At 65.9% G+C, this 224,479-nt stretch carries 213 protein-coding genes, 1 tRNA gene, 2 pseudogenes and 1 riboswitch (2 of these 217 running past the window's edge); of the genes and pseudogenes, 103 read left to right on the top strand and 113 right to left on the bottom strand.

The genetic code is table 11. The annotated features are described in order from the left end of the window. Positions 1-143 carry the start of a polyphosphate kinase 2 gene (gene ppk2, locus BMZ97_RS15700; protein ID WP_092171075.1) on the bottom strand. It extends 823 nt beyond the left edge of the window, so 143 of the gene's 966 nt are visible here — the first part of the coding sequence; the start codon lies at positions 141-143; the stop codon falls past the left edge of the window. A gap of 155 nt (positions 144-298) precedes the next feature. Here ppk2 and BMZ97_RS15695 point away from each other — a divergent pair, with 155 nt between their 5' ends. Beyond that, positions 299-1,360 carry an ATP-binding protein gene (locus BMZ97_RS15695; protein WP_092171073.1) on the top strand — a complete coding sequence of 354 codons (1,062 nt, stop codon included), beginning with the start codon at positions 299-301 and terminating at the stop codon, positions 1,358-1,360. Positions 1,361-1,643: 283 nt separating this feature from the next. Here the strand turns inward: BMZ97_RS15695 and BMZ97_RS15690 are convergent, their stop codons facing one another. Next, a complete protein-coding gene (locus BMZ97_RS15690) occupies positions 1,644-2,609 on the bottom strand; it encodes an AraC family transcriptional regulator (protein WP_175525573.1) in 966 nt (321 codons plus the stop codon). A 554-nt stretch (positions 2,610-3,163) separates the two neighbouring features. Here BMZ97_RS15690 and BMZ97_RS15685 point away from each other — a divergent pair. The 10 genes from BMZ97_RS15685 to BMZ97_RS15640 all read left to right on the top strand — a co-directional run bounded on the left by BMZ97_RS15685 (position 3,164) and on the right by BMZ97_RS15640 (position 15,104). Beyond that, positions 3,164-3,454 (top strand): STAS domain-containing protein, encoded by a 291-nt coding sequence (locus BMZ97_RS15685; RefSeq protein WP_092171069.1) that lies wholly within the window; start codon positions 3,164-3,166, stop codon positions 3,452-3,454. 5 nt (positions 3,455-3,459) lie between these two features. Next, on the top strand, positions 3,460-3,825 hold the full coding sequence (locus tag BMZ97_RS15680; protein WP_092171067.1) for a response regulator: 366 nt from the start codon (positions 3,460-3,462) through the stop codon (positions 3,823-3,825). Continuing rightward, on the top strand, positions 3,822-5,864 hold the full coding sequence (locus BMZ97_RS15675; RefSeq protein ID WP_092171065.1) for a chemotaxis protein CheA: 2,043 nt from the start codon (positions 3,822-3,824) through the stop codon (positions 5,862-5,864). Before BMZ97_RS15680 ends, BMZ97_RS15675 begins: the two co-directional genes overlap by 4 nt. Positions 5,865-5,938: 74 nt before the next feature. Next, on the top strand, positions 5,939-6,349 hold the full coding sequence (locus tag BMZ97_RS15670; RefSeq protein ID WP_244546449.1) for a chemotaxis protein CheW: 411 nt from the start codon (positions 5,939-5,941) through the stop codon (positions 6,347-6,349). A gap of 27 nt (positions 6,350-6,376) precedes the next feature. Next, a complete protein-coding gene (locus tag BMZ97_RS15665) occupies positions 6,377-8,446 on the top strand; it encodes a methyl-accepting chemotaxis protein (RefSeq protein WP_092171061.1) in 2,070 nt (689 codons plus the stop codon). 103 nt (positions 8,447-8,549) lie between these two features. Further along, positions 8,550-10,754, top strand: coding sequence for a HAMP domain-containing methyl-accepting chemotaxis protein (locus BMZ97_RS15660; RefSeq protein ID WP_092171059.1), 2,205 nt, complete (start codon positions 8,550-8,552; stop codon positions 10,752-10,754). Positions 10,755-10,846: 92 nt separating this feature from the next. Continuing rightward, positions 10,847-11,329 (top strand): chemotaxis protein CheW, encoded by a 483-nt coding sequence (locus tag BMZ97_RS15655; protein ID WP_092171057.1) that lies wholly within the window; start codon positions 10,847-10,849, stop codon positions 11,327-11,329. Between the two features lie 4 nt (positions 11,330-11,333). Next, the gene (locus BMZ97_RS15650) at positions 11,334-12,233 is read left to right on the top strand and encodes a CheR family methyltransferase (RefSeq protein ID WP_092171055.1); all 900 of its coding nucleotides are present in this window, start codon (positions 11,334-11,336) and stop codon (positions 12,231-12,233) included. Then, complete coding sequence (locus tag BMZ97_RS15645; protein ID WP_092171053.1) at positions 12,230-13,336, top strand: protein-glutamate methylesterase/protein-glutamine glutaminase; 1,107 nt, start codon at positions 12,230-12,232, stop codon at positions 13,334-13,336. The genes BMZ97_RS15650 and BMZ97_RS15645 overlap by 4 nt, the downstream gene beginning before the upstream one ends. After that, complete coding sequence (locus tag BMZ97_RS15640; protein WP_139221228.1) at positions 13,320-15,104, top strand: hypothetical protein; 1,785 nt, start codon at positions 13,320-13,322, stop codon at positions 15,102-15,104. Before BMZ97_RS15645 ends, BMZ97_RS15640 begins: the two co-directional genes overlap by 17 nt. A 187-nt stretch (positions 15,105-15,291) precedes the next feature. Here BMZ97_RS15640 and BMZ97_RS15635 read toward each other — a convergent pair whose 3' ends face one another. From BMZ97_RS15635 to bcsS, 8 genes are all read right to left on the bottom strand, one after another. Beyond that, positions 15,292-18,498 carry an ATP-binding protein gene (locus BMZ97_RS15635; RefSeq protein ID WP_175525572.1) on the bottom strand — a complete coding sequence of 1,069 codons (3,207 nt, stop codon included), beginning with the start codon at positions 18,496-18,498 and terminating at the stop codon, positions 15,292-15,294. Between the two features lie 120 nt (positions 18,499-18,618). Then, complete coding sequence (locus tag BMZ97_RS15630) at positions 18,619-20,868, bottom strand: response regulator (RefSeq protein ID WP_092171047.1); 2,250 nt, start codon at positions 20,866-20,868, stop codon at positions 18,619-18,621. A 48-nt stretch (positions 20,869-20,916) separates the two neighbouring features. Next, complete coding sequence (gene bcsN, locus BMZ97_RS15625) at positions 20,917-21,888, bottom strand: cellulose biosynthesis protein BcsN (RefSeq protein ID WP_092171045.1); 972 nt, start codon at positions 21,886-21,888, stop codon at positions 20,917-20,919. A gap of 12 nt (positions 21,889-21,900) precedes the next feature. After that, a complete protein-coding gene (locus BMZ97_RS15620) occupies positions 21,901-23,697 on the bottom strand; it encodes a hypothetical protein (RefSeq protein WP_092171043.1) in 1,797 nt (598 codons plus the stop codon). 5 nt (positions 23,698-23,702) lie between these two features. After that, a complete protein-coding gene (locus BMZ97_RS15615) occupies positions 23,703-24,809 on the bottom strand; it encodes a family 8 glycosyl hydrolase (RefSeq protein ID WP_244546422.1) in 1,107 nt (368 codons plus the stop codon). Further along, positions 24,806-27,208: a cellulose biosynthesis cyclic di-GMP-binding regulatory protein BcsB gene (locus tag BMZ97_RS15610; RefSeq protein WP_092171039.1), complete on the bottom strand. Its 2,403-nt coding sequence runs from the start codon at positions 27,206-27,208 to the stop codon at positions 24,806-24,808. The genes BMZ97_RS15615 and BMZ97_RS15610 overlap by 4 nt, the downstream gene beginning before the upstream one ends. 4 nt (positions 27,209-27,212) lie before the next feature. After that, positions 27,213-29,552 (bottom strand): UDP-forming cellulose synthase catalytic subunit, encoded by a 2,340-nt coding sequence (gene bcsA / locus BMZ97_RS15605; RefSeq protein ID WP_244546448.1) that lies wholly within the window; start codon positions 29,550-29,552, stop codon positions 27,213-27,215. A gap of 101 nt (positions 29,553-29,653) precedes the next feature. Continuing rightward, positions 29,654-30,409: a cellulose biosynthesis protein BcsS gene (gene bcsS / locus BMZ97_RS15600; RefSeq protein WP_092171035.1), complete on the bottom strand. Its 756-nt coding sequence runs from the start codon at positions 30,407-30,409 to the stop codon at positions 29,654-29,656. Positions 30,410-30,900: 491 nt separating this feature from the next. On the opposite strand from bcsS, the gene BMZ97_RS15595 reads away from it, so the two are divergent. Next, entirely contained in the window at positions 30,901-31,557 is a 657-nt protein-coding gene (locus BMZ97_RS15595; RefSeq protein ID WP_092171033.1) for a response regulator, read from the top strand. Positions 31,558-31,877: 320 nt separating this feature from the next. Here the strand turns inward: BMZ97_RS15595 and BMZ97_RS31585 are convergent. After that, positions 31,878-32,216 (bottom strand): annotated as a pseudogene (locus BMZ97_RS31585) (Rid family hydrolase); the annotation flags it as partial. A gap of 72 nt (positions 32,217-32,288) precedes the next feature. Further along, positions 32,289-32,675: pseudogene (locus tag BMZ97_RS31580) on the bottom strand (RidA family protein); the annotation flags it as partial. A 188-nt stretch (positions 32,676-32,863) separates the two neighbouring features. Here BMZ97_RS31580 and BMZ97_RS15585 point away from each other — a divergent pair. Further along, the gene (locus BMZ97_RS15585) at positions 32,864-33,433 is read left to right on the top strand and encodes a TetR/AcrR family transcriptional regulator (RefSeq protein WP_210188269.1); all 570 of its coding nucleotides are present in this window, start codon (positions 32,864-32,866) and stop codon (positions 33,431-33,433) included. Between the two features lie 232 nt (positions 33,434-33,665). Here BMZ97_RS15585 and BMZ97_RS15580 read toward each other — a convergent pair whose 3' ends face one another. Further along, positions 33,666-34,286 carry a TetR/AcrR family transcriptional regulator gene (locus BMZ97_RS15580; protein ID WP_092171027.1) on the bottom strand — a complete coding sequence of 207 codons (621 nt, stop codon included), beginning with the start codon at positions 34,284-34,286 and terminating at the stop codon, positions 33,666-33,668. A gap of 127 nt (positions 34,287-34,413) precedes the next feature. Between BMZ97_RS15580 and BMZ97_RS15575 the strand changes: the two genes are divergently transcribed. From BMZ97_RS15575 to BMZ97_RS15520, 12 genes are all read left to right on the top strand, one after another. Continuing rightward, the gene (locus tag BMZ97_RS15575; RefSeq protein WP_092171025.1) at positions 34,414-35,415 is read left to right on the top strand and encodes a DMT family transporter; all 1,002 of its coding nucleotides are present in this window, start codon (positions 34,414-34,416) and stop codon (positions 35,413-35,415) included. Further along, positions 35,412-36,116, top strand: coding sequence for a glutathione S-transferase family protein (locus BMZ97_RS15570; RefSeq protein WP_092171023.1), 705 nt, complete (start codon positions 35,412-35,414; stop codon positions 36,114-36,116). The genes BMZ97_RS15575 and BMZ97_RS15570 overlap by 4 nt, the downstream gene beginning before the upstream one ends. Before the next feature lie 21 nt (positions 36,117-36,137). Beyond that, positions 36,138-37,016, top strand: a complete 879-nt coding sequence (yghU, locus tag BMZ97_RS15565) for a glutathione-dependent disulfide-bond oxidoreductase (protein ID WP_092171021.1) — start codon at positions 36,138-36,140, stop codon at positions 37,014-37,016. A 202-nt stretch (positions 37,017-37,218) separates the two neighbouring features. After that, positions 37,219-37,437, top strand: a complete 219-nt coding sequence (locus tag BMZ97_RS31270) for a response regulator (RefSeq protein ID WP_175525571.1) — start codon at positions 37,219-37,221, stop codon at positions 37,435-37,437. Between the two features lie 273 nt (positions 37,438-37,710). Then, on the top strand, positions 37,711-38,736 hold the full coding sequence (gene pstS / locus BMZ97_RS15555) for a phosphate ABC transporter substrate-binding protein PstS (RefSeq protein WP_092171019.1): 1,026 nt from the start codon (positions 37,711-37,713) through the stop codon (positions 38,734-38,736). 126 nt (positions 38,737-38,862) lie between these two features. Continuing rightward, positions 38,863-39,831, top strand: coding sequence for a phosphate ABC transporter permease subunit PstC (gene pstC / locus BMZ97_RS15550; RefSeq protein ID WP_092171017.1), 969 nt, complete (start codon positions 38,863-38,865; stop codon positions 39,829-39,831). 21 nt (positions 39,832-39,852) lie between these two features. Next, complete coding sequence (gene pstA / locus BMZ97_RS15545; protein ID WP_092171519.1) at positions 39,853-40,737, top strand: phosphate ABC transporter permease PstA; 885 nt, start codon at positions 39,853-39,855, stop codon at positions 40,735-40,737. Positions 40,738-40,784: 47 nt separating this feature from the next. Then, complete coding sequence (gene pstB, locus BMZ97_RS15540) at positions 40,785-41,585, top strand: phosphate ABC transporter ATP-binding protein PstB (protein WP_092171015.1); 801 nt, start codon at positions 40,785-40,787, stop codon at positions 41,583-41,585. A gap of 39 nt (positions 41,586-41,624) precedes the next feature. Further along, positions 41,625-42,344, top strand: coding sequence for a phosphate signaling complex protein PhoU (gene phoU, locus BMZ97_RS15535; protein WP_092171012.1), 720 nt, complete (start codon positions 41,625-41,627; stop codon positions 42,342-42,344). Positions 42,345-42,365: 21 nt separating this feature from the next. Continuing rightward, complete coding sequence (phoB, locus tag BMZ97_RS15530; protein WP_069689660.1) at positions 42,366-43,064, top strand: phosphate regulon transcriptional regulator PhoB; 699 nt, start codon at positions 42,366-42,368, stop codon at positions 43,062-43,064. A 139-nt stretch (positions 43,065-43,203) separates the two neighbouring features. After that, the gene (locus BMZ97_RS15525) at positions 43,204-44,403 is read left to right on the top strand and encodes an amidohydrolase (protein ID WP_244546421.1); all 1,200 of its coding nucleotides are present in this window, start codon (positions 43,204-43,206) and stop codon (positions 44,401-44,403) included. A gap of 58 nt (positions 44,404-44,461) precedes the next feature. After that, a complete protein-coding gene (locus tag BMZ97_RS15520) occupies positions 44,462-45,718 on the top strand; it encodes a TIGR03862 family flavoprotein (protein ID WP_092171007.1) in 1,257 nt (418 codons plus the stop codon). A gap of 249 nt (positions 45,719-45,967) precedes the next feature. Here the strand turns inward: BMZ97_RS15520 and BMZ97_RS15515 are convergent, their stop codons facing one another. The 3 genes from BMZ97_RS15515 to BMZ97_RS15505 form a co-directional block, all read right to left on the bottom strand. Next, positions 45,968-46,318, bottom strand: a complete 351-nt coding sequence (locus BMZ97_RS15515; RefSeq protein WP_092171004.1) for a hypothetical protein — start codon at positions 46,316-46,318, stop codon at positions 45,968-45,970. Next, the gene (locus tag BMZ97_RS15510; protein ID WP_092171001.1) at positions 46,311-46,955 is read right to left on the bottom strand and encodes an acyl-homoserine-lactone synthase; all 645 of its coding nucleotides are present in this window, start codon (positions 46,953-46,955) and stop codon (positions 46,311-46,313) included. Before BMZ97_RS15510 ends, BMZ97_RS15515 begins: the two co-directional genes overlap by 8 nt. Positions 46,956-47,054: 99 nt before the next feature. Further along, positions 47,055-47,783: a helix-turn-helix transcriptional regulator gene (locus BMZ97_RS15505; protein ID WP_092170999.1), complete on the bottom strand. Its 729-nt coding sequence runs from the start codon at positions 47,781-47,783 to the stop codon at positions 47,055-47,057. Positions 47,784-48,084: 301 nt separating this feature from the next. Here BMZ97_RS15505 and uvrB point away from each other — a divergent pair, with 301 nt between their 5' ends. Then, positions 48,085-50,736 carry an excinuclease ABC subunit UvrB gene (uvrB, locus tag BMZ97_RS15500; RefSeq protein ID WP_092170996.1) on the top strand — a complete coding sequence of 884 codons (2,652 nt, stop codon included), beginning with the start codon at positions 48,085-48,087 and terminating at the stop codon, positions 50,734-50,736. Positions 50,737-51,227: 491 nt separating this feature from the next. Here uvrB and BMZ97_RS15495 read toward each other — a convergent pair whose 3' ends face one another. From BMZ97_RS15495 to BMZ97_RS15485, 3 genes are all read right to left on the bottom strand, one after another. Beyond that, positions 51,228-51,503, bottom strand: a complete 276-nt coding sequence (locus BMZ97_RS15495) for a hypothetical protein (RefSeq protein ID WP_092170993.1) — start codon at positions 51,501-51,503, stop codon at positions 51,228-51,230. Positions 51,504-51,701: 198 nt separating this feature from the next. Beyond that, positions 51,702-52,751: a 2-dehydropantoate 2-reductase gene (locus tag BMZ97_RS15490; protein WP_092170989.1), complete on the bottom strand. Its 1,050-nt coding sequence runs from the start codon at positions 52,749-52,751 to the stop codon at positions 51,702-51,704. Between the two features lie 150 nt (positions 52,752-52,901). Then, positions 52,902-53,288, bottom strand: coding sequence for a SpoIIAA family protein (locus BMZ97_RS15485; protein WP_092170986.1), 387 nt, complete (start codon positions 53,286-53,288; stop codon positions 52,902-52,904). 288 nt (positions 53,289-53,576) lie between these two features. Between BMZ97_RS15485 and BMZ97_RS15480 the strand changes: the two genes are divergently transcribed. Further along, positions 53,577-53,870: a hypothetical protein gene (locus tag BMZ97_RS15480; protein ID WP_092170983.1), complete on the top strand. Its 294-nt coding sequence runs from the start codon at positions 53,577-53,579 to the stop codon at positions 53,868-53,870. A 542-nt stretch (positions 53,871-54,412) separates the two neighbouring features. Then, positions 54,413-55,435 carry an amino acid ABC transporter substrate-binding protein gene (locus tag BMZ97_RS15475; RefSeq protein WP_092170981.1) on the top strand — a complete coding sequence of 341 codons (1,023 nt, stop codon included), beginning with the start codon at positions 54,413-54,415 and terminating at the stop codon, positions 55,433-55,435. A 144-nt stretch (positions 55,436-55,579) separates the two neighbouring features. Here the strand turns inward: BMZ97_RS15475 and BMZ97_RS15470 are convergent, their stop codons facing one another. Next, the gene (locus tag BMZ97_RS15470) at positions 55,580-56,281 is read right to left on the bottom strand and encodes a hypothetical protein (protein WP_092170978.1); all 702 of its coding nucleotides are present in this window, start codon (positions 56,279-56,281) and stop codon (positions 55,580-55,582) included. Positions 56,282-56,477: 196 nt separating this feature from the next. On the opposite strand from BMZ97_RS15470, the gene BMZ97_RS15465 reads away from it, so the two are divergent. Together BMZ97_RS15465 and BMZ97_RS15460 are read left to right on the top strand one after the other, a co-directional pair. Next, the gene (locus BMZ97_RS15465; RefSeq protein ID WP_092170975.1) at positions 56,478-57,110 is read left to right on the top strand and encodes a glutathione S-transferase family protein; all 633 of its coding nucleotides are present in this window, start codon (positions 56,478-56,480) and stop codon (positions 57,108-57,110) included. Between the two features lie 409 nt (positions 57,111-57,519). Next, positions 57,520-58,758 carry a multidrug effflux MFS transporter gene (locus tag BMZ97_RS15460; protein WP_244546420.1) on the top strand — a complete coding sequence of 413 codons (1,239 nt, stop codon included), beginning with the start codon at positions 57,520-57,522 and terminating at the stop codon, positions 58,756-58,758. A gap of 186 nt (positions 58,759-58,944) precedes the next feature. Here BMZ97_RS15460 and BMZ97_RS15455 read toward each other — a convergent pair whose 3' ends face one another. Beyond that, the gene (locus tag BMZ97_RS15455; protein ID WP_054210450.1) at positions 58,945-59,154 is read right to left on the bottom strand and encodes a cold-shock protein; all 210 of its coding nucleotides are present in this window, start codon (positions 59,152-59,154) and stop codon (positions 58,945-58,947) included. Between the two features lie 217 nt (positions 59,155-59,371). Here BMZ97_RS15455 and BMZ97_RS15450 point away from each other — a divergent pair, with 217 nt between their 5' ends. Together BMZ97_RS15450 and BMZ97_RS15445 are read left to right on the top strand one after the other, a co-directional pair. Then, a complete protein-coding gene (locus tag BMZ97_RS15450; protein ID WP_092170972.1) occupies positions 59,372-60,058 on the top strand; it encodes a fumarylacetoacetate hydrolase family protein in 687 nt (228 codons plus the stop codon). 47 nt (positions 60,059-60,105) lie between these two features. Continuing rightward, the gene (locus BMZ97_RS15445; protein ID WP_092170969.1) at positions 60,106-61,035 is read left to right on the top strand and encodes a dihydrodipicolinate synthase family protein; all 930 of its coding nucleotides are present in this window, start codon (positions 60,106-60,108) and stop codon (positions 61,033-61,035) included. 102 nt (positions 61,036-61,137) lie between these two features. Here the strand turns inward: BMZ97_RS15445 and BMZ97_RS15440 are convergent, their stop codons facing one another. Both BMZ97_RS15440 and BMZ97_RS15435 read right to left on the bottom strand, forming a co-directional pair. After that, complete coding sequence (locus BMZ97_RS15440; RefSeq protein ID WP_092171514.1) at positions 61,138-61,635, bottom strand: copper chaperone PCu(A)C; 498 nt, start codon at positions 61,633-61,635, stop codon at positions 61,138-61,140. A 102-nt stretch (positions 61,636-61,737) separates the two neighbouring features. Further along, positions 61,738-62,139 carry a hypothetical protein gene (locus BMZ97_RS15435; protein ID WP_139221227.1) on the bottom strand — a complete coding sequence of 134 codons (402 nt, stop codon included), beginning with the start codon at positions 62,137-62,139 and terminating at the stop codon, positions 61,738-61,740. A 436-nt stretch (positions 62,140-62,575) separates the two neighbouring features. Here BMZ97_RS15435 and BMZ97_RS15430 point away from each other — a divergent pair, with 436 nt between their 5' ends. The 5 genes from BMZ97_RS15430 to BMZ97_RS15415 all read left to right on the top strand — a co-directional run bounded on the left by BMZ97_RS15430 (position 62,576) and on the right by BMZ97_RS15415 (position 65,790). Then, a complete protein-coding gene (locus tag BMZ97_RS15430; RefSeq protein WP_092171511.1) occupies positions 62,576-62,839 on the top strand; it encodes a hypothetical protein in 264 nt (87 codons plus the stop codon). Between the two features lie 12 nt (positions 62,840-62,851). Then, positions 62,852-63,022 (top strand): hypothetical protein, encoded by a 171-nt coding sequence (locus BMZ97_RS31265; RefSeq protein WP_175525570.1) that lies wholly within the window; start codon positions 62,852-62,854, stop codon positions 63,020-63,022. Positions 63,023-63,029: 7 nt separating this feature from the next. Beyond that, the gene (locus tag BMZ97_RS15425) at positions 63,030-64,136 is read left to right on the top strand and encodes a methionine ABC transporter ATP-binding protein (RefSeq protein ID WP_092170962.1); all 1,107 of its coding nucleotides are present in this window, start codon (positions 63,030-63,032) and stop codon (positions 64,134-64,136) included. Then, positions 64,126-64,791, top strand: a complete 666-nt coding sequence (locus BMZ97_RS15420) for a methionine ABC transporter permease (protein ID WP_092170959.1) — start codon at positions 64,126-64,128, stop codon at positions 64,789-64,791. Before BMZ97_RS15425 ends, BMZ97_RS15420 begins: the two co-directional genes overlap by 11 nt. 198 nt (positions 64,792-64,989) lie before the next feature. Then, on the top strand, positions 64,990-65,790 hold the full coding sequence (locus BMZ97_RS15415; protein ID WP_092170956.1) for a MetQ/NlpA family ABC transporter substrate-binding protein: 801 nt from the start codon (positions 64,990-64,992) through the stop codon (positions 65,788-65,790). A gap of 93 nt (positions 65,791-65,883) precedes the next feature. Here BMZ97_RS15415 and BMZ97_RS15410 read toward each other — a convergent pair whose 3' ends face one another. Next, on the bottom strand, positions 65,884-66,300 hold the full coding sequence (locus BMZ97_RS15410) for a hypothetical protein (protein ID WP_092170953.1): 417 nt from the start codon (positions 66,298-66,300) through the stop codon (positions 65,884-65,886). Between the two features lie 145 nt (positions 66,301-66,445). Here BMZ97_RS15410 and BMZ97_RS15405 point away from each other — a divergent pair, with 145 nt between their 5' ends. Further along, positions 66,446-67,288, top strand: a complete 843-nt coding sequence (locus BMZ97_RS15405) for a helix-turn-helix transcriptional regulator (protein WP_092170950.1) — start codon at positions 66,446-66,448, stop codon at positions 67,286-67,288. 94 nt (positions 67,289-67,382) lie between these two features. Further along, the gene (locus tag BMZ97_RS15400) at positions 67,383-67,574 is read left to right on the top strand and encodes a CsbD family protein (protein WP_092170948.1); all 192 of its coding nucleotides are present in this window, start codon (positions 67,383-67,385) and stop codon (positions 67,572-67,574) included. 232 nt (positions 67,575-67,806) lie between these two features. Here BMZ97_RS15400 and dnaJ read toward each other — a convergent pair whose 3' ends face one another. Continuing rightward, positions 67,807-68,946 (bottom strand): molecular chaperone DnaJ, encoded by a 1,140-nt coding sequence (gene dnaJ / locus BMZ97_RS15395; RefSeq protein WP_092170945.1) that lies wholly within the window; start codon positions 68,944-68,946, stop codon positions 67,807-67,809. 154 nt (positions 68,947-69,100) lie between these two features. Then, complete coding sequence (gene dnaK / locus BMZ97_RS15390) at positions 69,101-71,032, bottom strand: molecular chaperone DnaK (RefSeq protein ID WP_092171509.1); 1,932 nt, start codon at positions 71,030-71,032, stop codon at positions 69,101-69,103. 389 nt (positions 71,033-71,421) lie between these two features. On the opposite strand from dnaK, the gene BMZ97_RS15385 reads away from it, so the two are divergent. After that, positions 71,422-72,312 (top strand): hypothetical protein, encoded by an 891-nt coding sequence (locus tag BMZ97_RS15385; protein ID WP_092170943.1) that lies wholly within the window; start codon positions 71,422-71,424, stop codon positions 72,310-72,312. 125 nt (positions 72,313-72,437) lie between these two features. Here BMZ97_RS15385 and thiE read toward each other — a convergent pair whose 3' ends face one another. The 12 genes from thiE to BMZ97_RS15325 form a co-directional block, all read right to left on the bottom strand. Beyond that, positions 72,438-73,088, bottom strand: a complete 651-nt coding sequence (gene thiE, locus BMZ97_RS15380) for a thiamine phosphate synthase (protein ID WP_092170940.1) — start codon at positions 73,086-73,088, stop codon at positions 72,438-72,440. A gap of 105 nt (positions 73,089-73,193) precedes the next feature. Continuing rightward, the gene (locus BMZ97_RS15375; protein WP_210188259.1) at positions 73,194-73,949 is read right to left on the bottom strand and encodes a hydroxyethylthiazole kinase; all 756 of its coding nucleotides are present in this window, start codon (positions 73,947-73,949) and stop codon (positions 73,194-73,196) included. 8 nt (positions 73,950-73,957) lie between these two features. After that, the gene (gene thiC / locus BMZ97_RS15370; RefSeq protein WP_092170937.1) at positions 73,958-75,871 is read right to left on the bottom strand and encodes a phosphomethylpyrimidine synthase ThiC; all 1,914 of its coding nucleotides are present in this window, start codon (positions 75,869-75,871) and stop codon (positions 73,958-73,960) included. Positions 75,872-75,947: 76 nt separating this feature from the next. Beyond that, a riboswitch (TPP riboswitch) is annotated at positions 75,948-76,052 on the bottom strand. Positions 76,053-76,225: 173 nt separating this feature from the next. Further along, positions 76,226-78,145 (bottom strand): sensor domain-containing diguanylate cyclase, encoded by a 1,920-nt coding sequence (locus BMZ97_RS15365; RefSeq protein ID WP_092170935.1) that lies wholly within the window; start codon positions 78,143-78,145, stop codon positions 76,226-76,228. 207 nt (positions 78,146-78,352) lie between these two features. Further along, positions 78,353-78,553, bottom strand: a complete 201-nt coding sequence (locus BMZ97_RS15360) for a hypothetical protein (protein WP_092170932.1) — start codon at positions 78,551-78,553, stop codon at positions 78,353-78,355. A 218-nt stretch (positions 78,554-78,771) separates the two neighbouring features. Further along, positions 78,772-80,061 (bottom strand): OmpA family protein, encoded by a 1,290-nt coding sequence (locus BMZ97_RS31575; protein WP_244546419.1) that lies wholly within the window; start codon positions 80,059-80,061, stop codon positions 78,772-78,774. A gap of 933 nt (positions 80,062-80,994) precedes the next feature. Next, complete coding sequence (locus tag BMZ97_RS15350; protein WP_092170927.1) at positions 80,995-81,894, bottom strand: polysaccharide deacetylase family protein; 900 nt, start codon at positions 81,892-81,894, stop codon at positions 80,995-80,997. 11 nt (positions 81,895-81,905) lie between these two features. Further along, entirely contained in the window at positions 81,906-82,907 is a 1,002-nt protein-coding gene (locus BMZ97_RS15345) for an ABC transporter ATP-binding protein (RefSeq protein ID WP_092170924.1), read from the bottom strand. Next, positions 82,904-83,881: an ABC transporter ATP-binding protein gene (locus tag BMZ97_RS15340; protein ID WP_092170921.1), complete on the bottom strand. Its 978-nt coding sequence runs from the start codon at positions 83,879-83,881 to the stop codon at positions 82,904-82,906. The genes BMZ97_RS15345 and BMZ97_RS15340 overlap by 4 nt, the downstream gene beginning before the upstream one ends. 130 nt (positions 83,882-84,011) lie before the next feature. Continuing rightward, a complete protein-coding gene (locus BMZ97_RS15335; protein WP_092170918.1) occupies positions 84,012-84,890 on the bottom strand; it encodes an ABC transporter permease in 879 nt (292 codons plus the stop codon). After that, positions 84,890-85,861 (bottom strand): ABC transporter permease, encoded by a 972-nt coding sequence (locus BMZ97_RS15330; protein ID WP_092170915.1) that lies wholly within the window; start codon positions 85,859-85,861, stop codon positions 84,890-84,892. Before BMZ97_RS15330 ends, BMZ97_RS15335 begins: the two co-directional genes overlap by 1 nt. A 22-nt stretch (positions 85,862-85,883) precedes the next feature. Further along, positions 85,884-86,585, bottom strand: coding sequence for a creatininase family protein (locus BMZ97_RS15325; RefSeq protein ID WP_092170913.1), 702 nt, complete (start codon positions 86,583-86,585; stop codon positions 85,884-85,886). A 108-nt stretch (positions 86,586-86,693) separates the two neighbouring features. Here BMZ97_RS15325 and BMZ97_RS15320 point away from each other — a divergent pair, with 108 nt between their 5' ends. The 5 genes from BMZ97_RS15320 to BMZ97_RS15300 all read left to right on the top strand — a co-directional run bounded on the left by BMZ97_RS15320 (position 86,694) and on the right by BMZ97_RS15300 (position 91,808). After that, entirely contained in the window at positions 86,694-87,236 is a 543-nt protein-coding gene (locus BMZ97_RS15320; RefSeq protein ID WP_092170910.1) for a MarR family winged helix-turn-helix transcriptional regulator, read from the top strand. A 152-nt stretch (positions 87,237-87,388) separates the two neighbouring features. After that, on the top strand, positions 87,389-88,981 hold the full coding sequence (locus tag BMZ97_RS15315; protein ID WP_092170907.1) for an ABC transporter substrate-binding protein: 1,593 nt from the start codon (positions 87,389-87,391) through the stop codon (positions 88,979-88,981). 108 nt (positions 88,982-89,089) lie between these two features. Beyond that, entirely contained in the window at positions 89,090-90,040 is a 951-nt protein-coding gene (locus BMZ97_RS15310) for an isoaspartyl peptidase/L-asparaginase family protein (RefSeq protein ID WP_092170905.1), read from the top strand. After that, on the top strand, positions 90,037-91,080 hold the full coding sequence (locus BMZ97_RS15305) for a ketopantoate reductase family protein (RefSeq protein WP_092170902.1): 1,044 nt from the start codon (positions 90,037-90,039) through the stop codon (positions 91,078-91,080). Before BMZ97_RS15310 ends, BMZ97_RS15305 begins: the two co-directional genes overlap by 4 nt. Continuing rightward, positions 91,053-91,808, top strand: coding sequence for an SDR family NAD(P)-dependent oxidoreductase (locus BMZ97_RS15300; RefSeq protein ID WP_092170898.1), 756 nt, complete (start codon positions 91,053-91,055; stop codon positions 91,806-91,808). The genes BMZ97_RS15305 and BMZ97_RS15300 overlap by 28 nt, the downstream gene beginning before the upstream one ends. 150 nt (positions 91,809-91,958) lie before the next feature. Here BMZ97_RS15300 and BMZ97_RS15295 read toward each other — a convergent pair whose 3' ends face one another. After that, complete coding sequence (locus tag BMZ97_RS15295; RefSeq protein WP_092170895.1) at positions 91,959-92,426, bottom strand: Lrp/AsnC family transcriptional regulator; 468 nt, start codon at positions 92,424-92,426, stop codon at positions 91,959-91,961. Positions 92,427-92,587: 161 nt separating this feature from the next. On the opposite strand from BMZ97_RS15295, the gene BMZ97_RS15290 reads away from it, so the two are divergent. From BMZ97_RS15290 to BMZ97_RS15280, 3 genes are read left to right on the top strand one after another with little or no spacing between them, the layout of a single operon-like run. Further along, positions 92,588-93,613, top strand: a complete 1,026-nt coding sequence (locus BMZ97_RS15290; protein ID WP_092170893.1) for an ABC transporter substrate-binding protein — start codon at positions 92,588-92,590, stop codon at positions 93,611-93,613. A gap of 5 nt (positions 93,614-93,618) precedes the next feature. Then, positions 93,619-94,371: an ABC transporter permease gene (locus tag BMZ97_RS15285; protein ID WP_092170890.1), complete on the top strand. Its 753-nt coding sequence runs from the start codon at positions 93,619-93,621 to the stop codon at positions 94,369-94,371. Beyond that, the gene (locus BMZ97_RS15280; protein WP_092170887.1) at positions 94,359-95,123 is read left to right on the top strand and encodes an ABC transporter ATP-binding protein; all 765 of its coding nucleotides are present in this window, start codon (positions 94,359-94,361) and stop codon (positions 95,121-95,123) included. The genes BMZ97_RS15285 and BMZ97_RS15280 overlap by 13 nt, the downstream gene beginning before the upstream one ends. Positions 95,124-95,220: 97 nt before the next feature. On the opposite strand, the gene BMZ97_RS15275 is transcribed toward BMZ97_RS15280, so the two are convergent. After that, a complete protein-coding gene (locus tag BMZ97_RS15275; protein ID WP_092171503.1) occupies positions 95,221-96,072 on the bottom strand; it encodes an SDR family NAD(P)-dependent oxidoreductase in 852 nt (283 codons plus the stop codon). 193 nt (positions 96,073-96,265) lie between these two features. Between BMZ97_RS15275 and BMZ97_RS15270 the strand changes: the two genes are divergently transcribed. Beyond that, a complete protein-coding gene (locus BMZ97_RS15270) occupies positions 96,266-98,431 on the top strand; it encodes a protein-disulfide reductase DsbD family protein (RefSeq protein WP_175525569.1) in 2,166 nt (721 codons plus the stop codon). Positions 98,432-98,462: 31 nt separating this feature from the next. Further along, positions 98,463-99,104: a thioredoxin family protein gene (locus tag BMZ97_RS15265; protein WP_092170882.1), complete on the top strand. Its 642-nt coding sequence runs from the start codon at positions 98,463-98,465 to the stop codon at positions 99,102-99,104. A 266-nt stretch (positions 99,105-99,370) separates the two neighbouring features. Here the strand turns inward: BMZ97_RS15265 and BMZ97_RS15260 are convergent, their stop codons facing one another. The 5 genes from BMZ97_RS15260 to ugpB form a co-directional block, all read right to left on the bottom strand. Then, the gene (locus BMZ97_RS15260; protein ID WP_092170879.1) at positions 99,371-100,447 is read right to left on the bottom strand and encodes a sn-glycerol-3-phosphate import ATP-binding protein UgpC; all 1,077 of its coding nucleotides are present in this window, start codon (positions 100,445-100,447) and stop codon (positions 99,371-99,373) included. 95 nt (positions 100,448-100,542) lie between these two features. Beyond that, the gene (gene ugpE, locus BMZ97_RS15255) at positions 100,543-101,391 is read right to left on the bottom strand and encodes a sn-glycerol-3-phosphate ABC transporter permease UgpE (RefSeq protein WP_092171500.1); all 849 of its coding nucleotides are present in this window, start codon (positions 101,389-101,391) and stop codon (positions 100,543-100,545) included. A 96-nt stretch (positions 101,392-101,487) separates the two neighbouring features. Beyond that, positions 101,488-102,045, bottom strand: a complete 558-nt coding sequence (locus tag BMZ97_RS15250) for a hypothetical protein (RefSeq protein WP_092170876.1) — start codon at positions 102,043-102,045, stop codon at positions 101,488-101,490. After that, a complete protein-coding gene (ugpA, locus tag BMZ97_RS15245) occupies positions 102,045-102,926 on the bottom strand; it encodes a sn-glycerol-3-phosphate ABC transporter permease UgpA (RefSeq protein ID WP_092170872.1) in 882 nt (293 codons plus the stop codon). The genes BMZ97_RS15250 and ugpA overlap by 1 nt, the downstream gene beginning before the upstream one ends. A 133-nt stretch (positions 102,927-103,059) precedes the next feature. Continuing rightward, positions 103,060-104,382: a sn-glycerol-3-phosphate ABC transporter substrate-binding protein UgpB gene (gene ugpB / locus BMZ97_RS15240; protein ID WP_092170869.1), complete on the bottom strand. Its 1,323-nt coding sequence runs from the start codon at positions 104,380-104,382 to the stop codon at positions 103,060-103,062. A gap of 268 nt (positions 104,383-104,650) precedes the next feature. On the opposite strand from ugpB, the gene BMZ97_RS15235 reads away from it, so the two are divergent. From BMZ97_RS15235 to BMZ97_RS15225, 3 genes are all read left to right on the top strand, one after another. Next, positions 104,651-105,826 (top strand): fumarylacetoacetate hydrolase family protein, encoded by a 1,176-nt coding sequence (locus tag BMZ97_RS15235; RefSeq protein WP_092170866.1) that lies wholly within the window; start codon positions 104,651-104,653, stop codon positions 105,824-105,826. Then, positions 105,823-106,758 (top strand): carbohydrate kinase family protein, encoded by a 936-nt coding sequence (locus tag BMZ97_RS15230; protein ID WP_175525568.1) that lies wholly within the window; start codon positions 105,823-105,825, stop codon positions 106,756-106,758. Before BMZ97_RS15235 ends, BMZ97_RS15230 begins: the two co-directional genes overlap by 4 nt. Before the next feature lie 103 nt (positions 106,759-106,861). Beyond that, the gene (locus tag BMZ97_RS15225) at positions 106,862-107,872 is read left to right on the top strand and encodes a proline racemase family protein (RefSeq protein ID WP_092170859.1); all 1,011 of its coding nucleotides are present in this window, start codon (positions 106,862-106,864) and stop codon (positions 107,870-107,872) included. A 117-nt stretch (positions 107,873-107,989) separates the two neighbouring features. On the opposite strand, the gene BMZ97_RS15220 is transcribed toward BMZ97_RS15225, so the two are convergent. Beyond that, on the bottom strand, positions 107,990-108,892 hold the full coding sequence (locus tag BMZ97_RS15220) for a methylated-DNA--[protein]-cysteine S-methyltransferase (protein WP_244546446.1): 903 nt from the start codon (positions 108,890-108,892) through the stop codon (positions 107,990-107,992). Between the two features lie 354 nt (positions 108,893-109,246). Between BMZ97_RS15220 and BMZ97_RS15215 the strand changes: the two genes are divergently transcribed. Beyond that, positions 109,247-110,164: an alpha/beta fold hydrolase gene (locus BMZ97_RS15215; protein WP_092170856.1), complete on the top strand. Its 918-nt coding sequence runs from the start codon at positions 109,247-109,249 to the stop codon at positions 110,162-110,164. Between the two features lie 45 nt (positions 110,165-110,209). Here the strand turns inward: BMZ97_RS15215 and BMZ97_RS15210 are convergent, their stop codons facing one another. After that, positions 110,210-110,749 (bottom strand): DUF2244 domain-containing protein, encoded by a 540-nt coding sequence (locus BMZ97_RS15210; protein ID WP_244546418.1) that lies wholly within the window; start codon positions 110,747-110,749, stop codon positions 110,210-110,212. A gap of 20 nt (positions 110,750-110,769) precedes the next feature. Here BMZ97_RS15210 and nth point away from each other — a divergent pair, with 20 nt between their 5' ends. Next, entirely contained in the window at positions 110,770-111,471 is a 702-nt protein-coding gene (gene nth, locus BMZ97_RS15205) for an endonuclease III (RefSeq protein ID WP_092170853.1), read from the top strand. A gap of 195 nt (positions 111,472-111,666) precedes the next feature. On the opposite strand, the gene BMZ97_RS15200 is transcribed toward nth, so the two are convergent. The 13 genes from BMZ97_RS15200 to BMZ97_RS15140 all read right to left on the bottom strand — a co-directional run bounded on the left by BMZ97_RS15200 (position 111,667) and on the right by BMZ97_RS15140 (position 124,692). Beyond that, entirely contained in the window at positions 111,667-112,041 is a 375-nt protein-coding gene (locus BMZ97_RS15200; RefSeq protein ID WP_244546417.1) for an SPW repeat protein, read from the bottom strand. A 198-nt stretch (positions 112,042-112,239) separates the two neighbouring features. Continuing rightward, entirely contained in the window at positions 112,240-113,598 is a 1,359-nt protein-coding gene (locus BMZ97_RS15195; RefSeq protein ID WP_092170850.1) for an esterase-like activity of phytase family protein, read from the bottom strand. Positions 113,599-113,832: 234 nt separating this feature from the next. Next, positions 113,833-114,777, bottom strand: a complete 945-nt coding sequence (locus BMZ97_RS15190; RefSeq protein WP_092170847.1) for a 2-hydroxyacid dehydrogenase — start codon at positions 114,775-114,777, stop codon at positions 113,833-113,835. Continuing rightward, on the bottom strand, positions 114,774-116,102 hold the full coding sequence (gene deoA / locus BMZ97_RS15185; RefSeq protein ID WP_092170843.1) for a thymidine phosphorylase: 1,329 nt from the start codon (positions 116,100-116,102) through the stop codon (positions 114,774-114,776). The genes BMZ97_RS15190 and deoA overlap by 4 nt, the downstream gene beginning before the upstream one ends. 1 nt (position 116,103) lies before the next feature. Then, entirely contained in the window at positions 116,104-116,862 is a 759-nt protein-coding gene (gene deoC / locus BMZ97_RS15180) for a deoxyribose-phosphate aldolase (RefSeq protein ID WP_092170840.1), read from the bottom strand. 4 nt (positions 116,863-116,866) lie between these two features. Then, a complete protein-coding gene (locus tag BMZ97_RS15175) occupies positions 116,867-117,679 on the bottom strand; it encodes a purine-nucleoside phosphorylase (protein WP_092170837.1) in 813 nt (270 codons plus the stop codon). Positions 117,680-117,739: 60 nt separating this feature from the next. Continuing rightward, positions 117,740-118,150, bottom strand: a complete 411-nt coding sequence (locus BMZ97_RS15170; protein WP_092170835.1) for a cytidine deaminase — start codon at positions 118,148-118,150, stop codon at positions 117,740-117,742. Positions 118,151-118,156: 6 nt separating this feature from the next. Next, a complete protein-coding gene (locus BMZ97_RS15165) occupies positions 118,157-119,131 on the bottom strand; it encodes an ABC transporter permease (RefSeq protein WP_092170833.1) in 975 nt (324 codons plus the stop codon). A 166-nt stretch (positions 119,132-119,297) separates the two neighbouring features. Further along, entirely contained in the window at positions 119,298-120,398 is a 1,101-nt protein-coding gene (locus BMZ97_RS15160; protein WP_092170830.1) for an ABC transporter permease, read from the bottom strand. Then, positions 120,395-121,381 carry a GIY-YIG nuclease family protein gene (locus BMZ97_RS15155; RefSeq protein WP_092170827.1) on the bottom strand — a complete coding sequence of 329 codons (987 nt, stop codon included), beginning with the start codon at positions 121,379-121,381 and terminating at the stop codon, positions 120,395-120,397. Before BMZ97_RS15155 ends, BMZ97_RS15160 begins: the two co-directional genes overlap by 4 nt. Then, entirely contained in the window at positions 121,381-122,910 is a 1,530-nt protein-coding gene (locus BMZ97_RS15150) for an ABC transporter ATP-binding protein (protein WP_092170825.1), read from the bottom strand. Before BMZ97_RS15150 ends, BMZ97_RS15155 begins: the two co-directional genes overlap by 1 nt. A 20-nt stretch (positions 122,911-122,930) precedes the next feature. Then, positions 122,931-123,668 (bottom strand): MBL fold metallo-hydrolase, encoded by a 738-nt coding sequence (locus BMZ97_RS15145; protein ID WP_092170822.1) that lies wholly within the window; start codon positions 123,666-123,668, stop codon positions 122,931-122,933. Positions 123,669-123,750: 82 nt separating this feature from the next. Then, positions 123,751-124,692, bottom strand: coding sequence for a BMP family lipoprotein (locus BMZ97_RS15140; RefSeq protein ID WP_244546445.1), 942 nt, complete (start codon positions 124,690-124,692; stop codon positions 123,751-123,753). Between the two features lie 219 nt (positions 124,693-124,911). Here BMZ97_RS15140 and BMZ97_RS15135 point away from each other — a divergent pair, with 219 nt between their 5' ends. After that, positions 124,912-125,700: a HesA/MoeB/ThiF family protein gene (locus BMZ97_RS15135; RefSeq protein WP_092170816.1), complete on the top strand. Its 789-nt coding sequence runs from the start codon at positions 124,912-124,914 to the stop codon at positions 125,698-125,700. Positions 125,701-125,722: 22 nt separating this feature from the next. Here the strand turns inward: BMZ97_RS15135 and gshB are convergent, their stop codons facing one another. The 3 genes from gshB to rsmI all read right to left on the bottom strand — a co-directional run bounded on the left by gshB (position 125,723) and on the right by rsmI (position 128,036). Then, a complete protein-coding gene (gshB, locus tag BMZ97_RS15130) occupies positions 125,723-126,673 on the bottom strand; it encodes a glutathione synthase (RefSeq protein ID WP_092170814.1) in 951 nt (316 codons plus the stop codon). A 74-nt stretch (positions 126,674-126,747) separates the two neighbouring features. Beyond that, complete coding sequence (locus BMZ97_RS15125) at positions 126,748-127,128, bottom strand: YraN family protein (protein WP_092170811.1); 381 nt, start codon at positions 127,126-127,128, stop codon at positions 126,748-126,750. Beyond that, positions 127,125-128,036, bottom strand: a complete 912-nt coding sequence (gene rsmI / locus BMZ97_RS15120; protein ID WP_069689730.1) for a 16S rRNA (cytidine(1402)-2'-O)-methyltransferase — start codon at positions 128,034-128,036, stop codon at positions 127,125-127,127. The genes BMZ97_RS15125 and rsmI overlap by 4 nt, the downstream gene beginning before the upstream one ends. A 199-nt stretch (positions 128,037-128,235) precedes the next feature. Here rsmI and BMZ97_RS15115 point away from each other — a divergent pair, with 199 nt between their 5' ends. After that, a complete protein-coding gene (locus BMZ97_RS15115) occupies positions 128,236-129,468 on the top strand; it encodes a penicillin-binding protein activator (RefSeq protein ID WP_092170808.1) in 1,233 nt (410 codons plus the stop codon). A gap of 145 nt (positions 129,469-129,613) precedes the next feature. Here the strand turns inward: BMZ97_RS15115 and hemW are convergent, their stop codons facing one another. From hemW to rph, 3 genes are all read right to left on the bottom strand, one after another. Continuing rightward, complete coding sequence (gene hemW / locus BMZ97_RS15110) at positions 129,614-130,816, bottom strand: radical SAM family heme chaperone HemW (RefSeq protein WP_092170806.1); 1,203 nt, start codon at positions 130,814-130,816, stop codon at positions 129,614-129,616. Further along, positions 130,813-131,460, bottom strand: a complete 648-nt coding sequence (gene rdgB, locus BMZ97_RS15105) for an RdgB/HAM1 family non-canonical purine NTP pyrophosphatase (protein WP_092170803.1) — start codon at positions 131,458-131,460, stop codon at positions 130,813-130,815. The genes hemW and rdgB overlap by 4 nt, the downstream gene beginning before the upstream one ends. 216 nt (positions 131,461-131,676) lie before the next feature. Beyond that, positions 131,677-132,393: a ribonuclease PH gene (gene rph / locus BMZ97_RS15100; protein WP_092170800.1), complete on the bottom strand. Its 717-nt coding sequence runs from the start codon at positions 132,391-132,393 to the stop codon at positions 131,677-131,679. A gap of 243 nt (positions 132,394-132,636) precedes the next feature. Here rph and hrcA point away from each other — a divergent pair, with 243 nt between their 5' ends. From hrcA to BMZ97_RS15085, 3 genes are all read left to right on the top strand, one after another. Next, positions 132,637-133,707: a heat-inducible transcriptional repressor HrcA gene (gene hrcA / locus BMZ97_RS15095; protein WP_244546416.1), complete on the top strand. Its 1,071-nt coding sequence runs from the start codon at positions 132,637-132,639 to the stop codon at positions 133,705-133,707. A gap of 44 nt (positions 133,708-133,751) precedes the next feature. After that, complete coding sequence (locus tag BMZ97_RS15090; RefSeq protein WP_092171490.1) at positions 133,752-134,363, top strand: ankyrin repeat domain-containing protein; 612 nt, start codon at positions 133,752-133,754, stop codon at positions 134,361-134,363. A 94-nt stretch (positions 134,364-134,457) separates the two neighbouring features. Further along, positions 134,458-134,709 carry a DUF3297 family protein gene (locus BMZ97_RS15085; protein WP_092171487.1) on the top strand — a complete coding sequence of 84 codons (252 nt, stop codon included), beginning with the start codon at positions 134,458-134,460 and terminating at the stop codon, positions 134,707-134,709. A gap of 5 nt (positions 134,710-134,714) precedes the next feature. Here BMZ97_RS15085 and BMZ97_RS15080 read toward each other — a convergent pair whose 3' ends face one another. After that, positions 134,715-135,245: a GNAT family N-acetyltransferase gene (locus tag BMZ97_RS15080; RefSeq protein WP_092170795.1), complete on the bottom strand. Its 531-nt coding sequence runs from the start codon at positions 135,243-135,245 to the stop codon at positions 134,715-134,717. Positions 135,246-135,268: 23 nt separating this feature from the next. Further along, positions 135,269-135,835, bottom strand: a complete 567-nt coding sequence (locus tag BMZ97_RS15075) for a helix-turn-helix domain-containing protein (RefSeq protein ID WP_175525567.1) — start codon at positions 135,833-135,835, stop codon at positions 135,269-135,271. Between the two features lie 235 nt (positions 135,836-136,070). On the opposite strand from BMZ97_RS15075, the gene BMZ97_RS15070 reads away from it, so the two are divergent. Further along, positions 136,071-136,856 (top strand): YiiX/YebB-like N1pC/P60 family cysteine hydrolase, encoded by a 786-nt coding sequence (locus BMZ97_RS15070; protein ID WP_069689741.1) that lies wholly within the window; start codon positions 136,071-136,073, stop codon positions 136,854-136,856. A 69-nt stretch (positions 136,857-136,925) separates the two neighbouring features. After that, positions 136,926-138,731 (top strand): translation elongation factor 4, encoded by a 1,806-nt coding sequence (gene lepA / locus BMZ97_RS15065; RefSeq protein ID WP_092170789.1) that lies wholly within the window; start codon positions 136,926-136,928, stop codon positions 138,729-138,731. Between the two features lie 42 nt (positions 138,732-138,773). Here lepA and BMZ97_RS15060 read toward each other — a convergent pair whose 3' ends face one another. From BMZ97_RS15060 to BMZ97_RS15050, 3 genes are all read right to left on the bottom strand, one after another. Beyond that, positions 138,774-139,661, bottom strand: a complete 888-nt coding sequence (locus BMZ97_RS15060) for a hypothetical protein (protein WP_092170786.1) — start codon at positions 139,659-139,661, stop codon at positions 138,774-138,776. 40 nt (positions 139,662-139,701) lie between these two features. After that, positions 139,702-140,079 (bottom strand): hypothetical protein, encoded by a 378-nt coding sequence (locus tag BMZ97_RS15055; protein WP_092170784.1) that lies wholly within the window; start codon positions 140,077-140,079, stop codon positions 139,702-139,704. A gap of 158 nt (positions 140,080-140,237) precedes the next feature. Beyond that, positions 140,238-140,867, bottom strand: a complete 630-nt coding sequence (locus BMZ97_RS15050) for an HAD family hydrolase (protein WP_092170781.1) — start codon at positions 140,865-140,867, stop codon at positions 140,238-140,240. Between the two features lie 125 nt (positions 140,868-140,992). On the opposite strand from BMZ97_RS15050, the gene BMZ97_RS15045 reads away from it, so the two are divergent. Continuing rightward, the gene (locus BMZ97_RS15045; RefSeq protein ID WP_244546415.1) at positions 140,993-141,883 is read left to right on the top strand and encodes a protein-methionine-sulfoxide reductase heme-binding subunit MsrQ; all 891 of its coding nucleotides are present in this window, start codon (positions 140,993-140,995) and stop codon (positions 141,881-141,883) included. Between the two features lie 144 nt (positions 141,884-142,027). Next, on the top strand, positions 142,028-143,665 hold the full coding sequence (locus tag BMZ97_RS15040) for an MFS transporter (protein WP_092171485.1): 1,638 nt from the start codon (positions 142,028-142,030) through the stop codon (positions 143,663-143,665). Between the two features lie 115 nt (positions 143,666-143,780). Here BMZ97_RS15040 and BMZ97_RS15035 read toward each other — a convergent pair whose 3' ends face one another. Next, entirely contained in the window at positions 143,781-144,578 is a 798-nt protein-coding gene (locus tag BMZ97_RS15035) for an undecaprenyl-diphosphate phosphatase (protein WP_092170776.1), read from the bottom strand. Positions 144,579-144,821: 243 nt separating this feature from the next. Between BMZ97_RS15035 and BMZ97_RS15030 the strand changes: the two genes are divergently transcribed. The 3 genes from BMZ97_RS15030 to BMZ97_RS15020 are packed head-to-tail and all read left to right on the top strand — an operon-like array spanning position 144,822 to position 147,513. After that, positions 144,822-145,514 carry a glutathione S-transferase family protein gene (locus BMZ97_RS15030; protein ID WP_092170774.1) on the top strand — a complete coding sequence of 231 codons (693 nt, stop codon included), beginning with the start codon at positions 144,822-144,824 and terminating at the stop codon, positions 145,512-145,514. Then, positions 145,511-146,650, top strand: a complete 1,140-nt coding sequence (gene queG, locus BMZ97_RS15025) for a tRNA epoxyqueuosine(34) reductase QueG (protein ID WP_244546414.1) — start codon at positions 145,511-145,513, stop codon at positions 146,648-146,650. Before BMZ97_RS15030 ends, queG begins: the two co-directional genes overlap by 4 nt. Next, complete coding sequence (locus BMZ97_RS15020) at positions 146,647-147,513, top strand: SDR family oxidoreductase (protein ID WP_092170769.1); 867 nt, start codon at positions 146,647-146,649, stop codon at positions 147,511-147,513. Before queG ends, BMZ97_RS15020 begins: the two co-directional genes overlap by 4 nt. Positions 147,514-147,594: 81 nt before the next feature. Here BMZ97_RS15020 and BMZ97_RS15015 read toward each other — a convergent pair whose 3' ends face one another. The 3 genes from BMZ97_RS15015 to BMZ97_RS15005 all read right to left on the bottom strand — a co-directional run bounded on the left by BMZ97_RS15015 (position 147,595) and on the right by BMZ97_RS15005 (position 152,459). After that, complete coding sequence (locus BMZ97_RS15015) at positions 147,595-148,521, bottom strand: l-ornithine N(alpha)-acyltransferase (protein WP_092170767.1); 927 nt, start codon at positions 148,519-148,521, stop codon at positions 147,595-147,597. 102 nt (positions 148,522-148,623) lie between these two features. Further along, positions 148,624-150,714, bottom strand: coding sequence for an ATP-binding protein (locus tag BMZ97_RS15010; RefSeq protein ID WP_244546413.1), 2,091 nt, complete (start codon positions 150,712-150,714; stop codon positions 148,624-148,626). 206 nt (positions 150,715-150,920) lie between these two features. Further along, positions 150,921-152,459, bottom strand: a complete 1,539-nt coding sequence (locus BMZ97_RS15005; RefSeq protein ID WP_092171479.1) for a YifB family Mg chelatase-like AAA ATPase — start codon at positions 152,457-152,459, stop codon at positions 150,921-150,923. A 315-nt stretch (positions 152,460-152,774) separates the two neighbouring features. Between BMZ97_RS15005 and BMZ97_RS15000 the strand changes: the two genes are divergently transcribed. Further along, positions 152,775-153,284, top strand: a complete 510-nt coding sequence (locus BMZ97_RS15000; RefSeq protein WP_092171477.1) for a GNAT family N-acetyltransferase — start codon at positions 152,775-152,777, stop codon at positions 153,282-153,284. Between the two features lie 38 nt (positions 153,285-153,322). Here the strand turns inward: BMZ97_RS15000 and BMZ97_RS14995 are convergent, their stop codons facing one another. The 3 genes from BMZ97_RS14995 to BMZ97_RS14985 all read right to left on the bottom strand — a co-directional run bounded on the left by BMZ97_RS14995 (position 153,323) and on the right by BMZ97_RS14985 (position 155,067). Beyond that, the gene (locus BMZ97_RS14995; RefSeq protein ID WP_244546444.1) at positions 153,323-153,823 is read right to left on the bottom strand and encodes a TIGR00645 family protein; all 501 of its coding nucleotides are present in this window, start codon (positions 153,821-153,823) and stop codon (positions 153,323-153,325) included. A 180-nt stretch (positions 153,824-154,003) separates the two neighbouring features. Next, complete coding sequence (gene msrA / locus BMZ97_RS14990) at positions 154,004-154,660, bottom strand: peptide-methionine (S)-S-oxide reductase MsrA (RefSeq protein WP_092170762.1); 657 nt, start codon at positions 154,658-154,660, stop codon at positions 154,004-154,006. An 83-nt stretch (positions 154,661-154,743) separates the two neighbouring features. Beyond that, positions 154,744-155,067, bottom strand: coding sequence for a hypothetical protein (locus BMZ97_RS14985; protein ID WP_092171474.1), 324 nt, complete (start codon positions 155,065-155,067; stop codon positions 154,744-154,746). 174 nt (positions 155,068-155,241) lie between these two features. Between BMZ97_RS14985 and BMZ97_RS14980 the strand changes: the two genes are divergently transcribed. Beyond that, positions 155,242-155,331: transfer RNA gene (locus BMZ97_RS14980), tRNA-Ser, on the top strand. A 145-nt stretch (positions 155,332-155,476) separates the two neighbouring features. Here the strand turns inward: BMZ97_RS14980 and BMZ97_RS14975 are convergent. Then, complete coding sequence (locus tag BMZ97_RS14975; protein ID WP_092170759.1) at positions 155,477-156,484, bottom strand: glycosyltransferase family 4 protein; 1,008 nt, start codon at positions 156,482-156,484, stop codon at positions 155,477-155,479. A 37-nt stretch (positions 156,485-156,521) separates the two neighbouring features. Then, positions 156,522-158,234, bottom strand: coding sequence for an alpha-amylase family glycosyl hydrolase (locus BMZ97_RS31570; RefSeq protein WP_244546412.1), 1,713 nt, complete (start codon positions 158,232-158,234; stop codon positions 156,522-156,524). 236 nt (positions 158,235-158,470) lie between these two features. On the opposite strand from BMZ97_RS31570, the gene BMZ97_RS14965 reads away from it, so the two are divergent. Beyond that, the gene (locus tag BMZ97_RS14965) at positions 158,471-158,755 is read left to right on the top strand and encodes a hypothetical protein (protein ID WP_139221226.1); all 285 of its coding nucleotides are present in this window, start codon (positions 158,471-158,473) and stop codon (positions 158,753-158,755) included. 98 nt (positions 158,756-158,853) lie between these two features. Here BMZ97_RS14965 and BMZ97_RS14960 read toward each other — a convergent pair whose 3' ends face one another. Then, on the bottom strand, positions 158,854-159,123 hold the full coding sequence (locus tag BMZ97_RS14960) for a hypothetical protein (RefSeq protein WP_139221225.1): 270 nt from the start codon (positions 159,121-159,123) through the stop codon (positions 158,854-158,856). A gap of 78 nt (positions 159,124-159,201) precedes the next feature. On the opposite strand from BMZ97_RS14960, the gene BMZ97_RS31255 reads away from it, so the two are divergent. Then, positions 159,202-159,639 carry a hypothetical protein gene (locus tag BMZ97_RS31255; RefSeq protein ID WP_175525566.1) on the top strand — a complete coding sequence of 146 codons (438 nt, stop codon included), beginning with the start codon at positions 159,202-159,204 and terminating at the stop codon, positions 159,637-159,639. Here the strand turns inward: BMZ97_RS31255 and BMZ97_RS14950 are convergent. The 9 genes from BMZ97_RS14950 to BMZ97_RS14910 form a co-directional block, all read right to left on the bottom strand. Beyond that, entirely contained in the window at positions 159,636-159,845 is a 210-nt protein-coding gene (locus BMZ97_RS14950) for a cold-shock protein (protein ID WP_069689777.1), read from the bottom strand. The two genes, BMZ97_RS31255 and BMZ97_RS14950, sit on opposite strands and share 4 nt — an antisense overlap. Before the next feature lie 314 nt (positions 159,846-160,159). Beyond that, positions 160,160-161,482, bottom strand: a complete 1,323-nt coding sequence (locus BMZ97_RS14945; protein WP_092170748.1) for a glycoside hydrolase family 130 protein — start codon at positions 161,480-161,482, stop codon at positions 160,160-160,162. Positions 161,483-161,519: 37 nt separating this feature from the next. Further along, on the bottom strand, positions 161,520-163,805 hold the full coding sequence (locus tag BMZ97_RS14940) for a glycosyltransferase family 4 protein (protein ID WP_092170745.1): 2,286 nt from the start codon (positions 163,803-163,805) through the stop codon (positions 161,520-161,522). After that, positions 163,802-164,761: a class I mannose-6-phosphate isomerase gene (locus BMZ97_RS14935; RefSeq protein WP_092170743.1), complete on the bottom strand. Its 960-nt coding sequence runs from the start codon at positions 164,759-164,761 to the stop codon at positions 163,802-163,804. Before BMZ97_RS14935 ends, BMZ97_RS14940 begins: the two co-directional genes overlap by 4 nt. 394 nt (positions 164,762-165,155) lie before the next feature. After that, on the bottom strand, positions 165,156-165,569 hold the full coding sequence (locus BMZ97_RS14930) for a DUF1236 domain-containing protein (RefSeq protein WP_092170740.1): 414 nt from the start codon (positions 165,567-165,569) through the stop codon (positions 165,156-165,158). A 382-nt stretch (positions 165,570-165,951) separates the two neighbouring features. Beyond that, positions 165,952-166,320, bottom strand: coding sequence for a response regulator (locus BMZ97_RS14925; protein ID WP_092170737.1), 369 nt, complete (start codon positions 166,318-166,320; stop codon positions 165,952-165,954). A 58-nt stretch (positions 166,321-166,378) separates the two neighbouring features. After that, entirely contained in the window at positions 166,379-169,576 is a 3,198-nt protein-coding gene (locus BMZ97_RS14920; protein ID WP_092170734.1) for a chemotaxis protein CheB, read from the bottom strand. A gap of 135 nt (positions 169,577-169,711) precedes the next feature. Next, a complete protein-coding gene (locus BMZ97_RS14915) occupies positions 169,712-170,665 on the bottom strand; it encodes an alpha/beta fold hydrolase (RefSeq protein ID WP_092170731.1) in 954 nt (317 codons plus the stop codon). A gap of 18 nt (positions 170,666-170,683) precedes the next feature. Beyond that, the gene (locus tag BMZ97_RS14910; RefSeq protein ID WP_092170729.1) at positions 170,684-171,319 is read right to left on the bottom strand and encodes a DUF2239 family protein; all 636 of its coding nucleotides are present in this window, start codon (positions 171,317-171,319) and stop codon (positions 170,684-170,686) included. 107 nt (positions 171,320-171,426) lie between these two features. Between BMZ97_RS14910 and BMZ97_RS14905 the strand changes: the two genes are divergently transcribed. Continuing rightward, the gene (locus tag BMZ97_RS14905) at positions 171,427-171,759 is read left to right on the top strand and encodes a GIY-YIG nuclease family protein (protein ID WP_092170726.1); all 333 of its coding nucleotides are present in this window, start codon (positions 171,427-171,429) and stop codon (positions 171,757-171,759) included. A 13-nt stretch (positions 171,760-171,772) separates the two neighbouring features. Here BMZ97_RS14905 and BMZ97_RS14900 read toward each other — a convergent pair whose 3' ends face one another. Further along, positions 171,773-172,252, bottom strand: a complete 480-nt coding sequence (locus BMZ97_RS14900) for an Lrp/AsnC family transcriptional regulator (protein WP_244546411.1) — start codon at positions 172,250-172,252, stop codon at positions 171,773-171,775. Between the two features lie 118 nt (positions 172,253-172,370). Here BMZ97_RS14900 and BMZ97_RS14895 point away from each other — a divergent pair, with 118 nt between their 5' ends. The 14 genes from BMZ97_RS14895 to BMZ97_RS14830 all read left to right on the top strand — a co-directional run bounded on the left by BMZ97_RS14895 (position 172,371) and on the right by BMZ97_RS14830 (position 188,715). Next, positions 172,371-173,567 carry a diaminopropionate ammonia-lyase gene (locus BMZ97_RS14895; protein ID WP_092170721.1) on the top strand — a complete coding sequence of 399 codons (1,197 nt, stop codon included), beginning with the start codon at positions 172,371-172,373 and terminating at the stop codon, positions 173,565-173,567. A gap of 11 nt (positions 173,568-173,578) precedes the next feature. Next, entirely contained in the window at positions 173,579-174,223 is a 645-nt protein-coding gene (locus BMZ97_RS14890; protein WP_092171469.1) for a glutathione S-transferase family protein, read from the top strand. After that, positions 174,220-175,383 (top strand): M20 aminoacylase family protein, encoded by a 1,164-nt coding sequence (locus tag BMZ97_RS14885; protein ID WP_092170718.1) that lies wholly within the window; start codon positions 174,220-174,222, stop codon positions 175,381-175,383. The genes BMZ97_RS14890 and BMZ97_RS14885 overlap by 4 nt, the downstream gene beginning before the upstream one ends. A gap of 118 nt (positions 175,384-175,501) precedes the next feature. Next, positions 175,502-177,010, top strand: coding sequence for a lyase family protein (locus BMZ97_RS14880; RefSeq protein ID WP_092170715.1), 1,509 nt, complete (start codon positions 175,502-175,504; stop codon positions 177,008-177,010). Positions 177,011-177,348: 338 nt separating this feature from the next. After that, positions 177,349-178,281: a dihydrodipicolinate synthase family protein gene (locus tag BMZ97_RS14875; RefSeq protein ID WP_092170713.1), complete on the top strand. Its 933-nt coding sequence runs from the start codon at positions 177,349-177,351 to the stop codon at positions 178,279-178,281. Then, positions 178,278-179,447, top strand: coding sequence for a mandelate racemase/muconate lactonizing enzyme family protein (locus BMZ97_RS14870; protein ID WP_092170710.1), 1,170 nt, complete (start codon positions 178,278-178,280; stop codon positions 179,445-179,447). Before BMZ97_RS14875 ends, BMZ97_RS14870 begins: the two co-directional genes overlap by 4 nt. A 47-nt stretch (positions 179,448-179,494) precedes the next feature. Further along, positions 179,495-180,772, top strand: coding sequence for an ABC transporter substrate-binding protein (locus tag BMZ97_RS14865; protein ID WP_092170707.1), 1,278 nt, complete (start codon positions 179,495-179,497; stop codon positions 180,770-180,772). A 186-nt stretch (positions 180,773-180,958) separates the two neighbouring features. Then, on the top strand, positions 180,959-181,864 hold the full coding sequence (locus BMZ97_RS14860; protein ID WP_092170704.1) for a carbohydrate ABC transporter permease: 906 nt from the start codon (positions 180,959-180,961) through the stop codon (positions 181,862-181,864). Between the two features lie 10 nt (positions 181,865-181,874). After that, complete coding sequence (locus tag BMZ97_RS14855; protein WP_092170701.1) at positions 181,875-182,705, top strand: carbohydrate ABC transporter permease; 831 nt, start codon at positions 181,875-181,877, stop codon at positions 182,703-182,705. Positions 182,706-182,720: 15 nt separating this feature from the next. Next, complete coding sequence (locus BMZ97_RS14850; RefSeq protein WP_092170698.1) at positions 182,721-183,848, top strand: ABC transporter ATP-binding protein; 1,128 nt, start codon at positions 182,721-182,723, stop codon at positions 183,846-183,848. Then, the gene (locus BMZ97_RS14845) at positions 183,845-184,837 is read left to right on the top strand and encodes an NAD-dependent epimerase/dehydratase family protein (RefSeq protein ID WP_092170697.1); all 993 of its coding nucleotides are present in this window, start codon (positions 183,845-183,847) and stop codon (positions 184,835-184,837) included. The genes BMZ97_RS14850 and BMZ97_RS14845 overlap by 4 nt, the downstream gene beginning before the upstream one ends. Beyond that, complete coding sequence (locus BMZ97_RS14840) at positions 184,777-186,525, top strand: SMP-30/gluconolactonase/LRE family protein (protein WP_092170694.1); 1,749 nt, start codon at positions 184,777-184,779, stop codon at positions 186,523-186,525. Before BMZ97_RS14845 ends, BMZ97_RS14840 begins: the two co-directional genes overlap by 61 nt. Continuing rightward, complete coding sequence (locus BMZ97_RS14835; protein WP_092170691.1) at positions 186,522-187,286, top strand: SDR family NAD(P)-dependent oxidoreductase; 765 nt, start codon at positions 186,522-186,524, stop codon at positions 187,284-187,286. Before BMZ97_RS14840 ends, BMZ97_RS14835 begins: the two co-directional genes overlap by 4 nt. A 4-nt stretch (positions 187,287-187,290) precedes the next feature. Then, positions 187,291-188,715 carry an FAD-binding oxidoreductase gene (locus BMZ97_RS14830; RefSeq protein ID WP_175525565.1) on the top strand — a complete coding sequence of 475 codons (1,425 nt, stop codon included), beginning with the start codon at positions 187,291-187,293 and terminating at the stop codon, positions 188,713-188,715. 60 nt (positions 188,716-188,775) lie between these two features. On the opposite strand, the gene BMZ97_RS14825 is transcribed toward BMZ97_RS14830, so the two are convergent. Continuing rightward, positions 188,776-188,991, bottom strand: a complete 216-nt coding sequence (locus tag BMZ97_RS14825) for a hypothetical protein (RefSeq protein ID WP_092170686.1) — start codon at positions 188,989-188,991, stop codon at positions 188,776-188,778. Continuing rightward, complete coding sequence (locus tag BMZ97_RS14820) at positions 188,978-190,177, bottom strand: GNAT family N-acetyltransferase (RefSeq protein WP_092170683.1); 1,200 nt, start codon at positions 190,175-190,177, stop codon at positions 188,978-188,980. The genes BMZ97_RS14825 and BMZ97_RS14820 overlap by 14 nt, the downstream gene beginning before the upstream one ends. A gap of 271 nt (positions 190,178-190,448) precedes the next feature. Here BMZ97_RS14820 and BMZ97_RS14815 point away from each other — a divergent pair, with 271 nt between their 5' ends. Further along, a complete protein-coding gene (locus BMZ97_RS14815) occupies positions 190,449-191,486 on the top strand; it encodes a LysR family transcriptional regulator (RefSeq protein ID WP_092170680.1) in 1,038 nt (345 codons plus the stop codon). A gap of 56 nt (positions 191,487-191,542) precedes the next feature. Further along, complete coding sequence (locus BMZ97_RS14810; protein ID WP_092170678.1) at positions 191,543-191,764, top strand: hypothetical protein; 222 nt, start codon at positions 191,543-191,545, stop codon at positions 191,762-191,764. Between the two features lie 87 nt (positions 191,765-191,851). Here the strand turns inward: BMZ97_RS14810 and BMZ97_RS14805 are convergent, their stop codons facing one another. From BMZ97_RS14805 to BMZ97_RS14790, 4 genes are all read right to left on the bottom strand, one after another. Further along, positions 191,852-192,298: a helix-turn-helix domain-containing protein gene (locus BMZ97_RS14805; RefSeq protein ID WP_280141747.1), complete on the bottom strand. Its 447-nt coding sequence runs from the start codon at positions 192,296-192,298 to the stop codon at positions 191,852-191,854. A gap of 126 nt (positions 192,299-192,424) precedes the next feature. After that, positions 192,425-193,948 (bottom strand): aldehyde dehydrogenase, encoded by a 1,524-nt coding sequence (locus tag BMZ97_RS14800; RefSeq protein ID WP_092170675.1) that lies wholly within the window; start codon positions 193,946-193,948, stop codon positions 192,425-192,427. Positions 193,949-194,093: 145 nt separating this feature from the next. After that, positions 194,094-195,449, bottom strand: a complete 1,356-nt coding sequence (locus BMZ97_RS14795) for an NAD(P)/FAD-dependent oxidoreductase (protein ID WP_092170673.1) — start codon at positions 195,447-195,449, stop codon at positions 194,094-194,096. Then, on the bottom strand, positions 195,436-195,867 hold the full coding sequence (locus BMZ97_RS14790) for a Rid family hydrolase (RefSeq protein WP_092170670.1): 432 nt from the start codon (positions 195,865-195,867) through the stop codon (positions 195,436-195,438). The genes BMZ97_RS14795 and BMZ97_RS14790 overlap by 14 nt, the downstream gene beginning before the upstream one ends. A 322-nt stretch (positions 195,868-196,189) precedes the next feature. On the opposite strand from BMZ97_RS14790, the gene BMZ97_RS14780 reads away from it, so the two are divergent. The 7 genes from BMZ97_RS14780 (at position 196,190) to BMZ97_RS14750 (ending at position 204,944) form a co-directional block, all read left to right on the top strand. After that, complete coding sequence (locus BMZ97_RS14780) at positions 196,190-197,329, top strand: NAD(P)/FAD-dependent oxidoreductase (RefSeq protein WP_092170665.1); 1,140 nt, start codon at positions 196,190-196,192, stop codon at positions 197,327-197,329. A gap of 175 nt (positions 197,330-197,504) precedes the next feature. Beyond that, positions 197,505-199,163, top strand: a complete 1,659-nt coding sequence (locus BMZ97_RS14775; RefSeq protein WP_092170663.1) for a peptide ABC transporter substrate-binding protein — start codon at positions 197,505-197,507, stop codon at positions 199,161-199,163. 18 nt (positions 199,164-199,181) lie between these two features. After that, positions 199,182-200,132 (top strand): ABC transporter permease, encoded by a 951-nt coding sequence (locus BMZ97_RS14770; RefSeq protein WP_092170660.1) that lies wholly within the window; start codon positions 199,182-199,184, stop codon positions 200,130-200,132. A gap of 3 nt (positions 200,133-200,135) precedes the next feature. After that, on the top strand, positions 200,136-201,026 hold the full coding sequence (locus tag BMZ97_RS14765) for an ABC transporter permease (protein ID WP_092170657.1): 891 nt from the start codon (positions 200,136-200,138) through the stop codon (positions 201,024-201,026). A gap of 87 nt (positions 201,027-201,113) precedes the next feature. After that, positions 201,114-202,016, top strand: a complete 903-nt coding sequence (locus BMZ97_RS14760) for a LysR substrate-binding domain-containing protein (protein ID WP_092170654.1) — start codon at positions 201,114-201,116, stop codon at positions 202,014-202,016. 158 nt (positions 202,017-202,174) lie between these two features. Next, a complete protein-coding gene (locus BMZ97_RS14755; RefSeq protein WP_092170652.1) occupies positions 202,175-203,347 on the top strand; it encodes a serine hydrolase domain-containing protein in 1,173 nt (390 codons plus the stop codon). Positions 203,348-203,699: 352 nt separating this feature from the next. Then, positions 203,700-204,944 carry a Zn-dependent hydrolase gene (locus tag BMZ97_RS14750; protein ID WP_092170649.1) on the top strand — a complete coding sequence of 415 codons (1,245 nt, stop codon included), beginning with the start codon at positions 203,700-203,702 and terminating at the stop codon, positions 204,942-204,944. A 233-nt stretch (positions 204,945-205,177) separates the two neighbouring features. Here the strand turns inward: BMZ97_RS14750 and BMZ97_RS14740 are convergent, their stop codons facing one another. The 4 genes from BMZ97_RS14740 to BMZ97_RS14725 form a co-directional block, all read right to left on the bottom strand. Then, the gene (locus tag BMZ97_RS14740) at positions 205,178-206,161 is read right to left on the bottom strand and encodes a LysR family transcriptional regulator (RefSeq protein WP_092171464.1); all 984 of its coding nucleotides are present in this window, start codon (positions 206,159-206,161) and stop codon (positions 205,178-205,180) included. A gap of 151 nt (positions 206,162-206,312) precedes the next feature. Beyond that, entirely contained in the window at positions 206,313-207,194 is an 882-nt protein-coding gene (locus tag BMZ97_RS14735) for an ABC transporter permease (protein WP_092170643.1), read from the bottom strand. Beyond that, on the bottom strand, positions 207,194-208,111 hold the full coding sequence (locus BMZ97_RS14730) for an ABC transporter permease (RefSeq protein WP_092170640.1): 918 nt from the start codon (positions 208,109-208,111) through the stop codon (positions 207,194-207,196). The genes BMZ97_RS14735 and BMZ97_RS14730 overlap by 1 nt, the downstream gene beginning before the upstream one ends. A gap of 175 nt (positions 208,112-208,286) precedes the next feature. Then, the gene (locus BMZ97_RS14725; RefSeq protein ID WP_210188258.1) at positions 208,287-209,783 is read right to left on the bottom strand and encodes an ABC transporter substrate-binding protein; all 1,497 of its coding nucleotides are present in this window, start codon (positions 209,781-209,783) and stop codon (positions 208,287-208,289) included. Positions 209,784-210,074: 291 nt separating this feature from the next. Here BMZ97_RS14725 and BMZ97_RS31250 point away from each other — a divergent pair, with 291 nt between their 5' ends. Then, entirely contained in the window at positions 210,075-210,242 is a 168-nt protein-coding gene (locus BMZ97_RS31250; RefSeq protein ID WP_175525563.1) for a hypothetical protein, read from the top strand. A 24-nt stretch (positions 210,243-210,266) separates the two neighbouring features. Here the strand turns inward: BMZ97_RS31250 and BMZ97_RS14720 are convergent, their stop codons facing one another. The 3 genes from BMZ97_RS14720 to hydA form a co-directional block, all read right to left on the bottom strand. After that, positions 210,267-210,479 carry a hypothetical protein gene (locus BMZ97_RS14720; protein ID WP_092170635.1) on the bottom strand — a complete coding sequence of 71 codons (213 nt, stop codon included), beginning with the start codon at positions 210,477-210,479 and terminating at the stop codon, positions 210,267-210,269. A 157-nt stretch (positions 210,480-210,636) separates the two neighbouring features. Beyond that, the gene (locus BMZ97_RS14715; RefSeq protein WP_092170633.1) at positions 210,637-211,299 is read right to left on the bottom strand and encodes an aspartate/glutamate racemase family protein; all 663 of its coding nucleotides are present in this window, start codon (positions 211,297-211,299) and stop codon (positions 210,637-210,639) included. A gap of 160 nt (positions 211,300-211,459) precedes the next feature. Further along, the gene (gene hydA, locus BMZ97_RS14710; protein WP_092170630.1) at positions 211,460-212,923 is read right to left on the bottom strand and encodes a dihydropyrimidinase; all 1,464 of its coding nucleotides are present in this window, start codon (positions 212,921-212,923) and stop codon (positions 211,460-211,462) included. A gap of 264 nt (positions 212,924-213,187) precedes the next feature. On the opposite strand from hydA, the gene BMZ97_RS14705 reads away from it, so the two are divergent. Continuing rightward, positions 213,188-213,706, top strand: a complete 519-nt coding sequence (locus BMZ97_RS14705) for a MarR family winged helix-turn-helix transcriptional regulator (protein ID WP_092170626.1) — start codon at positions 213,188-213,190, stop codon at positions 213,704-213,706. A gap of 72 nt (positions 213,707-213,778) precedes the next feature. On the opposite strand, the gene BMZ97_RS14700 is transcribed toward BMZ97_RS14705, so the two are convergent. The 4 genes from BMZ97_RS14700 to BMZ97_RS31735 form a co-directional block, all read right to left on the bottom strand. Next, positions 213,779-214,030, bottom strand: a complete 252-nt coding sequence (locus tag BMZ97_RS14700) for a hypothetical protein (RefSeq protein ID WP_069689820.1) — start codon at positions 214,028-214,030, stop codon at positions 213,779-213,781. 173 nt (positions 214,031-214,203) lie between these two features. Beyond that, entirely contained in the window at positions 214,204-215,538 is a 1,335-nt protein-coding gene (locus BMZ97_RS14695) for an 8-oxoguanine deaminase (RefSeq protein WP_092170624.1), read from the bottom strand. 90 nt (positions 215,539-215,628) lie between these two features. Next, positions 215,629-215,931 (bottom strand): hypothetical protein, encoded by a 303-nt coding sequence (locus tag BMZ97_RS14690; protein WP_244546410.1) that lies wholly within the window; start codon positions 215,929-215,931, stop codon positions 215,629-215,631. A gap of 96 nt (positions 215,932-216,027) precedes the next feature. Then, a complete protein-coding gene (locus BMZ97_RS31735; protein ID WP_280141746.1) occupies positions 216,028-216,156 on the bottom strand; it encodes a hypothetical protein in 129 nt (42 codons plus the stop codon). Between BMZ97_RS31735 and dapD the strand changes: the two genes are divergently transcribed. Then, a complete protein-coding gene (gene dapD / locus BMZ97_RS14685; RefSeq protein ID WP_092170618.1) occupies positions 216,155-217,000 on the top strand; it encodes a 2,3,4,5-tetrahydropyridine-2,6-dicarboxylate N-succinyltransferase in 846 nt (281 codons plus the stop codon). The genes BMZ97_RS31735 and dapD overlap by 2 nt on opposite strands. A gap of 158 nt (positions 217,001-217,158) precedes the next feature. Here dapD and BMZ97_RS31820 read toward each other — a convergent pair whose 3' ends face one another. From BMZ97_RS31820 to BMZ97_RS14665, 4 genes are all read right to left on the bottom strand, one after another. Continuing rightward, on the bottom strand, positions 217,159-217,284 hold the full coding sequence (locus BMZ97_RS31820; RefSeq protein WP_348272110.1) for a hypothetical protein: 126 nt from the start codon (positions 217,282-217,284) through the stop codon (positions 217,159-217,161). A gap of 158 nt (positions 217,285-217,442) precedes the next feature. After that, a complete protein-coding gene (locus BMZ97_RS14675; protein WP_092170615.1) occupies positions 217,443-218,063 on the bottom strand; it encodes a glutathione S-transferase family protein in 621 nt (206 codons plus the stop codon). 214 nt (positions 218,064-218,277) lie between these two features. After that, entirely contained in the window at positions 218,278-218,805 is a 528-nt protein-coding gene (locus BMZ97_RS14670; RefSeq protein WP_092170613.1) for a DUF1269 domain-containing protein, read from the bottom strand. Positions 218,806-218,893: 88 nt separating this feature from the next. Then, positions 218,894-220,387, bottom strand: coding sequence for an MDR family MFS transporter (locus BMZ97_RS14665; protein ID WP_092170610.1), 1,494 nt, complete (start codon positions 220,385-220,387; stop codon positions 218,894-218,896). Positions 220,388-220,852: 465 nt separating this feature from the next. Here BMZ97_RS14665 and BMZ97_RS14660 point away from each other — a divergent pair, with 465 nt between their 5' ends. The 3 genes from BMZ97_RS14660 (at position 220,853) to BMZ97_RS14650 (ending at position 222,576) form a co-directional block, all read left to right on the top strand. After that, positions 220,853-221,116 (top strand): DUF1488 family protein, encoded by a 264-nt coding sequence (locus tag BMZ97_RS14660; protein ID WP_092170608.1) that lies wholly within the window; start codon positions 220,853-220,855, stop codon positions 221,114-221,116. 51 nt (positions 221,117-221,167) lie between these two features. After that, positions 221,168-221,374 carry a hypothetical protein gene (locus tag BMZ97_RS30750; RefSeq protein ID WP_139221224.1) on the top strand — a complete coding sequence of 69 codons (207 nt, stop codon included), beginning with the start codon at positions 221,168-221,170 and terminating at the stop codon, positions 221,372-221,374. Between the two features lie 119 nt (positions 221,375-221,493). Next, positions 221,494-222,576: an alpha/beta fold hydrolase gene (locus tag BMZ97_RS14650; RefSeq protein ID WP_092171462.1), complete on the top strand. Its 1,083-nt coding sequence runs from the start codon at positions 221,494-221,496 to the stop codon at positions 222,574-222,576. 112 nt (positions 222,577-222,688) lie between these two features. Here BMZ97_RS14650 and BMZ97_RS14645 read toward each other — a convergent pair whose 3' ends face one another. After that, on the bottom strand, positions 222,689-223,093 hold the full coding sequence (locus tag BMZ97_RS14645) for a VOC family protein (RefSeq protein WP_092170602.1): 405 nt from the start codon (positions 223,091-223,093) through the stop codon (positions 222,689-222,691). Positions 223,094-223,306: 213 nt separating this feature from the next. Here BMZ97_RS14645 and BMZ97_RS14640 point away from each other — a divergent pair, with 213 nt between their 5' ends. Further along, a complete protein-coding gene (locus BMZ97_RS14640) occupies positions 223,307-223,837 on the top strand; it encodes an isochorismatase family protein (protein ID WP_092170598.1) in 531 nt (176 codons plus the stop codon). A gap of 189 nt (positions 223,838-224,026) precedes the next feature. Continuing rightward, positions 224,027-224,479, top strand: the 5' portion of a protein-coding gene (locus BMZ97_RS14635) for a Vgb family protein (RefSeq protein ID WP_244546409.1). 552 nt of this gene lie beyond the right edge of the window; only the first 453 of its 1,005 coding nucleotides appear in the window; the start codon lies at positions 224,027-224,029; its stop codon lies beyond the right edge, outside the window.

The raw sequence follows: 224,479 nt of genomic DNA, 5'->3' as shown, positions 1-224,479 counted from the left end.
GCTTCGATGTCGAAGGCATCGGATTTGTTCGCTGGTTTATCCGAGGCGGTCCGCTTTTTGGCGGAGACCTTGGACCGTCCCTTCGCCTTGGGCGGGAGCTGGATGGCCCCCTTCAGCTTGTATCCGGAAAAGCTCTTCGCCATCGTCTTGCTCCCTGATCCTTGGCTGGCAAGCTAACCTGTGCGCACGGTCAAGGGAATTGACGTGCGCCGGCGATCCGATCAGGAAGACATTCTCTCGCATCGTCTGGCTCTCGCGCCCGCCTCGGTGGCGAGAGGACAGTGCAAGGCCGTGCCCGATGTTCGAGACTGTCGATCCCAATGCCCCCGCCACGCTCGCCCTGATCGGGGCGCTCGGCGCGGCCGTCGTGCTGCTCGATGCGCAAGGCGTCGTCCAGGCGTTGAGCCCGGCGATGAGCGCACTGATCCCCGCCCTCGACAAGGGCCGGCAATTGACGCTCGTCATGCGCGATCCCGATCTGATCGGGGCGATGGAGCAGGTCTCGAGCCAGGGCGGGCGCCGCGTCATCGAACTGGTCGAGCGCGTGCCGGTCGAACGCACCTTTCGGATCCATATCGCGGCCTTGCGGGCGGCGGGCGGGCGGCGCTCTCTGCTGCTGACCTTCGAGGATCTCAGCGAGCAGCGCGTCACCGAGCGTATGCGGGTCGATTTCGTTGCCAATGCCAGCCATGAACTGCGCACGCCTTTGGCCTCGCTGCTTGGCTTCGTCGAGACGCTGCAGGGCCCGGCCCGCAACGACGCCGGCGCGCGCGACCGCTTCCTGACGATCATGCGCGAGCAGGGCCTGCGCATGGCGCGCCTCGTCGACGACCTGCTCTCGCTCTCGCGCATCGAACTGCGCGCCCATCTGGCGCCCGAAACCCCGGTCGATCTCGCCGGTATCTCGCGCGAGATCGTCGATTCGCTGGCGCTGATGGCGCGCGAGCGCAATGTGAATCTGCGCCTGTCGCTGCCCGAGCAGCCGGTGAAGGTGGCCGGCGATCGCGATGAATTGCTGCGGTTGATGGAGAATCTGGTCGAGAATGCCATCAAATACGGCCGCAAGGACGGTGAGGTCGCGATCGATGTCGTCGACGGCGCGACCGAGGCCAGCGTCAGCGTGCGCGACGACGGGCCCGGCATCGCGCCCGAACACCTGCCGCGCCTGACCGAGCGCTTCTACCGGGTCGACACCGCCGCCAGCCGCGAAGCGGGCGGAACCGGCCTTGGCCTGGCTATCGTCAAGCACATCGTGCTGCGCCATCGCGGGCGCCTCACCATCGAGAGCCTGCTGGGGCAGGGCGCGACTTTCAAGGCGATCTTCCCGCGCCTCGGACCGGCATCTCGGAGCGTGTCCTGAGCTCCGGTTTGGAAATCTTCTGAGCCCTCATCCTGAGGAGCGCTCCGCAGGAGCTTGGCGCGTTTTCGAGCGAAGTGGACACCGGTTCGCGTGAAGAAAGCGCATTAAAGCAAAGAGATAGAGTATTTCCGCGATTCGGGGAAACGCAGAAATGCTCTATCTCGAAGGATGCTTCAGGAGGCTCCCGAACCGTCTGGAGCATCTTTCGAGACGCCGCGCGCCGCGGCTCCCCAGGATGAGGGCTGGAGTTTCCAAACGGGCTCTCATGCGCACCGGCTTTGCCTCACTCGCCGGTTTCGCGCTCCGCATGCTGGTTGCGGCTGGTGCGCAGGGCGACGGCGCTGATCCCGAATGCGGCTTCGAACTGCGTGTTGAAGCGCGTGAAGTTCGAGAAATTCCAGCGTTTGGCGACCACAGCGACGCGCTCGCCTGGATTGCGTTCGATGTCGCGGCGCGCGCGGTCCAGGCGCACCGAGCGCTCATAGTCCGAGATCGAGACGCCAAGGAATTTCTGGAAGCCATATTGCAGAGCCCGCAGGCTGACACCGGAGACGGTGACGAGGTCCTCCAGCGAAAGTGAACCCTCGGCATGGCGCTCGATATAGTCGATCGCACGCCTGACATGTTTGGGAACGATGGCGTTCGCGTGGCGAGACAGGGCATCTTGATAATTATGCGGAAGAATCTCGAGAATGAGGTCGATCAGCAACGCCGAGAGCCTGCCGGCGCTGTGTGGCGCCTCCTCGAGCGCGGGCAGCAGCATCGTTCGATCAAGCGCGGAGAGGAAGGCGCGCAAGGCTTGTGACGCATGGTTGCGGGCATCGAATTGCGGCGTGAAGCGAAGCCTGCGCAAGACCGGCGCGCCGGTGAGTTCGAAGAGGCGATGCGTCAGCAGGCGCTGCTCGATCTGGATTGTACAGTTCTCCGACCGGGCCGAGCGGCGGGTTGATTTCACCTCGCGCATGTCGAGCAGGATGGAGCCCGAGCGCGCGCATTCGATAGTGTCATCGCCAAGCATGATCGTCGTCGAGCCGCTCAGCGGCGTCACGATTTGAAAGCCGTCGAAAATCTCGTGGTGGCGAATCTCCACCGGCTCCTCGAAGCTCGTGCGGAAAAACGACATGCCGTCGCAGGCCCGGCTGATCGCGTTGAACTCGATCCGCCCGGAGCGGGCGCCCAGCGGTTGAAGAGCAAGCCTGAAACCGCAGGCTGCGAAATGCTCGATCGCCTCGTCGATGTCGTGCGTCACGAAATGCCGCGTGCGAGCCGGATGAACCGTTCCTTTATGAAAGTCAGCCGGCATCGGCGTGCTCCGCGAGACGGATGAGGGAGGCAGCGAGCCACGAAAGCGGCTCCGCTCGACCGGTCCTGGATCGCGCGCAAATCTTGGATCGCGCGCAAGTCTTGGATCGCGCGTGAGTGTAGCCGTAATCGCCGCCGGATCTGGATCCCGGCGGGCTCGATGCTGAATGCCCCATGTCCCACTTCCGTTGACCGAAACTTCTGAAGAAGCGCGACGGTCAATATTACGAATCATGCAGTCGATTTACGCCTAGTGCAAGCTGGATTCGCTGGACGCAGGGTTGTGACGATCGGTGCAAGATAAGATTCGAGGTTAATACATCGATCAGAATTAACCGACAATAATCAGCGGTAATTGGTCATTCAGCTTCAAATAATCCCGGGAGTTCAGTGCTCGGGTCGTAGTCCTCTGTGCGCAAGCTTGAGGAAGTAAGTAGCGTTGCGTGGTTGGGTATATCGCTTTGTCTCGTGGCGATGTGACTCAACGGAAAGTGAGTGTTCATGCCAACGGTGAATATGCCTGTCGACTGCTCCTTGCGCTCGATCAGGCCTTTCCATGTTGAAGTGGTCGCCGCCTTCAAGTCGAGCGGCGATCTCGTCATCGATTGCTCCGCGATCACAGCTTGCGACATCGCCGCCGTCCAACTCCTGGTCTCGGCCAGCAAGACGGCGGCCGATTCCGGACGCCTCCTGCGGCTGGAGGGTGTGCCGGAGGTTCTGAGCACCACGCTGGCGCGGGCCGGCCTTGCGCTGTCGCCTTCCGCCGACCGCATTCTCATCAGCGAGGTCTGATTACCATGGCGACGATTCTCACCGTCGATGATTCCCCCAGCGTAAGGCAGATGATCAAGCTCGTGCTCGGTCCTGCCGGCCATAATGTGGTCGAGGCCGGCGACGGCTCGGAAGGGCTTGCCAAGGCCAAGACGCAGAGCTTCGACCTTGTGATCACCGATCTGAACATGCCGGTGATGAACGGCATGGCGATGATCCGGGGCCTGCGGGCGCTGCCTTCCTTCATGGGTGTGCCGATCGTTTTCCTGACCACAGAATCCGACGATGCCGTCAAGCAGGAGGCCAAGGCCGCCGGTGCGACCGGCTGGATCACCAAGCCGTTCAAGCCCGAGCAACTGCTTGCCGTCGTCGCAAAGCTGGTGCGCACATGATGGAACTCGATCCGACCGAGACCTTCCGTCAGGAAGCGGCCGAGTTGCTCGACAGCCTCGAAACCGTGCTGCTTGATCTCGGCCAGACGCCGCAGGACCGCGATCTGATCGACGCTGCCTTCCGGGCGCTGCACACGATCAAGGGGTCGGGCGCGATGTTCGGCTTCGACAAGGTCGCGGCCTTTACCCATGATTTTGAGACGGCCTTCGACCTCATTCGCAAGGGCAAGATCGACGCCGACCGCGACATCGTCACCGTCTCGCTCGCGGCCAAGGACTACATCCGCACCCTGATCGACGATCCGGATTCGACCGATCCGATCATCGGCGAGGCGATCGTCGAGGAATTGCAGCGCCTGATTGGCGGTCCTGCCGCCGCGGCAGACAACAAGCCGGCTACCGATATAGAACGCGAAGCGGCGCCCACGCCAGCCGGCTGGATGATCGAGATCGCCTTCGAGCCCGAAATTCTGCGCAACGGCACCAATCCGCTCGTTCTTCTCGATGATCTGCGCGCACTTGGTTCTTGCCGCATTCAGGCCAATCTCGATGCGGTTCCCGAGCTGGCCGCGCTTGATCCCGAGGCTTGCCTGATCGCCTGGACCGTCACGCTGCACAGCGCCTGCGGGAAGGACGAGATCGAGGACGTCTTCATGTTCGTGCGCGACGAGATGAAGCTCGTCATCACTGCCCTCGATGAAGTCGCCTCGCCGCTCTTTGCCGCGCTCGACATGTCGATGCCGGATGTCGAGCCGGAGGCTCCAGCGCCGCGCGCCGTAGCCGAGCACCCGACCGTTGCCGCTCCCACGGCATCGGCCGCGCCAGAGAAGGTCGAGTTCAACCGGCGCGCCGATGACAAGAGCTCGACGGTCCGTGTCCAGGCCGAGCGCCTCGACGAATTGATGGACCGTGTCGGCGAACTCGTCATCGCCCAGGCACGGCTCAGCCAACTCGCCCATGCCGGCACAGACCTCGCCATCAAGGCGATCGCCGAGGAAATCGAGCGCTTGGCATCGGGCCTGCGCGACACGACCATGGGCGTGCGCATGGTGCCGATGGGCTCGCTCTTTGGCCGCTTCCGCCGCCTTGTCCATGATCTCTCGCGTGATCTCGGCAAGCCGGTGGATTTCGTTGCGATCGGCGAGGACACCGAGCTCGACAAGACCATGATCGAGCGCCTTGCCGATCCGCTCGTCCACCTCATTCGCAATGCGATCGACCACGGCATCGAGAGCGCCGAGCGGCGTGCAGGCACGAACAAGTCGCCGACCGGGCGCATCGAGCTTGCCGCGCGTTATGTCGGTGCGCAGGTACTCGTCACGGTACAGGATGACGGGGCGGGGCTGGACACGGCGCGCATCCGCGCCAAGGCGGAGGAGCAGGGGCTGATCCAGCCGGGCGCTCCCCTGAGCGAGCACGAGATCCACCAGTTCCTGTTTCATCCCGGTTTCTCGACGGCCAAGACGATCTCGGCGCTGTCGGGCCGCGGCGTCGGCATGGATGTGGTCAAACGCACGATCGAGGCCATGCGCGGCACGATCGACCTCACCACGATTCCCGGCCATGGCTCGAGCGTGACGCTGCGTCTGCCGCTGACGCTGGCCATTATCGAGGGTCTGCTGATCCGCGTCGGCGAGGGGCGCTACATCATCCCGCTCTCGGCGGTGGAGGAATGCGTCGAGCTGACGCCGGCGATCGAGGCCCGTTCCAAGGGGCGCAGCTTCCTCAATGTGCGCGGCGATCTCGTGCCCTTCCTGCGCCTGCGCGATCTCTTCGAGGCTGAGGGCGAGGCTGATCCGCACCAGAAGATCATCATCACCATGATGGGCGATACCCGCATCGGCTTCGTCGTCGATCAGATCATCGGCAGCCATCAGACGGTGATCAAGTCGCTCTCCAAGCTCCATGCCGACGTCACGATGTTCTCCGGCGCCACCATCCTCGGCGATGGCTCGGCAGCCCTTATCCTCGACGTCGCCCAGCTCGTGACGCTCGGCCAAAACCGCGCCGAGAGCGACAGAACGCCGGAGGCCGCGTGATGCAACAGGTTCAGAGTCAAGCGACCCCGGCCGCAGGTCCGACACCTGCGATCGAGACCCGCCTGCAGGTGCTGATGGTGGGCCTGGGCAACGAGATCTTCGCCGTCGAGACCGACATGGTCCGCGAGATCATCGATCCGGTTCCGGTGACGCGCGTCGCCGGCGCCCGCTCCTTCCTGCCCGCGCTGATCAATGTGCGCGGCAACGTCATCCCGCTCGCCGATCTGCGCATCCGCTTCGGCATGACCAGGACTTCCCAGACGCCCGACACCCGCATCGTCGTCGTCGAGGTCGAGATCGACGGCGACCCGGTCACGCTCGGGCTGCTTGCCGACAAGGTCTACGAGGTCACCGAGGTCTCGACGAAACACGCCCAGCAGACGCCGCGCCTGGGCAGCCAATGGCGCCCGGACTTCATCCGCTTCATCACCAAGTGGAACGACGAATTCGTCATCGTTCCCGACATGGCCCGCATCCTGGGCTGAGCATTTTTCTCCATTTGGGGGCTTACGATGCGTTTCTCGATCAAGGCGAAACTGGGTTCGACCTTCGGCGTCATCATCGCTCTGACGATGCTCACAGGTGGAATCGGCTATACGCGATTGAATTCGATGACGGCAACACAGGAGCGCTTGGTCGAGCAATCCCAGCGTACACGCAAGGCCTCCGACGCGGTCGATGCAATACAAGGATCTCAGCGGGCGCTGACCCGCATGCGTCTTGCCACGACCGAAAAGGAGCTTGTCGACAACCAGCGCGCGATGGTTACGCGCCGCCAGACCGTGGCCACGTTGCGCGACGAACTGTATGCGGTCGCCAGCGAGCAAGGCAAGCGTCTCCTCGATACCGTAACAGTCAAGTTGAGCAAGGCTGCAGACCTTGATGATCAGGTCGCCAAGCTGTTGGCAGAGGGCTCCGGCCATCGCGCTTCAGAGCTCTGGAAATCGGGCGCCCTGCCGGCTTCCAAGGCCCTGTCGAGCATCTTCGAGGGCGTCACGGCTGAAATCGCCCGAACAAACGGCGCCGAGGCGCCGCTGGCGAACGCAAGCCTCCAGAACGTCAAGATTGAGATGCTGCGCATTGCACAGGCGATGCCCGCAGGACTCGATGCGGCTACTGCCGCAGAGGCTGACACGGCCTTTCAGGACATCACCACCGCATCCCGTTCGATCAAGCTCGTCGGGAACGAGCTGAAGGACAAGCTCGCTTCGGCCGGTATTCCCGCCGGCGCGATGGCCGGCGAACTCGATCGCTATCTGAAGGCCGTCGATCAGGCTGCGCAGCTGATGAGGGATGCCAGCAACGCCAAGGTCATCGGCATCGCCAGCGGCGAAGGTCGGGCGGCGTTCAACGAAACGATCGAAGCTCTTGAGAACTATCAGAAGCTGACGATAACGCAGATGGATTCGCTCGCGGAGAGTGCCCGGCAGGAGGCCGCACTGGCCCGCTCGCTGCTAATCGGCACTGTTGCGGCTTCCCTGCTGATCGCCCTCATCGCCGCGGCATGGATCGCCATCAGCATCAGCCGCGGTCTCTCTAGCGCGGTATCCCTGGCCAACGCCGTCGCGGCCGGCGACCTGACCCGCACGGTGACGCCCAGCACCAATGACGAGGTCGGCGATCTGATGGCGGCGCTGAACGGCACCGTCGAAAAGCTCCGCCAGGTTGTGGGCGACGCCATCCAGGCTGCCGAGAACGTGTCGGCTGGGTCGCAGGAGCTGTCGGCGAGCGCCGAGCAATTGTCGCAAGGCTCGACGGAGCAGGCGTCCTCGACGGAGGAGGCGTCCTCCTCGATGGAGGAGATGGCGGCGAATGTGAAGCAGAACGCCGAAAACGCCTCGACGACGGAGAAGATGGCCGGCCAATCGGCCAAGGATGCGGAAGCCTCGGGCATTGCAGTCGGCAAGGCGGTCGAGGCGATGCAGACGATCGCGGCCAAGATCAACATCGTGCAGGAGATCGCACGCCAGACCGACCTGCTGGCGCTGAACGCGGCGGTCGAGGCGGCGCGTGCCGGCGAGCACGGCAAGGGCTTCGCGGTGGTGGCCTCCGAGGTGCGCAAGCTGGCCGAGCGCAGCCAGGCGGCGGCCGCCGAGATCGGCACGCTCTCGGTCGATACGGTGAAGGTGGCGCAGGAGGCGGGCTCGATGCTGGCCAAGCTGGTGCCCGACATCAAGAAGACCGCCGAGCTGGTCGAGGAGATCACGGCCGCCTGCCGCGAGCAGGATGTCGGCTCGACCCAGATCAACCAGGCGATCCAGCAGCTCGACAAGGTCACGCAGCAGAATGCGGCGGCCTCCGAGCAGGTCTCGGCCACCTCCGAGGAGCTCGCAGCCCAGGCCGAGCAGCTCCAGACCACAATCGCCTTCTTCCGCATCGAGCAAGGCGGCAAGGAGGTCGACCGCGCCGTCGGGCAGCTCAAGGCCAAGGCGGCGCAGATGGCGCGCGCTGGCTCGCCCAAGAAGGCGGCGCCGAAGCCGGCTCCCGCCCGCTCGAACAAGATGACGACTGGAGGCGGGTTCGCCTTCGACCTCGACCATACCGAGGATGCTCAGGACGCCCAGTTCCGCCGTGCTTCCTGACCGCCCCGCGGCGCTCCGGTCCCACCGGGGCGCTGCCGCCCAGATGCCGACCGCCGTCGCCTAGCAACCCCTTCGCGATTTTCCTCTCTTCATGAGCTCCGCCATGCGTATGACCATCAAGACTAAACTAGCCGGGGCCTTCGGCGTCGTGATCGCCCTCTCGATGGCGGCTGGCGGATTATCCTACCAAAAACTGTCCGAGATGACCGAAACGCAGAACACGCTCGTCACTTGGACGAAGCGGGTCGACGCGACCGGCAACATTTCAGGTGCGTTCAATGCATCCGTCAGATCCGAGAAAAACGCGGTTCTCGCCGCCACCGACAAGGATACTGAAAGCTACGCCGCAAGGGCGGTGGAGCGCCGCAACGCGGCCATGACGCAGAAGGACGATCTCTTCCGTATCGCGAGCGAGGAGGGCAGGAAATACCTCGCGCAGATCACGGACAAGGCTGGCCGTTTTGCGGCTGTGCAGGATGAGACGCTCAAGAACGCCAAGCTGAATTCCAGTAACCGCGCCACCGAAGCCTGGCAGACCGAGACGATGCCGTTGATTCAGGCGGTCACGGCGGCCACCAGCCAGGCGATTGCGGAAGCGACGAAGCCGGAGGCGTCGCCGGAATTGTTGCGTGCGACCCTGGCTTTTCAAGACGTGCGCCTCGAGTGGCTGCGCCTGACGCGTTCCGCCGCTCTTGCGTTCAATTTGCCGACGGTCGCCGAGGTCGAAAAGCAGCAGAAGACCGTTGAGGAGCAGGCGCGGACCGTACGCGGGGGCCTTACGAAGGCGGCCGAGGATCTGGCTCGGTTTGGCGTGACGACCGGCCCCATGCTGGCAGCTTACGACAAGGGCATCACCTCGGCATTGCGTACGGTCGCGATCGCCGCCGAGGCCGGCACCATCAAGGCCACCAATTCGACGATAACAGTCGGCGCCGCCGCAACGGCCGAACTCACAGCGGCGCTGGACAGCTATAGCGCGTTCGTCGCCAAATCGGCGGATTCGGCTGCGGTCGCCGCTGCGGAAGCCGCCGCCTTCGCCAAGACCCTGCTGATCTCGATCGTGCTCGCCTCGCTTCTCATCGCGGTTGCGGCCGCGAGCTGGATCGCGCTCAGCATCAGCCGCGGCCTGTCGAGCGCGGTTGGCCTGGCCAATGCCGTGGCGATCGGCGATCTCAGCCAGACCATCGCGGTCAAGAGCAAGGACGAGATCGGCGATCTCGTCACCGCGCTCAACAGCATGACCGCCAATCTCAACGCGACGGCGGCCGTCGCGGACTCGATCGCCAATGGCGACCTGACGGTCGAAGCCAAGCCGCTATCGGAGAAGGACACGCTCGGCATCGCGCTCGAGAACATGGTGGTCAAGCTGCGCGAGGTCGTCGGCCAGGTGACCGGAGCCGCCGAGAACATGTCCTCTGGTTCGCAGGAGCTGTCTGCGAGCGCGGAGCAATTGTCGCAAGGCTCGACGGAGCAGGCGTCCTCGACGGAGGAGGCTTCGTCCTCGATGGAGGAGATGGCGGCGAATGTGAAGCAGAACGCCGAGAACGCCTCGACGACGGAGAAGATCGCGGCGCAGTCGGCCAAGGACGCCGAGGCGAGTGGCGTTGCGGTCGGCCGTGCGGTGGATGCGATGCAGACGATCGCGGCCAAGATCACGATCGTGCAGGAGATCGCGCGTCAGACCGATCTGCTGGCGCTGAACGCGGCTGTGGAGGCGGCGCGTGCCGGCGAGCACGGCAAGGGCTTTGCGGTGGTGGCCTCCGAGGTGCGCAAGCTGGCCGAGCGCAGCCAGGCGGCGGCCGCCGAGATCGGCACGCTCTCGACCGATACGGTGAAGGTGGCGCAGGAGGCGGGCTCGATGCTGGCGAAGCTCGTGCCCGACATCAAGAAGACCGCCGAGCTGGTCGAGGAGATCACGGCCGCCTGCCGCGAGCAGGATGTCGGCTCGACCCAGATCAACCAGGCGATCCAGCAGCTCGACAAGGTCACGCAGCAGAATGCGGCGGCGTCCGAGCAGGTTTCCGCCACCTCCGAGGAGCTCGCAGCCCAGGCCGAGCAGCTCCAGACCACAATCGCCTTCTTCCGGCTGGCGGGCGACGCGGCCAGCAAGCCGGTCGCCATCGACAAGGCGGTCAAGCAACTGCGCGGCAAGGCTTCGACCATGGCGGCGGCGCTTCGGCCCAAGAAGGCTGCGGCTGTGGCTGCCGCCGTGTCCGCCCGCCCATCCCGGAAAATCGCCAATGGCGGCTTCACCTTCGAGATGGATGGCGGCGAGGATCAGCACGACGCCGCCTTTCACCGCACCTGATCGGATCACCCGGCTCCGCTCTCCGGCGGAGCCGGCTTGCCCGGTCAGGCCATCTGGCCTGCTGCTTTTCCCTGCATCATCGCGAGGCCTTCATGGCTGACACCGCCCAATATCTGACGCTCGGCATCGATCAGGAGCTGTTCGGCATCGACATTCGCAATGTCCGGGAAATCCTCGACATGCGCCCGGTCTCGAAGCTGCCGCATGCGCCGAGTTTCCTGCTCGGCATGATCGATGTCCGCGGCACCGGCTATCCGATCGTCGATCTGCGCACGAAACTCGGTTTGCCTCGCATGGAGCCGACAGATGCCACCCGGATCATCATCCTGGACGTGCCGGTCAAGGGCCGCACGCTTGGCGTCGGCTTCGTCGCCGACCGCGTCTTCGAGGTTACAGGGCTCGATGACGACCATACCGAGCCGGCTCCCGATGTCGGCGGCCACTGGCAGTCGAACTACATCGCCGGCATCGGCCGCAAGGGCGAGGCCTTCATCGTCGTGTTCGACCTCGAGCGCTTGATGGAATCGGACGACCTGCCGGCCCTTGCCGGCCTGGTCACCGAGAGCGCGGCTTGACACGATGAAGCCCGCCTCGCCGGAAACCTATGATCATCTGACCGACAGGCATTTCGCGGCGATCGTAGCGCTCATCGAGACGCGCGTCGGCATCAAGCTGCCCCAGACCAAGCGCACCATGGTGGAGGGACGGCTGCGCAAGCGCGTGCGGGCGTTGGGGCTCGCGGGCCTGGCGGCCTATGGTGCGCATCTGTTCGAGCATGGCGGCCTCGATGGCGAGCTGGTCCAATTGATCGATTGCGTCACCACCAACAAGACCGACTTCTTTCGCGAGCCGAGTCATTTCGAGTTTCTGCGCGATGTCGCCGTGCCCCAGCTCGCGCAGCGCCAGGGACCCGGTCCATTGAACCTCAAGCTCTGGAGCGCTGCCTGCTCGTCCGGGGCCGAGGCCTATACCGCCGCCATGGTGCTGCAAGACCTCGTCAATGCCGGCCGGGCAAAGGCCGGCAAGGAGCTGCGCTTCTCGATCCTGGGAACCGACATCTCGACCGAGGTGCTGCGCGAGGCACGTGCTGCGATCTATCCGCGCGCCTTCGTCGCGCCGGTGCCTGCGCCCGTGCAGCAGCGCTATCTGATGCGCTCGAAGGATGCGCAGCTGGATCTGGTCAGGGTTGCGCCGGAGCTGCGCCGGCGGGTCCGTTTCGAGCATCTGAACCTGATGGACGATAGCTACCCGTTCGACCGCGACGTCGATGTGATCCTCTGCCGCAATGTGCTGATCTATTTCGACAAGCCGACGCAGGCCGCCGTACTGGAGCGCCTCGTCTCGCATCTTCGGCCGGGCGGCTATCTGATGCTGGGCCATTCGGAATCGATGGCCGGCAGCGGCGTCGCCGGACTGAAATCGGTCGTGCCGACCATCTATCAGGCCTTGCCGGCAGCGTATGGGAGGTCGGCAGCATGAATCGCAAGCCCATCCGCGTCCTCATCGTCGACGATTCCGCCTCCGTGCGCCAGGTCCTCAGCACGATCCTGAGCGAGGACCCCGGCATCGAGGTGATGGGGACGGCGGCCGATGCCTTCGCCGCCGCGCGCCGCCTGCAGACCGAACTGCCCGACGTCATGATCCTCGATATCGAGATGCCGGGCATGGACGGGCTCACCTTCCTGCGCAAGATCATGGCGCAGCGGCCGATCCCCGTGATCATCTGCTCCACCTTGACCGAAGCCGGTTCCAAGGCGCTGTTCGATGCGCTTGAGGCCGGTGCGGTCGATGTGTTGCCCAAGCCGCGCATCGACACACGCAACGCATTGATGGAGACCGCCGACCGGTTGCGCCATGCCGTGCGGGCCGCCGCGCAGGCCCGTTTGCGGCCGCGCGAGGCGCGCGTTCCGGTCGAGAAGAAACTGACTGCGGATGTCATCATGCCGCCGCCGGTGCCGGGCCGTGTCCGGCACACGACAGACCGCATCGTCTGCATTGGCATCTCGACAGGGGGCACTGAGACCTTGCGCGAGGTGCTGCAGGCGCTGCCCGCCCTCTGCCCCGGCATCGCCATCGTCCAGCACATGCCCGAGAAGTTCACGGCCGCCTTCGCCAAGCGCCTGAACGGCATCTGCGCGATGGAGATCAAGGAGGCCGAGGATGGCGACGAGCTCTCCGCTGGCCGTGTCCTGATCGCACCGGGCAACCACCACATGCTGCTGCAGCGCTCCGGCACGCAATATCGCATCGCCATCAAGGACGGCCCGCATGTCTCGCGCCACCGTCCCTCCGTCGACGTGCTGTTCCGCTCGGCGGCGCAATATGCCGGCGCCAACGCGCTCGGCCTGATCATGACCGGCATGGGTGATGACGGCGCTCGCGGCCTGCTCGAGATGCGCAAGGCCGGCGCCAGGACCTTGGCGCAGGATGAGGAGAGCTGCGTCGTCTTCGGCATGCCCAAGGAGGCGATCGAGCTCGGCGCGGCGGAGCGCATCGTCAAGCTGGCGCGCGTACCGCAGGAGATCATGGCCTGGCCGCAGGCGACTTTGGCGGGAGCGGGCGAGAATGCGCGAAATGCTTGAAGTCGGCGTCGGGAGGCGTGGGGGTGTGATGCTTGAGGGCGATGCGGTGCTGCCGATGCTGATCCATTCGCTGGAAGGGAGCGCGCGCGAGATCGATCTCACTTTCGCCACGGCTGGCCGGCAGCTCGGCGAGGGCCTCAGCCTGTTCGAGACCTTGAAGGAGCGGCTCTCGACCTTGTCGAGCGAATTGGCCGGCAGCGAGATCGCCCAGGCTGGCGCGGCCCTGGCCGGGCTCGCCGGCGAGTTGCGAGCGATTAATGATGGTCTTCAGGGCGAGACGGCAACGCTGCGGGAGCTGGCGAAGCATGGCAATGCGGCGTCCCAGTCGCTGGATCGCTTGCTCGACCATATGCGCTTGATCACCATCCTCGCCCGCAGCGCCCGCATCGAGGCCGTTTCGATCCAAGCCGCGGGGCGCGATTTCGGTGACTTCACCAGCGAGATCATGACGTTGACGACGCAGGCGCAGCGCACCATCCAGGCTTGCGCCCGCGATTATGAGCGCCTGAGCGGCCTGCTCGGCTCGGCGCTTGCGGCGCAGCGCGATTTCGACGGACGTTACGGCCACGCCCTCTCGGACCTGGCGACCAATCTCGAGCAGACGCTTGCCGTCGTGGCGGAGCGCCAGCAACGCAGCGTCGCGCTGACGCATGATGCCGCGACCCATTCCGGCAGGATCGCGGCCGCGGCCGGTGGCGCTATCATCGCCTTGCAATCGGGCGACAGCATCAGGCAGCGGCTTGAGCATGTGCTTACAGCACTGCGGCTGGTCGGGACGCTCAAGGAGGGGTCAGGCGTCGGCGCCGGATTGAGCGAAGGCGAAAGACAGGCGGGCATTCTGGCGCTGCGCCGACTGCAATCGGCTCAGCTTCGGGAGAGCGCGGCCACGCTCGGTGGCGATGCCGAGGCGATCGAGGCGGCGCTGGCGCTGCTCGCCGGCGACACCGTCGGTCTGCTCGACCTCGTACGCTCGCTGTATCAAGGGGATGGTGCCAGCTCCGCCTCCTTCCTCACCGATCTCGAAGCCGATCTGGCGCAGGCCTCCGATCTGCTCGGCAAATGCGACCGGGCGCGTTCCGGGGTCGATCGCGTCACGGAGGTCCTCGCGGCGGTGCTCGACACCTGCCAGCAGACGGTCGCCAATCTGGCCGACACCGTGACCAGCATCGTGCTCATTGGCATGAATGCGGGCCTGCGCGCGGCCCGGGTCGGTACGGATGGGCGCAGCCTCGTCGTCATCGCTCAGGAGTTGAAACTCGCCGCTGATCAGATCGCCGGTGACGCCGATCGCCTGGCGCCGACCTTTGCGCAGATGCAGGCCGCCGCCGCCGGCCTCAAAGGCGATGGCAGGCTCGATGCCGCTCATTTCGCGGCGCTCGATCAGGCGATGCGCGGTTCGCTGTCCGCCATGCGCCAGACGGGCGATCGTCTTGGCACGACGCTCGATCAGTTGACGCGGGAGGGCAGCGGCTTCTGCACCGTTCTTGCCGAGGCGAGACTGTCCTTCTCCAACACTGGGGCGATGAGTGATCTGATTGCCTCCGCGGCCGACGAACTCGCCCGTTCCGCGCCGGGCGAGGCGCTCGATCAGACGGCGGTTGCCTGCCTGCGCGACCTGTTCCAGCAGCATGTCTGGCCGAGCTACACCATGGCTGCCGAACGCGCGATTCATAAGGCGGTCATGGCTGAGTGCGGCATTCCGGATCAGGATGCGGCGGCCGCCGTCGCGGCGGCGCCTGCGGATGCGCTGGACGAATTCATCTTCTGAGCGGAGATCCTCGCGGCCACGGCGTTGTCTTGTGACCGCCGGGGGTGGCAAGCGGTGCCGATGCGCCAGCATCTAGAGCGTTTTCGAGCGAAGTGGACACCGGTTCGCGTGAAGAAAACGCGTTAAAACAAGGAGCTAGAGCATTTCCGCGATTCGGAGAAACGCGGAAATGCTCTAGAGGAGCGGATCAGCCCTTGAGGGTGAACGTGTCGCCGCCAAATTCCATGTTGGGCGCAAGCCGCGACATGGCCTTCCTTATTTCCTGCACGGTCGCTGTTCTGACGGCCAGAAGCTGCGCCAGCGGCGGCGCGATGTCGTCCTTGGCATCGATCGCCTGTTCGAGTTCGCGCGCTGTCGCCGACAGCTGCGCGAAGCCGAGCAGGCCGGCGCTTGAGACCATGGCATGGGCATCCGCCCGCAACGCGTCGGAAGCAGCCGAACGCAGGCGTCCCGGCAGGTCGTCAGCCAGGCGCATCAGCAGCTCCAGAACCTTCTCGGGTCCGATCAACCGCGCGAGCTCGTCCTGGCAATCCTGGTCGAGCACTGGCGCCGCGCTGGCTATTTCCATCGGCGCCCCGTCGCCGGTCCAGCATTCGATCATGGCCAACAAGGCGGCGCGATGGAACGGCTTGCCGAGATGGTCGTTCATGCCGGCCCGGCGGTAGCTCGCGATCTGCTGCGAGAAGACGTTCGCGGTCAGCGCGATCACCGGTACGCTGCGGCCTTGCGCGTCCAGTTCGCGAATGTGGCGGGTGGTCTCGAGCCCGTCCATATCCGGCATCTGGACATCCATCAGGATCAGATCGTGCCGCTGCTCACGATAGGCCGAGATCGCGTTCGGGCCACTGCTGGCGAAGGAGACGTGATGGCCGGCCTTCTCCAGCATCGCGCCGACGATCTCCAGATTGATGCTGAGGTCGTCGACGAGCAGGATCCGCCGCGGCATCGCGGTGATCGCGGAAGGCGGCTCGATGGCCGCCGATGGTGGCGTCTCGATCCCTGCCTCGGTTATCGGCAGGGTGATCTGGAAGGTGGAGCCCTGGCCGACAACGCTGCTGACGCCGATCTCGCCGCCCATCAGGCCGGCCAGGCGTCGTGAGATCGAAAGCCCGAGCCCCGTACCGCCGAACTGCCGGCTGATCGAGCCGTCGACCTGGACGAAATCCTGGAACAGATGCGGCAGGCGGTCCGCAGCAATGCCGATTCCCGTATCGCTCACTGCCAGTACCATGTAACCGGCCCGGGATGCTGGGGCGACCGACAGGCTGACCGAGCCCGACGGCGTGAACTTCACCGCGTTGTTCAAAAGATTGAGCAGGATCTGCCGCAGCCGGGCTTCGTCCGCGATCACTCGCGTCGGGATCGCGGGATCGACGATGCAGTCCAGCGCCAAGCCCTTCAGCGTCGCCAGGCCGTGGGTCAGCGACAGGCAGTCGGACACGAGGCCGCGCAGGTCGAGCGGCCGCTCCTCGAGCTCGACCTTGCCGGCCTCGATCTTGGAGAGGTCGAGTACGTCGTTGATGATCGTCAGCAGCGCTTCGCCAGCCTTCTGGATCAGTTCGATCTGCCGACGCAGCTCGAGGTCATGGCCCTGGCGCTCGCGCGCCAGAGTGGCGAAGCCGAGGATGGCGTTGAGCGGCGTGCGGATCTCATGGCTCATCGAGGCGAGGAATTGGGTCTTGGCGAGGCTGGCGCGCTCGGCCGCCTCTTTGGCGCGGCTAAGTTCCTCGGCATGGGCCTGCTGCGCCGACATGTCGCGCGCAACCACGAAAAGCCGTTCCGGCCCGCGTCCGATCTCATGCACGGGCGTGATGATGAACTCCCACCATTTCACCACGCCGCCGAGCGTCGGACACATCCGTGTAAAGCGGTCGGTCTGGCCACCGCGCACGCGCCGCAAGGCGAGCTCGATCCGACTGCGATGCTCCTTGGAAAAGAAGTCGGCGAAGGGCCGGCCGCGAATGGCCTCGAAATCCTGGATCTCGAAGAGCTCCTGGCCGAGATCGCTGATAAAGATGACACGGCCGTCGAGGTCGAGCAGCTGGATGCAGTCGGGACTTGAATTGATCAGCGAGTTGGCGAAGGCCGTGCTGGCGTTCATATCGTCGATCGCCCCGCGGTGTTCGGTGATGTCGGTATAGGTCCTGACCGCGCCACCATCGGGCAGCGGTGTCGTGCGGATTTCCAGAACCGTGCCGTTCGGCCGCGTGCGCTCGTAGCAATGCGGCGTCTCTGACAGGATCGGCCGGATGATCGTCCCCTGCAGGTCGTTGGGGATCTCGGCGAATTCCCCTCGCGCCACCTGATAGGCGAAGACTTCGGTCGAATGGGGCCGGCGCGCCATCAGCTCTTCCGGCAGATCGAGGAGTTCGAGCGCGCGGCGGTTGTAGACCTTGGTGCGCTGGCTGGGGCCGACCATGAGCAGGCCCTGCTCCATATGCGCCAGGGTGATGTCCAGATAGTCGTCGGCCTTGTCACGCTCCCGCGCAACGCGGATCAGCAGCAGGCCGAGACTCAGCAGGAGCATCGCGCAGAGAGCCGCAATCGCGAAATCGACCGAGAGTTCCTCGCGCCATTTGGCGAGGACGTCAGCGACCGAGCTCGACACGACCACGACGAGCGGGCCGGCTTCGAGCCGGCGGAAGCTCATGATCCGCTCGATGCCGTCGATGGCGGAATGCGCCTGGAAGGTTCCGCTGTTCTGGTTCGACAGATAGGTGCTGAAAAGGCTGCCGGACTGGATGTTCTGGCCCACGCGGCTCGGGCCATAGGGATGGCGCACCAGCACGGAGCCATCGCTACGGAAGAGGACCACCGTTCCGTTTGGTCCGATGTTGAGCGAGGCATAGAGTTCCTGAAGGTGATCGAGTGAAACGAGCGCTATGACGACGTGGCCGCCGATGCCCTGCCGGGGCGCGATGGCGTTCCCGATCGGCAACAGCCAATGGCCGCTGGCGTCGTCGAAAACGGCGTCTCCGATCTGGAGGCCGTCGCCCGTGAAGAGCGACGCAGCTGTGGCGAAGGCCTTCAGGGCGGCCTCGCTGGGATCGCGCGAGCGTATGAACTGGTAGACCGATGCGCCGCTGCCGGTGTCGAAGACGCCGACTGCGCGCAGTTGCGGCAGATCGCGCGCCACGTCTGCAAGCCAGGCGTCGAGCGCGCTGTGCCGGCCTCGATCACCCGGATCCGAACCAAGCTGCAGCCCTGCCGTCTTCAGGACGATCCGGACGGAATCGATCATCTGCGTGGCGTGCCGGTCGAGCACCGAAGCCAGCGCCTCGTTCGAGGTCGCGGCGGCCTGGACGGCGCGGTGGCCCGACTGCCAGACCAGCCAGCCGGTGACCGAGAGAAGTACGACGCTCGCCAGGATGACTCCGGTGAAGACAGTGGGCACCAGGAGCTTTCTCCGGCTCCTCCTGGATTGCCCCATGGTCATCCGCGCTTTCCCTCGCGGAGCCTTTTGCCCGCACCACTCCAGAGTGCCGACGCAAGCACGTCTATGGTTAACGAAACGTCAAGCCGCGGCCTGCTGCCGTGTCTCCAGCGCGGTGCGAAGGCGCAGCAGTGCGCCGGGGATCGCCACAGCGCCCTTCGGCGCTGCGCAATGCGCCGCCAGCTCCGCGAGCCCCAGCACGGACGCACAGCCCGACAGCTCGATCAGTCGGCTCGTCGCTTCTGCCGTGATCTCCGACACGCCGGTCAAGGCCTCGATCTGCGCCAAGAGTTGGCCCGTCAGGCGTTCGACGGTCTGGTCGCCGAGCGCCTGAGCCAGCGCATCGCGCACGCGGGCATCGATCGCTGCGCAGGCGAGGGGTGATGGTTCGACCCGCTTCAGCCGGCAGGCAGCGACGGCATTGCCGAGCGCCTCCGGCGAGAACGGTTTGGCCAGGGTGCATGCCACGCCCCAGCCGCGCAGGCGGGCCTCCTCCTGCGTCGAGAATGTATTGGCCAGGACGAGCGCCGGCACATCCGCCTGCGAGGTCTGGAACTGGCGCACGGATTCCAGCGAGGCGAGGCGAGCCTCGACGCCGCTGGCGAGGTCGAAGATGACGAGGTCGTGCCGCGCATTGCGGCAGGCGAAGAGCGCCGCCTCGCTGTCGCGGACGCGGCAGACCCGGTGACCTTCTTGCGTGAGCAGCAGGGTCAGCACCTGGCCGCTGGTCGCGCCGTCGTCGATCAGCAGCACATGAGCGGGCTCGCTGGCCGGGTTATTGTCCTGTTGCGCGGGTGCATTGACCTCGCTTTCGAGTGGAACGGTCAGCAGCACCTGTCCTCCATCCTGTGAGAGGGTACCGCCCATCAGTTTGACGAGGCGTCCCAACATCGTCAGGCGCAAGTTCCGTAGCAGTGCAACGACGCCCTCGTTTTGCGCCGGCTCGCTTGTTGCGCCTTCGTGGTTCAGCCGCAGCGTCAATGAATTCCGCTCGGCATCGAAGGCGAGGTGCAGCGCCAGCATGGCCGGTTCTGCGCCGCAGCAGGCATCGTCGAGCAGTGTCAGCACGGCCTGGCTCAGCCCGTGCACGTCGCCGCGCAGCAGGCGCGGCACGCTGTCGCTGATCCGGCATGACAGCCGCACAGCACCAGGTGGCCGCGAATCGCGGATCATCGCCAGAGCGTTCTCCGCGAGTTCGGCGGGGTCGAAGATCGCAGCCTCGCAAGTCCGCGCCGCCGGCATGTTCAAGGCGTCGGCGATCGTGCCGGTGATCAGCAGGACCGAGTCCAGGGTGGCGAGCTGCCCCGGATCGGGCGCTGCCTGCGAACGCTGCTGCGCGGCAAGCTCGCTACGCAGCGCGTCGAGCGGCGCACGGACGCCGCTGAGCAGCAATGTCCGCAGGATCGAGGCGGCGATGCCGGGTTGAGGCTTGCCGATGTCGCTGGAAGCGGCGTGGTTGGGCTCGGCCTCCTCGATCACGATGCCTTCAGCGGCAATGTCATCGGTAGCCGAATCGTCGGCAATCGCTGCGGCGACGGCTGCCGCTTCGATGTGTGCCGGCATCGTGTGGATTCGAGCGATTGACTCCGGCGCCACGCCGCCGAGCATGCTGGCGAGCGCTTTCCAGGAAGCGGGGTCATCGACACGGAACAGGCTGTCGCAGATATCGGCATGGTCCTGGCTCAGGCCGATGATCGGCAGCGGCTCGGCCCGGCCGCGCTTGGCGATGCGCAGCGCCTCGTTGATGCCGTGCCGCTCCAGCAGCACGACGCATTGTGCCAGTTCGGGTTCGACCAGCTCGAAGCAGAGTGTCAGCGCGGACGACTGCTCGATCGTCGGCGCCGGACTGGCGCAGGCTCGCGGCGGCATGTCGAGGCCGTGGCTGCGCCAGAGCACCGCCGCTGCACGGCGCGTGTCGGCGGGCTGGGCAGGCGTCTGGGCGGAGGAGGGCCTGCCGGCCGTCTCGCAGAGGCGCTCGATCGCTTCGAACAGCTCGGCCGGTTTGATCGGCTTGGGCAGGATGGCGCGGAAGACGGCATCGGAGCCACGCCGGGCCGCGAGCCCGTTGCGGTCGGCGGTCAGCCCGATCAGGATCGGGCCCGTATCGCCGCCGGGATGCTGTTCGCGCAGCAACCGGCCGAGCGCATAGCCGTCCATCTCGGGCAGGTGGTAGTCGATCAGGGCGACGTCGTAGTGGACCGCGCGGACCCGGTCGAGAGCTGCAAAACCATCGGTCGCGACATCGACGGCATAGCCCTGGCCGCGCAGCAGCGAGGTGATGATGTCCTGTGACAGCGGCTCATCTTCGATCAGCAGAATGCGGCGGGTCATGAGGGTACCTTCAAGGAGTGCGTGCGTCGTCGTCGGATCGGCTGCGTGTCAGTCGGGAACGGGTATGGCGCTGCGCGGCACAGCGGCTTCACGCAGCGCCGGGCGCGGTATTTGGGCGGTGCGAGCCATCGGGCCGCGATAAGCCTCGGCCGGCAGGCTCTGGTCGAGCATGGTCTGAGCGCCAGCTGGGTTGGCCGCGGGGCGTTGTGCGGACGAAACGGCGGCGAGATAGCGTTGTCCGCCGGGAGCCGGGCTCGGCAAGGCGGCAACCGGCTCTGTCGATTTTGCCTGCCGGGTCGTGGGCGCCGGCTGCGCGGCATGCTTCCTGGTGGGGTTGGTCGTGCGGGTTGGGCTCGGCGCGGGCGTGCTCGCAATGTCCGGCTGCGGGCCGATCGCGATCTCGTCGAGTGCGGCGGCGATCTCGTCGAGCGTCTGCGCCTTACGGCAGATCCGCGCACGCCAGGAGGCGGCGCCACCGAGCTCGTCGCGCACGCGCCTGTCGTCGCGCTCAAGCCATTGCCAGGCATAGACGCAGCGCTGCCCGTCGGGACCTGTGGCGACGGCGAGCCCGTAGGGGCCGAAGCTGTTGCGGCGCGGCTGGGGCACGATCCGCAGCGTCCGGCCAGGAAAGGCCGCGGCAATCTCGGCCTTGATGCCGGCCTCACTCGGCTTGCCCGGGAACAGCCCTGGCATTGCGGTGTCGCCATGGACCGCGAGGGTCAGCAGGTTGCGCCCGGTCCCGCCGCGCGCCGACAGCTCGATCTCCTGCATCACTCCCTGCGCCGGGCGCCGCTCGCGCAGCGTCACGGCATGGTCGCGCCGGTCGGGCAGGTGCAGCAGCGCGGCTTCAGGCTGCAGCGCGCTCCAGGTCGCGGTGGCGGGAGCGCCGGCCAGCGATTCGAGCGGCTGCGTGGCAGCGGCGTCGCGCGGCTGGGAACAGCCCGCGGCCAAGAGGGCCGCGGCGCTGGTGAGCGCGGCGAGGGCCGTGCGCCTGAGACGGGACGGGAGGAGAAGGGGCATGATCGGTTCTCTTCAGCGCCGGAAGCGGTTGGCGGCGGCGTCGGCGGGGCTGGATTCGCGCTCCGGCGCCGGGCTGGTTCTGGTTGTCCCTTGTGCCTGGCCCGCCGTCTCGGCCCAGAGCGTCCCGCGTGCCGGGGCACGCTCCGCGGTGGCGATGTCGCTCGGGCCCGTCTGTCCGTTCCAGCCGGGCAGCAAGGTGAAGCCGAGCGGCTCGTAAGGCATGGGCGCGACCCCGCCGACGCGGCGCGCCACCAGAGGGCGTGCCTCTGGGGCGCGCGGGCGCAGCATGTCGCCGCTGCGGGAGGCTCCGGGATAGCGCAGCGGATTTTCGGGTGAGACGGCAGCGGGGAAACCGGCGCGCTTCATCGCGAGGCTCGCATCGGAAGCGAGGGTTCCCGCCGGCTGCGGAATCCGGATCGCGGCCGTCAGGCCAGAGCGGCCTGCATCGAAGGAGGCCGTCCGCGCCGCTGGCTGCGGGTCGCAGGGGCCGGGGATCTCGTTGCGTTGATCCGGCAAGGCGAGGGCCACGACCTTGGGGAAGAGCCCGTCATAACGATTGATGAGCTCGGAGAGGTCCTTGCCGCGTTTCAGTCGCTGCAGGGCCAGTGCCTGGCCATAGATGGTCGCCTCTTTCGGCAGCCAGGCGCTGGCGCGCTGGAACCAGTCGAGCGCGGTCTCGAATTGGCAGGCGTTGTAGGCGTACCAGCCAAGCGCCTGCGCGCCCTCGCCGGAGCGGCTGTCGAGCGTGACGCGGGCATAGCGTGCCAGCCGCTCGGGCTCGATCGCCGGGGGGCTTGGCTGCGTCAGCTCACCTTCGAGCACGTCGATGAACAGGATGGCGTTGTTCACCAGCGGCTCGCGCCAGGCGAAAGCGACCTCCTCGGCCTCGCGGCGCTTGCCGAGCCGGAGCAGGGTATGGGCGAGCCCGTGCGCCACCATGGCGTCGCCGCCACGCGCGATCGCGAGCTTGAACCAGCCCAGTGCGTCGCCCGGCCGGTTCTGCTTGAGGGCGAGCCAGGCGACCAGCGCCGCCTCGTTGGCGTTCTCGGACGTTCGCGCCTGCGCCTCGAAGGCGGCAAGCTCGGCGGGGTCGAGCCCGCCCTTGCGCTCGTCATGCAGCACCGCGCTAATCCGCCCGCGCGTGATGTCGAGCGCCAATGCGGCGAATTCCGGGGAGCCGGCGGCATCGGTCTTGCCCATTGCCAGCAGGAGCTCGACATCGACCATCGGCAAGAGGCCGATCGCCTTCTGGATCGTGGCGCTGCGCTCCCTGGGATCGCTGCGGCGGGTCAGGATCGCGCCGTAGAGCGCGAAGGCCTCGGGCTGGCGGTCGCTGCGGGCGAGACCTTCCGCCACCGCCCAGGCAAGCTCGACATCGTCGACGTCGCTGCCCTTGCCGAAATCGCCGGCGAGCTCGGCGACGCTGAGCCATTGCGCGCTGCCGGCTTTCGCCAGCACGGCTTTGCGCAGCTCCTTGTGACGCAGTTTCCGGGCGAGATCGTCGGAGGGCTGCCAGCCGGGTTCGGCGCGCCTGCGTTCCGCGATGGCACGCTTCAACCCATCGATGTCGTCGCTCGAGAACAGAGCCCAGAGCGGCTTTTCGTCGGCCTGGCCCGGCCGCGCTGTCCAGATGTCCTCCGGCAGGGTCCAGCCGGGATGCAGAGCGGCGAGCCGCTTGCCTTCGGCCTCGACACGCTTGACCTGTCCCTGCGCCGCATAGAAGCGCAAAGCCGTCTCGTCGACGTTGCGGTCCCGCGCCGCTGCCGACAGCGTCAGGACGAGCAGGGCGGCCAGGCTCAGCCTGAACATGGGGATCAGTCCTGCAGGCATGACGGATACCTCATCCGGGCGGCGGTGAGCGCGAGCAGGGCCAGGGTCGCCGGGTAGTAGTTCTCGCCCGCCTGCGGCGTGCGCAAAGCGCGCGGCAGCGCCGTGCCCTTGCTGGCGCAGGCGCTGAGCGCCGGCAGCGCGCTGTAACCGCGCTCATCGAGCCAGAGTGTGGGCTGACCCCGCGCCAGGTCGATCAGAGGCAGGCCGCGCCCCTCGCGCCTGTCCCAGGCGGCCAGGAAGGTCTCGTGATGGCGCGGCTGGTCGAAGCCGGCCCAGGCGAGATAGAGCGGGATGCGGATGGCGTTGTAGGAGAACTGCGCCGGGAAGCCCTCGGCAGGTTGCGGCTCGCCGCTCTTCAGCGAAATCCAGTCGCTCGGCAGCTTGGCCGGGCCGAAACGGGCCTTCTCGATCAGCCTGAGCCCCGCGCGGGAGAGGCCACCCCAGTCGAACTCCGGCGCGACCAGCGGCAGCCGGGCGAAGGCGGGGAAGACATAGTAGGACAGATTCAGCACCGGCCCGTCGGCGCGATCCTCGGCTGAAAAGCCGGCCATGCCGGGCAGCAGCAACGCGCCATGGCTGCTCTTGAGCAGGATCAGCTTGCTGCCGATCTCGACGGCGATGCGCCGGGCGGCGATGCGGTAGGAGATATCGCCCCAGGCTTCCGCCGCTTCGGTCAACGCCCAGGCGATCAGGAGGTCGCCATCGGTCGCATTGTTCATGTCGGCGACGGCCGGGCGCCTGTCCGGCTCCCAGCGCCAGGCGGCGAGTTCGTCGCCGCGTACGAACAGATTAGCGCGCGTCCAGCCCCAGATCGCCTCGAAACCGGCGCGGTCATCGGCCGCGACCGCCAGCAGCATGCCGTAGCCCTGGCCCTCGCTATGGCTGATCTGGCCATTGGCGGTATCGACGATACGGCCGCTTTCGCTGACGAAGCGGCTCTTATAGGCGCGCCAGGCTTCCTTGTTCGGCAGCATGTTGTGCAGGGCGATGGTGTCGCGCGTGCTTTCGGCCGCGTGGCCGCGGGCAAAGGGCGCAGCGATCAGCATCAGCGTCCCGGCCGCGAGAGCCAGAGCGCGCCAGATGGCGGTCATTCCTGCCTCCTGCCGGTGTTGAGGACGAGGAGGAGCGTCGAGGCGGCGAGGCATAGAACCAGCGCCAGTGCGATCCCGACATAGGCGAGCGGGTTGAGCGAGAACCAGCCGGCGGCGACGAGCCGGGCATTGGCGACGTCGTAGCCTTGCGTCGTCACGAAGCGCTGGCGCTCGCCGGCGGGCACGAAACGCAGGGTCTCGTCGCTCGCAAGAGCACTGATCCGGCCGCTGAGCCCGCTCCAGATCTCGGGATGCGTCAGACACTCCACGCCGGCCAGGAGCGTACCGGCATCGGCGGCTGTGACCAGGGTCCAGAGATGCTCGGCCTTGCTCGAGGCGAAGTCCTTGCCCGAGGCGAAGTCCTGGCCGACCACCAGGGCGGCACGGCCGGTCACGATTTCGGCCTCGGAGCCCGCTCCGGGAGGCTCGGCCGGCTGCCAGAAGGGCAGCGCCGGCAGGCTCGCGCGCAGGCCGAGCACGGTGTAGCCGCTCGCGGCCGCGGGCTTCGTCTCAGTCCCGACGGGCGTGGCGAGCCGCGCCGGCGGCAGCGCGCAGCGCCGGGCCAGCGCATCGGCCTCGGAGAGCGGTGCGCGCCGCTCGGTCTGTGTCGGTTGCCAGGATGTCCTGATCCGCTCCGGATCGAGCCCGGCGCCACGTATCCAGGCCGGGTCGAGCGCCGGAGCGGCTGCGACGAGCAGCACTTCGCCGGCATCGGTAGCGGGCGGCGTCATCGTGAAGGTGAAATCGATCGGCTTTCCCGCGGCGACGGCAAGGCGGGCGGTGAGCGTCGCTGCGGCGGCCATGCTGGCGCGGTCGGGGGCCGGTACGAACAGGATCGGGCGTGCGCCCTCGCGGCTGAAGGGGTAGCCGCCGGCAGCGAGCAGGGACAGCTCCGGTGAGCGGCCGGTCCGCGCCTGGCGCGGCAGCACCAGTTCGCTGCGGTCGAGCAGCTGCAGCCGGGTCTCGCCGGCGCTGGGCGAGGTACAGGCCTCGTCGGCAGGTTTCGGCACCTGGGCCAGGACGTCGATGCGGTTCTGGCCGGGCTGCATCAGGCTGAGCGGCAGGAAGATCTGGTTGCGTTCGAGCGAGCTCGCTGCGCCCGGCGCCAGCATCTGCGTCGCCGCATTGCGGCCGTTGACCTCGACCAGCACATGGGCGTCGCGGGAGAGATCGCGGCCATGCGAGCCGGCGAGGCTCAGTGTCATGCGGTCATAGTCGGCCGGCAGGAAATCGCCGGGCAGCGCCACGTCGAGCCTGAGCCGCATCAGCCGTCCGGAGAACTCCGTGCTGGCGAAACCGGTCTGGCTGAAGACGATGCGCTCGGAGGCGCCGCTGGCGACGAAGCCCGGCAGGGTGGAGAGCGCGCGCAGGCCGGCCGATGATCCCGTCAACGCGGCAGCCGAGGTCCGCTCGCTGTCCCAGCGCCGCAGCGCCTCGTCGAGATCGGCGGCGCTCGTGCCGGTGATGACGAAGGTGGCGGCGCGCTCGGGCCGGGCCGGCAGGAAGCCGTAGCGCGGGCCGGTAACCGGGCCGAGATCGGCGAGATTGGCCTGGCCGCTCAGCTCTTCGACCGTCCCGATCGCGAGTTCGAGGCCGGGGTCGGCGCGGCCGGTCGTGACGAATTCTATGGCCGGATGTTGCATGCGCCCGGCCAGTGTCGCGATCTGCGCCGCCCTGATGGCCCGGCCGGCGCTCTCCGGTGTCAGTTTGCCGGCGAGCAGCAGGCGGATCGGTGTGGCCCCGTCGCCGCGTGGGGCAATCGCGGCGATGTCCGCCGGGGTCTCCGGCCCGAGGCGTGAGGGGTTGCCGGCGAGGAGCAGGCCGCTGAGCGCGGGGTCGAGCGCCGTCCAAAGCTCATAGGTCGCGGCCGGCGAGCAGTCGACGCGGTGGCGCTGCTCGACCGTGATCTTCACGGCGTTGAAGCCGGCGTTCAACAGGCCCGCGGGAATCTCGAAGATGCGGGTGGCGACCGAATCGGGCGGGGCGAGTTCGGTTTGCGCAACGACCTTGTCATTGATCGCCAAAGTCAGCCGCGAGCCCTCGGGCATCACCGAGATCGCCGAGAGGAAGGCAAGCTGGAACCTGGCTGGTTGGCGCGCCTGCCCGGATGTCAGGTAGACCGGCCATTCCGTTTGTGCCCATTCGCCGTTGAAGCGGAAGCCGCGCAGTGTCGCCGGCAGCCGGCGCAGGGTGTCGCTCGCGATGATCTCGCTGCGCGGGGCGGGGGTGGGCAGGCCGGAGACGCTGGCCGGCACGGGCGCGGGTTCGCCGCGGGGCTCTGTCGGCAGCACGAAGTTGCGCACCGGCCCGACGCCGACGAAGCTTTGCGCGCGGACTGCGACCGTGGCGAGGAGTGCGACGCCGGCAAGGCAGGCGGCGAAGGCGGATCCGTGCCTCATGGCGTCAGGCCGCTCCGGCGAGCAGCGGCGCAGTCGCGGACCGCTCGGGTCGAGCCGGTGCGGAAAGGGCGGTGATGGTGGCAAACCAGCTCGCCTGATCGAGCCGCGCCGGAGCGGTTTCGGGCAGGTGCAGCGGCGCGGCCAGCGCCTGGATCGCGGCGGCGAAGCTGGCGGGGTCGAAGGCCGGCACCGGCTGCGGCCTGGCGCTCTCGGCCTGGGTCGCTGCCTCCATGGCAACGGGGCGTTTACGGAAGGCGTAGGCGACCGCGCGGAACGGTTCGGTCACGCCCCAGAGGGCAAATCTGGCGCTGCCACGAACGAGGCCGATCGGCTTGCGGCGGCCTTCCAGGAAACGCTGGATCGCGCCAGCATCGCCATACATCAGCTCGGCGACGGCTGGATAATCACGCGTCGCCAGGTCGGCAAAGGCGAGCCCGCACTGTGTGGCCTCGCCGACTTGCGTCACGCGGCTCAGGCGCACTGCGACCGGGGCGCGCTCCGGATTGCCGGCGAGCGGTTCGATCGCGAGCAGGCCCATGGTCTCGCGTGCCTCCAGATTCGCGCCCTTCGGCAGCGCCGCGATCGTGATCGCGCAGCCGCCGGCCGAGACGTTCTCGATCGAGACCGGGATTGCCTGCCCTGCAATGATCAAGCTGCCCTGCCGCGCGATGGCGAGGCGGGGATGCCGGTCGGCCTGCCGGCGCTCCGCGACGGCACCGAGCGCGACGCCGGCGATCAGCAGGTTGAAGCCGGTCCACAATCCGACGACCAGCATCAGCGCGGTGACGCCGGGCTCGAACAGATAGCGGAACACCGCCGTGCCGACGCCAAGCGCCAGCAGCGCGAAGATCGCGAAGAACGGCCAGGCGAGTTCGGAGAGATGGTCGTTCTCGAGCGAGAGCCCCTTGGCGGTGACGTTGAAGGTCGGCTTGCGCGGCGAGGCGATGACCGAAACGATGGCGCGCGCCAGGAAGACGCCCTGCACGTATTCGTAGAGCTCCGACATCCAGGGCCAGCGGACATGGCCATAGAGATAGCTCTGCATCACCATGTTCACGGCGACATAGGAGAGCGTGTAGGCGATCGTCTCGTCGACGCTGGAGACGAAGATCTTTACGTCGAAGAAGATGTGCAGCAGCGGCGCGACCATGAAGATCAGCCGCGGCACCGGGAAGAACCAGAAGGTCATGCTGGAGAGGTAGGCGATGCGCTGGATCGGCTTCAGGCCTTTGCGCAGGGCCGGGTTCTTCAGCATCAGGATCTGGAACATGCCCTGGCACCAGCGCGAGCGCTGGCCGATGAAGGAGGCGAAGGTTTCCGGCTGCAGCCCCGCGATCAGCGGCTTGTCGACATAAAGCGAGGTCCAACCCTGGGCGTGCAGCTCGAAGGCGGTCTCGCAATCCTCGGTGATGGTGATGCCGGAGAAGCCGCCGGTGGTCTTCAGCGCGGCGCGCCGCAGAAGCGCCGCCGAGCCGCAGAAGAACGAGCCGTTCCACTTGTCGAGTCCACGCTGGGTGACGCCGTAGAACATCTCGTTCTCAGACGGCATGCGCTGGAAGGTGCGCAGGTTCTTCTCGATCGGGTCCGGATTCAGGAAGACATGCGGCGTCTGCACCAGGAAGAGCTTCGGGTCGCGGGCGAAATGCCCGACCGTCTCGCGCAGGAACTGCCGGAACGGTGCGTGGTCGGCGTCGAACACGACGACGATCTCGGCCTTGGAATGGGCCAGCCCGTTATTGAGATTGCCGGCCTTGGCGTGCTCGTTCTTCGTCCGCGTCAGATAGACGGCGCCGAGCTCGCGACAGAGCGTCTGCAGCGATACGCGGCGGCGCCGTGCGGCGGCGGCCTTGGCCTCGTCGCCATCGTCGCATTTCTGGTCGGTGCCGCCATCGTCGAGCAGCCAGACCGTCAGCTTTTCCGCCGGATAGTCCATCGCCTTGGCGGCGGCGACCGTCATGGCGAGGATCGCCTCGTCCTCGTTATAGGAGGGGATGAAGACGTCGATGCTTGGCAGCGTCGCATCGTCCTCGCGCGGCAGGGCTTTGCGGCGCAACGGGTCGGCGTTGATGATCAGGCTGATCGCCAGCACGAAGGCGCAGAACAGCTCCGCCCCCAGCAGCACGACGCCAAAGCCGAAGCCGACGAGATCGGCCAGCGGCGGCAGCGTCGCGGTCACGCGCCAGTAGAGATAGCGCAGCAATACGGCGCTGCCGAGCGCCAGGAAGAGATAGCGCGACCAGGCGGCGCGCGGCAGCTGCCCGATGACGATCAGCCCGGCGACGACGGCGAGGCTGAGCGCGGCCTGGGCGGAGACGCTGACCGGCTGGGTCACCAGCACGAACATGCACAGCCCGCAGGCGAGCCAGCTCGCCCAGCGCAGGCCGGAGGCCAGGCGGTCGCGGCGCGAGGCGCTGGAGGCGGGGGGGTGGAGCACGGCGTCGCTCATCAGAACTGCGCCCTGACGTCGATGGTGCCGAAGGCGCCGCCCTTCTGGTCGCGGTCATACAGATAGCCCGCCGAGACCGAGGTCTGCACCGGGCCGAGCGCGAGCCCAGTCAGGTGGATGCCGGCGCGCCACTGATTATAGAAATCATTGCCGAGGAAGGCGATTTCGGGGCCGAGATAGACGCCTTCGCCGACGCGGTATCCCGCCCGGAAGCGCGTGAAATAGGCCTTGTCGTTGGTGGTGATCGAGCCATAGGCCGAGACCATCGTTTTCTCGGTCGGGCGGGCGTAGAAGTCGACCGCCGTTTTCAGCCCGTAGCTCGTCCCGACCACCTGATTGTCGGGGTCGCTCGCGGAGAGCCCGGTGTTGCGGAGGGACAGCCCGATATAGCCAGCGAGTTTCGCCTCCCGCCAGATCCACTCATAACCGAGCATGGCCGAGCCTTCGATCTGGTCGGCCTGGATCTTGGTTCCGCTCGCGGCTTTGTACTCATAGGTGCCGGCCATCGCATCAACCTTGATGCGCGCGCCGCTCTGGCGCAGCGACCCATCGATGGCGACCGTGCCGCCGACATTGGCGAAGACCGAGTTGGTGGAGGTTACGGTGGTCGAGGCGTCGAGGCTGACGATCCAGTCGTCGGCCGGCTTGGGCGTTGCGGCCCCAGTGTACCAGTCCGCGGCCCGTGCCGGGGCGATGGTCACCAGCCCTGCGACCAGCAATGCGATCCCGCTCGGGGAAAGTTCAAGACGCAACATCGACACCACCCAACCCGTTCCATGCCGGCTTCTTCGACCCTCTGTCGGGGAGGTTCCGGCCGGCTCGAAACTCCGGTTGGCGCTGTAAACAAAGGCTTTCCAGCGGGCCCTGCAGCAGGGCGCCTGCCGGCCTAGACCGTTCGGGCTGCGTGGCCGCTCAGCTGGAGAATCGCATCCGGAACAACGATTCCGTCACGGCAACCCAGGCGTGCGGTCGGGGCGGGCATTTGCCTCGAATGGGCGTGAAGTGCTTAACCGAACGGCAAGCATGAGCAACGCCTGGAAACATCGCCGCCTTCACCTCGGCCGATTGGCCTAGTCCTTTTGCGGGGGGCGGGGCGCTGCTGCCTGCCACGGCTGGCCGGACAAGGTTTTTCGTGGCTGGCACGCTTCCGTCCTTCTGGCGTTAGCGTTAACCCAACATGAAGGTCCAGGGCGCTTTGTGCCGGAAGCGGCTATGGTGCCGTAACCAGTTTCGAGCCGCCGCAGCCATGGCCACCTCCCCCTCCTGCGCTCTCATCGCCGATGACGATGCCTTCTTCCGCATTGCGCTCGGCGCGCTTCTGACCCGGCAGCTCGGCTTCACCACGGTTCTGGAGGCGGCCTCGCTCGATGACGCGCTGGACCTGCTCGGTACGCGGCCCGAGATCTCGCTCGCTCTGTTCGATCTCTCGATGCCCGGCATGAAGCAGGCCGCAAGCCTGGCCGCCGTGCGCGAATGCGCCGAGCATGTCACCTTGGCGGTGGTCTCCGGCTCCTCCGCGCGGCAGGATATCCTGGGAGCGCTGGCGGCCGGCGTGCATGGCTATATCCCGAAGGCGCTGGGACCGGCCGAGTTGGTCAAGGCGCTGGAGACGGTGCTCTCGGGACAAATCTATGTGCCGCCAATCCTGGCCCGGGCGGGCTCCGCCGAGCTGCCCGTGGCGCCGGTGTCGGCCGACAAGGCGCAGGAGTGCCTGGCGCGCCTCACGCAGCGCCAGCGCGAGGTGCTCGAGGCCCTGGTCGCTGGCCGCTCCAACAAGGAGATCGCCCGGCTGCTCGGCCTCGGCGAAGGCACGGTCAAGATCCATGTCGCAGCGCTTTTGCGCACGCTGCAACTGCCCAATCGCTCCGCCGCTGCCGCCTTTGGGGCGCGCGAACTGAAGTAGCATTGATGCCTATGGGGTAGGGACAAACCCAACCCAGATGCGCAGAACGGGCTCGGGAAATCCGGATGGGTGGGAAATCGGACACCGCCATCCCCAGCACATGCGGGCCTTAGACCCCTCCTGCCGCGGCATGGAGATGCGACGCCAGAAGGTCGAGGCTGGGTGGGGTTGACGTCGAAGCGACCGCTAGCCGTGTCAGGCCCGCGGTAAGACATCGGCGAATGGGCTCGCCCATTTCGCCACCTCCAAAGCTCCTATGCGGGCGCTCTTAGCCTGATCTTTCTCCGCAGAATCGATCGGCCAAGATATCCGATCTCGGTTCAGGGCAGACGCACCGCCATTTCAATCTCGACCTTGATTTCCGGCTTATAGAGTGCCTGGACGCCAATCGTCGTAATGCTGGGCTTCGCGTCTCCGATTAGTTCCCGTAGCGGGGCGACGGCCTGCCCGAACGCTTCGCTGGTCGCATCCACGACGTAGACGCGCAGCATGACAATGTCTTGCGCAGACGCTTCCAGGTCCTTGAGTGCGGCGGCGAGGTTGGCAGTCGCAAGCTTTGCCTGGCCAGCGAGGTCTTTGGGCACGTCCTCAGTGCCAGGTGTCACGGCGACCTGGCCGGACAGGAAGGCGATGCGGCCTGGTTCCGCGATACTGATATGCGACCACCCGCGCGATGCCATATCCCACATTGCCGGAGGGTTGCGGCGGCTCACCGACGCTGATGTACGAGATGGAATGCGAGCAGTTACCTTGATTTCGAAGTCGAATCCGGCAAGCCAGTTGACTCCAACAGCGGTCGCGTTGGGATACGGAGCTTTCGGGAATTTCTCGCGTTTCACCGTCCTGTACACGCCAAATTGCTTTTCTGGATCCGTATGAAACGTCGTCAGGTCGACTATGTCGTCGAATGTGCATCCTCCCGCTGCGAGCGTGGCTTCCAGATTGGCGAAGGCCAGGCGAACCTGAGCCTCGAAATCGGGTTCGGGCGAACCATCGGGACGGCTGCCGACCTGACCCGACACGAACAATAGGTCGCCCGATCGGACGGCGGCGGAATAACCGTACTTCTCGTATAGGTCCTGCCGCTTGGCAGGAAACACTACTTCGCTCTGGGCCATATCATCGTCCTTTTCAGGTGGGGGCGAGCGCGCCGAACCAGCTTCGCTGGACATTTCCGCCAAGCCAGCTTAGCAACATACGCCGCGTATGTGAGAGCACGGATACGGATTGGCCGTCAAGTTCCATATACGTATCGTATGCGAAACAGGAGATTCTTGCTTTGGCTGCAAAGCGTCGCGCCGAGACGATGGAGGAAAATCGCGTCAAGCTGATTGGCGCCGCGCGAAAGGCGTTTGCAGCTTCGGGGTTTGCCGCCGCGTCGATGGACGACCTCACCGCATCTGTCGGGCTTACTCGTGGCGCCCTCTACCATAGCTTCGGCGACAAGACGGGGCTGCTGGCTGCCGTCGTGGCCCAAGTCGATGGCGAGATGGCTGCGCGCGCACGGCAGGCGGGAGCAACTGCGACAAGCCCATGGGAAAGGCTGCTGGCGGTAGGCGAAGCGTATATCGGGATGGCGCTGGACCCGGAGATTCGCCGGATCGTCTTGTTGGACGGGCCTGCCTTTCTGGGCGACCCGTCGCGGTGGCCCAGCCAGAATGCCTGCCTGAGCATCACGATGCAGACGATCGCTGATTTGATCGCCGAGGGTGTCATCAAGCCGGTCGATGTCGAGGCTGCGTCACGCCTTCTCGGCGGCACTGCATTCAACGCCGCCCTATGGGTTGCCGACAGCGACGAGCCGCAGATCGTATTGCCCAAGGCGATCGAGGCGTTCCGGCTGATGGTCGAAGGATTTCGCGCGACTCGAGCTTGACCGTAATAAGACCACTTATCGCTTACATGCCATTCCGGCGCGATAACGGTGCTTTCGGGAGAAGTCGACGCTGCGATGAATTTGGCCAGGCGCCTGGTCCGGCAAAACCTCGCCGATGAACGTGATGTGGCGGTCTCCATGATGGGTGACCAGAAGCATCACCGTCATACCGCCCGCGGAGATAAACAAAAGCTGTTCCGCGAATTCTGAGCCTGCGCCTCATAGCGGACATTCATCGATCGTCCTGGCCCGTAAATTTCGCTGGTTGCCCCCGGAACTTCAGCAGTGCGAGAGCAGACCGTACCACTCCTTCAAGCAAGACTTTCTCCGGTCGTACACGCGCGAGGACACGAATTCCCATCAGAACGCCCAGGAGATGGCGCGACAGGTCTTCGGCAGTCTGCGCCGATGTGATCGAACCATCCGCCTGACCTTGGAGGATGCTGCCGAGGAAGAAAGCCTCCACGCGGGCCAGTGCGGCCGCGACGGCCTCCCGGAAGTCCGGGTCGTGCGGCGCGACATCGAGCGCCGTGTTCACCAGCATGCAGCCCTTGCGATCGAGGTCGTTGAGCGACCGCTTCAAGGTGTCGCCGAAGAATGCCTCGACCGCCTCGCAGGGGCTCATGGACTCGCAGCGCCGGATACGCTCGCCGATGCTGCCCTCCACATAATGGTCAAGCGCGCGCCGGTAGAGGGCGCGCTTGTCTCCGAACGCGTTGTAAAGGCTTGCGCCAGTGAGGCCCGTCTTCTCGATCAGGTCGCGGATCGATGTCGCCTCGTAGCCGCGGCTCCAGAAGCACAGCACTGCCGCATCGAGCACGGTGTCCTCGTCGAATTCCCTGGGCCTGCCCATCCCGATCCCCGCTGGTCCGCACCGAGAGCATCTTGCCATCGAAGGCGTGGCATGTATTTTAGAACGACTGAACCAAAACGCAAAGCGATCGCCGCACGAAGGCCGACGCAGCGTTGGAAGGAAGGCTATGTCCGAAGCCAGGATCTCGATGGCAATCGGTCGGCCCGATGCGGCGCCCGTCAGCCGGGACAAACGCTTTGCAGGGCTGATCTGGGCGGCGATTGCCGTCTCGATCTTCTCCGGCTGGTTCGTGATCACGCGCTTCAGCGTGACGCGCGAGCTGCGGATCTGGGACATCACGGCGCTGCGCTTCGGGATCGGCGCGGTGTTGCTCGCACCGCTCCTCATTCGACGTCGCGCGACGCTGTCGCGCGCGGCCTGGGGCGATGGCCTGGTCTTCGCCATGCTGTGGGGCATGCCCTTCGTGCTTCTGGTCGCACTCGGCCTCAGCAGGACCTCGGCCGCACAGGCCGCCTCCATCGCACCAACGCTGATGCCGCTGTTCGCCGGCATCTTCGCCTGGGCCTTCCTCGGCGAGCGTCAAGGCAGGCAACGCTGGGCCGGCTATGCGGCGATCTTCGCTGGATTGTCATTGCTCGTGCTGGCGGGAACCACCACCCATGAGCCGCCCAGTCTGGCCGGGCTCGGCGCGCTGGCCGCCGCGGCTGCTATGTGGGCGGTCTACACACTCCTGTTTCGCAAGAGCGGCCTGACGCCGATCGAGTCTGCTGCGCTGATCTGTTCCTGGTCGGCGCTGCTTTTCCTGCCGGCCTATGTGCTGTTCGGCCTCAGCCGTTTCAGTCAGGCTCCGGCGGCCGAGATCGCGCTGCAGGCTGTGTATCAAGGCGTGTTGATGAGCGGCGTCGCGATCTTCACCTTCAACCGCGCCGTGTCGCTGCTGGGTTCGGCAGCCGCCACCGCGATCATCGCACTCATTCCGACCGTCGCATCGCTTCTTGCCATTCCCGTTCTCGGGGAGGTGCCATCGGGCGTCGAGGGCGTCGAGGGCGTCGAGGGCGTCGAGGGCGTCGAGGGCGTTGCGATCGCGATCATCGTCGCCGGTGTCCTGCTCGCGCCGCGCCGGCCCGTTACCGCTGGTCCCGTTGAACCACGAGGGAGAACCCCATGATCCGCTTCTACTTCCACCCGACGCCAAATCCGGCGAAGGTCGCACTGTTCCTGGAAGAGACGGGCCTGCCCTACGAGGCGATCCCCATCGACACCAGCAAGGGCGAGCAGCACGCAGCGTCGTTCCGGGCGATCAATCCCAATGGCAAGGTGCCGGCGATCGTCGATACGGAGGGACCGGGCGGCCGTGAGGCACGGGTGTTCGATTCCACCGCCATCCTGATCTATCTCGCCGAGAAGACCGGCACATTGCTCGGCGCGCCCGAGGACAGGCCGGAACTGCTGTCCTGGCTGCTGTTCATCGCGTCGGGCCTTGGTCCCTTCTCGGGACAGGCGGTGCACTTCCAGTTCGCTGCGCCCGAAGGTCTCGACTATGCGGTGAACCGCTATCGCCGCGAGGCGGAACGCCACTATCAGGTCCTCGACGACCATCTCGAGGGTCGCAGCCACATTGTCGGCGAGACCTTCACGATCGCCGACATCTCGGCCTGGGGCTGGCTTGACCGTGCCTCGCGCGTGCGCAAAGGCGCTGAGGACCCGCTGGCACCGTTCCCCAATCTCAAGCGCCTGTTCGAGACGGTCGAGGCGCGGCCGGCTGTCATCCGAGCACGCGCGGTCGGCAAGGATCATCCCTTCAAGCAGGTCCGTGACGAGGAGGCGCAGCGCGCGCTGTTCCCGTCCAATTTCCCGCCTGCAGCTTGATTGCACTCTGGAGCACGCATCATGACCGACAAAACCGACTACGTTCCGCCCAAGGTTTGGACCTGGGACAAGGCCAGCGGCGGCACCTTCGCCAATATCAATCGGCCGATCGCTGGCGCGACGCATGAGAAGGCGCTGCCTATCGGCAAGCATCCGCTGCAGCTTTATTCGCTGGGCACGCCGAACGGCCAGAAGGTCACGATCATGCTGGAGGAGTTGCTGGCGCTCGGCGTTGCCGGCGCCGAATACGACGCCTGGTTGATCAAAATCAGCGATGGCGACCAGTTCGGCTCCGGTTTCGTCGAGGTCAATCCCAACTCCAAAATCCCGGCGCTGATGGATCGCAGCGGCCCGACGCCGATACGCATCTTCGAAAGCGGCGCGATCCTGATGCATCTCGCCGAGAAGTTCGGCGCGTTCCTGCCGGCGGAGCCGGCTGCGCGAGCCGAGACGTTCTCCTGGCTGTTCTGGCAGATGGGCTCCGCCCCATTCCTCGGCGGCGGCTTTGGCCATTTCTACGCCTACGCGCCGGCCAAATTCGAGTATCCGATCAACCGCTATGCGATGGAGGTGAAGCGCCAGCTCGATGTGCTCGACCGGCGGCTTGCCGACAATGAATTCATCTCCGGCAAGGACTACAGCATCGCCGACATGGCGATCTGGCCTTGGTATGGCGGGCTCGTGAAGGGCTGGCAGTACGGGGCGGCGGAGTTCCTTTCGGTGCAGGGCTATTCCAACGTCATGCGCTGGGCCGACCAGCTCCTGGCACGGCCCGCCGTGGCGCGCGGCCGCAAGGTCAACCGCACCTCGGGCGATCTCTCCGGCCAGTTGCACGAACGTCACGATGCCGGCGACTTCGACACCAGGACACAGGACAAGCTGGTCGAGGCGAAGACCTGAGTATCGTTCGATATCGCTCTTGATGCAGGTTGCGCCGAACGATCCGCCTGCCGGAGTTCGGCCGCTCTCGTGGTACATTTCCCACGAAAGATGCCCCGGGTTCTGTTCTCCGTCTTGCAAAAATGCCTCGGCGCTATTTGGCGCCTGAGGCTGAATTCGCTCGTCAACGCCCTTCGTCTAGATCGAGAGTGGCTTCTGCTCGATGCAAGGCGAGGCGTTACCTGTCGCTGCCGAGAACGCCGTCGATATCCTGACGAAGAGGCCGGATATTCGGATCGTCATCACCGACATCGACATGCCCGCGTCACTGGATGGGATTGCACTGGCTCGGCTGGTGCGGGACCGTTGGCCCTCGAACTCTTCCTACAATCGCGGCAACACTACGCCTCGCTTTTCATCAGCCGATGCTCTCGGCCATTGAACCCGGTCGTGCAATCGCAATCAGTGCAAATGCGACAGGTCCCAAAAGGTTGTCCGTTTTGAGGTTCGCGCAACACGGGCATTGAAATGCCAATGTGACCCCGCGGCTGCCAAACGTTGCGCCGATAGGTGCCATATTACCGCTTGTGGTGCCAATGCAACTGCGCTCTGGGAGATCGTTTGTGACAGCTTTGATGACAGGATGTCATCTGTCTGTCACACAGAAGGTGTTCTGACGGGGCCGCTGAACATGCGATCCAGAGAGGACATCTCAATGCGCAAAATTCTCATTCTCGCGGCCGCTTCGATCGGTCTGTCCGGCGCCGTCCAGGCTGCCGACATCACCGGCGCCGGCGCGACTTTCCCCTTCCCGATCTACGCCAAATGGGCTGAAGCCTATAAGAAGGAGACCAATATCGGTCTCAACTACCAGTCGATCGGCTCCGGCGGCGGCATTCGCCAGATCAAGGCCAAGACTGTCGCCTTCGGCGCCACCGACGCCCCGCTGAAGGGCGAGGAGCTGACCAAGGAAGGCCTGATCCAGTTCCCGACCGTGATGGGCGGCGTCGTTCCCGCGATCAACATCGCCGGCGTCGAGGCCGGCAAGCTGAAGCTCACGGGCCAGCTCATCGCCGAGATCTATCTCGGCGACATCAAGAAGTGGAACGACCCCAAGATCGCCGCGCTCAACGCCGGCCTGACCCTGCCCGACGCCAGCATCAACCCGGTCTATCGTTCGGACGGCTCGGGCACGACCTTCGTCTGGACCGATTATCTGTCGCGCGTCTCGCCTGACTGGAAGACCAAGATCGGTGCCAACCAGTCGGTCCAGTGGCCGGTCGGAATCGGCGGCAAGGGCAATGAGGGCGTCTCGGCTTCGGTCAAGCAGGTCGCCAACTCGATCGGCTATGTCGAATACGCCTATGCCAAGCAGAACAAGCTCGCCTTCGCTCTGGTCCAGAACGCCGACGGCAACTACCCGGCCCCTGACGACAAGGCCTTCCAGGCCGCTGCCGCCAACGCCAACTGGAATGAGGCTCCCGGTTTCGGCATCTCGCTGAACAACCAGAAGGGCGCGCAGGCCTGGCCGATCACCTCGGCGACCTTCATCCTCATCCATGCCAAGCCCGAGAAGCCGGAAGAGGCGCAGGCCGCGCTGAAGTTCTTCGACTGGGCCTATAAGAGCGGCGACGCGCTCGCGACCGGCATCGACTATGTGCCGCTGCCGAGCAACGTCAAGGACATGGTCCGCGCTGCCTGGAAGGGCGTCGTCGACAACTCCGGCAAGCCGATCTTCTGATCGCTCGCCATCATGGCCGGGCTTGACCCGGCCATCTCATTCAGGAGGCGCAGCCCCGGACTTCTCGGGTCTGCGCTTCGCTCCGCCCAGGAATGACGGACAACCAACGCTACCGGAGCCCCGCGGATGACCGCCGTGACCCAGACGATGCCCGCTGCTGCTGCGCCGCTGCGCAAGACACCCAAGGGCACGTTCGACATCGTCTTCCGCAATGCCAGCTTCCTGGCTGCGCTGTTCGTGCTGGTGCTGCTCGCCGGTATCATGCTGTCGATGGTCGTTGGCGGCTGGCCGGCCTTCCGCGAATTCGGCTTCGGCTTCATCACCTCCAGCGTCTGGGATACCCAGAACGACCAGTACGGCGCCTGGCCGGCCATCGTCGGAACGCTCTCGACCGCGCTGATCGCACTCGTCATCGGCGTGCCGCTCTCCCTGGGCATTGCGGTTTATCTGACGCAGCTCGCCCCGCCCTGGTTCAAGCAGCCGGTCGCGACCGCCATCGAATTGCTCGCCGCCGTGCCCTCGATCATCTATGGCATGTGGGGCCTGTTCGTCTTCGTGCCGCTCTTCGCCGCCTATGTTCAGGTGCCGCTCTCCAACATCGTCGAAGGTCTGCCAATCGTCGGCACGGTGCTGTATTCGCGCTCGCCCTCGGGGCTCGGCATCTTCACCGCCGGCATCATCCTCGCTTTCATGATCATCCCCTTCATCGCCTCGATCACGCGCGACATGCTGGAGCAGATCCCCTCCGTGCTGCGTGAGAGCGCCTACGGCATCGGGGCGACCACCTGGGAGGTCGTGCGCCATGTCCTGGTGCCCCAGGCCGGCGTCTCGATCATCGGCGCGGTGATGCTCGGCCTCGGTCGCGCGCTCGGCGAGACCATGGCGGTGACCTTCGTCGTCGGCAACGCCAACCGGCTCTCGGCCTCGATCCTGGATCCGGGCTCGACCATCGCCTCGCGCATCGCCAATGAGTTCAATGAGGCGCTCGGCCTGCAGCTCAACGCGCTGATCGCGCTCGGCTGCATCCTGTTCTTCGTCACCTTCGTCGTCCTCGTCATCGCGCGCATTCTCGTCTCGCGCGTCAAGACCTACTGATAAGGCAGGCCGATCATGAGCATGACGACACCCTCCACCGCATCCCAGACGCCCCATGCCGAATGGGGCCGCGTGCGCCCCGCGCGCCGCACCGCCGACAGGGCGATGAAGCTGATTGCTACCGGCTTCACCTTCCTCGCCATCTTCGTGCTGTTCTGGATCCTCGGCATGCTGATCGTGAAGGGCATCGGCGGGCTTTCGCTCGCGACCTTCACCCAGGTCACGCCCGGCCCCGGTTCCGAGGGCGGCGGCCTTGCCAACGCCATCGTCGGCTCGATCGTGTTGACCTTCCTCGGCATCGCGGTGGCGACGCCGATCGGCGTGCTCGCCGGCACCTATCTCGCCGAATACGGCAAGGGCTCGCAGCTTGCCAATCTGATCCGCTTCATCAACGATATCCTGCTCTCGGCGCCCTCGATCCTGATCGGCCTGTTCGTCTACGTCATCCTGGTCGAGCCCTTCCGCGGCTATTCCGGTTGGGCCGGCGGCGTCGCGCTCGGCATCATCGCGATCCCGGTCATCGTGCGCACCACCGAGGACATGCTGCGGCTGGTTCCGGGGCCGTTGCGCGAGGCTGGTGCGGCGCTTGGCGCCCCGCCCTCCGTCGTCATTACCAGCGTCACCTGGCGGGCGGCGAAATCGGGCATGGTCACAGGCATCCTGCTGGCGCTCGCCCGCATCGCCGGCGAGACCGCGCCATTGATCTTCACCGCGCTGAACAATAATTTCTGGTTCTCGCCGACGCTCTCGGGCGGCGTCTCGAACCTGCCGGTGACGATCTACCAGTTTGCCTCCGCCCCTTACGAGAACTGGCAGCAGCTCGCCTGGGCCGGTTCGCTGATCATCACCGTCTCGATCCTGCTGCTCTCGCTGATCGCGCGCCGTATCGTGCGCGGTAGCAAGTGAACAGCCATCCTGAACCCTCGTCGCGTTCGATCTGAAGGAAGAAGTCGATGCTTTCGACGCTGGAACTGAGCCCGCAAACGCTCGATGCCGAAGCCCCGGTCAGGATCGCGGTCAAGAACCTCGATTTCTACTACGGCGAGCACAAGGCGCTGAAGAACGTCAATCTCGATTTCCGGGACCGTCACGTCACGGCGCTGATCGGCCCCTCGGGTTGTGGCAAGTCGACCCTGCTGCGCATCTTCAACCGCATCTATTCGCTCTATCCCGAGCAGCGCGCCACCGGCGAGGTCATCCTCGACGGCCGCAACGTCATCTCCAACGATGTCGATGTGAACGAGTTGCGCTCGCGCATCGGCATGGTTTTCCAGAAGCCGACGCCCTTCCCGATGTCGATCTACGACAACGTCGCCTTCGGCATCCGGCTCTATGAGAAGCCGCCGAAATCGGAGCTCGACGACCGCGTCGAGGGCGCGCTGCGCCGCTCCGCCCTCTGGGATGAGGTCAAGGACAAGCTCAAGATGTCCGGCATGGGCCTCTCCGGCGGCCAGCAGCAGCGGCTGTGCATCGCGCGCACCATCGCGCAGAAGCCGGAGGTGATCCTGTTCGACGAGCCGACCTCGGCGCTCGATCCGATCTCGACCGGCAAGATCGAGGACCTGCTGGAGCAGCTCAAGACCGATTTCACCATCGTCATCGTCACCCACAACATGCAGCAGGCGGCGCGCATCTCGCAGTATACCGCCTTCATGTATCTCGGTGAGGTGATCGAGTTCGCGCCGACCAACACCATCTTCATGAACCCGCACAAGAAGCAGACGCAGGACTATGTCACCGGCCGCTTCGGCTGACTGTCGAACCCTGTTTTCGCCTCCAGAGGATCCGCCGCGATGACCGAACATATCGTCCGCTCCTACGACGCCGAACTCGAGGGGCTGCGCCGCAGCCTCGCCGAGATGGGCGGCATGTCCGAGCGCATGCTCGGCGATTCCACCGTGGCGCTGGTGCGCCGCGACACCACGCTCGCCCAGAAGGTGATCAGCGCCGACCAGCGCCTCGACAACCTCCAGCGCGATGTCGAGGAGCGTGCGGTCCTGACCATCGCCCGGCGCCAGCCGCTGGCGAACGACCTGCGTGAATTGATCTCGGCGATCCGCATCGCTGCCGATATCGAGCGCGTCGGCGATCTCGCCAAGAACATCGCCAAGCGCGCGGTCGCGATCTCCGGCCAGTTCCAGCCGCCGCACCGCGCCGTGGTCGGGCTCGAGCATATGAGCCGGCTCGTCCAGGCCCAGCTCAAGGACGTGCTCGACGCCTATGCCGCGAGCAACGAGCAGAAGGCCATGGAGGTCTGGCGCCGCGACGACGAGATCGACGCGCTCTACACTTCGCTCTTCCGCGAATTGCTGACCTATATGATGGAAGACCCGCGCAACATCACCTTCTGCACGCATCTCCTGTTCTGCGCCAAGAACGTCGAGCGCATCGGCGATCACACCACCAACATCGCCGAGACGATCCACTATCTCGTCACCGGCGAGTCGCTCGACCTCAATCGCCCCAAGCTCGACACCACCGACATCAATGTCGAGGCCACGGCTGGTCAATAACGTTCGTCATCGGAAACGCACATGCCCGCACGCATCCTGATCGTCGAGGACGAGGAGCCGCTCACGCTGCTCCTGCGCTACAACCTCGAAGCCGAGGGCTTCGAGGTTGACAGCGTCGCGCGCGGCGACGATGCCGAATTGCATCTACGCGACCACACGCCCGACCTCGTCCTGCTCGACTGGATGCTGCCGGGCCTGTCGGGCATCGAGCTCTGCCGCCGCCTGCGCACGCGCCGGGACACCGAGCGCGTGCCGATCATCATGCTCACCGCCCGTGGCGAAGAGACCGAGCGCGTGCGCGGCCTCGCCACCGGCGCCGACGACTATGTGGTCAAGCCGTTCTCGCTGCCTGAACTGATCGCGCGCATCCAGGCGCTGCTGCGCCGGGCCAAGCCTGGCCATGTCGCGGGCCTGCTCGCGGCCGGCGATCTCGAGCTCGACCGCACGACGCGGCGCGTCCGCCGCTCCGGCGCGGAATTGCATCTCGGCCCGACCGAATTCCGCCTGCTCGAATTCCTGATGCAGGCGCCGGGCCGGGTCTATTCCCGCGCACAGCTCCTCGACGCCGTCTGGGGGCGCGACGTCTATATCGACGAGCGCACGGTCGACGTTCATGTCGGCCGCCTGCGCAAGGCGATCACGCCCGGCGACGCCAAGGACCCGCTGCGCACCGTGCGCGGTGCGGGCTACGCTTTCGACGAGACCTTTGCGCGAGGGTGACGCTGCCGCGTCATTCCAGCATCGGGTCCGGGAGCTGCGACCCCTGGTTCATAACAGCCTCGGGAGCAACTGAACGATCGAACTGGATCGGAGACTGCTCTAATCTTGGCCGCTCATGTGCCCGCCAGGATTCGAGACCGTGCTCGACAGCCCCGTTTTTCCCGCCATCAAGGCTTTCGAAGCCGACCTCATCGCCATTCGGCGCGACATCCACGCCCACCCCGAGATCGCCTTCGAGGAGGTCAGGACGGCGGCCCTGGTGGCGCGGGCGCTGCGCGGCTGGGGCATCGAAACCCATGAGGGGCTGGCCGGCACCGGTGTTGTCGGCACGCTGAAGGGCGAGCGCGGCGGGCAGCGCGCCATCGCGCTCCGCTCCGAACTGGACGCGCTGCGCATCGAGGAGAAGAGCGAGATCCCGCATCGCTCGACCAGTCCCGGCAAGATGCACGCCTGCGGGCATGACGGGCATATCGCCATGCTGCTCGGAGCCGCGCGCTATCTGGCGGAGCACCGGGATTTCGGCGGCACGGTCCATTTTGTCTTCCAGCCGGCGGAGGAGGGCTTGGGCGGCGCTTGCGTCATGCTCGAGCAGGGGCTGTTCGAGCGTTTTCCGGTCGATGCCGTCTACGGCATGCACAACCAGCCGGGCCGCCGCGCCGGGGAGTTCGGCATCAGGCAAGGGCCGATGCTCGCCGCCAGCGACACCTGGGTCGTGACCTTTCGCGGCACCGGCGGCCATGGCGGCTCCGGCGCCCATACCGCGACCGACCCGACGATCGCGCTGGCCAATTTCATCCTCGGCGTCCAGGCGATCGTCGCCCGCAATGTTCCCGCCGTCGAACCGGCGGTGCTGAGCGTCGGCCACATCAATGCCGGCGCCTTCTCCTCGCCCAATGTCATCCCCGCCGAGGTCGTCGTCACCGGCACGGCGCGCTGCTTCTCGGCTTCGGTGCGCGACATTCTGGAGCAGCGCCTGGGCGTGCTGGCCGAGGGCGTGGCGGCGATCCAGGGCTGCAGCGCCGATTATGTCTACAAGCGTCGCTATCCACCCTTGATCAACACGGCCGAAGAGACGGCGCTCGCGGCGGCCGTGGCCAGCGAGCTCGTCGGCGCGGAGAAGATGGAGATGCAGATCCCGCTCAACACCGGCGCCGATGATTTCGCCTTCATGCTGGAGCAGCGGCCGGGCGCCTTCATCCGCATCGGCAACGGCACTGCGGCGGAGGGCAAGGGCAATCTGCTCCACACCCCACTCTATGATTTCAACGATGATATTCTCGCTCTGGGCTCGACCTATTGGGTGCACCTCGTGCACAAGGAGCTGACATCGCAGGCCTGATCCCGCTCGCCGCCGTCCGGCAGCCGAAACCGGAGCCGGGCTGCAGGAGTTTGAGTCCATGCCGACATCCGACATCGCGATCATCGGCGCAGGCCCCTCCGGCCTGATCGCCGCCGAGCGGCTGTCCGCCGCCGGCCACGCCGTTACGGTCTATGACCGCATGCCCTCGCCGGCGCGCAAATTCCTGCTTGCCGGCCGCGGCGGGCTGAACCTGACGCATTCCGAACCGCTGGATCAGTTCCTGACGCGCTATCGCGGCGCGCAGGCCTGGCTCGAACCGGCAATCCGCGCCTTCCCGCCCCAGGCTTTGCGTGACTGGGCCGATGGGCTCGGCGCCGACAGCTTCATCGGTACGAGCGGGCGCGTCTTTCCTAGAGCGATGAAGGCCTCGCCTCTGCTGCGTGCCTGGCTGCGTCGGCTGGAGGGGCAGGGCGTCAAACTCGCATCGGGCATGCGCTGGACCGGCTGGAGCGCCGACGGCGCGCTCGCCTTCCAGACCCGCGACGGCGCGGTCGAAACGATCCGGCCCGGCGCGACCCTGCTGGCACTCGGCGGCGCGAGCTGGCCGCGCCTCGGTTCCGATGGCGGTTGGGTGCCGCTGCTCGCGGCTCGTGGCGTCGCCATCGCGCCATTGTTGCCCGCCAATGGCGGCTTCACCGTCGCCTGGTCGGCGATGATGCGCGAGCGCTTCAGTGGCGCGCCGCTGAAGCGCATCGTCATCCGCTTCGGTGAGCGTCAGGCCACCGGCGAGGCGATGATCGATGCCGACGGCATCGAGGGCGGTGCGGTCTATGCACTGTCGGGCCTGCTGCGTGAGGCGATCCTGCGCGAGGGCAGGGCGGTGGTCACGCTCGATCTGCGGCCCGACATGGAGACGGCGCGCCTGGTTGAGCGTCTGGCGAAGCGCCGCAAGGGCGAGACCTTGAGCAATCATCTGCGCAAGGCGGCGGGTCTGTCGCCGGCTGCGATCGCGCTTCTGCGCGAGGCGAGCCCGCGCTTGCCTGAGGACGCAGCGGCCTTGGCGGCACTGATCAAGGCCGCTCCTCTCACGCTCACTGGCCTCGCTCCGATCACGCGCGCGATTTCGAGCGCCGGCGGCATCGAAGCTGGCGCGGTCGCCCCCGATTTCATGCTGAAGGCGCTGCCCGGCGTCTTCGTCGCCGGCGAGATGCTGGATTGGGAAGCCCCGACCGGCGGCTACCTGCTGCAGGCCTGCTTCGCCACCGGCGTCGCGGCGGCGGCGGGAATGGAGGCTTGGCTGAAACAGGGACAGGTTGGGCGCGGGGAACCCTTCTCCTGCATCGAAGTCGGGTAGACCCGACTTCGACACCCTGAGTGCTGAACTCGGGCAAGCCCGAGTTCAGTGAGAAGGGCAGGGATGAGGTGTCGGCCCCTTGACCAGCAAAGAGCCGAGCCAACCACACGCAACGGTAAGGCTGCGCTCCACGCGGAAAACGGCCGACACCTCACCCTACCCTCTCCTTACAGGAGAGGGTTCTCTGTCGAGGTTTCGCCACCCACCAACACAGGAGAGGGGTTTCCCGCCGGCCTCGGAAAGTGGACTTTACGCGTCGTGAGGTGAGGCCACCCCGCGCTCGTGGTCCCGGGTCCGCTCGTAGATGGCGCCGAGATCATGGCTCACCAGCATGACGGCGTCCTGGCTCAACGGCTTGGCCTGGACCGCCCCATTGGTCAGCAGGAAGAGCTGCACCAGCGCCGAGCGTCCCGCTTCGTCCAGGCCCATGACCTGCGTCAGCAGCCAGAGGTCGTCGGGGAGGTCGAAATGGGATGCGACCTCCAGCAGCGGGGTGTAGCGCCGGTGCCGTTCCATCAGTGTCATCAGGGTCGCCAGCGCGTTTCCGAGGTCTTGCCGTTCCTCGGAGGACAAGGCCGAATAGCTGTGCTCGTCAAACATGGTTGGTTCGCCTTTCCTCGATGATGCGCGGCCCATGCCGCCGGTCGACCAGTGTCGGGGCCGCAATCCGCTTGAATGCCAGCGTGTTGCGCCAGGCTTCTTCGGTCACGCTGATCATCGTGCCGATGCAGGACATGCCGTCGATCATCGTCGGCAGGCCGAGCGGCTTGACCTCCCAGCCGAGCTCCAGGAAGCGCGGCATCCACCAGGTTTCCATCACGACGGTGATCGCGCTGAAATTCTGCTCCAGGCAGTATTCGAGCATGCCGGCGAGGACGCTGTGCAGCACGGTGGATTCGCGGCCGCGATACTCGGGAACCACGAAGATCCGGGTCCATTCGACGATGTCGGGGCCGCGCTGCAGGCCGCGGATATTGGCGAGGAAGGGAAAGACCTCGCTCATCAGATGCGGGCAGAGCGTCGGCACGAGGCGGGAGCCCCCGATCACCTTGCCCTCCTTCAGCGCTAGCAGATAGACCGCGTCCTCGGTGTCGAATTGGTCGACCTCGCGTCCGTCGGGGCGCTCCAGCTCCATCCAGCGGCGCTCCTCGACATAGATGCGGTGCCGGATGCGGAAATGTTCCTCGATCTGGTCGGCATAGAGCCGACGATTGGAGGCGTCGATGATGTGAATCATGTGCTCTTCCCCAGCGGCGTGAGGAAGAATTTTCTGCCTATCCGCGCCGGGCGGAATCCCGGTTTTCCGGGAGTGCCAACGCTTTCGCCGGGCTATAAACTAAAGCTGGATCTCGCCGCGCAGATGCGCCTCGACCACCGTGCGCGTGCGGCCCCGGGCGCCGAGCTTGCGGGCGGCGTTCTGGTAATGCGCCTCGACGGTTCCGGCGCGGATATTGAGCACTTCCGCGACGCCCTCGGTCGATTTGCCGACAGCCATCCAGGTCAGGACCTCGCGCTCCCGCACGGTGAGGCAATGGCCCCGGTTGCCATGCATGGCGGCCTCGGCCTTGGCATGGGCATAGAGCGACATCAGGTGGATGGCCGAGCGGGACGGCCGCGAAAGGTCGGGCCTGTCGCCGGCCATGGTGACGACGGCCTTGAAGCCGTCCTCATTGTGGATCGGCACGCAGAAGCCGTGGACCATCTTGAAGTCGCTGGCGCGCCGCATGATCTCCTGCTGGCGCGCGCTGGCGACCTCCTGGCGATAGACCTCGTCCCAGACGAAAGGGTTCATCGTGGTCTTGCAATGCGCCGCGATCGGGTCGTCATCGGCGTAGTTCTGCCGGACATAGAGCTCGAACCAGCCATCGGGCCAGCCATTCAGCAGCACGAGCGGGGCGATCCTGTCGCCGGTCTCCGGCAGGCCGGTGATCAGGAAGGCGTGGAAGCCGAAGCTGGCGAGCTTGTCGCGCAGCGAGGTGATGATCGTCTGCGGGTCGTTGAGGCGCGTCAGCACATCGATGAAATCGAGCGCGTCTCGTCCGGCGTCGAAGTGTTGTCCCGACATGAACGGTCCCCAATGGCCGTATTATAGCCGCATTCTTGCAGCGCGTCTCGGGGAGTCAATGCCTCCTGCGCAAGACCGAGCCTCTAGAGACGGATTCAGATCTCAGAGTCAGAGCAGGATGCGAAAAACCGGTTCCCACTTTTTCGCATCCTGCTCGATGCGGAACCGGCTCTGCGCGCAAGGTACGGCAGGGCGCGCCGCACGGCGCAGCCTTTTCCTCCTGCCATCTCCTGTCAGCTGTGCGGCCCGCCATGCGCCCGTCCCTCTCGCGCTTGGGCGGCTTCCGTCCCATATTGCCGTCATGTCCAAAACCTCCACTCCTGACGCCAAGACGAAGCCCGCGAAAAAACCCGCCAGCGCGCGCACGCCCAATTCCAAGGCCTCGCGCCAGGAATTGAAGCCGCTGGAAGGCTACCTCGCCGATCTGCTCAACCCGGCGATCAACCGCGGCAATGCGGTCCCGGGCGGCGCCGCCGGCTTTTCCGACGCGCCGCAGGCCGGTTACGAAACGCGCCCCGGCGATGGCGCGCCGAAGAAGAAGATCGGCAAGAAGGCCGATTCCGCCTTTGACGGCGTCGAGGGCGAGACCGCTGCGAGCCTGACGGCGCAGTCGCTGCAGATGCTGCTGGAGACCGGCAGCCCCTTCATCGATCCCGGCAAGGCCTGGACGCCGCATCGCCCGCCGCGCCCCGACAAATCCGAAGGCGGCATCCGCTTCCGCATGAATTCGGAATATGAGCCCGCCGGCGACCAGCCGACCGCGATTGCCGATCTCGTCGACGGCATCTCGCGCCAGGAGCGCGACCAGGTGCTCCTGGGCGTCACCGGCTCCGGCAAGACCTTCACCATGGCGCAGGTCATCGAGAAGACGCAGCGTCCCGCCCTGATCCTGGCGCCGAACAAGACGCTGGCCGCGCAGCTCTATGGCGAGTTCAAGAGCTTCTTCCCCGACAATGCGGTCGAGTATTTCGTCTCCTATTACGACTACTACCAGCCCGAGGCCTATGTGCCGCGCTCGGACACTTTCATCGAGAAGGAAAGCTCGATCAACGAGCAGATCGACCGCATGCGCCACTCCGCCACGCGCTCGCTGCTGGAGCGCGACGACGTCATCATCGTAGCCAGCGTCTCCTGCATCTACGGTATCGGCTCGGTCGAGACCTATACGGCGATGACCTTCGGCATCAAGCTGGGCGAGCGCATCGAGCAGCGCCAGCTCATCGCCGATCTCGTCGCCCTGCAATACAAGCGCACCCTTGGCGATTTCGCCCGCGGCTCCTTCCGCGTGCGCGGCGATGTCATCGAACTCTTCCCGGCCCACTATGAGGACCGCGCCTGGCGCATCGGCCTGTTCGGCGACGAGGTCGAGCAGATCTCGGAGTTCGACCCGCTCACTGGCCAGAAGACCGCCGACCTCGAATTCGTCAAGGTCTACGGCAATTCGCACTACACCACGCCGCGCCCGACGCTGACCCAGGCCGTCAAGTCGATCAAGGAGGAGCTGCGCGGCCGCCTCGACGAGCTCAACAAGATGGGCCGCTATCTCGAGGCGCAGCGTCTCGACCAGCGCTGCACCTTCGACATCGAGATGATCGAGGCCACCGGCTCCTGCAACGGCATCGAGAACTATTCGCGCTATCTCACCGGCCGCAAGCCGGGCGAGCCGCCGCCGACCTTGTTCGAATATCTGCCCGACAATGCGCTGGTCTTCACCGATGAGAGCCATGTCACCGTGCCGCAGATCGGCGGCATGTATCGCGGCGACTTTCGGCGCAAGGCGACTTTGGCGGAATACGGCTTCCGCCTGCCCTCCTGCATGGACAACCGGCCGTTGCGCTTCGAGGAATGGGACGCGATGCGCCCGCAATCGGTGCATGTCTCGGCGACACCCGGCAATTGGGAGATGGAGCGCACCGGCGGCGTCTTCACCGAGCAGGTCATCCGCCCCACCGGGCTGATCGACCCGCCCGTCGAGATCCGCCCGGCAAAACATCAGGTCGCCGACCTCCTGGATGAGATCAAGGAGGTCTCGGCCAAGGGTTACCGCACCCTCGTCACCGTGCTGACCAAGCGCATGGCCGAGGATTTGACCGAGTACCTCCACGAGAACGGTGTGCGTGTCCGCTACATGCATTCCGACATCGACACGATCGAGCGCATCGAGATCCTGCGCGATCTCCGCCTTGGCGCGTTTGATGTTCTCGTCGGCATCAACCTGCTGCGCGAGGGCCTCGATATTCCCGAATGCGGTTTCGTCGCCATTTTGGACGCCGACAAGGAGGGTTTTCTGCGCTCCGAGACCTCGTTGATCCAGACCATCGGCCGCGCCGCCCGCAATGTCGACGGCCGCGTCATCCTCTATGCCGACCACATCACCGGCTCGATGGAGCGGGCGATGGCCGAGACCTCGCGTCGCCGCGAGAAGCAGGAGGCCTACAACCTCGAACACGGCATCACGCCGCAATCGATCAAGCGCGCCATCGGCGACATCCTGGGCTCGGTCTATGAGCGCGACCATGTCACGGTCGATGCCGGCATGGGCACGCCGCTCGTCGGCCACAACTTCAAGGCGGCCCTGGCCGATCTTGAAAAGCGCATGCGCGAAGCCGCCGCCGACCTCGAATTCGAGACCGCCGCGCGCCTGCGCGACGAGATCAAGCGCCTCCAGGCGACCGAGCTCGCCATCTCCGACGACCCGCTCGCCCGCCAGGGCGACGTCGAGGCCTCAGCCGGCAAATACAAGGGCGAGCGCAGCTATGGTGCCAACGCCAACCTGCCGAGCCGGGCGCGCAAGCCGACCGATGCGGATATGGGGCCGCATAACTGGGGTGGCGGAGAAGCCAAGCCGGTTACCCGCCCGAAGAAGCCGACGCTCGACGAGATGGGCCCAAGGCCGGATTCGCGGCCGTTGGGGGCTGGAGAGGGAAAGGCGAAGAGGCGGGGAAGGCGGTAAGGCCAGGGTCTTTCCACGCGCTTTCTGTCATGGCGGCCACTAGGGTGAGCATGAGAGGCGCGGGGAACCCTTCTCCCGTGTGGGAGAAGGGCAGGGATGAGGGCCCGCCGGTGGTTATTGGAGCGCGACTGCGCCGCTGCGCTTTCTATTGAAAGGGCACACCCTCATCCGGCCCTCCGGGCCACCTTCTCCCATGCGGGAGAAGGAAGACGGCGTCGCGGCTGGGACCAGGGCGCGGGGAACCCTTCTCCTGTAAGGAGAAGGGCAGGGATGAGGTGTCGGCCCCTGGACCAGTAAAGCGCTGAGCTAACCGCTTGCAGCGGAGAGGGCTCGTCCCTTCCGGATAACGGCCTACACCTCACCCTGCCCTCTCCTTACAGGAGAGGGCTCTCTGTCGAAGCTCCGTCGCCATTCAAAACGGGCGTGGGGACACCATCCCCAAAACAAAAAAGGCCCGACCTTGCAGCCGGGCCCTTCCTCAAAGCTGGAGCTTACCAGCGGTCGCGGTCGCGGCGGCCATGGGCCGGGGCCCAGGGTGGCGGGCCGCCACGATGGTGGCCATAGCCGCGACCGTCGCCGCGAAGGCCGCGCCGGGCCTGCATGTCCTGGCGCCGCCGGATTTCCCACATGCGATGCTCGCGGTTGTGCCTGGCATAGCCGACCTCGACTTTGTCGAGTCCGCTCGTGCCGGTGAAGGCCTCGCTCGCTGCCGCTGGCGTCACGGCCGCCCCCAGCGCAATGGCCGCGGCGATCAGAAATAGACGCATGAATTCCTCCGGGTTTTTCTTAATGCCGCAATAGAGCAGGCCAGGTTGAAACGAAGTCTGAACGAAAAAGTTCAGTGCCGTTCATGTTGGGAGCGCCTCTTTCCTTCTCCCACCCATCTCGGGCTTGCCCGAGATGGGCAGCCAAAACTGTCAAAGTCGGCAACAGCCGACTTTGATGCGGGAGAAGGTGAGCGAGCCTCACGCCCCCGGCCCGCCCTCGACCTCGCTTGCCCTGGCGAGCGCCGCCTCCAGCTCCGCCAGCAGCGCCGGGCCGGACCAGGCCGGGCGCTCGGTGCTTGCTTCCGCCGCATGGATCAGCGCCACCAGGCGCGCATTCACCGGGGCTTTGCGACCAAGGCGCGCGGCGAGGCGGACGATCTCGCCATTGATCCAGTCGATCTCGCTCGGCCGGCCGGCGGCAAGATCGTCCGACATCGAGGAGCGCGCCGTCGGGTCGATGGCGAGCATGCGGGCGGCCAGTCGGGCGAAGAGCCAGTCGGGCGTGTCGAGCAGGCGCGGGATCCAGCGCGCCGGTAGCGGCGTCAGCCGGGCCGGGCGCAGGCTGGTTTCGTCGAGGAGCGCCAGCGCCTCCGCCTGGGCCAGCGCCAGGCAGCGCCGATAGGCCCGCAGCGAGAGCTCTTCGCGCAGCGGCCGATCCGCCAGTGCGTTGACGGCATTGTTGAGATTGAGGAGCAGCTTGGCCCATTGCACCGGCAGCATGTCGCGGTGCTGCTCCAGCGGCAGCCCCGCAGTGGCGAAGGCTGGCAGGAAAGGCGCCAGCGCCGCATCCTCGGCGACGACGAGCCTGCCCGCCGAGGCCTGGTGGAAGACGCCCGGACCGGGTGAGACCACGTTGAACGGCACCATGCCGGCGAGAACGGTCCGGCCGGGCAGGGCGGCGCGCAGCGTCTCGGCATGGCCGAGCCCGTTCTGGAAGCTCACCACCAGCGCGCCCGGCCGCAAAACCTGGGCGAGCTCCGCCGCGACCGTGCCCGTCGCCGCGGATTTCACCGTGACCAGAACGAGATCAGCCGTTGCGGCGCCCTCCGCTCCGGTCGCCATGGCGATGCCTGCCGGCGGAACGCGCCAGCGCCCGCCGTGGAGATCAGTCAGCGTCAGCCCATGCTCGGCCAGCTCGTCGGCGCTGCGCGGACGGCCGACGAAGCCGAGATCGGCCCCTTCAGCCAGCAGCCGCCCGCCGATATAGCAGCCGATCGCGCCGGCGCCGTAGACGCAGATCCTGGCCATGCGCTCCCCCGCCCGCCGGGCGACGATAGCCGTTTTCAGGGAGCGGTTGCTAGAGCAGTTTCCGATCCAATTGGATCGGAAACTGCTCTAAGACTTTGTTTTGACGCGTTTTCTTCACGCGAACCGGTATCCACTTCGCTCGAAAACGCTCTACGCCCCCGGCCCGCCCTCGATCTCGCTTGCCCAGGCCAGCGCCGCATCGAATTCCGCCGGCTTGAAGCATTTCAACTCGACATGCGGGATGATCGGATTGGCGATCGCCATGAAGCTCTCGATCCAGCCTTTGTCGGTGACCACCGCCTCGCGCGGAAAGCGCTTCAATCGGCGCACCATACTGAGCCCGTAGCGTGCATCCTTGAGCCCGGCTCGGAAGGTCATGTCCTCGAAACCGGTCAGATCGGCCAGGATGCCGAGCTTTTCGTGGCGCGACAGCCTGCCCTCGATATCGGCGACGACGCCGTCGAGATCGGCCTCCGTCAGCGTGCCCGTCAGGCGATAGGCGGCGACGTGATCCGGCGCGGCGAGAATTTCGAACATGATGGCCTCCCCTGGGAGAAAGGGAAACGCGCCGGCGCGCGAGAGGTTGCGTCGCGATGGCCAAGGGAAGGGTGTTGCGATTCCGGCAATATTTCGTGGTCACCATCGAGAGGTAGAGAAAGAAATCCTAAGTCGAGAACCAAATTAAAATGCTATGCCTATGTCAAAGCTTCGAATTTGGCTTTCATATGAGAATGTTTTTCTTCAGATGGCGGAGATAATGGAACGAAATTATCGCTGAATCGTTCTTCCCGATATGGGCCATTCGGTTCATCAGGGAGAAAAACAATGTTCAAAACCACCCTTACGCTTGCGGCTCTCGGCTTCGCGCTCGCTCTGTCGCCGGTTCAGGCGCAGACCACCGCGCCCGCAACGCCTGCGGCGCCCGCAATGCCGGTGACCTGCACCCAGGCCGAGTTGACCAAGCTGGATACCGACGCTTCCAAGCTGGCGGACGCGACCAAGAAGACCGCAGCCATGAAGGAAATGACCCTGGCCAAGGAGATGATGGCCAAGAAGGACATGAAGGGCTGCACCACCCACATGGACAACGCCATGAAGATGATGCCCAGCAAGAGCTGAGCCCGAGGCGGGCCTCGCCTGCGGCTCGCCGGCACATATCCAGGAAGCGCCCCGCGATCGCTCGCGGGGCGTTTTTCTGTGTGTCTGCTATCGCGGCAGGGCGCGGGGAACCCTTCTCCCGAATCGAAGTCGGGTCTACCGACTTCGACACTCTGAGTGCTGAACCCGGGTATACCCGGGTTCAGTGAGAAGGGCAGGGATGAGGGTGTGCCACCGATTGTCGAGGTTCGACGGACCCGCAGCGCCTCCTGCTGAGAGGGCACACCCTCATCCGGCGCTCCGCGCCACCTTCTCCGGCCCATCTCGGGCTTGCCCGAGATGGGCAACTCAAAGTGTCAAAGTCGGCAACAGCCGACTTTGATGCGGGAGAAGGGAAGAGAGCGTCGCGGCCTTAATGTGCCGGAGGTTGTATGAGGCGCGATCATATTCCCCCGATGAATACGGGCCCGGCAATAATCATAGCATCAGTGATTGACCCTCGGCCCGGGCAGGCGTTTCCTCGAACCTGGCGTCCAAGCTGCGCGCTCACTAGGGGATAAAAAATGGCACGTTACGGGAGAATTCTGGTCGGGTTCCTGCTGGCGCTCGGCCTGTCATATGGCGGGCAGGCGCAAGCCCAGACGCTGAAGGCGATCAAGGCGCGCGGCGTCCTGAATTGCGGCATCGGCACCGGGCTCGCAGGCTTCGGTCTCGCAGATGCGGGCGGCACCTGGAAGGGCGTCAACATCGATTTCTGCAATGCGCTCGCCGCCGCGATCTTCGACGACGCCAGCAAGGTCAAGTTCGTCTCGCTTTCGTCCAAGGATCGCTTCACCGCGCTGCAATCGGGCGAGAGCGACCTGATCGCGGCGACGACGACCTGGACGATGAGCCGCGACACCATCCTCGGCCTGAATTTCCGGGCGGTGTTCTATTATGACGGCCAGGGGTTCATGGTGAAGAAGGCCCTGAACATCAAATCGGCCCGCGAGTTGAGCGGCGCCTCGATCTGCATCCAGCAGGGCACCACGACCGAACTCAACACCGCCGACTATTTCCGCAAGAACAACATGAAGTTCGAGCCGGTGACCTTCGCCACCAACAACGAGGCGACCGAGGCCTATGAGAGCGGCCGCTGCGACGTCTTCACCACGGACCAGTCCGGCCTCTATGCCGAGCGGCTGCGCTTCAAGAACCCGTCCGAGCATGTCGTGCTGCCGGAGACGATCTCGAAGGAGCCGCTCGCCTATGCCGTGCGCCATGGCGACGACCAGTGGTTCGATATCGTCAGCTGGGTCCAGTATGCGCTGGTCACGGCCGAGGAGCTCGAGGTGACGCAGGCCAATGCCGACGAGATGCGCAAGTCGACCAACCCCGACATCCGCCGCCTGCTCGGCGTCGAAGGCTCCTTCGGCCAGGCGCTCGGCCTCGGCAATGACTGGGCCTATAAGGTGATCAAGACCGCCGGCAATTACGGCGAGATCTTCGAGCGCCATCTCGGCCAGCAATCGTCGATGAAGATCGCGCGCGGGCAGAACGCCCTGTGGAGCAATGGCGGCCTGCAATACGCCCCGCCGATCCGCTGAGGGATCCAAGAGCCGGATCCGAAAAAGCGGGAACCGGTTTTTCGCATTGATCCGGCTCTGACGCTTAGATGAGAGCCGGCATGGGGGTAGCGCATCCGCCCGATAAGCGGGGACCGCTTTTCGCGCGGATGCGACATCGAAGCGCTACTTCAACGCGGCCACGATCATCAGGAAGACCAGCACCAGCGCGATCTGCTTCAGGCTCCAGTTCAGGCGCGTCAGGGCCTCGGTCACCGTCTCCTCCGGCTCCTCTTCGGCCGGGGCGAGCGCGGGCGCCGGGGCCGCCGCGCTCCAGGCGATACGCTCGACCAGGCCGCGCGCCGGGGCGCTGCCCTCGTCGTCGGACCCCGGCCCGAGCCGCCAGGCGACGCGGCGCTCGGCAGGTGCGTCGCGCTCCGCCTCGTCGAGCCAGAGGCTCGTGGTGGCGACAAGCGAGAGCCGCCCGGCGCGGCCGGCCTCGACGTCCTGCTTCAGGGCGGAAAAAATCTCGTCGGGCAGCCAGAGCGTGGCGTGATAGCCCGGCTCCTCCTGGCCATGCGCCAGCACGAGCAGCATGCGCACCGCCGTGCCGCCCTCGGGCAAGGCGCGAATCGCGAGCGGCATCTCACCGGCTTCCTCGCTGAGGCCGGCCCGGCCGAGGCTGTCCTCGGGCAGCCTTGCCTGCGCGGCGATCCGGCCGTCATTGGCCAGCGCGCCGTCGCGCAGCGCATAGCCTGACAGCGCGACAAGCCCGCTTGCCTCCAGCGTGAGCCGGCGCGCCGGCGCCTGCACGAAGTGGCCGGGTATGCCGGCGATGGTCATCTTGCCATCCGTGACCGTTGCGCGCTGCGCTGTCGACAAATCCATGAGGCTCCGCGCCGTGTTCGCGGGCAAGGATAGAGCATTGGCCCGAAAAGTGGGAACCGGTTATTCGGGATAAGCCGATGCAAGGTCGAAGCTCTGCCCGAATACGCGGGCTGATGCTGCAACAAAACGCTGCTGACATGGTCGCGCCATCTCGTCGGGCTATGATCCCGGGAACGACAAGACCAGGGAGAACACCATGTCCGACGAGCTCGTGCTCTACACCAACCCGATGTCGCGCGGCCGGATCGCGCGCTGGATGCTGGAGGAGGTGGGGGTGCCCTATCGCGCCGAGATCCTGGGTTTCGGCCCGCCGATGAAGGGCGCCTATAAGGCTGTCAATCCAATGGGCAAGGTGCCGGCGCTGAAGCATGGCGACATGGTCGTCACCGAATGCGCCGCGATCTGCGCCTATCTCGCCGACGCCTTCCCGCAGGCCGGCCTCGCGCCCGCGCCGGGCAGCAAGCTGCGCGGACCCTATTATCGCTGGCTGTTCTTCGGCGCGGGGCCGATGGAGGCGGCGGTGAGTAACAAGGCGCTGGGTTTCGAGGTGCCCGCCGACAGGGCCCGCATGATCGGCTATGGCAGCTTCGCCGACGTCATGGACACGCTTGAGCAGGCGGTGACGGCGGGCGAATTTCTGCTGGGCGAGCATTTCAGCGCGGCCGATGTCTATCTCGGCTCGCAGATCCTCTGGGGCCTGCAATTCGGCTCGATCGAGAAGCGCCCGGCCTTCGAGGCCTATGGCAAGCGCATCTCCGACCGCCCGGCGGCGTTGCGGGCCGACGAGATCGACGACGCCCTGATCGCCGAGCAGCGGAAGCAGGCCTGAAGCGTTTTCGAGCGAAGCGGGCACCGGTTCGCGTGAAGAAAATGCGTTGAGACAAAGCTGCTGGAGCCATTTTCGATCCAGCTGGATCGGAGATTGCTCCGGAGCGTTTTCGAGCGAAGTGGGCACCGGTTCGCGTGAAGAAAACGCGTTGAGACATTGCTCCAGAGCGTTTTCGAGCGAAGTGGGCACCGGTTCGCGTGAAGAAAACGCGTTGAGACAAAGCTGCTGGAGCCATCTTCGATCCGGCTGGATCGGAGATGGCTCCAGCGCGCTTCCCGCTCGGTGCATGACGCGCTGCAGCAAAGCCGGGTTGTCCCGCATTGGCGGAGGGCATAAAACTCGGCGCTCCAGGGGGCAATTGAGCTTTTCCAGATCCGCCTTGCGCGGATGAGCGCCCGCACAGGCTGACATGACCGCAATCGCAGACCCCGCCCTGCCGCGCCACGGCATGAGCTTCCGTTCCTTCGTGACGCTGACCGCCGCCCTGATGGCGACGAACGCGCTCGCGATCGATTCGATGCTGCCGGCTTTGCCCGAAATGGCCGAGACGCTCGGCATCATGGAGGCGAATCACCGGCAATGGATCGTCACCGCCTATCTGCTCGGATTCGGCGTTGCGCAGATCGTCTACGGCACGCTGTCGGACCGTTTCGGCCGCAGGCCCGTGCTGCTCTTCGGCCTCGGCCTCTATGTGCTGGCGAGCATCGCGGCGGCCTTCTCCGGCTCCTTCGAGGCGATGATGTGGGCGCGCGTCGCCCAGGGCATCGGCGCGGCGGCGACGCGCGTGCTTGCGGTCTCGATCGTGCGCGACTGCTATTCCGGTCGCGACATGGCGCGGGTGATGTCGCTCGCCATGATCGTCTTCCTGGCGGTACCGATCCTCGCCCCGTCGATCGGCCAGGCCATCCTCTGGGTCGCGCCCTGGCGCTGGATCTTTGGCGTGCTGACGATCTTCGGCGCCTCGGTGATGCTCTGGGCCGCCTTCAAGCTGCCCGAGACGCTGCATGAGGAGGATCGCAAGCCGATCGAGTTCCACAGCGTCGTCGCTGCCTTCCGCACCACGCTGACGACGCGCGTCGCGGTCGGCTACATGTCGGCCATGGCCTTCGTCATCGGTGGACTGTTCGGTTTCATCAACTCGGCGCAGCAGGTCTTCGTCGACGTCTTCGCGGCGCCACAGCTCTTCACCATCATCTTCGCGCTGATCGCGGGCTTCATGGCGGTGGCCTCGCTGGTGAATTCGCGCATCGTCGTCAGGCTGGGCATGCGCCGGGTCTCGCATGCGGCGCTGCTGGGCTATATCGCCTTCACCGGCACGCATGCGCTGATCGCGCTGGCGGGGCATGAATCGCTCTGGAGCTTCACGGTCCTGCAGGGCGGCGCGATGTTCTGCTTCGGCCTGCTGGCGCCGAATTTCGGCGCGCTCGCCATGGACCCGCTCGGCCATGTCGCGGGCACGGCCTCCTCGGTGCAGGGCTTCGTCACCACGGTCGGCGGCGCGCTGATCGGCTTCTATATCGGCCAGCATTTCGACGGCACGGTGGTGCCGCTGACGCTGGGCTTCTCGCTGTGCGGGTTGGCCGCGCTGGGGATCGTGCTGGTGGCGGAGAAGGGCCGGCTGTTTCGGCCGGCGCCAGGTCGCAGCTAACTACCGGGTCGCAGCCAACAAGAAGCCGCCGCGAAAATCGGGCCATTGGGGCTGGCCCTTGCCCTTCGACCGCCGCCTCTTGGCGACGGGCATGCCGGGAATCGTCTTCAGTCCTGGTAGATCGATAGAGATTCGCATTGGCTCGGGAAGCGACGCCGCCGATCGGCCTCCCGTCTAGGGGTTGTCTCACGCAGTCTTGAGATTGACCGCCGAGGACTTGCCGGTCTTGCGGTCGGCCTCGAGATCGTAGCTGATCTTCTGACCTTCGTTCAGGCCGCGCATGCCAGAGCGCTCGACCGCGCTGATATGCACGAAAACATCGCTGCCGCCCTGATCAGGCGTGATGAATCCGTAGCCCTTGGTTTCGTTGAACCATTTCACGGTACCCGTGCTCACGTGCTGTTCCTTCAGTCTCAGTTCAGGCCGGCTCATGCCGACCCGGCCATACTGTAGGGGGCAATCCGCTATGGTTGCAATGATGCGCCGCAAAACGCCCTTGCGCCGGTCTTTGCGATGTCGCAGATGCAGCCCCGTCCCGAGAGTCGAGGCCCTTGCCCCGCACGCCCCACTCCCGCATGAACGGCAGCGGAAATATCCGAAGGAGCCCCGAGCCATGACGAATTACGTGATCGATCCGCCTGCCGTCACCGCGGTGCCGGTCGCCGGCGGCGGGCTCTTCCCCGTGCGCCGGGTCTTCTGCGTCGGCAGGAACTATGCCGAGCATACCCGCGAGATGGGCGGCGATCCCGATCGTGAGGAGCCGTTCTTCTTCACCAAGCCGGCCGACGCTCTGCTGATCAACGGCGCCGACATGCCTTATCCGACCAAGACCAAGGACCTGCACCACGAGATGGAGCTGGTCGTGGCGATCGGCACCGGCGGACATGACATCCCCGAGGCCGAGGCGCTGAACCATGTCTATGGCTATGCCGCCGGGCTCGACATGACGCGGCGCGACCTGCAGGCCGCCGCCAAGAAGACCGGCAAGCCCTGGGACATGAGCAAGGGCTTCGACCTTTCGGGGCCGATCGGCGAGATCGCGCCGGCGAGCCATGTCGGCCATCCCAGCGCCGGCAAGATCGAGCTCGTCGTCAATGGCGTGCCTCGCCAGAGCTCGGACCTCGCCAAGATGATCTGGAGCGTGCCTGAGACGATCGCCTATCTGTCGGGCCTCGTCGTGCTCGCGCCCGGCGACCTGATCTTCACGGGCACGCCCGAGGGCGTCGCGGCGGTGGTCAAGGGCGACGTGCTGGAAGGCGAGATCGCCGGCATCGGCAGCGTGCGCACCCGCATCGTCTGAGAGCCGAATCGAAGTCCATCGACACAATCCATCCGAAAGCCAGAATCATGAGCCTGACCCCCGACGCCAGCGGCGTCTTCCCGATCGCGCCGACGCCGTTCAATCCCGACGGTACGATCGACTGGACCTCGACCGAGCGCCTGTTTGAATTCTACGATCGAATCGGCTCGGACGGCACGACGGTGCTCGGCATCATGGGCGAGGCGCCCAAGCTCGAGCCGGAGGAATCGGTCGGCATCGTCAAGATCGCCGTCGCCAAGATGCCCGGAAAGCCGGTCATCGTCGGCGTCTCCGCGCCGGGCTTTGCCGCCATGCGCTCGCTGGCGCGCCAGTCGATGGAGCTCGGCGCGGCCGGCGTGATGATCGCGCCGCCGCCATCCCTGCGCACCGACGACCAGATCGTCGGCTATTACGCCCAGGCCGTGGAGGCGATCGGCACCGACATCCCCTTCGTCATCCAGGACTACCCGCTGACGCTCTCGGTGATCATGACGCCGGCGGTGATCCGCAAGATCGTCATGGACCACCCCTCTTGCGTAATGCTGAAGCATGAGGACTGGCCGGGGCTGGAGAAGATATCGGCGCTGCGCAAGTTCCAGGCCGAGGGCTCGCTGCGGCCGATCTCGATCCTGACCGGCAATGGCGGCATGTTCCTCGATTTCGAGATGGAGCGCGGCGCCGACGGCGCGATGACCGGCTACGCTTTCCCGGAATTGCTGATCGATGTGGTCAAGCTGCAGAAGGCCGGCCAACGCGACGCCGCCCACGACATCTTCGACGCGCATCTGCCGCTGCTGCGTTATGAACAGCAGCTCGGCGTCGGCCTCGCCGTGCGCAAATACACCATGATGAAGCGCGGCATCCTCGCCAGCGACGCCCAGCGCAAGCCGGGTTCGTCGATCTCGGCCAAGGCGAAGACCGAGGTCGACTACCTGCTGGCGCGCGTCGCGAAGACCGATCCGCGCGCCAAGGTGTGAGGCATCAAGCGCGGGGAACCCCTCTCCCGCATCGAAGTCGGGTAGACCCGACTTCGATGCGGGAGAGGGGTTCCCCGCGCTCTTGCTTTTGCGGCCTGTGCCTCAGTGCGTATGTCCGCTGGGGTCGGCGGCCTTGGCTCCCATGGCCTCGACCTTGAACGCGACCTCGACCGTGCCGGCCTTCTCGAAGCTCAGCACGCCCTTGAGCATCTCGTTCTGCTTCAGCGGCTGCTTCAGATCCATGAACATGATGTGATAGCCGCCGGGCTTGAACTCGACCTTGGCGCCGGGCGCGACCGCGAGCCCGTTTTCGAGCGGCCGCATGGTCATGATGCCGTCGACCACGGCCATCTCGTGCATTTCGACGCTGTCCGCGAAGGGCACGGAGATCGAGACCAGCCGGTCGGGCGTCGATCCCGTATTCTCGATCGAGAGATAGCCGCCGCCGACCTTCGCGCCGGCGGGCGTGGCGCGCGACCAGGGATGGCCGATCTTGAGCGGGCCGGCCTTGTATTCATGGGCGAAGGCGGCGGCGCTGCTCAATGCCAGCGCGATGGCCGCGAATATGCGCATGATCTTGTTCATCGAAATCGTGTTCATCGAAAAATCCTGAATGGCTGCATCGACCACGCCCGAAGGGCAGGGATGCGAAACGGCAGGGCGATCTGGGGCGCCTGCCCTAATGAAAGCGGATAGGGGCCGTCAGAGACGGAGGAGGGCCGCCGGCGGCGCGCGCGATTGCGGCAAGCCGAACGCGGCCATGCGCGGCGGCGCCGGGATGATGGTTTGAAGGGCAGATGCCTGAACGGCCAACCGGACGATCATGCCCTGCATGGTCGGTGCCGGGCCGGCGATCACCGGATTGACCGGGCAGCCCTTGCAATGCGTCAGCTCGCCGGCAGGCTCTGGTGCGTCAGGTCCGGGAGCACTCAATCCGGAACAGAGCAGCGCGCCGTCGAGGCCGGGATGGGCGAGCGCAGCCGAAGGCGCCAGTCCCGCAGCCAGCACCGCCAGCGCATAGGCGACAGCGAGCCAGGCTCCGAGCGCAGAGCGGCGCAGTCGCGCGAGCAGGGGGGCGAGAGCCGGCATATCGGGCAAATGCACCCGCATCCTCGCACCCGTCAAGCCGCGCACTGTCGCAGTGACGGGCGCAGTGCTTCGGCGATGGATTCTCCGCCGCGACGCCGTTTGCGGGAAAATTCTTTTCTTCCGTCCCGTTTCTTTAAAAGAACGATTGGGTTGACAAAGAGGATATATCCGGCCAAATTACGGCTTGTCATCGGGCTTGGTTCGATGGCCGCGGGGATTTGAGCGAGCAGCTTGCGCCGCGTCACCAAACGCTAAAGCGCCACGACGTGGTCGTGGGCTCCAGTTATGAGGAGAAGACCATGGCTATGCTGACCGTTCGACCTGACGAACCCCGCCTCGCCCGCGATATGGGCTGTTGTCGACGCTGATCCTGCGCTGAAGGCCGGCTCACCGGCTCTCTTCCATCCGTCAGATGTCCATCAAGCGCCGCAAGAGCGGCGGAGGCAGAACCATGTCATACACGCAATCCAGTCACGGCCAGCAGACTCAGGGCTCGCAAGTCCAAGCCTCGCAGGCTTATGTCATCGAGGTCGGCGAGACCCAGGCGGGTCTGGTCAATCGCCGTCCCGACGAGCGCTATTTCACCTTCATTGCCGCATCGGCTGCGTTCCATGCGCTCGAGGGCCATCGCTTCGCCACGCCTGGTGCAGCCGAGCTCGCCGCCCGTCAGCTCGCCGCTCCGCGCCGCCACAGCGCGACGCGGCTGGCAGCCTGACGAGGCCGCCGGATGGGACTGCTCGCCTTTCTCTGGCGCTGGCTGTCGTCCTGGTTCGCCAGGGCGGTGCCTGCGCAGACAGGTCGCGATCCCGCGAATGATGAGGCCCTGCGCCAATCCATCCATGATGTGACGCACGAACAGCTCGGCATTGCCCACTGGTCCTGCCACACCCATTTCTGAGGCCATGATGAACGCCCCCTTGAAACCCGACGCCTTTCGCGTCGGGATCGATATCCCGCCATTGCCTGAGCCGATCATCCGCTTCGAGCGGGTTGGCAAGGTCTTTGCCGGCCGTCGCGGCCAAAGCGAGGTCGAAGCGCTCGCGGGCATCGATCTCGATGTGCCCAAGGGCGCGATCGTCGGCGTCATCGGTCGCTCCGGTGCCGGCAAGTCGACATTGATCCGCTTGGTCAACGGGCTGGAGCGCGCCAGCTCCGGCCGCATTCTGATCGAGGGCGAGGACGTCACCGGCTTGAGCGAGGCCGGCTGGCGGGCGCGGCGCCGCACGACCGGCATGATCTTCCAGCATTTCAACCTGCTCTCCTCGCGCACGGTGTTCGACAATGTCGCGCTGCCTCTGGAGATCGCCGGCACGCCCAGGGCGGAGATCACGACCCAGGTCGAGCGCCTGCTCGATCTCGTCGGCCTCGCCGACAAGCGCGAGCGCTATCCGGCCGAACTGTCCGGCGGCCAGAAGCAGCGTGTCGGCATCGCCCGTGCGCTCGCAACCGAGCCGAAGGTGCTGCTCTGCGACGAGGCGACCTCGGCGCTCGATCCCGAGACGACGCAATCGATCCTGGCGCTGCTCAAGCAGGTCAACCGCGAGCTCGGCGTCACCATCCTGCTGATCACTCACGAGATTCCCGTCATCAAGGAAATCTGCGATCGCGTCGCGGTGATCGAGGGTGGCCGTATCGTCGAGGAGGGCGATACCTTCTCCGTGCTGACGCAGCCCAAGCACCCGACCACGGCGCGTTTCGTCGAGGCGGTGACCGGCGTCGACCTGCCGGCTCATCTCGCCGGCCGTCTGCGCACCGAGCCGCGACCGGGCGATGCCGCGGTGCTGCGCATCACCTTCACCGGCGAGAATGCGACGGCCCCGGTGATCAGCCGGTTGAGCTCGATCATCGGCGTCGACGTCAACATCCTGGCCGGGCGCATCGACGCCATCGCCGGCAAGCCCTTTGGCAGCCTGCTGGTCTCGGTGCCGGCGCGCGAGCCTGAACTCGGCGCCGTGCTCGGCGCGCTGAAAAGCCTCGAACTCAAGGTGGAGGTCATCGGCCATGTCTCCTGACATCATCCGGCTCATCCTCCAGGCCACGGCCGACACGCTGACCATGGTCGCGGTCGCGGCCGGGATCGGCACCTTGCTGGGATTGCCGCTCGGCGTCTTCCTGGCGACGAGCAAGCGCGGCGAATTGTTTGCCGCGCCCTTCGCCAACGCGGTGCTCGGCGCGCTCGTCAACGCCACGCGCTCGACGCCTTTCATCATCCTCGTCGTCGCGATCATCCCGTTCACGCGCTTGCTGGCGGGAACCTCGATCGGCACTGCGGCCGCGATCGTGCCCTTGACGGTCGCCTCCACGCCCTTCATCGCGCGGTTGATCGAGGGGGCGATCCGCGAGGTCGATCAGGGCCTCGTCGAGGCTGCCCGCTCGATGGGCGCGACGCCGGTCCAGATCGTGCGCAAGGTCTTGGTGCCTGAGGCGCTGCCTGCGATCGTGCTGGGGCTCACGCTCGCCATCGTCAGCCTGCTCGGCTTTTCCGCCATGGTCGGCGCGGTCGGCGGCGGCGGGCTCGGCGATCTCGGCATCCGCTACGGCTATCAGCGCTTCATGCCCGATGTCATGGCCGCCGTCGTCGCCGTCCTGATCGTTCTGGTCCAGACCGTCCAGAGCATCGGGGACCGGCTCGCCCGTCACCTCAACAAGCGCCTGCGCCACGCCTGAACCGCTTCACCCCAATCAAACCCCAGGCCCCATATATCTCAGCCCTCATCCTGAGGAGCGCCGCAGGCGCGTCTCGAAGGATGGTCCCGGATGCTCCGCAACCTCTGGAGCATCCTTCGGGACGCCGCTACGCGGCTCCTCAGGATGAGGGCTGAAATTGAAACGCGAACCTTCATCATCCTCACAGGAGCCCATCCCATGTCCATCGTCACCCGTCGCGCCACGCTGGCAGCCTCCGCCGTCCTTGCTCTGACGCTCGCCGTTCCCGCGCTCGCCCAGCAGACCCAACTCGTGCGCATCGGCGCCTCGCCCGGCCCCCATGCCGAGATCCTGGAGAAGCTGAAGCCGCTCGTCGCCAAGCAGGGCATCGATCTCAAGATCATCGAATTCTCCGACTATGTCGTGCCGAACCAGGCGCTCGACGCCGGCGAGCTGGAGGCCAACTCCTTCCAGAATCAGCCCTATCTCGACAACCAGGTGAAGGATCGCGGCTACAAGATCGTCAGCGTCGGCCTGACCGTGAACTTCCCGCTCGGCATCTACTCGGCCAAGTACAAGAGCTGGGGCGAGGTGCCGGACGGCGCCACCATCGCCATCCAGAACGATCCGACCAATGGCGGCCGCTCGCTCCTGCTGCTGCAGGACAAGGGCATCATCAAGTTGAAGGACGGTGTCGGCTTCAAGCCGGGCCCGGCCGACATCGTCTCGAACCCGAAGAAGCTGAAGGTCATCGAGATCGAGGCGGCGCAGACCCCGCGTTCGCTCGCCGACGTGGCCGCCGCCGCGATCAACACCAACTACGCCGTCGACGCCAAGATCGAGCCGACCTCGGCAATCCTGCGCGAGGATCCGAAGGGCCCTTACGTCAACGTCATCGCGGTCCGCGCCGCCGACAAGGACAAGCCCTGGGTCAAGACCCTGGTCGACGCCTATCATACCCCCGAGATCAAGGCTTTCGTCGCCGAGCGCTTCAAGGGCGCGGTGCTCGCCGGCTGGTAACGCTTCCTCCCCACCTGGCCCCGATCGCGGTCAGGCACCTGCCCCGGATGCGTGCATCCGGGGCTTTTTCGTATCGGGGTGGGGCTGCGCCGACTACGCCGCGAGTCCGCCTGCCGAGACGGCCGCCGAGCGCTTCAGGCCGATAATCTCGAGCTCCGTGATCAGTGCGACGGCTGCGGCTTGCGCCAGCACGAACGCGATGCCGAGCCCGCTCGGCTGGAACCAGCCCGCGACCAGGATCGCGATGCTGTCGGCGACCCAGAGGATGTTGACGCCGATCACGGCATAGACGGCCGGGCGCGGCAGGGTTTCGCGGGCGCAGAACCAGGCGAGCAGCGCCGCACAGGGCAGGAGCATGAGGCCGGCTCCGCGCAGGAAGCTTGTGGGGAAGCCGAGCAGCTCGGAGAGCGGCCCGGCGGCCGCGGCAAGCAGCAGGCCGGTCGCGGCGCAGGCGGCAGCGTCAGCGGCAAGGGCGTTCCGCAGGAAGCGCGAGGATTGGATCATGGACATCGCTTCGGTCTCCTTGATTGTGGCCGGGGCGGTCTTGAGCCGCTCTGGCCGTGGTCGATGGAGGCCATGCTGACGGGATCGTGTCGGTGGGTCGATTAAGCGCGAGGTAATTGAAAGCGGGCCGTGCTGGGATAGGTTTGGCGTCATGAACAAGCATCATCAGCCCATGGTCGGCTCGCTCATCCGCGATTGGCGGCAATTGCGACGGCTCAGCCAGCTCGATCTCGCGCTCGAGGCCGAGATCTCGCAGAAGCATCTCAGTTTCCTCGAAAGCGGCCGCTCGCAGCCGAGCCGCGACATGGTCCTGCTGCTTTGCGAGCATCTCGGCGTGCCGCTGCGCGAGCGCAATGCGCTGCTGCTGGCGGCGGGCTATGCGCCGGTCTATCTGGAGCGCACCCTGGAGGATCCCGGCCTGCAGGCGGCGAAGGCCGCGATCGACCTCGTGCTCAAGGGCCACGAGCCCTATCCGGCGCTGGCAGTGGACCGCCACTGGACGCTGCTCGCCGCCAACGCTGCGATTGCGCCGCTGCTTGGCCTGATCGCGGATGTTGACCTGCTGCGGCCACCTGTCAACGTGCTACGGCTCTCGTTGCATCCGGCCGGGCTCGCCCCGCTCATCGTGAATCTGGGCGAGTGGCGGATGCATCTGCTGGCGCGCCTGCGCCAGCAGATCAGGGCTACAGCCGATCCGGTGCTGGCCGATCTCCTGGCGGAATTGCTGACTTATCCCGCACCGGTCCAGCCAGCGCGCAAGGGCCATGCGCAGGACGTCGAAGCGGAGCCTGCCATCGTGGTGCCGCTGCAATTGCAATTGGGCGAGACGGTCTTGTCCCTGATCTCGACGACGACGGTTTTCGGCACACCGGTAGACATCACGCTGTCCGAACTGGCGCTGGAGACCTTCTTCCCGGCAAACGCTGCGACGGGCGAGGCCTTGCGCGCAATCGTGGCGCAAAGCGTCTCCAGTGCGGCGCCGGGCACGCCTTGAACGACCGGAAGTTCCTGGGAACCTTCCTTACACCCGCTTGTTTCTTGGTCTCAGGCCGTATGGACGGCGCAAATTCGAGAGAAGGATCAAGACGATGGGTAGCACCGCCGACAAGATCAAGGGCATGGCCAATGAGGCCGCCGGTAACGTCAAGCAGGCCGCCGGCAAGGCGCTGAGCAAGCCCGGGCTCCAGGCCGAGGGCATGGCGCAGGAGCGCAAGGGCGAGGCCCAGCAGGCGCTCGGCAAGGGCAAGGACGTCATCAAGAAGGTGATCGACAAGGTCTGATTGCGGTCAGGCTTCGATCGAAGAACGGGCTGCCGGAAGGCGGCCCGTTTTTCTGTTGAGCCTGAAATTACATCTGCGCCGTCATCCCGGACAAGCCGCGCAGCGGCGCCGATCCGGGATCCATGCCGGAGCCTATCCCGTTTGCGTTCCGGAATGGATCCCGGGTCTTCGCTTCGCTACGCTCGGGATGACATGGCGGGTGTTGTGACGCTGGCGCGAAGGAACGGCTGCCTCAAGCCGCGCCGCCGAGCCCGCCCAGAAAGTCCTTCACGCGGCCGAAGAAGCCGGCGGCTTCGGGATGGGTCGAATGCGAGCTCTCGCGCTCGAACTCCAGCAGCAATTCGCGCTGACGGGCGGTGAGCTTTTGCGGCGTCTCGATCAACACCTGGATGTAGAGGTCGCCGACCTCGCGCGAGCGCAGCACGCTCATGCCCTTGCCCTTGAGGCGGAACTGCTTGCCGGTCTGCGTGCCCTCGGGAATCTTCACACGGGCCTGCTCGCCGGTCAGCGTCGGCACTTCGATCTCGCCACCCAGCGCGGCCGAGGTCAGGCCGAGAGGCACGCGGCAGAACAGATCGGCCCCGTCACGCTGGAAGATCGCGTGCGGCCTGATCGAGAGGAAGATGTAGAGGTCGCCCGCCGGTCCGCCGCGCAGGCCGGCTTCGCCCTCGCCGGCGAGGCGGATGCGGGTGCCGTCCTCGACGCCGGCCGGGATATTGACGGCAAGCGTGCGCTCGCGCGTGACCCGGCCCGCGCCCTGGCAGATCTTGCAGGGGTCGTCGATGATCTCGCCGCGGCCATTGCAGGTCGGGCAGGTGCGCTCGACCGAGAAGAAGCCCTGATTGGCGCGCACCCGGCCATGGCCGCCGCAGGTCGGGCATTGCCGCGATTTGGAGCCCGGCTTGGCGCCGGTGCCAGAGCAGGCCTCGCAGGCGATCGAGGTCGGCACGCGGATCGAGGCGTTCTTGCCGGTGAAGGCGTCCTCGAGGCCGATCTCTAGATTGTAACGCAGATCGGCGCCGCGCTCGCGGCCATTGGCTGCGCGCGCGCCGCCGCGTCCACCGCCCCTGGCATCGCCGAAGAAGGAGTCGAAGATGTCCGACATGAAGTCGGAGAAATCGGGATTGCCGCCGCCCCCGCCGCCATTCTCGAAAGCCTGGTGGCCGAAGCGATCATAGGCCGCGCGCTTCTGCTCGTCGGACAGGATCTGATAGGCCTCGTTCAGTTCCTTGAACTTGGCCTCCGCCCCCTTGTCGCCGGGATGACGATCAGGATGGCATTGCATCGCCTGCTTGCGGAAGGAACTCTTCAGTTCCGCATCGCTCGCGGTCTTTGAAACGCCGAGGATTTCGTAATAGTCGCGCTTGGACATCAAATAGTCGCCCCTTCGCACTCCTCGAAATCATGGCCGGGCTCAGGCCCGGCCATCTCCGACAGAAGAGCGATATCTTCCTTCAGGACGCCTTCTGCGAACGCAATGGCCGGGTCAAGCCCGGCCATGTCGCTCAGCGAAAGGAGTCGTGCAATCAGGCGCTCTTCTTCTTGTCGCCCTTGTCGTCGCTGACGTCCTTGAAGTCGGCGTCGATGACGTCGTCCTTCTTGGCTTCAGCCGCATGCTCGTCGCCGCCATCGGCCGCTGCGGCGCCCTCCGCCTGGCTCGCCGCATACATGGCTTCGCCCAGCTTCATCGAGGCCTGCATCAGGTCGGTGGTGCGCGCCGAGATGGTCTCGGCGTTGTCTTCCGCCAGGGCCGCCTTCAGCGCGTCGAGCGCGGTCTCGATCGCTGTCTTGTCGGCGGCCGTGACCTTGTCGCCATAGTCCTTCAGCGACTTCTCGGTCGAGTGCACCAGGCTTTCGCCCTGGTTCTTGGCCTCGACCAGCTCGCGGCGTTTCTTGTCCTCGCCGGCATTGGCCTCGGCATCCTTGACCATCTTCTGGATGTCGGCCTCCGACAGTCCACCAGACGCCTGGATGCGGATCTGCTGCTCCTTGTTGGTGGCCTTGTCCTTCGCCGTCACCGAGACGATGCCGTTGGCGTCGATGTCGAAGGTCACCTCGATCTGCGGCATGCCGCGCGGGGAGGGCGGAATGCCCATCAGGTCGAACTGGCCGAGCATCTTGTTGTCGGCCGCCATCTCGCGCTCGCCCTGGAAGACCCGGATCGTCACCGCCTGCTGATTGTCCTCGGCAGTGGAGAAGACCTGGCTCTTCTTGGTCGGGATCGTGGTGTTGCGGTCGATCAGGCGCGTGAACACGCCGCCCAGCGTCTCGATGCCGAGCGAAAGCGGGGTCACGTCCAGCAGGAGCACGTCCTTGACGTCGCCCTGCAGCACGCCGGCCTGGATCGCGGCGCCGATGGCGACGACCTCGTCCGGGTTGACGCCCTTATGCGGCTCCTTGCCGAAGAACTGCTTCACGACCTCCTGGACCTTCGGCATGCGGGTCATACCGCCGACGAGAACGACCTCGTCGATCTGGCCCGCCGAAAGACCGGCATCCTTGAGCGCCTTCTTGCAGGGCTCGATGGTGCGCTGGACGAGATCGTCGACCAGGCTCTCGAACTTGGCGCGCGAGAGCTTGATGGCGAGATGCTTCGGCCCGGACGCGTCAGCCGTGATGTAGGGCAGGTTGATCTCGGTCTGGGCCGTGGTCGAGAGCTCGATCTTGGCCTTCTCGGCGGCTTCCTTCAGGCGCTGCAGGGCGAGCTTGTCCTTCTTCAGGTCGATGCCCTGCTCGCGCTTGAACTCATCTGCGAGATATTCGACGAGGCGCATGTCGAAATCCTCGCCGCCGAGGAAGGTGTCGCCATTGGTCGACTTCACCTCGAAGACGCCGTCGCCGATCTCGAGGATCGAGACGTCGAAGGTGCCGCCGCCGAGGTCATAGACCGCGATCGTGCCGGCCGACTTCTTGTCGAGGCCATAGGCGAGCGCTGCCGCGGTCGGCTCGTTGATGATGCGCAGCACTTCCAGGCCGGCGATGCGGCCGGCATCCTTCGTCGCCTGGCGCTGGGCGTCGTTGAAATAGGCCGGGACCGTGATGACGGCCTGGGTGACCGGCTGGCCGAGATAGGCCTCCGCGGTCTCCTTCATCTTGGTCAGCGTGAAGGCCGAGATCTGCGAGGGCGAATAGTCGGTGCCGTCGGCCTCGACCCAGGCGTCGCCCGCAGCCGCCTTCTTGATCTTGTAGGGGACGAGATGCATGTCCTTCTGCGTCATCGGATCGTCGAAGGTCCGACCGATCAGGCGCTTGATCGCGAAGAAGGTGCGCTCGGGGTTGGTGACAGCCTGGCGCTTGGCCGGCTGGCCGACGAGGCGTTCGCCGTCATCGGTGATGGCCACGATCGACGGCGTGGTGCGTGCACCTTCCGAATTCTCGATGACCTTGGGTGTAGAGCCTTCCATGACCGCGACGCAGGAGTTTGTCGTGCCGAGGTCGATACCAATAACTTTACCCATGGAGGGGATCCCTTTTAAATTGAGCAGATCGCCGGCCTGCGACGCCTGGGCGCCGCCTTCCGGCCCATGGACCGGGCCGCCCCCGCCTGCTGCGGCGAGCGAATCCGGCATTCCACGTCGAACGGTCGTTAAACCGCCTCTTGGCGGCGTATATAGTGAGGGTGTTCCCGCCCTTGCAAGACACGAGAGCCGATTAAGAATCTGGCGCGTTCGCAATGGCGGGCGCGGTCGCGACGCGGATCATTCCCAGCTGGTGTTGCGCTTGTGTCCTTGCGTGCCGGCGCGGCCCCCGTCATTCAAGGCGGAATGCCCAAGCTTTCTCCGGGCTTGCCAAGCCTTTTTTGGACTTGCATGCCTTCGCTCGGTCGAGCCTTCGCCAGGGTTGTGACGTGAACCGACATCTGCGCCTTGCTTCGAGCCTTGCCCTGCTCGCCCTTGCCTATGGGACGACGCTCGCATGTGCCCAGCCGCTGCAATTGCCCGGCGCCCAGCCGCTGAACCAGGCCGGCACCCATCAGGCTGCGCCGCCTGCCTCCGGTGGCGCAGCGGCGACGCCGCGCGCCCATGTGATGCCGGCAATCAAGGTCGCGGGCGAGGAGGCGATCATTGGCCGGACGCTCAGGCGCAATGGCGGCTTCGGCGAGGCGGTCTTCGAGAAGACCGCGGCGGGCTACGGGCTGAAACTCAAGGCCGAGGGATTCCAGGCCAGCAATCTGGTCGAGCCTTGCGCGATCTCGCTCGGCGATGCGCCGGTGCCGCTGACATCGCTGGGAAGACCCGCCGGCGTACCGCGCTATAAGCTCGAGGCCTCGATCTGCCCGATCGTCTTCGACGTGCTCGACGGCGCTTTCCTCGTGGTCGAACCGGCGCAGCCCTGCGTCGTCGAGGCCGCCGCCTGTCGGATCGATCCGCGCGGCCTGTGGGGGCCGGATTCGCGCACGCTCGTCTCTCGCGCCAAGGAGATCGAATCCGAGCGCGGCACGGCTGAAAGAGCAGTGCGCGAGGGCTATCGTGTGCTCGGCGCCAAGGGCGATGCGGTCGACCAGCGCGCCATCGCGCGCGAACAGGCGAGCTTTTCGGCCGAGCGCGAACTGACCTGCCGCGACTTCCAGCGCGAGGGCTCGCTCGGCTTCTGCGGTGCGCGCGTCACCGAGGCGCGGGCGGCATCGATCCGGGCGCGTCTCGGCATCACCAGTGAGCCGAAGCCCGCCGCCAAGCCCAAGCCGCATCCGAAGCCAGCTCCGCTGCCGCTCACGCCGACGCAGACACAGACGCAGTAAGTCTCGACGGAATTTTCATCCGTGCGTCATCCCGGGCTTGACCCGGGATCCATCGGAGGCCACCGCACTCTACGATGGATCTCGGATCTCCGCTTCGCTGCGTCCGGCATGACGGGCGTATGTGATCAGCGAGGCGGGCTCATTCCCACCGCAGCCCGCAACGCCCGCGTCGCGCCCTCGACATCGTCGGTCCCGAACATCGCGCCGATCACGGCGACCCCGTCCGCGCCGGCGGCCATCACCGAGGCGGCGTTGCTCGCATTGATGCCGGCGATCGCTCCGACCGGGAGTAAACCCAGCACCTCGGCTGCCTGCCGCCGCAGCGCAGCGTAGCCGTCGAGGCCGAGCGGGATGTCGGCATCGTCCTTGTGCTGCGTGGCGAAGACCGGGCCGATGCAGGCATAATCGATGCGCGCGGCGGCGAGATAGGGCAATTCCGCCGCCTCTCCCAGCGTCGCGCCGATGATCGCGTTCTCGCCGAGCAGGCGGCGGGCGTCGGCAAGCTCCATGTCGTCGGCGCCCAGATGGACGCCTTCCGCGCCGGCCGTCAAAGCGACATCGACGCGGTCGTTGATCAAGAGCGGCACGCCGGTGCCGGCGAGCGCAGCATGGATCGCCCGGGCCTCCCGCACCATCTCGCGCGTCGAGGCCGCTTTGGCGCGGTACTGGATCAGCGTCGCGCCACCTTTGGCCGCCGCCCGGGCGAGGTCGGCAAGCGAGCGGCCCCTGGCGATCTGCGGATCGACCAGGCCGTAGAGCAGGATATCAAGCGTCATTGGTTTGTCCTCTCCGTCATTGCGAGAGCAGCGAAGCAATCCAGAAGGGCTCGCTCGACGGCCCCTGGATTGCTTCGCTGCGCTCGCAATGACGATGTTTCGTCTTCAAGCGGACATCCGTGCCCGCAGCGTGGCCTCGTCGATGCCCGCCAGCGCGTCGATCAGCGCGACAGCAAAGCTGCCGGGACCATTGCTGCGTTCTGCCGCGATCTCGCCGGCGATGCCGTAGGCGGTCAACGCTGCGGCCGCCGCCAGGGCAGGGTTGCTCTCGACCGCGCAAGCCGCCGCGATCAGGGCGCCGGCGGCACAGCCGACGCCGGTGACCTTCGTCATCAGGGGGTGGCCATGCGCGACCGAGAACGCGCCGCGCGGGCCTTCGATACGGTCGACCTTGCCGGTCGTGACCAGCGTCAGATCATGCTCGCGAGCGGCCTGGAGCGCATCGTCGAGCGCCGCCATCTCGGTCGCGTTGCCGCGCACCACGATGTTGCGCAAGCGCAGCACCTCGCGCGCCACATGCTGGCGCAGGGGCGAGAGCTCGACGAAGACGGGGTCGAAGACCAGCGGCTTGGCCTTGTCGCGCGCCACTTCCAGCAGCTTGGGAATGGCGAGCTCGCTCTCGGCGTTGATCGTACCGATATTGATCAGGATCGCGCCCGCGCCGTCGGCCATCGCCGCGACCTCGTCGACATGGATCGCCATCGAGGGAATGGCCCCGAAGGCGAGCAGCATGTTGGCCGTGATGTTCTGCGCCACCGTGTTGGTCAGGCATTGCACGCGCGGCCGCTGCGCCGCCACGCGCGCCAGCACGGCAGCGACGCGGGCGGCATCGAGATGGTCTTCCGTCATGGTCACACTCATGGTCGTGCTCATTCGGCCGCCGGCAGGTAGAGATTGCCGCCCCTCGCAAGGAATTCCTGCGATTTCGCCGCCATGCCTTCGTGCCTTTGTGTCTCGATCTGCGCTGCCGCTTGATTGAGTGCTGCGCGCTCGTTTTCGCCCATGGCCAGCACCTCGGCGCGCAGGTCCTGCGTGATCTTCATCGAGCAGAACTTCGGCCCGCACATCGAGCAGAAATGCGCGACCTTGTGTACGTCCTTGGGCAGCGTCTCGTCGTGATAGGCGCGGGCGGTGTCAGGGTCCAGCGCAAGGTTGAACTGGTCTTCCCAGCGGAAATCGAAGCGTGCGCGGCTGACCGCATCGTCGCGGAGCTTGGCCGCCGGATGACCCTTGGCGAGATCGGCGGCATGGGCCGCGATCCGGTAGGTAATGACGCCGGTCTTGACGTCATCACGGTTGGGCAGGCCGAGATGCTCCTTGGGCGTGACATAGCAGAGCATGGCGCAGCCGAACCAGCCGATCATCGCCGCCCCGATCCCCGAGGTGATGTGGTCGTAGCCCGGCGCGATGTCGGTCGTCAGCGGCCCTAGCGTGTAGAAGGGCGCCTCGCCGCATTCGCGCAGTTGCTTGTCCATATTTTCCTTGATCTTGTGCATCGGCACATGGCCGGGGCCCTCGATCATCACCTGGCAGCCCTTGTCCCAGGCGATCTTGGTGAGCTCGCCCAGCGTCTCCAGCTCGGCGAACTGGGCACGGTCATTGGCGTCGGCGATCGAGCCCGGACGCAACCCGTCGCCGAGCGAGAACGAGACGTCATAGCGCCGCATGATCTCGCAGATCTCGTCGAAGCGCTCGTAGAGGAAGCTTTCCTTGTGATGCGCCAGGCACCAGCGCGCCATGATCGAGCCGCCGCGCGAGACGATGCCGGTCACCCTGGAAGCCGTCAGCGGCACATAGGGCAGCCTGACGCCGGCATGGATGGTGAAGTAATCGACGCCCTGCTCGGCCTGCTCGATCAGCGTGTCCTTGAACACCTCCCAGTCGAGCTTGACCGGATCGCCGCCGACCTTCTCCAGCGCCTGGTAGATCGGCACGGTGCCGATCGGCACCGGCGAGTTGCGCAGGATCCAGGAGCGGATGTTGTGGATGTTGCGGCCGGTCGACAGGTCCATGACCGTGTCGGCGCCCCAGCGGATCGCCCAGACCAGTTTCTCGACCTCTTCGGCGGCGCCCGAGGTCACGGCGGAGTTGCCGATATTGGCGTTGATCTTGACCAGGAAGTTGCGACCGATCGCCATCGGCTCGAGTTCGGGGTGGTTGATGTTGGCGGGAATGATGGCGCGGCCGCGCGCGATCTCGCTGCGCACGAATTCCGGGGTGACGAATTCCGGCACGCTCGCGCCAAAGCTCTCGCCATCGGCATGACGCTCGCGGGCGCCTTCGAGTATCGCGGCACGGCCGAGGTTTTCGCGATGCGCGACATAGGTCATCTCGGGCGTGATGATGCCGGCCCTGGCGAACTCGTACTGCGTCGCCATCTGGCCGGGTTTGGCCGTCAGCACCGGGCGCTCAGCCGGGCAGGCCGGCACCAGGTTCTCGGGCGAGATGTTGCCATTGTCGGCGGCGGTGACCTCGCGGCCAGGAATGCTGTCGAAACCGCGCGCATCGAGCCAGCCGCGGCGAGGCTGCGGCAGGCCCTGGTTCAGGTCGATCCTGGCGTCGGTCTCGGTGAAGGGCCCTGACGGGTCGTAGATGCGCACCGGCGGTTCCGCGTCGGTCGAAAGCTGCACCTCGCGGAAGGGCACGCGCATGGTCGGGTCTTCCGGCGGCGCGACATAGATCTTGCGCGAGCCGATGATCGGGCCGGTGGTGACACCGGTCGGTGCCCCAAACTTGGGCGCGGCCTTGACGCTGTTTTTGGCTGACTTGGTGTGAACGTTCATGGGGATCTCCTCCTTGGTCCAAGGTTCAGGAGATCCGGCGTCGAAGCGGTCTAGCGCTGTCTGCGGCCGCAATTCTGCGCAAGCCGCGTTCCAGTCCCTCCGCCGGTATGACCCGGATCAGGTTCGATGGGTTCGGCCTGGAAGGCCATCTCAGCTCTTGCGAGCACCCCTCGGAACGGCTGGGAAGTTAGGCGTGATAGCGCCAGTGCGCAACCGGCAAACAGCGCCCGGCTCGCATGGCGTCATTGCCGTGTATTCATCGCCTAGTTGATTGCGGCGGCGCTTCGCGCGACGACGGATCGCGTGGAGCCATCTTCAGAAGCGGCGCATTCCGTTAATGCGCTCTGTTGCGGGTTAGGCGCTCCTGGCGCGCGGCCACGGCAGCACTCGTCCCGACATGACGATGCGATCCCGCCCGCCGTCCTTGGCGGAATAAAGCGCCCGATCAGCTGCTCCAACCAACGAGGCGCAGTCTGTCGTTGCATTGGAGTTCGGCCAGGCGGTCGCGCCGCCAAGGCTCGCCGTGACGAGCCCGGACGGAGGGTTCGACCCGTGCGGGATCTGGATGTTGTGAAGCGCATCGCAGAACCTCATGCCGACCAGCTCGCAGCCTTCGGCATCCGTGTTCGGCAAGAGGAGGGCGAACTCTTCCCCTCCATAGCGCGCGGCCAGGTCGCCCGGGCGTCGTGTTTGCGCGGCCAGGACGGCGGCCACAGCACGCAGGCAGCCATCTCCAGCCGGATGTCCGTAACGATCGTTGAATTTCTTGAAATGGTCGATATCGATCATCAGCACGGAAAGGGCGGTGCCCTCTCGCGAGGCTCGCGCCCATTCCTGCTCCAGCCGCTCGTCGAAACATCGGCGATTGGCGAGCCCCGTCAGTCCGTCCAAGGTCGCCAGCGCCTCGAGTTTGTCTTCCAGATCCTTGTGCTCGGTCATATCGCGCGAGATCGCCACGGCGCCATCGATCGTGCCGCTATCGGACCTCGTCACGCGCAAGGTCGTCTCGATCCAGATCTCGGTCTTCTCTCGGTGGCGCGTGCGATAGATGATCCTGGCTTCCTCGATCTCGCCACGCTTCAGCGCAGCGACGACCTGTTCGACACGGGGCAAATCCTCGGGGTCGACGCCGGCCAGAGCAGGCGTTCCGACCAGTTGCGCTGGGTCCCAGCCCAGAACGCTCGCGGAGGAAGGGGAAGCGTAGAGAATGCGCTCGTTGAAATCGATCCGGGTGACCATGTCGCTGGATGCTTCCGCGAGCAGACGGAAATCGGCCTCCTTGGCGATCAGCGCTGCCGCCATGCGCTGACGCTCATAGAGTTGACGCACGAGATGTAGGCCGATGACGCCAATCAGCAATGTCAAAGCCAGCACGAAGGCCGTCCGGACCATGGCGGCTTGGCGCCAGAGCGCCAGAATATCGTCCTGGGCTTCCGTCGCCAGCACTAGGAGCGGATATCGCTCGCTGAACCTGAAGGAACTCAAACGTTGCAGCCCATCCAGCGGTGATTTGAAATAATAGACGCCGGCGGCGGGCCTGGACATCCTGTCCCTGATCAGAGGTGTCGCCGACATATCTCGTCCGACATAGGTGTCGTTATCGACGCTGCGCGCGAGCAGAATGCCGTCGGCACTGAGCAGCGTGATTGCCCCGTTGGGGCCGATGTCGAACTGACGATAGAACTGCGAGAAATATCCGACGTCGATCGTCGCCAGGACCACACCGGCGAAAGCGCCATCGGGATGGTTGAGGCGCCGTGACACCGTGATGATCCACTGACCACCGGCCCGGCTTTGAACGGGTCGGCCCAGATAGATGCGACGATCGTCCACAGCGCGATGGTGCTGGAAATATGCGCGGTCGCTGTTGTTGAGGCCAGCGAAGTCGACTTTCTCCGTGGTGGCCAGCCAGCGGCCCGTTTCGTCGTAGACGAAGAGGCCGCGGATTCGCCCTAGCGTCGGTTTGCGAAGGTCGAGAACATTCTGGACTGTCGCGATTGCGGCGGGACCCGTGTCGTTTGCCTCCAGTGTGCTGGCCAAGCCGAAAAGTGCTGCGTCGGCGAGTTCGATGGTATCCTCCGCGTGCTGTGTCAGCGAGCGCGAGAGATTGATCATGTCGACTTCGGCGTTCTTCAGATCGGCTTCTCGGGTGGTCCATTCGCGCCATCCGCTCAGGGCGAGAATGGCGATGCAGACCACCGTGACGAATGCAGCGGCCCAGAATGGCAGACGCGGCAGGCTCCCGGCATGACCATTGATGCGAATCGCCTTCATGGCTGGTTTCTCCGAAGCGGAGCCTCACATCGTGGTCATAATCCTCGCATTCGAGGTCTTAACAAAGCTTGGCACCAGTGAACCTCTCCCGATGACGGCTCGGCTGGCTGGCGCCTCCCGGGGAGTTTCGTTCGCCGGGCTGCATGCCGACGGCTGGTATCGCTGCGTGGTCGCAGATCGTCGTGCTCTACATCATGAGGCAGGAGCTCAGGCGGTGATGTCGACGGTCTGGCCCTGTCCGGCCGGAAGGGCAGCCTTCGTCTGGGCCGCACCCTGCTGCAGCAGGTCGGCCACAGCCTGCTCGGCATCGGCCTGCTGCTTGACCATCTCGGTCTGGATGGTCTGGCGTGTGGCCGCAGCCTGGCTCGTCGCGAGGCTCTGCGCGATGGCAATCGATGAATCGCTCATGTCGGTCTCCTCTCGGCTAGAGCTAGAGCCTTGCGCGAAAAAAGTGGGTACCGGTTTTTCGCAAGAGCAATGCTCTCAGCTTTTAGAATAGATCACGTCGCATTTGGACGAAGTCATCCGAATGCAACGTGATCTAGACCAGAGACCTTGCCGCTTCATGAAAGCGATGCGACGAAAGCGAGCCGACGCGGCAGCGAGCCGCCGCGCCGGCATTGTCTTCAGCGCCCGCTCTGCCCGGCCAGCAGCGGCGTGATCCGCCGCAGCGTCACGCGCCGGTTCTCGCGCGAGGGCTCCTGCGTCGCGACCTTGAGATATTGCTCGCCATAGCCCTGGGTCGTCAGGTTCTCGGCGGGCACGCCGAAGTCGCGGGTCAGGATTTCCGCGACCGATTGAGCGCGGCGGTCCGACAAGGACAGGTTGTCGATGTCGGAGCCGACGGCGTCGGTATGCCCCTCGACCAGGAAGACCTCGTTGGGCGAGCTCTGCAGCCCCTGCCGGATCGACTGGGCGATGGTGGCGAGCCGCTGTGCCTGGTCCGGCACGATGGTCCAGGAGCCTGTCTCGAAGGTCACCGTATCGATGTCGACGCTGCGCATCCGCGCCCGCAGATCGGGTGAATAGCGCACCTCGTCGAGCGTGTAGCGGCGCGGGATCGCCGCAATCGGCGGGGCCATGATCGTCTCGTAGATCAGACGCTCATCGGCGCGCTCGGCATCGACGATATAGCGCTCGCGCGGCATCGGCAGCGGTGGCGGCGGGAGCACGACAATCTCGTCCGAGAAGCGGTCATTGGGCCGATCGCGGCGGGTGTTGTCGATGATCACATACTCCTGACCGTTGCGGTCGAGCCGCGTGCGGCGGATCAGGCGGCCATCCTGGTCGGTGATCGTGACGATGCGCGTGCCGTCGGGCCGTTCGAAGACGTTGCGGCTCTCATCGCCCAGGCGCTCGGTTCGGCCCTGGAAACCGAGATCGCGGAAGGCCTGCGTCTCGTCGCGGCGGATGATGACGCGGTCATCGTCGCGAATGATCGTGCGACCCGGCTCGCGGATGATCGTGACGTCGCCGTCGCGTCGTTCCTCGCGCCGGCTGCGGACATCGTCGAAGCGCTCCGCGCCCTGCGTCGCCATGATGCCGCCGATCACGCCGGCACCAAGGCCGATCGCGGCTGCGCCGCCAAGCCCGATGCCGCCACGCCGGCCTTGCCGGTCAGGCGCCGGCGGTTGGCCGGGAGCACCAGCTGGCGGCTGGCCGGCTGGCGGAGGCGCAAGAGTCTGTCCGGGCAGGGTCTGTCCGGGCTGCGGCTGGGCCGAAGGCGGCGGGGGAGCGCCCGGGCCGCGCCCGCCTGGAGGGGGAGCCGTAGGGGCTGCGGCTGGCGGAGGCGCCAGAGTCTGTCCGGGCTGGGTCTGTCCCGGCTGCGGCTGGGCGGCAGGTGGCGGCAGGGGCGTTCCCGGACTGCGCCCGCCTGGAGCCGGCGCGGCTGGAGCGGCCGCGGGCGGAGGCGCCACGGTCTGTCCGGGCTGCGGCTGGGTGGGTGACGCCGGAGGAGCGCCCGGGCCGCGTCCGCCTGGTGCGGGAGCTGCCGGAGCCGCCGCGGGTGGAGGCACGGGCGTCGGCTGGGCCGCCGGTGCCTGGCCCGGGGCAGTGGCGGGTGGGGCGCGGAACTGGCCGGGCGGCGGCGCAGGGCGCGGTGCGGTCGGGGCTGTGGGTAATCCCGGTGTGGAGGGCGTTGCGGCCGGCGGAACAGGAGCCGGACGCGGTGCGACCGGAGCTGCCGGGGTAGGCGTCGGCTGCGCGGCTGGCGGCTGGCCGGGCAGGGGCTGCGGCCGCGCCGCTGGCGGGCGGCCGGGTTCGCCTGGGGCGGGAGCCATGATCGGTGGCACGGGGCGCGGCATCGATGGTTCGCGGGGCGGCTCGGCGCGCGGAGCGGGCGCGGGTGGTACGGGGCGTGCCGTCGGCGGCTCGGCCCGGGGCTGGGGCCGAGGTTCTGGCGCGGCGGCCGGCGGAGCCGGGGCGGGACGGGGCGCGACCGGGGCCGATGGCGCGGCGTTCGGGGCTGCCGGAGCAGCAGGGCGCTGTATCGCCGGCGGCGCGCCGGGCGCAGGCCGGGCCGCGGGCGGGCGCTCGGCTCCCGGCTGCTGTCCTGGAGGGCGTGGGCGGCCTGGCCGGCCAGGCTCTTCCTCGCTGGGCGCGGGGGCAGGCGCTTGCGCCAGCAGCAGGACGTTCTGAGCGGAGGGAGCGGCGAAGCCCCCCTGCGACAAGGTGATCGCGGGCAGCATGGTTCCGATCAGGAGCCAGTTCTTGGTGCGCGTCATGGGATCCGTTTCCGTTTCAGCGACGGGCATCAACGCCTTTGCGCGCTGAACCACCGATGAAGCGAAAACGGCTGAAATCGGGCAGAGTTCCGTCCCGCCCGGCATTACCTGGCGAGACGGTGTGGTTCAGAGCCCGGACTGGGCCTTCACATAGCGCGCGATCTCGGCATGGCTGGCGAACCAGACATTGCCCTTCGCCTTGGCGTGCCGGATCAGCTCCTCGAGGATCCAGATACGCGAGCGATAGGTGATGATATGCGGGTGCATCGTCAGCAGGAACAACCCGCCATCCTCATAGGCGCCGTCGAACTCGCGCCGGAAGATATCGAACACGGTCTCCGGCGCCGTATAGGGCCGCAAGGCCTGGAAGCGGTTCATGTTAAAATAGACCGCGTCGTCGCGAATCCATTCGACGGGCAACTCGACCATGCCGGTTGCCTCGCCCTTGTCGATCAATTCGTAGGGGTCGTCATCGGCGAAGAGCGATGAATCGTAGAGCAGGCCGAGTTCGCGCTCGATCGCCAGCGTGACTTCCGAGAAGTCCCAGGACGGCGTGCGCATCCCGACAGGCCTGACGCCGGTGACCTTCTCCAGCGTGTCGGCCGAGCGCAGATGCAAGTCGCGCTCATTGGCCGGGGGCACGGCGGTATTGACCTCGTGGATCCAGCCGTGAAGGCCGATCTCGTGGCCCTCCGCGACGACGCGGCGCTGTTCGTCCGGGTAAAGCAGCGCGGTCACCGCCGGCACGAAGAAGCTCGCCTGGATGTCCTCCTTCGCCAGCAGGCTCAGGATGCGCGGCATGCCGACACGATTGCCGTACTGGCCCCAGGAGAGCCGCCCGACCGACTTGCCGCCATCGCGCAGCTCGTTGGTCTCGTGATCGACGTCGAAGGACAGCGCCACCGCGCAGCGCGCGCCATTGGGCCAGGCCTTCGGCTTCAGATTGCGTCCGGCGCGGACGCGGTCGACCTTGGCGCGCCAGGTCTCTTCAGGCCATTGCCAGGGTTCGAGGGGCAGATCGGTCATGGCAGGCTCCTTCAGGCGGGGGCGAAAGGCGCGAAATGACAGGCGCTGAGGCGGGCCGCGCCGACCTCGCGCAGCAGCGGCCGCTCCTCGCGGCAGCGCTCTGCCGCGAGCGGACAGCGCAAATGGAAATGGCAGCCCGCCGGCGGCGAGAGCGGCGAGGGCAATTCGCCTGCGATAGGCTTGAATGACGTCGTGACTCCGTCATCGAGCACGAGCTTGGGCACGCTGTCGAGCAGCGCCTGGGTATAGGGATGCTGCGGGGCGGCGTAGACCGCTTGCGTCTCGCCCAGCTCGACGATGCGGCCGAGATACATGATCGCGACGCGGTCGCAGAGATGGCGCACCACGCCGAGATCATGGCTGATGAACAGCATGGTGAGGTTGAGCTCGCGGCGCAGCTTCAGGAACAGATTGATGATCTGCGCCTGGATCGAGACATCGAGCGAGGCGACCGGCTCGTCGCAGACCAGCATGTCGGGCTGCATCGCCAGCGCACGCGCGATCGCGATGCGCTGGCGCTGCCCGCCCGAGAACTGGTGCGGGTAGCGCGCGGCGAAGGCGGGATCGAGCCCCACGGTCGTGAGCCATTTGCCGACATAGTCGCGCGCCTGTGCTTTCGTCGTCAGGCCATGCGCGAGCGGCCCTTCCGCAATGGTGTCGCCGACCTGCATGCGCGGATCGAGCGAGGCGAAGGGGTCTTGGAAGATCATCTGGACGCGCGTCGTCGTCTTGCGCCCACCCGACATCACCGGCTCGCCGGCAACCGAAGTCGCACCCGAGCTCGGTGCCAGAATGCCGGCGACGACGCGGCCGAGCGTGGACTTGCCACAACCGGATTCGCCGACGAGCCCGAGCGCCTCGCCCTTGGCGACGGACAGCGAGACGCCGTCGACGGCGTGAGTGATGCGGGTGTCGACCTTCTGGCCGAGCCTGGCCGCGATCCTGTCGCCGAAGGAGACGCGCGGCGCGAACCGGCGCGAGACGTTCTCGATGTTGAGGAAGGCGTCGGTCATGTCGCGACCTCCAGCCCGAGCGGATGGTGGCAGCGATGCTGGCGCAGGCGTTCCGTCACCAGCTCCGGCATTACCTGGCAGGCGGCGTCGGCGCGCGGACAGCGCGGTGCGAAAGCGCAGCCCGGCGGCAGCGAGAGCAGCGAGGGCGTGGAGCCCGGAATCTGCACCAGATCGCGGCCGGGCTCGGCCCGCGCCGGCAGGGAATCCAGCAGCCCGCGCGTATAGGGATGGCGCGGATTGCGCAGCACAGCGGCCGTCGGGCCGGCCTCGACGATGCGCCCGGCATACATCACCGCGATCTTGTCGGCGAGCGAGGAGACGGTAGCGAGGTCGTGGCTGATCCAGATCAGCGCCATACCGAGATCGGCGACGAGCGCCTTCATCTCGGCCAGGATCTGCGCCTGGATCGAGACGTCGAGCGCTGTCGTCGGCTCGTCGGCGATCAGCAAAGCGGGATCGTGCAGCAGCGCGATTGCGATCGCGACCCGCTGGCGCATGCCGCCGGAGAACTCGTGCGGATAGGCGCCCAGGCGGCGCGCGGCATCGGGAATTCCGACGCGGGTCAGGACGGCGACGCTGCGCGCGCGCGTCGCCTGCTCGCCGGTCACGCCATGGGCTTCCAAGGCCATGCGCATCTGCTCGCCGATGGTGATGACCGGGTTCAGCGTCGTCGCCGGGTCCTGGAAGACCATGGCGATGCGCTTGCCTCGTAGCCGCCGCAGTTGCGAGGGCCGCATCGAAACGAGGTCCTGCCCCTCGAAGCGCACGGCGCCCGAGGCGATGCGGCCGGGCGGATCGACAAGGCCCAGCAGCGAGAAGCCGGTGACGCTCTTGCCCGAGCCGGACTCGCCGACGAGGCCCATGACCTCGCCCTTGCTCAGACGAAAGGAAACGCCGTCGACCGCCTTCACCACCCCGGCGCGGGTGAAGAAATGCGTCGCGAGATTGTCGACTTCGAGGAGGGGCGCGGTCATGGCGACTTGCCTCTGCCGTCGTGCTCGCCCTTGTGGCGAGCATCCACGTCTCGAACACTGCCTTCGCCGAAGGAAGACGTGGATGGTCGGGACAAGCCCGACCATGACGGGAACGGTCTGAGCCGGTCCCTCATCGCTTCAGCCTCGGATTGACCTGGTCGCGGATCTGGTCGCCGACGAGGTTGATGGCCACGATCAGCACGATCAGCGCGATGCCGGGATAGATCGAGATCCAGTAGCGGCCAGACAGCATGTACTGGAAACCGTTCGAGATCAGCATGCCGAGCGAGGGTTCGGTGACCGGAAGTCCGACGCCGAGAAAGGACAATGTGGCTTCGAGCGCGATGGCGTTGGCGACCTGCACGGTCGCGATCACGATCAGGGGTGGCAGGCAGTTCGGCAGGATGTGGCGGAAGACCACCTGCCAGCCCGGCAGCGGCGTCGAGAGCGCCGCCTCGATATAGTCCTTGCCGCGTTCGGCCGCCGCTGCGCCATGGGCGGTGCGGGCGAAATAGGCGTATTGGGCGGCGGTGAGCGCGGTGATGAACTGTGCCTTGCCCTGGCCGAGCAGGGCCGAGAGCACGAGCGCGAGCAGGATCGCGGGAAAGGCGAGCTGCAGGTCTATCACCCGCATGATGAAGGCCTCCCAGCGCCCCCCGACATAAGCCGCGCCCAACCCCAGGCTGACGCCGATCACGAAGGCGCAGGAGCCGGCGATCAAACCCATCTCCAAGGAGATGCGCAGGCCGTAGAGGATGGCCGAGAACAGGTCGCGCCCCTGCGCGTCCGTGCCCAGGATATGGGTGTAGCCGCCCGAACCGACGAAACCCGGCGGCCGGCGCGCATCCATCAGCACGAGATTGGCGAGGTCATAGGGGTCCTGCGGGGCGACGAGCGGGGCAAGCAGCGCAACGCCGATCATCAGCACCACGACAGCGAGTGCGGCGAGCGCGACCCGGCTCTCGCGGAACTCGGCCCAGAAGCGGGCGATTGGGGAGGCGGGCTTCATCAGGCGCGCGCCTTCCGCAGGCGTGGATCGAGCCCGACATAGGCAAGATCGACCAGGAAATTGATCGTGATGAAGACGCAGGCGACAAGCATGAGGTAGGCGACCATCACCGGCCGGTCGAGCGAGGTGATCGAATCGATGATCAGCTTGCCGATGCCGGGCCAGGAGAAGATCGTCTCGGTGACGACGGCGAAGGCCAGCGTCGAGGCGAATTCCAGTCCGAAGACCGTGACGATCGGGATCGCGATCAATCGCAGCACATGTCGGCGCAGCACGGTCCATTCCGAGAGACCGGCGGCGCGGGCGAATTTCACCGTGTCGGTCAGCATCACCTCGCGCGTGCCGGCCCTTGCGAGGCGCGTCATCAAGGCGAGCTTGAAGAAGGCGAGGTTCAGCGCCGGCAGCAAGAGATGGCTGAGCCCGTTCAGCGTCAGGAAGCTCCATTCGATGCCGAAGAGCGAGGCCGTGTCGCCGCGACCGCCCGCCGGCAGCCATTGCAATTCGACCGCGAAGGCGATGATCAGCACGAGGCCGATCCAGAAGGTCGGCACCGAGAAGCCCAGGATCGAGACCGCCATGATGATCTTGGCGGGCAGGCCGTCGGGCCGATAGCCGGCATAGATGCCGGCAGGAATTCCGATCAGCGCAGCGCCGCAAACGGCGAGCAGCGTCAGTTCCAGGGTGGCCGGCAGGCGCGACAGGATCAGGTCGAGCACCGGCATGCCGAAGACGAAGGAGCGGCCGAAATCACCATGCAGGATGCGTCCGAGGAAGGTGAAGTACTGCTCCCAGAGTGGCCGGTCGAGCCCATAGCGGGCGATGGTCTCCAGCCTGATGTCCTGGCTGACATCGGGGCCGATCAGCACGTCGATCGGGTTGCCGATGGCGTAGACGCCGACGAAGACCAGCGCCGACATGACCAGCATGACGGCGAGCGCCTGCACCACGCGCTCGATAATGTGGCCTAGCATGGGCGGGCGCCGTGGCGTCGCCTCACGGCCAATCCTCGACCATCGCCGCGCGAGTCTCCTCGACGCCGATCTGCCAGAGGCTCAGCATCTCCTCGTCGGAGCGCTGGTAGCGGCCGTGGAAATTGCCGTCGCCCAGGATCTCGCGCTTCCGGGCCGGATTGGCTGCCTGATAAAGCGCCGCGTTGAAGGGCGGTTTCGTGGCATTGGGCAGCGCCACGCCTTCCAGCCGTGTCCAGGGGAAGTTCTCCATCCAGGAGGCGTGCGAGGCCGCCGTATCGATCGCCTTCACCGCCGCCTGAAAACGCGGCCCCGCCCACCAATTGTGCATCCTGACGTTGGCATCGGTCCTCACGCCCATCCACTCCGTGCAGAAGGTCATGGCCGGCGAATTGCCGCCATGGCCGTTGACCAGCATGATGCGGCGGAAGCCGGAGCGGTAGAATCCTTCGAGCATGTCCTCCACCACTGCAATATACGTGCTCAGCCGCAGCGAGACGGTGCCGGGATAGGCGGCAAAGCCCGGCGTCATGCCATAGGCGAGCACGGGGAAGACCGGGATAGCGAGCGGTTCCGCCGCATCCTGAGCCACTTTTTCGGAGAGGATCGCGTCGGTCGCCAGGCTCAGATAGGCGTGCTGCTCGACGCTGCCGAGCGGCAGGACGCAGCGGTCGTCCCGCTTGGCTTGCGCCTCGACCTGCATCCAGTTCATCTGTGCGATATGCACGGCCCGTTCCTTGCAGAAAAGTGTGGCAAAATCCGATGGCTAGGCCATCCTTGACTCCTGCTTTCAGGAGCGTCAAGTTCCATTTGGAACTAAATCAGGGAGCTGATCATGCGCCGCGCCCCGACCGCTCTGTCGCGTCTCGACCATGAGCGCGAGGCCGCGCTGCGCGACCTTGATCCGCTCACCATCACCAAGCTCTGGGACAACCCCTGCTGGCTGTCCTTCCGGCTGAACTTCATCGCCTTCCGCTTCAACGATCCCGTCTATCGCTGGATCGAGACGCGCTACGGCCTGGTGCGGCCCGAATTCGTCGTGCTCTACGCCGTCGGCCTGAGGGACGGCGTGGCCGCCAAGAACATCGTGGCCTCCTCCGGCCTGCCCAAGAACACGCTCTCGCGCGCCATCCAGAAGCTTTTGACCCGCCGCCTACTCAAGCGCGAGACCGATCGCGACGATCTGCGCAGCTTCGTGCTGCGCCTGACCACGGCCGGGCGCGCCATCTTCGAGGAGACGATGCCGGTGATGGTGCAGCAGCAGACCACCATGCTGGAAGGGCTCACCGAAGCTGAGCAGCGCCAGCTCTGCGAATTGATGGACAAGCTCGTCATTGCCTCGCCGAGCTGGCCCAATGATCTCGAGAACCAGACATAGCCCGGAGGCATCCGAACCATCTTTCCAAAGAACTGACGCAGCGCGGCGCGTCGAGACTGCCTGCCGGGCTCACTAGAGAAAAACTATCGCGTGGAATCAACCGATCATGCCGCCGCTCGACAAGGCATGACAGATCTCAGAGGACCTCCTTCATGACGCTCTCCCTTCCCGTTCGCTCGCTGGCTCTCGCGGCCATGCTCGGCATGTCGGTTTCGACCGCAGCCCTCGCCCAGAACCTCACGATCGGCGTGCGCGCCGGCCCGGAATCGATCGATCCGGCCTACACCGCGACCGGCACCCATGCTGAAGCGCTCAAGCACGTCTTCGATACGCTGACCTGGTCCGGCGACAAGCTGCAGATCGAGCCGCGCCTCGCCTTGAGCTGGAAGGCGATCGCCTCCGACGTCTGGGAGTTCAAGCTTCGTCCGGGCGTGAAATTCCATGACGGCTCGGACTTCACCGCCGAGGACGTCAAATTCTCGATCGAGCGCGTCGCGGTCGTCTCCGGCCCCAACCCGACGACGCCCTATGTCCGTCGCGTCCAGCAGATCAAGATCATCGATCCATTGACGATCCAGCTCACCACGGACGGGCCTGCGCCGACCCTGCCGAACGATTTCGTCCGCCTCTTCATCGTCTCGCACAAGGCAGCGGCCGGCCTCACCAAGGATACCGCCAACGAAGCCTTCAACAGCGGCAAGGCGGCGGTCGGCACCGGGCCTTACAAATTCGTCTCCTGGACGCCCAAGGATCAGCTCGTGCTCGAGCGTTTCGACGGTTTCTGGGGCGAGAAGCAGCCCTGGGTCAGGGTTGTCCGCAAGGAATTGCCCAATGACGCGGCTCGCGTCGCCCAGCTCAAGGCGGGTCAGGTGGACCTCATCGTCCGCGTGCCGGCCTCCGACGTGCCGACCCTCAAGCGCGACGCCAAGCTGACGGTGAGCTCGATCGACTCCATCTATGTCTTCAACATGGAGATGTCGATGAAGGACAATCCGCCGGGCGTCACCGCCAAGGATGGTTCGGCTCTGCCGAAAAACCCCTTCGCCGACCCGAAGGTGCGCGAGGCGGTCGACCTCGCCATCGATCGGCCGGCGCTCGTCGAGATCGCGATGGAAGGCCTTGGCGCCCCGGCGAACCAGCTCATGACGCCGGAGATCTTCGGCTTCAACAAGAGCCTGCCGCCGCGCAAGCCCGATCTCGCCAAGGCCAAGGCGCTGCTTGCCGAGGCCGGCTATCCCAACGGCTTCAAATTCGCGTTCGCCTTCACCAGCGACCGCCTGCCGGGTGACCGCCAGGTCGGCACCTCGATCGCGCAGATGCTGGCGCGCGTCGGCCTCGAGGTCACTGCCAACGCTCAGCCCAGCGCGGTGTTCTTCCCGGCGCGGACACGTGGCGACTATGTGACGAGCATGTCCGGCTGGGGCACGCTGACCGGCGAGGCGAATTACACGCTCTCCTCCGTCGCCCACACCAACGATCCGGCCAAGAGACTCGGCGCCTTCAACGTCACCGGGTACTCCAACCCGGTCATGGACAAGCTGATCGAGGACGCCGCCATCGAGATGGACGAAGCCAAGCGCTCGGCCTTCCTGCAGGAGGCCAATGCCCTGGTCGCCACGGACCGGCCGCGTCTGCCGATCGTCACGGTCGGCTCGGCCTGGGCGATGCAGAAGGATAAGGTGACGCTCGCAACGCGCATCGACGAGGACACGCTGGCGATGGACATCAAGCCCGCCAAGAAGTGAGCGGGCAGGCAGTCGGCAATAGGCAGTCGGCAGTCGTTTTCTGCCGCCGACCGCTCGTCCGACTGCCTACTGCCTATTGCCGACTGCCCCGTTCCGAGGTTCCATCACATGACCAACATCGCTCTCGCCATCCATGGCGGCTGCGGCACGCTGCCCAAGGCCGAGATGACCGACGCCGAATGGGCGCAGGCCCGGGCCGATCTCGCAGCCTCGCTGCGCGCCGGCTGGGTGATCCTCGCCAGGGGCGGCACGGCGGTGGATGCCGTCGAAGCGGCCGTGCGCGTGATGGAGGATTCGCCCCATTTCAATGCCGGCCACGGCGCGGCCTTCAATGCCGATGGCGAGCATGAGCTCGACGTTTCGATCATGGATGGCGCGACGCTGGCGGCCGGCGCGCTCTGCGGCGTAAAACGCGTCAAGAATCCAGTCAGCGCTGCGAAAGCCTTGATGCGGCGTGGCGATCCGCTGTTGCTGGCGGGCACGGCCGGAGACGCCTTCGCCGAGCATGAAGGCCTCGACATGGTCGAGAACGAGTATTTCTCGACCGAACGCCGCCGCAAGAACCTCTCCTCGATGAAGATCCGGGAACTGGTCGGCACGGCCTCGGAAGCGAGCGAGGCGGAAAAACACGGCACGGTCGGCGCGGTTGCGCGAGACGTGCAAGGTCATCTCGCCGCGGCGACCTCGACCGGCGGTTACACCAACAAGCCGGTCGGGCGCGTCGGTGATTCCCCCATCATCGGGGCTGGCACTTATGCCCGTGACGGCCGCTGCGCTGTCTCAGGCACCGGCAAGGGCGAGTATTTCATTCGCTATTGCGTCGGCCACGAGATCGCGTCGCTGATCGCCTATAAGGGGCTGAGCCTGAAACAGGCGACCGACACGGTCCTGGCCGAATTGACGGCGCACAAGATCGGCGCCGGCCTCGTCGCCATCGATGCAGATGGCGCCATCGTCGCGCCCTATAATTCCGAAGGCATGTATCGCGGCTGGGTCACGCCCGACGGGCTCGTCCATGTCGCGACCCATGGTGATGTCGAGATGGCGGGGCAGGCATGAGCACAGCCGAACCCATCTTGATCTGGGGCGCAGGCGCGATCGGCGGCACGCTGGGCGCCTATTGGGCCCGCGCCGGCATCCCCGTCCTCCTCGTCGATATCGTGCCTGAGCATGTCGAGGCCTGCCGCATGACGGGCCTTGCGATCACCGGGCCGATCGAGGCGTTCCGCCAGATCGTCCCGGCCGTGACGCCGGCCGAACTGACCGGCACCTATAAACGCATTGTGCTGGCGGTGAAGGCCGGCGCGACCGAAGCTGCGGTCGCGGCGCTGAAGCCGCATCTCGCGGCGGATGGATTCGTGCTCTCGGCCCAGAACGGCCTCAACGAGTTGACGATCGCAGGCCAGCTTGGCGAGGCGCACACCATGGGCTGCTTCGTCAATTTCGGCGCGGACTGGCATGGGCCGGGCGAGATTTTGTACGGCAATCGCGGCGCGGTCGTCGTAGGCGAACTCGACGGGGCGATGACGCCGCGCCTGCACGACATGCATGCGTTGCTGAAGCTCTTCGACCAGGATTCGGTCGTGACCGACAACATCTGGGGTTCGCTCTGGGGCAAGCTCGCCTATGGCGCGATGTTGTTCGGCACGGCGCTGACGGATGAAACGATGTCGGCGAATTTCGCCGATCCCGAACGCCTGCCGGTCTGGCTCGCGCTCGGTCGCGAGGTCGGCGCGGTCGCCGCTGCCCGCGATGTACGCTCCCTCGGCTTCGGCGCGTTCGATCCGATGGTCTTTGCACCCGGCCAGCCTGAAGGCCCGCAAATCGAGACGATTGCCTGGCTCGCGGACTACACCTCCAAGACGGCAAAAACCCATTCCGGCATCTGGCGCGATCTGGCTGTGCGCAAGCGCAAGACCGAGGTTGATCCCCAGATCGGCATCATCGCGACGCTGGGCCGCGAGGCGGGTGTCGCCACCCCGGCGCTGATCACACTGGTTTCGCTCATCCATGAGATCGAGGACGGCAAGCGCCCGCTCTCCTTCGCCACGCTGAAAGTCCTGCTCGACCAATGCAAATCCGCTTCGACAATCGCGTAGCCCTCGTCACGGGCGCAGCTCAGGGCATCGGCCGGGCCATCGCAGCGGCGCTGGTCGAATCCGGTGCGACCGTGCACCTTGCCGATATCGACGCTGCGGGCGTGGCCGAAACGGCCAAGGCGATCGGCGCGACCCCGCATGCGGTCGATCTCGGCACGCCTGAGGCGGCGAGCGCGCTCATTGCCGAGATCGTCGCGAAAAGCGGCAAGCTCGATCTCATGGTCCATGCTGCCGGCGGGGTGCGCGGGCAGGTTGGCCGGCCGATCGAGGCGATTTCCGAGGCCGATTGGCGCGTGATCTTCGCCGCCAATGTCGACGCCGCCTTCTTCCTCGCCCAGGCCGCAGCCCCGGTGATGCGGCAGTCCGGCTATGGCCGCATCGTCACGATCTCGTCCGGCGCGGGCCTGCGGCCAAGCCTCACCGGCATCCAGGCCTATGCCAGCGCCAAGCACGCGCTGGTCGGTTTGACCAAGCAGCTCGCCTGGGAGCTCGGCCCGCATGGCGTCACGGTGAACTCCGTCGCGCCGGGCTTCGTGCGCTCCAACCCCGCGACCGAGCGGCAATGGGAGAGCTATGGCCCAGAGGGGCAGAAACGCCTGGTCGAGGGCATCCATACCCGCCGCCTCGGCACGCCGGCCGACATCGCGGCGGCGACGCTGTTCTTCCTGAGCGAGCAGGCCGGCTGGATCACCGGGCAGGTGTTGTCCGTAGATGGCGGGCGGTCGTGAGGCGGGCTGTTGCGTTGTCCTCGGCCGTCATTCCGGACAAGCCGCGTAGCGGCGCCGATCCGGAATCCATCGAAGGACGACGCACTCTAAGATGGATTCCGGGTCTCCGCTTCGCTGCGCCCGGAATGACGGCGTAGGGGTAAATCGCGCTCACGCCTTCGGCAGATCCGGCACGCGATAGGCCGTCGTCGACTTGATCCGCTCCATGGCGAAGCGTGAGGTCACATTCTTGAGCGGGATCGTCTCGATCAGTTTCTTGTAGAAGCCGTCATAGGCCGCCATGTCGGCGACGACGACGCGCAGCATGTAGTCGACATCGCCGGCCATGCGGTAGAACTCCATCACCTCCGGCATCGACGCGACCATCTGCGCGAATTTCTCCAGCCACGGCCCGGAATGGTCGGCGGTCTCGATCTGGACGAAGACGGTGAGGCCGAGCCCGATCTTCTCGGGTGCGACCAGCGCGACGCGCTTCACGATCACGCCCGACTGCTCCAGCCGCTGGATGCGCTTCCAGCACGGCGTCTGCGACAGCCCGACGCGGTCGGCGAGTTCCGCGATCGAGATGTTGGCGTCGCCCTGCAGGACGGTGAGGATTTTCCGGTCTATCGCATCCATTCTCGTATTCCGTCCGTGAGAAGAAGATTATATCTGTCTGTGGCTGTAAAAGTAGAATAATTATCTTTTTAAGGCTTCCAACTTGTTTTCAGATAGAAAATCCTTTTCTCAATCTGTCAATGGGTGCATTTCCGGCACCGTTCTCACGAGGGATTTGATCGATGGATCGCCGCCAGTTCCTGTTCGCCGGTTCCGCGCTGCTCGCTGCGTCGCCGCTGTCCGTGGCGCGCGCCCAGGGCGCTGTCACCGCGCGTATCGGCTACATCCCGGTCATCGGCACGGCTCCGGTCTTCGTCGCCAATGGCGAGGGTTGGCTCAAGGAGGCCGGCCTCAACGCCAGCTTTACGGTGTTCGAATCCGGCCCGAACATGATCCAGGCCTTCGCCTCGGGCACGATCGATTTCTACGTCGCCGGCATCGCGCCGCTGGCGGTGGCGCGCTCGCGCGGCGTCGATGTCCGCGTCGTGGCCGCCACAGCGGTGGCCGAGAACGTCTTCGTCGCTGCGCCGTCCCTGACGAAGTTCTTCACGCCGGGCACCACGGCAGCGGCCGCCTTCAAGGCCTACAAGGCCGCGACCGGCAAACCGGCGCGGCTGGCTACCCAACCGGCGGGCTCCGTGCCCAATACCACGCTGCAATACTGGCTCTGGGAGGTCGCCAAGGCCGACAAGGCCGATGTCGAGATCGTCCCGATGGGCATCGACGCAACCCAGCAGGCGGTGTTGGCGGCGGCCGTCGAGGGCGCGATCGTGCGCGAGCCGGCGTTGACCATCATCCAGACCCGCAACCCCGGCATCAAGCTGATCGCGGGCGGGCAGGAGCTCTTCCCCGGCCAGCCCGGCACGGTGGTAGCGGGCTCGGGCGACTTCGTTACCAAGAACCCTGAGGTCGTGCAGAAGCTGGTCAACAGCCTCGTGCGCGCCGCTGATCTGCTCGCCAAGAACCCCGACAAGGCCGCGCCTCATGTCGGGGCCGCGCTCGGCAAGGGCATCGTCGATCCCGAATTGATCCGCAAGGCGCTGACATCGCCGGCGAGCACCTTCGAGATCGATCCCCGCAAGATCATCGAGCCGTCCCGCGTCATGCAGGCCTATCAGGTCAAGCTCGGTTCGCTCGACAAGGAATTGCCGTTCGACGGCCTGTTCGAGACGCAGTATTACGAGCGCGCGATCAAGACGGGCGGCTGACATCCTTGCAATCCCTTCGGGCTCCGGCCCTAGCCCTTGCGGGCCTCGTCGCCTTCCTGCTGCTTTGGGAGGCGATCCCTTTCTTCGGCTTGGTGAACCCGGCCTTCCTGCCGGGCCCGAGCGCCTTGCCGAAGGCGTTTTGGCGTGAGGTCACCTCGGGCGCCTGGCTTGCGGCGATCCTCGGTTCGCTCGGCCACTACTTCACCGGCCTGATCACCGGTTCGGTGCTCGGTGCGGCGCTTGGCGTGCTCGTCGGCATGTCGCGCATCGCTGAAGAAGCCACTGCCTGGGTGGTGCGCCTGCTGCGGCCGATTCCCGGTCTCGCCTGGGTGCCCTTTGCCATCATCTGGTTTGGCGTGAACCCGTCCGCCGCGGTGTTCATCATCGCGATCGGCGTGTTCTGGATCGTCTTCTTTGCCGCCCAGGGCGCGATCCGCGGCGTCGATCGCGATCTGATCGAGGTCGCCGACGCCTTCGGCTTCCGCACGAGCTGGCAGCGCCTGACCAAGATCCTGCTGCCAGCCGCCATGCCCGGCATTCTGATCGGCGTGCGCACGGCGCTGGGCCAGGCCTGGATGGCGGTCGTCGCGGCCGAGATTTTTGGCGTCGCCGGCGTCGGCCAGCGCATGATGCAGGCCTCCAGCCTGCTCGCGACTGATATCGTGGTGATCTACATGCTGACCATGGCGGGGCTCTACGGCTTCCTAGACACCCTCTTCGTCGCCTTCCAGAGATGGGTGCTGCGATGGAAAGCGTGATCGACATCAAGGCCCTCTCGCTGACCTTCACCCGCGATGGCGAGGCGACGGAGGTTCTGCGCAAGCTCGATCTCTCGGTCGCGCGCGGTGAGTTCCTGGCGATCGTCGGCCCGTCCGGCGTCGGCAAGTCGACGCTGCTGCGCGTTATCGCAGGCCTCGCCAAGCCCAGCGGCGGCGAGGTCGTGATCAATGCTGCGGACAACACCCGCCGGCCGGTCGCGCTCGTGTTCCAGGATTCGCGCCTGCTGCCCTGGCGCAAGGTCGCTTCGAATGTCGGCTTCGGGCTCGAAGGACAGGTCTCGCGTCACGAGCGACAGGCCAAGGCGCAGGAGATGCTCGATCTCGTGGGTTTGAGTTCGCTGGCGAATCGCTGGCCGCATCAGCTCTCCGGTGGCCAGCGCCAGCGCGTCTCGCTGGCGCGCGCGCTCGCAGTCGAGCCTGAGATCCTGCTGATGGATGAGCCGTTCTCGGCGCTCGACGCATTGACCCGCGAAAGCCTGCAGGACGAGCTGATCCGTGTCTGGCGGCGCACCGGCAAAACCGTGCTCTTCGTCACGCACGACATCGACGAGGCGGCCTATCTCGCCGACCGCGTCGTCATCCTCTCCGGTGCGCCGGGCCAGATCATCGCCGAGCACAGGATCGATGCGCCCCGGCCCCGCAAGCGCGGCGAGGCGGCCGAAGCCGAGATCGTGCGCGCGGTGCGACTGGGTCTGGGCGCGGATACGGTGGCGGACGGCGCGGCGATCTGAACGCTTCGTCGTCATTGCGAGCGTAGCGAAGCAATCCAGGGAGACGTAGAGCGAGCCCTCCTGGCTTGCTTCGCTACGCTCGCAATGACGGGAGGCCTCACTCCCCCTCGACATGCGCCTTGAACGCCTCGGCGAAGCCGGGGTGCCAGCGCGAGAGTGGCGGACGGTTCTCGATGATGTCGCCGATCGCCCAGGCCATGCGCTTCTCGTCGAGGGCTCGCGGCGTCTCGTTGTCGGGGCAGAGGATGTAGAAGTCGCCCGCGCCCAGTCGCTCCAGCATGAAGTCGACGGTCTGCTCCGGCGTCCAGGCCCCGGCCGGCTGTTCGAGGCGCCCTTTGGCCGTGAGCGGCGTGTAGACAAAGCCGGGGATCAGGAGATGGGCGCTGACCTTGCAGCCTGCCGTCCCGCGCAATTCATGCTGCAAGGCTTCGGTGAAGGCCTTCACGCCGGCTTTCGAGACATTGTAGGCGGGGTCGCCGGGTGGCGTGGTGATGCCCTGCTTCGAGCCGGTGTTGATGATCAGGCCCGGCGCGCCGCTGGCGATCATGCCGGGCGCGAAGATCTGCGTACCGTTGACGATACCGCCGAGATTGACGGCGAGGATTCGCTCCCAGGTTTCGGTCGATCCGAACATCGTGCTGCCCGGCTGGATGCCGGCATTGTTCATCAGCACATGGACGGCACCGAAGCGGGCCGTCACTTGCTCGTGCAGGGCCTGAACCGCTTCGCGCCGCGCCACGTCGGTGGGTACCACGAGCACGTTCTCCTCGCCGACGAGCGTCGCCAGCACCTGCCCGGCGGCCTTGAGCCCTTCCGCGTCGCGGTCGGCGATGGCGACCTTCATGCCCAGCCCCGCAAAGGCACGGGCGGCGGCGAATCCGATGCCCGAGGCCGCACCCGTGACCACGGCGACATGCGAGGGGGCGATTGCGGCAGGCAATGTGGCCATGATCAGCTTTCAACATTCCAGAGTTTCAGGCGCGCAGCTAAAGCAGCACACGCGGCGACATCATGGCGCGGTGCACTGTTTCCATCCTTGCCTGAGAATGACGCCTCTTCCCGGCATCACCGGCTTGTCATTGGCTCTGTGGGGCAAAGTCGGGCATCTGGAGGGAATATCGGATAGGATGACGACCTGGCCCATGGCTCAGACCTCTCGACAAGGCTTCCTGCACAACGCCGTGCTGGCGCTTGCGTTGATCGCGCCGGCGCTCGCCATCGCGGCTGAGTCGGCGCCCATCAGCTCGCCGCGCGTCACGGCGACGCTGCTGTCGAGCCGCGATGCCGTCCAGCCGGGCGAGCGCTTCCAGGTCGCGCTCGTCCAGAAGATCGCCAGGGGCTGGCACACCTATTGGCAGAACCCCGGCGATTCCGGTGAGGCGACGCGCATCGACTGGACGCTGCCGGCCGGCATGACGGCGGGCGATATCCGCTGGCCCGCGCCCAAGGCGCTCCCGGTCGAGCCGCTGGTCAATTTCGGCTTCGAGGGCACGCTGCTGCTGCCAGTCGAGATCGCCGTGCCCGAGAGCGCCAGGCCCGGCGAGCGGGTGACGCTGAAGGCCAATGCGACCTGGCTTGTCTGCGAGAAGATCTGCATCCCGGAGGAGGGCGCCTTTACGCTCGACCTGCCGGTCGAGGCGGCGGCGATCGTCGATGAGAATGCCCAGTCGCGCATCGATGCGACCGTCGCTGCCTTGCCGCAGCCGGCCGGTTTCAAGGCGAAGCTGACGAGCGATGGCGACAGGCTCGCGCTCTCGCTGCCGGGCCTGGGCGCGGAGGCGCGCGACATCCGCTTCTTCCCACTCTCCGACACGCTGATCGAGCATGCCGCGCCGCAACCCGCCACGCCCGCCGCCAATGGCGTGAGCCTGCAGCTTGCCCGCTCCAGCGCGTTCAAGCTCGAGAACGCGGAACTCTCCGGCGTCGTCACCTTCAAGGACGGCGGCCTGCCGCGCGCGCTTGCGGTGACAGTCGAGGCCGAGCCCACCTTGCTGACTACCGCGGCGGGGGCAAGCGCAGCGCCGCGCCCGGCCGTGGTGCGGCTGCCGGTTCCGGTCGAAGGCGCCGACCTGACGCTCTGGGCTGCGCTCGCCTTCGCCTTCGCGGGCGGGCTGATCCTCAACCTGATGCCCTGCGTGCTGCCGGTGCTGTTCATCAAGGCGCTCGGCTTCGCGCAATTGGCGCGGGCGCATCGCGACGAGGTTCGCGAGCAGGGCGTGCTCTTCCTCAGCGGCGTGGTCGTGACCTTCATGATCCTGGCCGGCATCGTCGTCGGCTTCGCGGCGCTCGGCACCAGCATCGGTTGGGGGTTCCAATTGCAATCGCCGCCCCTGGTCATCGGCCTTGCCGTCATCATGACGCTGATCGGCTTCAACCTGCTGGGTGCCTTCGAGGTCGGAACTTCCGCTGGCGGCGTAGGCCAGGACCTCGCCGGCCGGCGCGGCCGCCTGGGCGCTTTCATGACCGGCGCGCTCGCCGTCGTGGTCGCGACGCCCTGCACGGCCCCCTTCATGGGCGCGGCGGTGGGCTATGCGGTGACGCAGCCCCCTGCCATGGGCCTCGCCGTCTTCCTGGCGCTGGCGCTCGGCTTCGCTTTGCCGGTCCTGGCGCTCTCCTTCGCGCCCGGCTTGCTGCGCCTGCTGCCCAGGCCCGGCCGCTGGATGGTGATCCTGAAACAAGCCTTCGCCTTCCCGATGTTCGCGACCGCGATCTGGCTGGTCTGGGTCGCCTCGGTGCAGGCCGGCCCCGGCGGCGTCCTGGCCGCGCTGATCGCGGTGCTGGCCGCGGGCTTCATCGTCTGGCTCGTCGGCATCACGCGCGGCGCAGGCCGGGTGCGCCTGGCCGCCTCGGGTCTTGCCGCGCTGGTCGCGCTTGGCGCCGGCTGGTTCGTGCTGCAGAGCGCCGTGCCCAGCGCCACCAGCGAGGCGCGCGCCGGCGATATCCAGGCCTGGACAGCTGAGCGCGTCGCAGGCCTGCAAGCCGAGGGCAAACCCGTCTTCGTCAATTTCACTGCCGCCTGGTGCATCACCTGCCTGGCGAATGAGCGCGTCGCGCTCTCGCGGCAGGAGGTCAAGGACGCCTTCGCCGAATTGAAGGTCACCTCCCTCAAGGCAGACTGGACCAACCGCAATTCCGCGATCGCCCAGGCGCTGGCCGAGCAGGGCCGCGCCGGTGTGCCGCTCTATCTGTTCTATCCCGGCGAGAAGGATGCGCAGCCCGAGATCCTGCCGCAATTGCTGACGCCCGACATGCTGGTTACGGCTGCCCGCCGTGCCGCCGGCAAGGAGATCAAGACCGCCTCCCGTTGAGAGTTCCCAACCCCGAAGACGGAGACACCCCATGAAAGCCAGCCTGTCCCGACAGAGTTTCATCGCCGGCCTTGCTCTCGCCGGCCTTTCGCTGAGCGCAGGCTCCGTCCTGGCGCAGGGTGCCGCGAAGATCGGCCAGCCCGCACCAGCCTTCCAGGCTGTCGATGCCGACGGCAAGACGCGCAATCTCTCGGAATTCGCCGGCAAGACCGTGATCCTGGAATGGACCAATGCCGACTGCCCCTATGTCCGCAAGCACTACAACAGCGCCACCATGCAGACACTGCAGAAGGACATGGCCAAGGAGGGCATCGTCTGGCTCTCGGTCGTGTCCTCGCCGGTCGGCGAGCAGGGTTATGTCGACGGCACTGCGGCCAAGGAATTGACGACGAAGCGCGATGCAGCGCCGGCCGCCGTGCTGCTCGACCCCAACAGCAAGGTGGCGCGCGCTTATGGAGCGACGACGACGCCGCATATGTACATCGTAGATCCCAAGGGCACGCTCGCCTATATGGGCGCGATCGACGACAAGCCCTCATCGAACCCGGCGAGCCTCAACGGCGCCAAGAGCTATGTCCGGCAGGCCGTGGCCGAGCTGAAGGCCGGCAAGCCGGTCAGCGAGGCGGCCACCAAATCCTATGGCTGCGCGGTGAAATACGCGCCGCTGAGCTGAGGGAATCTCGACGCAGAACCTTTGGCCGGAAGCACCGGATCCGCGACGCATCTTCCCTTCTCCCGGATGGGAGAAGGTGGCGCGGAGCGCCGGATGAGGGTGTGCCCTTTCAGTAGAAGGCGCCGCGGCGCGGTTGCGCCCCAACAATTAGCGGCGGGCCCTCATCCCTGCCCTTCTCCCACAGGGGAGAAGGGTTCCCCGCGCCCTTCTCGTCATGCTCGGGTAGACCTCGGCGATCAAGGACCAGGAGAGAGGGGTTCCTGCGCCTACCGCCCCAGCCGGCCACCCGTCTGCACGTCGAAGACATGCACCCGGTCTGGGTTAACCGTGATCCAGAGACGGCCAGCCTGGGCCGAAACCACATCGGTTGCCGCCTGCATCACGAAGGGCAAGCCGGCGAGCTTGCCGTGGAAGAGCTGTGTTGCCCCTAATTCCTCGATGAACTCGACATCGAAGGGCAATGAGCCGGCTTCGCCTTCCCCCGCGATCTCGACATCCTCGGGCCGCAGGCCGACCTCGACGGGAGAACCGGCCGCCAGATCCTCGCGCAGGTCGCGCGCCTCAAGGATCGCTTCGCCGAGCGCGACGATGCCGGGCCCATCGATCGTTCCAGGCAGGATGTTCATCGGCGGCGAACCGATGAAGGTTGCGACGAATTTGCTCGCCGGCTTCTTGTAGACCTCCGCCGGCAGGCCGATCTGCTCGACCTGGCCGCCATTCATCACCACGAGCTTGTCCGAGAGCGTCATCGCCTCGACCTGGTCATGGGTGACGTAGATCGCGGTGACGCCGAGCGCGCGCTGCAGCTTCTTGATCTCAACGCGCATCTGCACGCGCAATTTGGCGTCGAGATTGGAGAGCGGCTCGTCGAACAGGAAGACCTGCGGCTTGCGCACGATGGCGCGGCCCATGGCGACGCGCTGGCGCTGGCCGCCCGAGAGCTGCTTGGGACGCCGGTCGAGCAGAGCCTCGATCGCGAGGATGCGCGCGGCCTCCTTCACGCGGGCGTCGATCTCGTCCTTGGGCGTGCCGAGATTGCGCAGGCCATAGGCCATGTTGTCGTAGACGCTCATATGCGGATAGAGCGCGTAGTTCTGGAATACCATGGCGATGTCGCGCTCGGCCGGGCCGATCTGGTTGACGACGCGATTGCCGATGGTGACCTCGCCCGACGAGATCGTCTCCAGCCCCGCGACCATGCGCAGCAATGTGGATTTGCCGCAGCCGGACGGGCCGACGAGCACGCAGAAGCCGCCATCGGGGATGTCGAACGACACGCCCTTCACGGCTTCGACGCCGCCGAAATAGACTTTTTTGACGTTGGTGAGGGTGACTTGGGCCATCTAGTCCTCGGCAATGGGCAGTCGGCAGTAGGCAGTGGGGATGATGGAGGTTCGCGCCAATCGACTGCCTACTGCCGATTGCCGACTGCCGAAGCTCACTTCTCCGTCTCCACCAGGCCCTTCACGAAGAGCCTCTGCATCAGGATGACGACGAGCACCGGCGGCAGCATCGCCAGCATGGCGGTGGCCATGGCGAGCTGCCATTCGGTGAGCGCATCGGAGGTGACGATCATTTTCTTGATGCCGATGACAATGGTTTGCATCGAGTCCTTCGTCGTCACCAGGAGCGGCCAGAGATACTGGTTCCAGCCATAGATGAACTGGATCACGAACAAGGCCGCGATCGTCGTCATCGAGAGCGGTATCACCGTGTCCTTGAAGAAGCGGAACGGCCCGGCATTGTCGATCCGGGAGGCTTCGAGCAATTCGTCGGGGATCGTCATGAAGAACTGGCGGAACAGCAGCGTGCCGGTGGCCGAGGCGATCAGCGGCACGGCGAGGCCCTGATAGCTGTCGAGCATGTTGAGGTCGGAGACGACCTTGAAGGTCGGGAAGATGCGCACCTCGACCGGCAGCATCAGCGTGACGAAGATGATCCAGAACGCCGCCATCCGGAACGGGAAGCGGTAATAGACGATGGCATAGGCCGAGAGCACCGAGATGAAGATCTTTCCCAGCGCGATCGCCATCGCCATGATGAAGGAGTTCAGCATCATCCCGGCAACCGGCTCGCGCGTCGTGCCCGAGGTGCCGACGAACAGGATGCGGTGGTAGTTCTCCAGGAAATACGGCCCCGGCCAGAGCGGCAGCTTGCCGTTGATGATGGTCGAGGCGTCCCAGGTCGAGGCGACGAAGGTCAGCCAGACCGGGAAGGCGACGATCAGGACCCCGATCGTCAGGATGATATAGGCGATCGCATCGCCCAGGCGGCGGTCTTCGACCATCAGGCCCATACCTCTGTCTTGCAAAGCCATTGCGCCAAGGCTTCGACGCAGGCGTTCACGATGGCTTCGTCTCTTTCGATCAAGCCGATCACGCGCTCAGCTCCGTGGTTTCGTCATGGTGGCAAAGAACCGTTCGAGCAGCGGGGGTGCGGCCTCCTGCGTCGCACTGATCTCCTTGCCCTCATCCAGCACCGAGAAATGGTCGTAGACATAATGCCATTTCGGCGCCTGCCCGGCGTTTGCCGGCGCGGGCGGCGTGAGTTCATAGGCCTTCGTCGACAGCCGCCATCGTTTCGAACCGTCCCCGACGGGGTGGAACTGCAGGAAGAGCCGCAGCGCCTGCGGCCAGACGAAGGAGGGCGCTGCGCTGTTGGGCCCCAGCGAAAGCCCGGCCTCCGCCGCGCTGACGGCGATGAGCTTGATCGAGGCGGCTGCCGCTTGCCGCTCGGCTTCGCGGGAAGCGATGCCGCATGCTGTTGCGCCCCATGCCTCGCGCGAGGGCATGCAGAACAGGACGATGCCGGGCCAGGCGCCGATCATGCGAGCAGGCGAGGCAGGTGCAGTTTGAAGGGCCTGCGCATGGGCCGCCGCGATCAGGGTCGCCGATGCCGACATGAACCCGACGGACACAAGCCATGCGAGGCGCCGGCGCATCAATAGCTCACCTTGCGCTCGATGAAGCGGAACTGGATCGCCGTCATGCCGATCACCATGATCAGCAGGACGACCGATTGCGCCGCTGAGCCGCCCAGATTCGAACCACCCTTGCCATCGGAATAGACCTTGTAGACCAAGGTCTCCGTCGCCCCCGAAGGTCCGCCGCCGGAGATCGTGTCGATGATGCCGAAGGTGTCGAAGAAGACATAGACGATGTTGACCGTCAGCAGGAAAAACGTCGTCGGCGAGAGCAGCGGGAAGATGATCGTCCAGAAGCGGCGCATCGGCTTGGCCCCGTCGATCACAGCCGCCTCGATCACGCTTTTGGGGATCGATTGCAGGCCGGCGAGGAAGAACAGGAAATTGTAGCTGATCTGCTTCCAGGTCGCGGCCAGGATCACCAGCGTCATCGCGTCATTGCCGTTGAGGCGCGGGTTCCAGGCTATGCCGAGACTGTTGAGGCCGCGCGCCAGCATGCCCAGCGAGGGGTCGAACATGAAAATCCAGAGCACGCCGGCCACAGCCGGCGCGACCGCATAGGGCCAGATCAGCAATGTCTTGTAGATCTCGGCGCCCCTGATCTGCCGGTCGGCCATCACGGCGAAGAGCAGCGCGATCGACAGCGAGAGCACGCAGACGAAGGAGGAGAAGATCGCGGTGTTGATCAGCGCCTTGTAGTAGCCGGGATCGGCGAACAGATCGCGATAGTTCTCGAACCAGACGAATTCGGTCGAGGTGCCGAAGGCGTCCTGCAGCAGGAAGCTCTGCCAGACCGCCTGGCTCGCCGGCCAGTAGAAGAACAGCACGGTGATCACCAGCTGCGGCGTGAGCAGCAGGACCGGAATCGTCAGGCCGCTGAAATAAGCGTTCTTCTGCATTGTTCATCCAGCTTACGCCGTCGTCCCGGGCGACCGCAGGGAGACCCGGGACCCATTCCGGAACGGTTCAGGAATGGGTCCCGGGTCTTCGCTTCGCTACGCCCGGGACGACGATGTGATTGTCATCAAACGCTCAACGCGCCGCAGTGCGCTCGAACTGGCGCAGCATCTGGTTGCCGCGCTCGACGGCTGCATCCAGCGCCGCCTTCGGCGTCTTCTGCCCGTTCAGCGCCGCCTCGATCTCCTCCGACCAGATGTCGCGGATCTGGACTAGGCTGCCGAAGCGCAGCCCGCGCGAATTCTCGGTCGGCTCCTTGTTGGTCAGCTCCAGGATCGGCGTCTCGAGATAGGGCTTGTCCTTGTAGAAGCCGGACGCCTTGACCTTCTCATAGGCCGCCTTGGTGATCGGCAGATAGCCGGACTCTGTGTGCAGCTTCACCTGGCGGTCGACATCCGACAGGAAGGTGAAGAACTTGGCGACGCCCTTGTATTCGTCGGCCTTCTTGCCGCCCATCACCCACAGCGAAGCGCCGCCGATGATCGAGTTCTGCGGCGCGCCCGTGGCTTCGGGGTAATACGGCATCGGCGCATTGGCCCAGTCGAACTTGGCGTTCGCCTTGACGTTGCCGAAGAAGCCCGAGGAGGTCAGCATGATCGGGCATTCGCCCGAGGTGAAGCGGCCTTCGCCATTATTGGTGCGGCCGGAATAATCGTAGGTCTTGTCCTTCTGCAGCTCGACCAGATTGGTCAGGTGCTTGACGAAGAGAGGGCTGTTGAAGTTCAGCACGGAGTCGAAGCCGTCGAGCCCATTGGCCTTGGTGGCGATCGGGATGTTGTGCCAGGCGCCGAACTGCTCGATGTTGGCCCAGGTCGCCCAGGCATTGGTGAAGCCGCATTTATCCCAGCCGGCCGCCTTCAGTTTTTTGCCGGCCTCGAACACCTCGGGCCAGGTCTTGGGCGGCGCATCGGGGTTCAGGCCCGCCTTCTTGAAGGCGTCCTTGTTGTACCACATCACCATCGAGGAGGAGTTGAACGGCATCGAGAGCATGTCGCCCTTGGCCGTCGAATAATAGCCGGTGATCGCAGGCAGATAGGCCTTCGGATCGAATGCTTCGCCGGCTTCCTTCATCAATTCGAAGACGGGCTTGATCGCGCCCTTGGCCGACATCATCGTGCCGGTACCGACTTCGAAGACCTGCAGGATATGTGGCGCGGTGCCGGCGCGGAAGGCGGCGATGCCGGCATTCAGCGTGTCGGGATAGGAGCCCTTATAGGCGGGAACGACCTTGTAGTCCTTCTGCGAGGCGTTGAAATCCTCGGCGAGCTTCACCACCACGTCGTTGTTGGCGCCGGTCAGCGCGTGCCACCATTGGATCTCTGTCTGCGCCAGGGCAGGCGCTGCGCCCGCGAGCACGAAAGCGGCGGCCGAGATCAGGATCGTCGATTTCACTGTCATTGATGTCGTCTCCCTTATCCACCCTTGCGCGCGGCATGGCGGCTCTTGTCGTTGGTGCGCAAGCTAGCATGAAGCGCAGGTGACGTTTCAACGACAAAAGGATGACGCTCGCCAAGGGGCGGCCCGGCGATTTCCCAGTCTTGCGCCTCGAAATCTCGCTGGCGCGGCATCCTCGGGGTGAAGGCCCATGCGCCGGACGGGGCTTGCGCAAATGGCTGGAAGCGGCTGTTCTCCGCACCCCACTCTGCCGTGCCGATGGAACATCACGATGACGCTCGCCCTGACGCCTGAAAACACTTTGCCGGCGGACGCTGCAACCGCTGCGCTTGCCGGCCGTGCCTGGTTGCCGGATGTCGCTGGCCCGGCCGTCGTGGTCCTGCGGGAGGGAGAGCTCGTCGATGTCACCCGCGCCTTCCCGACCATGCGCGATCTCTGCGAGGCGCCCGACCCGGCCGCTGCGTTGAAGGCCGCGAAGGGGGAGGCGATCGGCTCGCTAGCCGAGATTCTGGCGAACACGCCGATAGACGGGCGCAACCCGTCAAAGCCCTGGCTGCTCTCGCCGCTCGACCTTCAGGCTGTGAAGGCGGCCGGCGTCACCTTTGCGGTCTCGATGCTGGAGCGTGTGATCGAGGAGAAGGCGCGCGGCAACCCGGCCGCTGCGGTGGCTATCCGCGAGGAGATCGGCAAGCTCATCGGCGACGATCTCTCCAAGCTCAAGCCCGGCTCGCCCGAAGCGATGCATCTCAAGGAGGTGCTGATCAAGCAGGGCGCCTGGAGCCAGTATCTCGAGGTCGGCATCGGGCCTGACGCTGAGATCTTCACCAAGGCGCCGCCGATGTCCTCAGTCGGCACCGGCTTCGACGCCGGCCTCCATCCCGCCTCGACCTGGAACAACCCCGAGCCGGAGATCGTGCTGATCGTCGCCTCGACCGGCGCGATCGTCGGCGCGACGCTCGGCAACGACGTCAATCTGCGCGATGTCGAGGGTCGCTCGGCGCTGCTGCTCGGCAAGGCCAAGGACAATAATGCGGCAGCGGCGGTGGGCCCCTTCATCCGCCTCTTCGATGCCGGTTTCTCGCTCGATCATGTCCGCAAGACCACCGTCTCGCTGACGGTCAAGGGCGAGGACGGCTTCACATTGGAAGGCTCGTCCTCGATCGCGAAAATCAGCCGCGACCCCGCCGATCTCGCCAAGCAGATGCTCGGGCCGCACCACCAGTACCCGGATGGGGCTGCGCTCTATCTCGGCACCATGTTCGCGCCGATCAAGGATCGCGACACGGTCGGCGGCGGCTTCACCCATAAATACGGCGACATCGTCACCATCGCCGCGCCCGAACTTGGCGCGCTGGTCAACCGTATGCGCCGTACCGACGAGTGCGAACCCTGGACCTTCGGCGCCTCGCATCTGATGCGCAGCCTGGCCAAGCGCGGGCTGCTGTGACGCAAGGTGTGATCCTCGTCACCGGCGAGGCGATAGGCGATTTCATCCCGCGCGACGGCGAAGGTCGGCATTACGAGGCGGTGCTCGGCGGCTCCGGCTTCAACGCTGCGCTGGCGCTCGCTCGCTTCGGCGCAAGCGTCGCCTATTCAGGCGCGCTCTCGAGCGATGCGCTTGGCCGGCGCTTTCGCACAGCTCTTGCAAGCGAGGGCATCGATGCCAGCCTGGTTCGTGACAGCGCTCGTCCCAGCGCCATCGCGGTCGTCGCTCCGCTCGGGGCCGGAGGCGTTCCTGAATTCGGGCTTTATCTCGACGGTACGGCTCATGCCGAGCCGGAAGGGACGTCACGCTCCTGTCCTCCCGGTGTCATCCACCTGCACGCCACCTCCTTCGGTGCGACCGTCGGCGCGTCCGGCGCGGCGACGCTGGCGCTGATCGAGAGCGCGAAGGCGCAGGGCGCGAGCATCAGCTACGACGTCAATATTCGCGCCTCGGTGCTGCCCGAGCGGGCGGTCGCGACGGCGTTGATCGAACAGCGCATCGCGCTCGCAGACATCGTCAAGGTCAGTCTCGACGACCTCGCCTGGCTGCACCCGGACTGGCCGGCCGAGCAGGTCGTGGCGCATTGGCACGGGCTTGGTGCGGCATGCGTGCTGGTGACGCGCGGCGGCCAGGGCGCGTCCTGCCACAATGCCGATGGCCTGATCGAGAGCGCCGCGCCGTCCGTGGCCGTGGCCGATACGGTCGGAGCCGGTGACACCTTCATCGGCGGTGTCCTGGCGGTCTTGGCAATGCGCGGTCTGCTCGGGCAAAAGCTTGCATTGGCGACACGCGGCGATCTGCAAGCCGCGCTGGCTTTCGCCTGCGATGTTGCCGCCGACAGCTGCACGAGACCCGGTTGCGATCCGCCGCGCCGGAGTGCCGTTAGGGCATGATCGAATTTGCCGTCATTGCGAGCATAGCGAAGCAATCCAGGAGGGCTCGCGCTACGTCCCCTAGATTGCTTCGCTATGCTCGCAATGACGTTGGAGGAAAGCAATGCGCCTGAGCTATCTCGACTACCACACCTGCGGCGAGCCGGTCCGTATCGTCATTGGCGGCTATCCCGAGCTGACGGGCGCCACCCTTCTCGACAAGCGCAGGCAAGCCCGCGAGCAGCATGACCATCTCAGGCGCGCGATGATGCTGGAGCCGCGCGGCCATGCCGGCATGTATGGCGTCATCCCGGTCAAGGCGTCGCATCCCGATGCCGCCTTCGGCGTGCTGTTCACGCATAATGAAGGCTATTCGACCATGTGCGGTCACGCGACCATCGCGCTCGGCCGCTATGCGATCGAGCACGGGTTGGTGCCGGCGGTCGAGCCGGTGACGCGCTTTGCCATCGAGGCGCCTTGCGGGCTGGTCAGGCTTGCCTGCGAGGTCAAGAGCGGGAAGGTCGGCACCGTGACCTTCGAGAGCGTGCCGGCCTTCGTCCATGTTCGGGATCGGGTTGTCGGTGTGCCTGGCCTGGGGCCGGTCACCACCGACATTGCCTATGGCGGCGCCTTCTATTGCATCCTGCCGGCCTCTCGGCTGGGGCTCGACCTGTTCGAGACGCCGGTCGCGCGGATCGTCGAGGCGGCCGGCGCGCTCACCGACGCTGTCCGCGCCGGGCCGGCGATCACTCACCCGACCGAGCCCGATCTCGGCTTTCTCTACGGCACGATCGTCACCGACGAGGCCGGGCCTGACGAGACGAGTTTCAATCTCTGCGTCTTCGCCGAGCGCCAGATCGACCGCTCGCCGACGGGCTCGGGCGTCACCGCCCGGATGGCGCTGGATCATGCCAAGGGCCTGGTTGGCTCTGGCCGGACCCGGCTTTTCCGCAGCATCACTGGCGGCACATTCTCAGGGAGCGTCCTCGGCCATGCCGAATATCCGGCGCCGGGCGCCGTGACGGTCGCGGTTGGTGGCACCGGCCATTTCGCCGGCGAGGGGGTCTTCACCATCGAGGCCGACGACCCGCTCGGCTGGGGTTTCGAACTCCCGGCGCGCTTCGCGGAGATTTAGAGCGCTTTCGAGCGAAGCGGCGCCGGGGTGCGTGGCGATCGCGACGCATGTCGCTGCAAGGGCGCAAGCTTGTGGCGCTGGCGCCCTGCTGGGACATGTATCTGAAGCCGTAGCGGTTCAGCCGGCAACGCCCGCTGTCTGCCCGGCTTCCCAGCCCAGGATGGCGCGCTTGCGCGTCAGGCCCCAGTGATAGCCCGTCAGCGCGCCGGATTTCCCGATCACGCGATGGCAGGGCACGACGAAGGAGATCGGGTTCTTGCCAACCGCCATGCCGACGGCGCGCGCGGCGCTCGGCTTGCCGATATGGCTTGCGACGTCGCCATAGGTGGTGGCGCAGCCGACCGGGATCCTGAGCAGGGTCTCCCAGACCCGGACCTCGAAATCCGTGCCGATCAGCACGACGCGCAGTGGCGTCTCGGCCGACCAGGCGGCGGGGTCGAAAATGCGCCCCGCATAGGGTTTCGTCGCCATGGGATCGTAGTGGTAGTCGGCATGGGGCCAGCGCCGCATCATGTCGGCCAGCGCCTCGGCGCGGCCGCCGACGACCTTGCCGCCATCGACTGACGTCGAGACCCAGCCGAGCCCCGCCAGGCCGCGATCGGTTACGACGATCAGGGCTTCGCCGAAGGGTGAGGCATGGAAGCCATAAGACAATCGCAGGCCGCCGCCGCCGGCCTTCCATTCGCCCGGCGACATCGCCTCATGGGTGACGAAGAGATCGTGCAGCCGCCCGGGCCCGGACAGCCCGACCTCATAGGCCGTGTCGAGGATGCTGGCGGAGGCGCCGAGCAGGCCCTTGGCATGGTCGAGCGTGATCGCCTGCAGGAAGGCCTTGGGGGTAAGCCCGCACCAGCGCCGGAAGAGATGGTGGACATCGGTCGGCGTCGCACCGGCAGCTTCGGCGATCGCCTCGATCGTCGGCTGCTCGCGCCATGTCGCGGTGATGAAGGCCAGGATCCGGCGCACCGTGTCGTAATCGGAACCCGGCGCGGTCGAGGGAAAATCGGCCTCGGCCGGCATGGCCTCGGTGGCGCGCGCCAGCACGGCGTTGGTGAAGCGTGTCGGGGTCATCGCACCGAGCTTCTGGATATGAGCGGTCATGGGATCAACCTCGCATCGAATGTCATGATGCGAAACTAGGGATGCAAGGGGAGGGACTCCACCCGAAAGCTGGCAAGATAGGGCGGGCCGGCCGCATCAGGCTGCTGAGACCGGCGGCTCGTCGAGCAGGCTCATGGCGCGGTTTCATCATTGTGCGCCCATTGCGAAAGCCAGCTTCGCTTATTCTGCGTCTATACTTGACAATGCGGCAGGGGCATTGTTCTGGCGTGCTATTTTGAGCGTCCGCTCGCGTAGTCATTGGAAGGAACCGAGATGTTTCGCATTCTGGCCGCCATTGTCGGCGTCGTTCTGCTGGCAATGCCCGCATCGGCGCAGGTCGCCCCGTTTCCCCCGGCTTTTCGCATCCAGGAGATCGCGAGCAACGGCACGACCATTCATGTCCGCATCGGCGGCAAGGGCCCGGCCGTGGTTCTGTTGCACGGTTATGGCGAGACCGGCGATATGTGGGCGCCATTGGCGGCCGATCTCGTCCGTGACCACACCGTCATCGTTCCAGACCTGCGTGGCATGGGCCTCTCGTCCAAGCCCAAGGGCGGTTTCGACAAGAAGACACAGGGCGGCGATGTTGCCGGTGTCCTCGACGCGCTCAAGATCGAGAAGACGGATCTGGTCACCCATGACATCGGCAATATGGTCGGCTACGCCTTCGCCGCCCTGCACCGCGACCGTGTGACGAAGTTCGTCTTGATCGACGCACCCTTGCCGGGGGTCGGTCCCTGGGAGGAGATCCTCAAGAACCCGCTGCTCTGGCATTTCCGCTTCGGCGGGCCCGATATGGAGCGGCTCGTCGCTGGCCGCGAGCGCATCTATCTCGACCGGTTCTGGAACGAGTTCTCCGCAACGCCGAGCCGCTTCACCGAGGCCTCACGCCGGCATTACGCCGCGCTCTATGCCAAGCCGGGCGCGATGCATGCGGGCTTCGCGCAGTTCGCCGCCTTCGATCAGGATGCGATCGACAACAAGGCTTTCCTGGCAGCGGGCAAGCTGACCATGCCTGTATTGGCACTGGGCGGCGAGAAATCCTTCGGGCTGACCATGGCCGAGGTGATGAAATTCGCGGCCAGCAATGTTCAAGGCGCGATCGTCCCCGATTCCGGGCACTGGATCATGGAGGAAAATCCGGCTGCGACCACCAAATTGGTCCGGACGTTCCTCGACGCCAAGCCCTGACCGAGCTGGTTCAGAGCGCCTCGATCCCGTTTTTCGCAAAAGCCTCTAGGCGGGCCCGAAATCCGGGCCGCGCCTCGCGCTCGCGAGCGCTGCGCCGAGAGCGTCCGCAAAGCCTTCGCGCTCGCTCGGCGACAGCGCTCCCGCGACCGCGACGCTCTGCCCGCGCGAGACCAGGCTGAGCCGCAGCAGGCCGTAATCCTCGTCCTCCTGGCGCTCGAGCTTGGTCCAGGCCGGGTTGAAGCGCCAGACCGCCTCGCGGCCGTGATGCGAGACCTTGCGCAGCAGCACCTCGAGCGGCGTCACGATGATCCGTTCGAAGGCGCGCGCATGGCGGAAATTGACGTGGAAGGCGATGAACAAGGCCGCGACGTCGAGGCCGAAGAAGCCCGCCACCGGCCAGGCGCCAAGTACGACGAAGGGGATCGAGGAGACCACGCTGGAGAGGCAGACCAGCGTCATCACGATGCGGAAGCCGCTTTGCCCCAGCGAGCGATGCGGCGTGATCGTCGCGTCGAAGACGGGACGCTCGGCCACCATGGCCGAGGCGTCGCCGGTCGCGGCTGAATCGGACTTGCCGGGGTTCATGGTCCAATTATAACGCCTCGATGATGCAAGAGAACAGGCCCAAACGCCGCGCGCCCGCCGCCCCCGGGATCACGAAGCCGCGCGCGCGCAGCGCCGCCGAGATCAGCGAGATTTTCGAGCGTTTCCGCGCCGCTGAGCCTGAGCCCAAGGGCGAGCTCGAACATGTCAACGCCTTCACGCTTCTGGTCGCCGTTGTGCTCTCCGCGCAGGCGACCGATGCAGGCGTCAACAAGGCGACGCGCAAGCTCTTCGAGCTCGCCGATACGCCGGAAAAGATGCTGGCACTGGGCGAGGAGCGGGTGCGGGAGCTGGTCAAGACCATCGGCCTGTTCCGCACCAAGGCGAAGAACGTGATCGCGCTCTGCGAAAAGCTGATCGCCGAGTTCGGCAGCCAGGTGCCGGCCAATCGCGAGGCGCTGGAGACGCTGCCCGGCGTCGGCCGCAAGACCGCCAATGTCGTGCTCAACATGGCCTTCGGCGAGATCACCCACGCAGTCGATACCCATGTCTTCCGCGTCGCCAATCGCCTGCGTATCGCCCCGGGCAAGAACGTGCTGCAGGTCGAATTGGGGCTGGAGAAGGCGGTGCCGCGGGAGTTCGGCCGGCATGCCCATCACTGGCTGATCCTGCATGGCCGCTACACCTGCAAGGCGCTCAGGCCCGAATGCGGCCGCTGCCTGCTCGTCGATCTCTGCGATTCCGCGGATAAGCGCGTGGTGTGATCCTAGAGACGGATTCAGGTTTCAGACGGGATCAAAAAGTGATCCCGTCTGAAACCTGAATCCGTCTCTCATCAAAGAGTTAGAGCATGATGTCGTCCGAAAACCGGTTCCCACTTTTCGGCATCATGCTCTAGCGGACATGAAAAAAGCCCGTCGCCTCGCGGCGGCGGGCCATAGCATCAGGTCACGGCCCGGTCAGGCCGTGGCGTGTGGCTCGTGCCGATAGTCCCAGACCGCCCAGGCCGAGACCGCCGCCGTCAAGGCGCCCAGGATCATATGGGTCCAGAACGCGTTGAAGTTGCCGGTAAAGCCGAGCATCCAGGGGGCCGCCATCAGCCAGACGCCGAGCGCCAGGTTCACCCATTCCTCCCATTCGGCGAAGACCGAAAGCGCCGCGAAGGCCACCAGGGCGAGCGCCACGGCGACGATCCAGGCGTTTCGGGTGGGCATGGGGGAGCCCACGAAGCCGAAGATCCAGGGAGAGATGAACAGGCACGCGGCGAGGATGAGGTTGCACAAGTCCTGCGGCCGTCTGCCGTCCGTATTCGCGGTCAACATGATCACCTCCATGAGTGTCGATCATCCAAACCACTGCCCTCGCACATGGAGTGCTTGGTGCGTGCTAATATAATCCTGCGAAAATCGCTATTCAAGGGCAGGTTTCCCTAACGAACATGGCCGGCCAAAGGCCGGCCATGACTTGATCGGAGATTTTCAAGGCGCAGACTTACCTGTCCGCAACTTGAAGGATCAGGCGCGCGGCCCGACTCATTTCGCGTCGAGCAGTTCCTTCACCGAGAGCAGCACGAGCTCGTTGTCGTCGGCCTTCTTCGGGTCGCGCGAGGAGGAGAAGGGCAGGTTGTTGTCGTTGCCGACGACGATGATGCCGTTGGCGCGGTCGACCACATCGACGTTCTCGATGGTGAAGAAGGGGAAGGGCAGCACGCCGTCGATGGCGCCCTGGCGGGCTTTCTTGTCCGGGTCGGCGATCTTCATGAGGTCGATGAAGCCGACCTTGCGCACCGGCTTGCCGACATTGGCGTCGGTCATTTCGATCTTCACGATGCGCTTGAACTTGGCGAGGTCGTGGAAGCAGTCGGGGCCCTTCTGGCCGGCGGGGCAGGCCTTGTCGGCGGTGCCTTCGCCGTTATCTCTTTCGATAATGAGAGCTGTAGTTCCGTCAATCATGTTGAAGTCGCCGATGGCGAGGCCCTTCTGCTCCAGCGGGAAGAACCAGGAACGGCCGGTCCACTTCTCGGCGGCTACGTCGAATTCGAGGATGCGCAGCACCTCCTTGCCGTCGACCTCCTCATTGCCCTTGGTCTCGGCGTTCCACAGCGGGCCTTCCAGCAGCGGATAGAGGAAGCGGCCGTCGGGCGACTGCGCCATGCCCTCAAAGCCCTTGGAGCGGCGGACATTGAATTCGACCGGGAGGTTGGGCGCGTTGGGCGTCGTCACGGCGTAGTGGTCGGGCGAGCGGGCGGGCTTGCCGTCGACGAGCGTCTCGAGCACGGCCTCGACCTTGCCGTCGGCGTCGACGCGGATGAGATAGGGGCCGAACTCCTCGCCGATCCAGAATTTGCCGCCGATCGGCTGGATCGATTCCGGATCGAAATCCGCACCGGTCAGATAGCGCTTTTCCGTGCCCTCATGGACGATGCGGAAGGGGATCTTCTTGTCGGGGTCGTGCAGGAAGGTGGTCGCGGTCCGTTCGATCTTGCCGCTGGCGAAATCGGCCTTGAGGCGGTGGAAGAACAGCATCGCGTCCGGCGAATTCGCCTTGGCGCCGAAGCCGTTATCGGTCAGCACCAGGAACTCGCTATTGCCCAGCGAGCGGATGCCGGAGAAGCCCTGCACCGGCTGGCCGGCAAACGGCGTCGACAGGCCGGTCGGGCGCCCCCCTGAGGTGCCCATCACCGTGCCGACCGCCTCGACGCGCTTGCCGGGCGTGACGAACTTGCCGGAGACCTTGAGGTCGGCCGGCGCATCGGCTGGCGCGGCGATGACCGTGTTAGCCGGCAGCAGGGCATGGCCGGCGAGCTTGGCGGGGAATTCCTTCTGCGCATCCTGGGCGCCGGCGAGGATGGTCGATGACAGCAGCAAGGCTGCGACGAGGGACAGGCGCATGGAACGCTCCGGGCTGGGGTTGAAACACCCCGCTCGATTGGCCTTGCCGGATTTCAGCGCCGCGACGGTGGGATGACGGAGCGGTGACGGCCCATCTTTGTCATTCCGGGGCGCGCCGCAGGCGCGAACCCGGAACCCACGACTGGGCGCGATCTCCGATAACCTCAGTCGATCATGCTCACCCGGTCGGGGTTCCGGGTTCGCTGCTCCGCAGCGCTCCGGAATGACAAGGGATCAATACCCCCGCTTCGGATCGACGACATGCTCCAGCGGCCGGCCTGCTTCCAGGCGCCGGATCTGCGCTGCGATCAGATTTGCCACCGCTTCGGGTTCCGACATCGCGGCGTTGTGCGGCGTCACCGTCACCGCCGGATGGCTCCAGAGCGGGGAGGCCGCCGGCAGCGGCTCGGTCTCGAACACATCGAGCGTCGCGCCCTTGAGCGTGCCGGCCTCCAGCGCGGCCACAATATCAGCCTCGACCTGCAAGCCGCCGCGCCCGGCGTTTATCAGGAACGGCCCGCCGAGCCGGCCATCCCTTGCGAGGCCGGCGAGCAGGGCGGCGTTGATCGTGCCCTTCGTCTCCGGCGTCAGCGGCAGCAGGCTGACGAGGATGTCGGTGCGCGCCAGGAACGCGGCCATGCCGTCCTCGCCGGCGAAGGTGGTGAGGCCCTCGACGCTCTTGAGGCTGCGGCTCCAGCTTGCCACGTCGAAACCCATGACCTGGAGCTTGCGGGCCGCATCGAGCCCGAGCTCGCCGAGCCCCATGATGCCGACACGTACCGAGCGCGCGGCGGGCTGGTGGCGGTCGTCCTCCCAGCTCTTGAGGGGCTGCTGTCGGTCATAGCGGCGCTGCTGACGCAGGATCATCAGGCAGTGCAGCACGATGTATTCGCTCATCCGCGTCGTCAGGTCGGGGTCGACGACACGCGCGATCGGCGCCTCGGGCAGGCGCTGGTCGGCGAAGAGGAAATCGACGCCGGCGCCGAGCGAGAAGATCGCGGCGAGGTTCGGCAGTCCGGCAAGGCTACCCTCGGGGTGCTTCCAGCTCGCAACGTAATGCACTGCGCGCCGATCGAAGGGCTCGCCGAGAATCACCACGGGGATGTCGGGCAGCAGCGCCTGGAAGCGGGCGCGCCAATCCTCGACATGCCAACCGGTCATGGCCAAAAGCAGACTCATGCGTGCGAACTCTCCGTGATGCGTTCCGTGACGAGCGGGCCGTGTCCGGCCTTACCCTCGCCGATGCGATAGGCCTGCCGCAAGCGGGCCTCGGCGGCAGCGAAGCCGGCTTCGCTACCTGCATGAACGATGCCGAGGGGACGGTCCGGCCCCGCCGTGTCGCCGATGCCGGCGAGATCGACGATGCCGACGCTGTGGTCGATCCGGTCTTCGGCGCGGCTGCGCCCGCCGCCGAGCGCGACGATGGCGAAGCCGACGCCGCGCGTGTCGATGGCCTGGACCGTGCCCGGCGCAACGGGAAAGACGGGCTTCACGATAGGCGCCGGCGCGAGGTACTTCTCCGGCCGTTCCAGCAGGTCCGTCGGCCCGCCCAGCGCCGCGACCATGCGCGCGAAGCGCTCTGCCGCCGCGCCCGAGGCGAAAGCGGCCTCGATCTTCGCGCGGGCCTCGGCGAGATCGCCCGCGAGCCGGCCCAGCAGCAGCATCTCTGCCGCCAGCGCCACCGTCGCCTCATGGAAGCGCGGCTCGCGCCGCCTGCCTGTCAGATGGTCGAGCGCATAGGCGACTTCGAGCGCGTTGCCGGCTGCGCTCGCCAGGGGCTCGTCCATGTCTGTCATCAGGGCCGTCGTCGGCAGGCCCGCGCCATTGGCGACGCCGACCAGCGCGTCGGCGAGTGCCCGCGCCTGGCCGTAATCGGTCAGGAAGGCGCCGGAGCCGAACTTCACATCCATAGCGAGGCCATGCAGCCCGGCGGCGAGCTTCTTCGACAGGATCGAGGAGGTCAGAAGCGGGATGGTCTCGACCGTCGCCGTCACGTCGCGGATGGCGTAGAGCCGCTTGTCGGCGGGGGCGAGATCGGCGGTCTGGCCGATGATGGCGCAGCCCTGCTCGCGCACCACCTTGCGGAACAGCGCGATATCGGGCTGCGTGACATAGCCCGGCACGGCGTCGAGCTTGTCGAGCGTGCCGCCGGTATGGCCGAGCCCGCGCCCCGAGATCATTGGTACGAAGCCGCCGCAGGCCGCGACCGCCGCCGCCAATGGCAGGCTCACAGTGTCGCCGACGCCGCCGGTCGAATGCTTGTCGAGGGCGGGGCCGGGCAGGTCGTCCCAGTTCAGCACTGTGCCGGAATCGCGCATGGCGAGCGTCAGCGCGACGCGCTCCTTCGCCGTCATGTCGCGGAAGAAGATTGCCATCGCAAAGGCGGCGGCCTGGCCCTCGCTGACCGAGCCGTCGGTGATGCCCGCGACGAACTGCCGGATGTCGGCATCCGGCAATTCAGCGCCGTCACGCTTGGCGGCGATGATCTCCTGGGTCAGCTTCATCTCAATAAGGTCCGTTGGCCTGTCCCGCCGCGCCGCCCGCGATCACGTCGACGAGCACCTGATGCAACCCGCTCGCACCGAAACGGAAGGTTTCCGGCGTCGCCCAGTCAGGCCCCATGATCGCGTCGGCAAGCGCGAGATAGCTCGCCGCATCGGACAAACTCCTGATGCCGCCGGAGGGTTTCAATCCGACGGGGCGCTTGGTCGCCCCGATGACCTGCAGCATCGTCCGAGCGGCGGGAATACTGGCCGAATGCGCCGTCTTGCCGGTCGAGGTCTTGATGAAGTCAGCCCCTGCCGCGATGGCGAGCTCGGCGGCGGCCTGGACCTGGGCGAGATCGGGATATTCGCCGGTCTCCAGGATGACCTTGAGCCGCTTGTCGCCGCAGCGCGATTTCACCAGGCTGACCATGGCGTGCGGGCTGTCGAGAAAGCCGGCGAGGAAAGCCTGCCAGGGCAGGACGAGGTCGATCTCGTCGGCGCCCTCAGTGAGCGCTTGTTCGGTCTCGCGCAGGACCGGGGCGATGGCCGTCCCGCCTTCGGGGAAATTCACCACGGTTGCGATGCGCACGGGCCCGTCGCCCAGCAAGGCGCGGGCCTGGCGGATGAAGCGCGGCCAGATGCATATGGCCGCGACCGGGCCGGGCGCGGCGACGGCGCGTGCGCACAGGCTGACCAGGCCGGCCTCGCTCGCATCTTCGGCAAGGTCCGTCAGATCGAGCAGGGCGAGCGCGCGCGCCGCAACGGATGCGTCGGACATCGGGTCAGAGCTCCGACAGGAAGCTGCGGAAGAGGCGCCGCAACCCGGTCGAGGCGGCTGTCGCGACATCGCGCGTCTCGCCATGTTGCGGTGCGCCGCCGAGCAGACCCGCCCCCATATTGGTGATGACCGAGATGGCGGCGACACGGATGCCGAAGCGCCGGGCGAGGATGACCTCGGGCACGGTCGACATGCCGACGAGGTCGGCGCCGAGCGTCTTTGCCATCCTGATCTCGGCCGGTGTCTCGAAGCTGGGACCGGTGAACCACATATAGACGCCTTCGCCGAGATTGGCGCCGGAGCTCTGGGCGGCCTTCTTCAGGCGCTGGCGCAGATGCGGATCATAGGCATCGACCATCGGCACGAAGCGGCCGTCGCCGACATCGCCGACCAGCGGATTGGGGCCGTTGAGGTTGATGTGGTCGGTGATCAGCGCGAGCCCGCCGGGCCGGAGATCGGGCTTCAGCGAGCCTGCCGCATTGGTGAGAATCAGGGGCGGTGAGCCGAAGGCGGTCAGCATGCCGAGGGGCACGCGCATCACTGCCGGGTCTCCGGTCTCGTAATAATGCGCCCGGCCCTGGAAGATCAGCACCTTCTTGCCGAACAGCGTGCCGTAGCAGAGCTGCCGGGCGTGGCCCGAGACCTCGCCCAGGGGAAAGCCGGGGACCTCCGTGAACGGAATCGTGACCATGTCGGTCATGTCGTCGGCGATGCGGCCGAGCCCGGTTCCGAGCACGAGGGCGCAGTCGATAGGGCCATCGACCCCGCGTTCGATCAGCGTTCCTGCTGCCTCGTCGAAGATTGCGTCAACAGCCATTCGTCCGCCCCCTGGCCTTCGGATTCACCCATGCGGACGAACACTCGTCGATTGCGCAAATCACTGGCGCAAATTGTCTGGTCCGAAGGAGGCTGGCAACAGCTCGGCCAGCGAAAAGCGAGCGCGAATGCCGTTTGGGCCGGCGATCGCGATCAGGGTCTCGGGCGCGGCGAATTCGCGGATGCGCTGGCGGCAACCGCCGCAGGGCGTGACCAGCGCATCGCCGTCGCCGAGCACGAGCAAAGCGCGGATGGCGCGCCCGCCACCGGCGATCATGGCCGAGATCGCGCCCGCCTCGGCGCAGACGCCGACCGGATAGGAGGCGTTCTCGACATTGCAGCCGGAATAGACCGCGCCGTCATCGGCGAGCAGGGCCGCGCCGACCTTGAAACGTGAATAGGGCGCGTAGGCCCGAGCCTGGACAGGTTGGGCTACCGCGAAAAGGGCGTCGAAATCGGGCTCGTCGGTCATCTCGGCTCAGCGTTCCTTGACATAGGGTAGGCCCGAGGCCTTTGGCGGCGTCGATTTGCCGATGAAGCCGGCGAGCAGGATCACCGTCATCAGATAGGGCAGGGCCTGGATCGCCTGCACCGGCACTTGGCCGATGCCGGGCACTATGACGCCTTGCAGCCTGATCGCAACCGCGTCGAGCAGGCCGAAGAGCAGGCAGGCGCCCAGCGCTGGCCAGGGGCGCCAATTCGCGAAGATCACGGCGGCGAGCGCAATGAAGCCCTTGCCGGCGGTCATATGCGGCAGGAAGCCGGCCGATTGCGAGACGGCGAGATAGGTTCCGCCCAGCCCGCACAGTGCTCCGCAGATGATCACCGCGCCATAGCGCAGCCCCGCGACGGAGATGCCGGCCGTGTCGACCGCCGCTGGGTTCTCGCCGACGGCCCGCAGCCGCAAGCCGAACCGCGTCCGCTTCAGCACAAGGGCAGTCAGAAGCAGGCAGCCAAAGGCGAGGTAGACCGGCGCGGCATGGCCGGAGACGACCTCGTCATAGATCGTCCCCACGACCGGCACATGTTCGCGCGCCCAGGCGCCGAGGGGCAGCGTCAGGTCGGGGAAGCGTGCCGGCCCTTCGAGCGAGGGGGTGCGTCCGCCCTGGCCGTACCAGGCATTGCCGAGGATCACGGTCAGCCCCGCCGCCAGCATGTTGATGGCGACGCCGGAGACGATCTGGTTGCCGCGCCAGGTGATCGCGGCGAAACCATGCACCAGTGCGAGCATGACGGAGGCGAGGATGCCGGCGCCAAGTCCCACCCAGGCCGAGCCTGTCGCGAAGGCGGCGACGGCCGAGGCGAAGGCGGCGATCAGCATCTTGCCCTCGAGCCCGATATCGACAATGCCGGCCCGCTCCGACCACAGCCCCGCCAATGCGGCGCAGAGCAGCGGGACCGACAACCTGACGGCGGAGTCGAGCACGACGGCGATGGTCTGGACCCATTCCATGGTCAGTCACCGCCGTATTGCTTGGGAAACACGCCGTCGTCCCGGACGCAGCGAAGCGGAGATCCGGGACCCATGCCTGAGCCTTTCCGGCACGTGTTCCGGCATGGGTCCCGGGTCTCCCTGCGGTCGCCCGGGACGACAGGCGTGTTTTCTTGCGAGATGATTGTCATGACGGACGCCCCGGCCGCAGCAGGCCTGCCACCAGCCGCCGGAACAGCCCGTCCAGCGCTCCGGCGAACAGGATGATGACGCCGCCGATGACCACCACCATGTCGCGGGTGATGCTCGGCTTGTCGAAGGAAAGCTCCGCTCCGCCCTGATAGAGCACGCCGAACAGCAGCGCCGCGAGCCCGACGCCGACCGGATGGCCGCGCCCCATCAGCGCGACCGCGATGCCGACGAAGCCATAGCCGGCGGTGAAATCGAGCAGCAGCCGGTGCTGCACGCCCATGACCTCGTTGACGGCAAGGCCGCCGGCGAGCGCGCCCGAGATCGCCATCGCGACCATGATGATCCGGGCCGGCGAGATGCCGGCATAGGCGGCCGCGCGCGGATTGGCGCCGACCGTGCGGATCGCGTAGCCCAGCCGCGAGCGATAGATCAGCGCCCAGACCGCGACGAGTGCGGCCAGTGCCAGCAGGAAGGCGCTGTTCAGCGGCGTCGCCGGCAGCTTGAGGCCGAGCGGCGCGAGCAATTCATGCATCGGCGTCAGGATCGCGTGCCGGGCGAATTCCGGTGTCTCGGCCTGCATCGAGCCGGGCTTTCCGATGACCTCGACCAGCAGGTAGACGCTGAGCGTCGCGGCAATGAAATTGAACATGATCGTGGTGATGACGACATGGCTGCCGCGCGTTGCCTGGAGCCAGCCGGGAATGAAGCCGTAGAGCGCGCCGCCGGCCGCCGCCGCGAGGATCGCCAGCGGCACGAGCAGGATGCCGGGCAGAGGCGCAAGCCAGAGACAGGCGAGCGCGACGAAAATGCCGGCGATCGTCGCCTGCCCCTCGCCGCCGATATTGAACAGTCCGGCATGGAAGGCGACCGCGACGGCAAGCCCGGTGAAGATGAAGTTCGTCGTGTAGTAGAGCGTGAAGCTGACGCCCTCGGCGCTGCCCAGCGCGCCGCGCAGCAGCAACGTCGTCGCCTCCAGCGGGCTCTCGCCGATGCCGATGACGACGAGGCCTGCGACGACGAGGGCCGCCGCTACGGATACGAGCGGAACCAGCCCTGCATCGGCCCAGCGCGGGAGGTCGATGGGGGCGGCGCTCATGCCGTGGCAGCTTCGCGAACCGAGGCGCGCTCTGCTCTCTCCGCGTATATTTCGCGAAGGGTTTTGCCGGAATGCGTATCCTTCCAGTCGTCGAGGCCCTGCATCGACCGACCGGCGATCAATGCTGCGCTTGGGCTGGCATGGTTGAAGAGGTAGTCAACTTGAAATTCGAGTCGGCTTTCTTCGGCTGCGGGAGCCAAAATGCCGTCGCGAATCAGCTCCTCGCGGCGTTTGACAAGATGTGAAGCTAGACCTTTCGTGCCGAGGCTGACCTGCGATCCTTTCAGTACAAGAATCTTTCCTTCGGTTTCGACCCCCAGCGCGCGAAGCCCGGTCTTCACGTCTCGCAGCTCGACATGAAGCGGCGCGTTTTCAAACGACCGTCCGGCGTCCGGCACGTCGTCGGCCATGCTGACCGATATGGTCGGGTCGGTTGGCGTGGCGTGAGCGCTTTCAAATTTTGCAGCGGTGGCCGCCGGCGGAACGAAGATGTCGAGTCCCGTAGCGGACAGGACCAAGAGGGCGTCATCGACAAACGATCGCAGGTACGCGGAGTCAGCCTTCGAAGCTAAATCGTACGCGCTCATTTTGGAGTTCGATAGGCGATAGCGCCCCGACTCGGCAGCTTTCTCGATCAGCATAAATTCGACAAATAGGGCGTGCGTCTTGGTAAGATGCGTATCTTTGCTGCAGATGATATAGGTTTCTGACCAAAAATCCTTATCAGGATTCTTGGAGTGCTGTTTTAGTCGAGAGCCGATATTATCGCTTTCACCGATATAGATCCTCGGCTCTCCGTCAGACAGGTCGATTCCGCGAAGAATATAAACGCCTGTGCGAGAGGATTCTTGGAGCGATAGGAATCTCGCTAGACCCTCGCGGCGAAATTTGAAGACGTGCCCGGACCAGTTTTTCAGGTCGCAGATCGTTAGACCCTCGGCCGTCCCGTCGGCCAAAAACAGTTCCATCGTCTTGCCACGCATCACGCCGCTCGCTCCGTCACGCCGGCCATCAGCAGCCCGAGATCGCGCTCGTCGGCCGTCTCCGCCGCGCGTTCGCCCGTGATCTGCCCACCGCACATGGCCAGGATCCGGTCGGACAGCGCCATCACCTCCTCCAGCTCCACCGAGACCAGCAGGATCGCGACGCCGGCATCGCGCAGCGCGATCAATCGGCGATGAATGAACTCGATCGCGCCGATATCGACGCCGCGCGTCGGCTGGCCGACGAGCAGCACCTTTGGGGCGCGCTCGATCTCGCGGGCGAGCACGATCTTCTGCTGGTTGCCGCCGGAGAACTTCGCCGTCTTCAACGCGGGATCGGGCGGGCGCACGTCATAGGCCGTAAAGGCGGCGCGCGCATGGGCTTCGATCGCTGCGGGCGACAGGAAGGGGCCGGGCCCGAAGGCGGGGTCGCCGTGATAGCCGAGGATCGCGTTCTCGGCGGCCGAGAAGGCGGTGACGAGCCCAGCCTTCTGTCGGTCCTCGGGAATATGCATCAGTCCAAGCTTGCGCAGGCGGGCGGGGTTGCGCTCGGTCGCGTCGAGGATCTGCCCGTTCAACCGGATCACGCCGCGCGAGGGCTGGATCAGCCCGGCCAGCACCTCGAGCAATTCGCTCTGGCCGTTGCCGGCGACACCGGCGATGCCGACGATCTCGCCGGCATGCAGCGTCAGGCTTGCGTCCTTGAGCGTCTCGCAGCCGCGCTCGTCGACATAGGACAGCCCGGCGATCTCCAGCACGGCCGGGCCAGGCTGGCGTGGCGCTTTCTCGACCCGCAGCAGCACGCGCCGGCCGACCATCGCCTCGGCCAGGGCGGCCGGCGAAGTCTCGGCGGTCTTGACATGTGCGACCATCTCGCCGCGCCGCATCACCGAAACCCTGTCGGTCACGTCCATGATCTCGCGCAGCTTGTGCGTGATCAGGATCACGGTCTTGCCCTGGGCCTTCAGCGCCCTGAGCAGGCAAAAGAGCTGGTCGGCTTCCGGCGGTGTCAGCACGGCAGTGGGTTCGTCGAGGATCAGGATATCGGCACCGCGATAGAGCGCCTTCAGGATCTCGACGCGTTGCTGCAGGCCGACGGAGAGATCGCCGACGATGGCGTCCGGGTCGATGACGAGGCCGTATTCCTGCGAGAGCCGCGCGAGCTCGGCCCGCGCCTTGGCAAGCCCGCCTTTCAACCATGCGCCGCCCTCGGCTCCGAGCACGACGTTCTCGACGACGGAGAGCGTCTCAACCAGCATGAAATGCTGGTGAACCATGCCGATGCCGGCCGCGATGGCCTCGCCGGGGGAGCGGATCTTGCGGGCTGTGCCCGAAACCCTGATCTCGCCGGAATCGGCCTCGTAGAAGCCGTAGAGGATCGACATCAAGGTCGATTTTCCCGCCCCGTTCTCGCCGACGATGCCGTGGATCGAGCCGGCAGCAACCTTGAGCGATACGTCCTTATTGGCCTGGACCGGGCCGAAGCGCTTCGAGATGCTGATCAGTTCGATGGCGGCGGCCGGGTTCACGGCAGAAGGTGGGGGCTTCGTCACAGCGCGATCACCATGCCGTCATGCGCCCGCTCCTCGGGCAAGGGCTCACGATGCGCGAGCATCGAGACGCCCATATGCGTCAGCACGATTCGTGCCGTCTTGAGCTCGGCCCGGTGCGAGGCGAGTGTTTCGTAGTCGAGATGGTTGGCGAGCTTGACGTCCCATGTGTAGCACTCGACCAGCAGCACATCGGCCCCGGCTGCGAGCGGGACCAGCGCCTCGGTCCAGGCCGTGTCGCCGGAAAAGGCGAAGACCTTGCCGCCATGGGCCAGCCGGTAGCCCTGGCAAGGGCCGGCGCGCTCGTCATGCACCATCGGGAAGGCGGTGACGTCGATCCCGGCGAGCGGCGCGGGGCTCTCGGGCGTGACCTCGACATAGCGGATCGGGAAGCGCCAGGCATTGGTAGCGGCCCCCGGGAAATCGGCGTCGAGCGCATGCAGCGCCCGGTGCTCGACGCCGAGCGGTCCCGCGATCACCAGCGGCTCCTTGCGGCGCGAGACGAATTGCGCGTCGAGCAGGAAGGCCGGCAGGCCGCCGAAATGGTCGCCATGGAAATGCGTGAACAGCAGCGTCGAAATGCCGTTGCGTTCGAGGCCGGCCTTGTTCAGCGCAACCAGGCTCGAGGCGCCGCAATCGAGCAGCATGCGCTCTCCGCCCGCCTCGACATGCAGGCAGCTGTTGAAGCGCCCGCCGGATCCGAAGGCGTCGCCCGAGCCGAGGATGGTGATGTTCATGGGATGTGTGCTTCGGCACGCGATCCCGGATCGCGCCGTGGTTTCCGCGCCGCGTCCGGGATGACCTTCGCTGTCGCGAAGATCACATCGTGCACTTCGAATCCGACATGTAGTCGTGCACCTTCACGGCCCCGCTGATGATGTCGGCCTTGGCCTTGTCGGCTGCGGCCTTCATCTCGGGCGTGATCAGCGCCTTGTTGGCGTCGTCGAGCGCCCAGCCGACGCCGTCCTCCTTCAGTCCCAGCACCGAGATGCCGGGCTTCCAGGTGCCGTCGCGTGCTGCCTTGAAGGAGGCATAGGCCGCTACATCGACGCGCTTCAGCATCGAGGTCAGCACCTTGCCGGGCTGCAGGCCGTTCTGGTTGGAATCGACGCCGATGCCGAGCTTGCCGGCATCGGCTGCGGCGCGCAGCACGCCGATGCCGGTGCCGCCTGCCGCGTGGTAGATCACGTCGGCGCCACGGTCGATCTGCGACTTGGCGAGTTCGCCGCCCTTGACCGGGTCGTTCCAGGCCGAGGGCGTCGAGCCGGTCATGTTCTGGAAGATCTCGGCGTCCTTCTTGGCGGCCTTGACGCCCTGGACATAGCCGCAGGCGAATTTGCGGATCAGCGGAATGTCCATGCCGCCGACGAAGCCGACCTTGTTGGTCTTCGAGGCCATGCCGGCGAGAAGCCCGACGAGATAGGAGCCTTCATGCTCCTTGAACACGATCGACTGGACGTTCGGCAATTCGACGACCATGTCGATGATGGTGAATTTCAGGTCCGGGAACTCGGCCGCGACCTTCTGCAGGGCCGTCGCCTGCGAGAAGCCGACGGCGATGATCGGCGAATTGCCGTCGCGGGCGAAGCGGCGCAGCGCCTGCTCGATCTGGGCTTCGTTGGTCGGCTCGAAATCGCGGAACTCCACGCCGGTCTCGGCCTTGAACTTCTCCGCGCCGATATAGGCGGCCTCATTGAAGGATTTGTCGAACTTGCCGCCCTTGTCATAGACGACCGCCGGCTTGATCGCTTGCTGAGACATCGCGGCCACGGCCGAAAGAGCGACGCCGGCGAGCGCGAGCGCGAGAGATTTCAACCGCATGGATCATTCCCCTGTTCGATCTTTGGGGCGGTTTTCCCGCCCTGTCTGGGCTCACGATGGCATGGCTTGGCGACGCGGCCAAGCCGGGATCGCGCCGCGATCCTGCGACCATCCTCCACGGCGATTGCAGGAGCGCCGGGATCGGCTTAACCGTAGGGGATGAGCCTGAACGATGCTGAGATCGAGCGCTATGCCCGCCATCTGGTGCTGCCGGAGATCGGCGGGCCGGGCCAGAACCGGCTGAAGAATGCCCGTGTTCTGGTCATCGGCGCGGGCGGGCTGGGTGCGCCGCTGCTGCAATATCTGGCGGCGGCGGGCATTGGCAAGATCGGCATCGTCGACGACGACATCGTCTCGCTCTCCAATCTGCAACGCCAGACCATTTTCAGCACCGCCGACATCGGCGAGCACAAGGCCGTCGTCGCGGCCGAATTCATCCGCGGGCTCAATCCCAACGTCGTGGTCGAGGAGCACGTCACCCGCATCGATCCGCACAATGCCCGCGCGCTGATCGCCTTCTACGACATCGTCGCCGAAGGCTCGGACAATTTCGCCACGCGCTATGCCGTCTCGGATGCCTGCTTCCATGAGCGGCGACCACTGGTCACTGCCGCGCTCGGCCGTTTCGACGGCTCGCTGACGACGATCCGGGCGCATGAGGCCGGCCCCGACGGCAAGCCCAACCCGACCTATCGCTGCCTCTTCCCGCAGGAGCCGCCGCCCGGCACGGTCGCGCCCTGCGCCGAGGCCGGTGTGCTGGGGGCGCTCGCGGGCGTGATGGGCTCGCTGATGGCGCTCGAGGTGGTGCGCGCCGTCACCGGCTTCGGCGAATCGCTGGTCGGCAAGCTCCTGCTCGTCGACGCCCTGACGATGCGCTTCGAGACGATGCGCTATGGCTGGGATGCGGGGAATCCGCTGAGCGGGACGGCAGTAGGCAGTGGGCAGTAGGGGAAAGGCGACTGCCGATTGCCTATTGCCGACTGCCCCTCTTGCTCTCGATCACATCCCATAGCTGCGCCGCCAGATCCGGCCCGCCGAGCTTCTTGATCGCGCGCACGCCGGTCGGCGCCGTCACATTGATCTCGGTCAGGTTGCCGCCGATCACGTCGATGCCGACGAGCAGCAGGCCGCGCTCGCGCAGCGTCGGGCCGATGGCCTCGCAGATCTCGAGTTCGCGCTTCGACAGATCGGTCGGCCTTGCCGCGCCGCCGCGCACCATATTGGCGCGCAGATCCCCCACCGCCGGCACCCGGTTGACCGCGCCCGCCGCCTTGCCGTCGATCAGGATGATGCGCTTGTCGCCTTCCGAGACCTCCTTCATGAAGCGCTGCACGACCCAGGGCTCGCGGAAGATTCCGGAGAAGAGATCGAAGAGCGAACCGAAATTCGGGTCCTCCTTGCTGGTCTTGAACACCGTCGCGCCGCCATGGCCATAAAGCGGCTTCATCACGATCTCGCCGAATTCGTCGCGGAACGCCTCGATCTCGGCCTTGTCGCGGGTGATCAGCGTCTGCGGCATCAGCTCCGGGAAATGCGTGACCAGGATCTTTTCGGGCGCGTTGCGCACCTCGGTCGGGTTGTTGACCACCAGCGTCTTGGGGTGGATGCGCTCGAGCAGATGGGTCGTCGTGACATAGGCCATGTCGAAGGGCGGATCCTGCCGCAGCAGCACGACGTCGAGCGTCGAGAGATCGATGCGCTCCTCAGTGCCCACCGTAAAATGGTCACCCTCAACATCGCGCACCGTGACCGGGTTGATCCGGGCGGTGACCTTGCCGTCGCGCAGCGAGAGCTTATCCGGCGTGTAGGTGTAGAGCGTATGTCCGCGCGCCTGCGCCTCCAGCATCAGCGCGAAGCCGGTATCGCCGGCGATTCGGACGCGCTCGATCGGGTCCATCTGGATGGCGACGTTCAGGGTCATGGAAGAGCGCTCCGATTGTGTAGCGCGCCCTTATCGACCGGCGCGCACCGCATCGGCAAGTGGGATGCCTTGCGTCACAAGACAAGCTCGAACACGCCCGGCACATGGCGCGGCCAGCGCCGGGGCGCGAGAAAGACCGCGTCGGCCCGCAAATGATGCTCCATCGCCCAGGGATTTTGTGCGAGCCATTGCCGGATTCGCGCCTCGACGAGCCGGCGCTTCTGCGGCGTGATGGCACTGAGCGCATCCTCCAGCGCGCCGCGCGCCTTGACCTCGACGAAGGCGATGGTGCGGCCGCGCTTGACGATGAGGTCGATCTCGCCGCCCTTGCCGCCGAAGCGCCGCGCCAGCAGCCGGTAGCCCTTCACGGAGAGCCAGACGATCGCCAGCCATTCCGAGCGTCTGCCGGTTGTGCCCGAGCGCTTGGCGCGAGCGCTGCGGGCAGCGTCCCTCAAGGCTCCTCGCGAGTCAGCTCGAGCGCGCGGGCGTAGATCTTGCGGCGCGGCTGACCGGTCTGCGCCGCGACCTGCGCCACCGCCTCCTTCAGCGAGACATCGGCCAGCGCGGCGCGCAGTCGTTCGTCGATGACGTCGCCTGCCGGCGCCAATTCCTCGGCCCCGGGCGGGCCGATGATGACGACGATCTCGCCGCGCGCCTCCTCCTCGCTGTCATAGTGGCTGGCGAGTTCGGCCAGCGAGCCGCGCCGGACATTCTCGTAATATTTGGTCAGTTCGCGCGCCACGGCGGCCGGCCTCGCGCCGAGCACGGCTGCGGCGTCGCCCAGCATCTCGGCGAGACGGCGCGGCGATTCGAAGAAGACCAGCGTGCCGGGAATCGCGGCGAGCTCGGTCAGGCGGCCGCGCCGCGCCGCGGCCTTGGGCGGCAGGAACCCCTCGAAGAAGAAGCGGTCGGTCGGCAGTCCCGCCAGCACCAGCGCCGCCAGTACAGCGGAGGGGCCGGGGATGCCGGTCACGGCTAAGCCTTCCGCCACGACATCGGCGACGAGCTTGTAGCCGGGGTCGGAGACCAGCGGCGTGCCCGCATCCGAGATCAAGGCGAGCCGGCCGCCTTCGCGCAGCTTCGCCAGCACCTTTGGGCGCATCAGCGCGGCGTTGTGCTCATGATAGGGCAATAGCGGCGTCGAGATGCCGTAATGCGCCAGCAGCGTCTTCGAGGTCCGGGTGTCCTCGGCGAGCACCGCATCGGCCGCCGCAAGCGTCGCCAGGGCGCGGAAGGAGATGTCGCGCAGATTGCCGATCGGCGTCGCGACGATATGCAGCCCGGGCGCGAGCGGCTCAGCCTCGGCTTTGAGCCCGAAGGCGGTGTAGCTGGGAGAGCGCGGTGTGGAGGGTTGGGTCGACATGGGTTGCACGCTGCCACAAGCGCTCGGCTTTCGCCACGGCCGCAGCCCGTGGAAAGGCCGATCGGGGCAGCGCAACTCAGAGTTAACAACTTGAAAATACCATTGCGGACTGGCAGGAAAGCCCCACGGTCGGGGGACTGCACTATCGGGCGGCTTCTCGTCGCACCGGTTCATAAGTTTTAGGTCCAGAGTTCGGCTCATGACTGGAGATCGCCCCGTGTTGCGCCCCTGGCACCTCGCTCCGATCTTGTCTCTGCGCACCCCCGCGCTGGCGGTCTTCGCCTCGCTCGCGCTCGCCGCCTGCAGCGGTGGCCCCTCCGGAATGCCGGGCTTCGATACGGGCTCTCCGGGCGCAGGCCAGGGCCAGCCGGCGAGCACCGGCCAGACGATCGGCAATGGCAAGGTCAAGGTCGGCCTCATCCTGCCGCTGACGGCGGAAGGGCAGGGCGCCGTGGTCGGCAATTCGCTGCGCAACGCGGCCGAGATGGCGCTCGCTGAATTCCCCGGTGCCGACCTGACATTGCTGGTCAAGGATGATCGCGGCACGCCTGAGGGCGCGCAGGCTGGAACCCAGGAGGCTCTGCGCGAGGGTGCGGAGCTGATCATCGGCCCGCTCTTTGCGCCCTCCGTCCAGGCTGCGGCGCAGGTTGCGCGCTCCGCCAACCGCCCGGTCATGGCCTTCTCCAGCGACAGCAATGTCGCGACGCGCGGCGTCTACCTGCTCTCCTTCCCGCCCGAGAACGACGTCAACCGCGTCATCGGCTACGCCTCGGCGCAGGGTAAGAAATCCTTCGCCGCGCTGGTGCCGGATACCGCTTACGGCAAGGTCGTCGAGGCTGCCTTCCAGCAGGCCGTCGCCGACCGCGGCGCGCGCACCGTGGCGATCGAGCGCTTTAGCGGCGACGCCAACAGCATGCGCGCGGCGGTCGGCAGGCTTGCTCCGTCGCTGCCGCAGGCCGACGCGCTGTTTGTGCCGGCGGCAGCCGACACCATGCCGGCGCTCGGCCTCGCCTTGCAGCAGGGCGGGTTCGACCCGACCAAGGTCAAGCCGCTTGGCACTGGCGTCTGGAACGACGGCGCCGTTGCGCGCGTTCCCGCGATCCAGGGCGGCTGGTTCGCCTCGCCCGATACGGCCGGCTTCAACGCCTTCGCCGGGCGCTACCAGCAGCGCTTCAACAGCGCCCCGACCCGCACCGCGACCCTGGCCTATGATGCGGTCTCACTGGCCGCCGCGCTTGCCCGCACGCAAGGTTCGCAGCGCTTCTCGGAAGCGGTGCTGACCAACGCCTCGGGCTTTGCGGGCGCCGACGGCGTCTTCCGCTTCCGCCCCGATGGCCAGAACGAGCGCGGGCTGGCGGTGCTGGAGCTTCGCAACGGCCAGATCGTCACGGTCAACGCGGCTCCGCGCGATCTCGGGCCGAAGACGCAGTAAACCTTCGCGTCATTCTCGGGCGGAGCCCTCGGGTCCGATCTTCGATCGGCCCAAGGATAAACTCCGTGGAGACCCGAGAATCTCGCGCGGAAATGGCTCTGATTTTATGAGATGCTCGGGTCAGGCCCGAGCATGACGTACGGCTTCACGCCGCCAGATCAGCCACCAGCGCATTGAGCAGCAGCGCGCCATCGGGTGTCGCTGCGAGCTTGCCGCCGGGCTTTCGGGTCAGCAGCCCATCCAGGATCAGGCTCGTGACGCGCGGTTCACGCAAACTCCGCCCGGAAAGAGCCTTGAACACGGCCGGGTCGATGCCCTCGACCAGCCTCAGCCCCATCAGCAGATACTCGTCGCCCTGGGCCTCGGCGTTCAGCAATTCGTCCTCGACCAGCGCATGCCCTTCCGCCTCGACGCGGGTCAGCCAGGCTTCCGGGCTCTTTTCGGTCGAATGCGCCATGCGGCCCTGCGCCGTCACCAGCCGGCCATGCGCGCCGGGCCCGATGCCGGCATATTCGCCATAGCGCCAATAGACCAGATTGTGCCGGCATTCGGCGCCGGGCTTGGCGTGGTTCGAGATCTCGTAGACCGGCATGCCATGCTTGGCCGTGATCTCCTGCGTGGTCTCGTAAAGCGCTGCCCCCGCCTCGTGATCGGGGATCGCGAGCTTGCCGGCCTTGAACAGCCGCTCGAACGCCGTGTCGGGCTCGATGGTGAGCTGGTAGAGCGAGAGATGTTCGGCTGCATGGCTGATCGCGAGTTCGAGCTCGGCGCGCCACAAGGCCGGTGTCTGCTCGACCGAACGGGCATAGATCAGGTCGAAGGAATAGCGCTCGAAATATTTGCGCGCGATCGCGACGGCATCCAACGCCTCCTGCGTCGAATGCATCCGGCCCAGCGCCTTGAGGTCGGCATCGTTCAGCGCCTGCACGCCGAGCGAAACGCGGTTGACGCCGGCTGCGCGGAAATCCTGGAAGCGCCCGGCCTCGACGCTGGTCGGGTTCGCCTCCAGCGAGACCTCGCAAGCGGGATCGACGGCCCAATGCTCGCCGATCGCATCGAGGATCGCACCGACCGTGCGGCCCTCCATCAGCGAGGGCGTGCCGCCGCCGAAGAAGATCGAGGTGACCGTGCGGCCGGGCGTGAGCTGCGCACGATGGGCGATCTCGCGCCGGAAGGCCGCGACATAGCGCGCCTGATCGGGCGGACTGTGCCGGACATGGGAGTTGAAGTCGCAATAGGGGCATTTGGCCAGGCAGAACGGCCAATGCACATAGACCGCGAAACCGGCATCCGCGGTGGGATGCAGGATCGCGCCTGGCCGCTCGGTGAGGGCGGCCGGGTTGGTCATGAGGGCTTCCTCAGGCAGCCGGCTGCAAGCTCATGGAAGGCGCGCGCGCGATGCGAGAGCCCGGCCGAACCATCCTCGGGAATGCCGTGCTTCTCGCTCGTGGTCATCTCGCCGAAGGTCTTGGCGTGGCCGTCGGGTCGGAAGATCGGGTCATAGCCGAAGCCGCCGAGCCCGCGCGGCGCATCGACGATCTCGCCGAAAACGCGGCCCTCGAACAGCTCCTGGTGCCCGTCGGGCCAGGCGATCACCAGCGCCGAGACGAAATGCGCCCGGCGCTTGTTGGGCGTGGTCGCACCGCGCCTGGCGAGTTCGGCCTGCACGCGGGCGAGCGCCGGGGCGAAGTCTTTGCCCGGACCGGCCCAATTGGCCGAAAACAGGCCCGGCGCGCCGTCGAGCGCGTCGACGCAAATGCCGGAATCATCGGAGAGCGCCGGCAGGCCGGAGGCCTTGGTCGCGGCGACGGCCTTGATCGCGGCGTTCTCGGAAAACATCATGCCGTCCTCGACCGGCTCGGGCAGGCCGAGTTCGCCGGCCGAGACCAGTTCGATGCCATAGGGCCCAAGCAAATCGCGCATCTCGCGCAGCTTGCCCTGGTTATGGGTCGCGATCACGACCTTGCCGGTGAGGAGGCGGTGGCTGTTCATTGTATTTGCCTCATCTCTCTAGGGCCCGCCGACGTCCGTTGGTGTTCCGACGCTAGGGCCGCGATCTTCATCACCTGACGGAGGAGCGAATCGCGACGGCTTTCGGCGCGGTTTGATCTCAATTCTAAAGGCCAGAACAATGACGGCTCCGACGATGACAAGGCCGACCACAACTCCTGAAAGCGTCGTCAGCCAATTCATCGTTGCCTCCTGCCCTTAAGCCACCGCCGCCTTCTGCAGCGCGACAAGCTTGCTCACGCCGCCCTTGGCGAGCTTGAGCAGGGCCAGGAGCTCCTCCTCCGAGAAGGGCGCGCCTTCGGCCGTTCCCTGCACTTCGACAAGGCCGCCGCCGCCGGTGATGACGAAATTCGCGTCGGTCTGCGCGCCGGAATCCTCGATATAATCGAGATCGAGCACTGGATTGCCGGCGACGATGCCGCAGGAAATCGCTGCGACATGGTCCTTGAGCGGATTCGAGCCCTTCAGCATGGAGCGGCCCTCCATCCATTTCAGCGCGTCATGCAGCGCGACCCAGGCCCCGGTGATCGAGGCCGTGCGGGTGCCGCCATCGGCCTGGAGCACGTCGCAATCGACCACGATCTGGCGCTCGCCGATCGCGGTCAGGTCGACCACGGCGCGGAGTGAGCGCCCGACCAGGCGCTGGATTTCCTGTGTGCGGCCAGACGGCTTGCCGGAGGTGACCTCACGGCGATTGCGCTCATGCGTGGCGCGCGGCAGCATCGCATATTCGGCGGTGACCCAGCCCTTGCCGGTGCCGCGCAGCCAGGGCGGGCCCTTTTCTTCCACCGTTGCGGCGCAAAGCACCTTCGTCTCGCCGAAGGTGACCATGCAGGAGCCCTCGGCATAGCGCACCACGCCGCGTTCGAGCGTGACCTTGCGCATTTCGTCGGCCGCGCGTTTGGAGGGTCGCATGGGAGCATCCTGATTGTTCGAAGTTGGCGGCTTGTAAGCGGTTGAGCCGGGGGCGGCAAGGTTGGGGCTGGATACGTGACGCTTCTCCCTCCCGCATCGAAGTCGGGTAGACCCGACTTCGATGCGGGAGAAGGGCCCCCGCGCTCTTCGTTTACCGTTTCCGCTTGATCCTTCTCAGGTCCAAGCCGACAATAACCCCATGTCGAACCCGCGTTTTCAGCCGAAATGAGCGCCCACACGCCGATGCGCCCTGAATCCCCCGGCGGCCTGATCGAAACCGATCAGCGCTCGCGCGAGATTTTCCGTCAGATCATCGACGGCTACCTCACTACCGGGGAGCCGGTCGGCTCGCGCAACATCGCCCGCCTGCTGCCGATGACGCTCTCGCCCGCGACCGTGCGCAATGTCATGACCGATCTCGAACTGGCCGGGTTGATCTACGCGCCGCACACCTCCGCAGGGCGCCTGCCCACGGAAAGAGGCCTGCGCTTCTTCGTCGATGCGATGATGGAGGTCGGCAATCTGACCTCCGACGAGCGCACCCGCATCGAGGCGCAGATGAAGGCCGCCGCCACCAACCGCACGCTGGATGCGACGCTGACCGAGGCCTCGGCCCTGCTTTCGGGACTCTCGCGCGGCGCCGGCGTCGTCGTCACCACCAAGGCCAATGCCCGCCTCAAGCACATCGAATTCGTCCGGCTCGATCCCGCTCGCGCGCTCGTCGTGCTGGTGGCCGATGACGGCACGGTCGAGAACCGGCTGCTCGCCTTGCCGCCGGGCCTGCCGGCCTCGGCGCTGACGGAGGCTGGGAATTTCCTCAACGCCCGCATCATGGGCAAGACGCTGGGCGACCTGCGCCGCGAGATCGCCGAGCACCGCGCCGAGATGGAAAGCGAGCTCGATGCGCTGACCGCCAAGCTCGTCGAGAGCGGTATCGCAACCTCGTCGGGCCCCTCGACCGACCGCCATCTGATCGTGCGTGGCCAGGCCAATCTGCTGGAGGATCTGAAGGCGCAGGAGGATCTCGAGCGCATCCGCCTGCTCTTCGGCGATCTCGAGACGCAGACCGATGTCATCGATCTGCTCTCCCGGGCCGAGGCCGGCGACGGCGTGCGCATCTTCATCGGCTCCGAGAATAAGCTGTTCTCGATGTCGGGCTCCTCGATGGTGGCCGCGCCCTTCCGCGACGCCGAGCAACGCATCGTCGGCGTCGTCGGCATCATCGGCCCGACACGGCTGAACTATGCCCGCATCGTGCCGATGGTGGATTACACCGCCAAGGTGGTCGGGCGGCTGCTCGACGGCGGGCGGTGAGGGGGGCGGCCGCCTGGCTGGGGGCCGTTTTGGGTGTGTCGCTGATGATCGGTTCGGCCTCTGCTGCAGACCCTGCGCTGATCGAGGCCGCCACGGCGGGGCGTGCCGACGAAGTGTCCCGTCTGGTGAAGGCAGGCGCTCCGCTCGATGCGCAGGATGCGCAGGGGCGCAGCGCCTTGCTACTCGCGGTGGCGGGCAATCATGTCTCCGTCGCCCGCACCCTGCTCGATGCCGGCGCGAGCCCGAATACGCAGGCCGCCAATCGCGACACGCCCTGGCTCCTGGCCGGGGCGCTGGGACGTGCCGAGATCATAGCAGCGATGCTGCCGCGCAAGCCCGATCTGACGATCCGCAACCGCTATGGCGGCAACGCCCTGATTCCCGCCTGCGAGCGCGGCCATGTCGAGGCCGTGAAGCTGCTGCTGACCAGCGGCATCGACCTCGATCACGTCAATGATCTCGGCTGGACCTGCCTGCTGGAAATCGTGATCCTCGGCGATGGCGGCCCGCGCCATCAGCAGGTGGCAAAGCTCGTGCTCGATGCCGGCGCCAATCCCAGTCTCGCCGACAGGGATGGCGTGTCGCCGCTCACCCATGCTCGCCAGAGGGGCCAGCGCGCGGTGGCGGCGCTCATCGAGCAGGCTGGCGGCGGCTGATACGCTCGATTTGGCATCGCCGCCGGTTCGCGCTACCTCTGCCGCCAACGCGGCCTTCCTGCCGCCCGAAATCTGCACGTCAAGGCTTTATCAGATGACCGACACGCTCCCTGACCGTCTCTCCTCGAACCCCAACAGCCCGCATTACAATGAGGAGCTGCTCGCCCGCGACATCGGCGTGCGCTTCAAGGGCGTCGATAAGACCAATGTCGAGGAGTATTGCGTCAGCGAGGGCTGGGTGCGCCTCACCGCCGGCAATGCCAAGGACCGCTTCGGTAATCCGATGACGGTGAAGCTCAAGGGCGAGGTCGAGCCCTATTTCCGCCAGGCAGCGCCCGAGGCTTGATAGGCTCAGCCTATCGTCTTGTAGAAGAAGGTCGAGCCGCAATCGCGGCCGTTCGGCATCAGGGCGAAGCGGGGGATCGTGCCGACCTCTGTCCAGCCGAGGCGGCCATAGAGCCGCCGCGCCGCGCCGGCCTCGTCGGTGTCGAGCACCAGAAGCGTGCGTCCCGCCTGCCGCGCCGCATCTTCGGCCGCGCGCATCAGCTTTTCGCCGAGGCCCTGACGCCGTGCCGAGGAATGCACCAGCACCTTGGCGATCTCGGCGCGGTGCGGCTGGTTGGGCTTGCCGATCAGCTGAAGCTGCGCCGTGCCGACGATCTCCCCGGCCAACCTTGCGATCAGCAGCACCGTGCGGCCAGCGCCGACCTCGTCGATGACCCCGGTCCAGAAGCCGCGGTAATCCTCCGGCGTATTCCACGCCATGAAGCCGACAGAGGCCCCGTTCGCGACGCTGTCGCGCAGGATCTCGACCAGCGCCGGGATGGCGTTGCTGGCGGCATCCGGGGTGAGCGTTTCGATCACGATGGCATCAACCGGCATCAGCTTCGTCCTTTGGGCGGCGTTCAGCCGGAGGTGGTCAGCACGACGGCATAGCGAGCGGGCACGCTGCCGGGGTTGTGGTAGGCGATCGGCCCGTCGAGCAGCATCTGCAGGCAATCTCCCGCCGCCAGCCGGTGCTCGACGCCACCAAGCGTGACCACCATCTCGCCGGCCAGAACCCAGACCTGCTGGTCGAGCCGATGGGCGCTGCGCGGTGCGTCGAGCAGGACGCGCCCGCCCGCCGGCATTTCGACATCGACGATCTCGATCCCCGAGCCGGTTCCTGCGGGAGAGACGTTGCGCCGGACATAGCCGCTGGCCGGATCGGTCCAGACCGACTGATCGGCGCGCCGCGCGAGCGGGCCGGCATGGCCCTCGTCGCGAAACAGGACCGAGAGAACAATTCCGAGGCCGGCGCAGACTCGGTCCAGCAGCGCGGCCGTCGGGCTCGATTCGCCCCGCTCCACTCGCGAGATCATCGCGCGGCTGACGCCCGAGCGTTCGGCCAGCATATCGAGCGTCAGGCTGCGGCTCTGGCGCAGCGCCTTGATGCGCGCGCCGAGCCGCTGATCGAGTTCGAGGTCATCCATCATTTCCATGATACGGAGAATTATTCTACTATATGAGAACGTCAAGCCCAAACATGGGCCTTCGTCGTCGCTTGCTTCTGACGCAGCGTGAACTCGGCTTTCACCACATTTCCAAGTCTGGGCGCCGCGACGGGTCGGGTTTCCGGAAAGATTCAGGAATCCGCGCTTTGATGAGGCTCAAACGACGCTCTTGAAGGGCGCGGGTCGCGAAACAAGCGACACGGGGGAAGCGGCCATGAATCGCGGTCTTGAACTTCTCGGGCGTTCCGTCGTCGGGTTCATCACCCGCGGCAAGCCGGAAGCCCGCCCGGTCGACGCCAAGGCGCTGGCCCGGTTGCAATCGGCGTTGCGGCCGGGCGATGTCCTGCTGGTCGAAGGCAGCATGAAGGTCTCGGCCGCGATCAAGTATCTGACGCAATCGACCTGGTCGCATGCGGCTCTTTACGTCGGAGAGACCGGGCAGTTCAGCGAGCAGGGCGAGCCGCTGGTGCTGGCTGAGGTCGAGATGGATGTCGGCTGCGTGCTCTCGCCGCTGTCGAAATACGGCGCTTTCGGCACCCGCATCTGCCGTCCCCAGGCGCTTGACCGCGAGGGCCGCGCCATTGTCGTCGATTATGTGCTGGAGCGGCTCGGCACCCAGTACGACCTCAAGAACATCCTCGATCTGATGCGCTGGCTGATCCCGATCCCCTGGGCCCCGCCATCATGGCGCCGGCGCATGATCGCGCTGGGCTCGGGCGATCCGACGCGGGCGATCTGTTCCACCCTGATCGCGCAGGCTTTTGAGGCGGCGCGTTATCCCGTGCTGCCGACCGTCGAATATGCGCAGGCGATGGACGAGGAGGATTTCGAGGAGATCCTGCATATCCGGCACCATTCGCTCTACATGCCGCGCGATTTCGACATCTCGCCCTATTTCGCAGTGGTGAAGCCGACGCTGGAGAGCGGCTTCGACTATCGCGCCCTGACCTGGGCGCTGGAGCCCTGCCCGGCCCAGCAGCAACTTGCCGCGGCGGAATAACCGCAAACGCCGCAAACCCTTGGCGGCAAACCCTTGGCGGGATGCGGCATCGCTGCTATTCCCGCGCCCATGAGCACCCGCAGTTTCGACAACATCCGCAATTTCTCGATCGTGGCGCATATCGACCACGGCAAATCGACGCTGGCCGACCGGCTGATCCAGACCACCGGCACGGTGGCGGCGCGCGATATGAGTGAGCAGATGCTCGACTCGATGGATATCGAGAAAGAGCGCGGCATCACCATCAAGGCCCAGACGGTGCGGCTCGACTACCGCGCCCAAGATGGCAAGGATTACATCCTGAACCTGATGGACACGCCAGGCCATGTCGACTTCGCCTATGAGGTCTCACGCTCGCTGGCGGCCTGCGAAGGGTCTCTCCTGGTCGTCGACGCCTCGCAGGGCGTCGAGGCACAGACGCTCGCCAACGTCTACCAGGCGCTCGATGCGGGCCATGAGATCGTCACGGTCCTGAACAAGATCGACCTGCCTGCCGCCGAGCCCGAGCGCATCAAGCAGCAGATCGAGGACGTGATCGGGCTCGACGCCTCCGAGGCCGTGCCGATCTCGGCCAAGACCGGCATCAACATCGAGGGCGTGCTCGAGGCGATCGTCACCAGGCTGCCGGCGCCCAAGGGCGATCTCGAAGCGCCGCTGAAATGCCTGCTGGTCGATTCATGGTACGACGCCTATCTCGGCGTTGTCGTGCTGGTGCGCGTCATCGACGGCGTGCTGAAGAAGAACATGACGATCCGCATGATGCGCGCCAACGCCGCCTATGGCGTCGACCGCGTCGGCGTGTTCAAACCCAAGATGCTTGAGGTCAAGGAACTCGGCCCAGGCGAGGTCGGCTTCTTCACCGCCTCGATCAAGGAGGTCGCGGATACCGCGGTCGGCGACACCATCACCGACGACAAGCGCCAGACGGCAAACGCGCTGCCGGGCTTCAAGCCGGTGCAGCCAGTGGTGTTCTGCGGCATCTTCCCGGTCGACGCGGCCGATTTCGAGGTGCTTCGCAGCGCGATGTCGCGGCTTCGCCTGAACGACGCCAGCTTCTCCTATGAGATGGAGACCTCGGCCGCGCTCGGCTTCGGCTTCCGCTGCGGGTTCCTTGGGCTGCTGCATCTGGAGATCATCCAGGAGCGGCTGGAGCGCGAGTTCAACCTCAACCTGATCTCGACCGCGCCGTCAGTGGTCTACCATCTCAAGCTGCGCGATGGTTCGGTGCTCGAACTGCACAATCCGGCCGATATGCCCGATGTGATGAAGATCGAGACGATCGAGGAGCCATGGATCAAGGCGACGATCTTCACGCCGGACGAATATCTCGGCTCGGTCTTGAAGCTCTGCCAGGACCGTCGCGGCGTCCAGACTGATCTCAGCTATGTCGGCTCCCGCGCCAAGGTCGTCTACGACCTGCCGCTGAACGAGGTTGTGTTCGATTTCTACGACCGGCTGAAGTCGATCTCGAAGGGCTACGCGTCCTTCGACTACGCCATCACCGATTATCGCGAGGGCGACCTCGTGCGCATGTCGATCCTGGTCAATGCCGAGCCGGTCGATGCACTCTCGATGCTGGTGCACCGCTCGCGCGCCGACGCACGCGGCCGCGCCATGTGCGAGAAGCTCAAGGACCTGATTCCGCCGCATATGTTCCAGATCCCGGTCCAGGCGGCGATCGGCGGCAAGATCATCGCCCGCGAGACCATCCGGGCGCTGCGCAAGGACGTCACCGCCAAATGCTATGGCGGCGACGCCACCCGCAAGCGCAAGCTTCTGGAGAAGCAGAAGGAAGGCAAGAAGAAGATGCGGCAATTCGGCAAGGTCGAAATCCCGCAGGAAGCCTTCATTGCCGCGCTGAAGATGGACAGCTGAGCCGCCACGGCAACCGCCTGAAGCATGTCGGACAATGTGCCCTCAAGTGAAGAAGTCCTTGGGGATGCTGAGGAACCAGGTGCTGTCATAACGCTTGAGCGCCGATGTATCGTCGCGAAACGCCTGTTTAAGGCGGGCATTGACCTCCGGGTTGAAGAGCGGGCCCGAAATCTTCGGTAGCGCTAGCGCCTCGTCTGTATTGAGGCTTGGTCCGGACACGATCGTATCGAAGGACCGGCTCGATGCATTCTGAACGATTATTGGTTTTCCCTGACGGTATTTGAGCTCGAAGTTCCAGGTCGTCGCCCAGCGGAAGCCGGCGATCGGTTCGAGGTCGTGCCCCGTCTTCTTCCGCTCGCAAAGCAGCGCGTGGAACGAGAGCACATATTTGACCGAGTGCAGGTGGTTCTTGATCGCGTTGCTGCCCTTGAAGTCAGGGTTCTTGTTGATCATCGTCAATGGGATGACGAGGTTGGGATGGTCCTGCTGCGGGCAGGTGATCGTGCCGTCCGCCGCGCGTTTTTCCCGGGCCAAGGCATCTGGCGCGCTCCAGGGGCGATGGGTCGTGCTGCCGTCGGGCAGGGTGGTGGCGTCGAGGCCGAGCTCGACGCTGATCGAACCCAGCGCCGGCTTCTCACCGGCATAGGTCGCGAAAAAGGTCCCGAAGAGCGCGGTTTGCGAGTAGCCGTATTCGAAATCATCGGCCTTGGCGCCGGCCTTGAGCTTGAAGCCACTTGTCCCGCTCCAGGCGGCGCCGGTGATGATGTCCTCGATTTTCCTCCCAGCCTCCAAAGCGGCGAGTTCGGACCGTTTGCAGCCTTGCGTGAGATGTAGCACCGCGAAGTTCGGCGTGAAGTCCAGCGCCGGTACGGCAAGGTTAGTGACGAAGTTGTGCTTCAGCGAGGAAAGCTCGACACTGCTAGCGACCATGGCTGAATCTTCCGCGTGGGTGTGGCGAGAGAGGCGACCGTCAAACTGCCCAGTGCTTCAGCCGGCCCGCACTGGCGCGGCTGAACGGCACGATACCATTGGCCCGTTCCAACGCGAAGATTTCGGCGTCGAGCACCGTAATGGTCATGATCCCGACGATGTCATCGGGTTTTGTCTGGTAGCTGTGATTGATGATCTGCCGTTTCGTCTTGTACTTCAACACGGCCGCGGCGGTGGTTTTGCCATAGGCCTCGGCATCGATCTCGGCCTGTGCGATGGCTGCCTTTTCCAGCACGAGCAGCGCGTATTGGAGCAGGGCGACGAATTCGCCCTTCTGGCCTGCCGTGACATGGCTTGAGTTGCTCGTCGAGCACGCCTTCAATCGCGCATTGCCGGAGAACAGTCGGCTTCTCAGCATGACGGTCTCACTTCGACGGTTCCGTTACGGAAATCTACCATCGCGAGCAGCTCGCGCGCGGTCAAGCGGCGAGTTCGGCTTCACCGACATCGCCGCTGAAGCGTTTCGAGCGAAGCGGGCGCGTTTGCGTAAAGAAAACGCGTTGAAGCAAAGAGCATTTAGACCATGGCGCCCAACCCTCGCAGCTCCGCCCGCAGATCGATCGGCTCGACGAAGTGCACGGCCTGCATGCCGACCGCGCGCGCCGCTTCGACATTCTTGCGGCTGTCGTCGATGAAGATGCAGTCGGGCGCGCTCAGGGCGTAGCGTTCCAGCAGCGTGCGGTAGATCGCGATATCCGGCTTGATCAGGCCTTCATGCGCCGAGACGATCGCGCCGTCGAAGCTTTGCAGGAAGGGGAAGCGGATCAGGCATTCCGCCCATTTCTCGCGCGAGAAATTGGTGATGGCATAAACGTTCTCGCCCTTCGCCTTGAGTTCGGCGAGCAGCGCGACATTGTCCTCGATCACGCCGGGCACCGTCTCGTGCCAGCGTTCGTCGAAGGCTTTGATCTCACGTTCCCATTCGGGGTGGGACGCGACCAGGAGTGCCACGGCCTCCTCCCAGGAGCGGCCGCGATCCTGCTCGATGTTCCAGGCGGCGGTGCAGACATTCTGCATGAACCAGTCGAGCTTCGCGGGATCGGGAATCAACTCGCGATAGAGCAGGCGCGGATCCCAGCGGAGCAGGACGTTGCCGACATCGAAGACGACGGAGGGATTCCTGGCAGGCGGATTCTCGGCAGACATGGTTCGGGTCCATCGACAGATGTTGCGGAATGGTGAAGCGCTCACGCCCTTGTGTGCAGACGTGCAAGACAGAGGCAAGGGCTGTCGCGTATCTCCATGGGGTGAACGGCAGACGGGAGAATGGCGTGGACGGATGGCTGCCATGGCTGGATCGGCAGGGGCGGTTCTCGGCCCTGCGTGCGCTTGCTTTCGCGCTGGTGCTCGTGCCGGCCTTGATCCTGGCCTATGAGGCCTGGACCGGCCAGCTCAGCTCGAAACCCTGGACGCGGGCCGTGCACGACACCGGCACCTGGGCGATCCGGTTGCTGCTGGTCACGCTCGCGGTCTCGCCGCTCCGGCGCATTCTCGACTGGGGCAAGCTGCTGGGCATCCGCCGGATGCTCGGCCTCTCGGTGCTGGCCTATGCAGCGGGGCATCTGACACTCTATTGCATCGACCTTGCCTTCGACTGGGGCCTGATCGTCTCCGAGATCGTCAAGCGCTTCTATCTGACGATCGGCTTCACCGCGCTGCTGGGCCTGACCGCGCTCGGCGTCACCTCGACCGACGGCATGATTCGCCGGATGGGCGCGAAGAACTGGCAGCGCCTGCACAACCTTGTCTACCTGATCACCGGGCTGGGCCTGCTGCATTTCGCCCTGCAGTCGAAGATCGATGTCACCCAGCCGGCGCTGCTGAACGGGCTCTTCGCGCTGCTCTTGCTCTATCGCGGGCTGAACCGATTGAAGCTCGCGATGACCACCCCGGTCTTGATCGCGGCGGCACTTCTGACCGGGCTTGCCACGGCGCTCTGCGAGACGGCCTGGTATGCCTTGACGAGCGGTGTCTCGGCTTGGGACGTCTTCCAGGCCAATGCCGATGTTCTGGTCTATCAGGACCTCGGCTTCCTGCGGCCGGGGCATTGGGTGGCGCTGGTCGGGCTTGCTGTCGCGGCCGTTCATGCCTGGCGGGCTCCAGTGGCCAAGCCGCGCCGGGCGCGCCGCAGCGATGGCGTTCCGGCACAGACGGGTGCTTGAAGACGGAGCCGATCTTTCATGGTTGGCAGCCCGCGTCGCAGGCTCTAACCCTGTGGCATGCCTGTCGATCCTCACGCTCAGCCTGTCGAAGATGTCGCCGCCGCCGATCTCGCCTCGGAGGGCATCGAACTATCCTCGCAGCGCATGTCGCCCTTCGTGCCGCTGCAGCAGCCGATCTTCCGCAAGGTCTGGTTTGCCAGCCTCGCCTCGAATTTCGGCGGACTGATCCAGGCTGTTGGCGCATCCTGGATGATGACCTCGATCGCGGCCTCGCCCGACATGGTCGCGCTGGTGCAGGCCTCGACCACGCTGCCGGTCATGCTGTTCTCGCTGGCCGCGGGGGCGGTCTCGGACAATTACGACCGCCGCAAGATCATGTTGACCGCGCAGGGCTTCATGTTCGTGGTCTCGATCGCGCTCGCGATGTTCTCCTGGTCCGGGCTGATCACGCCCTGGTGGCTGCTGACCTTCACCTTCCTGATCGGCTGTGGCACGGCCTTGAACAACCCGGCCTGGCAGTCTTCGGTCGGTGATATGGTGCCGCGCCGGGACGTGCCCGCCGCAGTGACGCTCAACAGCGTCGCCTTCAACATCGCCCGCAGCGTCGGTCCGGCGATCGGCGGCGCAATCGTCGCGGCGGCTGGAGCCTTCGCCGCCTTCGCCATTAATGCGCTGAGCTATATCGCACTGATCACGGTGCTGGCGCGCTGGCAACCGCCTAGGGTCGAGCGCCTGTTGCCGCGCGAGACGCTCTGGATCGCGATGGGGGCGGGGCTGCGCTATGTCGCGATGTCGCCCAACATCCGCAGCGTCATCCTGCGCGCCTTCGCCTTCGGCTTCGGCGGCATCGTCGCTCTTGCCTTGCTGCCGCTGATCGCGCGCGATCTCATCCAGGGCGGTCCATTGATCTTCGGCGTGCTGCTCGGAGCCTTCGGGGCCGGCGCTGTCGGCGGCGCCTTCATGAGTGCAAGGCTGCGCCGGTTGCTCAGCACCGAGGCGCTGGTGCGGGCGACTTTCGTTGCCTTTGCCGTCTCCGTTGCGCTGATCGCCGTCAGCACGAGCCTGTGGTTGACCATGCCGGCGCTCTGCATCGGTGGCGCCGGCTGGGTTTTGACGCTCTCGACCTTCAACGCCACGGTGCAGCTCTCGGCGCCGCGCTGGGTCGTTGGCCGGGCCTTGGCGCTCTATCAGATGGGCGCCTTCGGCGGCATGGCGATCGGCAGCTGGGCCTGGGGCCGGGCGGTCCTGCATTTCGGCACCGAGCAGGCGCTGCTGATGGCGGCGGTCATCCTCCTGGTCGGGGCGGCGCTCGGCCTGCGCTACGCCCTGCCGCCGCTGGAGGCGCTCAACCTGGATCCGCTGAGCCGCTGGCGCGAGCCCAAGGTCGCAGTCGATATCGAACCGCGCAGCGGGCCGGTCATCGTCACGATCGAATACCTGATCCGCGAGGAGGACGTCGTCGTCTTCCTCAACGCCATGGCCGAGCGCCGCCGCATTCGCCGCCGCGACGGCGCGCGCCACTGGACTTTGCTGCGCGACTTGACCAATGCGGAACTCTGGGTCGAGCGCTATGACAGCCCGACCTGGGTCGAGTACATCCGCCAGAACCAGCGTGTCACCCAGGCCGATGCCGAGATCGGCGATCGCGTCCGCGCCTTGCACAAGGGCGAGAACCCGCCTGTCGTCCACCGCATGATCGAGCGTCAGACCGGCTCGCTGCCGCGCGCGGCGACGGTGCAGGCTCAGATGATCACGGAGTCGCTGAGCGATCCGCGCTCTTAGAGCATTTCCGCGTTTCTCCGAATCGCGGAAATGCCCTAGCTCCTTGTTTTAACGCGTTTTCTTCACGCGAATCGGTGTCCACTTCGCTCGAAAACGCTCTAGCGAGCGATCGAGCTCAGCCGACGATCCACAAGCCCGCCAGCCCGAACAGCCCCACGATGATCCGCCACCAGGCGAAGATCGCGAACCCGCGCCTGGAGACGTAGTCGAGGAAGCTGCGCACCACGATCAGCGCCGAAAAGAAGGCCGCCACGAAGCCGACCACGATCAGCAGGGAATCGTCGAAGGTCAGGGTTTTGTAGCTCTTGAGCAGGTCGTAGGCGAAGGCTCCCGTCATGGTCGGCATGGCCAAGAAGAAGGAGAATTCGGCTGCCGCGCGCTTGCTGGCGCCCAGCAGCATCGCGCCGACGATGGTCGAGCCCGAGCGCGAGACGCCGGGGATCATCGCCAGGCACTGGACGAAGCCGATCTTGAGATACATCGGCAGGGGGAAGGTGGTGGCGTCGGTGTGCTTCACCTCGAGTTCGAGCTCGTCGACGACCAGCAGCACGAGCCCGCCTGCAATGAGCGCGCAGCAGACCAGGAACGGGTTGAACAGCACGCTCTTGATGAAGCCGTGCAGCACGGCGCCGATCAGGGCCGCCGGCAGGAAGGCAATGAGCACGCCGATGACGAAGCGCCGGGCGGCGGGGTCGCTGCCCAGGCGCAGCGCGATATCGAGCAGGCGCCGGAAATAGACCAGCATGATCGCCAGGATCGCGCCGAGCTGGACCAGCACCTCGAAACTCTTGCCGTTGGATTCGAAGCCGAGGAAATGCCCGAGCAGCAGGAGGTGGCCGGTTGACGAGACCGGCAGGAACTCGGTCAGGCCCTCGACGATGCCGAGCACGACCGCTTCGATCAGGTTTTGCATGAGAGGCTGTCCTTTGAAGCGAATCGCGCGCCGCCGCGCTTGGTAAACCGCACCCTTCCATGGGCCAAGCTCTTTGCAATTCGGTTACCAATTCGCCAATGCGGCCGCTGCAAATCGAGGCACTGCGCACCCCGCGGGTTGTGACCTTCGCGGCCTGGGACTATAGCAAGCGCCTGGCGCATGGCTGCGTCCCGCCTTTCCGCTGGCCCTGCTTCGGCCGCATCTCGCTGTTTCATGAGTGCCATGGCGACCCTTTTTCATTATCCGCTATGTCCGCATTCGCGTTTCATCCGGCTGGCTCTCGGCGAGTTCGGCATGGAGGCCGACCTGGTCGAGGAGCGCGTCTGGGAGCGGCGGCGCGAGTTCCTTGAACTGAACACCGCCGGCACCACGCCGGTCTTCCGCGAGGAGAACGGGCTTGCTGTTCCCGGCGCCGGCGTCATTGCCGAATATCTGGACGAGACGCGCGGTCTGGCGCTGGCCGAGCGCCGCCTCCTGCCGGAAGGGCCGGGCGGGCGTGTCGAGGTGCGCCGGCTGCTCGACTGGTTCAATCTGAAGTTCGATGCCGAGATCACCGCTCCGCTCGTGCTGGAAAAGGTGATGAAGCGCTTCATGAGCCGCGACGAGGGCGGCGGGCCGCCCGAAATGAGCGCGATCCGCGCAGCGCGCGCCAATGTGCGCTATCATCTGCGCTACATCGCCTGGCTCACCGCCAAGCGGAACTGGCTTGCCGGGGCCGAACTGAGCTATGCCGATCTCGCCGCGGCGGCGCATCTCTCCTGCGTCGACTATCTCGGCGACGTGCCCTGGGAAGAGGATGAGGCCGCGCGCGCATGGTATGCGAGGATCAAGTCCCGCCCGAGCTTCCGGCCGCTGCTGGCCGACCGGATTCCGGGCATGGCTCCGAGCGCGCATTACGACAATCTGGATTTTTGAAGGGCGAGCGCCTGAAGCGGGCGGTCGTCGAGCGCGCCCGGGCCGAGGGCTTCGCCGTCATCCGCATCGCCTCGACGGAGGCCATCCCGCAGGTTCCCGAGCGTCTCCAGGCCTGGCTCGAGGCCGGCCATCATGGCGAGATGGGCTGGATGGCGGAACGCGTCACTGAGCGCGCCGCGCCGCGAAAGCTCTGGAGCCAAGCGCGTCGCGTCGTGATGCTCGGCATGAGCTACGCGCCCGATAGCGACCCGCTCGCCATCCTCGGTCAGCCCGACAAGGCCGCGATCTCGCTCTATGCGCGGCGGCGCGACTATCACGACGTCATCAAGGGCAAGCTGAAAAGCGTCGCCGGCCTGCTCGCTGCGAAGGGCGGGGCGGACGTCAAGGTCTTCGTCGACACCGCCCCGGTGATGGAAAAGCCGCTCGCCGAGGCCGCCGGCCTCGGCTGGCAGGGCAAGCACACCGTATTGGTCTCGCGCGAGCACGGCTCCTGGCTCTTCCTGGGCGCGATCTACACCACGGCCGAATTGCCGGTGGACGCGCCCGAGAGCGACCATTGCGGCTCCTGCCGGCGCTGCCTCGATATTTGCCCGACCGACGCCTTCCCGGCGCCCTATCAGCTCGATGCGCGCCGCTGCATCGCTTATCTCACCATCGAGCATCAAGGCCATATCGATGCGGCGCTGCGCCCCGGCATCGGCAACCGCGTCTTCGGCTGCGATGATTGCCTGGCCGTCTGCCCCTGGAACAAATTCGCCGCCGCCGCACAGGAAACCCGGCTCGCGCTCAAAGACGGTCTCGACGCGCCGTCCTTGGCCGATCTCGCGGCGCTGGACGATGCCGCCTTCCGCACGCTCTTCGCCGGCACGCCGGTGAAGCGCACGGGGCGCGATCGCTTCGTCCGCAACGTCCTGATCGCGATCGGCAACAGCAACCGGCCCGAGCTTGCCGCCAGCGCCGAGGCCCTGGTCGCGGATGCCTCGCCTTTGGTGCGCGCCATGGCCGCCTGGGCGCTGATCAGGCTCGCACCAGTGCGGGCCGGGCACCTCGCCGCTCATGCCCTCGCAGGCGAAGCCGATGCGGATGTCCGCAAGGAATGGCTCGCCCTCCCATCCCAGCCGGAATGCATTGCATGAAGCTCGTCATCATCGGCCTCGGCTATACCGCCGGTTTTTTCGCGCGTGCTGCTTTGGCTGGGGGCTTCGAGGTCACCGGCACGGTGCGCTCGGCCGACAAGGCGGGAGCGCTCAGCCGCGCCGGCATTCCGACTTTGGTCTTCGACGGTTTCGCGGTGTCGTCGCGGCTGGCCAAAGCCGTCATGGAGGCCGATGCCGTGCTGGTCTCGGCGCAGCCCGGCGAGGATGGCGACCCGGCGCTCGCCTGCCTCTCCAGTCAGCTTGCGGCCGCGCCCGATCTGCGCTGGATCGGCTATCTTTCGACCATCGGCGTCTACGGCAATCATGACGGCGCCTGGATCGACGAGACGGCCGAATGCCGGCCGACCAATGCACGCTCGACGCTGCGGCTGACGATCGACAAGGCCTGGCTCGCCTTTGGGGAGAAGACCGGCAAGCCTGTGCAGATTTTCCGCCTCGCCGGCATTTACGGCCCCGGCCGCAACGGCATCGTCAACCTGCGCGCGGGCACGGCGCGGCGCCTGGTCAAGCCCGGTCAGGTCTTCAACCGCATCCATGCGCAGGATATCGCCGGCGTGCTGCTGGCTTCGCTTGAAAAGCCGCGCAACGGGGCAGTCTACAACGTCACCGATGACGAGCCCGCCCCGCCGCAGGATGTGGTGAGCTTCGCCGCCGGGTTGATCGGCATCGAGCCGCCGCCCGAGATCCCGTTCGATCCGGCGCAGCTGACGCCGATGGCGGCGAGCTTCTATGGCGAGAACAAGCGCGTCTCGAACGCGCTGATGAAGCGGGAACTCGGTTACGCGCTCCGCTATCCCACCTATCGCGAGGCCCTGCGGGCGCTGGCGGAGGCCGGAGAATAGGCTTGCAAACCTCCGCTGTCATTCCGAGCCTATGGCTCGCCCTGGAATGATGCAGCGGTTCACTCGCGATCCTAAAGGCCCTCAAGCCGCGTAGCGCTGGCCTTCGTCGCCGTAATAATCGAGATAGCGCCGGTCGATCGCGGCCACGGGTAGGATCACCAGCACGTCGGTGGTGCCGAATTGCCGGTCGACCACCGCGCCCGTGCCGAAACGGGCACCCAGCCGGAGATAGGCCTTGATCAATGGCGGCATCTGTTTGAGCGCCCGTTTGGCGTCGAGCCCCTCCACCGGGAGCCGGTTCATCGCCACGCTGCGGTCGGACCGGGCAGCGGCGCCCCACTCGCCTTCGGAACGGGCATGGTGGTGCAGGAAGCTCAGTGGCAGCGCCAGCGCGTCGGGATCGGTGCTGTCGAAGCTGGCGCAGCCGAACATCGCGTCGATCCGATGGTGGCGGACATAGGCCCAGATGCCGTGCCAGAGCAGTTCGACCGTCTTCTTGGTGCGATAGGGCTTGAGCACGCAGGAGCGGCCGAGCTCGAGGAAGCGCGCGGATGGGTGGCGCGCGAGCAGCGGCTGCAGGTCGAACTCTCCTTGTGTGTAGAAGCCGCCGAAGCGCGTCGCCGTGCCTTGCCGCATCAAGCGGTAGGTGCCGACGACCTTGGGCTTCACACCGCCGAAGCGCCCGCGCGCGGCATGATCGATGACCAGGAGATGATCGCAAGCCCCGTCGAAACGGTCGGCGTCGCGGCGGAACATCCGCGAGACGACATCGGGCTTGGCCGACATTTCCTGATAGAACACGCGGTAGCGCAGCCGTTGTGCCCGCCAGATCTCGCGCGGGCCTCGCGCCAGCCTGACCTCGAGCGAGCCGGAACGGCCGAGCGTGCCTGAAAGCGGGTCGAACTCGCCCGGGCGGCCGCTGAGCTTGCGCAGCCGCGCCAGGAACGGATGTCCGGCCGGCAATTGATTTGCCGGCTGATCGTGGCCGCGAAAGACCTCAAATGCCATGGCTCGTCTTGCCCCCTGCGCCGCCGATGCTGGCGATGGGAACGCTAGCGCCGGCGATTTAACAGGATCGCGACAGAACTGCGTCAGGGCTATGACGTCGTCTCAGGCGCTCAAAGTCAACATCAGGCGGCCTTCGACATGGTCGAGCCAGCGCTTCAGCGCGGCGCGGTCGAGAGGTTTAGCCAGGCAATCATCCATGCCGGCGGCCCGCGCGGCGCTGCGATCTGCGGCGGAAACATTGGCGGAGACGGCGATCAGCGGCAGGTTTGCGTCGGCCTTCGCCTCGGCCTCCATGGTGCGGATAATGCGCGCGGCCGAAAGCCCGTCGAGCTCCGGCATGCGGATATCCAGCAGGACGAGGTCGAGCGCCGCCGCCTCGCCCTTCAGGCTGGCCGCGACATGGCTGATGGCCTCGCGCCCGTTGCGGGCCCAGATCGCGGCGCAGCCGAGCCGCTCCAGCGTCCGTGTCGCCAGCAAGGCGTTGATCTCGTTGTCCTCAGCGACGAGCACGGTGAGCCGCGGCGTGAGCGGGAGTATGGGAGAGGGCGCGTCCTGGCGCGAATCGGGCAGGAGCAGGGCGGTGTCCGGCCGTGGCGAGAGGCGCTCATAGAGCGAGCGCGCCCGCACCGGCTTCATCAGGAAACCGGTGAAGCCCTGCTCGCGCGGCACGCCGAATTGCCGCCGCTCGGTCGGGGAGAGCATGATCAACCGTTCGCCCGGCCCGGCCTCGCGCGCCGCTTCCGCCAGTGCACGCGCCGCGTCCGGGCCGATCGACTGGTCGATCAGGATAGCGTCGGGGGCCGCATCCTGCCGCAGCAGGGCGAGCGCTCCGTCGGCTCCGGTCGCCAGAATGGCAGTAGCGCCCGTGGTCGCGATCGTGTCCGCCAGGAAGCGCCCGGCGAAGGGGGCGGTCGAGACGACCAGCACGCGCCGCCCTCGCCAGTCCGGCGGGGTCAGGATGGTGCCGGCCTCGGCCGCCGCGAGCGGCAGGTGGACGTGAAAGAGCGCGCCTTCGCCAGGCCGGCTCTCGACGCCGACCTCGCCGCCCATCAAGGCGACCAGCCGGCGCACGATCGCAAGGCCGAGCCCTGTGCCTTCATGGCTGCGCGTGGCGGTGTTGTCGGCCTGCTCGAACTCGTCGAAGATCGCCTGCAGTCGGTCTTCCGGGATACCCGGTCCGGTATCGGAGACGGTGATCTCGATCATCTCCCCGGCGCGATCGAGGCGGATGCCGACGCCGCCGTGCTCGGTGAATTTGATGGCGTTGCCGACGAGGTTGAGCAGGATCTGGCGCAGCCGATCGCGGTCGCCGACCAGGCGGCTGGGCAGATCGGGTGCGATATAGGTCGCGATGTCCAGGCCTTTCGCCTGGGCGCGCGGCGCCATCAACTCGCCGACGGTCTCGACCAGCGGGCCGAGATCGAAGGGCGCCACTGACAATTCGAGCTTGCCGGCCTCGACCTTGGCGACGTCGAGAATGTCGTCGACGAGCGAGAGCAGCGCCTCGCCCGAGGTCCGCAGCGCACCGACATAGGTGGTCTGCTCGGGGTCGAGGCGCGTGTCGCCAAGCAGATCGGCCATGCCGAGGATGCCGTTGAGCGGCGTACGGAATTCGTGGCTGACGGTAGCAAGGAAACGCGACTTCGCCTCGCTGGCGCTCTCGGCCCGGGCGCGGGCCTCGACCAGTTCCTGCTCGCCGGCGATCCGGGCGGTGATGTCGCGGCCGACGCGCTGCAGCACGGTCTTGCCGAGCGCGACCGGCACGACGGTCTCGACCCAGGAGATCCAGCGTTCGCCTTCGCGCGTCGCCAGGCTCTCGTCGAAGACCCGGGCGCCGTCGCCCAGCGCGAGCGCCGGCCGGCAGGCGATACGCCTCGGCTGCGCCTGGCTGCCGATGACCTCGGCTTCACTCAAGCCGAGCAGGGAGGCATAGCCGGCATTGGCGTATACGATCCTCTCGCCATCGCGGCGCACGATCAGGTCGCCCTGCGCCTGGATCAGGCTGCGATAGCGCTCTTCGCTGTCTGCCAGCGCCCAGAGCCGGTCGTTCAGTGTCTCGATGTCATGGGCGAGTTCGGTGGCCTGGCGCACGATGCGGTCGCGCTGCCGCGCCATCTTGAGCGCGAACAGGATTGCGAGGATCGCCGTTGCGACCACCATCCAGAATGCCAGCGATGACGAAGGGAAAGCCATGTCCCCTGCTTATCATCGCCCTATTGAGAAAGAGTTGGTTGGACCGTCGAAGTTTAGCGATCGAATGGCATGAAACATTAACCTTGCGGGCGTGCCGGCGACCGCACAACCCGCAGCCTCGCAAGCGCGCGCTGTCCGATGAAGGCCAAGGCTCACGAGAAGGCCAAGGCTCACGAGAAGGCCAAGGCTTTCGAGAAGGCCAAGCCTCACGCCGCCTGCGCGACCTGGTCGATGCGCGAGCGGTAGGACAGGGCTTCGGCCAGATGGATGCGCCCGACCTTGGGCTCGCCGTCGAGATCGGCCAGCGTCCGGGCCACCTTCAGGACACGGTGATAGGCCCGCGCCGTCAGGCGCATCGCATCGGCGGCATCCTTGAGCAGCTTCATGCCGGCATTGTCGGGCCGCGCGATCTCGTCCAGCACTGGCGCCGGGCAGGCGGCATTGGTCGAGATGCCGCCGAGACCGAGCGCCTCGAACCGCGCCGTCTGGAGCCGCCTTGCCGAGGCGACGCGGGCGGCGACCTCGGCCGAGCCCTCGCTCGGGCTCGGCAGGATCAGGTCGGACGCCGTGACCGCCGGCACGTCGATGGTGATGTCGATACGGTCGAGCATCGGCCCGGAGATGCGGCTCTGATACTGCGCCATGCAGCGCTCGTTCTGCTGGCGGCGGCAGGCGAAGCCCGGCTCGGTTGCCTTGCCACAGCGGCACGGATTCATCGCCGCGACGAGCTGGAAGCGGGCCGGGTAGACGGCGCGGTGATTGGCCCGCGAGATCAGCACGTCGCCGGTCTCCATCGGCTGGCGCAAGGCATCGAGCGCCTGCGCCTGGAACTCCGGCAATTCGTCGAGGAAGAGCACGCCGTGATGGGCGAGGGAGATCTCGCCGGGTTTGGCCTGCAGACCGCCGCCGACGAGGGCCGCCATCGAGGCCGAGTGATGCGGCGCGCGAAAGGGCCGCCGGTCGGTCAGGGCGCCGTCGGCGAGATGGCCTGCGACCGAGAGCACCATCGAGACTTCCAGCAATTCGCGTGGGTTCAGCGGCGGCAGGATCGATGGCAGCCGGCTCGCCAGCATCGATTTTCCGGCGCCGGGCGGCCCGTTCATCAGGAGGTTATGACCTCCTGCCGCCGCAATTTCGAGGACGCGCTTGGCGCTTTCCTGGCCCTTGATGTCGGCGAGGTCGGGCAGGGAGCCCGATTGTCGCGCCACGGCGGGCTCGGGCCGTGCCATGACCTGCGTGCCCTTGAAATGATTGGCGAGCTGGATCAGCGAGCGCGGGCTGAGGATGTCGATATCGGCGGCGGCCCAGGCCGCTTCGGGGCCGGACGCCGCCGGGCAGATCAGCCCCTGGCCCCGGCCATAGGCGGCAATCGCGGCTGGCAGCACGCCGGCCACCGCCGTGATCGAGCCGTCGAGCGCGAGCTCGCCCAGCACGGTGTAGCCCGCAAGCGCGTCAGCGGGAATCGCCCCGATCGCCGCCATCACGCCGAGCGCGATCGGCAGGTCGTAATGGCTGCCCTCCTTTGGAAGGTCGGCCGGCGCGAGATTGACGGTGATGCGCTTGGCCGGCAGCGCCAGCCCCGAGGCGATCAGCGCGGCGCGCACCCGCTCGCGGCTTTCAGCCACGGCCTTGTCGGGCAGGCCGACCAGGATGAAGGCGACGCCACCCGGCGTCACCTGCACCTGCACATCGACGGCGCGCGCCTCGATGCCTTCGAACGCCACCGTCGCGACCCGCGTCACCATCAGCGCCACCCCTTGCCCAAGAGCCCGATGATGTCAGAGGGGCTCACACAGTGATCCCATCTGACATCTGAATCCGTCTCTCAACTGAGAGTTAGGGCAGGATCAATGCGAAAAACCGGTTCCCACTTTTTCGCATCCTGCCCTTGCGTGAGGCTAATCGAGCTTCAAGTCGCGCGCAAGAACATATCAGGAACTTATGCTCGCCGATTCATGCTGGGGAGGGGCGCAGGCTGCCGCGGCGATGTGTCCGGCGCGCAACCGGGAGCGCGCATCTCCGCCATAGGCGACGAGCGCTGGAAATGGTTCAAAGCTATCATGATCGAGACCGAACGCCTGCTGCTCCGCCCGCCCGTCCTGGACGATTTCGAGGCTTGCTATGCGCTGCTCTCCGACCCCGCAGTCATGAGCTTCATCGGCGGGCCGATGTCGCGGGAGGAGAGTTGGCACCGTCTGCTGCGCTATGCCGGGCACTGGTCGCTGCTGGGATATGGGCTTTTTGTCATCATCGAGAAGGAGAGCGGCCGCCTCCTCGGCCAGACCGGGCTTGCGGACTTCCATCGCGGCTTCGGCGAGATGTTCGATCCCTATCCGGAAGCCGCCTGGATCACCGCGACAGTGGCGCATGGCCGTGGCATCGCCGCGGAGGCTGTGGGCGCGGCTCATGCATGGTTCGACGCCAATCGGTCACAGACCCGCACCGTCTGCATCATCAATCCCAACAACACGGCCTCGGTCCGGCTGGCCGGGAAGCTGGGCTATGTGCCTTTCGGGCAGGTGTCCTACAAAAGCGCCGAGGTCACCATGTTCGAGCGCATCCGGCCTTAAGTTGCGCAGGCGACGGAGTTTGCCTGTCGCATCCGGCTCTAGTGCCCGCCTGAGCCGCCATGCCCCTCGCCGGAGATCCTGTCGGTCCAGGCCATCACCAGCCCCGACACCACGAAGACGACATGGATCGCGACGAGCCACATCAGGTCGCGGTCGGAGGAAGCCTTCACATTCATGAAGGCCTTCAGCACCTGAATCGCCGAGATCGCGACGATCGAGGAGATCAGCTTCAGCTTGAGGCCGGAGAAGTCGATCTGCGACATCCATTCCGGCCAGTCGCGATGCGCCTTCGGATCGATCTTCGAGACGAAGTTCTCATAGCCGGAGAAGATCACGATGACGATCAGCGAGCCTGTGAAGGTCAGGTCGACCAGCGAGAGCACGCCGAGGATCACGTCGGATTCGGTCGCGGAGAAGACATGGCTGATGAAGTGCCAGGCCTCCTGCAGCGCCTTCACCAGCAGGCCGCCAAGCGCGACGACGAGCAGCACATAGAACGGCGCCAGCAGCCAGCGGCTGGCCGAGAGGAAGGTCTCCAGGGCGCGCTCAGGACCTGATGGCGTGAAATCGGCTGCGGTTTCCGCTTCGGTCTGATGCTGTGCCACCCTAGGCCCCCTGATATCCACTCCGCCTCCTGCCATGACGTGAAGAGGCCCCGCAGGCAAGCCTGCGGGGCCTCGCTCCGGTCGCGTCACGCGGCTGCCCGAACAGCGTTTTCGTCAGGCTTCGACACTGAGGCCGATCTGGCAGGCGACGCCGGTGCCGCCCAGCCCGCAATAGCCTGCCGGGTTCTTGGCGAGATATTGCTGGTGGTAGTCCTCGGCGAAGTAGAACTCCGGCGCGTCGAGGATCTCGGTGGTGATCGAGCCATAGCCACGCTGGCTGAGCGCCTGCTGATAGTCGGCCTTGGAGCGTTCGGCGGTCTCGCGCTGCGCGGCTGTGGTGACATAGATGCCGGAGCGATATTGCGTGCCGATATCGTTGCCCTGGCGCATGCCCTGGGTCGGGTCGTGATTCTCCCAGAAGGTCTTGAGCAGCATCTCATAGGGCAGCTTGGCGGGATCATAGACCACGCGCACGACCTCGTTATGCCCGGTCATGCCCGAGCAGACCTCCTCATAGCTCGGGTTGGGGGTCAGGCCACCGGTATAGCCGACCGCGGTGACCCAGATGCCGTCCTCGATCTGCCAGAACTTGCGCTCCGCCCCCCAGAAGCAGCCGATGCCGAAAACAGCGGTCTCCAGCCCCTCGGGATAGGGGCCCTGCAGCGGGCGCTTGCTGAGAAAATGCCGCTCGGCGGTCGCAATCGCCTGCGGCCGGCCGGGCAGCGCCTCATCGGCCTGGGGCAGGGCGGTCTTTTTGCGCTGGAAGAACATCTCAGGCTCCCTCTCTTGCTGTCGGCCACCAAGATAGGCATGCGGAGGCTGTTTCGACAGGGCATGAATCCGCGCGCGGTGCTTCACCGTCGCGTGACGATGCCGATCGTCGGTTCCGGCCGCGCGCCGAGCCTGAGCAGCAGGAAGCCCAGCAGGAGCGCCGCCAGTGCGGTCGGCGAACGCATCAGATTGAGCAGCACGGGGTCCCAGAGCAGCGGGTGAAGATTGCGCTCGATCGCCGGCTGCAGCGATTGGTAGCGTTCGCCGAGCAGGGTCGAGAGCGTGGCGCTGAGTGGGGTGAATTGCAGCGCTGAATTGGCGATCGAGCGTGCGCCGTCGATAACGAGAGAGACAAAGCCGGCCGCGATCAGGACATAGCCCAGCAGCCGAAGCAGAAACCGCACCATCGCACCCTCGCGCGCAACCGAGCCCGCATGCCGGGATCGGGGCCAGCCCCAGCCCGATGTGCCCATTCCGACAGGCCTTTGCAACGGGTGCGAGTGCCTCATTCGCACGAACTGTGAAAAGCCTTGCGATCGGCCCTTGAAAGAAGCCGGCTCGGCGGTCATAAGCAGCGCGCCGGACAGGTGGCCGAGTGGTTGAAGGCGCACGCCTGGAAAGTGTGTATACGGGAAACCGTATCGCGGGTTCGAATCCCGCCCTGTCCGCCAGTTAATTCTCAACCTCCCATATTTGCAGCAGGCTGCGCCGAAATCGGCGGAGTCTCCGGGCGTTAGCGCCCGGAGGCGGTCTCACTCGCCGAGCGGAAATTCAAAAGAACTCCGGGGGAGAGGCCTCATTCGCAAGGCCGGGCCATCAGGCTAGGAGCGATCGATAGAGCTCCCAGTATCGATCCGCCATGCGATCCACCGTGAAGCGCGCGGCGACCGATGCCCGGCAGGCGGCGCGATCGATCTCGCCAATCCGGCCGACCGCCTCGACGGCTTCATCGACGCTGTCGACCAGGAAGCCAGTCACGCCATGCTCGATCAGCTCCGGCATCGAGCCGCGCCTGGAGGCGATGACCGGCGTACCGCAGGCGAGCGCCTCCACGACTGACAACCCGAACGGTTCCTCGAAATTGATCAGGTGGAGCAGCGCCCGCGCCGAGCCCAGGGTTTTGGTGCGGACGTCTCCGCCGATCGGGCCGAGATAATCGATGCGGTGGCCGTCGAGCGCCGGCGCAACATGTTCGGCGTGATAGCTCTGATCCTGGACGATGCCCGCCATGACGAGCCGCCTGCCTGACCGGCGGGCGGTGGCGATCGCCTCGGCTGCGCCCTTGTCGGGGTGGATGCGGCCAAAGAAGAGCAGGTCTGCGCCACCCACCGGATCGAACGGAAAGTCCTCCAGCCGGATGCCGTGATGGATCGTCGCCGCATAGCGCAGATCCGGGTGCCGGTCGGCGGCGCTGATCGCGACATAGTGGACGCGGTCCTGATAGGCCTTGAAGGCCGGCAGGATGCGCTCCGAGGAGAAGCCGTGGATCGTCGTCACCATCGGAGTTTCCACCAGCCGCGAGAAGGCCAGGGGCACGAAATCGGCCTGGTTGTGGATCAGATCGAACTCGCCGGCGCGCTCGAAGACATGGGCGACATGGAGCATCTCCCAGACCTTGGCGTCGATGCTGGGGTCTTCGGAATAAGGAGCCGGGCAGACACCAGCCAGAGTACCCGCCGTCCAGCTATCCCTGGTGGCAAATAGAGTGACATCGAGGCCACGCGCCACCAGCGCCTCGGTCAACAGGCTCGTCACCAACTCCCATGGACCGTAATGGCGCGGCGGGGTGCGCCAGGAGATCGGCGCCAGCATGGCGATACGCAAATCGTCGTCCTTCCCGAAAACGCTCTAAAAACTGCGATCAGGCCGCGAGGATCACACCCTCATCCGCTCGTAGCCGCAGCACATGGCTTTCGACGCGCGGCGCCTCGCCACGCGTCGACAGGATCGGCCGGTGCCCGCTGGCCCAAGGCGGCAGGGTCAGGCGCTGTTCGCTTCCCCCGAGATTGAGCGCCACGATCAGCGCTTGCGCCTCGTAGCGGCGCTCATAGGCGAGCACATCGCCCTCGGAGTCCAGCAAACTGAAATCACCGATCGCCAATGCCGGATGCGCCCGCCTGAGCGCCAGCAACTGGCGATAGAGCGTCAGGATCGAAGCGGGCTCTTCTGCCATCCCCGCGACATTGCGCATCGGCCAGTCGGCATTGAGCGGCAGCCAGGGTGAGACCGTGCTGAAGCCGGCATGCGCGCCGGCGTCCCATGGCATCGGCGTCCGAACCGGCTCGCGGCCCAGGCCGAGCCCGGGCTCGCGCAATTCGCGAGGGTCCTGGAGCTGCGCGGGCGGAATTGGAACATCGCTCAGGCCCAGCTCGTCGCCATAATAGAGGGTGGGTGTGCCGCGCAGCGTCAGCAGCAGCATCGCAGCGATGCGGGCCTGGGCCTCGCCGCGCTTGCTGGCGATGCGCTGCCGATCATGATTGCCGAGCACCCAGTTCGGCCAGCCGCCCGGTGGGAGAGCGGCCTCATAATTGGCGATCAGGGTCGCAAGCGCGCGCGCCTGCCATGGCGCATCGATCAGCTGGAAGTTGAAAGGCAGCTGCACGCCGGCTTGCGCTCCGCCGTAATAGTCCATCAGACGATCGAGCGGCAGGTAAATCTCGCCTATGAGCAGGCGCTCGCCTAGAGCATTGCGCGAAAAAATGGGTACCGGTTTTTTGCGTGAGCAATGCTCTAAACTTTTAGAATCGATCATGTTTTTCGCATTCGGGCGGTTCCGCCCGAATGCGACGTGATCTTGCCCTCTTGCGCCATAACCGTCGGCGAGGGCGCGCATGCCGGCGGCGATCGCATGGATCTCGGGCTGGTCGGCCGAGTGAAGCTGGAGCACGCGGTGCATCTCGCCCATGCCGGGGCGATAGTCCGGATTGGGCGGATTGTCGGGGAAATCCGCCGCCTTGATCATGTGCCAGAGCACGTCGATGCGGAAACCATCGACACCGCGGTCGAACCAGAAGCGCATCACCTCATGCATCGCCGCCTGCACGGCGGGATTGCGCCAGTTGAGGTCCGGCTGCTGCTTCAGGAAGGCATGGTAGTAATATTGCCCGGTGGCCTCGTCCCACTCCCAGGCCGAGCCGCCGAAATCGCTGATCCAGTTATTGGGCGGCCCGCCATCGGGAGCAGGATCGCGCCAGAGATACCAGTCCCGTTTCGGATTGAGGCGCGAGGCGCGGCTCTCGACGAACCATGGGTGCTGGTCGGAGCTGTGATTGGGCACGAAGTCGAGCAGGAGCTTGAGCCCGCGAGCATGGACCTGGTCCAGCAGCTCGTCGAAATCGGCGAGCGTGCCGAAACGCGGATCGACCCCGCAATAATCGGCGACGTCATAGCCGAAATCGGCCATTGGCGAGGGATAGATCGGCGAGATCCAGATCGCGTCGATGCCGAGGCCGGCGAGATAGTCGAGCCGCCGCGCGATGCCCTTGAGATCGCCTATGCCGTCGCCATCCGTATCCTGGAAGGAGCGCGGATAGATCTGGTAGATCACGCCCGCCCGCCACCATGGGGCGGTCATGCGAACGGGGCTCTGGGCGTGCCGATGACCATGATTGAGGCTTTCTGAAACCCGGACCGCGCGAGGCGGAGACCTTGATCGGGGCGCCGGCAGGGCGCTGGTCCCGGCGCGCCCGCGAACGGTCATCACCTGACCGGAACCTTAGCAGTTCTTGTTTGTGCTCTCGCATCAATTCGGTGAGGTCAGAAATTCTACCGAAAACCGGAACAAAACGGCGTGCTGATCATTGACTCCTAATGACCAATTCTATCGCTATCAAGATAATCCGCCCCGCTCTCGCTGATCAGGCAATGGAGCCGGACAACCCGGCCATCGCCCATGATATGGATCTGTCGCAACCGGCGGATGCGCCCGGCAATGTCACCCGCAAGCGCCAGCAGTTGAAGGCGCGGGCCGTCGCAAGCCGTCACATCGACAAGACGCTGTCCACCATGCCGGTATCGGAGGAGGCAAAAGCCTCGCGAAAGGCCAAGCTCATCAATCTGCCTGCAGGCACTCCAGCCAAGCGACACCCGGCTTAGAGCATTTTCGAGCGAAGTGGATGCCGGTTTGCGTCAAGAAAACGCGTTAAAACAAAGAGCTAGAGCAATTGAACGATCCAACTGGATCGGAAATTGCTCTAGGAGGCCGCGTCTGCCTCTGTCGGCGGATCGCCGCCCAAGACTCGCCTGCAGGTGCCCCGGGTAAAGAGTTCGATCTCGGCCAAGGCATCATCGAGTGTTCTGAAGGGGCCGCATTTCATCGCCTTCATCGTCAGCAGCGCCTGACCAGCGGGATGGATCCTGAATTCACCGGCAGGTTCCTCCGCGACATGCCCCATGGGCCGGCCGAGCAGGTCAGTCAGCAACCAGGCTGCTTCGTCGAGTTTTGGTGTAACGTCGATGTCCAAGGCAGAATCCCATCAGTAGAAGCGAGGCAACAGGCGTGAACGAGGCCGCCAGGCGCGTCTCGAAGAACGCACTCGTCCATGTCACGCCGAAGTCGAGTTCTTGCGCATTTTCAGCTTTGGCGGAACAACAGTCGCGGCGGCACGGTCGAGAGCCTCCTTGTTCAGCCGCAGTTCTTTCAGCCTCGCGGTGTTGGCGTCGCGGGCCAGATCGACGATGTCGGCCTCGGATATGATCCGAGTGCCCGGCAAGGCGCGGGTTTGGATCTTGAGGAATGCGGCTTCCGCCTGGATGCGGGATTTCGAGTTTTCAGCCAGCTGCTTTCTCCTGGTTGGAGCATTTCGAGCGAAATGGTGCCCGGTTTGGGTGATAAAAGTGCAGGAACAAGCGCTTTAGCGCCGGCGGCAGAGGCCAGCGCTATGAAAAAGGCCAGGCGTGAGCCTGGCCTTTTCATGTTCTTCATCCTCGGTGCGATGCCAGTACATCCGTGGTCACCGGCGAGGTTGAATGGCGGTTAGGCTGCCTGAAGCTGTTCGGCGGACATCTTGCCGGATTTATTGTCCTTGACCATCTCGTAGCCGAGCTTCTGGCCTTCGACGATCTCGCGCATTCCAGCGCGCTCGACGGCAGAGATATGGACGAACACGTCCTGGCTGCCGTCATCAGGCTGAATGAAGCCGAAGCCCTTGGTGGAATTGAACCATTTCACTGTGCCAGTGGCCATAGTGAACTCTCCTTTTGATAATATTCGTCGACCATCACGCGAATGCGCAACGGGTTCAGCACGATTTCGAAAGGGAGTTCGTCAGAGACGCGCCGAGGCGCGAGAAAAAACAGTCAACCAGACAAATATCGGCAAGGCCAACCTAGGTGATTAAGTCCAGTAAGTCAAATTTCAACGCTACCAGAGTTTGAAGTAGCCTCAAAATTGGCTACTGAGATCAAGCTAAACCATATCGAAATCAATGCGATCCGATGCCCTTTTCGACAGGAGAGGCCAATTTTCCGGACTGTCTTGCTGGAAGTGGTTCGTCTCCGTCATATGCCCATTCCCGCATCATGGCGTTCCATGGCTTGCAGGAGCGCAGCGATCCTGACCGTCGCAAAATTGCAGAAGGTGTCGGAGACGGCATAGGGCAGGATGATCTGGTCGTTATGGCGTATCGCACCGCAGGTATAGACGACGTTAGGAACATAGCCTTCGCGCTCGGAGGGTTCGGGCCGGACGAAGGGCTCGCGCGAGCGCGCTAGCACCTTCGACGGGTCCGCCTTGTCGAGAAGAACCGCGCCGATCGAATATTTCCGGACCGGCCCAACGCCATGGGTCAAAAGCAGCCAGCCTTCGTCGAGCTCGATCGGTGAGCCGCAGGTGCCGATCTGGATGAATTCCCACGGGAATTGCGGTTTCAGCAGCGCAACGCCGCCGCTCTCCCAGGTGAGGAGATCGTCGGAATAGATCAGGTAGAGGTTCTCGCTGTCCTGCCGCGCGATCATGGCGTAGCGGCCATTGATCTTGCGCGGAAACAGCGCCATGCCCTTGTTGACGGCCGCCGAGCCGCGCAGCGGTGACATCCGGAACGACAGGAAATCGCTGGTCTCGATCAATTCGGAGCGGATGCCCCGGCCGTTATAGGCGGTGTAGGTCGCGCGGAACACAGTCTCCCCGTCCTCCTCGAAGGCGACGAAGCGCGCATCCTCGATGCCGTTCGACTGGGCTGCGGTCACGGGGAAGATCACCCGCTCGCTGATGTCGCCGTCGGTGGAGAAGGTGACCTCGACATCCTCGCCATCGAGGCGCGCCATCCGATTCCTCAAGGTCGCGATAGAAGCCAGGCGCGATGTCGGGTCGACGCTGACGCTGCCATCGGCTGCGATCGTGCCGGCGCGGAAGGTCAGGGACGAGATGTGCCCCTCGCCAACGGCGCGAACGCTCAGGACGAAGCGGCGCCCGCCCGGGGGAGCGCCGGATTGATCGGGATGCGAGACGATGCTCGGGTTGAACAGCGCTGCCGCCTCGAAGGAATATTCATGCAGAAAATAGGACCCGACCAGCCGGCGCTGGACCTGAGTGAACTCGCCATGCGCCGCGAAGGCCTCCTCCATCTCGTCGGCGCGAGCCTCGAACCGTTCCAGCAGGTTGCGATGCCGCCCCTTGAAATTCTCCAGCACCTCCGCGAGCAGGCTCTCCGCCGTTGCGGCATCGAGCGACAGGACCCGTTCGACGATATGGTTCGCCCGGATCTTGTCGGTGTGGTTGAGATCCTTGGGCTCCGCCTGGGGGCCGAACCGGCGCACCACGACCCTGGCGGGGTCGGGGCGCAAATACAGGGCCTGCCGGTTCAGGAAGGTGGATTGGGACAAGGCGACCCCAGTCTGTTTGTGCGTGCTCGCCGGAGGCTCAGGCGTGCAAGGCCCGAAGCGGCGCCAGTTTCGGGCGGTCCCCGCTGATGCGGGCTAGCTGGCGAATCTCGGCGAGGCTGATGAGGTAGGATACCACGGATTCGCCGCCGCGGTTCTCATTCGGTCGGTCGCGATGCAGGCCGTCGCGACAGGCACCCGTGTCCAGATCGACCAAGGGCGATGAGAGGTCGTTGTGGCCCAGGAACCAGGCGAAGGCGCGGGCGGCCTCGGCCCGCCATTGCGGGTCGCCATCCGCGCGCCAGGCGGCAAGTGAGGCAGAGATCGTCGCGGTCGCTTCCAGCGGCTGCTGATCGAAGGCTTTGGGCGCACAGCGCTTGTCGCCGAAGCTGTCCGAGCCGACCGGCCTGAACAAGCCAGCCGGGCTGGTCTGCAGGGCCGTGAGCCAGCGCAGCGAGCGCAAGCCCGCCTCGACATAGGCCGTAACCTTCATCGAAACCCCAGTCGCGATCAGGGCCTGGGGCAGGCGCGCATTGTCATAGGACAATCCGTCCTCGAACCAGACCCAGTCCGGCGTCTCGGCCGCCGACATCAGGCCGAGCAGCCGGTCGGCCAGCAGCGGGCGCAGCCAGATCGCCGTCGCCGGCGCGCCGGCAATCGCGCAATAGGCGTCCAGGCCGAGCAAGGCGAAGCCCCAGGCGCGGGGCGAGGTGAATTCCTCGACCACCGGCAAGGCTTCCGCGAACAAGGCGGCGGCCCATTGCCGGCGCGACGGGCTGATATCGCTGCGCGCGCATTCGCCAAGCGCCCAGAGTGTCCGTCCGTGGCTGTCTTCCGAACCGGTATCCTCGAGCCAGCGCCGGTCGAAGCTCATGAAATTGCGGAATCGCCGCGTATCGGGGTTCCAGGCATGCTGGACGAACGAGGCGAAACGCGCCGTCAGTGCTTCCGACAGGCGCGGCTCACTGGTGCTGTTCAGCACGCAGGCCAGGAGCAGCGCCCGGGCATTGTCGTCGACGCAGTAGCCATGCGTGCGATCGGGCACGGAATGGACGGCGTGCTGGAACAGGCCGGTATCGTCGCACATGCTCAGGAAATGGCCCGTCCGCATCTCGGGAGGCGCGGCGACCTGCGGCAAAGGTTTTGCCTGGGCTGCACCCGCGACCACAGTCAGCAGGCGACCCCGGCGCGCTGTTTCGAAAGCCGTGAGATAGCGCTTGGCGGTTCGCTCCCATGTCATCGAGCGGCTGCTTGCATAGGCGCGCAATCGCATCGCCTGCCGCCGACTGTCATCGGTCAGAAGGCCTGCGATCTCGTCGCCAATCGCAACCGCATCGCCGAACGGCACCAGAATGCCGCGCCCGTCGGCGAGCAGTTCCTGCGCGTGCCAGTACGGTGTCGAGACCACCGCTTTGCCCAGACCGAAGCTGTAGGCCAGCGTCCCGGACGTCATCTGCGCTTCGTTGAGATAGGGCGTGACATAGACATCGCACATCGAGATGAAGCCGAGCAGCGTTGCCTGATCGACGAACTGATCGAGGAAGACCACGTGATCCTCGACACCGAGCTCGCGCACGCGGTTCATCAGGCTGGCGCGATAAGCCTCGCCCTGCTCGCGAACCAGATTGGGATGCGTCGCGCCCAGAACCACATAAACCGTGTCGGGGCGGCGGCGCAGGATCGAAGGCATCGCGTCGATCATCACCTCGATGCCTTTGTTGGGCGACAATAGGCCGAAGGTCAGGATGACGGAGCGGCCGCTGAAGCCGAGCCTGGCCTTGGCCTCGTCGGGCTCGAGAAAGGCGAAAGCGGGAATGCCGTGTGGGATGACCTCGATCTTGTCGGCGGGGAGCCGGTAGACTGTCCGCAGCAAGTCGCGCGCCTTTTCGGCCATGACAACGACCCGCGCCGAGGCGTCGATGACCCGCTCCATCACGTCGCGCTGCACGGCCGTTGGCGTGGACAGGACGGTATGCAGGCTGGTGACGACCGGCACCGTCAGACGCGACAGCAGCGCCATGATGTGGCTCCCGGCTTCACCGCCGAAGATCCCGAACTCGTGCTGGAGCGAGACGACGTCGAACCGGCCGTCATTCAGGAAATCGGCGGCGCGTGCGTAATCCTCCAGCCGCTCGTCGCGCACCTGGCAATGGACGGAAGGCGGGTAGTCATAGCCATGACCATGGTCGTTCATGGCTACGATGGAGGTGTCCATACCCGCGCCCGATGACGCGACCGCCTGCTGCAGATCGGTGGTGAAGGTCGCGATCCCGCAGCGGCGCGGGAGCGAATTGCCGATGAAGGCGATGCGGTGAAGCGGGCTCATGGTCGTGCCTCCGTGACGGGGATCGTTGAACCCGCGAGCGCGGGGAGGAGCAGGGGCGGCTGGACAGCGGCGTTGCCCGGCGCAAGCGCAAAGCTTTCGTCCAGGGCGCGCAGAAGGTCGTGGCTCGGCTTGGTGGCCTCATAGGCCACGAGGCAGGTCAGGCCATCGCGGCCTGCCTTGATGCGCATCGTCTGGGCCTCGACGAAGCAGCCCTCGCCGATGCCGGCCTGGGATGGTCCGAGTTGAGCATCGCCGGCGATGACGACCAGCCAGGTCTCGTGCCTGGCGTCCAGCTCCCAGGCCGAGCCTGCGGCCAGATCGAGCCGTTCGAGGACGAAATAGGGGCTTGCGACGAGCAGGGTTCTGGTGTCGGTCAGGTGCTCAGGCGGGGCTTGGCTCTCGGCAGGCCCGGCACGGGCGGCGGCGACGCCCTGCTCGATATGGAGCTCGCGCGCACGCCCATGGTCGAATAGGCGAAACGTCGTATCGCTGCGCTGCTGTATCTCCGCGAGCACGAGGCCCGCGCCGATTGCGTGGATCGTTCCCGCCGGCACGAAGATGACGTCGTCCTTGACGGCTTTGCGCCAGTGCAGGTGCTCCGTGATCGAGCCGTTGGCGATGGCGCAGCGCAGCTGCGCGCTTGTGAGGACGGATGTCAGCCCAACGCCGACCGTGGCCTGCGGCGTAGCGGAGAGGATGTACCAGGCCTCGGTCTTGCCGTGTGCCTGCCCCATCGCCTGAGCTAGCGCATCATCCGGATGCACCTGGATCGACAAGGCCTCCTGCGTGAACAACAATTTGAGCAGCAGGGCAGGCTCGGGCGCCTTGGGATCGCGCCGTTGGAACCAGAGTTCGCCGATCGCGACGCCGTCATGTCCGGCTTCGCTCCACGGCAAGAGATCGGTCGATCCCCAAGGCTTGGGCACGATCTGCACACGGGTCTGCTCGAGCGCCATCTCGGTCTCCTCTTTCACATCGCCGGCGATCGCGCGACAGGGTTGTCGAGCGATGCGGCAATGGTCGGCGACGGCTTGTAGTGGCGCTCAGATGCCGGGCGCAGATGTCGAGGGGCAAAGCCCGTCACGAGCGGCATCGTTGCGCGGACTAGAGCGTTTTCGAGCGAAGTGGCTACCGGTTCGCGTGAAGAAAACGTTTTAAAACAACGATCTAGAGCGATTGAGCGATCCAACTGGATCGCAAATTGCTCTAGCGCGCATCGAACGGGCCAAGGCCCACCCCATTTCTGGAGCAGGCCTATGACCCGGATAGAGGAGCGGCTGCGTGTGAGCGCGATCACTCCTGGTCAGGCTGATCCAGGGTCAGGTGATCCGGCTTACTGGATGACCTGCATTACTGGATGACTTGCACGACGCGGTGGGTCCTGGGATCGACCAGTACGGTGCGGTTATTGAGCACCGTGTAGCGATAATTGGTCTCGCCATATTCGCGCGGCACCTCATAGTAGGTGACGCCTTCATTCGGCAGCGTCGCGCCGACGACGACCGGCTCGGCATAGGTGTAGGACGGGCGGCGCTGCTCCACGACATAGCTCTGGAACCGCGGCGTCTGATCACCGATGATTGCGCCGACCACCGCTCCGCCAACACCGCCGACGACGGCACCAACCGGGCCGCCGACGATCGCGCCGCCAACCGCTCCGGTCGCTGCGCCACCAACCGCGCCACCGGCTGCCGGAGCATTCTGGGCAAAGGCCGCCGCCGGAGCGATGACTATGGCGGAAATCAGGGCAAATGTCTTCAGCATGGAAGTAATCCTTCGCATGAACCAGTCGGAAAGGATATCCCGCGAATTGGTCAGGTGGCTTTAAAACACGCAGATTACAGAAATGTTCCGCTTGTTTATTTTGCAAAAGCGCCGATCGACCAGGTAAATTCTGAAAAATTTTAGGACAAAAACTGGCTTCAGTCGGATCAGTTCAGAAATTTTGCCTTTCACACCATGCAGCGATCGAGCCCTTCACATCGAATGCATAAATGCCTTCCCAAGCGGCTACGCGCCTCACAGGGCGCGTTGGGGGGCGAACCCGGGTGGACGGGCGCTTTTACGAACGAGATCCGAACGGCGACCCGGCCCGCGATTGCATCTGCCTGTTGGGGTTTCGCGTCAGCCTTTTGAAGCGGCTGGATCAGACCTGGGGGATCAGCCCGATCAGCATGTCCACGAGCCGCTCGGACATGACGGGCTTGGCGTAGACGAGAAGGTCGGGATAGCGCGCCTTCAATGAGGCTGGCAGTCCGACGCCGGTCTGGAAGATCAGCGGAATGCCGCGCGCGACCAGGATATCGACGACCGGCGTCACATCGCCGTCGCTCAAATTCACATCGAGGATGGCGGCCGTCACGCGGCTCGATGCGAGCAGGCTAAGAGCTTCGCGCACGCTTCCCGCTGGTCCAACAACAAGACAGCCGGCATCCTCGACCGCCAAGGCAAGGTCGAGGGCGATGAACGGCTCGTCATCGACAATCAGGATTGCCGGCAGTAGGGGCAGCGGCATGGCGTGGAGCAAGGCAGGACTCCTGCTCCAATCGTGAGCACTGGTAGATTAAACGATTTTACTGAAGCAATCGTTCCATTGGCGTCGACAGGCGCACGATCAGCCCTTCCGCCTTCCAGTCATAGGCGAGCACGCCGCCGAGCTGGCCCTCGATGCTGCGGCGTGCGAGCAGGCTTCCAAACCCCTGCCCAACCGGCGGACCAGCGACCACCGGCCCGCCGCGCTCCTCCCAGATCAGCGACAGAGCATCCTTCCCAACAGACCATGAGATGGCGATATGACCATCGGAGGACGATAACGCACCGTATTTGGTGGCGTTCGTCGCCAGCTCATGCAGAACCAGCGCAAGGCTGGTGACCGCCTGCCCGCCAAGCGGCACATTCGGGCCATCGACCGTGACGCGCGCACGATCGCCCTCCTGTTCGCGATAGGGCGATGCGATAGCCGTCACCAGCGCATCGAGCGTCGTGCCCCGTTTGATCGCTTCGCCGCCTCCGCCCAGTGCCGGGATGATCAATTCATGCGCGCGCGCCAGGGCCTCGAGCCTGCCCCGGATCGCCCTGGCCATCTCCTGCGGCGTGCCAGCCGAGCGCGCGCTCAGCGAAACCACGCCGTTGGTGACTGCGAACAGGTTCTTGATCCGATGGTTGAGTTCACGGACCAGGAGGTCCTGCGTCTCTTCCGCCTTCTTGCGCTCATTGATGTCCATGAAGGTGATCACGACGCCGTCGACGACGTTGTCCATGGTGCGGTAGGGCCGCATCCGCATCAGGAAGCTCATGCCGTGATGCTTGATCTGCACCTCGCGTTCGACGACCGAGAGCTCGCGCAAGACCTGGCGCGCATCATCCTCGATCTCGTCATAGCCGAGCATGGAGGTGATGTCGGTAATCGGGCGCCCGCGATCGCTGTCGCGCAGATGGAAGATATCGGTCATCTTCGGCGTGAAGCTTTTGATGCGCAGATTGCTGTCCAGGAAGCTGGTGGCGATCTCGGTGCTATCGAGCAGGTTCTTCAGGTCGCTGTTAAGGTGCGTCAGCGCCTCGTTCTTGCTGACGACCTCGGCATTGACGGTCTGCAGCTCCTCATTGATCGACTGCATCTCCTCCTTCGAGGTTTCCAGCTCCTCATTCGACGATTGCAGCTCCTCATTGGCCGATTGATATTCTTCCGCCGCGGCCCGCCTTTCCTCGTTGATCGTTTCCAGCTCGTCGACCGTCGCCTGCAGCTGCATCCTCACCGTCAGCAGTTCGTGCTCCATGGCGGCCGTCGCGGCGGCTTCGCTCGCGATGCTCGCCTTCCTGCTGCGGCTGACGACGCGGATGCCGTCATCGCGAAAGGCGACGACGCATAATCCCCCCTCGGAGAGCGGCTCGACGATGACGGTGACAGCCCGAATCTGCCCGTCGATCCTGACCGGCACGGCCTCGTGCACCGCCGCGGCCTTCTTGGAGAGCGCCTGCTGCAGCGTGCTGCGCACGATCGGCCGCAAAGCCTTCCGTAGTATGCCGAAGAGGTTGAGGCTCGCCACCCCCGATGAAGGTTCGAGATAGTGCCCAGCCTCACCGCCGGAAAAGCGCAGGATATCGTGATGCTTGTCGATGACGACATAGGCGGGAGAATATTTCTCGAGCATCCGGCGCGCGGTCTTGTCGATCCGGTCTTCTCCCGGGCCGGCAGCAAGCCCGGCCGGCGGCAGATCAGGAGTTGCGAAGGATGCCGCACGGAGCGTGACGTCCGGCAAGGTGGCAACCGTATCCTCGCGCCGGAAGATGCGGTGCTTCTTGTCGCTGTCGGCAAATAACCGGCTCTGGCGTGTCATGCTTTCCGAGGGCCCGAGAAACAGCATGCCATCCGGCTTGAGCGCGTAATGAAAGGTTTTCAGTACGCGATCCTGCAGGGCAGCGTTCATATAGATCAGGAGATTGCGGCAGGAGATCAGATCGAGCTTGGAGAAGGGCGGGTCCTTGGTGACGCTGTGGGTCGAGAACACGCACATCTCGCGGATCACCTTCACCGGGCAATACGCGTCGCCATCGGGGGAAAACCATTTCGCGAGCCGCTCGGGCGTCACGCCTGTCATCTTGCGGTAGCGGGCCTGGCGGGCGAAGGCGATCGCGGCATTGTCGATATCGGTGCCGAAGATCTGGACTCTCACCGCGCTCGGTCGCTGCGCAATGATCTCCCTCACGAGAATGGCGAGCGAATAGACCTCCTCCCCCGTGGCGCAGCCCGGCACCCAGATCCGGATCGTGTCATCGCCGCGCTGGTCGCCTGCAAACTTCGGCGCCAACGCAGCCTGCAGCGCCTTGAAAGCCTCGGGGTCACGGAAGAACTGGGTCACCCCGATCAGGAGTTCGCGGAAGAGCAGATCGATCTGGCCAGGGTCGTCACGCAGGCGGGCGATATAGGCCGGGACTTCATCGATCTGCAGCACCTGCATGCGGCGCTGGACGCGACGAACCAGGGTCTTTTCCTTGTAATGGACGAAATCATGCCCGATCTGGGCGCGCAGCAGGGCACTGATCGTGACCAGATACCTGCCTGTGTCGCGCCGCGTTCCATCATCGTCCTTGCGCGATGCGACCGCGGACAAATGGCGCTGATGGTCGAGCAGCCGCGCCGGCATCTGCTCGACCGGCATCACCTCGTCGACGAAGCCGGTCGCCGTGGCGCTTTGCGGCATGCCGCTCATCGCAATGTGGTCGAACTCCGCCTGGGCCAGGGTGAGGCCGCCATTTTCCTTGACCGCCGACAGGCCAAGCGCGCCGTCATTGCCGGTGCCCGAGAGCACGATGCAGACGGCATTTTCGCCCTGGTCCTCGGCAAGCGAGGTGAAGAACGTATCGATCGGCCGGCGCAAGGCGCGCGGCGGTGCGGGTTTGGAGACCCGCAAGCGCCGATCCTGGAGGATCAGGGTCGCGTCCGGCGGAATGACATAGACTGTGTTCGCCGTCGCGATCACGCCGTCTTCGGCTTCCAGCACGCGCATGCCGGTCGCTTGTCCCAAAAGGTCGGTCAGCATGCTCTTATGGTCGGGCGCCAGATGCTGGACCAGCACGAACGTCATGCCGTTCTCCGCCGGCATGCTCTTCAGGAAGGCCTTGAACGCATTGAGCCCGCCGGCCGATGCGCCGATGCCGACGACCAGGCCGAGGCCGTCCAGCGACGGTTTCGAGGCGCCCGGTTCCGAAGGGCGCAGGCTCGCAGCCTTTCGGGCGGCTTCGAGCGTGTCGCTGCGGCTCTGCTGGGTCATGAGATTCGCCTGGGGTACGCACGCGCGGCGATGTTATGGCGCGAAGAAGGAGGCCGCTTGCCGAAAGGCGCTCCCTTGCAAAATCCTCACGATATCTGAAATGCCAGGCCGCTTCGTCCCCCGACTGGAGGCACCCTAGACCCAAGTTTCACTGGGGTCCATCGCAGGGCTTCGTCGAGGCGGCGCGTTCGAGGCCTGGCCCGCGCTGCGCGCGTTTTCAGCGATCGCCCGAACCACCCTGTTGTAAAGCGGCGCGGGGAGGTCGTGGCCCATGCCGTCGATGATCATGAGGCGGGCGCCGGAGATCGAGGCTGCGATGTCCGCGCCGGCAGCCGTTGGGACCAGGGAATCGTCCGCGCCATGCACCGCCAGGGTCGGCGCGGTGATCTGGCTCAGGCGCGGGCGCAAATCGCCGGTTGCGGCGATGGCGGCGATCTGGCGGCCTGTGCCGGCTGGATCATATGACCGTGCCAGTTCGCTCATGATGAGTGCGCGCTGGGCCATCTCGTCGAAGGGATAGCCCGGACCGGCGATGCGACGCGCGAAGGCGAGGTTGTGGCCGAGATATCCCTCGAGGTCCTCTGAAGGAGCCGGTGCTGGTCGCATCAGCATCGCCATGACCTCCGGCGCTGCCTTGGGAAGCTCCGGATTGCCGGTAGCGGACATGATCGCGGCGAGTGACAGGGTGCGGTGCGGATAGGCGCTCGCAACGATCTGCGCGATCATCCCGCCCATCGAGCGGCCAACCAGATGGGCCTGCTCTATTCCCAGCGCGTCGAGCAGGCCGAGCGTATCGCTCGCCATGTCCTCGAGCGTATAGGGAACCGCGAACGGCCGTCCGCTGGCGGCAGCCGCCGACAGGGCGGCGAAATCCGGGGCGGGATGGTCGCGCAGATGCGTCGACAGGCCGGCATCGCGATTGTCGAACCGTATCACGCGAAAGCCCTGCGCCATGAGCCTGTCGCAAAACTCCGAGCTCCATCGCAGCATCTGCGTGCCCAGGCCCGCTATCAGCAGGATCACCTCGCCATCGACAGGGCCGAAGCTTTCATAGGCGATCGTGACGCGGTTCGCTTCCACATAGGGCATGGCCCGACGAGCCTTTCCTCAGAGTTCGGTCGACGGGACGTGAGCGCCCCAGGCGAGGCGCAGCGTGTGGTCGCGGATGTCCTGCGGCCAGGTCGCCATATGCGCTTCCATGCGGGGCCGGTCGTCGGCAAACAATGCGCGCGTCGCCTCCTCGAAGCCGGCGAGGTTGCCGGCCATCGCCGAGATGAAGCGATAGGCCGTTTCCCGTGCCATCCGTCGCTGCTGGCTCGCGCCGCCAGCACGCCTGGCCTGCTCGACCAAACGTCGCAAGGCGGCGGAAGCGCCGCCTTGCTGCGCGGCGAGCCAGTCCCAATGCCGGGGCAGCAAGGTCACCTCGCGAGCGATCACGCCCAGTTTCGGGCGACCCTTGCCGCGCGGTCCGGCCGCCGTCTCCCCTTCTGTCTGCAGTGGCTGCGCCTGCGGTGGGGCCAGTCGTGCGGCGAGCGCGGGCAGGCGCGCGATCACATCCGCCTCGGAGCCTCGGAGATCGAAATCGATCACTTGTCCCGAGGCGTCATCGAAGACGAGCACGGGCTCGAGCGAGCCGCCATCAACCGCCGCCTTCACTGCGCGGGCGACCTCGCTCAGGGAGCCGGAGGCCAGCCGTCGGGTCCCTTCGAAGGCGGTGCATGATGGGGCGAATGGGTCGGACATGGCGGAGCCTCTGCGATTTCCCACTTTATATCCGGGTAAAAATATCTTATGTCAATATCACCCGGGTTATATTGAACGCGGGTCTTTGACTGGCGAAGGAGAGCGGCATGCGCGCAGAGGACAGGAAGGCGGCCGTTGCCGCTTACAAGGAACGCAAGATCATCAGCGGGATCTATCTGATCCGCTGCACCGTGTCGGGAGAGGCTTGGATCGGCGCATGCGCCGAGCTGAGCACGATCCAGAACCGGATATGGTTCATGCTGCGCTTCGGGAACCACCCGAACAAAGCCTTGCAGCTATGCTGGGACGAGCACGGAGCCGAGGCGTTCTCCTTCGAGGCGCTCGAGCGGCTGGAGGAGGACGATCCCTATATCCGGACCGCGCGGCTCAAGGAGCGGGCCGCGCATTGGCGCGAATGGCACAAGGCGGGGCGGCTCTGAACCCTGGCAGCCGCTAGGCTACCGGGACGGTAAGGCCGGCCTTGACGCGGTCCATGGCGACGAAGGTGCGAAATTTGCGGATATTGGCGTTGTCGAAGAAGAGCCGGCGCGTCAGCGCCTCATAGGCTGCCATGCTCGGCACCAGCACGACGAGCATGAAGTCGACATCACCCGTCACGTAATAGCATTGCTGCACCTCGGGCGCGGCCAGGAAGCTGCGCTTGGCTTCGTCGATGTCCCCGGCGGTTTCGCTGACGAGCTCGACCTCGACGAAGATCGTGATGGGATGGCCGAGTGCGGCGGGATCGACGATCGCGACATTGGCCTGGATGACGCCGGACTGCTCCATCCGCCGGATCCGGCGCTGCACGGCCGGCGCCGACAGATTCACGCGCTCGCCGATGACCCGCTGAGGGGTGGTGTTGTCCTGTTGCAGGATCGCGAGAATGGCTCGGTCGAAAGCGTCGAGCGAATGGGGCGGATTCTCGGGCACGGCGATCCCACGAAGCAAATTTGCGACGAAACAAACTTGCATTGAGCGCCCCAGATTGCAGCGCCTTTTTCGCGCTGCTTGCAATATTCCTTCGGGGCCGCATTCAAGCGAGGTCGCGATGTTCCTGCTCAACCAGCATGCCGATTACCGTAGCGCACTCGTTCCCGTCGATGCCGAGACACTCGGCGGCGCGGGAGCCGACGCGATCGGGCGCCATCTCGCTGAGCGCATCGACCATGCGGTGACGCCGCTCCATGCTTTGCCGGGGCTGGCAGCCGAATTGGGCATCGCAGCCTTGCACGTGAAGGATGAGGGTCATCGTCTCGGGCTCGGCAGCTTCAAGGCGCTGGGCGGGGGCTATGCCGTGATCAGGCTGGTGCTGGAGGCCGCCGAAGCGCGGCTTGGCCGGAAACTGGGCGAGGATGCGTTCCGCGAGCCCGAGGTTCGCGCCGTCGCCGCGGAGATGACCTTCGCCTGCGCCACGGACGGCAATCACGGCCGCTCGGTCGCGCAGGGTGCGCAGCTCGCCGGGGCAAAGGCGGTGATCGTCGTTCACGCCGGCGTCAGCGAGGAGCGGATCGCGGCGATCGCCCGCTTCGGTGCGCAGATCATGCGCGTCGCCGGAACCTATGACGATTCCGTCGTCGAGGCCGCCCGCATAGCAGGGGAGAAAGGCTGGATTGTCGTCTCCGACACCTCCTGGGATGGTTATGAGCGCATCCCCGGCCTTGTGATGCAGGGTTATACCGCGCTCGTGCGCGAGGCGCTGGAGCAGCTTCCCGCCAGACCGACGCATGTCTTCGTCCAGGCCGGCGTGGGCGGAATCGCCGCGGCCGTGGCCGCGCATCTGGCGCTCGTGCTGGGCGAGGCGCGGCCGGTCTTCACCGTGGTCGACCCCGCGCGCGCCGCCTGCATCGTCGAGGCCGCCCGCGCTGGCCGACCGGTCAAGGTGGCCCATGGCGAGCCCACTGTCATGGCGATGCTGGAGTGTTACGAGCCGTCCCCCATCGCCTGGCGCGTGCTGTCGCGGGTCGCGGACGCCTTCATGACGGTCGAGGATGCGGATGCGGTAGCAGCAATGAACCGCCTGGCCCGCCCCAAAGCGGGGGATCCCGCTATCGTCGCCGGCGAGAGCGGCTGCGCCGGTCTGGCCGGGCTGATGCGCGCAGCAGCGGACCCGGCGATTCGGTCGGCGCTTGGTCTCGACGCATCGTCGCGCGTGCTGGTGATTAACACCGAGGGCGCGACCGATCCCGAACGCTATGCCGAACTCGTCGGGCTGACACCGGCCGAGGTCGGTGGCCGGGTGGCGTGATGTCCGACGGCCTGACGCTTCTCTACCAGAGCCACTCCCCCTATGCCCGCAAGGTGCTGGTCAGCGCCCATGAACTCGGCCTCGCCGACCGCATCGATGTCGTCCACCACGAGACCAGCCCGACCAACCGCAACGATCCCGTCTTTGCGGCCAATCCGCTTGGGAAAGTGCCGGTGCTGCTGACGCCGGATGCCGGCGCGCTCTTCGATTCGGTCGTCATCTGCGACTATCTCGACCGGCTCGGCGGCCTGGGCAGGCTGATCCCGGGCGAGGGGCCGGCGCGCTATGAGGCGCTGCGTTTGCAGGCATTGGCTCAGGGCCTTTGCGATGCAGGCATCGCGCTGCGCTGGGAGACGGTGCGGCGCCCGGAAGCCTTGCGCTATCCGCCTTTGGCGCATGGACAGGCGATGAAGCTGCTCGAAGCCTATGAGCATCTGGAAGCGCAGGCGGAGCTCGGGGCGCAGGTCACCAGCGGCCAAGCCACCATCGGTCAGATCGCGCTGGCGACGGCGCTGGCCTGGCTCGAATTCCGCGACCTGCCAGGGTTCCGCAAGCGCGCGCCGCGGCTCACCGCCTGGTATGACGATTTCTGCCAGCGGCCCTCGATGCGCGCCACGCCCTATGACGGCGAAACACAGGATGGAGGACCGCAATGACGACGCTCGATCATGATGCGCTGGTTGCCGAGATGACCGCCTGGCGGCGCGATCTCCATGCCCATCCCGAGCACGGCTTTGAGGAGAACCGCACAGCCGCCTTCGTCGCGGCCAAGCTGCGCGAGTTCGGCCTGAGCGAGGTCGCGGAAGGCATTGGTGGGACCGGCGTCGTCGGCACGCTGACATGCGGGACGGGCAACCGGGCGATCGCGCTGCGGGCCGATATGGATGCGCTGCGCATCACCGAGCAGGGCGACCATGCCCATCGCTCCCGGACGCCGGGCGTGATGCATGCCTGCGGACATGACGGGCACACTGCGATGCTGCTCGGCGCCGCGAAAATGCTGGCGGAGCAAGGCGGCTTCGACGGCACCGTGCGCTTCGTCTTCCAGCCGGCGGAGGAATGGGGCAGGGGCGCGCTCGCCATGCTCGCCGACGGACTGCTGGAACGCTTCCCCTTCGAGGAGATTTTCGGGTTGCACAACATGCCCGGCCTTGCCGTCGGGCAGTTCCAGACCAAAGCGGGGCCGATCATGTCGGCCGAGGATAATTTCGAGATCGTGCTCAAGGGCGTCGGCGGCCATGCGGCGCGCCCACAGATGGGCAATGAGGTGCTCGTCGCCGCCTGCGCGCTCGTCACCAATCTCCAGACCATCGTCTCGCGCCGCCTGAGCCCGACCGATATCGGCGTCGTCTCCGTCACGGAATTGCTGACCGACGGGACCCGCAACGCCCTGCCGGGCCTCGCCCGCATCCTGGGCGATGCGCGCAGTTTCCGGCCAGAGATCAGCGCCAGGATCGAAGAGCAGATGGGCATCATCGCCCAGGGCACCGCGCTGACCTACAACGTCACCGCCGAGATGAGCTATACCCGCGAATTCGTCCCGCTGCTGAACGACGAGGCCCTGGTCGAAGACGCCTTCATTGCCGCGCGTGACGTCTTCGGCAATGCGGCGGTGACGACGGCCCGCGAGCCGATGACCGGCTCGGAAGATTTCGCCCGCTTCCTGGAGCATGTGCCGGGTTGCTTCGCCTTCGTCGGCAATGGCGAGGCGTCGTCCCCGCTGCACAACCCGACCTACGACTTCAACGATGAGGGCCTGATCTTCGGCGCGCGCTTCCATGCCGCGATCGCACGTCAGCGCCTGCCTGCCGCTTAGGCCTTTCACTTGTGCAGGGCGAACGCTCTTTGGCGGATTCGCCGGAGGCTGTAGCTTCCACGCGGATCCGCGCCCTGGCTGCGCGCCCCGGTTGCGACGGCTCAAGGGAGGACGAACAATGTTCGGAACAAGAACGGCTTTTGCGGGACTGCTGGCGCTTGCCTGTGCGGCTTCTGCCAACGCGCAGTCAGCGCCGAAGCACGACGAATTCTACTGGCTGGGCGAGATCAACAAGGCGAGCGCTGTCATCAACACGGATGAGGGCCTGCTCGACCCCGCGCTCGCGCCACGGATCGCGGCAGGCCTCGACAGCATGCTCAAGGCGGCGGAGAAGCCCGGCGCCAAACGGCCGACGCTCGTCATCACCTTCGAGCCGCTGCTGATCGAAGCCGCCGGCGTCGAGGCGACCCTGCTGCATGCCGGCCGCTCGAGCCAGGACATGCTCGCCACCGTGCGTGCGGCGATCATGCGCGACGAATTGCTGCGACTGGACGAGCGGCTGCGCAAGGTCATGGCCACCATGGTCCGGCTCGCCGAGAAGCATGTCGACACCATCGTGCCGAACTACACCAATGGCGTCGCCGCCCAGCCCAACAGCTATGGGCACTACCTGCTGGGCCATGTCGCGGGGCTCGATCGTGATGCGCAGCGCCTGCGCGAGGCTTTCGCCCGGCTGGACCGCTCGCCGATGGGCACGACCGTGCTGAACGGCACCAGCTGGCCGCTGAACCGGAACCGCATGGCGAGCTATCTTGGCTTTGCCGACACGGTCGACAATGCCTATGACGCGGCCCAGATCGCTGCGGCCGAGTTGCCAGTAGAGGTCGGCGCGCTCGCCACCAGCATCGCCTTGCATGCCGGCGCCTTCGTCGAAGACGTCATGACCCAGTATGCGCAGCCGCGTCCCTGGATCCTTTTGGCTGAAGGCGACGGCAACACCTATGTCTCCAGCGCCATGCCGCAGAAGCGCAATCCCGGCCTGCTCAACAGCACGCGCAGCCAGGCCTCGAGCGTGATCACCGCAGGCATCGGGCGCGTCATCCAGGCCCACAATATTCCGCCCGGCATGAGCGACGTGAAGAGCGTGCGCGACAATGCGGCGGTGATCACCGGCACGATTGCGATGCTCGATGGCTGGGACCGGATCCTGAACGGGCTGGTCATCGATCCCGCTCGGGCGCTGGAAGAGCTCAACAGCGACTGGACGGCCTCCCAGGAGGTCGCCGATGTGCTGATGCGCACATACAAGCTGCCCTTCCGCGTCGGCCACCACTTCGCCTCCGAAGTTGTCGACTACGCCAAGGCGAACAATATCCGGCCCACGGACTTCCCCTATGCGGAAGCCCAGCGGATCTACAAGGTCACGCTGAAGGAGATGAATGTGACGGGTTCGGAGCTGCCGCTGAGCGAGGCGGAGTTTCGTGCCACGCTCGATCCGGTCGCCATTGTCCGCAACCGTGCCACCACTGGCGGGCCGCAGCCTGCCGAGATGGCGCGCATGCTGGGCTTGGCCAAGCAGAAGCTGGCGCAGCAGGAGCAATGGAGCAAGGAGCGGCGCGGCAGGATCGATAGCGCGCTTGCCGCGCTCGACCGTGATTTTGGAAAGCTCCTGGAACGCGCCAAATGACGGCGGAGCGCCGCGAGTAATCCGTCTGGCGCTTCTCTAACGTGAGACCCCGTCCTGCGCGTCATTCCGGGCTCGATCCTTCGGATCGACTCGGAGTGACGGTGTGGTTCTGAGCGCAAGCGCCAAGCTCTCGCCGACGCCTCCTGCGCGGCCCCCCGGCGCTCCTCTTCTCGAAACCTTGAATCGTGACTTCGGCTTCAGCAGCCCTCGACGACGCTCCTGTCGTCGAGGGCTGCCGGGGACCGCCGCGACGCGGCTTGACCTGATCGGAGGCGCAAACTACGATCCATATATAATAACAATCGATCCAACATATGGATCAAATGGGAGGTTAGGTCGTGTTGCAGGGCATCCTTCCGGTGCTGCCGACGCCGTTCACGGCGGAAGGTGGCATCGATGCCGCCGCCATGGCGCGGGTCACCGATTTCGCGCTCGGCGCTGGTGTGGACGGCGTCGTCTTCCCCGGCTTCGCCAGCGAGGTCGACGATCTCACTGCGGCGGAACGGGCGGCCTTGCTGAAGGTCGTTGTCGAGCGTGTCGCCGGCAGGGTCCCGATCGTCGCGGGGGCCAGCGCCGCCAGCGTCGCGGAGGCGGTCGGCCATGCTCGCGAGGCGATGGGTTTTGGCGTCGCGACTGTGATGATTCAGGCGCCCAAGAGCGTTGACGCCGGCTTCGAGGCTGTCGCTGCCTTCTACAGGGATATCGCCGATGCGGTGCCCGGTCTTGAGATCGTCCTGCAGAACGCGCCGGCGCCGCGCGGCTCGGATCTGAAGCCCGAGACGATCCTCGACATCGTCCGCGGCAACCGCGCCATCACCTATGTCAAGGAGGAGACGCTGCCCTCGGGGCTGGCGATCTCGGCGCTCATCGCTGGCAAGCCGGAGCATCTCAAGGGCGTGATCGGGGGCGGCGGGGCGCGCTACTTCATCGACGAATATAATCGCGGCGTCTGCGGCGCGATGCCGGCGGTCGAGCTGTCGGACATCCATGTCGCGATGGACCGGGCCTTCCGCGCCGGCCAGATCGCTCGTGCCCGCGAACTCTATATGCGCACGCTGCCGCTGCTGGTGATCCAGGCGAATTTTCGCATGGCCTTCACCAAGCATGTGCTGTCGCGGCGCGGGGTTCTCGACAATCGGGTCGTGCGCGCCAAGGTGCCTCCGATGGACGCCCATGACCTCGCCGAGATCGACGCCTGGCTCGATGCGGCGGGCGATCTGATGCAGGCAGCGGCTCCACCTAGCATGCGTGTCGCGGGAGCGCGGGGATGAGCGAACGGGTCGCCAAGGTCGAGGTCTTCTCGATCACCATTCCGCGCGACACGCCCTATCTCGGCGCGCTGCGCGAGGGCGAGACCGTCAACGAGCGCGGCTATGTCGTGCGCAAGGGCAATCGCACGGTCTATCCCGTCGTCGATCGCACCGTGGTCGTGCGTGTGGAGACGACGGGCGGCGCGGTCGGCTGGGGCGAGACCTATGGCATCGTCGCGCCCGGCGCCGCGATGGCGATCATCGACGATCTGCTCGGCCCTTTCGTCGTCGGCCGCGACCCGCGCGATGTCTGCGTGATCCATGACGATCTCTACGATCTGATGCGGGTGCGCGGCTATACCGGCGGCTTCTATTGCGATGCGCTGGCGGCGATCGATATCGCGCTCTGGGACATCTGCGGCAAGCTTGCGAACCTGCCATTGGTCAAGCTGCTCGGCGGGCAGCGCCATGAGCGCCTGCCCGCCTACATCTCCGGCCTGCCCAAGCCGACGCGCGCCGAGCGCGCCGATTTCGCGGCTGAGTGGCAGGCGCAGGGCTTCGACAGCTTCAAATTCGCCGCGCCTGTCGCCGATGACGGTGTCGTCGCGGAGATGGAGACCCTGCGGGCGCGGCTCGGGCCATCAGTGCGCATCGCTTGCGACATGCATTGGGTCCATGGCGGCGAGGAGGCCGTTGCGCTCATCAAGGCGATGGAGCCGCACGGCCTTTGGTTCGCCGAGGCGCCGGTCAAGCCCGAGGATCTCGACGGGCTCAGCCTCGTCGCCTCCCGCGTCGCGACACCCATTGCGGCGGGCGAGGAGTGGCGCACGGTCTATGATCTGGTGCCTCGCGTGGCACGCCGCGCCTGCGCGATCATCCAGCCCGAGATGGGGCATAAGGGCGTGACCGAGTTCATGCGCATCGGCCTCTATGCCCAGGCGCATCATCTCAAGCTCATTCCCCATGCCACGATAGGCATCGGGCTGTTCCTGGCCGCGAGCCTGCACGCGAGCTCCGCCTTGGCCGCAGTCGAGTGCCACGAGTACCAGCACTCGATCTTCGAGCCCAATCGCCGGCTGCTCGTCGGCGACATGGATTGCCGCCAAGGCCTCTACAGCCTGCCGATGGGTGCGGGGCTGGGCGTCGAGCCGTCCAAAGCGGCGCTGGAGCTTCTGCGCAAACACTAAAAACAAAACACGCATTCAAAACAAAATACGACCGGGGAGGTCACGTCATGCCGAGGACAAGGTTGTTTCTATCTGCTGCCGCGGTCGCCCTGGCGCTGGCGGCGGGGTTTGCATCGAGCGCCGCTCTCGCCCAGGGCAAGGTCCTCAAATTCGTCTCCTGGCAGAAGGATGAGCGCGGCGTCGGCGACTGGTGGGGCTCGGTCATCAAGGAATTCGAGGCGACCCATCCAGGCGTCAAGATCGAATGGACCAAGGTCGAGCGCGGCGCCTATGCCGACACGATGACGACGCTGTTTGCCGGCGGCAAGCCGCCAGACATCGTCCATCTCGCCTCCTTCGAGTTCCAGAAATTCGCAGATAACGGCTGGCTGGAGCCGCTCGACGGCTACATCAAGGACGCCAAGCTCGACATGAAGGGTTGGGCCGGCCAGGACACCTGCATCTTCAACAAGCAGACCGTCTGCACGATGATGCTCTATTTCGGCTATTTCCTCGCCTATAACGAGGAGATGCTCAGGAAGGAGGGGCTGGAGGTCCCGAAGAACTACGCCGAGTTCCTGGTGGCCGCGCGCAAGCTCACCAAGGATCTGAACGGCGACGGCATCATCGACCAGTTCGGCACCGGCCACGAGACCAAGGGCGGCGGCGGCCAGTATATGAGCGAGATGATGAACTATACGCTCGACGCCGGCGGGCGCTGGACCAATGACGCCGGCAAGGTGACGATCGACACGCCGCAGATGGTCGAGGGCCTCTCTCGCTGGAAGACCATCGTCAAGGACAGCCTGACGCCGCGTGATCTCGCTGCCGGCGAGGTCCGCCAGATGTTCGCCGATGGCAAGATCGCCTTGAAGACGGACGGGCCGTGGCTCTGGCCGATCATTCAGAAGGGCAAGGCCAAGGACCAGATCAAGCTCGCCATGTCGCCGTTCAGCCCGCCTGTCGGCGGTTCCTCGAACGTCTTGGGCATCGCCAGCGACATCCCGAAGGACAACAAGAAGCTGGTCTGGGATTTCATCCAGATCGCAACCTCGGACAAGTTCCAGAGCAGCTACGCGACGCTGGGCGCCTCGCCGCCGCCGAGCCCGCGCGCCGACGTCTCGGCCGCGTCGAAGGAGACGCCGCATTTCGACCTGCTGGTCCAGGCTACCAAGGCGGCCGCCGACGCCAAGGTCGACCGCATCCCCAAGGGCCTGGAGCTCGTCTTCAACGAGTTCGCCAAGATGGTCATGGAGGAATCGCAGCGCATGATCATCCAGGATCTCGATCCGAAGATCGTGGCCGCAACGATGCAGCGGAAGGCCGAGGCGCTGCAGAAGCAGTGAACGTCCCTTCTCCCCTTGCGGGAGAAGGTGCCCCGAAGGGGCGGATGAGGGGTGGCTGTGCGCTGTCTGGTTGGCTCTGCGATCCGCCAATCCGCAAGGGCGGCGCGACCCCTCACCCCAACCCTCTCCCGCAAGGGGAGAGGGGGTATGTCGCGCCACACGCTTCGACAGGGAGAAGCCCCGACCATGCCCAGAGCCGCGTTCCTGGATCTCGCGCGTCCGAGCCGCCGGCACTGGCTCGGCTATCTTCTGCTCGCGCCGGCGGTGCTGCTGATCGGGTTGATCATCGTCTACCCGCTCTTCGTCTCGGTCGATCTCTCCTTCCAGAACGTCAACATCGCCAGGCTCGACCAGGCGCGCCGGCCCTTCACTACGGCCAATTACGAGCGCCTCTTCGCCTCCGAGGATTTCTGGAACGCCTGCTGGGTCACCTTCAAGCTCGTCGTCATCGTCAGCACCGGCTGTTTCCTGCTCGGCATGGCGACCGCGCTCCTCGTCAACAACCGCTTCAAGGGCCAGGCCCTGGCTCGCCTCCTCGTCGCCTTGCCCTGGGCCGTGCCCGAGGTCATCGCCGTCGTGATCTTCGCCTGGCTGTTCGATTCCTCCTTTGGCCTGATGAACTGGATCTTCATCAAGCTCGGGCTGGTCGACACCACGATCAACTGGTTCTCCTCGCCCAGTGCCTCCTTCGCCGTCGTCTGCGTCGTCATGATCTGGAAGGGCTATCCCTTCGTCTCGATCATGCTGCTGGCCGGGCTCCAGTCGATCCCGGAGGACTTCTACAACGCCGCCCGCGTCGATGGAGCCAGCGCCTGGCAGCGCTTGCTCAACATCACCATCCCCTCGCTGATGCCGGTGCTCGGCGTCACGCTCGTGCTGGTGATGCTCTGGGTCTTCCGCGACTTCTCGATCATCTACGTGCTGACCGGCGGCGGCCCGCTGAAGGCAACGCAGAGCCTCTCGATCATGACCTATGAGCAGGCCTTCGGCTTCTTCAAGATGGGCTACGCCTCGGCCATCGGCGTCATCACCCTGATCGTCTGCATCATTGCCAGCCGGCTGATGATCGCGCGCGCTCCGGACACGATGTGAGGGGCAGGCCATGAAACGAAACCGCCTCGACAGCGTCCTCCTCTACGCCACGGCGATCCTGACCTGCGCGCTGTTGGTCTTCCCGATCTATTGGCTCGTCGTCACCGCGCTCTCCGAGCCCGACCAATTGCGCCAGTTGCCGCCGAAATTCTGGCCCGATCAGCCGCGCTGGGGCGTCTTCGCCCAGATCCTGGCGGAGCGACCGATCCTGCAATGGCTCGGCAATTCGGCGCTGGCCGCGATCGGCGCCGTCACCTTGTCGATGACGGTGTCCGTGCTGGCGGGCTACAGCCTGTCGCGCTTCAAGGTCCGCGGCGGCCAATCGCTGGGCCTGTTCATCCTGACCGCGAAGATGCTGCCGGCGACTCTCTTGGTCATCCCCCTCTTCGGCATCTTCCGGCAGCTGGAGCTGATCGGCAGCCTATGGTCGATCATCCTGGCGCATGCGACGCTGATCATCCCCTTCACCACCTGGATGCTGAAGGGCTATTTCGACACGATCCCGCGCGAGCTCGAGCAGGCCGCCATGGTCGATGGCTGCTCGCCGCTCGGCGCCATGGTCCGAGTGATCCTGCCGGTCTCGGCGCCGGGCCTGGCTGCGACCGCGCTCTACGGCTTCGTGCTGTCCTGGTCGGACTACGCCTATGCGCGCACCTTCCTGACCAATGCCCAGACCAACTGGACCGCCAATCTCGGCATCACCACGATGAAGGGCGAATATGTCAGCAACTGGAGCGACATATCGGCCGCCTCGATCCTCGTCGCCCTGCCGATCCTGCTGATCTACCTCTTCCTCGAACGCTATCTCGTCGGCGGCCTCACGGCCGGCTCGGACAAGTAAGGACCAGGACCGACCATGGCCGGCATACGCATCGAGCACGTCACGAAATCCTATGGCGGGCTCACCGTTCTCAAGGACTTTTCCCTCGACATCGCTGATGGCGAATTCGTCGTCCTGGTCGGCCCCTCCGGCTGCGGCAAGTCGACCATGCTGAAGATCCTGGCCGGGCTCGAGGAGGCCTCGTCCGGCAAGGTCACGATCGGCGAGCGCGACGTCACGGACCTCGCGCCGGGCGATCGCGACATCGCCATGGTTTTCCAGAACTACGCGCTCTATCCGCATCTGACCGTGCGCAAAAATATGGGCTTCGGCCTGAAGATGCGCGGGACCGAGGCCGGCGAGATCGACAGGCGCGTCACGCAGGCCGCGAAAATCCTCGGCATCGACCATCTGCTCGATCGGCGGCCGCGTGCATTGTCGGGCGGCCAGCGCCAGCGCGTCGCGCTCGGGCGCGCCATCGTGCGCGAGCCGCTCGCCTTCCTGATGGACGAGCCGCTCTCCAATCTCGACGCCAAATTGCGCGTCCATACCCGCGCCGAGATCAGCGCCCTGCACAAGCGCCTCGGCGTCACCACCATCTATGTCACCCATGACCAGACCGAAGCCATGACGATGGCCGACCGCATCGTCATCATGAAGGACGGCGAGATCCAGCAGATCGCCCATCCCGACACGATGTTCCGCGAGCCGGCCAATCTCTTCGTCGCCGGCTTCATCGGCTCGCCGGGGATGAATTTCCTGCAGTCTCCGGTGACCTCGACCGGGAATGGCGCCGAGGTCCGTCTCTTCGGCCAGGAGGTGCTGTTGCCGGTGGCGAACGCCTCCACGCTTGCGGGCCGGGATGTCGTCCTCGGTCTGCGGCCTGAGCACCTCGCGCTGGGGGCCGGGGCGGTGACCTTCGAGGTTCAGCCGCGCCTCGTCGAGAGCCTCGGTAGTGAGCAATATGTCTATGTCGACCTGCCGCCGGAGAACCGGGTCGGGCAGGCGCCGCACGCGGCCGCCGATGAGGATGGCCGTGGCAATGTGCTGATCGCGCGATTGATCAATCCCGATGGCGCGCCGCTCGCGGAGCGCTTGACGCTCTCCTTCGATCCGGCCCGGCTGCACGTCTTCGACGCGGTGACGCAGGAGGCGATCCGGTGACCGTCGCGGCGCGCATTCTCGTCACCGGCAGCGCCGGCCGTGTCGGCTCGAAACTGGTCCGGTGCCTGCTCGATGCCGGCCGCGAGGTCACGGGCTTCGATCTGCGCCCGGCCGGAATCGAGCACCCCGCCTATCGCGAAGTGCTCGGCGGCTTCGATGACCAGGCCGCAGCTAAGGATGCGGTGAATCGCACTGACGCCATCCTCCACCTCGGCGCCTTCATGTCCTGGCTGCCGACTGACGGCGACAGGCTGTTCCGCGCCAATGTCGAGGGCACGCGCGTGCTGCTGGAGGAGGCCGCGCGCGTGAAGCCGCGTCGGCTCGTCTTCGCCAGCTCCGGCGAGGTCTATCCCGAGAATGTTCCCGATTATCTGCCGCTCGACGAAGACCATCCGCTGAAGCCGCGCTCGCCCTATGGCTTGAGCAAGCTCCTGGGCGAGGAACTGGTGCGCTTCTTCGAGCGCGTCAGCGGCACGCCTGCGACGATCCTGCGCTTTTCGCATACGCAGGACGCCGCCGAATTGCTCGATCCGGAAAGCGTCTTTTCCGGCCCGCGCTTCTTCCTGCATCCGAAGATCCGGCAGCAGGAGGGCTTCGGTAACATGGGCGCCGTCGCCGTGTTGAAGCAGGCCGATGATGGCCGCGAGGCGCTCGTGCTGTCGCGCAACGAGGCGGGGCGCCCCTTCCAGATGCACATCACCGACACCCGCGACATGGTGGACGGCATCCTGCTCGCGCTCGACCATGAGGCGGCGGCCGGCCGGACCTATAATCTCGGTGCGACCGAGCCCGCCGATTTTGCCGCAGCTTTGCCGGGGATGGCGGAGTTGACGGGGCTTCCCCTGAAGACCATCGACCTGCCGGGCAGCGGCGTCTTCTATCGGACGTCGAACGCCAGGATTCGGACTGAACTGGGATATGAACCGCGATGGACGTTCGACCGCATGATCGAAGAGGCGGCGCAGGCGCGGGCGAAGCGCAGGTCCTGAAACCGGATGAGCGCGACGTTCCGATCGGCGCGGCGGCCCTCGCCAAGGGCCTCTATCTGCTCGACGTGATCGGGGAGGCACCTTCGCCGCCGCGTTTCAAGGACCTTCAGGCCGCGACCGGCCTGCCCAAGGGCACGCTCGCGCGCCTGCTCAACACGCTGGTGCTGTTCCGGCTCATCCGCCAGGAGGACAGCGACAATACCTATCGGCTCGGGCACCGGCTGTTCGAGCTGGCGCATCGCGTCTGGGAATCCTTCGATCTGCGCGGCGCGGCTGCCCCCGTACTCGAACGCCTCGCCGACGAGACTCGCGAGACGGCGGCCCTCTGCGCGATCGACAATGACGAGGCGCTTTACATCGACCAGCGCAGCCGCGGCGGCGCCTATGGCTTCCGCATTGAGATCGGCCGTCGCGCGCCGCTGCATTGCACGGCCGGCGGCAAGGCCCTGCTCGCCTTCGCCCAGCCGCATGAGCAGCGAGCCATCTTCGACCGGATCAGGCTCGAGCGCTTCACCGACGCCAGCTTCACGCAGGAGGACGCGCTGCTTGCCGATCTCGCTCTGACGCGGGCGCGCGGCTATGCGGTCTCGCTTGAGGAGCATGTCGCGGGCGTCTCCTCGGTCGCCGCGCCGATCTTCGATCATACCGGCCGTGCGGTCGCCGCGATCGGCGTGTTCGGGCCGAGTTCGCGCTTGACCGCCGAGCGTCTCCACGTCACCGGGCGTGACCTGATGGCCGCCGGCCGGCAGATTTCCGGCAATGTCGGCGCCACGCCGATGAACATTACGCCGAGCACGCGCTCGGGCCGCGCCACCGATCCGCAGGTCGAATGCGTGCTGCCCTGGGGCGCGCATCTGGCGGAAGGCCCGGTCTGGTCGGCGCGGGAGAAGCGGCTCTACTGGGTCGATATCCTCGCCCCCTCGGTCAACCGCTTCGACCCCGCGACGCGAGCCAATGAGGAGGTCATGCTGCCGCGCCTGGTCAGCGCGGTGGTCGAGCGCCGAGGCGGCGGCCTGGCCGCCCTGACGCAGGACGGGCTGGAGGCTTTCGACTTCGCCAGCGGCGCGCTGAGCCCCCTGGTCGATCCGGAGGCCGAGATTCCCGACAACCGTTTCAATGACGGCAAATGTGACCGGCGGGGCCGTCTCTGGGCGGGAACGATGCGACTCGACGCCAGCCGCACCAGCGGCTCGCTTTATGCGATCGCGCCCGATCTCACCTGGGAGCGCCGGGAGAGCGGCCTGACCGTCGCCAACGGCCTCGACTGGAGCCCGGACGGACGGACCTTCTATTTCGCCGATTCCGCGCCCGGCCGCATCTATGCCTATGATTTCGAGATGGAGACGGGCCGGCTCTCGCGACGCCGCGTCTTTGCCGAGATCGATGCCACTATCGGCCGCCCCGATGGGCTTGCCGTCGACAGCGAAGGCTTCGTCTGGTGCGCGGTCTGGGACGGCTGGTGCCTGCACCGCTATGCGCCGAATGGTGCGCTGGCGCGCGAGGTTCGCCTGCCGATCCCGCGCCCGACCAGTATCGCCTTTGGCGGCGACGACCTGAAGACGCTGTTCATCACCAGCGCCCGCGTCCGCTTGCCGTCGCGCATCCTGGCGGAGGCACCCTTCTCCGGCGGGCTGTTCACGCTGCCGGTCGATGTTGCTGGCCTGCCGGCCTCGGAATTCGCAGCATGAGTGCGCAGGCGATCTACTCGGATCTCGCCGGCCGCGCCGCGCTCGTCACCGGCGGGGCCGACGGCATCGGTCGGGCAATCGTCGCAGCGCTTGTTCGCCAGAAGGCCAGGGTCGCTTTCCTCGACCTGGATCGTGAGCGCGGCGAAGCTCTTGCAGCGGAATTGGCCAGGGCCGGCGGAACGGTCTCTTTCCAGCCCGTCGATCTGCGCGACATCGCCGCGACGCAGGCCGCGATCATGGCGGCGCGCGCCGTCTGCGGGCCTTTCTCGATCGGTGTCAACAATGCCGGCCATGACGAGCGTCACGCCTTCGAGGCCGTGACGCCCGAATATTGGGATGACCGGTTCGCGGTGAATCTGCGCCCGATGATGTTCGTCGCCCAGGCGCTTGCTCCCGATATGCGCGCGCTTGGCGGCGGCTCGCTGATCAATCTGAGCTCGACCTCGTGGATGAAGGGATCTCCCCACATGATCGCTTACACGACCGCGAAATCAGCGGTGCTCGGCTTCACTCGCTCGCTGGCGCGGGCGCTGGGGCCGGACGGCATCCGGGTCAACTGCGTCACACCGGGCTGGGTGATGACCGAGCGCCAGCGTATGCATTGGGTCACGCCGGACAAATGGGAGGCTGCCCAGCAGGCCCAGGCGATCAAGGGCGAGATCCTGCCGGAGGATATCGCGGCGATGGTTCTCTTCCTCGCATCGGACGCCGCGCGCATGTGCACTGGCCAGAACTTCATCGTCGATGCCGGTACGGTCTGATCCGATGTCTCCGCTCTCTGAGCTCGCCGGGAGGCTCGATCCGTCCTGCGTGCTGGTCGCGCCCGAGGAGATGGCGCCGTTCCTCGGCGACTGGCGCGGACGCAGGCATGGTCGCGCCCTGGCCGTGCTGCGCCCGCGCGCCGTCGCGGATGTCTCGACGATCCTGCGCTGGGCGACAGTGACGCGCACGCCGATCGTGCCGCAAGGTGGCAACACCGGCCTGTCCGCCGGTGCCACGCCCGATGAGAGCGGCCGTTGCGCCGTGCTCTCGCTGGGTCGGCTCAACCGCATCCGCGCGGTCGATGCGGAGGGCGACAGCCTGACCGCGGAGGCGGGTTGCGTGCTGGCGCAGCTTCAGCAGGAGGCGGCCAAGGCCGACCGGCTGTTTCCCCTGAGCCTGGGCAGCGAGGGCTCCTGCCAGGTCGGCGGCATCGTCGCAACCAATGCCGGCGGCATCAATGTGATCCGCTACGGCACGGTGCGCGACCTCGTGCTCGGTCTCGAATATGTGCGCGCCGACGGCGCCGTGATCCATGGCCTGAAGCCGCTGCGCAAGGACAATGCCGGCTATGCGCTACGCGATCTGCTGATCGGCTCGGAAGGCACCCTGGCCGTCATCACCGCGGCCTCGTTCAGGCTCTTCGCCCAGCCGAAGGCGAGCGCGACCGGGCTCTGCGGAATCCCGGACCCGACAGCCGCGATCCGGCTGCTGACCATGCTGCGCGAGGTTGCCGGCGAGCGGATCTCGAGTTTTGAGCTGATGTGCGACGCCGAAATGGGCCTGACGCTCGATCTCCTCGGCGCGGCGGCGCTCCCGTTCCACGACCGCCACCCCTGGTATGTCTTCATCGAGATTGCCGACAGCGCGCCCGATGCCGCCATGGAGCAGGTCCTGACGCGCGCTCTGGCGCTCGCCTTCGATGCCGCTGTGTTGAGCGATGCGGTTGTCGCGCAGAGCGGAGCCCAGGCCAAGGCGCTCTGGCATCTGCGTTTCGCCGTCTCGGAAGCCAACAAGTGCGCCGGCCCGAGCGTCTCGCACGACACCAGCGTCGCGACGGCTGATGTTCCCCGCTTCATTGCAGCGGTGCAGGGCGCCGCGGCGGAGCGTTTTCCGACCGCGCAGCCCCTCTTCGTCGGCCATGTCGGCGACGGCAACATCCACGTCATTCTGCTGTTCGGGACGGGCGAGTTCCAGGATGAGGCGGCCTTCGCGGCACTGGCTGCGAGCGTGAACGTCAGCATCTTCGAGATCGTCAGCCAGTTCGGCGGCAGCATCACCGCCGAGCATGGCGTCGGCCGTTCCCTTGTCGGCGCATTGCGCCGGGCGGCCCAGCCCGAGACGCTCGAACTTATGGCCGGGATCAAGAACGCCTTCGATCCGCTCGGCATCCTGAACCCTGGCGCGGTCCTGGCTGCGCCGCCACCTTGACGCCGTCATCCTGATGCCGTCATGCGAAAACCCGCTGCGGATCTCGCAGCGGGTTTCGCGTCACATCAATCTGGCCGCACGCCCGTTCAGAGAGGCGACCTCGCCTCTCAGGATCATCTTGCTGGCAAGCAGCTCCCCCTTCGCCAAGCCCAGCAGGGCGGTTGCAACCGCGCTCACCTTGACGGCTTCCTCGATGAGATATTCGGTCATCCCGATCATCGCATCGATGTCGGCCTCGGAGATCGCTGTCGGCAGCGTGATGTCAGTCGGCACCATCATTCACTCCTTGTAGTCGTCCGTAGATCAGAGGTGGCCAGGAGTCCTTCCCGCAGGTCGGGGACTCCCCGTAGAAAGGGTTGACGCAGCCAGGGATATCCCGGTCGGGATAGAGCGTGGTCGGGCTCATGCCGGGGATCCATTCGCCGGAGCCGAGGGACTTGTCAGGGAGGTCCGGGGTCTCCGCATTGGCTTCCAGCGGGCCGGGGCGGTCCCATTGGCCTTCCGGCCGGACGAGCACCGCGGCGCCCGAATCGGGCGTAAGCCGCCAGCCTGACGGTTCGGTGACGAGGTCCATCTCGTAATAGACCTCGTCGGTCAGATAGGAGAGGCCGGCGCCCGGGCGGCGCTTGAAGCCGAAGCGCTCCCAGATCTTCGAGACCGGGAAGGCGGCCTGCCCGTAGAAGCGCCGATAGCCCTTGTCCTGGCCGAAGGCGAGCGCCGCCCGCACCAGATCGAGCGCCAGGCCGCCCCGGCAGCGCGGCAGCACCGCAAGCCGCTCGATCTTGATGAAGTCGGCCCAGTAGCGCAGCCGGATGCAGCCGGCCGGCTCGTCGCCGACATAGCCGAGCAGATGTGTCGCCGTGTAGTCGTTGCCGTCGACATCCTCGGCATAGGGAATGCTCCGGTCCTCGACATAGGCGGCCCCGCGAATCGCGATGCATTTGAGGAGGTCGTCGGCGGAGTGCACGACGGTGACGGAGGTTTTCTTCGTGCCGGCGTTCAGGCCCGGGATGAAGTTGTCATAGGGCTTGCGGCCGGCGGCTGGGTCGGGCAGGGCGCAGCTCATCAACTGGTAGGATTTCAGCCCGTCATAGGCTGCGCCCATGACGAAACCCATCTTCTCGAAGAAGGTCTGAGCCTTCCTGTTCGCCGGCTTGCAGAAGATCGGCAGGCCCCGGTTCTTGTCGCTGGTCATGCGCTCCATCACGAGCGAGATGCCGCCGCCCTGACCCTCCGGGAGGTAGATGAACCAGAAGTAGAGCACGGCGGCGCGTTCGCTGGGCCGGCAGATGAACTTCAGATCGGGGTTGGCGGTGTCCAGTGCGCCCGTGAAGAGCGCACGCGCGCCGGCCTGATTCAGCGGCAGATGCGCCAGGATGCCGATCGGCGTGGCCTTGGGATCGTCAGACCAGCCACGCGAGAAAGCTGAAATTGTATCGGGATTATGCTGAAACACGTTCATAACCCGCTCGAGAGTTGACAGGCCGGGTATATCGGCACTTGCCATTCTCATTGAATAGTCGATGATTCCCTTTGTCGGGCTGAACGTCGTGTATCCGCGCCCGTATTTCGTGTAGTCGAGCGTGCGGAAATTGCGCTGAGTTTGCGCAATATTGAAATGCTCCTTCAGCGAATAGTGGAATCCCATGACGCAAATCCTTCTGGGTACGAGGAACTAGGTACGCAACAAGGTTAGGTTAACCTTAATCTCTGGGGTCGGGGATAAGTCGAAAATGAGGCACGTGGTTTCCAAAAGTTCTCACCCCCCGGGTGGGAACGAGGTGAATTTCAATTGGGACGACATTCGAATCTTCCTAAAGCTCGCGCGGCTTGGCAGCATTCGCGCCGTTGCTGCGGCGACCGGGCACTCCGCGAAGGCGCTCCGCAGCCGAATCATGGACCTCGAAGCGCAGACCGGCGCGGTCCTGTTTCACCGTTCGGCCGCTGGCGTCTCGCTGACCAAGACCGGTGAGCGCCTGATTGCGGCGGCGGAGGAAATCCAGAAGCAGGCCAAGGTCTTCGGCGCGCTCTCGATGCGGGGCAGGCGGGACCTGAAGCCGACTGCGCGCGTCGGCATCACCGAGGGCCTCGGCGCCTTCTGGCTGACGCCGATGTTCGGCAATCTGCGTCGGGCCCATCCCGACATCCAGTTCGATATGAAATGCTCGATGACGGCGCCGAACATCTCGGAGCTGGAGGTCGATCTGGCGATCCAGTTGGACAAGCCGACGGATCCCAATCTGATCGTCCGGCGTATCGGCTATCTCCACGTCGTCCTCTATGCGGCGCAGAGCTATGTCGACGAATACGGGGCGCCGGCCAGCAAGGCTGACATCGCGGACTACCACTTTGTCGAGATCGAGGCTCCGCAGATCAGGAGCGAAAGGGTCGAGGAGGAAATGACCCGCGAGGACAAGCGCCGCTTCGTCAATATGCGGGTCAATATCAGCTCCGCCCAGTTTGTGGCGGCGCTGAGCGGCTGGGGCGTGACGGCCCTGCCGACCTATGCGCCGATTGTCTCGAGCGGGCTCGTCCATGTCGCCAAGGACTTCGCCCTCCGGCGGGATATCTGGCTTGCCTACCACCCGCAGGCGGCCGAGCTGCGCCATATCCGGCAGACGATCGACTGGATCGTGCAGTCCTTCGATGCCTCGCTATATCCCTGGTTCCGCGAGGAATTCGTCAGTCCCGCTGAGATAGAACACTACATGGAGCGCAAAAAAATAATGAGTTTCTTCACTCCGGGAGCGGTGACGAGGCTGGCCTCATAGATTTATCCAGGTCATTTCGCTAAGTTCCCGCCGCTGTTTGCGTTCGAGGCGGGCTTATGACGAAGGACAACGACAAGGCCAAGGCTAAAGCGCTGACGATCCTGGCGAAGGATATTCCGAAACTGGCGGCGGCAGCGAATATCCTCGGAAGCCCCTTGCTCTGCAGCATTCTGGAGCACGCCCAGAAAGAGGTCGAGATCGAGCTCGCGAAACTTGAGGGCGCGCAGGCTTCGCTGGCCGCCGGCGGGGTTCATGGCCAGAGTTCGCCTGACCGGTGAGGGCTGATGCGGCTATAGCGCTTTCGAGCGAAGCGGACCTCGGTTCGCTCGAAAGCGCGTTAAAACAGTGCTCTCGCATTCGAACGCTCAGGCGTCCCCGTCGTCGTCCTCGGCCATTGCCTCGACCAGCTCGACGACGCGCCGCCTGACGCGATCGCTCTTGATCCGCATCAAGGCCTTGGTCAGCTGCACGCCTTCGCTGGTCGTCAGGAAGTCGGAGACATAGGCCGTCGAGGCGGCGGCCGAGAAGCGGCCATCGGGCATGTCGCCGGAGGGGGCGCCTTCGAAGAAGAACGACACCTGTACGTCGAGCACCTTGGCGATCTGCTGCAGGCGGCTCGCGCTGATGCGGTTGGTGCCTTTTTCGTATTTCTGGATCTGCTGGAAAGTCAGGCCGAGCGCATCGCCGAGCCGCTCCTGGCTGACCTTCAAAAGCATCCTGCGCATGCGGACACGGCTTCCGACATGCTTGTCGATCGGATTTGGAATCTTTCTTTCGACCGGCGCGCCGAGTGCGGAGTTCTGGACGTTCACGCGGCACCTCCCCCGAAAGTTAGCCCCTACGCGACAGCTAGCACTCTGATGGCCAATGGGACAGCCTACAAGCTCGAGAAAATTTGTTATTGTATAAAGTAACTGCGTTCACGCGCCGGTCCCGGCTCAACCGGGGATGGAGGCGTATCTGTCGCTCAGGCCGAGCCAGATCGTCTTCGTCTGGAGATACTGGGCCATCGCCTCCGTGCCCTTGTCGCGAGCAAGGGAACCGGAGCGCTTGTAGCCGCCGAACGGCGTCTTCAGGTCGCCCTCGGTGAAGCCATTGACCGCGACGGTGCCGCAGGCCAAGCGCCGCGCCATGAACAGGGCGCGGTCGATATCCCTGGTGTAAACCGTCGCATGCAGCCCGTATTCGCTGCCATTGGCGATCGTGAGCGCCTGTTCGATGCCGTCGACCGGCATCACCCCGAGCACCGGCCCGAAAATCTCCTCCCGCGCGATCGTCATCCCCGGGACAAGATCGGCGAAGACCGTCGGCCCCAGGAAGCTGCCGGGCGCATCACTGTCGAAAGCCGCGCCCGAGAGTGCCGCTCGTGCACCCTCCCGGCTGCCGCTCTCGATATAGTCGAGCACGCGACGGCGATGCTCCAGGGTGATCAGTGGGCCGAGCTCGGTCGCGGGGTCGAGCGGTGCGCCGATGACGAGGGCCTTGGCGCGTTCGACGACGAGATGGAGGAATTCCTCCTGCCGTGACCGATCGACGATCTGGCGCATATTCGCCGAGCAGTTCTGGCCGCCATTCCAGAAGGCGGCCATGACGGCGTTGTCGATCATCTCAGGCGACAATTCGGCGTCGTCGAGGACGATGAAAGGGCTCTTGCCGCCCATTTCGAGCCCGATCGACTTCAGGTTGCTGTCGGCGGCATAGCGCAGGAACAGCCGCCCGACCTCGGTCGAACCGGTGAAGGAGACGGCGTCGATATCGCCATGGCGGCCGATCGCCGCCCCGGCGGTTTCGCCCAGCCCCGGCAGGATGTTGAGCACGCCGGCGGGTATGCCGGCCTCATCGGCGAGTTCGGCCAGCCGCAGGATCGATAGCGAGGTCTGCTCGGCCGGCTTGACGAGGACGGAGCAGCCGCTGGCCAAGGCCGGGGCCAGCTTCCAGGCGGCCATCAGCAGCGGGAAATTCCAGGGCAGCACCGCCGCCACGACGCCGATCGGCTCGCGCACGATCAGCGCGCAGGCCTGCTCGCCGGTCGGCGCGACCTTGCCGAAGCTCTTGTCGATCAGCTCGGCATACCACTGGAAGGTGTCGGGGACCTCGATCGCGATCTCCTTCAGGCAGTCCCTGATCGGTTTGCCGCTGTCGAGGCTTTCGAGCACGGCGAGTTCGGTGCTGTTGGCGCGGATCAGCTCGGCGAAGCGCAGCAGGACGGCCTTGCGCGCCTCGGGCGCGACGCGCGACCAGACGCCGCTCCTGAAGGCGCGCCGCGCGGCGGCCACAGCGCGGTCGACATCCTCGGCCTGGCAATGGGCGACTGCCGCGAGAACCTGCCCCGTCGCCGGGTTGACGGTCTCGATCACCGCGCCCGACTTCGCCGCGACGAAGCTGCCATCGATGAAGGCCTTGGTCGGAAGCGGCAGCCTGTCGGCGATGGCTTGGTAGAAGGCCGGGCTTTCATGGATCATGGCGATCTCCGTGCGACGGGGCGGGGGCGAAAGCGTTTTCGAGCGAAGTGGGCACCGGTTCGCGTGAAGAAAACGCGTTAAAAACAAAGGGCCGGAGCAATTGAACGATCCAATTGGATCGGAAATTGCTCGAGGCGGAGTCGGATCAGAGCGGTGCGTGCGGGCGCGAATAGGCGCCCCTGACGAAGCGATCGAGCCGGAACGGTCGGATCGCTTCACCGGCCTGTTCGCCGGCGGCAAGCCGGGCGACATGGCGGCCGACGGCGGGGCCGAGGCCGAAGCCATGGCCCGAGAACCCGGTCGCGACGATCAGGCCGGGAACTGCTGGCGGCGCGTCGATGACGGGTAGCGCGTCCGGCAGCACATCGATCTGCCCGGCCCAGGATTTCACGATCCGGGCCTGGCCCGCGCCCTCGAACAAGCGCGCGAACAGCCCGGCCGTATCGGCGGCCTTTTGCGCATTGGCCGGGATCCGCGGGCGTCGCGGCGTGACCAGGCGCTCATGCTCCGGCAGGGCGATGCGGGCATGGACATCGTCGATGAAGGGGCGACCGAGCCGCAGGGCGAAGCCTTTACGGTGCCTGAGCAGTTCGGGCAGGAAATAGCCGGCGGCGCGCATCGAATCGAGCGTCACATCGATATCGGAGCTGGAATCGGCGGCGAGGATGCAGGAGCCGTCCGCGCGCTGGCGCAGGCCGAGCCCGAAGCCGCAGAAACAGGGCGCGCTCAATTCCGCCATGGGCGCGGTCAGCGAGACCGTGCTGCGGACGATCTGCTGCGGCAGCGTCAGGCCGAGCGGCTTGAGGAAGCGATGCGCCTGCGCGCCCGCCGCGCAGACCACGGTCGTGCAGCCGATCAGCCCATGCTCGGTCAGCACGCCGGTGATACACCCGCCCGCGGTCTCAATGGCAAGCGCGCCGCAATCCTCCAGGATGAGGGCGCCCTTGTCCTCGGCGGCGCGCGCAAGCGCCAGCGTCGCCAGCGCCGGCTCGGCCTGCCCGTCCGAGGCCGTGAAGAGCGCGCCGGGAACCGCGCTCGCCAGCGCCGGCAGCAAATCGCGTGCCTCGTCGCGATTCAGCATCCGTGCATCCCTGGCGATCTCCCGGGTCGCCGCTTGCCACTGCGCGAAGGTCTCGTACTCAGCCTCGTTCTCGGCCACGAAGACGCAGCCGCTGCGGCGCCACCCGATCTCGCGGCCAAGCTCCCGTTCCAGCGTTGGCCAGATCGAGAGCGCCTCGACCGCCAGCGGCAATTCGGCCGGATCGCGGTATTGCGTGCGCACGAAGCCCCAATTGCGGCCCGACTGCTGGGAAGCGATCTTGTCGCGCTCGATCAGCGCGACGCTCAGGCCCCTCCGCGACAATTCATAGGCGCAGGACGCCCCAACGATGCCGCCGCCGATGACGACGGCATCGACCTGGCTGGGAAAGGCGCAGGGCCGCGGCCCGATCTGCGCGATCACATCGTCGGGCACATGCGAATAGAGACTAAGCGCCGGCATCGCTGACGGCGTCCATGTCCATCTCGACGATGATCGCCGGGTCGAACAGCCCGGCCTCGACCGTGGTGCAGGCCGGATCGATGCCGCGGAAGGTCTCGGCGAAGACCGCCATCACGGTCTCGTAATGTTCCGCGCCGGAGATATACATCCGCACGCGCACCACATCGGCAAGGGTTGCGCCGGCCTTGGCGAAGGCCGCCGCCGCATTGGTGAAAAGCTGCAGCGTCTGCGCGCGTGCCCCTGCCGGCAGCGTGCTCGTCGCATAGTCGTAACCGGTCGTGCCGGAGAGCATGACATGCGGCCCGACCACGACCGCGCGGCTATAGCTATAGGTCCGCTCGAATTCGCTGCCGGACGAGATCCGGCGGCGGCCGCTTGGGGCGGTCTTCAAATTTGGGGCGGTCTTCAAATCGGGCATTGGTCGCTATCCGCCTATCCGTGAGGGTCCTATGGCCTCAGGGATCACGCCGGATACCGGCTGTGTCGATTTCAATAATTGGAGGCGGGGGCCGAGGAATCTGGGGCCTGACCCCGGTTTTTGCACGGTCGGCTTCGATTAATTGTCATCGACAACGAGCAAGGGCGGTGACCTCCTTGCGGCATGGCGAGCCGGCTGGGCCGACAGGCCGCACAGCCGGAGAAGCAGGCTGCGCCGCGAGAAAAGCAGGCCGCGCCACGAGAAAAGCAGGCCGTGCCACGAGAAAAGCGGGCCGTGCCACGAGAGAAGGTTGAGAAGCGAAATGCAGGCGGATGTCATCATCATCGGAGGAGGGATCGCCGGCGCGTCCGCCGCTTATTTCCTGTCCGGTCAAGGCTCGGTCGTCCTGATCGAGCGCGAGGCGCATTTCGGCTATCACAGTTCCGGCCGCACCGCGGCCCAGTTCACCGTCGGCATCAGCGCCGGCACGATGCGACGCCTGGCCCAGGCGAGCCGCGCCTTCCTGGAAAGCCTGCCGCCCGGTTTCGCCGAGGAGCGCATCCTGACGCCGCGCGGTTGTCTGACCGTTGCCCGCGCGGGGCAGGAGCAATCCCTCTCGCGCCTGCACGACAATCTGGTTTCGGTCGGGGCTCGGGCGCAGCATCTCGACCGGGCCGGGGCGCTGGCCCTGTTTCCGGCCCTGGTCGCCGAGCATGTCGATGCCGGAATCTATGAGCCCGACGCGATGGATATCGACGTCAACACGCTGCTCCAGGGCTATCTGCGCGGCGCCAAGGCCCGGGGCGCGCAACTGCTCGCCGGCGCCAACATCGCCGCGATCGAGCGCAGCGGTGGCCAATGGCTGGTCTCGCTCGATGGCCAGCAGCTGCGTGCGCCGCTCCTGCTCAACGCGGCGGGCGCCTGGGTCGATCAGGTCGCAGGGCTCGCCGGGGTGGCGCCGCTCGGCGTCGTCCCGCATCGCCGCACCGCCTTCACCTTCGCTTCGCCGGCAGGTCTCGGCACGGCCGCATGGCCCCATGTCAGCAATGTCGACTACCGCTGGTATGTGAAGCCCGAGACCGGCTGCCTGATGGGCAGCCTCGCCGATGCGGTCGCAACCGAGCCGGGCGATGTCCTGCCCGAGGACATCGACGTCGCGCAGGCGATCCACAATATCGAAGAGGACACCAGCTTCAGGGTCGGGCGCCCGCTCAGCCAATGGGCCGGCCTGCGCAATTTCGTCGCCGACAAGAATCCCGTCGCGGGCGCGCGGGCTGCCGACACCGAGGGTTTCTACTGGCTCGCCGGGCAGGGCGGCTGCGGCATCCTGACCTCGCCGGCCATGGGCCAGGCGATCGCAGCGATCATGTCCGATCGGGATTTGCCGGAGGGGCTGCGCGCGCTCGGTGTGTCCACTGCGGATCTGTCGCCGCAGCGGGAGACGCTGCGCCCCGCTGCCTGAGCGCTGCGCCCATCACAGTCGAGGCTGAATACAGCCCGTTCAACACCAGAGCATTGCGCGAAAAAGTGGGTACCGGTTTTTCGCAAGAGCAATGCTCTAAACATTTAGAATCGATCACGTTTTTCGCATTCGGACGTAACCGTCCGAATGCGACGTGATCTAGGGGATAAAGACCATGGCCTGCAGGAATTCGGACTTAGCGCGCCCGACGCGGCGGGGATTGATCGCGCTTGGTGCGGGAGCGGCACTCGGGCTCGGGCGCGCCACATCGGGTTTTGCGCAGGCGCGCCCACCCGCCAGTCCGCGTGGCCAGGTCGTCGCCGGCATCTCGCAGGAGCCGACCGTCTTCAATCCGCTGATGCCCGGCAGCGAGGTCGATCAGGGCGTCTGGTGGCAGGTCTTCAGCCCACTCTGGTACATCGATCCCCAGGGCAGGCTGGTCGCCGATCTCGCCCGCGAGGTGCCCTCGCTTGGGAATGGCGGCCTCTCTGCCGATGGGGTGGTCTGGAAGGTCAAGCTGCGCAGCGACGCGAAATGGCATGACGGCACGCCGTTCACGGCCGAGGACGTCAAATACACGCTCGATCTGATCAACAATCCCGGCTTCCGGGTCCGCAACCGCGTCGGCCACGGCCTCGTCCGGGACATCAGCATCGTCGCGCCCGACGAGATCCATTGGCGCATGGAAAGCGCCTATTCGCCCTATCTCTCGATTCTGGCGCTGACCTTCATCGTGCCCAGGCACATCCTGGAGAAGGCAAGCGATCCCAACACCGCGCCTTTTAACAGCGCGCCGGTCGGCACCGGCCCTTTCCGCTGGGGCGAGCGGGTGGCGGGCGACCATATCCTGCTGCAGGCCAACCCCGCCTATCACGGCGACGGGCCACATCTCGAACGCGTCGTCTTCAAATACATTCCCGATCTGACGATGCTCTATACGCAGTTCCGCACCGGGCAGGTCGATTATCTCGGGCTGTCCGGCATCTCGGCGCATTTCGTGAGGGAGGCGCAGGGCTTGCGCGGCCGCAAGGTCTCGCTCTCGCCGACAGCCTTCGTCGAGCATATCGCGCTCAATCTCGAATACGGCCCCTTCACCGAGAAGCCGGTGCGCGAGGCGCTCTATCTCGCGATGAACAAGCAGGCGCGTATTGATGCGCTCTATTACGGCCTGCCGGTGCCGACGGAATCCTTCCTGCCGCAGCAATCCTGGGCCTATGCCGACACGCTTCCGGTCCACCGCCACGACCCCGCCAGGGCGAATGCGCTGCTCGACGCGGCAGGCTGGGCGCGCGGCCCGGACGGCATCCGCGCCAAAAGCGGGGTCAGGCTCGAATTCACCAATTCGACCACCGTCGGCAATCCCGGCCGCGAACAGTCCCAGCAATTGCTGGCGCAGGATTGGCAGGCCGTCGGCGCGGCCATGCGCATCAGCAACATGCCCGCCGCGGTGATCTGGGGCGAGTTCTGGCAGAAGTCGAAATTCCAGTCGGTGATGGTCGGCTCGAACTTCATGCAGGGCAGCGACCCCGACGTGACGCCGCGCTTCAGCAGCACGGCCATTCCCGCCAAGGGCGGCAGCGGCCTCAACACCTGCCAGTACCAGAACGCCGAGGTCGACACGCTCCTGGCGCAGGGCGCGACGCAGTTCGACCAGGCGGCGCGCAAGGCCGCCTATGGCCGCATCCAGCAGATCATCCGCGACGATCTCGCGCTGCTGCCGATCTACCAGACTGTGATGGCGGAGGGTCTCAAGGACGGCCTGCAGGGCTTCGCCGCCAACATCAACTGCTCGTCGAATTGCTGGAACATGCGGTCCTGGTACTGGGCCTCGTGATGCTCCGGGCGCATTGAGATGGGGCGTTATCTTCTGCAGCGCCTGGGGCAGTGCCTGCTGCTCCTGGCGCTGGTCTCGATGATCGGCTTCGCGATCCTGCATCTGGCGCCCGGCGGGCCCTTGTCGCAATTTGCGCTCTCCTCGCAGATGTCGCAGGAGGATCTCGACCGGATCACCCGTCAGCTCGGGCTCGACCGGCCGCTGCCGGTGCAATATCTCGACTGGCTCTGGCGCATGCTGCGCGGCGATTGGGGGTTGTCCTTTCGCGACGGCGCTCCGGTCTCCGCCGTCATCGGCTCGCATCTGCGCGCGACCTTCGAGCTCATGGCCGTCTCGACCGTGATCGCGATCGGGCTCGGCTGCTGGATCGGCATTCTCGGCGCGATCAGGCGCTATTCCCTGTTCGACACGCTGGCGACGATCGGCGCCATGGTCGCGCTGTCGATCCCGACCTTCTGGTTCGGGCTGATCGCGATCTATCTGTTCTCGGTCCAGCTCGGCTGGCTGCCGGCTGGCAATCGCCAGACGATCGGGGACGGCTCGCCGCTCGATCTCCTGCACCATCTCATCGCGCCGGCCCTGGTGCTGGCGCTGGTCGAGACCGCGATCTGGGCGCGCTTCATGCGCTCGGCCATGCTGGAGGTGATCGGCCAGGATTATATCCGCACGGCGCGCGCCAAGGGCCTGCCGGAGCGCCAGGTGCTGCGCGGCCATGCGATGCGCAACGCGCTTTTGCCGATGATCACGCTGGCGGGGCTGCAGTTTCCGACCTTGCTCGGCGGCGCGCTGGTGACCGAGTCCGTCTTCACCTGGCCGGGCATGGGCCGGCTCTTCCTCGATTCCATCGAGTACCGCGATTATCCGGTCGTGATGGGCATCCTGATGTTTTCCGCCGTCATGGTGCTGCTCGGCTCGCTCTTGGCCGACATGCTCTATGCCGTCGCCGACCCGCGCATCCGGATGGGCTGAATCATGGCGACTGTGCAAACGCTGCTCGACGACACCGCCCTAGTGCTGCCGCCTGCCGAGAACGCCGCTTGGCGCCGTTTCCGCCGGCACAGGCTCGCTATGGCCGGGGGGGTGACGATCATCCTGCTGTTCCTGGGCTCCTTCTTCGGCCCCTATCTCCTGCCCTTCGACGACACCCGCATCGACGTGATGCATCGCTTCGCCTGGCCGCTCTCGGGCGCGCATTGGCTGGGCACCGACGAGCTCGGCCGCGATATCCTCGCACGGCTGATGATGGGCGGGCGCATCTCGCTCTCCATCGGCTTCATGGCGATGGTGATCGCCGTCGTCGCCGGCACCACGATCGGGACGGTCGCCGGATATTACGGCGGCATCATCGGTTCGCTCCTGATGCGCTTCGTCGATGCGGTCTTGTGCTTCCCGACGATCTTCCTGCTGCTGGCGCTGGCGGCGCTGGTCGAGCCCAGCCTGGTCTCGATGACGCTGCTCGTCGCCGCGACCGCCTGGATGAACGTTGCCCGCATCGTCGAGGGCCAGATCCGCTCGCTGCGCGAGCAGGATTATGCGGTCGCGGCCAAGGCCATGGGCGCCTCCGATTGGCGCGTCATGGTCCACTCGCTGCTGCCCAATGCGATGGCGGCGATCGTGGTCGCCGCCACGCTCAACGTCGCCAAGGCGATCCTGCTCGAATCCTATGTCAGCTTCCTCGGCTATGGCATCCAGCCGCCGGTGGCGAGCTGGGGCAACATGCTCAACAACGCCCAGATCTACCTGACCAGCGCACCCTGGCTTGCGATTTTGCCGGGGCTGGCGATCACGCTCGCCGTCACCAGCTTCAACTTCATCGGCGACGGCCTGCGCGACGCGCTCGACCCGCGCATGGACATCCGATGAGCGGGCTGGCTCCTGCGGCGCGTCCGTGGCGAGACAAAAGCCGGCTCGTCATGCGATATTGCGGCGCCTGAAAGGCCGGAAACCGCCATGACACGCCGTCTGCCATCATTGAACGCCCTGCGCTGCTTCGAAGTCGTCGCGGCCCAGCTCAGCATCAAGAAGGCGGCCTTGTCCCTGCATGTCAGCGAAAGCGCGGTCAGCCGCCAGGTGCGCATCCTGGAGGAGCAGCTCGGCGCGCCGCTCTTCATGCGCACCCATAACGGCCTCGAGATCACCGATGCCGGCCAGCGCCTCGCCATGGGCGTGAAAGAGGCCTTCGACCACATCGCCCGCGCCGTCGATCCCTTCCAGAGCGACCGCGACGCGGTGACGATCAAGGTGCTGCCGACCTTTGCCCTGCGCTGGCTCTTCCCGCGCCTGCGTGCCTTCCAGGCCCAGCATCCGCTGATCAAGGTCAATGTCCAGACCCGCCTCAACGACATGACCCTGAACGACGCCGACGCCGATCTCGGCATCCGCTACGGCATCGGCAACTGGCCGCAGGACTGCGCCACGGAGCTCTATCCGGAATGGATCCTGCCGGTCTGCGCGCCGGGCTATCTGTCGGGCAGCGATTGCCCCGACGGCGATCTCGACCGGGCGACGCTGCTGCACCCGCTGCCCGACCGGCAGGACTGGCTGACCTGGTCGGAAAAGGCCGGACATCCGCTCGACACGCGCAAGGGGCTGGATTTCGACGCCCTCGACATGGCCCTCAGCGCAGCCGAGGCCGGGCTCGGGGTCGCGATGACGGATGTCGTGCTCGCCCATGAAGCGCTCGAGGCCGGCCGGCTTGTCGCGCCCGTACGCAAGGCGGTGCCGACGGGGGCGTCCTATTATCTGGTGCGTCCGCCGGATATGCGCCGGCGGCGGCAGGTCAAGCTGCTCGACGAGTGGATCTGCGACGAGATCGGCGCGGCGCGCGACACCGTCCGCCTCTACATGCACTGAGCCCCGACGTGGCGGCGCCGGCCCGCCTCAGCTTTTCCGCTGCGGGGCTGCGATTATTGACATCGACAGTGCAGCCTCCTTCCGGTCTCTGTGACGCCGACGGTGCCCGGGCGCGCCTGCCGCGCTCTCGGGCTATTTCGTAAGGCTGGATGGTCTGAATGACCCCTATCGATCCCAATACGGCGACGCTCGCAAACTGGCGGACCGCGCCCTTCTGCCAATGGAGCTTCCAGAACCTGGACAGGCTCGTGCCGACGGCCGCGATCAGCGAGCGCGGCCTCTCCGAGCCCGACGCCGGCAGCGCGCTTTTTGAGGGGATCGAGGTCGGCTATCCCGACGGCCGGCGGCTCGTCTTGCACGAGCACCTGACGCGCTCCAGCGCTGACGCGCTCGTCGCCATGCGCGATGGCGAGGTCATCGCCGAATGGTATGCGCCGCATCTCGACCGCGACAGGCCGCACACCATCTTCTCGATCTCGAAATCGGTCACTGGCATGCTCGCCGGCATCGCGGTCGGCGAGGGCAAGCTCGATCCGGCCGCGCCGGTCTCGCATTATGTCGCCGCGCCCACCGGCAGCGCCTATGCGAGCGCGACCGTCCGCGACCTCCTCGACATGACCGTCGCACTGGATTTCGAGGAGAGCTATCTCGACACCACCGGCCTGTTCGACCGCTATCGCCGCGCCATGTTGTGGAATCCGGCACGTCCCGGCGAAACGCCGGAGACGCTGGAGCAGGTCATGACCTCGCTTAACCGCAGCGCCGCCGAGCACGGCCAGGCCTTCTACTACGCCTCGCCCAATGCCGACATGCTGGGCCTGGTCATCGAGCGCGCCACCGGCACGCCCTATCACACCTATCTGGCGCAGCGCCTGTGGCGGCCCATGGGCGCGAGCGGGGCGGCCTATGTCACGGTCGATCGCGCCGGCACCGCCCGCGCCAGCGGCGGCATCTGCGCGACGGCGCGCGATCTGGCGCGGTTAGGCCAACTCGTCCTCGATGGCGGGCGTGCCCGCAATGGCAGGCAGGTCGTTCCCGCCGAATGGGTTGCCGACATGCGCACCAAGGGCAATCGCCGGGCCTGGGAGACGGGCAATTTCTGGGACATGTTCCTGGACGGGCGCTATCGCTCCTGCTGGTATCTCACCGGCAATCCGCGCGGCGCCTTCTGCGGCGTCGGTATCCATGGGCAATGGCTCTGGATCGACCCTGAAAGCCGCCTGGTCCTGGTCAGGTTCTGCTCGCGCCCGGAGCCGAGCGAGGACGCCCTGTCCGAGCGCGAGATCGGGATTCTGAACCGGGTCGGCGAGGTGCTGCAGCGGGTCTCCTAGGGCATGACGTTGCGCTGGGGACCACACCGTCATTCCGGGGCGCCCCGAAGGGGCGAGCCCGGAACCCAGAACCGATGCGCTTCTTCGTCAAGGCTGTGATGTTCGACGCTTATCCCGAAACAGTCATCGGTTCTGGGTTCCGGGCTCTTCGCTACGCGAAGCCCCGGAATGACGGCGTGGTTCCGGCCCGGGATAATGATTGACGCTGGCCAGAGACCGCCCGGATATCAGGCATAGCCAATATCTATTTGCCAGGAACCGGGCCGTCGCCAACTATCCTTATCCGGACGGTGACCCAACCTGTCCGGCGAGCGGGGCCCCCGCCGAAACGCATATCCGAGAGCAGATCGCCATGCCTGTGCCGAGCGAAGCCCGCATCGACATCGAACGTTTCTGGACGACGATCGAGCGCTCCGCCGAGATCGGCCCGGGCCGCCCGGGCGGCCTGTCGCGCCTGGCGGCGTCGGATTCCGACAAGCAGGTGCGCGATCAGTTCGTCGCCTGGTGCCGCGAGGCCGGCTTGAGCGTCCGCGTCGACGGCATCGGCAACATCTTCGCGCGCCGGAGCGGAACCGAGGACAGCCTGCCGCCGGTGGTGATGGGCAGCCATCTCGATACCCAGTTCAATGGCGGCCGCTTCGACGGCATCGCCGGCGTGCTGGCGGGGCTGGAGGTCTGCCGCACGCTCGATGCGCTGGGTAAGCGCACGCGCCGGCCGATCGAGGTGGTCAACTGGACCAATGAGGAGGGCGCGCGCTTCTCGCCGCCCATGGTCGGCTCCGGCGCCTTCACCGGTGCCTATGCGCTGGACTGGGCGCGCGGGCGCGTTGATGACGACGGCAAGACGATCGGCGCGGAGCTTGAGCGCATCGGCTATCTCGGCGAGATGGAGGACAAGCCCCACGCCTTCGACGCTTATTTCGAGTTCCATATCGAGCAGGGCCCGATCCTCGATCGCGAGGGCATGCAGCTCGGCGTCGTCACTGGCGGTTTCCCCTCGACCGGCATGCTGGTCGAGTTCAAGGGCGAGACCGCCCATACCGGTCCCTGGCCGATGGAGCGGCGCAAGAACGCGCTGCTTGCCGGCGCGCGCTTCCTCGTGGCGGTCGATGATCTCGGCTGGGACCATGCCGGCAGCGGCGGCAAGGCCACGGCCGCGCGGCTCGTCGCCTGGCCCAACAAGCCGGGTATCCTCTCCGACTGGGCCCAGGCGGTGGGCGATGTCCGCCATCCCGACCCGGTGACCTCGGAGGTGATGGCCGAGCGCATGCGCCGCGCCGCTTTCGAGGCGGCCGCGAAGGCCGATTGCGGTGTCGAGATCCTCGATATCTGGAAATGGGGCGGGCGCATCTTCGCGCAGGAGCTGATCGATCAGGTCCGTGCTTCGGCGGCAGCCCTCGGCTATCGCCACATGGATATTCTGAGCCAGGCCGGGCACGACGCCTATTACATCGCCCGCCATGCGCCGACGACGATGATCTTCGCCCCCTGCCAGGGCGGCATCACCCACAACAATGGCGAGCTCTGCACGCGCGATGACCTGGAGCCGGGGCTGAACGTGCTCCTGCAATGCGTGCTGGAGCGGGCGGATCGGTAGGCCTTGCCGCGTTTGCGGAGAAACACAGCGTCATTCCAGGGCGCGTCGAAGGCGCGAACCCGGAACTCATGAATACGACGCTGCTCAAGTTCGTCATGCTCGCCCTTGTGGCGAGCATCCACGTCTTGAATACGATCCTCGACCAGCGGAGACGTGGATGGTCGGCACAAGTGTTTAGACCGGGGACATGACCGACGCCTGTTCGGAGAGATGACCGACGGGTTTTGGTTTGGTCAAGCCAGCGGCAGAGTCAGCCCCGCGATCAGCGGGTTGTCGATAATTTCGGGTGGCGCGCTTTCGGCCTCCAGCATGTCCTCGAACAGGCGCTGGAAGGCGAGCTCGGCCGCGCTGAGCCCCATGGCCGGGCTGCTGACGAAATAGAGATCGGCGCCAAGTTCCCCGCCCGTACCCGACAAGTTCCAGAGTGTGCCGGTGTCGATCGCGTCCTGCACCGAGGCGAGCGGCAGGATGCCGATGCCCATGCCAGCCGCGATCATGCGCGCGACCTCCTCGAGATTGGGGCTCGCGCCGACCGTGCGGCTGCCCAGCCCCGCGCCTTCGCGCAGCGAGACCATGGGCTCGAGCGCGCCGTCCTGGCCGCAGGCGAGTGCGATGAAGGGCTCGTCGGCGAGCTCGTGCAGCGCCACGCCGGCCCGGCCGTGGAGCGCGTGGTCGCGCCCGCACAAGATGCCGAACTCCTCGCGCAATAGATGGCGGCAATTCAGTCCGGCGAGCGGGTTGGGCAGCAGGCAGAAGCCGAAGGGGCTCAGCCTTTGCGAAACGGAGCGGACGATGTCCTGGCTGCTCGCGACCTCGACCCGCACGGTGACGCCGGGATGGCGGCGGCTCATCAATGACAGCGCCCGGTCGAAGGCCGGCAGCACCATATGCGTGATCAACTGGACGCGCACGAGCCCGGTCAGTTCGTCATGTTCTTCCGAGAGTTTTTCGCCGATGCGGGCGACGCTGCGATAGATGTCGACGCATTCCTTGTGCAAGAGCTCGCCGCGCTTGGTCAGGACGAAGCGGCGGCTGTCGCGCTGCACGAGCTGGCCGCCAAGCGTCTCCTCCAGCCGCTGCAGCGCGGCGCTGACCGAAGGTTGGCGCACCAGCAACCGGTCGGCGGCACGCGTGATGCTGCGCTCCTCGACGATCACCAGGAAGGTGTGGAGGAGATTCCAGTTCAGGTGATGCAGTTTCGGGCGCTTTGCCGTCACGAACTCTCCCTTCGGCCTGGCCTGCACGCCGACACGCGCAGCCGTGCCGCCACCACGAAACGGGATGGCAACGCAGCTTGAGCCGCGCGTCAAGCTCGGGCTGTCCATGCAGGGTGCGTGCCGCTCGCTTTCGGGAGCGGCCGGGGCGGGTTCAGGAGCTCGTGGCATCGAGCGCGTCGCGCACGCCGTCGCCGAGCAGATTGACGGCAAGGATGAGCAGGCAGAGCGCCGAACCGGGCAAGGCGATCAGCCAGGGATCGAACAGGATGTGCTCGCGTCCCTCGGCGATCATCAGCCCCCAGGACGGCGTCGGCGGCCTTGCGCCCAGGCCCAGGAACGACAGGGCCGCCTCCAGCAGAATGACATTGGCGACCTCCAGCGTCGCCACCACGATCAGCGTGTTGCGCAGATTGGGCAGGATGCCGCGCAGCATCACATGCAGGCTGGAAGCGCCGAACGAGACGGTGGCCTGGACGAATTCGCGGTTGCGCAACCCTTGCGTCGCCGAGCGCACCACCACGGCGAAACGGTCCCAGAGCAGGAGGCTGAGCACGATGGCAAGCGTCTGCAGCGAGGCGCCGCCGAGCGCGACGGCGGCGAGCGCGACCAGTACGATCGGCAAGGACAGCCGCGTCGTGATGATGAAGCTGATCAGCATATCGGTCCTGCCGCCGAAATAGCCGGCAAGCAGCCCGAGCATCGTGCCGATCAACCCGGCGCAGAGCGTCACGCCGAGCCCGATCCCGAGCGAGACCCGCGCGCCGAAGATCAATCGCGAGAGATAGTCGCGCCCGAGATGGTCGGTGCCGAGCCAATGCACCGGGTCGGAGCCGGCCTGCCAGAAGGGCGGCAGCAGCCGGCGCGTCAGATCCTGCGCGATTGGATCATGCGGCGCGAGCAGGGGGGCGAACAGCGCGATGGCGGCGATCAGTGCCAGGAGCCCGCCGCCGAGATGGATGCCGGTGCTGCGACTGACACGCCGCCAGAGCTTGCGCCGTTGCAGGATGCGGCTGTCGAGGTCGAGCACCGTCATCAGGCGCTCCTCAGGCGAGGATCGAGCCAGGCATTGACCAGGTCGGCCGCCGTCGTCAGCGTCACATAGATCAGCGACAGGATCAGGATGATCGCCTGCACCACCGGCAGATCGCTGCGCAGCAGCGATTCCCAGGCGAGGCGGCCGAGCCCGTTGATGGCGAAGACGCTCTCGATCACGATCGAGCCCGAGAGCATCATGCCGAATTGCACCGCCGCCAGCGAAACCAGCGGCAGCACGGCGTTGCGCAGCGCATGCACCATCAGGATGCGCAATTGCGCCAGCCCCTTGGCGCGGGCGGTGCGGATATAATCGGCCCCGAGCACCTCGATCATGCCCGCTCGTGTCAGGCGCATCAGCGCCGGCATGGCGTAATAGCTCAGCACGATCACGGGCAGGATATAGCCCTGCCAGCTCTCCGTTCCCGAGATCGGGACCAGGTCCCACCAGACGCCGAAGACGACGATCAGGATCAGCCCGAGCCAGAAGCTCGGGATCGCCTGTCCGAGCACGGCGAGCAGCAACGCGGTGCGGTCGAGCAGGCCGCCGGGCTTGAGCGAGGCGGCGATGCCGAGCGGCACCGAGATCAGCATGGCGAGCAGGAAGGCGGCGCTGCCGAGCATCAATGTCACCGGCAAGCGCTCGCCGATGATCGTGGCGACCGGCAGGTTGAAATACAGGCTCGTGCCGAAATTGCCCGTCAGCGCCCGGCCGATCCAGCCGAGGAACTGCACCGGCAGCGGCCGGCCGAGCCCATAAGCTTGCCGGATCATCTCGACATCCTGGGCCCGCCCGGCCTGGCCGGCGAGTACGACCGCCGGATCACCGGCGACGAACATCAGCCCGAACGCGACCATCGACACAGCGAGCGCGACGAGGACGGCGACGATCAGGCGGCGCGCGAGAAAGGGCAGCATGGCGGTTCCATCCAGAGGCTGTGTGAGCGCGTGACGTCTAACCCGAACACGCTGTCATTCCGGACAAGCCGCGAAAGCGGCGCCGATCCGGAATCCATCGTCAGGCGCCGGAGCCCTCCGATGGATCCCGGGTCTCCCTTCGGGCGCCCAGAGTGACGGCCCGCTGCTCGGGACCCTACTTCCAGCTCGACAGCCACCAGCGGGCGAACTCGTCGGGGTGCGGCTTGAAGTTGAGTGCCGTCGACAGGCCGTAATTGATGTTGAAGTCGTACATCGGCAGCCAATAGGCCTGGTCGGCGATCTTCTTCAGCGCCTTGGCGTAGTTCTCCTGGCGCAGAGCCCGGTCCTGCGCCGTGTCGGCGGCGGTGACGAGATCGATCACCTCCTTGTCCTGGACGAGGTCGTCGGCGCCGCCGCCGAAGAAGTTCGAGATGATGAAGGCGACGTCGCCGGTGCCGTAGCTGCCCCAATTGGTGAAGAAGGCCGGCAATTCGCCCGCGCGCCATTTCTGCACGCCGGCCGCATATTGCTGCTCGTTCAGCGTCACCCGGATGCCGACCTTGGCGAGGTCGGAGGCGACCGCCTCGGCGACCGGGCGCGGCATCGCGGCAAAGACCATCTCGATATCGACGCCGTTGGGCAAGCCGGCTTCGCTCAGCAGCGCCTTGGCCTTGGCCGGATCATAGGCGTAAGTCGCGACATCCTGCGCGCAGCCGAACTGCTTGGGGTTGCAGGCCGCGTTCAGTACCTGCGAGGCGCCGCCGGCGAAGGCTTTCACGATCGCCTCGCGGTTGACGGCATGGTTGATGGCGCGGCGCACCAGCAGGTTCTTGGTCGGGTAGTCCTTGCCCTTGGCGGTCACGTTGAGGCCGACATAGGCGATGCGCATGATCGGGCCGTTGACGATCTGGATACGACTTGCGAGCCGCGCCGCCTGGTCGGGCGGGATGCGCCAGCTCCAGTCGAGCTTGCCGGCCAGAAGCTCGGCGAATTGGGTGTTGAGCTCAGGGATGGTGCGCACGACGATCTTGCCGATCGCCGGCTTGCCCTTGGAGCTGCCGGCATAGTGAGCGTCGAAACGCTCGAAGGCGTAGCGGATGCCCGGCGTCATCTCGACGAGCTTGTAGGGGCCGGTGCCGATGGGCTTGGCCGCCATGCCGGCCGAGCCGACCTCCTTGAAATAGGCGGCCGGATAGATCGGCAGCGCATCGGCCAGCATCTCGACTGCGCCGGCGAAAGGCTTCGCCATCTTGATGCGGACCTGGAATTCCGAGACTTTTTCGACCTTTCCGATCCAGTCGATGGCGATGCGAAAGCGCGTGCCGTAATTCGGGTCGAGCACGGTGTTGAGCGTGTAGACGACGTCGTCGGCGGTGAACTTCGCGCCGTTGTGGAAGGTCACGCCCTCGCGGAGATCGAACTCCATCGTCATCGGGTCGGTAAAGCGCCAGGCCTTGGCCAGCGCCGGCTTGATCTCGCCAGTGTCGAGATCCTTGTAGAGCAGGCCGTCATAGATGTGCCGGGCCAGGATCAGCCCCTCGCGGCCGGCGATCTTGTAGGTGTCGAGCGCCTCGGGCTCGAGCGCGAAGGCGACGTTGAGCGTGTCGTCGGCCTTGCCGGCGAGTGCCGGCGGGGCGGAGAGCCCCAGCAGCGTCAGGGCGATGCCGCCCATGAATGATGCCAATCCCAACCGTGCCATCGATCTTGTCCCCTGTTTTTATGGTGCCGGCCCTCTCGGCGCGCCGCTTCATCTCTGGCGGGTTTGGCCGTGGACTTTCAGTGCCGCCGTTGCCCTGGCGAGCGCGGCGGATACTGCGGGGCCAACCATAGGTCAGGAGATATTCGCCGGGCTAATAGACTGTTCCTATGCCTGGAATAGCCGGCGGGGCGTCGTGGCGCGGGGTGTCGTGGAGATTGTGGCGGCGCTCATGAAGGCGCCACAATCGCAGTGCCGATTGTGACGATGAAGCAGCCGATCGTCGTCCATACCGAAGAAGATTATCAGCGCGCCCAGGAGCGCGCCCAGGAACTGAGCGCCTCGCCCGAGAGCCCGGAGCGCGACGCCGAACTCGCGGCACTCGCCGATGCGATGCTGGCCTTCGAGATGCGCCTGGACGAGGCAGAGGAGTAGCACCTCCCTGCAGCGCGTCTCCGTTCAGGCCGTCTTCGTCCGCAGGCGATGACGCGCGACGAAGGCGGCTGCTTCCGGCTGAAAATACCGCCAGGCAGGCAAAAGAGACGCATCCGCGTCGGCCTGCGCAAATCGCATTTCTTCGCGGATAGCCTGGATCGCAGGTGGCTTGTCCGGGTCCATGCGCGCGGCGCGGCACATGGCCCTGGCGATCTGGACGATGCGATCCTGATCCACGGCGAGAACTCCGGGAGAGAGAGCGGCGGCAGTGCAACGCCGCTGCGCCCGCCCGGTTCCCGTGAGCTTGCAAAAATTCCGCCTGGGCGCAGCTCTCATCTAAAAGTGAGAGCCGGATCAATGCGAAAAACCGGTGCCCACTGCTTCGCATCCTGCTCTACGCCGCGGCGAGGCGCACCCGCCCCACGGCCATAGCGGTCGCGGCCTGGGTCGGCTCGACCACCGGCACGCCGAGCGCCTCCTCCAGCGGCCGGCGGAAGCGTGCCATGCCGGCGCAGCCCATCACGATGACGTCGGCATGATGTGTATCGCGCAGCGTCTTGCCGGTCGCGGTCATGCGCTCCAGCGTCTTCTCCGCATCGCTGAGCTCGGTCACGCCCATCCCGATCGAGAGATCGCCGGCAAAGCGCCCCATCACGCCCATGGCGCCGAAATAGCGCAGATGCCGCTGGATCGAGCTCGGCAGGATTGCGATCACGCCGAAGCGCTGGCCGAGCGTCAAGGCCTGGAACACGCCCGATTCCGCGATGCCGAGCACCGGGTGGCGGCTCTGCTCGCGCAGCGCATGCATGCCGGGGTCGCTGAAGCAGGCGACGATGAAGGCTGCCGCCTCGTTCTCCAACCCGGCCGCCCGTTTCAGCAGCGGCCCGACGACGCCGTCGGCGTCGCGCTGCGACTGGATGCCCGGAGGTCCCTCGGTCAGTGTCAGGCAGGCGATCTTGGGGCCGTCCGCCGAGCGCAGCGGCTCGACCGCCTTGTCGATGCCGGCGGTGACAGCCTCGGTCGAGTTCGGGTTGATGACGAAGATGGTGCCGGCCATGAGGGCTCCTTCAGAATACGGATATTTGCCTGAACCACACCGTCATTCCGAACAAGCCGCGAAGCGGCGCCGATCCGGAATCCATCGAAGAGCGACGCACTCTACGATGGATTCCGGGTCTCCGCTTCGCTGCGCCCGGAATGACGGAAGGGCGTTCGCATCAATACAGCTTGGCGCCAAAATTCCGCGCCGGGTCGAATTCGGGCGAGAGCGTCCCGGTCGGTCGGGTTGCCTCGCCGGCCTCGCGCAGCATCAATCGGCCCGAGCCCGGCTGCGCCTTCAGCGTGCCCTGTGTGACGACGACCTCGCCGCGCCTGAGCACCGTCTCCGGCCAGCCGGTGATGGTGCGCCCCGCGAAGGGGTTGTAGCCGGTGTTGTCGTGCAGGTTGTCGGCGAGCACGACCTTGCGGCCGGCGTCCCAGATCGCGATGTCGGCATCCATGCCGATGGCGAGCGAGCCCTTGCCCGGCAGGTCGTAGATCTGGGCCGGGGCGGTTGAGGTCAGTTCGACGAATTTCTTCAGCCCGAGCCGGCCCTTGCTCACCATGGCGTCGAACAATACGGGCAGCCGCATTTCCAACCCCGGCATGCCGTTGGCGATCTGCTTGAAGCCGGGATTGGGGCCGTATTTCAGTTTGCCGGTTTCGTCGAAGCGGTAAGGCGCATGGTCGGAGGAGAGAATCTGCAGGTCGCCGAGCGCCAGCGCCTGCCACAGCGCCTCCTGGTCGCTCAAACCCCGCTGCGGCGGCGAGCAGACCCATTTCGCGCCCTCGATGCCGGGCTTGTCGAGTTCGGCGGCGGTCATCAAGAGATAGTGCGGGCAGGTTTCCGCATAGATCTTGACGCCGCGTCCGCGCGCCTCGCGGATCACCTTGGCGCCTTCGGCGGTCGAGACGTGGAAGATGCAGATCGGCTGGTCGAGCAGTTCCGAGAAGGCGATCAGGCGGTGGAAGGCCTCGACCTCGGCCGCCTGGGGGTGGCTGACGGAATGGTATTTCGGCGCGGTGTAGCCACGCTTCATCAAGCGCTCGCCCATCCATTTCAGCAGGCCGTGATTCTCGGCATGGACGCAGACCAGCGCTCCCGCCGAGCGCGCCGCCACCAGCACATCGAGCAATTGTCCGTCATCGACCTGCACGGCGTCATAGGTCATGAAGACCTTGACCGAGCGGTGCCCGGCGCGGATCAGCGTCGGCAGATCCTGCGTGACGGTCTGCTCGTCGGGGTTCGCCACCATCAGATGGAAGGCGTAGTCGATGATCGCGCCCTTCTTGGCCAGGGCCGCATAATCCTCGACCACGCTGGCGAGGTTGGCGCCGCGATGCTGGGCGGCGAAGGAAATCACCGAGGTTGTGCCGCCGAAAGCCGCCGAGCGCGTCGCGGTCTCGAAATTGTCGGCGCTCATCAGCCCGCTGCCCGAGAGCTGTTCGATATGGCAATGGGTGTCGACGCCGCCGGGCAAGACGAGCTTGCCCTTCGCGTCGATCTCCTGCGCCCCGGCGGGCAGGTCGAGCCCGATCGCGGCGATGCGCCCGGCCTGGATGCCGAGATCGGCCTTGAACACATCCGTCGCCGTCGCAAGCGTGCCGCCACGGATGATGATGTCGTAGGCAGGGGTCGGCATGGGCTGGTTCCTTGGTCAGATAGGAAGTCGTGGGTCAGACAGGAGATCTTGGGTCAGGCAGATGATTTGGTCGTGAGGCGCAGTATGCCCGGCATCCGCGCCGGCGCCACGGGCTTCCCCGTATGGCGGGCCTGCGCGCATGCAAGGCCTCGGCCAGGATAGGCTCTACAGCAAGGCGGGCTCTACGAGATGCGCCGGTTCATCGTGCTTGCCGCATCCTGCAGCGGCGTGTGAGATACCGGGCCTGACTCCTCTGGATGCGCCATGCCCTCGACGAAGCGCCACAAGGCCGCTGCCGGCCCGGAGCGGGATGTTCTCGATCTCGGCGGTTATGTTCCCTATTTCCTGACCGCAATTTCCAACACCTGGTCGCGCAGCTCGTCGCGGCTCTATCTTGAGCGTTTCGGCGTCGGCGTCACCGAATGGCGCGTCATCTCGCAGCTCGCCATCGAGCCGGCGATCGCGGCGCAGCGCATCTGCGAGGTGATCGGGCTCGACAAGGGTGCAGTCAGCCGCAGCGTCGCGGCCTTGGTCGCCGCCCGCCATGTCACCGAGCGCCCCGACGATCGCGACGCCCGCCGGCAGGTGCTGGAGCTGACGCCGAGCGGCTATGCCCTGCATGACGAATTGATCGCGCTCGCCACCGCCCGCGAGCGCCTGCTGCTCGAGGGTTTCACGGCGGAGGAAAAGGCGCAGCTTACCGGCTTCCTGCACCGGCTGCATGCCAGGCTGCCGCGACTGCGCGATTTCAGGCTGGAGCGCGACGGGCCGCCCGCGAGCTAGAGCGTTTTCGAGCGAAGTGGATACCGGTTCGCGTGAAGAAAACGCGTCAAAACAAAGACCCGGGGTGGGCTGTCACCAGCGCCGGAAACCGTAACCGAAGCCGTAGCCGTAATAGGGGCCATAGTAGTCGCGCTCGACCCAGACCCTGCGGCTTGCCGAGCGGTCGAGCTCGATATGGAGCAGGCAATTCGCATAGCCGTCGGTGCCGGGGCGGAAGCCGTAGGAGCGGCAGCGCTCCTCATCGAGCGCGCGTCGCTCGGCGATCGTGACGCAGCCGCTGCCGAGAAGAGCCAACCCCAATGCCGCGATCAAACCGATCTTCATGGCGCCTGACTCCCTTGGCCGTGATCCGCCAGGAATCAAGCCGAGAAATGCGTCAAGATTCCGAGCGACGAAAGCGTTTTCGAGCGAAGTGGACACCGGTTTGCGTGAAGAAAACGCGTTAAAACAAAGAGGGGATCCGTTTCCGATCCAATTGGATCGGAAACGGATCCCGCTCAGGCGTAACGTCTTGCCGCTGCCCCATGCGAGCGCCGCAGCGCTGCCAGATCGAGCCCCGGCACGGCCCCGTCGATCACCCGCCAGGCGCCGGCGACCATCACCCGGTCGGCCCGGTTCGCGCCGCACAGCACCAGCGCCGCGACCGGGTCATGCGCACCGGAAAAGCGCAATTCGTCGAGGCAAAACAGCGCCAGATCCGCCTGCAGGCCGGGCGCGATCCGCCCGATGTCGGAGCGTCCAAGGCAGCGCGCCGAGCCCTCCGTCGCCCAGCGGATCACGTCGCGCGCGGTCACAGCCGTGGCGCTCTCATAGCGGAGGCGGTTGATCAGAAGTGCGTGGCGCAACTCCTCCATCAGGTTCGAGCCGTCATTGGAGGCCGAGCCGTCGACGCCTAAGCCGAGCGGCGCTCCGGCTGCCTCCAATTCACGCGTCCGGCAGAAGCCGGAGGCCAGCACCCCGTTCGAGGTCGGGCAATGGCAGATTCCGACGCCGGCTGCCCCCAGCCTTTCGCATTCCTCGCAGCTGAAATGCACGCCATGCGCCAGCCAGGTCTTTGGCCGCATCCAGCCGGTCTCCTCCAGCAGGTCGAGCGGGCGCTTGCCATAGACTTCGAGGCAATAGGCGTCCTCGTCCCTGGTCTCGGCGAGATGGGTGTGCAGCGGTGCATCGAAGCGTGCTGCCAGCTCCGCGCTCTTTTTCATCAACGCTGGCGTCACCGAGAAGGGCGAGCAGGGTGCGAGCGCGATCTGGACCATGCTGCCCGGCGCAGGATCGTGGAACAGGGAAAGCACCCGCTCGCTGTCGCTCAGGATCGTTTCCTCGTCCTGGACGACGCTGTCGGGCGGCAGGCCGCCATCCTTCTGCGACAGGTTCATCGAGCCGCGCGAGATCGTGGCGCGGATGCCCAGAGCCCGCGCCTCCTCGACCGCGATGTCGACGGCGTTCTCCAGCCCCTTCGGGTAGAGGTAATGATGGTCCGCCGCTGTGGTGCAGCCTGAGAGCAAAAGCTCCGTCAGCGCGACGCGGACCGCCAACCGCAGGTCATCGGGCGTTAATCTCGCCCAGAGCGGGTAGAGTGCGGTCAGCCAGGGAAACAGCTCGCGATCGATCGCGGCCGGATGGGCTCGCGTCAGCGTCTGGTAGAAATGGTGATGCGTGTTGATCAGGCCGGGCAGCACGACATGGTGCGAGGCGTCGAAGACCGCATCGATGGGCAGGGCAGGGGAGCCGGCTGCCGGCACGAGCTCGGCGATGATCGCGCCATCGACGACGATCCCGCCGCCGGCATTATCCGCGACGATGCCGAGCGGGTTCTTGATCCAGAGGCGCATGCACGAATCCTGTCTGGCGCTTTCGTCGCCGGTGTTCCCACGGTCGCGGCGAACAGAAGCCAGGCTGGCGGCGAAAGCAACAGCCGCGCGTCAATCGCGCCAGATCGGATCGCGGCTCTTGCAGCGATAGCCGATGAAGCAGCTCGGCGTGTCGCGGCTCGGCACCCAGGCGGGCTCTACCCCCTCGTCGAACTCGCAAAAGCTGCGGTTGGCGACGAAGCGGTCATAGGTGTAGCCGCCGGTGCCGAGCACGATCGCGCCGTTCGCCGCGACGCTCTGCCGGTTGACGCTGCAGGGCCGGTTCGTGGTTGAAGGCCGCGATTGCGCGAGCGCAGCGTCGAGCGGCATGGTCAGCAACAGGCATAAGGCCAAGCACATGGCAATGAGTTTCATGGTCCCCTCCGGTGCGCTGGGCATAGTGGCTACAGCATAACCGGTATTCGGGCCTGGCGTTCCCGCATAGATCCTTGCGCCTTGACGCCGCCGCCCTCATCCGCCATCGCTCCGGCCGTCATGCTCGGGCTTGTCCCGAGCATCCACGCCTTCGATCAATCGTCCACGCCGCCAGACGTGGATGGTCGGCACAGGGCCGACCATGACGAGAAAGAGCCGAGCCATGACGTCCCTCACCGATCTCGCCGCTACCATCGACGCCGCCTGGGAGGCTCGCTCCGAGATCGGCATCAACACCAAAGGCGCGGTCCGCGAGGCGGTCGAACAGGCGATCGAATTGCTCGATGCCGGCGAGGCCCGTGTCGCTGAGAAGATCGGCGCCGAGTGGGTCGTGCATCAATGGTTGAAGAAGGCGGTGCTGCTCTCCTTCCGCCTGACCGACAATATGATCATCGCCAATGGCCCCGGCGAAGGCGTGTTCTGGGACAAGGTGCCCTCAAAGTTCGAAGGCTGGGGCGAGAACCGCTTCCGCGCCGCGGGCTTCCGCGTCGTGCCGCCGGCCGCCGCGCGCAAGGGCTCCTTCCTCGCCCCGAACGTCGTGCTGATGCCGTCCTTCGTCAACATCGGCGCCTATGTCGACAGCGGCACCATGGTCGATACTTGGGCAACGGTCGGCTCCTGCGCCCAGATCGGCAAGAACGTCCATCTCTCGGGCGGCGTCGGTATCGGCGGCGTGCTCGAGCCGCTGCAGGCCAACCCGACCATCATCGAGGACAACTGCTTCATCGGCGCCCGCTCCGAGGTGGTCGAGGGCGTGATCGTCGGCGAGGGCTCGGTGCTCTCGATGGGTGTGTTCATCTCGGCCTCGACCAAGATCGTCGACCGCGCAACCGGCCAGATCCATATCGGCAAGGTGCCGCCCTATTCGGTGGTGGTCCCGGGCTCGCTGCCCGGCAAGCCGTTCCCGGACGGTACGCCCGGCCCCTCGCTCTCCTGCGCCGTCATCGTCAAGACGGTCGACGCCCAGACGCGCTCGAAGACCGGCATCAACGAATTGCTGCGCGACTGATCGCATTGCCTTCTCGTCATTGCGAGGAGACGTGGCCGACGAAGCAATCCAGAGCGTCTCGCTCGACGTCCCCCTGGATTGCTTCGCTACGCTCGCAATGACGCGACCGATGCCTCAGCCCACTGGCGTCGATGCGCCGGCTTCCGGATCCGCCGCCGTCACACCGGCCAGCGCGTCGCGCAGGGCCCGTTCGCGCGATGGTCGAGTGAGGTCTTCAGCATCACGCCGCCGGTGCCCTTGATGGCTTCGAGCGCCTTGTCGCCGGTCACGCGCTTGACCAGCACGAACAGCGCGGCGTTGCCCTGCTGCGGGCTTGTGGCGTGTGAGTGCGAGACCAGAATGTGAGCGAACCTCGGGCGCGCCCGCAGCGTGACTGGGGAATGAGAACTTTCGATCCAAAGGCGACGTTGGCAGCCGTCATGCCTCTAAGCTTGATCGCCACCTATCGCGGTGCTGCGTTGAACCTCGCACGAACCGACCTAGCCGCAGGACGGCCGTAGCATCGTTCTAGCCAAGCGGCGGTTGGCGTATGGCGCTCCATTTCAAGCCACGGCGTCCGGGAAGGCGAGAGCACGCAGGCGACGTTGAAGTCGGCGACCGTAAACCGGTCGGCCGCCAGCCAGTCCCGAGCTGCCAACGTCGCATCGAGGCGGTCCAGTTCCCTGTGCGCTTCGGCAAGGGCGAAGCCGGCCGTAGCTCCGCTGTAGACCGGCTTCCCACCGTCACGTCTGACCCAAGGTTCGAGATGTTGCTGAGCCCAAAGCGACCAACGCCAAACATTCGCCTCAACACGTGGGTCCGAAGGATATAGTCCTTCTCCGCTCGGAGGACTAAACGTTTTGGCCAAATAGAGATTGATCGCCAGAGACTCTCCCAGGCCGAAGCCGTTGTGGTCGATTGTGGGCACGGCTCCCGCGGGATTGATCGTCAGGAACTCGTCGGTCTTCAGCCAAGGGTCATCCCAGTTCACCGAAACATGATCGTAATCGATACCGAGCTCCTCAGCCATCCAGAGGGTGCGCATGGTGCGCGAGCGGGGTGATCCGTAGATTGTGAGCGCCATGAGCTACTATAGCAGAGTTCGCGGAGAAGGGGCCGCTTCCCACCCCGAAATGCTCAACGGCGAACGTGTAAGGGGTTTTCGCTTGACGGCGAGGGCCCGATTACAGAAGCCGTCATTCTTGGGCGAAGCGAAGCTTCGACCCAAGAATGACGTGACGGTCGGACACTGGTTTCCAAGATGGTCGGGTCAAGCCCGACCATGACGAGCAGGCTCCTCAGCCCACTGGCGTCGATGCGCCGGCTTCCGGAGTCGCCGCCGTCACGCCCGCCAGCGCGTCGCGCAATTGCTGCTCACGGCTGTGGTCGAGCGAGGTCTTCAGCACCACGCCCCCCGTGCCCTTGACGGCGTCGAGCACCTTGTCGGCGGTCATCTTGTTGATCAGCAGGAAGAGCGCGGCATTGCCCGGCTGGAGGTTGGCGGCGAGCTCCTTCATGAAGCCGTCATTGACGCCGTAATCGGTCAGCGCCCCGCCGAGCGCGCCCGAGGCCGCGCCCAGCGCCGCGCCGAACATCGGCATCAGGAAAATCGCGCCGATCAGCAGACCCCAGAACGAGCCTGAGACGGCGCCGAGCGCGGTGGTGTTGAGCAGCTGGTTCAACTTGATCTTGCCGCCCTCATGCATCACCGCGATGGCGGCATCGCCGAGTTCGATCAGATATTCCTTCTGCAGCGAGACGACCTTCTGGCGCATTTCCTCGGCGCGGGCCTCGCTCGGATAGACGATGACGACGAGATCGGACATGGGATGCTCCTGCGTGAAGGCGTGACGAAGCCCGCCGCGGCGATGCGGCGGGCTCTTGGCGAACGCGCGGGGGCGGCGACTGTTCCGGTTATTCGCCGCCGGCCGCCTTCGCCGCTTCCACCGCGCTGCTGCGCAGGGGCAGTTCCTTCATCCGCACCATCAGCAGCAGCGCCATCGCGAAGCCGAAGCAGGTCGCCGCGAAAACATAGCGGAACAGCTCGATCATCGTCGCGCGATCGACCGTTCCCAGCTTCAGCGCTTCGGGGGAGAGCCCGACGCCGGCTCCACCGACGCCGCCGAGCACGATCGCGCCGAACACCGCCACGATCAGCGCCCCGCCGATCTGGCGGAAGAAGTTCGCGATCGCCGTCGCTGTGCCGAGCTGATGCGGCAGCACAGCGTTTTGGATCGAGACCGTCGCCACCGGCAGCATGGTGCCGAGCCCCAGGCTGATCACCGCCAGCGTCAGCGAGAAGGGCAGGAGCGGCATCTGCCCGGCATAAATCGTCAGCAGCGCCGCTCCCAATGTCGCGACGCTCAACCCCGCCACCGGCACGCGCTTGTAATGCGTCAGTCGTGTCAGTGAGCGGCCCGACAAGGTCGCGCCCATCACGGTGCCGCAGGTCAATGGCAGGAGGCCGAGTCCCGAGGCTGACGCGCTCATCCCCGCCACCGTCTCGAAATAGAGCGGCAGATAGATCGTCAGGCCGATGAAGGTGCCCATGCCGAAGCCCGCGGCGGTCGTGCCCATCCGCACCACCGGATTGGCGAGGAGGTCGAGCGGGATCAGCGGTTCGGCCGCCGTCCGCAGCCGCCAGGCGAAGACGGCCCACAACACGACCGAGAAGGCCACGAGTCCGATGATCCGGGCCGAGGCCCAGGGATAATAGGTGCCACCCCAGGAGAGCGCGAGCAGCAGCGTCATCGTCGCGCTGGTCATCAGCAGGGCGCCAGCGACGTCGAGCTTGTGCGGTCGCTCATGGCGCGGGAGCCGCTTCAATGCCGAGCTCGTCATCCAATAGGCGGCAAGCCCCAATGGCAGGTTGATCCAGAAGATCACCGACCAGTGCAGCGCCTCGGCGATGACGCCGCCGAGAACCGGGCCGAGCACGGAGGAGGCCATGAAGACGGCGGCGAAATAGACTTGGTATTTGCCCCGTTCCTTGGGCGAGACCATATCGGCGATGATGGTCTGCGCCAGCGCGATCAGCCCGCCGCCGCCCAACCCCTGGACGAAGCGCGCGATCACCAGGAGCCAGAGGTTCGGAGCAAGCGCGCACGCCACGGAGCCGACGACGAAGACGACGATGCCCGAAAGCAGCGTCACCCGCCGGCCATGGATGTCGGCGAGCTTGCCGTAGAGCGGCGTCACCGCGGTCGAGGCGAGCAGATAGGCCGTCACCACCCAGGGAAGATGCGTGACGTCGTTGAGCTCGCGCCCGATCGTCGGCATCGCGGTGGCGACGATGGTCTGGTCCAGCGCCGCCAGCAACATGGCGAGCATGATGCCGAACAGGATGCTGCGAATATCCTCATGGGTAAGGGGCGCCGAATGCGCCGCCGTCTCGACCCGTTTGTCCATGGTCACTCGGCCTGCCCGTGCGTTGGGAGAATGGCAGACTTGTAAGGCTGGGGCATGCCATGCGCCAGAGGCGGGACGTGCCGCCGCTGCATAGCGGACCGGCCAGTCCTGCGAGGCCCAAGCCTTGTTCGCAAGGCCCAAGCCTTATTATTGCGCGGCCCTTACAATGCGCGGCTGCCTTCCCCATGTCCGAGGAACGGTCGTCGAGAACAAGCCGCCCCGCGGTTGATCTGTTCTGACCTGACCGTCCTTGAGAAAACGATCAGCTTGCTTGAGCCCCTCGGGAGCCGACGGCGCACATACACAGTGGAGCGGGCGCTCGCTGCGTTCGGTGCACGCTTGCGCCGGTCATTGGTGGCCCACGCGCTCTGGCTCGGCCGCACTTCCGGGCCGTGGATCAGCAGGCTGCGGCGCTGGCATCCTGAAGCTGGTCGTGACAGGCAACCGCAAGAAAGCAGGCCGACCATGGCGCTGAATTTTCCCAACCCGGTCCGTAGTTTCGACGCAGGGCGCTCCTGCGTCAGCTTCTGGGGCTCGGATGCTTCGCTGGAGATCACCTTCCAGATCGAGATGAACGCCTTGCGCAAGCTGGGTTCCGGCATCAATGACAGTCAGGCGCAGGTGCTCGATGTCTTCGATCGGAACCGGGACACGATCTTGAAGGCGGCCTCGAACGCCTATGCCCGGCACCGGGCTAGCTATCACCGCCTGACGCCCGCGGACTTCTAGACGCCGCGCAACTGTTCCAACGCCTTAATCCGTCTCACGGAGGATGATGACATGGCCAGTCAGCCATATAAGCCGGGTGACCTGGTCAATCTCGAACCGGGTTTCGCCAATCAGGCAAGGCTCGGCCTCTACGAGATCCTGCGGGTAATGCCGCCGCGCGACAACAAGGAAGAGCAGTATCGCGTGCGTGGGCCCGACGGCCTCGAACGCGCCATCGGTCACCACGAGATCGCCGAGACACCTGTCAGACAGGGCTGAGGCGGCTCGATCCCTGCGCAGCGCCTCCCTTGCCTCGTCCCTTGTTCGGCGCGATCCTTCGTTCAAGGGAGGATCGCCCGGCGGCAAGCCGTGGCGGCGACAACGAAGGTGCCACCATCATGACCATCGCAAGCTGGCCGCGCCGCGCGGTCGCGGCCTTCATCCTGTCCATCGTCGCGATGGCGGCCTCGGCGGCCGACTATCCCGCGCCCAAGCGCGGTGTCTGGGTGGCCAGGGATTTCCGCTTTCAGAGCGGCGAGACATTGGCCGAACTGAAGCTCGGCTACGCCACCATCGGCGACCCCGCGGGCGAACCGGTGGTGATCCTGCACGGCACGGCGGGTTCGGCGGCGAGCCTGCTGACACCGGCTTTTGCGGGCGAATTATTCGGCTCGGGCCAACCGCTCGACGCGGCGAAATACTTCATCATCCTGCCGGATTCGATTGGCGCCGGAGCCTCCTCCAAGCCTTCCGACGGGCTGAAGGTGAAGTTCCCACGCTATAATTACGAGGACATGGTCGCAGCCCAGCACAAGCTGGTCAGCGAGGGGTTGGGGCTGCGCCATGTCCGGCTCGTGCTCGGCAATTCGATGGGTGGCATGCATGTCTGGCTCTGGGGCGTCCGGCATCCCGATTTCATGGACGCGCTGGTGCCGATGGCTTCGCAGCCGACGCCGATGTCGAGCCGCAACTGGATGATGCGGCGCATGATCATCGACGCCGTCCGCAACGATCCGGAGTGGAAGGGCGGCGACTACACCACGCAGCCGCCGGCTTTCCGCACGGCCAATGTCTTCTTCGGTATCGCCACCAGCGGCGGAACGCTCGCCTATCAGAAGCTGGCGCCGACGCGCGCGGCTGCCGACGCGCTGCTCGACGAGCGCCTGAAGGCCGCCTTTAGCGCCGATGCCAACGACTTCCTCTACCAGTGGGATTCCTCACGCGACTACGACGCCTCGCAAGGCCTGGGCGCGATCAAGGCGCCGCTGCTGGCGATCAACTCTGCCGATGACGAGCGCAACCCGCCCGAGACCGGCATCATGGAGCGCGAGTTGAAGCGCCTCGCCAATGGCAAGCTGCTGCTGATCCCGGCAAGCGAGGACACACGCGGCCACGGCACGACCGGGCTTGCGACGTTCTGGGCCAGGGAGATGGGCACCTGGCTCGCCGGCGTGCCCAAGCGCGCGGCGGGAGGGAACTGACGCAAGGCGTCATTCCCGGGCCGCGCAGAGCGCGGACCCGGGAAGCTCGTGAAGGAAGAGGCTGGTCCCGAGATGCTTGGGTCAAGCCCGAGCATGACGAGCGCGTCAGCCTTCACCCCTGCACGGCGGCGGGGTCCATCCACATCAGCTCCCAGACATGGCCGTCGAGATCCTGGAAGCCGTGGCCATACATGAAGCCGCAATCCTGCGGCTCCTTATAGGTCGTGCCGCCGGCCGCCAGCGCCGCCTTGACCATGGCGTCGACATCCGCCCGGCTGTCGCGGGAGAGGCAGGTCAGCACCTCGACCGCCTGGCTCGTATCGGCGATCGGCCTGGGCGAGAAGCTGAGGAATTTCTCATGGGTCAGCAGCATCGCGAAGATGGTGTCGCTGATCACCATGCAGGTCGCGGTTTCGTCGGTGAATTGCGGATTGAACGAGAAGCCGAGCGCCGTGAAGAAGGCGACCGAGGCGTCGAGATCCTTCACGGGCAGGTTGACGAAGATCATCTGTGGCATGGCGTTTCCTTTTCCCTTTCTGGTTTCCGGCCGGGCGTGACAGTCGAGCATTTTCGAGCGAAGTGGGCACCAGTTCGCGTGAAGAAAAGGCGATAGAACAAGGAGCTAGAGCATTTTCCGCACTTCGGAGAAAAGCGGAAATACTCTAGCATGGTGGCACCGAACGGTTCTTCGGTGCGCTCTTATACGAAACCGCTGTTGAAAGAGGCAGTCATGACCCTGCTTTCCGCCACCGACGCCATCCTCGTCGTCATCGATTACCAGGCGCGCCTGATGCCGGCGATCTATGACGGTGCGCGCCTGGTCGCGAACGCCCGGCGCCTGGTCGATGCTGCCGGGCTGTTGGCGGTGCCGGTGCTGATGACCGAGCAGAATCCGACCGGGCTCGGCGGCACGGTGCCGGAGCTCGCGGGCGCCGGCCCCGTGATCGCCAAGATGAGCTTCGATTCCTGTGCGGAACCCGCCTTCCTCGAGGCGCTGGCCGGCGATGCGCAGCTCGTCATTTGCGGCTGCGAGGCGCATGTCTGTGTCGGCCAGACCGTTTTGAGCCTGCTCGAGCATCGCCGCCGCGTCGCCGTGGTGCAGGATGCGATCGGTTCGCGCGCGCCTGAATCCAAGGAGGTCGCGGTCGCGCGCATGGCGCGCCATGGCGCCGAGATCGTCACCACCGAAATGGTGGTGTTCGAATGGCTCAGGACCGCGGCCCATCCGCAGTTCCGCGCCGCGGCGAAGCTGATCCGCTGAAGCTGCGCGAGGCTGGGCAGTGCAAGTTGCATCGTCCCGGTTTCACCATCATGTCGGTTTACTCAAGGAGCCAAGCACTATCCCGGGGCGTTTTCGAAGAAAGCGCATTGAAATAAAAGATTGGAGCCATCGAACGATCCAGCGAGGTCGGACGTTGCTCTAGCCTCTGCCTGACGAAGGAGACGCTCCATGTTGCGCCGTTCCTTTCTCCAGCTCGGCCTCACTGGGCTTGCCGCCCCTGCCTTGATCGGCCGGACCGCCGCGATCGCAGCCGAGACGACCGAGACGAAATTCGCTGTCAGCTATTTCGATATTCCCGCGATCAAGGGCTCCCGCGACGTCACCGATGCTGGCGACGGAACGCTTTGGGTCTGCGGCCAGCGCAATGGCACGCTCGGGCGTTTCGATCCGCGCTCCGGCCAGCTCAAGGTGGTCGAACTCGGCCGGGGCGCGGCGCCCCATGGCGTCATCCGCGGGCCCGACGGCGCGGCCTGGGTGACGGAAGGCGGCCAGAACGCCATCGCCCGTGTCGACGACAAGACCCATGAGGTCGAGCTTTTCAAGCTGCCGGAAGGCAGGGCGAGGGCGAACCTCAACACCGGCGTCTTCGACAAGAGCGGCATCCTCTGGTTCACCGGCCAG

This window comes from Allobosea sp. OK403 (assembly GCF_900113835.1).
In the GTDB taxonomy this organism is placed as follows: Bacteria; Pseudomonadota; Alphaproteobacteria; order Rhizobiales; family Beijerinckiaceae; genus Allobosea.
Note: the sequence above shows the minus strand (reverse complement) of the source record. Positions and strands in the feature narration are given on the sequence as shown.

Excerpts from the sequence above, each read along its gene's own strand:
- BMZ97_RS15695 (WP_092171073.1), top strand. The coding sequence starts at position 299 with ATGTTCGAGACTGTCGATCCCAATGCCCCCGCCACGCTCGCCCTGATC.
- BMZ97_RS15685 (WP_092171069.1), top strand. The coding sequence starts at position 3,164 with ATGCCAACGGTGAATATGCCTGTCGACTGCTCCTTGCGCTCGATCAGG.
- BMZ97_RS15680 (WP_092171067.1), top strand. The coding sequence starts at position 3,460 with ATGGCGACGATTCTCACCGTCGATGATTCCCCCAGCGTAAGGCAGATG.
- BMZ97_RS15675 (WP_092171065.1), top strand. The coding sequence starts at position 3,822 with ATGATGGAACTCGATCCGACCGAGACCTTCCGTCAGGAAGCGGCCGAG.
- BMZ97_RS15670 (WP_244546449.1), top strand. The coding sequence starts at position 5,939 with ATGGTGGGCCTGGGCAACGAGATCTTCGCCGTCGAGACCGACATGGTC.
- BMZ97_RS15665 (WP_092171061.1), top strand. The coding sequence starts at position 6,377 with ATGCGTTTCTCGATCAAGGCGAAACTGGGTTCGACCTTCGGCGTCATC.
- BMZ97_RS15660 (WP_092171059.1), top strand. The coding sequence starts at position 8,550 with ATGCGTATGACCATCAAGACTAAACTAGCCGGGGCCTTCGGCGTCGTG.
- BMZ97_RS15655 (WP_092171057.1), top strand. The coding sequence starts at position 10,847 with ATGGCTGACACCGCCCAATATCTGACGCTCGGCATCGATCAGGAGCTG.
- BMZ97_RS15650 (WP_092171055.1), top strand. The coding sequence starts at position 11,334 with ATGAAGCCCGCCTCGCCGGAAACCTATGATCATCTGACCGACAGGCAT.
- BMZ97_RS15645 (WP_092171053.1), top strand. The coding sequence starts at position 12,230 with ATGAATCGCAAGCCCATCCGCGTCCTCATCGTCGACGATTCCGCCTCC.
- BMZ97_RS15640 (WP_139221228.1), top strand. The coding sequence starts at position 13,320 with ATGCGCGAAATGCTTGAAGTCGGCGTCGGGAGGCGTGGGGGTGTGATG.
- BMZ97_RS15630 (WP_092171047.1), bottom strand. The coding sequence starts at position 20,868 with ATGACCCGCCGCATTCTGCTGATCGAAGATGAGCCGCTGTCACAGGAC.
- bcsN (WP_092171045.1), bottom strand. The coding sequence starts at position 21,888 with ATGCCCCTTCTCCTCCCGTCCCGTCTCAGGCGCACGGCCCTCGCCGCG.
- BMZ97_RS15620 (WP_092171043.1), bottom strand. The coding sequence starts at position 23,697 with ATGTTCAGGCTGAGCCTGGCCGCCCTGCTCGTCCTGACGCTGTCGGCA.
- BMZ97_RS15615 (WP_244546422.1), bottom strand. The coding sequence starts at position 24,809 with ATGACCGCCATCTGGCGCGCTCTGGCTCTCGCGGCCGGGACGCTGATG.
- BMZ97_RS15610 (WP_092171039.1), bottom strand. The coding sequence starts at position 27,208 with ATGAGGCACGGATCCGCCTTCGCCGCCTGCCTTGCCGGCGTCGCACTC.
- bcsA (WP_244546448.1), bottom strand. The coding sequence starts at position 29,552 with ATGTTCGTGCTGGTGACCCAGCCGGTCAGCGTCTCCGCCCAGGCCGCG.
- bcsS (WP_092171035.1), bottom strand. The coding sequence starts at position 30,409 with ATGTTGCGTCTTGAACTTTCCCCGAGCGGGATCGCATTGCTGGTCGCA.
- BMZ97_RS15595 (WP_092171033.1), top strand. The coding sequence starts at position 30,901 with ATGGCCACCTCCCCCTCCTGCGCTCTCATCGCCGATGACGATGCCTTC.
- BMZ97_RS15585 (WP_210188269.1), top strand. The coding sequence starts at position 32,864 with ATGGAGGAAAATCGCGTCAAGCTGATTGGCGCCGCGCGAAAGGCGTTT.
- BMZ97_RS15580 (WP_092171027.1), bottom strand. The coding sequence starts at position 34,286 with ATGGGCAGGCCCAGGGAATTCGACGAGGACACCGTGCTCGATGCGGCA.
- BMZ97_RS15575 (WP_092171025.1), top strand. The coding sequence starts at position 34,414 with ATGTCCGAAGCCAGGATCTCGATGGCAATCGGTCGGCCCGATGCGGCG.
- BMZ97_RS15570 (WP_092171023.1), top strand. The coding sequence starts at position 35,412 with ATGATCCGCTTCTACTTCCACCCGACGCCAAATCCGGCGAAGGTCGCA.
- yghU (WP_092171021.1), top strand. The coding sequence starts at position 36,138 with ATGACCGACAAAACCGACTACGTTCCGCCCAAGGTTTGGACCTGGGAC.
- BMZ97_RS31270 (WP_175525571.1), top strand. The coding sequence starts at position 37,219 with ATGCAAGGCGAGGCGTTACCTGTCGCTGCCGAGAACGCCGTCGATATC.
- pstS (WP_092171019.1), top strand. The coding sequence starts at position 37,711 with ATGCGCAAAATTCTCATTCTCGCGGCCGCTTCGATCGGTCTGTCCGGC.
- pstC (WP_092171017.1), top strand. The coding sequence starts at position 38,863 with ATGACCGCCGTGACCCAGACGATGCCCGCTGCTGCTGCGCCGCTGCGC.
- pstA (WP_092171519.1), top strand. The coding sequence starts at position 39,853 with ATGACGACACCCTCCACCGCATCCCAGACGCCCCATGCCGAATGGGGC.
- pstB (WP_092171015.1), top strand. The coding sequence starts at position 40,785 with ATGCTTTCGACGCTGGAACTGAGCCCGCAAACGCTCGATGCCGAAGCC.
- phoU (WP_092171012.1), top strand. The coding sequence starts at position 41,625 with ATGACCGAACATATCGTCCGCTCCTACGACGCCGAACTCGAGGGGCTG.
- phoB (WP_069689660.1), top strand. The coding sequence starts at position 42,366 with ATGCCCGCACGCATCCTGATCGTCGAGGACGAGGAGCCGCTCACGCTG.
- BMZ97_RS15520 (WP_092171007.1), top strand. The coding sequence starts at position 44,462 with ATGCCGACATCCGACATCGCGATCATCGGCGCAGGCCCCTCCGGCCTG.
- BMZ97_RS15515 (WP_092171004.1), bottom strand. The coding sequence starts at position 46,318 with ATGTTTGACGAGCACAGCTATTCGGCCTTGTCCTCCGAGGAACGGCAA.
- BMZ97_RS15510 (WP_092171001.1), bottom strand. The coding sequence starts at position 46,955 with ATGATTCACATCATCGACGCCTCCAATCGTCGGCTCTATGCCGACCAG.
- BMZ97_RS15505 (WP_092170999.1), bottom strand. The coding sequence starts at position 47,783 with ATGTCGGGACAACACTTCGACGCCGGACGAGACGCGCTCGATTTCATC.
- uvrB (WP_092170996.1), top strand. The coding sequence starts at position 48,085 with ATGTCCAAAACCTCCACTCCTGACGCCAAGACGAAGCCCGCGAAAAAA.
- BMZ97_RS15495 (WP_092170993.1), bottom strand. The coding sequence starts at position 51,503 with ATGCGTCTATTTCTGATCGCCGCGGCCATTGCGCTGGGGGCGGCCGTG.
- BMZ97_RS15490 (WP_092170989.1), bottom strand. The coding sequence starts at position 52,751 with ATGGCCAGGATCTGCGTCTACGGCGCCGGCGCGATCGGCTGCTATATC.
- BMZ97_RS15485 (WP_092170986.1), bottom strand. The coding sequence starts at position 53,288 with ATGTTCGAAATTCTCGCCGCGCCGGATCACGTCGCCGCCTATCGCCTG.
- BMZ97_RS15480 (WP_092170983.1), top strand. The coding sequence starts at position 53,577 with ATGTTCAAAACCACCCTTACGCTTGCGGCTCTCGGCTTCGCGCTCGCT.
- BMZ97_RS15475 (WP_092170981.1), top strand. The coding sequence starts at position 54,413 with ATGGCACGTTACGGGAGAATTCTGGTCGGGTTCCTGCTGGCGCTCGGC.
- BMZ97_RS15470 (WP_092170978.1), bottom strand. The coding sequence starts at position 56,281 with ATGGATTTGTCGACAGCGCAGCGCGCAACGGTCACGGATGGCAAGATG.
- BMZ97_RS15465 (WP_092170975.1), top strand. The coding sequence starts at position 56,478 with ATGTCCGACGAGCTCGTGCTCTACACCAACCCGATGTCGCGCGGCCGG.
- BMZ97_RS15460 (WP_244546420.1), top strand. The coding sequence starts at position 57,520 with ATGACCGCAATCGCAGACCCCGCCCTGCCGCGCCACGGCATGAGCTTC.
- BMZ97_RS15450 (WP_092170972.1), top strand. The coding sequence starts at position 59,372 with ATGACGAATTACGTGATCGATCCGCCTGCCGTCACCGCGGTGCCGGTC.
- BMZ97_RS15445 (WP_092170969.1), top strand. The coding sequence starts at position 60,106 with ATGAGCCTGACCCCCGACGCCAGCGGCGTCTTCCCGATCGCGCCGACG.
- BMZ97_RS15440 (WP_092171514.1), bottom strand. The coding sequence starts at position 61,635 with ATGAACACGATTTCGATGAACAAGATCATGCGCATATTCGCGGCCATC.
- BMZ97_RS15430 (WP_092171511.1), top strand. The coding sequence starts at position 62,576 with ATGTCATACACGCAATCCAGTCACGGCCAGCAGACTCAGGGCTCGCAA.
- BMZ97_RS31265 (WP_175525570.1), top strand. The coding sequence starts at position 62,852 with ATGGGACTGCTCGCCTTTCTCTGGCGCTGGCTGTCGTCCTGGTTCGCC.
- BMZ97_RS15425 (WP_092170962.1), top strand. The coding sequence starts at position 63,030 with ATGAACGCCCCCTTGAAACCCGACGCCTTTCGCGTCGGGATCGATATC.
- BMZ97_RS15420 (WP_092170959.1), top strand. The coding sequence starts at position 64,126 with ATGTCTCCTGACATCATCCGGCTCATCCTCCAGGCCACGGCCGACACG.
- BMZ97_RS15415 (WP_092170956.1), top strand. The coding sequence starts at position 64,990 with ATGTCCATCGTCACCCGTCGCGCCACGCTGGCAGCCTCCGCCGTCCTT.
- BMZ97_RS15410 (WP_092170953.1), bottom strand. The coding sequence starts at position 66,300 with ATGTCCATGATCCAATCCTCGCGCTTCCTGCGGAACGCCCTTGCCGCT.
- BMZ97_RS15405 (WP_092170950.1), top strand. The coding sequence starts at position 66,446 with ATGAACAAGCATCATCAGCCCATGGTCGGCTCGCTCATCCGCGATTGG.
- BMZ97_RS15400 (WP_092170948.1), top strand. The coding sequence starts at position 67,383 with ATGGGTAGCACCGCCGACAAGATCAAGGGCATGGCCAATGAGGCCGCC.
- dnaJ (WP_092170945.1), bottom strand. The coding sequence starts at position 68,946 with ATGTCCAAGCGCGACTATTACGAAATCCTCGGCGTTTCAAAGACCGCG.
- dnaK (WP_092171509.1), bottom strand. The coding sequence starts at position 71,032 with ATGGGTAAAGTTATTGGTATCGACCTCGGCACGACAAACTCCTGCGTC.
- thiE (WP_092170940.1), bottom strand. The coding sequence starts at position 73,088 with ATGACGCTTGATATCCTGCTCTACGGCCTGGTCGATCCGCAGATCGCC.
- BMZ97_RS15375 (WP_210188259.1), bottom strand. The coding sequence starts at position 73,949 with ATGAGTGTGACCATGACGGAAGACCATCTCGATGCCGCCCGCGTCGCT.
- thiC (WP_092170937.1), bottom strand. The coding sequence starts at position 75,871 with ATGAACGTTCACACCAAGTCAGCCAAAAACAGCGTCAAGGCCGCGCCC.
- BMZ97_RS15365 (WP_092170935.1), bottom strand. The coding sequence starts at position 78,145 with ATGAAGGCGATTCGCATCAATGGTCATGCCGGGAGCCTGCCGCGTCTG.
- BMZ97_RS15360 (WP_092170932.1), bottom strand. The coding sequence starts at position 78,553 with ATGAGCGATTCATCGATTGCCATCGCGCAGAGCCTCGCGACGAGCCAG.
- BMZ97_RS15350 (WP_092170927.1), bottom strand. The coding sequence starts at position 81,894 with ATGACCGATCTGCCCCTCGAACCCTGGCAATGGCCTGAAGAGACCTGG.
- BMZ97_RS15345 (WP_092170924.1), bottom strand. The coding sequence starts at position 82,907 with ATGACCGACGCCTTCCTCAACATCGAGAACGTCTCGCGCCGGTTCGCG.
- BMZ97_RS15340 (WP_092170921.1), bottom strand. The coding sequence starts at position 83,881 with ATGACCGCGCCCCTCCTCGAAGTCGACAATCTCGCGACGCATTTCTTC.
- BMZ97_RS15335 (WP_092170918.1), bottom strand. The coding sequence starts at position 84,890 with ATGAAGCCCGCCTCCCCAATCGCCCGCTTCTGGGCCGAGTTCCGCGAG.
- BMZ97_RS15330 (WP_092170915.1), bottom strand. The coding sequence starts at position 85,861 with ATGCTAGGCCACATTATCGAGCGCGTGGTGCAGGCGCTCGCCGTCATG.
- BMZ97_RS15320 (WP_092170910.1), top strand. The coding sequence starts at position 86,694 with ATGCGCCGCGCCCCGACCGCTCTGTCGCGTCTCGACCATGAGCGCGAG.
- BMZ97_RS15315 (WP_092170907.1), top strand. The coding sequence starts at position 87,389 with ATGACGCTCTCCCTTCCCGTTCGCTCGCTGGCTCTCGCGGCCATGCTC.
- BMZ97_RS15310 (WP_092170905.1), top strand. The coding sequence starts at position 89,090 with ATGACCAACATCGCTCTCGCCATCCATGGCGGCTGCGGCACGCTGCCC.
- BMZ97_RS15305 (WP_092170902.1), top strand. The coding sequence starts at position 90,037 with ATGAGCACAGCCGAACCCATCTTGATCTGGGGCGCAGGCGCGATCGGC.
- BMZ97_RS15300 (WP_092170898.1), top strand. The coding sequence starts at position 91,053 with ATGCAAATCCGCTTCGACAATCGCGTAGCCCTCGTCACGGGCGCAGCT.
- BMZ97_RS15295 (WP_092170895.1), bottom strand. The coding sequence starts at position 92,426 with ATGGATGCGATAGACCGGAAAATCCTCACCGTCCTGCAGGGCGACGCC.
- BMZ97_RS15290 (WP_092170893.1), top strand. The coding sequence starts at position 92,588 with ATGGATCGCCGCCAGTTCCTGTTCGCCGGTTCCGCGCTGCTCGCTGCG.
- BMZ97_RS15280 (WP_092170887.1), top strand. The coding sequence starts at position 94,359 with ATGGAAAGCGTGATCGACATCAAGGCCCTCTCGCTGACCTTCACCCGC.
- BMZ97_RS15275 (WP_092171503.1), bottom strand. The coding sequence starts at position 96,072 with ATGGCCACATTGCCTGCCGCAATCGCCCCCTCGCATGTCGCCGTGGTC.
- BMZ97_RS15270 (WP_175525569.1), top strand. The coding sequence starts at position 96,266 with ATGGCTCAGACCTCTCGACAAGGCTTCCTGCACAACGCCGTGCTGGCG.
- BMZ97_RS15265 (WP_092170882.1), top strand. The coding sequence starts at position 98,463 with ATGAAAGCCAGCCTGTCCCGACAGAGTTTCATCGCCGGCCTTGCTCTC.
- BMZ97_RS15260 (WP_092170879.1), bottom strand. The coding sequence starts at position 100,447 with ATGGCCCAAGTCACCCTCACCAACGTCAAAAAAGTCTATTTCGGCGGC.
- ugpE (WP_092171500.1), bottom strand. The coding sequence starts at position 101,391 with ATGGTCGAAGACCGCCGCCTGGGCGATGCGATCGCCTATATCATCCTG.
- BMZ97_RS15250 (WP_092170876.1), bottom strand. The coding sequence starts at position 102,045 with ATGCGCCGGCGCCTCGCATGGCTTGTGTCCGTCGGGTTCATGTCGGCA.
- ugpA (WP_092170872.1), bottom strand. The coding sequence starts at position 102,926 with ATGCAGAAGAACGCTTATTTCAGCGGCCTGACGATTCCGGTCCTGCTG.
- ugpB (WP_092170869.1), bottom strand. The coding sequence starts at position 104,382 with ATGACAGTGAAATCGACGATCCTGATCTCGGCCGCCGCTTTCGTGCTC.
- BMZ97_RS15235 (WP_092170866.1), top strand. The coding sequence starts at position 104,651 with ATGACGCTCGCCCTGACGCCTGAAAACACTTTGCCGGCGGACGCTGCA.
- BMZ97_RS15225 (WP_092170859.1), top strand. The coding sequence starts at position 106,862 with ATGCGCCTGAGCTATCTCGACTACCACACCTGCGGCGAGCCGGTCCGT.
- BMZ97_RS15220 (WP_244546446.1), bottom strand. The coding sequence starts at position 108,892 with ATGCCGGCCGAGGCCGATTTTCCCTCGACCGCGCCGGGTTCCGATTAC.
- BMZ97_RS15215 (WP_092170856.1), top strand. The coding sequence starts at position 109,247 with ATGTTTCGCATTCTGGCCGCCATTGTCGGCGTCGTTCTGCTGGCAATG.
- BMZ97_RS15210 (WP_244546418.1), bottom strand. The coding sequence starts at position 110,749 with ATGAACCCCGGCAAGTCCGATTCAGCCGCGACCGGCGACGCCTCGGCC.
- nth (WP_092170853.1), top strand. The coding sequence starts at position 110,770 with ATGATGCAAGAGAACAGGCCCAAACGCCGCGCGCCCGCCGCCCCCGGG.
- BMZ97_RS15200 (WP_244546417.1), bottom strand. The coding sequence starts at position 112,041 with ATGGAGGTGATCATGTTGACCGCGAATACGGACGGCAGACGGCCGCAG.
- BMZ97_RS15195 (WP_092170850.1), bottom strand. The coding sequence starts at position 113,598 with ATGCGCCTGTCCCTCGTCGCAGCCTTGCTGCTGTCATCGACCATCCTC.
- BMZ97_RS15190 (WP_092170847.1), bottom strand. The coding sequence starts at position 114,777 with ATGAGTCTGCTTTTGGCCATGACCGGTTGGCATGTCGAGGATTGGCGC.
- deoA (WP_092170843.1), bottom strand. The coding sequence starts at position 116,102 with ATGAAGCTGACCCAGGAGATCATCGCCGCCAAGCGTGACGGCGCTGAA.
- deoC (WP_092170840.1), bottom strand. The coding sequence starts at position 116,862 with ATGTCCGACGCATCCGTTGCGGCGCGCGCGCTCGCCCTGCTCGATCTG.
- BMZ97_RS15175 (WP_092170837.1), bottom strand. The coding sequence starts at position 117,679 with ATGGCTGTTGACGCAATCTTCGACGAGGCAGCAGGAACGCTGATCGAA.
- BMZ97_RS15170 (WP_092170835.1), bottom strand. The coding sequence starts at position 118,150 with ATGACCGACGAGCCCGATTTCGACGCCCTTTTCGCGGTAGCCCAACCT.
- BMZ97_RS15165 (WP_092170833.1), bottom strand. The coding sequence starts at position 119,131 with ATGGAATGGGTCCAGACCATCGCCGTCGTGCTCGACTCCGCCGTCAGG.
- BMZ97_RS15160 (WP_092170830.1), bottom strand. The coding sequence starts at position 120,398 with ATGAGCGCCGCCCCCATCGACCTCCCGCGCTGGGCCGATGCAGGGCTG.
- BMZ97_RS15155 (WP_092170827.1), bottom strand. The coding sequence starts at position 121,381 with ATGCGTGGCAAGACGATGGAACTGTTTTTGGCCGACGGGACGGCCGAG.
- BMZ97_RS15145 (WP_092170822.1), bottom strand. The coding sequence starts at position 123,668 with ATGAACATCACCATCCTCGGCTCGGGCGACGCCTTCGGATCCGGCGGG.
- BMZ97_RS15140 (WP_244546445.1), bottom strand. The coding sequence starts at position 124,692 with ATGTCTCAGCAAGCGATCAAGCCGGCGGTCGTCTATGACAAGGGCGGC.
- BMZ97_RS15135 (WP_092170816.1), top strand. The coding sequence starts at position 124,912 with ATGAGCCTGAACGATGCTGAGATCGAGCGCTATGCCCGCCATCTGGTG.
- gshB (WP_092170814.1), bottom strand. The coding sequence starts at position 126,673 with ATGACCCTGAACGTCGCCATCCAGATGGACCCGATCGAGCGCGTCCGA.
- rsmI (WP_069689730.1), bottom strand. The coding sequence starts at position 128,036 with ATGTCGACCCAACCCTCCACACCGCGCTCTCCCAGCTACACCGCCTTC.
- BMZ97_RS15115 (WP_092170808.1), top strand. The coding sequence starts at position 128,236 with ATGACTGGAGATCGCCCCGTGTTGCGCCCCTGGCACCTCGCTCCGATC.
- hemW (WP_092170806.1), bottom strand. The coding sequence starts at position 130,816 with ATGACCAACCCGGCCGCCCTCACCGAGCGGCCAGGCGCGATCCTGCAT.
- rdgB (WP_092170803.1), bottom strand. The coding sequence starts at position 131,460 with ATGAACAGCCACCGCCTCCTCACCGGCAAGGTCGTGATCGCGACCCAT.
- rph (WP_092170800.1), bottom strand. The coding sequence starts at position 132,393 with ATGCGACCCTCCAAACGCGCGGCCGACGAAATGCGCAAGGTCACGCTC.
- hrcA (WP_244546416.1), top strand. The coding sequence starts at position 132,637 with ATGCGCCCTGAATCCCCCGGCGGCCTGATCGAAACCGATCAGCGCTCG.
- BMZ97_RS15090 (WP_092171490.1), top strand. The coding sequence starts at position 133,752 with ATGATCGGTTCGGCCTCTGCTGCAGACCCTGCGCTGATCGAGGCCGCC.
- BMZ97_RS15085 (WP_092171487.1), top strand. The coding sequence starts at position 134,458 with ATGACCGACACGCTCCCTGACCGTCTCTCCTCGAACCCCAACAGCCCG.
- BMZ97_RS15080 (WP_092170795.1), bottom strand. The coding sequence starts at position 135,245 with ATGCCGGTTGATGCCATCGTGATCGAAACGCTCACCCCGGATGCCGCC.
- BMZ97_RS15075 (WP_175525567.1), bottom strand. The coding sequence starts at position 135,835 with ATGGATGACCTCGAACTCGATCAGCGGCTCGGCGCGCGCATCAAGGCG.
- BMZ97_RS15070 (WP_069689741.1), top strand. The coding sequence starts at position 136,071 with ATGAATCGCGGTCTTGAACTTCTCGGGCGTTCCGTCGTCGGGTTCATC.
- lepA (WP_092170789.1), top strand. The coding sequence starts at position 136,926 with ATGAGCACCCGCAGTTTCGACAACATCCGCAATTTCTCGATCGTGGCG.
- BMZ97_RS15060 (WP_092170786.1), bottom strand. The coding sequence starts at position 139,661 with ATGGTCGCTAGCAGTGTCGAGCTTTCCTCGCTGAAGCACAACTTCGTC.
- BMZ97_RS15055 (WP_092170784.1), bottom strand. The coding sequence starts at position 140,079 with ATGCTGAGAAGCCGACTGTTCTCCGGCAATGCGCGATTGAAGGCGTGC.
- BMZ97_RS15050 (WP_092170781.1), bottom strand. The coding sequence starts at position 140,867 with ATGTCTGCCGAGAATCCGCCTGCCAGGAATCCCTCCGTCGTCTTCGAT.
- BMZ97_RS15040 (WP_092171485.1), top strand. The coding sequence starts at position 142,028 with ATGTCGCCCTTCGTGCCGCTGCAGCAGCCGATCTTCCGCAAGGTCTGG.
- BMZ97_RS15035 (WP_092170776.1), bottom strand. The coding sequence starts at position 144,578 with ATGCAAAACCTGATCGAAGCGGTCGTGCTCGGCATCGTCGAGGGCCTG.
- BMZ97_RS15030 (WP_092170774.1), top strand. The coding sequence starts at position 144,822 with ATGGCGACCCTTTTTCATTATCCGCTATGTCCGCATTCGCGTTTCATC.
- BMZ97_RS15020 (WP_092170769.1), top strand. The coding sequence starts at position 146,647 with ATGAAGCTCGTCATCATCGGCCTCGGCTATACCGCCGGTTTTTTCGCG.
- BMZ97_RS15015 (WP_092170767.1), bottom strand. The coding sequence starts at position 148,521 with ATGGCATTTGAGGTCTTTCGCGGCCACGATCAGCCGGCAAATCAATTG.
- BMZ97_RS15010 (WP_244546413.1), bottom strand. The coding sequence starts at position 150,714 with ATGGCTTTCCCTTCGTCATCGCTGGCATTCTGGATGGTGGTCGCAACG.
- BMZ97_RS15005 (WP_092171479.1), bottom strand. The coding sequence starts at position 152,459 with ATGGTGACGCGGGTCGCGACGGTGGCGTTCGAAGGCATCGAGGCGCGC.
- BMZ97_RS15000 (WP_092171477.1), top strand. The coding sequence starts at position 152,775 with ATGATCGAGACCGAACGCCTGCTGCTCCGCCCGCCCGTCCTGGACGAT.
- msrA (WP_092170762.1), bottom strand. The coding sequence starts at position 154,660 with ATGTTCTTCCAGCGCAAAAAGACCGCCCTGCCCCAGGCCGATGAGGCG.
- BMZ97_RS14985 (WP_092171474.1), bottom strand. The coding sequence starts at position 155,067 with ATGGTGCGGTTTCTGCTTCGGCTGCTGGGCTATGTCCTGATCGCGGCC.
- BMZ97_RS31570 (WP_244546412.1), bottom strand. The coding sequence starts at position 158,234 with ATGACCGCCCCATGGTGGCGGGCGGGCGTGATCTACCAGATCTATCCG.
- BMZ97_RS14965 (WP_139221226.1), top strand. The coding sequence starts at position 158,471 with ATGACCAATTCTATCGCTATCAAGATAATCCGCCCCGCTCTCGCTGAT.
- BMZ97_RS31255 (WP_175525566.1), top strand. The coding sequence starts at position 159,202 with ATGTCACGCCGAAGTCGAGTTCTTGCGCATTTTCAGCTTTGGCGGAAC.
- BMZ97_RS14950 (WP_069689777.1), bottom strand. The coding sequence starts at position 159,845 with ATGGCCACTGGCACAGTGAAATGGTTCAATTCCACCAAGGGCTTCGGC.
- BMZ97_RS14940 (WP_092170745.1), bottom strand. The coding sequence starts at position 163,805 with ATGAGCCCGCTTCACCGCATCGCCTTCATCGGCAATTCGCTCCCGCGC.
- BMZ97_RS14935 (WP_092170743.1), bottom strand. The coding sequence starts at position 164,761 with ATGGCGCTCGAGCAGACCCGTGTGCAGATCGTGCCCAAGCCTTGGGGA.
- BMZ97_RS14930 (WP_092170740.1), bottom strand. The coding sequence starts at position 165,569 with ATGCTGAAGACATTTGCCCTGATTTCCGCCATAGTCATCGCTCCGGCG.
- BMZ97_RS14925 (WP_092170737.1), bottom strand. The coding sequence starts at position 166,320 with ATGCCGCTGCCCCTACTGCCGGCAATCCTGATTGTCGATGACGAGCCG.
- BMZ97_RS14920 (WP_092170734.1), bottom strand. The coding sequence starts at position 169,576 with ATGACCCAGCAGAGCCGCAGCGACACGCTCGAAGCCGCCCGAAAGGCT.
- BMZ97_RS14915 (WP_092170731.1), bottom strand. The coding sequence starts at position 170,665 with ATGCCCTATGTGGAAGCGAACCGCGTCACGATCGCCTATGAAAGCTTC.
- BMZ97_RS14910 (WP_092170729.1), bottom strand. The coding sequence starts at position 171,319 with ATGTCCGACCCATTCGCCCCATCATGCACCGCCTTCGAAGGGACCCGA.
- BMZ97_RS14905 (WP_092170726.1), top strand. The coding sequence starts at position 171,427 with ATGCGCGCAGAGGACAGGAAGGCGGCCGTTGCCGCTTACAAGGAACGC.
- BMZ97_RS14895 (WP_092170721.1), top strand. The coding sequence starts at position 172,371 with ATGTTCCTGCTCAACCAGCATGCCGATTACCGTAGCGCACTCGTTCCC.
- BMZ97_RS14885 (WP_092170718.1), top strand. The coding sequence starts at position 174,220 with ATGACGACGCTCGATCATGATGCGCTGGTTGCCGAGATGACCGCCTGG.
- BMZ97_RS14880 (WP_092170715.1), top strand. The coding sequence starts at position 175,502 with ATGTTCGGAACAAGAACGGCTTTTGCGGGACTGCTGGCGCTTGCCTGT.
- BMZ97_RS14870 (WP_092170710.1), top strand. The coding sequence starts at position 178,278 with ATGAGCGAACGGGTCGCCAAGGTCGAGGTCTTCTCGATCACCATTCCG.
- BMZ97_RS14865 (WP_092170707.1), top strand. The coding sequence starts at position 179,495 with ATGCCGAGGACAAGGTTGTTTCTATCTGCTGCCGCGGTCGCCCTGGCG.
- BMZ97_RS14860 (WP_092170704.1), top strand. The coding sequence starts at position 180,959 with ATGCCCAGAGCCGCGTTCCTGGATCTCGCGCGTCCGAGCCGCCGGCAC.
- BMZ97_RS14855 (WP_092170701.1), top strand. The coding sequence starts at position 181,875 with ATGAAACGAAACCGCCTCGACAGCGTCCTCCTCTACGCCACGGCGATC.
- BMZ97_RS14850 (WP_092170698.1), top strand. The coding sequence starts at position 182,721 with ATGGCCGGCATACGCATCGAGCACGTCACGAAATCCTATGGCGGGCTC.
- BMZ97_RS14840 (WP_092170694.1), top strand. The coding sequence starts at position 184,777 with ATGGACGTTCGACCGCATGATCGAAGAGGCGGCGCAGGCGCGGGCGAA.
- BMZ97_RS14835 (WP_092170691.1), top strand. The coding sequence starts at position 186,522 with ATGAGTGCGCAGGCGATCTACTCGGATCTCGCCGGCCGCGCCGCGCTC.
- BMZ97_RS14830 (WP_175525565.1), top strand. The coding sequence starts at position 187,291 with ATGTCTCCGCTCTCTGAGCTCGCCGGGAGGCTCGATCCGTCCTGCGTG.
- BMZ97_RS14825 (WP_092170686.1), bottom strand. The coding sequence starts at position 188,991 with ATGGTGCCGACTGACATCACGCTGCCGACAGCGATCTCCGAGGCCGAC.
- BMZ97_RS14820 (WP_092170683.1), bottom strand. The coding sequence starts at position 190,177 with ATGAACGTGTTTCAGCATAATCCCGATACAATTTCAGCTTTCTCGCGT.
- BMZ97_RS14815 (WP_092170680.1), top strand. The coding sequence starts at position 190,449 with ATGAGGCACGTGGTTTCCAAAAGTTCTCACCCCCCGGGTGGGAACGAG.
- BMZ97_RS14810 (WP_092170678.1), top strand. The coding sequence starts at position 191,543 with ATGACGAAGGACAACGACAAGGCCAAGGCTAAAGCGCTGACGATCCTG.
- BMZ97_RS14800 (WP_092170675.1), bottom strand. The coding sequence starts at position 193,948 with ATGATCCATGAAAGCCCGGCCTTCTACCAAGCCATCGCCGACAGGCTG.
- BMZ97_RS14795 (WP_092170673.1), bottom strand. The coding sequence starts at position 195,449 with ATGCCGGCGCTTAGTCTCTATTCGCATGTGCCCGACGATGTGATCGCG.
- BMZ97_RS14790 (WP_092170670.1), bottom strand. The coding sequence starts at position 195,867 with ATGCCCGATTTGAAGACCGCCCCAAATTTGAAGACCGCCCCAAGCGGC.
- BMZ97_RS14780 (WP_092170665.1), top strand. The coding sequence starts at position 196,190 with ATGCAGGCGGATGTCATCATCATCGGAGGAGGGATCGCCGGCGCGTCC.
- BMZ97_RS14775 (WP_092170663.1), top strand. The coding sequence starts at position 197,505 with ATGGCCTGCAGGAATTCGGACTTAGCGCGCCCGACGCGGCGGGGATTG.
- BMZ97_RS14770 (WP_092170660.1), top strand. The coding sequence starts at position 199,182 with ATGGGGCGTTATCTTCTGCAGCGCCTGGGGCAGTGCCTGCTGCTCCTG.
- BMZ97_RS14765 (WP_092170657.1), top strand. The coding sequence starts at position 200,136 with ATGGCGACTGTGCAAACGCTGCTCGACGACACCGCCCTAGTGCTGCCG.
- BMZ97_RS14760 (WP_092170654.1), top strand. The coding sequence starts at position 201,114 with ATGACACGCCGTCTGCCATCATTGAACGCCCTGCGCTGCTTCGAAGTC.
- BMZ97_RS14755 (WP_092170652.1), top strand. The coding sequence starts at position 202,175 with ATGACCCCTATCGATCCCAATACGGCGACGCTCGCAAACTGGCGGACC.
- BMZ97_RS14750 (WP_092170649.1), top strand. The coding sequence starts at position 203,700 with ATGCCTGTGCCGAGCGAAGCCCGCATCGACATCGAACGTTTCTGGACG.
- BMZ97_RS14735 (WP_092170643.1), bottom strand. The coding sequence starts at position 207,194 with ATGACGGTGCTCGACCTCGACAGCCGCATCCTGCAACGGCGCAAGCTC.
- BMZ97_RS14730 (WP_092170640.1), bottom strand. The coding sequence starts at position 208,111 with ATGCTGCCCTTTCTCGCGCGCCGCCTGATCGTCGCCGTCCTCGTCGCG.
- BMZ97_RS14725 (WP_210188258.1), bottom strand. The coding sequence starts at position 209,783 with ATGGGCGGCATCGCCCTGACGCTGCTGGGGCTCTCCGCCCCGCCGGCA.
- BMZ97_RS31250 (WP_175525563.1), top strand. The coding sequence starts at position 210,075 with ATGAAGCAGCCGATCGTCGTCCATACCGAAGAAGATTATCAGCGCGCC.
- BMZ97_RS14715 (WP_092170633.1), bottom strand. The coding sequence starts at position 211,299 with ATGGCCGGCACCATCTTCGTCATCAACCCGAACTCGACCGAGGCTGTC.
- hydA (WP_092170630.1), bottom strand. The coding sequence starts at position 212,923 with ATGCCGACCCCTGCCTACGACATCATCATCCGTGGCGGCACGCTTGCG.
- BMZ97_RS14705 (WP_092170626.1), top strand. The coding sequence starts at position 213,188 with ATGCCCTCGACGAAGCGCCACAAGGCCGCTGCCGGCCCGGAGCGGGAT.
- BMZ97_RS14700 (WP_069689820.1), bottom strand. The coding sequence starts at position 214,030 with ATGAAGATCGGTTTGATCGCGGCATTGGGGTTGGCTCTTCTCGGCAGC.
- BMZ97_RS14695 (WP_092170624.1), bottom strand. The coding sequence starts at position 215,538 with ATGCGCCTCTGGATCAAGAACCCGCTCGGCATCGTCGCGGATAATGCC.
- BMZ97_RS14690 (WP_244546410.1), bottom strand. The coding sequence starts at position 215,931 with ATGAAACTCATTGCCATGTGCTTGGCCTTATGCCTGTTGCTGACCATG.
- dapD (WP_092170618.1), top strand. The coding sequence starts at position 216,155 with ATGACGTCCCTCACCGATCTCGCCGCTACCATCGACGCCGCCTGGGAG.
- BMZ97_RS31735 (WP_280141746.1), bottom strand. The coding sequence starts at position 216,156 with ATGGCTCGGCTCTTTCTCGTCATGGTCGGCCCTGTGCCGACCATCCAC.
- BMZ97_RS14675 (WP_092170615.1), bottom strand. The coding sequence starts at position 218,063 with ATGGCGCTCACAATCTACGGATCACCCCGCTCGCGCACCATGCGCACC.
- BMZ97_RS14670 (WP_092170613.1), bottom strand. The coding sequence starts at position 218,805 with ATGTCCGATCTCGTCGTCATCGTCTATCCGAGCGAGGCCCGCGCCGAG.
- BMZ97_RS14665 (WP_092170610.1), bottom strand. The coding sequence starts at position 220,387 with ATGGACAAACGGGTCGAGACGGCGGCGCATTCGGCGCCCCTTACCCAT.
- BMZ97_RS14660 (WP_092170608.1), top strand. The coding sequence starts at position 220,853 with ATGGCGCTGAATTTTCCCAACCCGGTCCGTAGTTTCGACGCAGGGCGC.
- BMZ97_RS30750 (WP_139221224.1), top strand. The coding sequence starts at position 221,168 with ATGGCCAGTCAGCCATATAAGCCGGGTGACCTGGTCAATCTCGAACCG.
- BMZ97_RS14650 (WP_092171462.1), top strand. The coding sequence starts at position 221,494 with ATGACCATCGCAAGCTGGCCGCGCCGCGCGGTCGCGGCCTTCATCCTG.
- BMZ97_RS14645 (WP_092170602.1), bottom strand. The coding sequence starts at position 223,093 with ATGCCACAGATGATCTTCGTCAACCTGCCCGTGAAGGATCTCGACGCC.
- BMZ97_RS14640 (WP_092170598.1), top strand. The coding sequence starts at position 223,307 with ATGACCCTGCTTTCCGCCACCGACGCCATCCTCGTCGTCATCGATTAC.